Source organism: Parabacteroides distasonis ATCC 8503 (assembly GCF_000012845.1).
In the GTDB taxonomy this organism is placed as follows: Bacteria; Bacteroidota; Bacteroidia; order Bacteroidales; family Tannerellaceae; genus Parabacteroides; species Parabacteroides distasonis.
In genome coordinates this window covers 2,930,172-3,160,857 of sequence record NC_009615.1, presented here as the reverse complement: position 1 = coordinate 3,160,857, position 230,686 = coordinate 2,930,172, and the positions used below count along the sequence as shown (strand labels likewise).

Sequence of the window (230,686 nt, the reverse complement as noted above, 5' to 3'; positions counted from 1 at the left end):
GTTTCTTCAGAGGCAGGTGGAACTTATTCTTTCTCTTTAGCGGGAGAAGCAAATGGCCAGTATCAGGTTGTGTTGTTACATCGATTGGGACACTTGACCGGTAGCTTTACCTTGGAATAAAAAATTAAGAGGTTTTGTAAGAAGAAAGAGCTGTTAAGCTTCTCGGTAAAATAGGAAGCACAGCTCTTTTTTATTTGGACAACTGTACCATATACGAGTCTTTACTTGAAAACGTATCTATGTACATGTTTTACCACTAAACGTATCATTAATCAGCCGGGAGCCATTCTGTTTATTGTATATTTCTTGAAAATAGGCTTCATTGTAGCCTGCTTTACTATCCATAGAAATAGCGATTAGTATTAATAGAAATTCAAAATACTATGGATACTAATCGGAGTTTGGATAGATACGATTTTATTGTATGTTGATTATTAGGTGTATAGGTAATAGTTTGGAAATATTAGACTTATTGTGCTTTTTAAGAGATCAAATTTGGTGTGGTTGGGCTATTTTTATTTCCAAATGGTGTTATTTCATGACTATATTATAACTTGAAAAATTCATAGTTATGAAATTCACAACTCATAACTATGTTTTGAAAAAAACATAACTATGAAATTTTATAGGATTTAGCTGTTAAAATCAATATGGATTTCCCCCTTGTCTAAGAAATGACAGGACAATACTATTATATATGCCGTTTATTCTGTATTTTTGCCAGAAAAATTAGCAGACATGGCTGAAAGCAAAGTTGAACACCTATTGGATAGCATTCATTTTCCGGAAGACTTGAGACATTTGTCACAGGATAAGTTGGAGCAGGTATGTGCCGATTTGCGTCAATATATTATCGATGTTTTGTCTGAGAATCCCGGCCACCTAGGTGCAAGCCTTGGTACGGTAGAGCTGACAGTCGCCCTTCATTATGTATTCAATACCCCCTATGACCGTATTGTCTGGGATGTCGGGCATCAAGCTTACGGACATAAAATACTTACAGGAAGGAAAGATATTTTCCATACGCTCCGTAAGTTTAAAGGAATTAGTGGCTTCCCTAATCCTGCGGAAAGTGAGTATGACGCTTTTATCGCCGGACACGCCTCAAATTCAATCTCTGCGGCGATGGGTATGTCGGTAGCCTCGGCCTTGAAGAAGGAACTGGATCGCCATGTGATCGCCGTGATCGGGGATGGCGCTATGACCGGAGGACTCGCCTTCGAGGGGTTGAATAATGCGTCTGCCAACCCTAATAATTTGTTGATTATCCTGAATGATAACGATATGGCGATAGATCATAGCGTAGGTGGTCTTAGCCAGTATTTAGTGGATATAACGACGAGTCAAGCCTATAATAAAATGAGATACGATGTGTATCGAGGCTTAAAGAAGATCAAGCTCATCAATAACGATCGCAGGGAAAACATCTTACGTTTTAACAATAGCCTTAAAGCATTGCTTACCCAGCAACATAATTTATTTGAAGGCTTCAGCATCCGTTACTTTGGTCCGGTGGATGGGCATGATGTAAATTATCTGGTGAAGGTATTGAATGATATAAAAGATATGCAAGGCCCTAAGCTGTTGCACATCAAAACGAAAAAAGGAAAAGGCTTTAAACCTGCGGAAGAGTCCGCTACGGAATGGCATGCTCCCGGAAAGTTCAATAAGGAAACCGGCCAGCGTATTATCGTTCGTAAATTAGATGAGCCTCAATTATATCAAGACGTATTCGGTCATACATTGGTAGAGCTTGCGGAGAATGATGAACGTATTGTAGGCGTAACTCCGGCTATGCCTTCCGGTTGCTCGATGACTTATATGATGAAAGCCTTCCCGGATCGTGCGTTTGACGTGGGAATTGCGGAAGGACATTCCGTAACTTTCTCTGCTGGATTAGCTAAGGAGGGAATGATACCTTTCTGCAACGTGTATTCCTCGTTTATGCAGCGTGCGTATGATATGGTTATCCATGATGTAGCTTTGCAAAAACTACATATGGTGATCTGTCTGGATCGTGCGGGATTAGTGGGAGAGGATGGAGCTACACATCATGGCGTGTTTGATTTAGCATATCTTCGTCCGATACCGAATTTGGTAATCGCTTCCCCATTGAATGAGTTGGATTTACGGAATTTGATGTATACAGGCTATGCCGCTTTTGATGGCCCGTTCGTAATCCGTTACCCTAGAGGTAAGGGGGAGATGAAAGATTGGCGTAACGAGATGCAAGTATTGCCTATTGGAAAAGGAAAAAAGTTGCGTGACGGGGATGATATCGCCGTACTTTCTATCGGACCGATCGGAAACGAGGTGATCAAAGCCATCGAGATGGTGAAAGAAGAGAGGGTATCGATAGCCCATTACGATATGATCTACTTGAAACCGTTGGATGAGGAGCTGTTGCATGAGATCGGGCAGAAATATAACCGTATTATTACGGTAGAGAATGGAGTGATAAAAGGAGGTTTTGGTAGCGCTGTCCTTGAGTTTATGGCAGACAATGGCTATACGCCTCATGTAAAGCGTATCGGAGTGCCGGATGCGTTTATCGAGCATGGTTCTATACCGGAACTGTATCAATTATGTGGTATGGATGCCGAGAGTATCGCGAAACAGTTGAAAAAGGAGAATTGATTATTGTCAATTAATAAAATATGAAAATTGTCATAGCCGGTGCGGGAGAAGTAGGTACACATTTAGCGAAAATGTTATCTCAAGAGAATCAGGACATCATTTTGATGGATCCGAATGAGGAACGGCTGAATTTCTCAAAATCTAGCATGGAGATTCTCCCTATGGTCGGGAATCCGACCTCGCTTAGAGATTTGGAGGAGGCGGGGATCAAGAAAGCGGACTTGTTCGTAAGTGTTACTCCCGAGGAGACTACCAATGTAACGGCTTGTATGTTGGCTCATAATCTAGGAGCGCATCGTACGTTGGCCCGAATCAATAATTACGAATATTTATTGCCTAAAAATAAAGAGCTGTTCGAGAAACTGGGAATCAACTCGATGATTTACCCTGAGATGTTGGCGGCTAAGGAGATCGTGACAGCTGTACGCCGTCCGTGGACACGCCAATATTGGGAGCTGTTTGGTGGAGCTTTAATTCTGATAGGTGTTAAAGTTCGGGATAATTCCCGTTTGGTGAACCGGGTATTGGCCGAATTGCTAAATGAGCAGAAGCTATATCATATCGTCGCTATTAAGCGAAAGAACGAGACGATAATCCCCCGTGGTACGGACCGGATAGAGTCTGGTGACATCGTGTTCTTTACGACGACCCGATCTCATATAGAGGATGTGCGCTTACTGGCCGGGAAGAAAGATCCGGAAGTAAAGAAGGTTATTATTATGGGAGGAAGCCGTATCGCTATCCGTGCTTGCCAATATTTACCTAATAACATCCGGGTAAAAGTAATTGAGGCTAATAAAGAGAAAAGTCATCGAATCGCTGAGGTAGTGCCTAGTAATGTCTTGATTATAAACGGAGACGGCCGTGATACTGATTTGTTGATGCAAGAAGGCATCAAGGATGCGCAGACTTTTATAGCTTTGACGGAAAATTCCAGCACGAATATATTGGCATGTCTGGCCGCTAAGCGTTTAGGTGTGTTTAAGACAATCGCTAAGATTGAGAATATCGATTATATCCAATTGGCGGAAAGTATGGACATCGGTTCGGTTATCAACAAAAAGCTGATAGCGGCCAGCCATATCTATCAATTTCTTTTGGATGCGGATGTCTCTAACGTGAAATGTTTGACCTTTGCGAATGCGGATGTGGCGGAGTTGGTGGCTCGCCCGGATTCAAAGATTACCAAGAAACAAGTCAAGGATCTCCGTCTGCCGAAAGATATGACTCTCGGTGGGTTGATTCGTGACGGTGAACCTATGATGATCAAGGGTGATACTCAGATACAGGCATACGATCATGTTGTCGTATTCTGCTTGGATACGGCTATGCGTAAGCTGGAGGACTACTTTAACTAGTTGATAGTTATGTTGAACGTACGTTTTATAGTGAAGATGCTAGGGGTGATGTTCATCCTTGAGACTTTTTTTATGCTGGCTGCTACCGTCGTAGCCTTCCTTTATCGGGGGAGTGATGTATATCCGCTTCTTATTTCAAGCGGAATCTTATTCGGGACCGGTTTTTTGTTCTACTCTATGGGCTTTAAGGCGAATGAACACTCGGCCGGCCGGCGGGAAGGAATGTTGATCGTGACATTGACATGGATTTTATTCTCTTTATTTGGAATGTTACCATTCTATATAGGAGGATATATAGATAATGTGACCGATGCCTTTTTCGAGACCATGTCCGGATTTACGACTACAGGCTCTACTATTTTAACGAATATAGAAGCGTTGCCTAAAGGTATCTTATTCTGGCGGAGTCTTACACAGTGGCAGGGAGGTATCGGTATGGTCGTATTCACCGTGGCTTTGATGCCTATTTTCGGGGGTGGTGCCTCGCAGATGTTTGATGCCGAAACGCCCGGTATAACCCATGAACGTTTTCGTCCTCGTATTACGCAAGTCGCTAAACGCCTGTGGGGGGTGTATGTTTTTCTGACACTTTTTTTAGTCGGCCTTTTATGGGCTGGTCCGATGAATTTGTATGATGCGGTAAATCATGCGTTCACGGCTATATCTACTGGTGGATATTCAACCAAAAACGCAAGTATCGCTTATTGGAATTCCTCTTATATAGAGTATGTAATAACTATTTTCATGTTTATCGGAGCTACCAATATGACATTGGTTTATTTCTGTTTTAATGGAAATGTGAAGAAATTGATTAAAGATGAGGAGTTTCGCTGGTTTTTCTTTTTTGTTTTAGGCGCTATTATCGTTGTCATGGTGTGGATCTTGTACCTTGGATTCGCCTCGGATGTAGAGAATGCGTTCCGTAAGGCGGCTTTCCAAGTGGTGACCTTGGTTTCTACCTGTGGATTCGCTACGGATGACTATATTCCTTGGGGACCGTTTTTCTGGTTTATCGCATTGATCTTGATGTTTATTTGTGGATGCGCCGGATCTACTTGCGGTGGCTTGAAGATGGGACGCTTCGTTATTTTAACGAAGAATCTCTCCAATGAATTTAAGAAACAGACACATCCCCATGCGGTGATTCCAGTACGAATGAACGGGCATGTCGTATCTGGTGATATCGTACATCGTGTGTTAGCTTTTGTGTTCGCTTATATTACGTTAATCGTGGTGAGCTGTTTGGCTTTATCTTTGGATGGGATGGGATTTTCGGAGGCGATTGGTGCCGCTGTTTCTGCTATAAGTAACGTAGGGCCCGGCTTGGGAACGCTTGGTCCGGTAAGTAATTTTGCGGATGTTCCCACGGTGTCGAAATGGTTTCTGTCTTTTTTGATGTTAACAGGGCGTCTGGAGATATTTACGGTATTAACGATATTAGTCCCCGGTTTTTGGAAACAGTAAAATTATTGAAAATGAAAAGTATACAGGTCATTGCTAGTCTGCTGTGTGGTATTCTGTATTGTGGGATTTCTTTAAATGCCCAGAATGTATTGAAAGCAACAGGTTGGATGCCAGAGCACACATTTACTTCCGGAATAGAAGGTCCGGCTGTAGATAGCGAAGGAAATTTATATGCCGTAAATTATAAGAAAGAAGGGACGATCGGTATTGTACGCCCAGATGGTAGCCATGGCTGTTTTCTCGTTTTGCCGGAAGGATCTACCGGGAATAGTATCCGCTTCGGGAAAGACGGAAATATGTACGTGGCGGATTATACAGGGCATAATATCTTAAAAGTGGATATGAAATCTAAGAAGATCAGTGTATTCGCTCATGAGCCAAAGATGAATCAACCAAACGATATTGTATTTGCCTCCAATGGAAATATCTATGCGAGTGACCCGGATTGGCCGAATCAAAAAGGCCAACTTTGGTTGATTACCCCGGATGCGAAAGTCTCCTTATTGGAGACGAATATGGGAACGACTAATGGCATCGCTGTGAGTGAGGATGGTAAACGCTTGTACATTAATGAATCTGCTCAATTAAAAGTCTGGGTATATGATATATGCCCGGATGGTACTTTAAGGAATAAACGTCTATTTCATACTTTTGAGGGGTACGGTATGGATGGTATGAAGTGTGACGAGAAAGGAAATCTTTATATTTGCCGTTATGATAAGGGTACTATAGCTTTGTTAAATCCGCAAGGAGATTTAGTTGAAGAGATTCAATTGACAGGAAAGCAGCCGTCTAACTTAACATTTGGAGGACCTGATCATCGTCAATGTTATGTGACATTGCAGGATCGGGGTTGTTTTGAAACCTTTAAGGTTCCTTATCCGGGAAAAGAATGGTAACCCGATATACGTTTTTGATTAATTTTGCGTTATAATAGGTACGGAATATTAAAAAGATATATAGATGATAGAATATATAAAGGGTGAAATCGTGGAACTTACACCTACACGTATGATTTTGGAGTGTGGTGGTATAGGCTACGAGCTGAATATATCCTTGAATACATATAGTGCGTTTGGGAACAAGACTACCGGAAAAATATATATATATGAGGTAATCCGGGAAGATGCTCATTTACTATTTGGCTTTGCCGAGAAAATCGAAAGGGAGTTGTTCCTTTTGCTTACTTCCGTTTCTGGAGTGGGACCGAATACCGCACGCATGATCCTTTCTTCTCTACCGCCATCCGAATTGGTTCAAGTGATCGGTTCGAAGAATGAGGCCGCATTGACTGCCGTGAAAGGGATTGGTTTGAAGACGGCCCAGCGTATCTTGGTAGATTTGAAAAATAAGGTGAAACCTATGGAGAGTATGGCCGGAAACTTGCCGGAGGCATCAGTCTCTAATGGAGCGGTAACCGAGGAGGCCGTAGCCGCATTGGTTATGTTAGGTTTCCAGAAAGCGGCTTCGCAAAAAGCGGTATCCGCTATTTTGAAAGGCTCGCCCACTTTAGCTGTGGAACAAGTAATTAAAACTGCGCTTAGAATGCTTTGATAATTGACAATTGAGGATTAACGATTAACAATTGACAATTAAATGAGAAAATGAGAAAACGAATACTGAAATATTCCATATGGATCGTTGTATTATTGTTTGGTGTCGGCTTGTATTCGCTGAATGCTGATTACCTTGCGTATACATCATCTTTGCCGGAATTGGAGTTGCTGGAAGCTCCGGAGGATACGATTCCTCCCCGTTATCCGGTAGCTAAAACTACACCGGAGGAATATCAAGATATCGTGAAACAATCACCTGCCGATTTGCGTGATCCGGAGAATGTCAAGACTACGATTGAGTATGATTTAAAGACGAATACGTATATTGTCCGTACGAAATTAGGCGATATGGAGATTGGTACGCCGATGAGTTTAACCCCAGCGGAATACCAAGATTATTCTATGCAACAATCACTTCGTTCCTATTTCCGCCAAAAGAACGAGGAAGAATTCCAAAAAGCTACGAATAAACAGTTTAACTTAACCGATATGCAGTTTAATATCGGTGCGGCGGAACGTATTTTCGGCCCCGGTGGAGTACGTGTAAGAACACAAGGTTCGGCCGAGATCACGATGGGATTGAAGACGAATAAGAATAATGATCCTTCTCTTCCGGAGCGTTCCCGTAAACGTACTTTCTTCAATTTTGACGAGAGTGTGCAGTTAAATGTACAAGCCTCGGTGGGTAGCAAGGTGAATTTCGGAATGAATTACAATACCGAGACCTCTTTTGATTTCGATTCCAAGAAATTGAAGTTGGCGTATACGGGCGAGGAGGATGAGATTATCAAATCGTTGGAAGCCGGTAACGTGAGCATGAATACCAGCAACTCCTTGATTAATGGAGGTGCGGCTTTATTTGGTATGAAAGCGGATTTACAATTTGGTAAGTTGCGAGTGAACGCCTTGTTTGCCCAGCAGGAATCTGAATCCAAGACGGTTAGCTCAAAAGGGGGCGTGCAGACGAAGCCCTTCGAGATCAAGGTGGATGAATACGACGAGAACCGTCACTTCTTCTTGGGCCATTATTTCTATGATAACTACGATAAGTTTATGGAGTCTTTGCCTACCGTCACCTCCGGTATCGAGATCTCTAAGATAGAAGTGTGGGTGACCAATAAACGAGGTAATTATGACCAGTCCCGCAATATCGTAGCTTTCACTGATTTGGGAGAAAATGAATCTCGTAATATCGGTAATACAGCCTTGGTAATGCCTTCCGGAACGGATAGGCGTCCGAATAATTCCGCAAACAATTTATATACGACTTTAACCACTCAATTTACGGGTGCCCGTAAGATTAATATGGTGAATGATGCTTTGAAAGGTGCCATGGAGGGAGGACGGGATTTTGAGAAAATCGAGAGTGCCCGTTTGCTAGAGTCGTCTGAGTATACATTAAACAAGAAATTGGGTTATATTTCTTTGAGGACTCAGTTACAGGCTGATGAGGTATTGGGTGTCGCTTTTAGTTTTATCTATAATGGCAAGACCTATCAAGTCGGTGAGTTCTCTACGGATAATAAAGAGAATACGAGTGACTGTATTTATGTGAAGTTGCTAAAGGGCATCACGATGTCGCCTGATATGATGTTCTGGGACTTGATGATGAAGAACGTATACTCATTGGGTGCTTATTCGGTGCAGAAAGAGAAGTTTAAGTTGAACGTTACCTACCAGAGCGATTCTACCGGTACGTATGTAAACTATCTTCCGGAAGGTAATTGTGCGAATCAAATCTTGATTCGGGTATTAGGGCTGGATCGCTTGGATACCTATGACAATCCGAATCCGGATGGCTTCTTCGATTTTATTGACGGTTATACGATACAGGCGGAGACCGGTAAGATTATATTCCCTTGTGTACAACCTTTCGGCTCGAAATTACGGGAAAAGGTAGGTAATGCCTATGCCAGTAAATATGTATTCCAAGAGTTGTATGACTCGACATTAACTGTTGCTCGCCAGATCGCCGAGAAAAATAAATTCCTTTTAAGTGGTGAGTATAAAGCCTCGTCGGGTTCGGAGATCGACTTGGGAGCTACTAACGTGGCCCGTGGGTCTGTACGTGTCACGGCAGGAGGAGCTACACTGACAGAGAATGTGGATTATACGGTAGATTACAGTTTAGGACGTGTGACGATCTTGAATGAGAGCATCATATCTAGTGGAACACCCGTTAGCGTATCTCTGGAGAACCAGTCTACTTTTAATATGCAGCGAAAGACGATGATCGGGTTAGACTTGAATTACCAGTTCAATAAGGACTTCATGGTCGGTGCCACGGTTATGCATATGTCGGAAATGCCTCTTACGGTAAAAACCACTTTGGGAGATGAGTCTATAAAGAATACTTTATGGGGCTTGAATACCTCTTATAAAGCAGAGAGCCAGTGGTTGACAAACGTATTTGATAAGTTACCCTTGTTGACATTGACCAAACCTAGCCAAATCTCATTCAATGCGGAATTCGCTCATTTAATAGCGGGACATTATGAGAATCAATATACGGGTGGTTACTCTTATTTGGATGACTTCGAGTCTACACAAAGTGGTATGGATCTTTTGAACCCGTATGCTTGGAACTTGGCGAGTACCCCCTATGAAGATTCGAATCCTAAATTTCCGGAAGCGGAGAAGGTGAACGATATCGCTTATGGTAAAAACAGAGCTTTGTTGGCTTGGTATACGGTAGACGGAATCTTCACACGTAAGAGTTCCTCTTCCCGCCCTCGACATCTTACGAATGATGATTTATCGAATCATTACACCCGTGGAGTCAGTTATAAAGAGATCTTCCCGAATAAAGAGTTGGGAACCAATGATAATACGACTTTGCCTGTATTAAACCTCGCTTTTTACCCGAATGAGCGTGGTCCGTATAACCTAGATGCGGAAAATGTAAACTCGGACGGTACGTTGGGTAATCCGGAAAAACGTTGGGGCGGTGTAATGCGTAAGATCGAGCCTAGCGATTTGGAATCTGCCAATTATGAATATATCGAATTCTGGCTTTTAGACCCGTATCTTGAGGACGAGACAGCCGAAGGTGGTGACCTATACTTTAACTTGGGTGAGATTTCCGAGGATATTTTGAAAGATGAGCGGAAATTCTTTGAGAATGGCATGCCTGTGGACGGTGATATGTCGAAAGTTGATACGACTGTTTGGGGTAAGGTTCCTCGCACGCAAAGTACGGGATATGCGTTTGATGCCCAAAATCGTGAGTTGCAAGATGTCGGTTTGAACGGTCTTTCTACGGAGGAAGAGCAGACTTTCCCTACGTATGCGGATTATTTGAATAAATTGAGGGCGAAACTATCCGGTGAGACCATCTCTAAGATGATGGATGATCCATTTTCTCCTTTTAACGATCCTGCCGGGGATAATTATCATTATTTCCGTGGGGATGATTACGATGCTAAGGAGTTGGATATTTTATCTCGCTATAAACGATATAACGGTACAGAGGGAAACTCACAAGAATCCGATCAAAGATATGCTACAGCCGGAAAGAGTACACCGGATGTGGAAGATATCAATGGCGATAATACGTTGAATGAGACAGAGAAATATTTTGAGTACAAGATCTCTCTCCGTCCAAAAGATTTGCAGGTCGGTGTAAATAACATCGTCGATGAGCGTACTCCGGAAGTAACCTTGATGAATGGTGATAAGGAGAAAGTAAAATGGTATCTATTTAAGATTCCTATTAAAGATTATGAGAAGAGGGTTGGAGCGATCCGGGATTTCAAGACTGTCCGTTTCATGCGTATGTATATGACAGGATTCCGTAAGTCTACGGTTCTGCGTTTTGGTACCTTGGAACTGGTCCGTGGTGATTGGCGTACTTATACGCAGGATTTGTCAAATCCTCTTGTTCCGCCAAAGTCTGATGGACAGATAGTCGTATCTTCTGTGAATATAGAGGAGAACGGGCAGCGTCAGCCGGTCAACTATGTGTTGCCTCCGGGTATTAGCCGTATGTTCGATTCCAGCCAGCCTCAGTTGCTTCAACAGAACGAGCAGGCATTGTCTATGAAGATAACGGATTTATCTCCTGCGGATGCACGTGCGGTTTATAAATCTACCGCTTATGACCTTCGCCGGTATAAACGATTACAAATGTTCGCTCATGCGGAAGCGCCGATTGATGAGAGCAAGACTTTGTCGAATGGTGATTTCTCTGTATTTATTCGTTTAGGTTCTGACTATAAGAATAATTATTATGAGTATGAGGTACCTTTGGATCTGACTCCCCATAGTACTATTCTTTATAATACGAACAATAGCGCGGATCAAGAAAAAGTATGGCCTTTAAATAATACCTTGAATTTTAAATTGGAGACGCTGACCGACTTGAAGTTGGAGCGAAATAAATTGAAACGTCAAGGACAGGGAAATATAAGCTACCAAAAGGTTTATTCGAAAAATGATCCGGATAATACGCGTAATAAAATCAGTATCATCGGTAACCCTAGCTTAGCGGAGGTGAAAGTGATCATGATCGGCGTACGTAATAATACGGGTGATATCAAGAGCGGTGAGGTCTGGGTAAACGAACTTCGTATGACCGATTTCGATGAGAAAGGTGGTTGGGCCGCTAATGCGAATCTGAACGTCGCTTTATCCGATTTGGGTACGGTCAATGTAAGTGGACGAATGGAAACCGCCGGCTTTGGTGCGTTGGATCAGTCGCTGGCCGAACGTCGGATGGATGATTATTCGCAATATAGTGTGGCGACCTCGATTGAGTTGGGTAAGTTGTTCCCTGAGAAAGCAAAGGTTAGCATACCTTTTTACTATGCTTATTCGAAAGAGACTACAACTCCTGAGTATGATCCGTTGAATGAGGATATTAAGCTTTCGGACGCTTTGGATGCGGTAGAGACCCAAGCCGAGAAAGACTCTATCAAGAGTTATTCTTTGGACCAGACCACGATTAAGAGCGTCTCTTTCAATAACGTAAAGGTGGATATCCGTAGTAAGAATCCGATGCCGTATGATCCGGCTAACTTCTCGTTAGGTTACTCTTATAGCCAGAACAGTAAGAAGAATCCGGAGACCGAATATGAGACAACCAAGGATTACCGGGGTAATTTCGCTTATAATTATACGCCTTACGTGAAACCGTTCCGACCCTTCGAGAAGCTGAAGAAGAATAATGGATATACAAAATATATCAAGCAATTCGGACTGAATTACGTCCCGTCGAATATTAGTTTCCAGACGGCGATGATGCGGAATTACTATGAGATTAAGCTAAGGGATTTGACAAGTTCTACGGATGGAGGTAACCAGTTGCTCTCATTCAGTCACAATTTCTTGTGGGACCGTGCCTTCAGTTTGCGTTGGGACTTTACGAATAATCTGAGCATGACGTTTACTTCCGGTACGAATGCCCGCATCGAGGAACCGAATGTTCAAGTGAATAAGAAATTGAATCCGGATGATTATCAGGTATGGAAGGATTCCGTGAAGCAAAGTATCCGTGATTTGGGTACTCCTTTGAAATATGACCAAACGTTTAATGTCACTTGGAATATGCCATTGCAATTCATACCGGCATTAGACTGGGTAAATAGTTCATTGACTTATAATGCCACGTACAACTGGGATCGTGGAGCCAATGTCGCTAGTATTGAGTTGGAACAGGGTAATATAATAAAGAACCAACGTCAATTTGACTGGCAGGGTAGTTTCAATTTGCAGTCATTGTACAATAAGAATAAATATCTGAAGAAGATCAACCAGAAATTTATGGCCTCTTCCCGGGTAAGCGCTCGTCAACCGGAGAAAAAGAAGAAAGAGGTGAAACTAGAGAAAGAGATCCAATTGAGCCCGGATAGTGGAACGATCGTGCAGCATGGAATGTTTACGAAGAAGGTTCGTATCACGGCACGTGGAGCGGACGGGAAGGTCTATTCAATTAAATACAAGCCGATCAATTACGCCCAAGTCATGATCTTGAATAAGGATACGGCCCGTTTGAAGCTGACAATCGTGCCCGGTCCTCAGCCTTTGGAAGGAACCTTGACGAAAGTCGCTGAGTATAGTAGCCGTTTCTTGATGATGGTACGTCGGGTAAACATACAATATTCGTTGATAGACGGTATGATGTTGAGTGGTTACGCTCCGGAGGTTGGCGATATGTTCGGACAACGGCGTACAGGAACTTTGGCTCCGGGACTCGGTTTTGCTTTTGGAGCGGTAAGAAGGAGCTTTATCGACGAGGCGGACGAGCGGGGCTGGCTGGTAAAGAATGAGAATATGACGACTCCCGCCATGATCAATAGCGCGAAGAATCTTACGATTCGTGCGAATCTAGAACCTATAGCCGGCTTGAAGATTGATTTGAACGCAAACCGGGTAGATACCCGTAGTACCGATATCTATTATATGCAAGACGGTATGCCCGAGCAGATGGGAGGTAGCTTCACGATGACTACGATTGCCTTGGGGAGCGCTTTCGGCGGCAGCGGAAACGCTAATAACGGTTATTCCTCGAAAGCGTTCGATAAATTTATCGCTCATCGTAGCGTGATCGCCCAGCGTTTGATGGATACCTATTCCGGTACGGTTTATCCGAGCTCCGGTTTTATGGCGGGGCATGCTTTAGCGGGAAAACCTTATGATCCAGCCGTAGGGGGAGGCGTAAGCCTGAATTCCATGGAGGTATTGGTACCTGCTTTCTTGGCGGCTTATACGGGTAAGGACCCGAATAAGGTAGGCTTGTCAGCCTTCCCGTCTGTTAAGAGCCTGCTACCGAACTGGCGTGTTACGTATGATGGCTTGATCCGTATACCGGTTATCCGCAAATACTTTAAGAGTATGATGTTAAGTCATCAATATCGTTGTTCCTATAGCGTAGGTGCGTTTTCCTCCTTCTTGGATTGGGTAGATGCCGGGCAGGATGGTTTGGGATATATCCGCGATATCCAGACAGGTAATCCTACGCCGTCGTCTCCTTATGATATAGCGGCCGTGAGTATCACGGAAGGATTCAGCCCGTTGTTTGGTGTGGACGCTACTTTATTGAATAATATAACAGGTAAATTTGAGTTGCGCAAGACTCGTAACTTAAGCTTGAATATTTCCTCTTACCAATTGGTGGAAGCGCTTTCCAACGAATTCGTGATAGGAGTAGGATATAAGTTGACTGAGTTTAACAAGGTGTTGAAAATGAAAAAGACACGCGACTTCAGTAATGATCTTACGATCCGCTTAGATTTCTCTTACCGTAAAATGCAATCGTTGATCCGTAAGATTGAGGATCAGTTTACGCAGGCTACCAGCGGGAATATCGCCAAGACCATCCAGTTCTCCGCGGATTACGGGTTAAGTCGTGCCTTGACATTGAGAGCGTTCTATGATTTACAGATCAATGAGCCGATCGTGTCCACATCTTCTTACCCGACATCGAACTCGAACTATGGTATTAGTTTACGGTTCTCCTTAGCGCAATAAAAAGAGTATAGTCTATTTACAGGACTTCTTGGTCTGTTTTTAAATACCTGTCTAGCGGTATGGAATAAACCTTTATATTTGTGCGAAATATAATTTGGATATGAAGAATACTTACAAATTGATATTATTTCTTCTCTTGATAACCCATGCCTCTTTCGGCCAAGACGTGAAAGGGTATATTAAGGATGCGGAGAGCAAGGAAGCTTTAGCCGGGGTAAACGTTTTTTATAAGGACAAAGGGGGTACGAGAGGAACTGTGTCTGATATAAACGGTTATTATGAGCTGAAAGTGACGGATGGCGACGCTGTATTGACTTTTAGCTATCTGGGATATGAAACGTTGAGCGTTCCCGTGAAAGTAGATCCGGGAGAGTTCTTGACGCATGACGTATCCTTGCGAACAAACTCAAACATGATGGACGAGGTCGTCGTGAGCGTCGGGCGTTATGAGCAAAAGCTAAGCGATATTACCGTCTCTATGGAATTACTGAAAGCGAAAGATATCACTCGTCAGTCTCCGAAAGATTTAACGGACGTATTGAAGAATATCTCCGGTGTGGACGTGACGGACCGGCAACCTTCCGTACGCGGTGGTACGGGATGGACCTATGGCGTGGGTAGCCGTTGCTTGATTCTGGTGGACGGAATGTCGGTGCTAACTCCGGGTTCCGGCGAGATAAACTGGAATATGATCCCGATGGAGAACGTCGATCAAGTAGAGGTACTGAAAGGGGCCTCTTCCGTATTATATGGCTCTTCTGCCTTGAATGGTTTGATTCACGTGAAAACGAAACGCCCCGGATTGGATCCGGTAACACAGGTGAACGTACAAGGAGGTCTGTATGGAAAGCCACGCCAAGACGGGACGCCTTTATATGGAGGCTTGGATCTCTCTCATTCCCGTAGGATCAAGAATTTTGATTTGACAGTGGGGGCTAATACATTCTTGGACGACGGGTATCGGCAGGATAATTACAACCGCCGTGTCCGGGTCGGTGGGAATCTTACGTATCACGATCCCCGGGTACAAGGGTTGAACTATGGCGTGAACGTGAATTATTTGTATAACGATTATACCGGTTTCTTTATCTGGCGTTCTCCGGAGGAGCCCTATATTCAATCTCCGCTGGCGAATATGGGACGCCGTGAGAATACATTTTATATAGATCCCTTCTTGAATTATACGAATTCGGAAAAAGGGACGACTCATCGTTTCAAGGGGCGTTTCTTCCATCGGGGAAGCCGTATCATCACGCATACTACGGATAAGTCTCTTTTTGACATAACGAATAATATGGGTTTTGATATCTCATCCGTCCCGGAGATTATCAATATAGCGCAAAACTGGCAAACTGAGTTGTTGCCGACCTTCTTACCGTATTTACCGGAGGTGATGAACGGGAAGGTGAGCGGATTGATGGCTGAATTGGGCAAGCTGGGAAATCATTTTTTCCCGACAGCTACCTCGGCGGATTATATGGACTTGATTTCTTGGGTGATGGGACGTACTCCGCTACCCGATAAGAATAACGTAGGGGCTTGGTTGGTAGATGCCATGAAACCGATGGAGAAAAAAGCGCCGGAGGCTACGGATCATACCTATTCCTATAATCTGGATTACCAATTCAGCAAGAAGTTCGAACATTCACAACTCACGGTTGGAGGTACTTATGAGCGTATTCATGCGGATTCGAAAGTGACCGGGCAGCATAGTAGCGATAATGTGGCTACCTTCCTGCAATATGATCATAAGTTTATCGATCGTTTGAACGTCTCGGTCGGTGTTCGTCTGGAGTATTACCGGGTCGATGATTTCTACCGGGAAGCGGAGACGAAGATTTTCGGGGCGAAGGTTCCGGTAAAACCTGTTTTCCGTGGAGGCTTGAATTATGAATTGGGTGAGTATAGTTTTATCCGGGCATCTTTCGGACAGGGATACCGTTATCCATCCGTTACGGAGAAGTTTATCCTGAAGGATATCGGAGGTGTGGGAGCTTTCCCGAACGCTGAATTGAAAGCGGAGCAAGGTTATAATGCCGAACTTGGTTTCAAGCAAGGCTATAAGTTCGGCAATTTGAAGGGCTTTATCGATGTGGCCGGCTTTTATACCCGTTACAAGGATATGATCGAGTTCCGTTTCGGCCTGTTTAATAATAAGACCTTCGATTATATCGATGGGCTTTCCAAGTTGTTCAATGCGTTCTCTAGCGGCGACGGCTTAGGAATCGGCGCTCAGTTCACGAACGTAGGCCGGGCGGAGATTTATGGGGTAGACTTGTCTACCTCGGGTGTGTATGAGTTTAACCGTGATACTCGTCTGGCATATACTTTGGGGTATGTTTATACGAATCCGATCGATATGGACGTGGATTCACGGAACGCGGAGGAGGAAGCGAATGATGACTTAATGGCGATGCGTTCGAAATCGAATGACAGCAAGTATTTAAAATATCGCCAGAAACATTCCGTAAAGGGGGTATTTGATCTGGAATGGAAACAGTTTAATATCGGAACGAATATGTCATGGAAAAGCAAGACATTGGCGGTCGATTATTTTATGGTTGATGAGCGTACGAAAGCGGAGCTTAACCTGATGGATTATATGCGCTCGATGCTATTCGGAAACTTACATGATTATTGGGCAGAGAACAATAAAGGATATTTCGTCATGGATATGCGTGTCGGGATGAAAGTGACGAAGAATATCCATGTACAAGGACTGGTGAACAACCTCTTAAACAAGCGCTATAGCGCCCGCCCGATGGATGTCGGCGCACCCCGGACTTTCATTCTGCAAGTAGGAGCCAATTTCTAACAAATTACCTAGTTGTAGAGACGGAGCACGCTCCGTCTCTACAACATGTGATAGTTTTTCAATTCGCTTCGTAAACGAATCGCTTGATTGTTCGTCACCTTATCCATTAGTTTCCAGAATCTTTCGCTATGGTTCATCTCTATCGTATGGCAAAGCTCATGCAATAATACATAATCCACCAAATGCCAAGGAAGAAGCATTAATGATTGCGAGAGGTTAATGCTCTTCTTCATTGTACAACTTCCCCAATGCGTTTTGCTATTATTGATTTTCACCCCGGTCAACATAAATCCATGTTGCCTAGCCAATAGCGTGATACGTTCCGGCAACAACCGTTTCGCCTCGTGGCGGAGCGCCTTCTCCAGCATGGATTTCAATAAGGATTGCACCTCTTCCTCCTCGAAACGAGTCTCATTCGGACAAGCGATATGCAGTACCCCATCCTCCAATCTCATGTAGAAATTACTTCGCTCGGTGCGGAAGATATGCAAGCGGAATGTCGTAGCCTGTAACTCCGATCTTTCGTCGAGCAGGGGCCGGGCCGGATGCTTCTGGAGCGCTTTTACCAGCCGGGCCTTGTTCTCCATGATAAAAGCGATCATACGTTTCTCGTCTCCCCCGGGTGGCATCGTGGCGGTTATTTTTCCTTTTGATATCTTGAGCGTGTATCGAGTGGCCCGGGGAGTGGTACGGAGCGTTATGACTCCCAAATCCTTGTCTTGTATATTCTTTTCCATTCCTGCCACAAAAGTAATACATTGAGAGAAACAATAATACGATGGAATTGATTATCTTCGCGATCGTAAAGGTTAAAAACATAATCAATATAATAAATTAGCAATCATGAGCAAAAAAGCACTTTTAATTATCTGTGATGGTTGGGGAATTGGTGACAAAGGTAAAGACGACGTGATCTTTAACACGCCGACTCCATATTGGGACGAGTTATTGAAAACTTATCCAGCCTCACAGTTACAGGCTTCTGGCGAGAACGTTGGTTTGCCTGACGGACAAATGGGTAACTCTGAGGTGGGCCACTTGAACATCGGTGCTGGCCGTATCGTTTACCAAGATTTGGTGAAGATCAACATCGCTTGCCGCGAGAATACGATCATGGAGAACCCGGAGATCAAACGTGCTTATAGCTATGCGAAAGAGAATAATAAGCAGATCCACTTCATGGGCTTGGTTTCCGATGGTGGTGTACATAGCTCTTTGGAGCATCTTTTGAAGTTGACGGATATCGCCAAGGAATACGGAATCAGCAAGGCTTATGTTCATTGCTTCATGGATGGTCGTGATACGGACCCGAAGAGTGGTAAAGGTTTTATCGAGGAGTTGGAGAATCATCTGAAGACTACCGGCGGTAAGATCGCTTCTATCATCGGACGTTATTACGCTATGGACCGTGACAAACGTTGGGAACGTGTGAAAGAGGCTTACGACTTATTGGTCGAAGGCAAGGGCAAGCAAGCCGAGTGCATGGTAAAAGCGATGGAAGAGTCGTACGCCGAGGGTGTGACGGACGAGTTCATCAAGCCGATCGTTCACGTTGAGAACGGAAAGCCGGTTGCTGTTATCGAGGAAGGCGATGTCGTGATCTTCTTCAACTACCGTAACGACCGTGCGAAAGAGCTTACGGTTGTATTGACTCAGCAAGATATGCCGGAGGCCGGTATGCATACGATCCCTGGCTTGCAATATTTCTGTATGACTCCGTATGACGCTAGCTTCAAGGGTGTTCATATCTTGTTCGACAAAGAGAACGTAAATAATACGCTGGGTGAGTTCTTGGCAAACGTAGGTAAGACTCAGTTGCATATCGCCGAGACAGAGAAATACGCTCACGTGACTTTCTTCTTCAACGGTGGCCGTGAGACTCCGTTCGATAGCGAGGAGCGTATCTTGGTCCCTTCTCCTAAAGTGGCTACTTACGACTTAAAACCGGAAATGAGCGCTTTCGAGGTGAAAGATAAATTGGTGGATGCTATCAATACGAAGAAATTCGATTTCATCGTAGTGAACTACGCCAACGGTGATATGGTAGGCCATACGGGGATCTACAAAGCGATCGAGAAAGCGGTTGTAACGATCGACGCTTGCTTGCACGATACGGTTGAGGCCGCTAAAGCCAACGACTATGAGGTAATCATCATTGCTGACCATGGTAATGCGGATCACGCCTTGAACGAGGATGGCACTCCGAATACGGCTCATTCCTTGAACCCTGTTCCATTCGTTTATGTGACAGCCAACAAGGACGCTAAAGTAGAGGATGGTATCTTGGCCGATGTGGCTCCTTCAATCCTTCATATCTTGGGCTTGAAACAGCCGAAGGAGATGACTGGTAAGTCATTGATTAAATAAGAGCTAGGCGCATCTTATGATCCAGATAGATGACACTTTAGTAAGTCTTGACGTTATTGAGCGTTATTTTTTATGTGATCTTTCCAAATGTAAGGGGGAGTGCTGCGTGGAAGGAGATTCCGGCGCTCCATTAGAGGATTCGGAGTTGGCGAAGCTCCAGAAAGTATTACCCATCATTTGGGATGATTTATCCCCGAAAGCTCAAGAGGTCATTCATAAGCAAGGCGTAGCTTATATCGATGAGGAAGGCGATACGGTTACCTCTATCGTGAACGGCAAAGATTGTGTCTTTACCTGTTACGACGCCGATGGTACTTGTAAATGCGCTATCGAGAAAGCATACCGGGAAGGTAAGACAGATTTCTATAAGCCTGTTTCTTGCCATCTTTACCCGATACGTGTCACTCAGTATCGGGATTTCAAGGCCGTGAACTATCATCGCTGGAGCGTTTGTAAGGCAGCGGAGATCTTAGGAAAGAAAGAGCAATTGCCGGTTTATAAGTTCCTCAAGGAGCCCTTGATCCGTAAGTTCGGCCAGGCTTGGTATAAGGCCTTGGAAGAGTGTGCGGAGGAATGGAAAAAGCAGCGTGAGGAGTAGCTTTTAGGTCGTTTATAAATATAAAAAATCCCTTCAGTCTCTTCCTTTGATAACTATACGTTAAAAACGGATGGAGGCTGAAGGGATTTTGTTTTATAGTCGCTCTATTTCCTCAAGGGAAAGGCCGGTGCATTTTTGGATGATAAGAGGGGTTATTCCCTCGGCTTTCATATTACGTGCCGTAGATTCTTTCCCTTTTTGCAGTCCTTCTTGCAATCCTTCTTGTAATCCTTTTTGCAATCCTTTTTCCATGCCTTCTTCCATCCCTTTTTTCATGCCTTTCTCAACGGCGAAGTCCAAGGTGTTATAATAATCATTATACATCTTCCACTCCGCCTCGTACTGCGCTCGTTGTTTGGGGGTGAGGTTCGCCATGGATCCGATGCGTTCCAACCGCTCGAATATGGCCTTGCGTGCCTTGAAAGGCATTCTGTCTAATGTATCCATATGCTTTAGTACATAAATCCAACGTTCAAAATCTGTCTCGCATTCTTCCTCCTCTTTGTTGAATCGAGGAAGCTCAATATAGATCTGGCGGAACTTGGGGTTGAATACCTGTCCGTTCTCCCGGTCCGCCAATATGATGTCCCTTCGGAATTTACCCTCCTTCCCGTTTTTGTCTGGCCCGTTCTCTTCGTCGAGCGTGAAGTTCAAGAAGAAGACGCCGTACACAGCCGCCAGCTCATAGTCCCATGTTCCCTTTATCCCCTGTTCCACCACCGAGTGCGAGAGGTAGTATAAGGCCCTGTCCTTGAAGTGGGGCTGTTCCCTGTTCTGCATCTCGATTATGATCCGTTCGCCCTTGTCGGTCTCGCAATGGATATCGAAGATGACCTTCCTTCCTTGCTCTGTCTCGGGCAATCGCTCATTGTTCATGATCCTCAGGTCCATGATAGTATACTCCCCTTCGAGGAGGTCATTCAGGAACTCGATTAAAATGTCCTTGTCCATTTCCCTGCCGAATATGTGCTTGAAGCCGAAATCGGTGAAGGGGTTGATAAATTTTCCCATAGTGTTTATAGGTTTTAGTGATTAATAGGATATAGATGGCTCTTTTCCATCTTTGGCGATAAAGATACGATTTTTATTATATGGGGCATTCATTTAGGCTTTAAAAAAACACGTACGTCTTTTTTTCGGAAATATCTTGTGTAGTTTGAGTGAAGACGAGATATAGTGAACGCATAAAGGATACAGCCTTAAAGCTAAAGGTGGGTTAATGAGGCTTTCCGCGTCAAATGTAAGCCATAGCTTATTTGAAAATACGGGAAACATGTGCCTGTACAGGCCCAGATAACCAAGAAACGGGCCCTCTCATTGGCTGTTGAAGTGAATAACTGACGGCTTGGGAAGTGAATAACTAATCACTTGGAAAGCCTTTTTATACCGGAACCAACAAGGTCTTCTCAGTGGCTTTGGGATGCGGTTCAGTTATCCTGCGGGGCTTTTCTATGTCGATTATTCTGTTATAGCCCTCGCGGATGGATGGTAAGCGAAGCGGCGATAATCATGACAGTTTGCGCGAAACAAGGCTGTTTGTTTGACATACCTCTTCTTTGGAGAAGTCTAACCAGAGAGAAGAAATAGGTGAAAAGGGCCTTTTTGTCTCTTATTTATAGGTAAAAGGTCGCTTTTCCGGTGAGAAAGGTGGTGTTTGCCCACGCGAATATATGCGTTAGCCGACGCAACCGTATGTTTTAGCCGACATAACCGTATGTATTAGGTGATACATACGGTAGTAATCCCTATCGCATACGATAGAAATAGCCTTCACATACGGATGAATTATAGGTTTTAGCCTTAAGAATATGAATTAGGATGAATAATTTTCGCCAGAATGAAAGGGCGTATTCCGTTATCTTATTATGGAATAACTACTTGCGAATATTTTTTCTCGTTTTACGGAACTATATGTATAATCTCCCGGAAAATTCGATTCTCAAGGGCTTTAATTTACAAAGTGTCATAATGACAATCCGTAAATTCCGGATGACTTGTTTAATATAATATTAATGTACGCCTGTACATTATTAATGCTATACTATAAAAGTTGATGAATAATAGATTGAAATGATATCTGGAGTATGGAAACGACTAGTTTAAACGAACGATTCTTTTAGTCATTTGCAAAGGTACGCGTTTCTTCGATACTTGCAACCCTTCCGGGCTATTTTTTTACTGCTTATTCTCTTTCTTATCAATAGGATAGGTTATCCTTTACGAAACAAGCGATTCCTTCAACAAACCTTTCTATTTACCCCTTATAAAACGCAAGATTAAAACCTTCGTTTAAACTAGTCGTTTTTGAATGACAAGGCAATCGATACGATGACGTAATGAGCTGATTATCTTAATAAACACTAGTATTAATATTAATTTTAGAATTATGAACAAAAAGTTTTCTACTCTTTTGGCTGGTGCTGCGCTTCTGGGTGCGGTGACGGCTAATGGTGCTGTTAAGCTGAATCAAGGAGCGAATAACGGTCTTTATCAGCTTAAGGCAGGTTCTGCTTTCTTGAGTATTACCGAAAATTCCACGACTCACGAAGATGAAATCAAAATGGTTTCTCACTCTTCCGCAAATTTAGGAGGTACAATGTGGTGTGTAACGGTTGATGCCGAGAATCAAGGACAGAATCCTAAGTATGATTTCACGAACAAGATCGGAAAGTTTTTAGGTCTTGAGATCAGCACGATCAAAGGTAAGGCGGCGGCTCCGTTAGCTGCTGTACCTGCTGTTGTCGGTGGTGATCTTTCCGGTTGGAAATTCTCTCCTGTATTTAAGAATGGTGTGGAGAAATCCGTTCTCTATTCTTATTTCACGAATGACTCTGTAATCGGTTTGAAGGTGAATACTAGTGGCGATGTAGAAATGGTTAAAACTATAGCTACTACAGCTGGTATTACTGCCGCTGGTTTCACTGAATTTGAGTTGGTAGAGGCCGCTTCGATCGTTGTCTCAGGTGCTGATGAATTGAATACGATCTTTGGTACCCAAGATAAGAAAGCTGGTATCACATTGAAGTTTACTCCGGATGTATTAGGAGATGGAGCGGTAAACTACTTTACCGAGAAGAAGTTCACGGTTGAAGCTTCTGGAACTGCTAATTATTTCCATGTATTGAGAGCCGACTCTTCTTACTTGTACGTAGATACTGCTTATACGAATGCTGTGGGTGGAGCTAAGTTCTTGGCTTATAACTGGAGCAACTTAAAGGATACTTATAAGACTGGTACTAAGAATCATGCTACTCCGAAAGATTCTATCAATGCTACAGATTTATCAGACCAATATAAATTTATGTTTACATATTGGCCTTCAAATGACAGCTTGGAGATTCAGGTTAAACAATCTTTGTTAAAAACAAGTGAGACGTATTGGAAAGATGTTACTGCTACTACAGCTATGCAAAATCAGCATATCTCTTTGCAAGAGTTGCTGAAAGACAAGGTTCGTATCTTGACGGTAGATGCGGCTCAAAATACTAAGATTGAGTTAGGTTTCGCAGGTTGCAAAGTTTTGCCTACTACAAAGACAACTGTTGATGATGGTGTTTATGTAATCAGAAATGCTAAGACTGGTAAGTACTATGCTGCTCCGCTTTATAATGAATCTGCATCTAGTAAATACGAGTGGGTGACTTTGGATATTCAAGATGCTACTCATATGCCTGCTTATCAATGGGTTGTGTTGAAGAAGAACGTAACAGATAAGAATAAGGTTTCTGCTGTAGATTTGTATAACCGTGAGTATAATGACGGTACGGCTGCTGATGCGACTCTCCAATTGAATAAAAATGCGGGGGCTACTTATATGTATGCTGCTAGTTTTGGTGACTCTTTGGAATTTATCCCAGTCGCTAAAGAAATCTATACTGATAAGTATGTGGGTTATAAGCATCTGACTAATGATGAGTTGATCACGAACAAATATACTTTCAACTACTGGCATCCGTACGCATCTGATAAATTTATCGGTGTTAAGGATTCTACGATGAATGTGTTAGAGGGTAAGAAAGCGTTCACTCTTAAGTCTTCTTACAAAGAACATGCTTATGGCTATAATCCTTCTGAGGAGGTTTCCGGTAATGCGGACAAGAAGATCACGGGTCGTATCCCTGGCTTGGTGAGACCGGTAAGAACGATGTATATCATTACTAATGGTGAGACTACTTTCCGTAATCATAACGTAGCGGTAGAGTCTAAGTATAAATTGAGTAAGTATTATCCTAATACTACGAATGACTCTGTTTACTTCAAGGAGAACAACCATATTGAGGGTAACCATTACTATGCTATCCTTGAGGCTACTTCCGCAGGTGCTATCAGCACTCATAAAGCAGGTGTTTCCGATTATGATGCTTCCGCTACTTTGAAAGCTCAGGTAATGGGTGAGACTCGTACTTCCGCATTCGCTATCGCTCCGGACGAGACTCCGTTGTATCGTCAATTCAATAATGAACTTCTTGGTGAGAACGTTGATAATTCAGCTGATAGCTTGATGTTCAAGGAAACTATCCGTGGTGAATATTTGATGGATGAGCATAATGGTGCCTTGTTGAACAAGGATGTTGATTACGCTGGTATCTGGAGTGAGGGTAAGGCTGATGGTAAGTTGGCTTTCCGTATTGACACAGCATGGTTAACTCGTGGCGCAGGTAAGGTTAAACCTCAATACTTGGTATCCGCTTATCGTGAGTTGATCGAGGGTGAGAAGATCATTCCTTGTACTGAGACAGGCAAGCATATCACTGCTGATGGTCAAGTTACAGAAGATCCATATCAATGTGTACATGCTGTTCATGTGAAGACTCCAGCATTCATCTATGGTAAGTATTTGGTTAACTACTCAGACTCTGCTGCCGCTGTTGCTGCTCGCAAGGAAGCTCTTAACCCGTACTTGTTCAATACGAAAGCAGTTTCAAACAGTAGCTATACTCGTGTAGGTTTCGTTCCTGCCGTTCAATATGGTGATACCTTGATCGTTTTGACAGGTAAGTACAAAGCTATGACTGCTGATCAATTGAAGAATGAGGGAATCGAGTCTATTATGGCTGTTTATAAGAAAGATTATCCGAAATTCATCAACGTATTGTCTGGAGACAAGCATAAGAACGTAACTTGGTCATTCCGTTATGTAAATCCGGATAAGGCTGCTTTAGCTTATGTAGATGGTAAAGAGGGTGAGAACAACTCATTCTTGATCGAGTCTAACGTATATGCAACAGGAACAGATGGTGATAATCAATATCAGACTATCAAGGGTGATTTGGCAAAAGCTATCGCTCCTAATGAAGCTGCCGCATGGTTGAAGATGCACAATGGCTGCTTGGTATTGACAGATGCTAGCTCTACATTTGGTGCCGCTAAGACTGGTGGTGATGGAGCATTGGTATTCAACGCATATTCTAAGACTGAAGATGATGATATGGTAACATCTAACGATAACATCAACAATGTTGAAGGAGTTTCTGTAATCGCTGGTAACGGTACAGTAACTGTTCAAGGTGCTGCTGGCAAGTCTGTAGTTATCACTAACATCTTAGGTAAGGTTGTCGCTGAGACAGTTCTTACTTCTGACAACGCTACAATCGCTGTACCGGCTGGTATCGTAGCCGTAGCTGTTGACGGTGAGGAAGCAGTTAAGGTAGTCGTAAAATAAGACTAACTGATAGACTAAACGAATAGAGGCGGGGAGACCCGCCTTTATGTAATATATATAATTAAATAACTATGCCGCAATAAAAAAGTATCCCGTGACGGGTGAACACGTGGTATATTAATACTAAAGTAATTAAAAGTTCTTCCGCAGGTATCCTCGTGAGAAGAGAAAGCGGATCAAAAAACAAGCCCCGTAGGATTATCCTATGGGGCTTTTATTTATCGTATCGCCACCTTGCGTACCGTATCGCCAATGCGGATGATATAATATCCCTTTGCGATATCTACGACATATTCGGCGGTGGACTGCTTGACTTCGATTTCTTTCACCTTGATACCTACGACACTGTAGATTTCCAAGATACTCCCGACAGGAGCGTTCTCTACCTTGATGCGATTCTCGTAGGCTGTGATTTCGATAGGATAGGGATCTTCTTGCCTAGAAGCAAATGTTTTGACTCCCGATTTATTAGCTTGTGCGTAAACCGGATAACTTGCGGAGAATGCAAGTGCCAAAGCGATGATATGTATAAGCTTCATTTACTTGTCCCTAAATTCGTACAAATGTAGAAAGTTTTCTGCATATTAGAAAGTAATTAGCTTTATTTCGTAAAACGGATGTATGATTATACGCTAAGCCTCATACCTTCCTCTCCTAAGATCGTGCCGGGAAATATCTTGTCTGCTTCTTTCTTTAACGGTGCCATATCCTCGTAACGAGCCGAGTAATGACCGATAACCAATCGCTTCACTTGGGCTTTATAAGCAATCTCGGCCGCTTGGCGGGCGGTAGAGTGGAAGGTCTCTTTCGCACGTGCGGCGTCACATTCAGCGAAAGTCGCCTCGTGGTATAATAAATCCACCCCTTCAATGATGGGGATTATAGATGGGTGAAAAGCTGTATCCGAGCAATAAGCATACCGTTTGGGAGCGACGGCAGGGCGGGTTAAGCGGGCATTCGGGATTACCTCTCCTTCCGGGGTGACGAAATCAGCGCCCCTTTTGATCTCTTGCATCATACGGACGGGAACCTGATAGAAATCCGTCATCTCCCGGATGATATGCGCTTCTTTGGCTTTCTCGGCGAACAAATAGCCACAACAGGGTATCCGGTGCTTTAACGGAATGGAATAAACGCTTAAGGAGCGATCTTCCATAACCAACGAATGAGTTGTCGGGTCGATTAAGTTAAAACGGATCTCATAAGGCAACCCTTTGCAAAAGATATCAAGTACCGGACGCATATAGCTCTCGATCTCTTTCGGCCCATGAATAACCAATTCTCCGTTACGTCCTAGCATACCTAATGTAGAGATCAATCCCGGTAGCCCGAAGCAATGATCTCCGTGTAGGTGGGAGATGAAGATATGATTTAAACGACTGAATTTTATACGCATACGACGCATTTGCACTTGCGTGCCTTCCCCGCAGTCGATCATGTATAGTTTATCTCGTAAATCTACTATTTGAGAGGTCGCCAGATGGCGTGTCGTGGGCAATGCGGAACCGCATCCCAATATGTTTATATCAAAATCAGCCATTTGTTGTCTATGGGAATAATTGAGTGCAAAGATAATACAAAAGCATTTCTGTTCTGTGAAAAATAACAAAAAAACAAAGTGTAATGTATGCAGGATGAGGTGGATTCCATATATTTGTTTGCTGTCCTTCGGGAAAGCGAATATACAGTCGGTAAATAGACTTAAGATATTTTTTTCTAAGCCTTAACTAACTTTTTCTTTTTGTTTAAAACGGTTAAATGTAGAAACGGCCAAGCGTGAGCTTCGCCGTTTCCTTTTTTTATTGTTAATTTGAAATCTAAATACCTATATCTAATAAATTATGTCATTTAACAATCTACGATTATGAACAAGAATTTTATCTCTGTTTTTCTTCTGATGCTCGCTATGGGCGTATCTGTTATGGCCCAGAGTTATGAGGAAGATTTGGCTTTTTTCAAGGAACGAGTAAAGACTTTAGGCTCGGATGAGTTCGGAGGGCGTAAGCCTTTGACCGAGTATGAGACGAAAACAATCCATTACATCGCTGATGAATTTAAGAAACTAGGTCTTCAACCTGCTAATGGCGATAGTTATTTCCAGCCGGTGAAGGAAATATCTACTTTTACCCGTCCGGTAAAGGATAAGATCACGGTGAAATGCGCGAAAGGGTCTATGGATTTGAAGTTCTCGGATGATATTGTCGTTTGGACGAACCGGGGAACTGAGCAGGTAGTTATCCCTACTACGGACTATGTGTTCTGTGGGTTTGGCATTAATGCGCCGGAATATGGATGGAACGATTATGCGAATGTAGACGTGAAGGGGAAAATCGTTATCGCTATGGTGAATGATCCCGGTTTTTATGATACGTCTTTGTTCCGTGGAAAGAACATGACTTATTATGGCCGTTGGACTTATAAGTTCGAGGAGGCGCAACGCCAAGGTGCCGCAGGTTTATTGGTTCTTCATAACGAGGCGGCCGCTTCGTATGGTTGGAAGGTCTGTCAGGCTTCTCACGTGCAGACAAATATCGCTCTTTGCTCGGAGACAATGAATGCGGAAGCTTTGGGCATGAAGGGATGGCTCTCGGAGGAGGCTTGCAAGAAAATGTTCGCCCTTAGCGGATTGAATTTTGATGAGACGATTGCCGCGGCGAAGAAACCGGGTTTCAAGAGTTTTACGATGAAGGCGAAAAGTAAGGTTATATTAAATGTAAAGATGACTGTAGGCGAGTCTCATAACGTGGCGGCTGTTTTACCGGGCACGGACCTGAAAGACGAATACTTGGTTTTTACCGCTCACTGGGATCATTTTGGGATCGGCACGCCGATAGATGGGGACAGTATCTATAATGGCGCTAGCGATAATGCTTCGGGCGTGGCAACCTTAATGTTATTAGCTAAGAAATATCAATCATTGCCTGTTCATCCCCGTCGTTCCATCGTATTCGTGGCGGTGACTTCCGAGGAATGTGGCTTATTAGGTTCTCAGTACTATTGTGAGCATCCTTTGTTCCCTTTATCTAAAACGGCTATTAACTTGAACTTTGACGGCACGGCTCCGCGTGAGCGTACCCATGATGTTTCTCTCCGGGCTGCGGGTAAGACGGATACGGATGCCTTGGTGATCGCTATGGCCTCGGCACAAGGACGGACCGTGAAGGTTATTACCGAAGATCCTGCGGGTGGTTATTTCCGTTCCGATCATTTTAATTTCGTGAAAAAAGGCGTACCTACGATTTTAGTTGGTGGCGGTAAGGATTACGTGGATAAAGCACGCCATGAGGCTAAACCGAAAGTTTACCGGTATCACCAACCGAATGATGAGTATGATGAATCTTGGTGGGATTTTGATGGGGCTATGGAAGATATGAACTTAATGTTTAGTATCGGTTTAGTTATCGCCAACAATGATGAGATGCCTAAGTGGACAAAAGAGGCGGACTTCCAAAGGCAATAAATTAATGTGCCAATGTAGCAATATGCCAATATGCTAATCTGTCAATTAAGATACTATCACTTGTATTCTCACTGGACATTGACATATTGGCACATTGGCATATTATTTAATTTGCACATTATTTAATAGGTATGACCTCCTTCTTGCATTTCCTTACTATTGATCTTATGTAGATCAAGCGCTCTCCAAGCATAGAAAATGTAGGCTAATACGAATGGGACGAGAATAGATACATAGCTCATTACTTTCAACGTGAATGGGCTTGAGCAACTATTCTGGATCGTCAATGAACTTTGTAGATCCGCCAAAGATGGGTAGTAAGCCGTATTATTCCATCCTGCGCAAAGTAATAAAGCTAATACGGTCAAGACAGTCCCTGCTCCCGCGAACCAGATGCCTTTTCTCCAAGTCTTCGAGAATATCGTTTTCCCTATGCCGAATAGCACGCCAACCACGCCAATCAATAATACGGCTAACACGATTGGCATCTCGATCAGGTTCATAAAATACTTATACGGTTGCATAAATACTTCTCCGGTATCCGGATTTACGGCAAAACCGTCCACCAACAATAAACGGATCAAGAATGTCAAGAAAAAGACGAGGAACAAGATTGTCTCCGGTATCAATTGTTTCCGGCTTTTAGCGACAATCTCCGGATCATCAATATTGTTGATAAAATAGAGTAGGGCCAGAGCTCGTGCCAAGAAGAAAACTGCCAGTCCTAGGCACAAATTCCAAAATACCAAAGCCGCCTCTAATCCATGCCAAGGATTGGCCCACGTGGAAATGACGGGCATGGCTACATCAGTCAACTGTTCTTTGTTAACAATAAATTCAGCGCCGTTAAAGAAGGTCGCTACAGCGGTTCCGAGTAAGATCGGACCTGCTATACCATTGATCATAAGAAATACTTGATACGTCTTTTTCCCGAGTAGGTTGCCTTTTTTCGCTTGATACTCGTAAGATACAGCTTGTATCACGAAGCAAAGCAAGATCAGCATCCATACCCAATAGGCTCCGCCGAAGCTTGTGGAATAAAATAAAGGGAAAGAGGCGAAGAAAGCACCTCCGAAAGTGACCAACGTAGTGAAAGTAAACTCCCACTTACGCCCGGTCGAGTTCAATAACATTTTTTGCTGTATCTCCGTCTTGCCGATAGTGAAGAGTAGAGATTGGCCTCCTTGTACAAAAAGAAGGAATACTAATAGCGCTCCCAGTAGAGATACCAGAAACCACCAGTAATGTTGTAACAATATATATGTACTATCCATAGGACTTTCTAATTAAGAATTGATATTTGAAAATTGAAAATTAGTGGGCGGCAGCTTCCGGCCCTTTCTTGATGGCCTTAACCATGATTCCAATCTCTGCGATCAGCAGGATCGTAAATAAGATAAGGAACAGGTAGAAAGTGGTCTGTACCGAGGACGGGTTTAACTTGGATATCGAAGCGCTGGTCGGCAAGATATCCTGTATAGCCCAAGGTTGACGTCCTACCTCCGCTACGATCCAACCGGCTTGTCCCGCTATATATCCTAAAGGTATAGACCATAGGCCCACGTATTGCAACCAACGTGTATTAGCGATTTTCCCTTTTTTATCCCATATCAACGTAATAATGAATAGTAAGATGAAGAAACAACCAAGGATCACCATCACACGGAAAGAATAGAATGTCAATCCTACATGCGGGATTAACTCTGCCGGATCCTTAATATAACCATATCCGAAATAGGGGAAATTTTCTTCCAAAGTTACCCTGTATTGCCCGGCGGCTGCGGTATCTTTATCTTTGACCGCTTTACGATAATCAGCTAACGCTTTGATAGCGGCTTTACCTTTCTCAATTTTTTCTTTGGCGGAGAGCGCTACCGTTCCCTTATTGGTCGTATAGCCTCCCTCTATCAAGTTTACGATACCCGGAACGTATGCGTTGATGTCACGTTCTGCTAAGAAGGAGAGGAGTTTTGGGAACTTAATGTCAAAAATAAATGCGTTCTGGTTATCCAGATAACTCGTCTTTGCCGGATTTAAGATGCCGATACCTACGAGTCCTACTCCGTTGCCACCCTCATAAAGACCTTCCATGGCGGCTAGTTTCATCGGCTGCTTTTGAGCGACTTGGTAAGCGGAGCCATCACCCGTCCAGATAATAAGGATGGAGGCTACCAACCCGAATATAGCGCTGACCTTGATACTTGACAAAGCGAATTCGGTATTCCGTTTCTTTAATAAATACCAGCAGCTGATTCCTAGTACGAACAAGGCGCCTACGATCCAACCGGACAATACCGTATGGAAAAACTTATTAATGGCGACAGGCGATAAAGCTACGGCCCAGAAATCGAACATCTCGTTACGGACCGTATCCGGATTGAAATGCATACCGACCGGATATTGCATCCATGCGTTAGCGATCAAGATCCAGAGGGCGGAAAGAGTAGCGCCGATAATCGTCAGCCAAGTGGAGGCGAGATGGAAGCGTTTGCTAACTTTGTCCCAACCAAAAAACATAACAGCGATAAAGGTGGCTTCCATAAAGAAGGCGAGAATTCCCTCGATAGCCAAAGGTGCCCCGAAGATATCCCCTACAAACCAACTATAGTTAGACCAGTTGGTTCCAAACTCGAACTCGAGGATCAATCCCGTAGCGACACCGATAGCGAAATTGATACCGAATAATTTCATCCAAAATTGGGCGGTCTTTTTCCATGCCTCATTACCTGTCCGATAATAAATCGTCTCCATAATAGCTTGGATAACGCCAAGTCCTAGTGTTAGTGGCACGAAGAGCCAATGATACATGGCCGTAAGGGCAAATTGGGCCCTCGACCAATCGATCAATGAAGTGTCAATGTTTTCAATCATATTTATTAATGTTTTAAGGATTTATTGCCCGTTGTATGAGTTCGTTCGATACGTGGTTCTCCTTCTCACTATCGCTATCGAATTGCCCGAGATAATTAGGAAAGAAGAATAATCTCAGGATAAAAAACATGATAAACAATTTGACTAGAATTATTAGCCAAAGAGTCTTGCCCAGCTTCATCTCCCGGAATCCTTCCAGATAAAAGCGATATATTCGTATGAATGCAGATTCTTTTTTCATATAGTTGTTCTCATTTAAGATAACAGTTGTTAATATGAATATGTTTTCATGTTTTTACAAATATATCCAAACCGCGTTAATAAATTACCCCCAATCCTATAGATAATATTTATGAAATTATAAATAAGATCTATCCTGTCTGTTAAAAAAAACTATTTTAAATAAGAAAGCGGTCTTTTGATCTTGTCAATAATACAGCATTGGCTATATTTGCGACAATTTGTTGCCTGTAAAGGTGTAAAGACACATGAAATATCATTGTTAAGTGCTAATCTATAAAAAATTATTACTATGTCTAACATTTCTAGAAGATCTTTTCTTCAAAAAGGTACGGCTGCCGCAGCAGCTTTGACTATTGTTCCGAGTGCGGTCCTAGGTAAAACCCATGGTCATATCGCTCCAACTGATAAATTGAATATTGCCGGTGTTGGTATCGGAGGTATGGGTAACGCTAACTTAAAGAACATGGAGACTACCGAGAATATCGTAGCTCTTTGTGACATCGACTGGAAGTACTCAAAACCTGTATTCGACCGTCATCCTCAAGCTAAAAAATACTGGGACTATCGTAAGATGTATGATGAGATGGGTAAATCTATTGACGCTGTGTTGGTAGCTACCGCTGACCATACTCATGCGATGATCACAGCTGACGCTATGACGCTTGGCAAACACGTATACACTCAGAAACCGTTGACTCACTCTGTTTATGAGTCCCGTTTGCTTACGAACTTGGCTAAGAAGTATGACGTAGCTACTCAGATGGGTAACCAAGGTTCTTCATTGGCTGAAGGTGTAGATTTGATCTGTGAATGGATTTGGAATGGTGAGATCGGTGAGGTTACTAAAGTAGAATGCGCTACCAACCGTCCTATCTGGCCGCAAGGTTTGAACGCTCCTGAGAAAGTTGATAAGATTCCTTCTACATTGAATTGGGATTTGTTTACGGGTCCTGCTAAATTGAGACCGTTTAATAAGACATATCATCCTTGGAACTGGCGCGGATGGTGGGATTATGGTACAGGTGCGTTGGGTGATATGGCTTGCCACATCTTACATCCGGTATTCAAAGGCTTGAATTTAGGCTATCCGACAAGAGTTCAAGGTTCTTCTACATTGTTATTACAAGACTGTGCTCCTAACGCTCAGCATGTTAAGTTGGTATTCCCGGCTCGTGATAATATGCCAAAGGTAGCTATGCCGGAGGTTGAAGTTCACTGGTATGATGGTGGTATGATGCCGGATCGTCCAGAAGGATTCCCTCAAGGTAAGGAATTGATGGGTGAAGGTGGTGGATTGTGTATCTTCCATGGTACGAAAGATACATTGATCTGTGGTTGCTACGGTGTTAACCCATGGTTGTTATCTGGTCGTAAACCGAACGTTCCTCAAACATTGCGCCGCGTGAAAGACGCTATGAAGGGTGGTCACGAACAAGACTGGATTCGTGCTTGTAAGGAAAGCGCAGGCAGCCGTGTTCAGACGAAGTCTAACTTCTTGGAGGCTGGTCCGTTCAATGAAATGGTTGTAATGGGTGTATTGGCTGTTCGTTTGCAAAGATTGAATAAAGAATTGTTGTGGGATGGCCCTAACATGAGATTTACGAATATCGATCCGAATGAGACAATCAAGATCATCAAGAAAGATACATTCGAGGTTATCGATGGTGACCCGAAATTCAAGACAGAGTGGACGGATCCAATTAATGCTCAAGAATTTGCCGCAGGCTTGATCAAGCACAACTACCGTGAAGGCTGGAAGTTGGTAGATATGCCGAGATAATAGTTTTAACTCAATAAATAAAATGAAAAAGTCAGTATTATTAGCAAGTGCTGCTATCATGATGTGTTATTTCACATCTTGTGGTGGTGGAAAGAAAACAGAAGAAGCTCCTGCAGCTGCTGAGACTACAACAGAAGCCGCAACTCCTGAGTACAAGCTCATGACAGATCTTCCTACTGTAGATATCACGACTTTCCCGAAAGATAAAGAGGGTAGATATGTGATCTTCGATGGTAAGACATTCAATGGCTGGAGAGGTTATGACCGTGCTGACGTTCCGGGTGCTTGGACAATCGAGGACGGAGCGATCAAAATCAATGGCTCTGGTGCTGGTGAGGCTGGTGCTTCCAACGGTGGGGACTTGATCTTCGCTCATAAGTTGGGTAACTTCGAGCTTGAGTTCGAATGGAAAGTAGGTAAAGGCTCTAACTCTGGTGTATTCATCATGATTCAAGAGGTAGAGGGACAACCTTCTTACATCTCTGCTCCTGAGTACCAAGTATTGGATAACGAGAACCACCCCGACGCTAAGTTAGGTAAGGATGGCAACCGTAAATCTTCTTCTTTGTATGACATGATTCCTGCTAAACCGCAGAACGCAAAACCGTTCGGTGAGTGGAACAAGGGTAAGATCATGTGCTATAAGGGTACAGTTGTTCACTATTTGAATAGCGATGAACCTGTTGTTGAGTATCACTTGTGGACTCCGCAATGGAAAGAAATGTTGGATAATAGCAAATTTAGCAAAGACAAATGGCCGTTGGCTTATGAGTTGTTGTTGAATTGCGGTGGCGCTAACAAAGAAGGTTTCATCGGATTTCAAGACCACGGGGATGATGTTTGGTTCCGTAACATTACTGTTAAAGTTTTGGATTAATCGTATCAAGCACATTTTAGCATAAATAACGCCCGAGGCCTAAATCTATGATTTTAGCTTCGGGTGTTGTGTTTTTAATAATCGACTTTTTCTAAACCAATTTTTTAGGACCAAGAAATGAAAATAGAACAAGGTTACACGAAAGCGCAGATGACTTGGCTGATGATGCTGCGTCTTTTTATAGGTTGGCACTTTATGTATGAAGGCCTAGTAAAAATCATGAACCCAAAATGGACATCTCTACCCTATCTACTCGATTCAAAGGGTCCCGCTGCTTCATTTTTTATCAAATTGACTCAAGACGACAGTTTGATGACAACCATCAACTTCTTGAATGAGTGGGCTCTGTTATTGATCGGCCTAGGCTTGACTTTAGGCTGTTTGTATCGTTTATCTTCTGTTGGAGGTATGATTCTTCTCGCTCTGTACACGTTATCCCACCCCTCTTTCGTGGGAGCGAGCTATATGATGCCGTTTGAAGGCTCTTATTTATGGATTGACAAGAACCTTGTGGAGTTCGCCGCTTTAGGCTTGATGTGCGTATTCCCTACATCACAAATCATAGGATTCGATCGTGTGTTAGGACGTGTGTGTCCGATATTGCATAAACTTAAATTTATTTGATACCCATGGCAACAGAAGATGCAAAGAATACTCCTTCTCAGGAGCAAATGCCCGATAAAGGACGTCGGGACACATTGAAGACATTGGCTACAGTGCCTATCTTAGGTGCTTTGGCATATGGCGTTTACCAAAAAAGGAAAGACGCTTTAAGAGGCCGTAACATATCAGATGTATTTCAGGTAAGTAACAGACAGGCCTCCTATTTAGAGCCGCAAGGCGATGGCAAGAAGATCCGTATCGGTTTGATAGGCTTCGGTATTCGTGGAAAGCAATTGATGCGTGCCGCAGGTTTCGCTGAGCCTTCTTGGATCGATAAGATGAAAGAGGCTAATAAGTTGAATAAGAAAGACACGCGTTATCAACAATATATGGAGCAAGATGATCTGAATATCGAGATAACCGCTGTTTGTGATATATTTGATGTATATGGTGAAGCCGCAGTGTTGACCGGCTCCAATATCCATCGTGAGGGTAGCGACGGTAAGTTCGGGCCTGCTCCGAAGCGTTACCGGACTTATCAAGAGCTGGTAACGGCTCCGGATGTGGATGCCGTTATTATCGCTGGTCCGGACCACTGGCATAGCACGATCGCTATGGCTGCGGCACGTGCCGGAAAGCATGTATATTGCGAGAAACCGTTATCATGGACGGTTCCTGAGACGTATATGGTTCGCCAAGTGATCAAAGAGACCGGCGTTGTATTTCAGTTAGGTCACCAAGGACGTCAGACCGATTGCTATCAGAAGGCCGAGGAGATTATCGGTAACGGATTATTAGGCCCTGTTAACTTGATCGAGGTTTGTACGAACCGTAACTCTCCAAATGGTGCTTGGGTATATGATATTATCGAAGGCTCTAATCCGAATACGATTGATTGGAAGCAGTTCGAGGGTGATCCTGAGCGTATTAAGGAATATATGGATTATATGACATCCAATAAGCTTGAAAGATATATCGGTCCGGACGAGCGTAGCAAGTTTAGTCTGGAACGTTTCTTCCGCTGGCGTTGCTGGTGGGATTATAGTACAGGTCTTTCCGGTGACTTGTTGACACATGAGTACGACGCTGTCAACCAGATCATGCATGTAGGTATACCTCATTCTGCTACTTCATCCGGTGGTGTTTATTTCTTCAAGGACGGACGTACGGTACCTGATGTATTGCAGACTACTTTCGAGTGGCCGGATCGTGACTTGACGATGTTGTATAGCGCTACATTGGCAAGTAGCCGTAACCGTGGCAAGGTGTTCATGGGGCATGATGCTTCTATGGAGGTTTCCAATATCTTGGCTATTACGGTTGACCAAGATTCCACTCGTTATGCGGATAAGATCAAGGAAGGTATTATTCCTACAGATACCCCGTTCTATACCTATGTACCGGGACAAAATAGCTCGGATTCCGTTACATCTCCTACGGAGTTGTATTTTGCTAAACGTGGTTTGCTGTATACGTATGTAAATGGTAAACGTTATGATACGACTCACTTGCATATCCGTGAGTGGCTAGAATGTATCCGTCAAGGCAAGACTCCTAGTTGTAATATCGACGCCGCTTTTCAAGAGGCTATGACCGCTCATATGGGTACTCGCGCTTATCTGGAAGGACGTACGATGTATTGGGATAAGGACAAAGAAGAGATCGTAAGAGGTGAACTTGCGTAAGTATCTAAAAAGACGATAAATAACTTTCCCAAGAAGCGAACTTCATAAATGGATGGAGTTCGCTTCTTTTATTTGTGCATGTATAAAATTTCTTCTCTTTTTTGTAACCGATTTGTGATTGCTCATGTCTTATTGATAAAAGCGAATAATTTATTAAACCTTTAAAGAATAAAAGATATGAACGAGTTGTGGATTCCTATTTTAGGTGTTATTTGTGCGGTAGGTATGCCGGTATTGTTAGGTATTATCGCTAGTTACATGACCATTAAAAGTAAGCATGAGGAAAAGATGGCGATGATTGAGAAAGGAATTGTGTTGGAAGAGGCTATGCGGCCCGAGAGAAGGCCTAATCGTTATAATACCCTGCGTAACGGTATTTTTATGATCGGTTTGTCATTGGGTGTGATTGTCGGTATGATGGTCGACTCTGCTTTCACTTACGATAGCGATTGGTTCTTTTTGTTAGTTCCGGCTATTACGATTATGTTCGGTGGAGTAGCTTTTATAATTTATTTCTTTCTTTCCCGTTCTTTAATGGAGAAGGAGAGATTGGAGGACGAGAAGAAAATGCGTCTGGAAGAATAAACGATACCGGATGGATGAGCGAAAGTGGATAGAACGTATTTTGGCAGGGGACACGCAAAGTTTCTCCTGCCTTGTCGCGAAGTATGAGAAGATGGCTTATACCATCGCTCTTCGTATCTTGGAAAATCGCGAGGAGGCAGAAGAGGCTGTACAGGATGCGTTCGTGAAGATGTATCGTGCTCTTTCCGATTTTCATTTCGATAGTAAGTTCTCAACATGGTTTTATAGGATCGTGTATCGTACGGCGTTGACGGCCTTGAGACAACAGCGTATGTTCGTGAGTTATGAGGAGGCGGGCCCTGTAGACCTTTCGAATGACGAAGTTGAATCGGCTACGGCTTTATTAGAGCGTGAGGACCGGAAAGAGATGATCGCACGTACGCTGAAAAAGCTTCCGGCTGATGAGGCCTTGTTGCTTACTCTTTATTATTTGGAGGAATGCTCGGTGGAAGAGATCTGTCAGATCACTGAATTGAGCGCTTCTAATGTGAAAGTAAAACTATTCCGTGGGCGGAAACGGTTTTATGAAGTGTTGCAAGATAAAATGAAATTAGAGACAGCTGATTTGTTATGAATATGAATGAGAAAGATATTGATCATTTGACACGTAAGTTGATGAGAGGGACGGCGGAACAACCTTCGGCCTCATTAAACTCCCGTATTATGGCATTGATTATACAAGAGAAGAAGCGGGTATATAAGTACTATATCAAGAAACGGTTTACACCTGTAGGCATTTTTAGCATGTTTGTCGCTTATATGCTTGTGTTAGTAGGCATCTTGTATTTGGTTAAGCTTTCTCCGGGCGGGGCGGAAACGGTTTTAGGTTCTTTGCGAGCCTATTTCCCGATTGTTTTAACGATTGCTTCCGGGATCTCTTGTTTCTTCCTGTTTACACAACTCGATAACTGGTTGAAGAGAGAAGAGATACGCCGGCAAAACACCTCAAAATAAAAATATCCGGTTGTAGAGACGGGGCACGCCCCGTCTCTACAACTGATTAATTGGCCTTGACTTTTAGATTTCCGTAACGATTTCCTTCGAAGTGAATCGTCGGTTGCTTTCCACCATTAATCTCATAGGTGTAATTCTTGTCACGATCCTCATCGTCAAAATGCTTGCGGGTGATATTGAAACCGTTCACGTCGCAGCTTGAATACTTCATGTTCTCCGCTACTATCCGGAAAGAAGTTTTTGCGGGAAGCGCTACCTCTAAATTCCCATAATGGGATTCTACGTTCACCTTCGAGAAAGAGGGAGACAAGTTCCGTATCTTTAAGTTACTATAGCTAAGGCTACTTACATTCAATGCATCCTTAAGGGTCCCGATTTTAGCGTCGCTGTACTTAATCTCCATGTCTAGTCTGCTTACGCTTTCAATGGTGAGATTACCATATTTAATCTCCATGCGTAAAGATTGTATATCCTGTATATCCAGATTGGAATATTTGCTGTCTATCGTTAAATCTTTAGCGTTGCGAATCTTGGCGGTTCCTACGTAGCCCAGATCCAGTTGGGCGTCCTGCAGATTTCCTACCTCGATGTTACCATATTTGGCCTCTATCATTGCGTTGGCTGTGAAATTACCCGCATTCAGGTTGCCGTATTTTACATGGATATCCATGTTGCCGTTATTATCGCTTGGCAAGTTGATGTTTCCGTATTTCTGGTTCAAGTCTGCGGCGAGCTTAGGAGGCATCTGGATATAATAATTGATCGTCATGGACTCATTATTCGAATTGCTATTCATCTCCTTCTTTATCGTAGTGACCGCTGAGACAATACCACCTATCTTCTTGGTCTCGATTTGGATACGGTCCAAGTTCTCTTGAGCACGTTCCTCGCTGCGAGCCTTACATTCTACCTCAACCCGTATAGCTACCGTATTCTGATTCCAGTGGGTAACGGTGATGTTTCCATAACGGTTTTCTACTTGGAGACGATCACCGGCGCTTACGCTGTAGGATTGGGATATCTCTTTTTTCTTGATCTTCTCTTGTGGCCTAGCTATTGCCGATAGATTGCATAGCAGCAATACGAAAGTCAGCAATACGGCGGGACTCAATTTTACGTGTGTCGTGTTCATGATTGATATGTATTAATTGTTATTACTATTTCTGGTTATCCGTGACTTGTTCCATTTGCTTAAGCATCAGCGTGAGGCCCTCCAAGCTATTGCTGTAATGTTGGGTCATGGCGAAAAGACCGTCGTTGGAACAAGGCAAGGTAGGGAGTATCGTTTCCTCGAACATATAATTATCCGTGAGGATCCGTTTGCTCTCTTGCAATAACTCCTCCGCTCCCGGTGTCCGGTCCTGTTTATACAACTTCTTCATTTGCGCCAATACGTCGTTCATTTGCATATTGTAATATAGGCGTAGTTCCTCGATCTCCTCTTGGGTCTCGCAGGTCTGGGCCGTGGTCTTTTGCGCGGGTTCCGGCAGACCGGTCCCTCCCGGCAAGCGGAATAAGAGCAACAAAGCGATAGAGGCAGCTATGGCAAAGACCGAAAGGCTGTATAAGGCCGCACGGTTCTTCCGTGGCTTCGGCAGCTTTTGCTCGAAACGTTCGAAGTGGCCTTCGGGAAGTATCTCATCTTCCTCGAATGCGTCACGGTTCGCGTCTATGAAATTCTTTAGTTTATCCATGTTTAATTGGCTGCTATAATGTCTAACAATTTCCGCTTGGCGCGTAGGTACTGGCTACGGACGCTTGGCGGTTGAATTTTCAGGATAGAGGCGATCTCTTCCATATCATATCCCTCAAAGAGGTAAAGCGAGAGGATTATGCGGTAGCCTGCCGGCAACTTCTTGGTAGCTTCCTTTATCTGTGCCACGGAATATTGGATTTCTTTCTCGTCCGGTCCGTCCGTTTCCGGTTCGGCCAGATTGTCGGAAAGCTCCTCTTGGTCCGGTGCTTGGCGGCGTACATAATCGATGGCCGTATGGATGGCGATGCGATGCATCCATGCCTCAAAGCATTGCCCGTCATGATATTGGTCCAAGCGTGTGAAGATCTTGAGGAACGAGTCCTGCATGGCTTCTTCCGCCTCGGATGAGTTGCCTACGATACGCAAGCAGGCTATATACAATCGCTGTGCGTATTGTTTGTACAACTTCAGTTGCGAGCTCCGGTCTCCCCGGCGGCAACCCTCGATCAGATGTTCGGTTACTTTGTCCATTTGTTTATATAAACGAGAGTGATGCCTTGACCGTTGCATCTTGTAGCGTAAAAATACAAAAAAAAGAAAGGCATCATCTCGACGCCTCTCCTCCTGAACTAAATGATAAAAATAAAAGTTATGTGGGAAGGTTTATTTCATGTCTGTTATATTGGAGATACTATCGTTCGTATAGCCTTGCGAAGTATCCTCCATTTTGGTCTTATCCGAATTATATTTTAATTTATAAGCCTGTTTTCCTTCGGAAGTCCAATAGTTTACGACAAGATCGACCGTCTCTCCTTTGGTATCCGGCAAGGAAGACAAATTGAACGCCACACGTCCGGCCCCGATCGTATATTGGGGATCATCGTAAGCGTTATGCCTAAACTCCAGCGTATAAGGATCATTCTCGGCATCCGGTTGGATCAGGTTGATAAAGTGGGCGGTCTTGCCTCCCCAGAGTGTCTCGAAATAGATATTCAAATATCCGTCTCCGATCCACATATTATTGTTATAAATACTTACCGGGTCCGTACCATAGATAGAATCATTAGCCGCTCCCTCGTTCTTAGCGATGGATTTCGTAAGGATGTTATGGATCGCGTTCACCTTGATATAGTGGGAGAAACCTCCTAGGTTACTTTGGGTGGAATCCGCCAATATCGTGAAGTTAACCAAGGCACGTTGGTTAGGCTTCGGCTGATAGTTCGGATAGTTCGTGGCGGCGGGCCATAGCTTATCCCCGTCATCCAGCCGTAAGTAATATACGTTATTGCCTTCCGGTACTACGGTAGCGACCGCTATCCAGATATCACCTAAAGAATACGAGTTATCGTCATCTAAGCAAGAGGGTAGGGTGAGGGATACTAAAGCGATCCCGATAACCAATAAAAAAGCTCTCAACGTCTTCATTCCTTTTGTTTCTTAAAAAGTTCACATTTCATCGTTCTATGAAGAAAGATGTAAGTTCGGGGTGAAATGCTGCAAAAGACGTTAATAAAAGATGTTAAGAACCAAGGGATTCAACGATTAGCCGTGCCGTACGCTTTGAAGCCCCGGGCATTCCTAGCGTATGGATAATCTTGTCGTATCCGTCTAGCATTCGTTTTCGATAGGCTGGATCTTGTAGGATGCGTCCTAGCTCGTCTTGTATTTGCGATTCGGAGAAGCGGGCTCCGAATAGTTCTTGTACGATCTCCCGTCCCCCGATCAGGTTCACGAGGGATATGTATTTCGTATGGAAGAAATGCTTGAAAATAAAGCTGGCCAACTGTCCGGCTACGACGTAGTAGCAAACGACTTGCGGAACCCGGAACAGGGCGGTTTCCAAGGTTGCCGTGCCGGAGGTTACCAAGGCGGCGGCACTATGTTGTAGCAAGGGATAGGTTTTACCAAACACGATCTTGGCAGGATAAGAGCCTATGTATTCTTGATAGTAGGCAGGATCGATGCCTGGTGCTCCGGCTATTACCGGCTGGTAGTCGGGATATGCGGAGGCTACTTTCAGCATGGTCGGTAAATTATCCTTGATCTCTTGTTTGCGGCTACCGGATAGCAAGGCGAGGATAGGCTTGTTGGCCAATCCTTCCTCTTTGATAAATGTATCTTTGGGGATCGCTTGATGCTCCTTGTAATAGGCTACGGAGTCTACAGAAGGATTTCCTACGTAATCTACCGAATAATTAAGCTTCCGGAAAAACTCGGTCTCGAACGGCAGGATGCAGAACATACGATCTACATAACGCCGGAAGTCCCTGATGCGGTATTGTTTCCAGGCCCATATCTTGGGGGATATATAGTAATATACCGGGAGACCCAATTGGGTTTTCACATATTTGGCGATCTTCAGGTTGAATCCCGGGTAGTCAATTAAGATGACGACATCTGGTTGATAGCGGCGGATATCCTCTTGGCACGTCTTCATGTTATTTAAGATGGTGCGCAAGTTCAGCAATACCGGGATAAAGCCCATGAACGCCATTTCCCGGTAATGTTTGACAAGGGTTCCTCCGACGGCTCTCATCAGATCGCCGCCCAGAAAGCGGAACTCGGCCTTCGGGTCATTCTCTTTCAGGGCTGCCATCAAATTCGAGGCGTGCAGGTCTCCGGAGGCTTCTCCGGCTATCAGGTAATACTTCATGAATTGAAAATTGAGAATTGAGAATTAAAGGATCCAGTTGTTTAGGGTGGCCATGAAGTCGTAGTCCGTAACGTCAATCTTGCAGGGGACTAGGGAGGCGTATCCGCTGTCCAGCGCAAGCATATCATTGTCCGGGTGGATGGGTTTGGCGCTTTCGAAAGCTCCTGTCAACCAGAATACGGGCTCTCCGCTGGCGTTCTCGGAACGCTTGAATTCACGTACCCAACGGCCATCCGCTTGGCGACAAACTTTCAACCCTTTCACTTGCGGTAGCTTCGGCACGTTGAGGTTTAAGTAGGTTCCGTGCGGTAAGCCTTCTTTTAATACCCGGCGTGCCAGCATACGTCCAAGACGGCAGCATTCGGAGAAGTCGGCATCGGCCGCATGGTCCAGTAAGGATACACCCATGGAAGGGACGTTGAAAATACATCCCTCGGCGGCGGCACCCATCGTTCCGGAATAATTTACGCAGATAGCCATATTCCCCCCGTGGTTGATACCGGAGACTAACAGATCGGGCTTGCGCTCCAAAACCTCATTAATCGCTAATTTAACGCAATCAACCGGTGTCCCGGTGCAACTATAGATGGTAAGTCCTTCCTCCTTTTTCAACAAGGTATACTTGATAGGAACTAAAGATGTAATGGCACTACCCATCCCGGAACGAGGTCCATCGGGAGCGAATACCACCAAATCGCCTAGATCTTTCAGGCACTCAATCAATTCGTTAATACCTTTGGCCCATACGCCATCATCATTCGTAATCAGAATCAACGGTCTCTCGTTTGTCATATCGTTTTATCCTTATAGTTGTCGTACAAAGGTAACAATAATTTGCGAACAATGGTTGGGGTGTGAGGGATGGGAGTTGTCCTTTCGCCTAATCAGTTGTTGATCAAGCGAAAGGTCTCAGATTATTATAGTTTCTCTATTTCTTCTATGGAGAGGCCGGTGGCAAAGGCGATTTGCTCTATACTAACTCCTAATTTCTTAAGATTAAGTGCTATGGAGTGTTTCTCTTCCTGTCGTCCTTCTGCTTTTCCTTCTGCTTTTCCTTTTTGCAAACCTTCTTGCAATCCTTTTTCCATCCCTTTTTTCATGCCTTTCTCGACGGCGAAGTCCAAGGTGTTGTAATAATCATTATACATCTTCCACTCCGCCTCGTACTGCGCCCGTTGTTTGGGGGTGAGGTTCGCCATGGATCCGATGCGTTCCAACCGCTCGAATATGGCCTTGCGTGCCTTGAATGGCATTCTGTCTAATGTGTCCATATGCTTTAGTACATAAATCCAACGTTCAAAATCGGTCTCGCATTCTTCCTCCTCTTTGTTGAATCGGGGAAGCTCAATATAGATCTGGCGGAACTTGGGGTTGAATACCTGTCCGTTCTCTCGGTCCGCTAGCACGATGTCCCTTCGGAACTTTCCTTCGTTCCTGTTATTGTTTGGCCTGTTCTCCTCGTCTAGCGGGAAGTTCAAGAAAAAAACACCGTACACGGCCGCCAGCTCATAGTCCCATGTTCCCTTTATCCCCTGTTCCACCACCGAGTGCGAGAGGTAATACAAGGCCCTGTCCTTGAAGTGGGGCTGTTCCCTGTTCTGCATCTCGATTATGATCCGTTCGCCCTTGTCGGTCTCGCAATGAATGTCAAAGATGACTTTCCTTCCTTGCTCTGTCTCGGGCAATCGCTCATTGTTCATGATTCTCAAGTCCATGATCGTATGCTCCCCTTCGAGGAGGTCGTTCAGGAACTCGATTAGTATGTCCTTGTCCATTTCCCTACCGAATATGTGCTTGAAGCCGAAATCGGTGAAGGGATTGATAAATTTTCCCATAGTGTTTATAGGTTTTAGTGATTAATAATGAATAATAGTATAATGAGACGGGGCATCCTGTCTTCCGGTTGTAAAGATACTACTTTTTTAATAGGATAGGCATCGTTTTAGCTTTTAAGAAAACACGTACGAGTTTTTTCGGAAACACGTACATGTTTTTCGAAAAACTCGTACGTGTTTTTTGAGAGGCATAATGTAACTACTTCAAATACCGGATCAGCCGATAAATCGTGGGGATAATTTTCCTGAATGTATATTCCACCAAGGGATAGTATGGCCAGGCACTACATGATCTGATCATTTCACATTCGTGAAGAGATCTTTTCACCTACGTGATACAATCGTTTCGCATAGGTGAAAAGATTGTATCACAACCGTGAAACGATTTCATGGGCAGATAGAGCAAGCTACTGCCGATAATGTTTGTATTAAATAGAAAGGCTCAACGGTAACAACTCTTCGTAGGCATCTCTGCGCTCCCTTTCACATCCTTCACAACATATCACTGACATAAAGCAAGTTGACCGATGTGAAACGTGTGATAAACAAATTAAAGTGTAGATAAAAGTACATTGCGAGATTATTCCCACTATTTATCGGGGGAGCCTGAAAAAGTCGATTCTCTGGGAGTTAAGAATACAAAATGTCAAAGTGTTACTTTGATATAGATATACAATGTACGCATGTACATTTAGTATATGATAGAAAAGTTTGTATGATTAATAAATGCTTTTCTAGTATAGAAACGACTAGTTTAAACGATCGATTCTTTTAGTCATTTGCAAAGGTACGCATTTCTTCGATACTTGCAACCCTTCCAGACGATTTTTTTATCGCTTATTCTCTTTCTTATCAATAGGATAGGTTATCCTTCACGAAACAAGCGATTCCTTCAACGAACCTCCCGTTTCGACGCTCAAAAACGCAAGATTTAGACGATCGTTTAGACTAGTCGTTTTTAATAGCAAACGACGATTTTCAATTAGTCTAACAGGTTGATTATCTTAATAAACACTAGTATTAATATTAATTTATTTATTATGAACAAAAAGTTTTCTACTCTTTTGGCAGGTGCTGCGCTTGTTGCTGCGGTATCTGCTAATGCGCAGAATCTTGCTGATGTTAAGGACGGAGTGGCTCTTGACATTAACAAAAGTGCACAAGCTTTGCCTACGTATGACAAAGATACCAAAGGCGGCCTTTATCAATTGAGAGATGCGAATGATCAGATCTTGATGATGAAGGAAGTGAATGGCGAATATTCATTGGTCGCAATGAGTGCCAATGATAAGGATTTTGTTTTGAAAAATACGTTATGGTGTGTGACTACTCAGCCGTATAGTCAAGGTCAAGCGGTAAAATTCGATTTCATGAACAAGGGTACTGGCATGATGTTGGATATCGCTATGGGTGATGATCTGAAAAGTGCGGATGGTAAGAAGGGCTATTGGTGGAAGCCTATAATCGGTGGTGAGATCTCTGGTTGGGCCTTTTCTTCTGTATTGAATAAGTTGGAGAAGAATGTTCCTTTGTATTCTCACTTTAGCACAGACTCTGTTATTGGTTTGTTGAACGATAACGGAACTATCAAGGTCGCTAAATATGCCTTGAATGATGTAAAGGTAGATCCTACAGCTGCTACAGACGTTACAGATCTTTCAAACCTTTCAACTGAAGCGAAGAATACGTTCTCTGGCTTTACTTTGTATCAAGCAGAAGATATCGTATTAGATGCGGATCAATTGAATAAGATTTTCGATTTGCAGGATGCTGATGCGGGTGTTAAATTGAATTTCTCTCCGGATGTTAAGGGTACCAGCTTAAAGAATCCGTTCAACGAGAAGGAATTTATCGCTGAATCTACAGGTGATAACAAGTATTACGATGTGAATGCTAGCAGTACTGCGACTTTGACAAATGGCGAATGGCTTTATGTGACACGTAAGAACGATGATAATAAGGACACTTATTTGAAGGTCGATACAGCTTATACAAATGAGACCGGTGCCAAGTTCTTGGCTTATGGCTGGACTGGTCCTAGCAAAACACAAGAGGCTATTGATCGCTTAGGGGATTTACAAGATCAACATAAGTTCTTATTTGTTTATTCTCCTAGCAAAGATGAATTGAAGATCTATGTAAAAAAGATCACTTGGAGAGGTGATGATGATAAGGTAAAATATTGGAAAGAGATTTATCAAAAGACAGACAACCAAAGAAATAACTGGCGTGTGTCTTTGCAAGATTTGATCAAGGATGAGACTCGTATCTTGACCGTTGATTATTCCAAACAGAATACAACCATCAAATTAGGTTATGGTGGTTGCGAGGCTGATCAATCAAAGACCTCTGTTAAGGATGGTGTTTACTACATCATGAACAAGAAGGGTGAGTACTTAGCTTCTCCGATCTATGAGAATGGCGTGATTCGTTGGACTACCGTGAATGCTGATGAGCAAAATGTAGCTCATATGCCAGCCTATCAATGGGTTGTTTTGAAGACAAACGCTAAAGATCAGAATAATCTGTCTTCAGTAACAGCTACTAACCGTGAGTTTGATGATGCGAAAGGAACATTTAGTTTGTATAAGAATGCTGATACGGAATATGTATATACAAAAAGCAATGTAGAATTAACACAAGATGGTGTTTCTTCTAAATTTACAGTAGCAGCGAAGAGTGACTTACGTTTTGTAGAGGTTCCGGCCGAGGCTGTATCTGATTCTTTGTTAGGTTATAAGAACTTAACGAACGATGAGTTGAAGGTTAATAAATATACATTTAATTACTGGCATCCGTATGCGACGGATAAATACATCGCTAAGTCTTCTAAAGACTCTACTTTGACAGTTAATGTTGGTGTATCTGCCTTTAATGTAGATACTGCTAAGAGAAGTGCAAACAGCTCTGTATATGCGGTAGAGAAGTTTGGTTTCAAGGTAGAGAAAGAACATCAAGATCGTATCAAAGGCTTGAAACAACTTTATAGAACGGCTTATGTAGTGAAATTAAATGGTATTGGCTTAGCTATCAATAAAGAGGATAAGTTCAATGTACCTACTCATAACGATTATCGGACTACAGGCGAGAATAAGGTGGTTACTCCGTTCTTCTTCAAGGAGAATAATGAGATCAAAGAAACGGGTAAGTGTTATTATGCGATCTTGTCTACTGAAAAAGACACTAAAGATGTAAACGATGTACATTATTCAATTTCAGATGACAACAAGGCTGGTGTATCTGACTATGATGGCTCTGCTACATTGAAATCTCAAGTATTGAAAGAATCCAGAACATCCGCATTCGCTATCGAACCGGATGAGACTCCACTGTACCGTCGTTTCAAATCTCTTGAGCTTGAAGGTAATGAAGGTGACAAGGCTGATACATTACGTTTCATCGAGAAATATCGTAAAGAGTACTTGCAAGTTGAGAACAACAAGAATTTCATGAATGGTGATATCGATTTCTTAGGTATCTACACTCCGGATAAGACGGAAGATGGCTTGTCATTCATCGTTGATACGGCATGGGTAAATCGTGGCGCTGGTAATATCAAACCTCAGTATTTGATCTCAATCGATCGTAACGACTTCGAGGGTACACCGGGTGTTGCTTGTACATATACTCATAATCACTATGACAATGAAGGTAACAAGGTAGACGCAGCGCACTGTTCACATGCTACTCCGGCTATCCCCGGTTTCGAGAGAGGTAAGTATTTGATCAACTTCCATGATTTCGCTTTGAAACATGATAAGGCTAATACTTCCGATGCGAAGAAAGACGCCGCTTATATGTGGAAGAAATATGATCGTGCCGGTTTCGTAGAGGCTGTTCGTGTAGCTGATACATTGTTCATCTTGAGAGACGAATTCAAGAACTTGAAGAATGAGGAGATCACGATTGAGGCTTTAAATAAGGCTGAGGAAGCAGCTTGGGCTGCCGCTAAGAAGGCTGGTGTAAGCAAGGATAACTTCGTATCTTACAAATATGTTTTATCTGGTGACAACCACAAGTATGTGACTTGGTCAATGCGTTTCGTTAACAGAAATGCTGCCGCTAATGAGGTTGAGGCTGATAGATCATTCTTGTTCGAATCAATGCAGGCAGATGGTCTTGACATCGCTCCTACAAAAGCTGCTTGGTTGAAAATGCAGAATGGTTGCTTGGTATTGTCTGATAAAGATGATTCTAAGTTTGACGAAACTGCTACCGGTGGTGATGACGCTTTAATCTTCAACGTAGAGCAAGGTGACGATATCGCTACAGATAACGAGACAATCGATGCTGTAGAAGGTGTTTCCATCACAACTGATAATGGTACTGTAACTATCCAAGGCGCTGCTGGTAAATCAGTAGTTATCTCTAACATCTTAGGTAAGGTAGTCGCTGAGACAGTTCTTACATCTGATAACGCAACAATTGCCGTACCTGCCGGTATCGTAGCTGTAGCTGTTGATGGTGAGGAAGCTGTTAAAGTGGTTGTTAAATAATTAAACAAATAGATAGGTCAAGAGATGGGAGAATCCCCCATCTCTTCCTTTAAGAAGATATTTATAATTCTGAAATTCCCGTGTGGAGATAGATTCTTCAAGTACACCGCGATGGTAGAACATGCGGGAGTATTAATACTAAAGTAATAAATTAAAAGCTCAGGTCACGAGAACTTCTGTGAAGAAATGTCGTGACCTTTTTTTGTACTCTTAAATCTCGTGCTATGCTTATATCTACTCAAGAAACATTGATCTATAAATCAATTAGTCCGGAAGACATTTATTGTTATACTCCCGGAATCACCGTGACTTCGACGGGACGCTTGGTCGTGACTTTCGACTTGGGCGGCAAGGGGGTAAAAGAAATCTATGCTTCTTCGCAGCTGTATACGGAAAGGACAAGACGGTTAGGTATCGGTAAGATTTTTGTATCGGACGACCAAGGCGCTAGTTGGTGTTTTATCTCGGATTTTAATTTTTGGCATGCCCGCCCTTTTTGTATAGGGGAAAAGATATATATCATAGGAAACGCAGGCGATTTATGTATTATATGCTCGGAAGATGATGGGAATACGTGGAGCGTTCCCTCGTTTCTCTCCCAAGGTGAGAAATGGCATTCTTCTGCCTGTAATGTTCTTTTCGCTAACGAGCGGGTTTACTTGGCGATGGAACAGCGTTTTTATAACTCGGAGATAGAAGGCTGGAATGTGGCGGGTTTGAGCCCTACCTTGCTATCTTGCTCTATTCACGATGATTTACTGGATGCGTCTTCTTGGCGACGTTCCGATCCTTTTGTTTTCAGGGATAAAGTACATTTCCCGGAAGGGGTTGGCATTCCTTTTTACGAGTCATTGACCAATAAGCCGCTAGAATTGGCTCCCGGTCGTTTTAATGCGCCCACTGGATGGCTGGAGGCTCAAGTGGTTCAAATAAAGGATAAACATCATATTTGGTATGATCCGGAGGGGAAAACGTTCCATATGTTTCTTCGTGCGCATACCGGAGGGATTGGATACGCTTGTTTATTAAAAGTGAGGGAAGATAAGAACGGCCAGATGGTAACCGGCTTTCAAGAGACTCCTTCCGGACAGACCTTGCTTTTCTTGCCCTTTCCCGGTGGTCATTTGAAATTCTTTATAGTGTATGATGAGATATCCCGGTTGTATTGGATGGCATCCAATCAATCTTTCGATTCTATGCGGACGATAAGCTCATTACCTGAGACTTCCCGGTATGGACTCCCGAATAATGAGAGGCATCGTTTACAATTATTATTCTCGAAGAATTGTGTGGACTGGTGTATGGCTGGGATGATCGCTTGCCAAGGGAATGAATTATATTCAAGAAATTATCCTTCGTTATGTATCGTAGGTGAGGATATGCACGTGGTTTGCCGTGCGGCGGATGATCATACAAAGGACCCTCAATACTCTGATTGTATTACATATTATAAAATTAAACGGTTTAGAATGTTAATCTATTAAATGAAGTGATTATGGAAAAAGTACTGATTGTAATACCGGCTCGATATGGTTCAAGCCGGTTGCCGGGTAAGCCTTTGGTTAAGATTAAAGGTATAGAGATGATAAAACGGGTCTCGGATATAGCGGATTTTGTATGTCGCAAAAATGAGTCTTGTTCTTATTTGGTAGCTACGGATGATGAGCGCATCGTCTCGTTTTGCGAATCCCGGGAGATTCCGGTGATGATGACTTCCACGAATTGTAAAAGTGGTACGGAACGTTGCTATGAGGCGGCAAGGAAACAGGACACCAATCCCGGACTGATAATAAATCTGCAAGGCGATAATCCCACGTGTCCTCCTTGGATCTTGCAAGATCTGATCGATACATGGAGAAAGGAGAAGGCGGATGTCCTTACCGCCTCGGTCTTGTTGGGATGGAGCGAATACGATCAATTACTGGCGATGAAAAAGGAAACCCCTTATTCTGGCACGACGGTATTGGTGGATCGGCTGGGATATGCCTTAGCTTTCTCGAAACAAACCATACCCGCTATCCGTAAGGAGGATCAGGCTAGGGATCTTTTGCCTAAAAGCCCTGTCAGGCGGCATGTGGGTTTATATGCGTATAGCGGTCGAGCCCTTGAGTCTTATTTCTCATTACCTCCGTCTGTGTATGAACGCTCTTATATAGAAGGATTGGAACAGATGCGTTTCTTAGAGAATGGTATCAAAATGAGGGTCGTAGACGTTGATTATCGGGGACGTGAGACAACAAGCGGGGTTGATTCCCCGGAAGATGTTAAACGGGTTGAGGAAATACTTGAGAAATATGGAGAGTTCGATCTTTCGTGACTTAGATGGAATCGTAGATTCTATTTTATTTCCTTACCATACTTTGGAGGAAGTTCTACCTCCTGGCTGTGAGGCTGGTCCGGTATGGATGGAATTTGCCTGTTGGGTAGACAGCCAAAAGGTGGATATACGGGCATCGGAATCACCCTTATTCTTGAATATATGTGGTATACCCGCATCCGGTAAATCGTATTGGGCGGTGAAATGGCTATCAGAGAATGGACCTTGTTTGCATATCGCTTTCGACGCTATCATGGAGGCATTATCCGGGTATCAAGCGGATTACTCGCTAGATAGGGAGAAAGCGTTCTTACGTTGGGAACTTCCTGCTCGTTTTTTAGGTTACCGTCTTCTTTTGTTGGGATTGAGGAATGGGTGGCCTATTTTATTTGAACATAGTAATGCGTTGAGAGAACATGTGGATTTGTATAAGAAGATAAAGAGTCTTGGATATCGGATTCATATGGTGTGCATCGATGCGACACCAGAAATGGTTATCAAAAGATTGGCTCGGAGGAATCGTTTTTTCCCGGAGGAGCAAGTAAAAAAACGTTGGGATTGCTTGATAGATTTGTTACCTGAATATCAAAAAATAGTAGATGACTTTAAATTAATACAACCATGGAAAAATGTAGAAAACTTGTGATCGTACGGCATGGTAATACGTTTCGTGCGGGAGAGACTCCGACTCGGGTTGGAGCTAGAACTGATTTGCCTCTGGTAGAGGAGGAACGAGCTAGATCTGCGGGACGTTATTTACGTGAAAAGGGGATTGTGATCGACAAGGTGATTTCGGCCCCCTTAAAACGCACATTGGAGACCGCTAACTATATCTTGGAGGAAATGAATGTGGATTTGCCTATCATTCAAGACTTACGTCTTAAAGAGATTGATTATGGGCCGGATGAGAATATGGTAGAAGATCATGTAATAAAACGTTTGGGATCTCTCTATTTAGAAAAGGAGGGAATGGACCGGAAAGACCTAACGGAAGATCGGATCGTGGAGAGTGGACTTTCCGTGATCGCCCAATGGAATGAGAAGGCCGTGGTACCGTTAGGATGGAACGTAGATGTAGAGAAACTGATAAGCGGTTGGCAGGATTTGGCGGCTAGTATACCTGATGGTGAGACTTGGCTGCTAGTATCTTCCAATGGAGTGATGCGTTTCTCCCCCTATATTCTGGGGAATTATGAGGATTTCTGTGCGACTCATGATATTAAGGTTCCGACAGGTGGGGTTTGTATATTCGATTGTGTGGGTGATCATTGGAGGTGTACGGATTGGGGAATAAAGGCTTATAAACTTTTTAAATGATAAATCATGGAAGATATATGGAATATAACAGCTTTGGTAGTTAGTGTATTAAGTGTGCTTTTGTCTCTTTATGCTTTAAGACAGGCTACCACTAAAAATACCTCGGATATGTATCTGTTCTTTATCTCGCAATATGCGAAGGAGGACATGAAATTGGCTTTACGTAAATTGAAAGATATAAAGCGGGGGGTATATCGGTTGGAACAATGGGAGAGTGATATGAAAAATAATTTGCCGAAAGCCTTTGAGTATGACGAGGCGAGACGTTTGGTGAAATATTTTTATGATACTTTAGCCTATATGAAGTTGGAGAAACTAATAGAGGCTCGTTTCGTAAGATTGATTTGCTTGAAGAAAGGGGCATGGCTTTATCTGGACACAGTCGAAGCCATGGAAAAATTTTTTGACAGTGGCTATGATAAAAAGCCATATGCGGTTATTCGGGATGTATGCGAAAATTTACGAAAGGAAGGGTGTTGTCCTCCTTAGTTCATTATTTTCGGCTTTTGGTGATTTAATAAAGCCTTGATCGAAGAAACGATCGGGGCTTTTATATTTATTTCTTAATTTGCCATGACAATATTCCGCAAGTCGAAACCGAATTGAATATACTCATCCTCAGTGATTTGCCTCTCTGTTGTCAGGATGATTAACGCATGCCCTCGATAGTTGTTTCTGTAAGGGGGATGGAAATGGTTGTAACGGTTTTCGAAGAAGCCGCATTTTTTATAGAACTTTAATCGCTTGGAGGAAATTTCATCCGTAATAGGATCGATCTCTAATAAGATGATCTTATTCAGGCGTTTATTAAAATCCTCCAGCAATAAACCGCCGTATCCTTGTCCCCTAAAGTTCTCATGAATGGCGAAATGTTCGATATATACATAGGTGCTAAAATCCCAGTATGAGATAAAGCCGATAAAGAGGTTATCTTTCAGATAAACCACTAGATGATAGTTGGGAGATTGGAAGGCCTGTTCTTGTTGTTCTTCTGTTCGTTGCTCAAATAGAGGGAAACTTGCCGTATATATTTGCTCAAAGGTAGGATAGAGAGGATCTTGCTTTCGCATTATTTCTAGTATGTCCATATGACTTCGCTTTATTTTGATGCGAAGATAATAATCTAAAAACATTGTCATGTCATATTAAAGCTTTATTTTTGGATGATCTTATAATTAAGATATTGTATACGATGATAGCGTGGTTTCGTTATATATGTTTAATTGTTAGCCTTATAATCACTATGCCGGAATTACTTTCGGCACAACGTCTGGTTTCTCAACGTCAAGAGGATGTAGAGGCCGGTCTTTTATATAACGAGAGCGTCTACATCCTATCTAATTATTCTTGTCTATCCTCCAATTCCCCGGAAAAACTTTCTTTGGACGAGTTGTTGCGGAAGCAGATCGAAGGCTTTTATTTCTATTTGAAGCGGGATACGGAGACAAATGTATTGTTACTAAGGAAACCTGATGGTACGTTTACCCCTTTTAGTGAGTCATTGGAAGCCATTAAGACGGCCTTGGATGCGGACTCCACTAAGGTTATGACGCTTTTCCTTGATTTCTATGTAGAGACGGAGCTGGAATCCTCTTTTAAGGAAATAGGCTTGATGGAGTATGTACTTGAGTATGATACGAAAAACGGATGGCCATCCCTGAAGGATATGTTGAGTTCCGGAAAGCGACTGGTCGTTTTCGAGGTTCAGAAACATTTGAACAGTCCTTCATGGTTGCATAATATGAGGGATTTCGTGGAGCATACGGACGCTGATTGGGGCAACCAACCGGAAGGGGTTGAGAGTTTTGATGAGCGGCTGAAAAAAAATTTGTCTTTATTTACCGGATATAAGTTCTTGGAGACTTCCCGGGGGAATAGCAATGATATCTCGGCTTTAGCCCGGCAGACGCCCTATTTAATTGAATCGTTTAAAAGAGCGTGGATCCGGGATGGAAGGGTTCCCAATTTTATCTTGGTAGATAAGTATTACGCGTGGTTGGATGTCTCGTTGGTTACTTTTCGGAATTTCGATATCATCTACGGCGCGGTTACGAATAACAATGAGCTGCTTAACTACGTGAATTGGGATGGGATGTCTAATTATACGACGGGTAAATATTGCTTTCCGCTAGAGCCCGGGGCCGAGTTGATGCTTTCCCCGATCTCTCCGGGCTATAGGATAGAGCCGGCTACGGTTTATGTCTCCGGTACCCAAAGGAAGGCTTTCGCTAGCGATTTTAAGGCTAGACCTTTGCGGATTGACGAGGATATAGAGATTTATTTACCGTTTGAGGGCGATGAGAAAGATGGTTCGTCCAATCATAATCTCACGGTATCTAGGAATGTCGAGTTTATTCAGGACCCTATACGGGGACAGGTCGCTTCCTTGGAGAATCAGGCCCGTGTGGATTTACCGACCGCTTCGGAACTTCATATGCGGGATCATGATTTCACTGTCGGCGTTTGGTTGAAAATACCTAAGTACCTGCCGGAGAAGGAGGATTATTGTATTCTGGGAGCTAAGAACAGTACTTATCAACAAGCGTTGCATCTGTTGATACGGAACCGGAAACCGTATATGGGATTCTTTAACAACGATCTGGTTGGTAACACGGAGATCGAGCCGGGCAAATGGTACAATGTCGTATGGCGGTATAATAAAAGGAATGGGGAGCAGGCTATATTCGTGAATGGAAAACTGGACGCGATCTCTTTTGATCGTCCGGCTTATCTGGGTAGTGATAGCTTATATGTCGGTTTCGTGAATTTCAGCCAGTCCTCGAATTTCGTGGGTGTGCTGGATAATCTTTGTATTTGGTCTCGTGTGTTGAGCGATAAGGAGATATTGGGATTGAGCAACCAGTTATTAGATTTACATATATCGAATGCGATTACTTGGTTGGATATCCTTGGAATTGGGTTGATTTTGATGGCTTTGGTCTCGATAGCTTATCTAGGCTATCGGAAGGTGAAAGAAAAACCAAGGCAGGATGAGGCTGATGCGGGAACGGTCGCGGAGGAGGGAATCGAGGAAGGAATCGAGGAGCCGGATCGTTCTTCGCGAGAGATGCCGGAGGAGATTGAGGAGGTTCCGGTTCTGCGCAATTATATCCGATTGTTTGGAGAGTTCTATGTGTTGGACCGGGATGGAAATGATATAACCTCTCTATTTACTCCCAAGTTGAAACAGCTGTTCCTCTTGATTATGCTTCACTCTTCCCGCGGACGTTTCGGGATATCGAGCAAGGACTTGACACGGATGATTTGGGGGAATGACAACCCCTCGAAAAGTACGAAGAGCCTTCGAAGCGTATCTATATTGAAACTCCGGAAGATATTGGAACGTATCGATACGGTCGAGGTTCTATTTAACGCGAATCGATATATTCTCCAGCTTTCGGAAGATGTCTATTGCGATTATTTGGCTTGTTTGGATTGGCTGAAAGATAAACGGGTACGGACTCAGCCGGACTTTGAATATTTCTATGATATTATCAGCAAAGGAGAAGTGTTCAAAGGGGAATCGTTTGATTGGATGGATGATTTTAAAAGTTATATCTGTAATAGTACGGTGGATGTCTTGTCTCGCTTTATCGACACTTACTCGATCGAGGATGAGGCGGATCGGGTGATCCAGATAGCAGACCAGATCCTTCTGAACGATCCTTGCAACGAGGAGGCTTTGCTCTATAAGATCAAAGCCTTGATTTACCAGAACAACTTTAAATTGGCCCGTTATGTGTACGACCGCTTTTGCGCTTTATACCAAGAGATGTATGGCGAGGCTTTCCCCTCTTCTTTTGAGCAGGTCGTACCGTCTCCGCTGATGAGTCAGCAATCTCCCCAGTAAGTATTATAGTGTGCCTGCTCATTGGCAGGACTGTGCCATTGCTATTGTCACACCTGTGCCATCGTTGTGGCAAGACCGTGCCACCGTTATGGCATGCCTGTGCCATCCGTGTGGCACTCCTCTGCCATTACAGTGGCAAATGTATGCGCCCCACTGATAGCGATCCTTTCGAATAGAGAGGCAGGTGCTATGCCTCTGACTTATCGAAGATTTTTATAAATATTTCTTGATTTATTTATGTCGCTGTTATTGCGTGAATTATGCTTTGTGAGGATATGAAATTTGCCTTAAATTAGCCCTAGGTTAATGCCTTGTTTAGCGTTCGTTAACTCATGGTTTACTGCTCCTCCCTATATTCGCTCTCGTTGTTTCGCACGAGGAAGCGAAGTTGTGTTTTACTATATATATTTTTTTTTCGACTTTAAATTTAATACTATGAGTAACACTATGTCTGACAAGAATTCGGTGAACTTCACACGTAGGGAGTTCTTAGGTACAGTAGCTGCAGCGGCGGCGTTTACAATCGTACCTCGTTCCGTTTTGGGTGGACCGGGCTATACGGCACCTAGCGATATGGTCAATTTGGCCGGTATCGGTGTGGGTAGCCAAGGTGGTGGCGATATACAGAATATCGCTACTCCGGATGTACCAATTAAAAGGAGACCTTTTGGTGGAGGCGGTATGCTGATGCAACCTTATGCGGGCATCCAGCCACCCAGACGGGAACGAAGAGCGTCGGATAATCCTGTGCAAATGGGAGATGCGGAGAAACAATCGTTTAAGCATGCGAATATTTATGCGCTATGTGATGTAGACCACGATTACTCCGGACATATCTTAGCGGGATACCCGAAAGCGAAGAAGTATACCGATTTCCGGGAAATGATCGACAAGGAGAAAGAGATCGATGCGGTATTGATCGGTACTCCGGACCACACCCATGCGGTTATTGCCGCTTATGCGATGAAAGCTGGTAAGCATGTATTTGTAGAGAAGCCGATGGCTAAGACGATTTATGAGACCCGTTTTTTGAGGGATCTGGCAAAGCAAACCGGTGTTGTTACCCAGATGGGTAACCAAGGGCATAATATTGAAGGAACTATGCAGACGGTCGAATGGATCCAAGGTGGCGTGATCGGAGACGTAAGGGAAGTTCATTTGTGGACAAACCGTCCGATGTGGCGCCAAGGTTATTTTGATCGTCCGGCGGGAGTGGATATACCGTCTAATCTTAACTATGACGTGTGGTTGGGACCGGCTCCTGATAAACCTTATAATCCGGAGATGCTTCATTTCGCTTGGCGTGGATTATGGGATTACGGTACAGGCGCTATGGGGGATATGGGAGCCCATACCTTCGACGCTCCGATTTGGGCGCTTAATTTGGGTATGCCCACAAAAATACAAGCTACTTCCACCCCTTACAATAAGGACTATCTGCCACAATCGGAATGCGTGACGTATGAGTTCCCGGCTCGTGGGAATATGCCTCCGGTAAAGGTAACTTGGAGTGATGGGGGTATAAAACCGGCTCGTCCGGCGGAGTTGGAAGCGAACCGCCAGTTAAGGGAAGCGCTTTATATAGGCGATAAAGGCCTGATCATGCATGGTACCCATGGAGCGGAGCCGCAACTGATACCGGAAAGACCGGGGTTCGTAGCTCCGGAGAAGACATTAAAGCGACCGAGTAATATTTATGTGGACTTTATCGAGGCGATAAAGGAAGGTCGCAAAGCCGCTAATGATTTTGAGGTATCCGCTAAATTGACGGAGATTATGTTGCTGACGAATATCGCTGTCGCCGCGCAACGGTTGGATCTTACGTTGGAATATGACGCAGAGAATATGAGAATCACGAATTGTCCGGAAGCGAACGATTATTTCCACTATGAGTATCGTAAAGGTTGGAGCCTGTAAGGGACTTTCTTCTAAGGGTTAAGATTAATTTATAAATTGAATGGTTATGAATAAAGATGTGAACAATGGTCAGTCCAGACGTGAGTTTCTAGGAAGATCGGTCGCTGCTTTGGCGGCCGCGTCTTTCCTTCCGAGTGCTTTCTCTTGTACGGGGAAGAGTGTGGCGGCTCCCGCTCCGGTTGATACGGCGGCGGAGGCAGGCAAGGTTAACTCGAAGTTCGGTGGCGTGCAAATCGGCACGATCACTTATAGTTGGCGTTCCATGCCGGGTGGATTGGAGAATATCATCAAGTATTGCCAAGAAGCGAATATCAGTTCCATTGAGTTGATGGGAGGTGATCTGGAAGCTTATTTAGGAGCTCCGGAGAATCCGATGATGAAATTCTTCCGTCGGCAAGCTTCTCAACCTGCGGCGAAACCGGGTGAGAAACCTGCGGCTCCTCGTCGGATGGGTCCCCCGAAGTTTACTCCGGAGCAGCAGGCTGAGATCGATAAATATAAGGAAGAGGTGAAAGCGTGGCGTCTCGGGCTGGATCTATCGAAGGTGGAAGGTGCCCGTAAGTTGTTGAGCGACGCTGGGATATCTGTGCATATCGTGAAAATGCAACCTTCCGGCATGGGATCGGACGAAGAGGTCGATTATGCCTTCAAGGTGGCCAAGGCCATGGGCGCTAAAGCCGTGACGGACGAGATTAATTTGGAGACGGCGAAAAGAGTCGCTCCATTTGCCGAGAAGCATGGGATGTATATGGCTTTCCATAATCATATGCAATATGCCGAAGAAGGCTTTAGTTGCGATCCGATCTTAGCGATCTCTCCTTCTATTATGTTGAATTTTGATGCGGGCCACTTCTTTGGCTCTACAGGTATCCATCCGAATGAGATGATCAAGAAATATCATGATCGGATCTATAGTATCCACTTGAAAGATAAGACGGGGCCTACGACAGGGGACCAGCCGAATACGAATCAAGTATGGGGACAAGGGGAGATGCCGTTGGAAGACGTGCTCTTGTTGATCAAACAAGAGAAATGGCCTATCTATTGCGATATAGAACTGGAATATGATATCAAGCCTTGGTCTGACTCCGTGAAAGAGGTAGGCACTTGCGTGAAATATGCTCGACAGATATTGATGTAGATTATAGAATGTTGTCTTTGGTATGTCATTAATGGGATGACGAAAAGGTCGGTTCCCGGTGGAGCCGACCCTTTATTTTTTATTTATTGATCTCTTTCAGCAAATTTGGTGCGCACTTAAAATGGACAATGGTTCTAGGGATCAACATTAAAGTCTCTCCGCTTTTCGGGTTTCTAGCCAACCTGCTTGTCTGTAAGCGGGGAGTATAAACACCGAAACCCTGTATACATACCTTTTCTCCGGCTCTCGTTTTCTCTAAGATGATGTTATTCAGTTCTTCCAATATGTACCGGATTTCTGCTTTGTCATTACCGACTCTTTTCGATAATTCCTCGATTAGCTGACTTTTATTCATATCGTATTATTTTTTGAGAAGTTTGTTCTTTGCTCTGTTGTTAAATATTTTTTCCTGTATTGCAAAGGCGATAAGCCCGTGTGCCTCCGAAAGAAGCGTCCCAACGAGGATTGGTTCGAGAACTGCGTCTTCTCAACAATCTCTTGGATATTCAAGGTGGAGTTGGTGAGTAATCCTTTTAATTCTAGGATCATATATTCCGTAATCCAATCTTTGGCGGATTTGCCGCTTACCTCCTTAACAACCATGGTCAAGTATTTAGGGGTGATGCATAGAGAGTTCGCGTAGAACGTCACGCTTCTGTTCACTTTGTAATTACTCATGACCAATTGAAAGAATTTGTGGGTCAGTTCTTTCTTGTGTACATCTATCGTTGCCGTACTGTCTAAAGAATTGACTTTATAATGGTTATATATATCAAGGAATAATATGCGAAGTAAGAGTATAACCGACTCTCTTCGATACTGGTTTTCCGGATCGACGGCTTTTCTTATAAGTAATTCAAAGAAGTCTACAAAGGAAAGAGTTTCCACGTCTTCCATCTTGAAATAGTAATGTTGCCTCATATAGAAAAAGAAATGTGGCGAGAAACGACTGATACCGCTTAATATATCAGAATAAAAGGATTCCGTGATCGTGAAATATCTGATTTGGAAATCTACGCTAACGTCCGTTAATGCGACCAATTGCCCCGGCAAGATGATGATGAGCTCTTTGGGGGTTATAATGTGCTTGTTGGAATAGATATCAATTTTAGCGTTTCCTTTTACACAATAGATGACAATCCCTAATCTTATATAAGAAGGGTAAGTGGTAATAGGGAGTTCTTTGGAAAGTGTAAAGATCTTGAAGTCCTTCTCCAAAGAATAATCAATACCACTATTCGGCTCAACTATTTTTTTAATATTTCCCGACATTCTTTTTGTCTATGTTTCTTATGTAAAATTATAACTTCGTCTTTTACTATATTTATCTAGTGGTTGTTTGGTATAATATTACAGAAATATAGGTCTCGTTTTGGCGTTTTTTAAAGTTTGGCTTAAATGATACCTTGAAAAATAACCGCTATTGGATGTTTTTGTTTGTAGGTCTAATACTTTTTTGCAAATACGGTTGAGGTGATGTTAGGGATAACTTGTATTCTAAGGGCTGTGCGAGCTGGATGGAATATGTGTTAGGAAATATTAGTAATTAAGGTTAAGGACAAGCGTGCGAGACAAGAACGGGAAGGATTGCCTCGCACGACAGGCTTAGATCGTCTTTTAGATAAACTTGAGTATATCTTCTGCCTTTTCCGCTATATGATCGGGTGCGTATTTCTCTAATTCCGTACGAGGGCGAAAGCCCCATGTTACCCCACAGGAGGTCACTTCGCTGTTGATGGCGGTTTGCATGTCTACGTCCGAATCACCGACATAAAGAGTGCTCTCTTTGGATATGCTCGCTCGTTCTACGATCTCATTGACAATACTGGGATCTGGCTTCGCCTTTACTCCTTCACGCTGTCCGAGAACCTCCGTAAATTGTATGGAAGGAAAGAAATGGGCGATGAGCTTACGGGTAGCGGCTTGATATTTATTAGAAGCGACCGCCAGTTTTATCCCTCTTTCCTGCAACAAGGCTAATAACTCAGGGACACCGGGGTATGGAACGCTGCGATCCGTGTTATGCAGATCGTAATGCTTCAAGAACTCTTCCCTTACCTTTAGTATATTCTCTGCCGTCTTTTCACCTTCGGGTAACGCGCGTTCGAATAATTTGTTGATGCCGTTTCCTACGAAGAAGTTATACTCCTTTACGTCGTGCGTCGGAAAACCGTTTTGCCGCAACGCATGGTTCGTGCTATGGGCTAAATCGGCGATCGTATTTAATAATGTTCCGTCAAGATCGAATATTACTAACTTTTTCATTTTAGTTTTCTGGCAAAATTAATGGAATGTAGAGACATACTTTCCCTTTCGACTGATAAAATAGATGAACCGATTTAAAAATAGATAAAAGTATTAGGTCATATATAAGATATTTGTATCTTTAGGACAGGAATAGAAATCCTTTGTAATATATTGTATAACCTAAAATTGGAACATCATGGGAAAGAATCAATTAATTCACGGGAATGAATTTCATTTGCTGAAACAAGCAGAGATTCATAAAGCTACAGGCAAATTAGTCGAGTCACTAAACTTGGCAGCCGGTTCTACGGGAGGTTTTGATATTTATAAAGTTGTAGAGGCTTATTTTACGGATTTAGAGAAAAGAAAGGAGATCAATGATTTGTTGGGTATTTCCGAGCCATGTGAGACACGTGTCACGGAAGAATGCTTTTCTTAAATAAGCCGCAGTAGGAATAACATAGAAAAAGGAGATACCTGAATCAGATATCTCCTTTTATTATATCTCAAAGAAGGATCAATTACTTACCAGAAAGTTTTTCTTTCAAAGCTGCCAATTCCTCTATGTCACCTAATGTAGTCTTTTCAACCGGACCGGTTACCATTCCAGATTCCTCTTCTTTTTTACCGCCACGTTTTGAGGATGCCTTCTTTTCAGAAGTTGCCTTAGCGCCTTTTTGCTCATCTTCAAAGATGCGGCTGTGAGAAAGGATGATACGTTTAGCTTCCTTGTTGAACTCGATTACCTTGAATGAAAGTTTCTCATCTACTTGAGCTTGAGAACCATCTTCTTTTACAAGATGCTTCGGAGTAGCGAAACCTTCTACGCCGTAAGGCAAAGAGATAACGGCACCCTTATCCAATACTTCGATGATTGTACCTTCGTGGATAGAACCAACCGTGAAGATTGTCTCGAATACATCCCAAGGATTCTCTTCCAATTGCTTGTGGCCTAAGCTTAAGCGACGGTTTTCCTTATCGATTTCCAATACTTGAACCTCGATCTCAGCGCCGATCTGAGTGAATTCAGACGGATGTTTGATCTTCTTCGTCCAAGACAAGTCAGAGATGTGGATCAAGCCGTCAACACCTTCCTCGATTTCTACGAATACACCGAAGTTAGTGAAGTTACGAACCTTAGCCGCATGACGAGAACCTACCGGGAAGCGCTCCTCGATGTTTTCCCAAGGATCAGCCTTCAATTGCTTGATACCAAGAGACATCTTACGCTCGTCACGGTCCAAAGTCAAGATTACGGCTTCGATCTCGTCGCCAACCTTCATGAAGTCTTGAGCGGAACGCAAGTGCTGTGTCCAAGACATCTCTGAAACGTGGATCAAACCTTCTACGCCCGGAGCGATCTCGATGAACGCACCGTAGTCAGCCATAACGACAACTTTACCCTTAACCTTGTCACCAACCTTCAAGTTCGTATCCAAAGCATCCCATGGGTGCGGAGTCAATTGCTTCAAGCCAAGAGCGATACGTTTCTTCTCGTCGTCGAAGTCCAAGATAACAACATTGATCTTCTGATCAAGCTGAACGATTTCTTCCGGATGAGAAACACGTCCCCAAGAAAGGTCTGTGATGTGGATCAAACCGTCTACGCCACCCAAGTCGATGAATACACCGTAAGAAGTGATGTTCTTGACAGTTCCTTCCAATACCTGTCCTTTCTCCAATTTGGAGATGATATCTTTCTTCTGTTGTTCCAACTCAGCCTCGATAAGAGCCTTGTGAGATACAACAACATTCTTGAATTCTTGATTGATCTTAACAATCTTGAATTCCATAGTCTTACCTACAAATACATCGTAGTCGCGGATCGGCTTCACATCGATCTGAGAACCCGGCAAGAACGCTTCGATACCGAATACGTCAACGATCATACCGCCCTTCGTACGACATTTGATGTAACCTTTGATAATTTCGTCTTTTTCAAGAGCCTCGTTAACACGATCCCAAGAACGTGTAGCGCGTGCTTTCTTGTGTGAAAGGATCAATTGTCCTTTTTTGTCTTCTTGGCTCTCGATGTAAACCTCTACCTCGTCACCAATCTTTAAATCCGGGTTATAACGGAACTCGGACATAGGAACAACACCGTCAGATTTGAAACCGATGTTTACAACAACCTCACGTTTGTTCATAGAAGTAACGGTACCCATAACCACTTCTTTGTCTTTTACCGTGTTCAGGGTCTCGTCATACGTTTTTACAAGATCGTCCTTGCTTACTTCGGTGTAAGTCTCGCCTTGCTCGAAAGCGTCCCAGTTGAAATCTTCAACTGGCTGGATGTTTTTTAAATTTTCCATTCTTTAATTGTTAATACTAAGTTTGTTTTAATTAGTAAGTTAGACTTTATGTTGTCATCTCTCAAAAATCGGGGCAAAGGTAATGCTTTTTTTCTGATTGACAAGAGTTTTGAGGGGTAAAAACATTCATTTGGGTCGTGTTGGCTGTAATTACGGAAAACTGTTGATTTTTATTGATATTTATTTTGTAAGTTTGCGAATTGTAAGCGATAAATCAATGAGCAGAGGATTTTTAAGAAAGTCCAGCGTCAATACTTTTATAGGAATAGTGTGGATTTTGTTTGCGGTGGGCACAAGTGCGCAGAATGCCGTGAGTAAATTTCGTGCGGATAGCATACGCCAATCTTTATCACGTATCCAAAAACCTCAGGATAAGATACCCCTTCTTAAAGAATTAATCGGCTTGTACTGGCAATTGCCGGAGGAGGTACTAGCGTTGAAAGAGATAATCGATATCGCGATGCCTTTGGATTCCATCGGGATCGTATACGATGCGATGGCTGGCTTGAGTCGTTATTACCCTGCTATTAGGACGTTTGTCCGAGTCGGGGGCGCTCTTGAAACAGTATGATCATTTATTGGATTCCTTGGAAAGGAAGTATAATGGGGAGGGAAAGATTTTTCCGGTAAAACGTCATCGTTGCTTGATGAGTTGCTATTATTGCGAGCTGTATACCATGAAAGGGAATTCGGGAAAGGCACAGGCGTATTTGGATCAGGCGACCGCTTATTTGGATAGTTCTTTTGGGGATAGGGTGGAGGCTCAATATCTGCGGACAAAATCATTTTATTATTGGAAGGAGAAAGATTATAGGCATGCGTTGTCCGCCGTCAATCTGGCTTTAAAGATCAATCGTGATCTGGATAAGTTGGAGATGAAGAAAGCGGTATTGCAATCGTCCGGCCAATTGCAAGAGGCGGTCACTATCTATGAGGAGATCATCAATAAGACGGAGACGATCAACACGGATGCCTTCGACCGGCAAATCGAGCAACTCCGTGTATTGAATGACTTGAATGACCTGGAAAAGCAAGATCGGGAGTTGAAGCTGAAATCGGAGCAAGAAGCTTTGAAGCAGAAGCAGATTGTCGTATCTATCGGTCTTCTATTGGTCTTGATGGGCCTACTCTATATGTTGTGGCGTATTTATATGCATACTAAGCGGTTGAGAAATGAGTTGCTTCAGGAGAAAGACTCCTTGACCGCTTCGGAGAAGCAACTGCGGGTCGTGACGAAAGAGGCGGAGGCGGCGAACAAGAAAAAAAGCGCCTTTATCGCCAATATCAGCCATGAGGTGCGTACGCCGTTGAACGCCATTGTCGGGTTCTCGGAATTATTGGCGAGTAGCGAGTATAGCGAGGAGGAGAAGATCCGGTTTGCCGGGGAGGTGAACCATAGTTCCGAGTTGCTATTGAATCTGGTGAACGATGTCCTGGATTTATCCCGTTTGGAATCCGGCAAGATCAAGTTCAGCGTGAAGCCAAACGATCTGGTCGCCTGTTGCCAGAGGGCGTTGGATTCGATTCGCCATCGGGTGAAGCCCGGGGTCCGATTGACGTTTACTCCCTCGATTGAATCTTATACCTTGAATACGGATGCCTTGCGTTTACAGCAGTTGCTGACTAACTTGTTGTCGAATGCCGCTAAATTCACCTCCGAGGGAGAGATCAATCTCTCGTTTACCGTGGATGAGGGCAAGGAGGAGGTCTGTTTCTCCGTTACGGATACGGGCTGCGGGATCCCGGAGGATAAGTGCGAAAAGATATTCGAGCGTTTTGAGAAACTGGACGACTTTATTCAAGGTACCGGCCTAGGACTATCTGTTTGCCAGATCATCTCGGAGCAGCTTAATGGCTCTTTATCGGTGGACATCTCTTATAAGGATGGAGCCCGGTTTGTCTTTATACATCCAACGAATTTAATTGAGACCCCCATATGAGACTGAAGAATCGACTCAATAACTGGATATCCATACGTATGGGGATGGTCATCGTGATCTTCCTAGGCGTATCTTGCGGTTCGATGAGATCTTCCACACCTCCTCCCGCCAAGGATCGTTTAACGGAGATCGACAGCTTGGAGAGGTTATTGCCGGACTGCCCGACAATAGCGTCTACCTTGCCCTTATTGCGGCGGTTGGCATTCCTGTACCAGCAGCAATCCGAGATGAAGGTTTATAATGAACGTCTTTATGAAAATGCGATGGCGGTGGATTCTATATCTGTCGCATACTTGGGATTGAAGAACTTAGCCGAATATTATTACGATCAGTCTGTACGTGATAGTTTGGAATATTATTGTTCTCTCGTAGACTCCATAGCCAAGGCCCGGCATGAATACCCGAATGTGTTGTTTGACGTGAAGAGCCTTTCCAGCCAAGATCTCCTTTGGCTTGGGAATTATGAGCTGGCGATGAGCGAAGCTATGGATCTGTATCGGTTGGCGAGCAACTTGGATCATAGATATGGCTTGCTCCGTTGCTCGGAGACATTAGGATTGATTTACCAACGAATCCGGAGGGATAGCGACGCTGTTGTCTCTTTTCAGGAAAGCCTTGATTTATTGAAGGATATAAAGGATGTGCCGGATATCATGGATACTAAGGTCCGGTTAACTTCTTATCAATTGGAGAGTAGCGTACGGACGAAGCAATATGCGTCGACGGAACGGATCTTAGGGCAATATATGGCTTTGCTCGATGAGCAGTATAAGATCTACCAAGAGAAAAACGATCTTTTGTCTATTAAAAGAGAATATTGGTTACTTTATTCTTTTTACACGAGTTTTTATCTTTCGCAAGGAGACTTGGAGAATGCCAAGCGTTCGTTGGATCAAGCCTCTTCTTATGCGGATAGTAATTGGGTTGAGGGAGATTATGCGATCAATACCTACCTGACGGTTAAGGCCCGTTATCATAAGGCGGCAGGAGACATTCCGCTGGCGCTTCATTGTATAAATGAAGTGCTGGAGACCGAGCGGCTGCCCGAGGATATCCAGTTCAAGGCGGATATCTTGAAGGAACAGGGACAACTTGGGGAGGTCATGGCTCTATATGACGAACTTTATAGTACGCTGACGAAAAGGCGGGGAACTTCTTTTCTCCGGCAGGTAAACCAATTGCGTACCTTGCATGAGCTGCATGAAAAGGAGTTGAAAGAAACGGAATTGAAGGAGGCCGGGCAACGCATCGCCCGGAAACAGGATCTGCTGATCTTTATCCTATCCATATCGGTCGTGCTGTTGATCCTTCTCTATGTCCTGTTTTTGTACTACCGTCATCTACGATCCTTGAAGAACCAGTTGCAGCGGGAGAAAGAGTTGCTTTTGGAATCTCAAAGACAGTTGATAAAGGAAAAGACCCGTGCGGAAGAGGCTAGCTTGATGAAAAGCGCTTTCCTTGCGAATATGAGCCACGAGGTCCGGACTCCGTTAAATGCTATCGTGGGGTTCTCCGGTTTATTGGTGGAACCTTCTACCGATGAGGAGGAGCGGAAGGAATATTCGTCTATCATCCGGAACAACACGGATCTGATGTTGAATCTGGTAAACGACGTATTGGACTTATCCCGGATGGAGACCGGAGACCTTCATTTTGACATCAAGGATCATCTGCTTTTAGTATGTTGCCAAATGGCTTTGGAGAGTGTACGCCATCGGATACCGGATGGGGTTAAATTGACTTTTTCTCCCGCCGGGGAACCAATCGTGGTACATGTAGATAATCTGCGCCTGCAACAACTGTTGACAAACCTGTTGACAAACGCCGCTAAATTTACGGAGAAAGGCGAGATTAATCTATCGTTTCAACTTGAGCCGGACCGGAAGAAGGTATGTATAGCCGTTACGGATACGGGCGCCGGAATCCCCCTTGAAAAACAGGCTACCATATTCAACCGCTTTGAGAAGCTGGACGATTACAAGCCCGGCGTGGGTTTGGGGCTCTCTATCTGTCTCCTGATCGCCGAGCGGCTGGACGGCGCCTTGTTTATCGACTCTTCGTATACAGACGGGGCTCGCTTCGTGCTTATCCTTTCTTGTGAAATAGATTCCTCAATTTATAATCCGCCAATAGAAGTATGAGCGTGATGGCCCCTATGTATAAATAGAAAGCCAAGGCCGATGTGCTTATCGTGGGGATGGCTATCTTGGGTATCTCCATATATACGAAAGATACGATCGCGAGGGAAATCATGATAAGCGAGGCCACGATCGCCGCTAACAGGCTGAACCGTTCGTCACGTTTCTTCGCCTTTGCGGACTCAAGCATGATTTGTCGCATTACGTTCGAACGGAACGAGGCGGGAAGCTCCTCCTCCGGTATGCGTTTGAATAAATCCCCCAATAAATCGGGTTGTTCCTTATTTGTGTTTATCTTACTCATGATCCATTCCATTTAATAATACAAACAATTTTTTTCGGATGCGATGTAGCTTGACTTTAATATTCGAGGCGGTCAAGCCGGTGATAGAGACCAGTTCTTCTATTGTTTTTTCTTTCCAATAAAAGAGCAAGATCAAGGCCCGTTCGTCCGGTAGAAGTTGTTCAAGGGCGACTTCCAATCTTTGAACCTGTTCCGTGGATTCGGTTTGTCCGAACAGGTTCGTAATTTCCTCCTCCGATACGTTTTCAAGTGTAGTCTCCTCAATCGCTAGAAACTCATATCTCTTCTTCCGGACCGACGAGATCGCCGTGTTGTAAGCGATCCGGTAAATCCATGTGGAGAAACTGCAATCCCCTTTGAATGAGGCGAGGTTTTTGAATACCTTCATAAACGTATCTTGCGCCAACTCCTCAGCCTCCTCTTGGCTTCGTACCACTTTGAGGATCAACGAGTGAATCGGACGGCTATACTTGTCCAAAAGGCAAGCGAAACATGCCACGTCCCCCGCTTGTATCCTTTGTATGTAATATGTATCGGTATACAATTCCATTGTACTTAATGGACGCAAGCCGGGTAAATAGGTTACAACTTGCGGTAACAAAAATAAAAAATATTTTTCAGCCCGGAGGTGTAACCTATGGGAAACTGTTGCGTCAAATTAGCAAACAATATGAATGAATCAATTAAAATTATACAGTTATGATGGATTTTATTTCTGTTCCGCTAGTTGTCGGAATCGTTTGTGCAGGTATTTACGGATTATTTGAGTTGTTTGTTCGCAAGAGGGAACGTTTGGCGATTATCGAGAAGATCGGTGATAAACTGGATACCTCTGCTTTCGATGGTAAATTGGGACTGCCTAACTACATGCGAAACTTCTCGTTCAGTAGCTTAAAGGCCGGGTGCCTTTTGGCGGGAATCGGATTAGGTTTGTTGGTAGGCTTTATTATTAATATGTGTATGGCGACAAATTCTTATTATGATGATGGTTGGTACAGGCATGAGGTAGCGGGTACGGCTTATGGGGCTTCGGTTCTTTTGTTCGGGGGAATCGGCTTGATAATAGCGTTCGTCATTGAGCTGAAACTAGGTAAGAATAATAAATAGCCATAGGCTTGCCTGTATAGACGTAGCGTGCTGCATGCAGCACGCTACGTCTATACTACAGGTAGATCTCCCCGAAGAATTCAGGACAATGGAAATTAGGCTCGGGAAGGTCGATCGGACTCCAACTAACGAAATGCGGATTCATTGTTTCATCGGCGCATTTATAGAAGTTCCCTAGTATTTTCTCCGGCAGATTACTAGGATCTAACCCCATCAACTTGAGTGGTATGACTACGATTAAGTTCCATGTATGAATACCTTTAATCTCCTCGAATGCCCTTCTTCTCACGGATGGGAGTCTTATGATGCTTTTATACTCTTCTTGCGAAAGCGACGTCTTGATATCCCGTGAGGTACGGCGGGCGGCATCGCAAGTCCCGATACAATTAAACTCGAAATTCATATAATGCGAGTCACCTTCCTTTTTCATGAAGAATTCCACGCAACTATCCTTATGGACCGAGGAATTGTCCATCTCATAAGACGCCTTTAGCGAATTACCCTGCACGCTATATCGTATATATAGATTTTTCTCTGTCCGGGCTATATTAAAAGCGGTGATCGGCTTATATGGATACTCATGCCAATTGGCATGGGTGAGGAACTCACGTTGGGATTGCACCTCAAGAATCGGTTCTATGGATGTTATATCGAGTACATCCAGAACAGGGATAACAGGAACTTTCAGTCTTTTCATTTTAACTATAGATTTGAAGTAAAGGCCATTGTAAGTAGGAGGTCAATAAAACCGATAGGGCACCGATAATAGACAATACGATAATGACAGAGCCCACGATCCGGTTCAGTAACCAAATACCTCTAACGTTGAACCATTTTCTCAGTTTTCCAATAATATATGTTATGCCGAACCACCAAAGAACGGCCCCTAACCCTATGCAAACAATGCCCAATACCAGCAGCCAAAACGAATGTTCAGGCAGCACGAAACCAAACCGGGCGAATAATCCTATATAGAGCAAGACGATTAACACGTTGCTAAAGGTAAGTAGAAAAGCTGTAATAAAGTCTTGGGTGAACGATAATTTTTTTTCTCGGTGTTTCTTTAGGTTCCTAGTCGGGTTGCTTTGGAAGATATAATACCCGAAAATGCCGAGAACGATACTTCCGATCAATTGCAGGGGCGCTTGGTTCGCCTCCACGAAGTTGACCACAACTCCCATGCCCAGACAAGTCAGTGCCGCATAAATCACGTCGGATAGAGCGGCCCCTAATCCGGTGACGAACCCGTGCCAACGTCCTTTATTTAGTGTTCTTTGTATACAGAGCATACCGATGGGGCCCATGGGGGCCGAAACCAATACACCTATAATGATTCCTTTACTAACGATTCCTAGCATTAAGTTGAGTCTCTTCTAGTTTCTTGGGCAAAGATACATCCATTCCGCGATAAAAAAAAGGTAAAAAACGTAAGATACTGTAGGGACGAGGCTCGCTCGTCCCTTATTTCGGGAAATTGGGACTGTACAATAGGGTCGTATCGAGAGTCATCAATTTACCGTCTTTCACGAATGAATCTCCTCGCTCGGACAGATGCTCTACCATCATCTTGCGTAGTTCGGACAACTTATTCTGATAGGCTGCGTCCTCACTAAGGTTATGTGTCTCTCCCGGGTCTTCCCGTAAATCGAACAACTGCTCGCTTCCGTTGTGGAAATTCCAGATATACTTAATCTTCCCATCGGTAAGGGCTGCCCAGTAATTATCGTCGCTATAGCAAGTGGCATGCTCCATGTCTATATAGGGGCGCCATTGTTCCTGCTGGCCTTGGATCAGCTTGAGTAAAGACCGCCCGTCCATATCGGGAGGAACCGACCCGCCGGCGATATCGATAAAGGTAGGCAAGAAGTCTCTCAGTTCTACAGGTTGTTCTATGCTGCTTCCGTCCGGTATGGATTTGGATATACCGGCGGGCCATTTTACGATATAAGGAATATGGGCCGAACCCTCGTACGGATAGGTTTTCCGCCAATGATAATGATCGCCCAACATATCACCATGATCCGCCGTGAAACAAATCAGGGCATTGTCGTACATACCTTTGTCTTTTAGGGTCTGGATGATTTGCCCTACTTGATCGTCGATAAAGGTGATATTGGCGTAATAATGGCGACGGGAGTTTATGGCATACGCATCCCCGAAATTACCGAATGGGGCATCCGATGCTCCTTGGAGAGGATCTTTCGGCTCGGCGTATTGTCCGCACCAATCTCCTATATGGGGTTTCGGGATATCTGCGTCCTTATACATATCCAGATAACGTTGAGGCGGATCATAAGGACTATGCGGGCGGGCGAATGATACCTTGAGGAATAAGGGCTTGTCGTTGTCGTAGTTCCGGATCAACTCGCAAGCGGTCTGTCCGGTCCAAGCCGTAGGATGAAGCCGTTCGTCTAACTTATAGACACCGGCGGCATGGTCGTTCCAGCCGATACCCGTAAGATCCGGGTCTTTGCCGGGTGCCTGCAATTGAAACCATTCCCGGTAATCGCTGATGAAATCGGGACTTTCCACCCGGCCACTCTCGTCGATCAAGGTCGCGTGGAATCCGTGAAGTGCTTTCTGCGGAAACCAATGCATCTTACCGATCCCGAAGGTATAATACCCCAGATTCCGCATCATCTGAGGCATCTCGTAACGATACTTCAAGGCCATGCGTCCGTATCCCAGCATACCATGATGCCAAGGAGACATCCCGGTCAATAAACCGGCCCGTCCCGGAGTACTACTTGGAGCGGAGGAATATCCGCTCACGAACAACGAGCCTTCTTGCGCCAGCCGGTCGATATTCGGTGAGATCACCGCCTTGTTTCCCATGCAGCCGAGGGCGTCGCCCCGTTGTTGATCGGTCATGATCAAGATGATATGCGGCTTACCGCTCTTTACGGGCATGGCGGGAGAGACGGCGGTCTCTGCCTCTTTCCCGCTTTTGCTATGCGTCATCCCCGGAAGTGTCGCACCCAGACCGATTCCGAGGGATGATTTAATGAAGTTTCTTCTTTCCATTATTTAGCCTTGATAGTGTGATCCCGAACTCCTTTTAAGATTCCCTGCAATTGGAAAACGATCTCCGGATGTTGCAAGGCCTTGTTTCCTTCCTCGTAGACCTTCGTCATGTCGTATAACTGAGGCTCGGGGGAATATCCGGTCTCAATCTTCTCATATTCCATGATAGCGGAACCTACGCTCGGCTCGATATATTTCCAATCTTTCGTACGGACGGAGAGTGCCTTATTAAGCGCTTGCTCGATTACCCACGGGCGGTCTTCCTTGCTTTTCCCGATCCAAGTATCCAGATAATCATAACTATCCGGCGCGCTTCCTTTCGGAAGACGGGAATTCGTCAGTGAGGCAAGGGAGGCGAACCAGTCGATCTGGCTCACTAGCGCATCTGATACGGCGGCTTGCTTGATCTCCTTTGGCCAATGTACGATAGCCGGGATACGGGTTCCCCCTTCGAAGGCACTGTATTTATTACCTCTAAGCGGGCCGGCGGGTTTATGATCGCCTAATAGCTCCACGGCCCGGTCCGCGTAACCATCGTCTACGACAGGTCCGTTGTCGCTTGACAAGATGATCAAGGTGTTTTCCGTCAATCCCATCTCATCCAATGTTTTCATCAATTGGCCTACGCTCCAGTCGAATTGCTCGATAGCGTCGCCCCTCACGCCCATCGGGTTCTTTCCCCGGAAACGGTCGTGCGGGAAGCGGGGTACATGCACGTCGTTCGTGGCGAAATACATGAAGAAAGGCTTCTCTTTATTCTCCTTGATAAAATCGATGGCGTGTGTCACGATAGAATCGGCGATATTCTCGTCTTTCCAAAGCGCCTTGCCGCCACCTTTCATGTAACCGATACGGCTGATTCCGTTTACGATGGATTGGTCGTGCCCGAAACTAGGCTTCTGGTTGTATAATAATTCCGGATTATCTTTTCCGGTCGGCTCTCCGGGAAAGTTCTTCTGGTAACTGACATAGATCGGGGCATCCGGATCGTAGTTCGCCACCTGCCCGTTCTCGATGAATACGCAGGGGACGCGGTCTGCCGTCGCCGCCATGATATAGGAATAATCAAATCCCAGATCGCCAAGGGCGGTGGGGAGTGGGGCGTTCCAGTCTTGCTCGCCCGCTTTGTCTCCTAGGCCAAGATGCCATTTGCCGATAGCGGCCGTGGCGTATCCCGCGTTCTTGAACATATCGGCTATCGTATAACGCTCCGGTCGTATGATCATTCCGGCGTTTCCTGCGGCGATGTCCGTTCCCGGGCGGCGCCATGCGTACTCTCCGGTTAGCATGGAATATCGGGAGGGCGTACTGGTAGAGGCGGTTGCGTGAGCGTTGGTGAAGCGGATACCGTTCTTGGCGAGCCGGTTGATATTCGGGGTTTTCACTTGCGTGCCGTCGTAGCATTCCAAGTCTCCATATCCCAAGTCATCCGCATAGATGAACAATACGTTTGGCGTTCTAGGTGTAATGTCTTGTCTCTGTTGGGCTTTTGCGATACCGGCTGTAAGAAGCGAGGCACCGATCCCTACGATAAGTGTTGATTTCATGTTGTTTATTATTTAGATGTTCTATAAAGAGTTTGTATTATGACTCTATTTCGTTATCAAAATCAAGAAGGTTATCTGTCTGGTATTTATCAAAATCGGATTGGAATAGACGGTCTTGAATGATACGGTATTTCTCAAATCTTTTCTTATCAACGACATAGCCGCGAATGGCAAACTTGTAATATTTAGTTGCGTAGCTTTTGCCATCGGAAGCAGTTCGTCGGAATTTCCGACAGACTGAGTCTTCTTGTAATTCTTGGCTTTGAAATATATTTTGTAGATGTTCCGTGATAGTGGAACGGCTTTTATCGAACAATACGGCAATAGCATCCTGCGTCAGCCAAAGGCTTTCGTCTTGATATAAGACTTCTATACCTTCTTCTTTATTTTCTATTTGGAAAATAAAGAATTCAGCCGTGCTGTTGTGTATCTGCAATTTCTTATTCATGGCATGTTCTATGGACATTAATTATATACAAAAATAACCAAATTATTTCAGAATCAGGGTAACTACACCAAAATATCTATGAGATGGAGCTTAGGAAGAAATGCTTTTTGGCTCTGGTTAAAAGGGGGGCTTATCGTATATTTTCATGTACGCTCTTGCTCCTTATCGAATGATGCTGTAAAAAGTCGTACGTGTTTCCCGAAAAACATGTACGACTTTTTACAGAAACACGTACGTGTTTTTCAAAAATCACAATCGTGTTTTTTTAAGGTGTTGATATTAAGCAATTTATATATTTGTGCCATTTGTATACCTTATTGTATATTATTATTACCAAGACGGAACACGCACTGCCTATACAAGAGTGGGTAATATTGATATTGAAGGGTATGCACATGACATGGGATTCACTTCCTACCCAAGTGGATGCCAGCAAACATTCTTGTAAATGAAGAAAAGTTCGGAGAGTGAGTTCGGAGACACTGCGGATAAGCCTAAAAATATAGGTAGAACAGCACAGAAGATCATCGACCTTGTCATTTCCGACCTTTCTATGTCAGCCGAAGCTATGGCTTATAAAATTAGGTATAAGTTCCCGTGCTGTAGAAAAACAAATCGCAAAATTGCGTTCTATGGGTATATTGTCTCGTGAAGGCGCAGACTTTGGTGGTTATTGGCGTATTATTTTAAGTTACCATTTTGAGGGGATGAGACGCAGCACGCTGCGTCTCTACAACTGGAGACAAAATTGGGCGAAAAAAGTAAGTTAGCTTGCTTTGGAAGTGAGGTATTGGAGTTTGAAAATCAAATAAAATATTATACATTTGCATGACTGGATAAGTCAAAGCGAATAATTGGTATCAAACAATGATAAACTAAAAAACATATGGATTATCTTAGGTTGAAATATTATTAATACGTATATTTGCGACAAGAAAAGGCTTTTTAATTAAGAGCCTCGTGTTGCGTGTGATATTTGTGCTGTAGGACGAAAATCGGCTAATTTTCTTAAATCTCCCTATGCACGAAGAAGGCCCCGCAACCCTTTACTGGATATACGTGTTATCTATGCTAATATAGTATGGATATATTTTGTATACAGATAAAGGGGGCGTGTGGCTGACTTTATTGGGAGTTGGGTCTTAGCCGAACCTTCGTCTACATAAATGTTCAGTCCTCGCCCTTCCTTTATTTTATAAGAAAGGACCACTACTTAACAAAAGCCATATAGCGCTCGTCTTTACGAAGGACATCTTTTCTAAAACATGTCTGGATCTTGTAAATCTAATAATTAATCATGTAAAGTGAATGGCTTATGGACGCTTGTAATATTGATGAGATCCAGAATCTCTTTATTTACTACTCCGCTTGTTTCAGCAAGTATTTTCCAGAGTTAGGGTTTTATTGTAATGAGAGGGAATTCCAGATACATGGTATCGTGCGGAGATATAGTGACATTACGGGAGTGTCCCATGATGGCTCTTATTTCTTAATTGAGATGCGAAAAGAATACCTGATCTACTTACCGTTATTGGTCGGTTCCAAATTCCGCATTTTAACTAAACAAAAACAACTTTATTCGTAATACAATCTTATGCTTATGCCAGAACTCATATCCATAGAAGAAGCCGCCCGTATTACCGGTTTCCCGTACGAGGAGATTGAAGATTGGGTAAAATCCCGAAAGATAACCTCTTTCCATACGAGAACCGGTACACGTATGGTAGATCCTGAGAACCTACGTGATTTCATTGCCCATATCGAACATCTAGGGATTCAAAAACTATACTTGCAACTGGTCATTCAAGACAAGGAGGAGGAAGCCGACGAGATTATCGCCCAGTACGACGATTACCTTTTCTGCCTACAATCCTTAAAGAACATCTCTCCCCTACTTAAACAAATCATCGCCGAACTATCCACATTTATAGATGATAAGCAAGATCGGTATATATTCACGGAAATAACCTCTGGGGCAAAAATACTGGACGTAGCCAAACGCTGCGATATATCTTACGATAGGATGTGCTACCGATATAAGAACATAGTACTCCGCTTGCAGGAAAACACCGGATTCTTAGCCGAATATAAGAAAACGATCAGCTGTCAAGACCTAGAGATAGAGCGCCTGCGGCTTGAGAAGCGAAACATGGAATATGAGCTGAGAACGCTCTATAAAGCAGTCCTCAAAAGTGGCTTGAGTCTCGATGCTCCGAAATCGTCGTTCGACATCCCCACGGATGCGGCCAGACGGATCTCCCTACCGGTCACAAGCCTAACCCTGTCTCCCTACATCCGTAAATGCCTCCAAAAATTGGAGCTGGAAACTATGGAGGACCTATTGCGCTACGCTAGGAAGAAAGGGCTCGATTCTTTGTTGAAGATCCCGGGATTCGGCCCTCTCGGTTTAGACCAGTTAAAATTTCAGCTGGAAAAGCATAAGATCATGAATAAGGCCGGAGACTCGGATCTCTATCAATACATCATCAATGAACCGGATAGCTGAACACAAAAAGAGCCTCTCTTCACAGGGAGGCCCTTTTTATGTGATGCCGGAAATAACCAATAAAAACTTCCCGACACTACGGTGTTAATCATCTTATATGCTTACATAAAATTAGCAGAAGGCTTTGGTTTGCGATATACTAATAGTGTTACATTCTTTTTGACATTGCAAAGATACGTCGGCCTATAAGGGTGCGCAATACCTATATATATGTAAAAAAGGAGAGCTCATACCTATTAATTGTTATATATCTTTTCATGGAGATCGATTTTTAGAACTAATGATCTTCTCGCTTGTAATAACTAACGCTTACCTCTGAAATAATACAAAACCGTATTTTCCAAAATTAACTATCAAGTTGTCTTGCGGGTCAATAATGGGGCCTATTCGGTATGACGTCTTGAAAATATTCTTCCGGGATACCTATGAGTAGGTAATTAGGGTCTCATTTTACCTACTTCGGGCGATTGTAGCAAATTCTCAGCCCCTGTAATTTTGCCAAAAATTATAAAACGCAATGAGAACGTTAACAAATTTATTAGCGATTGGATTACTTTCCTTTACCGCTCTACATGCTCAAGAGAGTAATATGAGCTCTACCGTAAAGGCATCGGAGATGTATGCCGACGGTTTTTCTAAATTCCGTTTTGGAGGATATGGTGAGATGGCTGCCAGTTATATGGATTATGACTGGAATTGGGTGACACCTCAAGGTACATCACATATGAATCGGGCTACTGTCTCTATCCCTCGTTTTATTTTAGCTTTTGATTATAAGTTCTCTCCCAAATGGGTACTGAGTTCCGAGATTGAGTTTGAGTATGGAGGAACAGGCGCCGCACGGGAAGTGGAGTGGTACGAGGAGAATGGAGAATATGAGACCGAGATCGAGAAAGGTGGCGAGGTCGCCTTGGAGCAGTTCCATATCTCTTATCTGATGAACAAGCATTTAAACTTCCGTTTTGGACATATGATCGTACCGGTAGGCTTGACCAACGCACATCATGAACCCTTGAACTTTTTTGGTGTATATCGTCCGGAAGGAGAGACTACCATATTACCTTCTACTTGGCATGAGACGGGTGTGGCTCTATTTGGTGATTTAGGAAATTTCGATTACGAGTTACAAGTCGTTTCCGGTTTGGACCCACAAGGTTTCCGTATGGAGAACTGGGTTGGCAAAGGTACGCAAGGCGCTTTCGAGGAAACTCAATTTACGCATCCTGCCTTTGTGGCTCGTGTCAACTATAATGGAGTGAAGAAATTTAAAGGCTTACGTGTGGGCGCTTCTTTTTATTATAACCAACCCTCTAAGAATAGTAGCAAACCGCTGCGTAACCAAGGTGAGAAATATCCGCTTACCATCGTGACGGCGGACGCTCAATATAAAAGTCCGAACAATAATTTGATCGCCAGAGGTAATATCGTTTACGGCCATCTGGGCAACAGCAACGCTCTGACGAAGGTAAACAATAACTCATCTTCAGCTTCCGGATATCCTAATTCAACCGTGGCGGAGACCGCTGTCAGTTATGCGGCTGAGGTTGGCTATAATGTAGGTTCCTTCTTTAGTCGGAAAGCCCCTAGAATTTATCCTTTCGTTCGCTACGAATATTATAATCCGATGCAATCCGTAGAAAAAGGCAGTAATAAACTGGCGGATAGACGTCTTCAAAAGAGCGTGATTACGGCTGGCCTTAACTATTACGCATTGCCTAATCTGGTCGTAAAGGCGGATTATGCGCACCGTATTGTAGGTAAGGGTGATTATAATAGCCAGAATATGGTTTCTGTCGGTATCGCTTATATCGGCTGGTTCTTATCAAGATAATAGACTATTAACAAATATATATGTAAGAATATGAAAAAAGTACTTTTATTACCCATGATGTTGATGGGTGTGGCTTTGAGCTTCACTTCTTGTGGAGACAACGATGATCCGGGCAAGGACCCCGATGTTGTAACTTATGACTTTAAGAATCTTCCTGCGGATTCGGGTGCAAAACCAACAGAAGATCAGATGAGTGCGGTTGTCGCTACTTTCGTTGATGAGGTAGCTTTGCCTACCTATAAGGATATGTTGACAAAGATGACTGCCTATAAAAATGCGGTAGACAAGTTCATCGCGTCTGGTTCTAAGAATGATTTAGCGGATGCCTGCGACGCTTGGCGTGCGGTTCGTGTACCTTGGGAACAAAGTGAGGCATTCTTGTTCGGTGTGGCGGATTTGGCACAGCTCGACCCGAGCTTGGATAGCTGGCCTTTGGATAAGAACGGTATAGAGGAGATTATAGCTACAGGAGAATTCAGCAAGATTTCAGGAGCTGTAGACGAAGACGCGGAAGATGGTCCTCAAAATTTACGTGGATTCCATACGGCGGAAAAGATGTTATTCTTAGACGGCGAGCCTCGTGATCTGGAAACAAGCCCGTTCGCAAAGAATGAATTGGAGTATTTGAAGTTAGTGTCCGAACGTATGTTATCTGATACTCAAGACTTATACAATGGTTGGTTGAAAGGCTTAGGAACTTCGGATGTTCCTTCTTCTTATGCGGAGGCTATGAAGAAACATGACGGTTCTGCCTATTCCATTGGTAATGTTTATCAGGCGATTGAGCTTATGCTGAATGGAAATAATGGTATGGCCGGAATCTCCAATGAAGTAGGTTCCGCTAAGATAACTGACCCGGTGACCGCATGGAATGGAAGTAATAAAGACGCTACTGACCCGAATAACCCCGGTGTCTTGGCTGTAGAGTCTTGGTATAGCTGGAATTCCTTGGACGACTATAAGAACAATATCGTAAGTATCAAGAACGCTTATTTCGGCGGTCGTGATTTGGATGAGGAATCCGCTTCCGAGAGTAGCTTGCATGCGTTGACTAAAATGATTAATCCTACGTTGGATAGTTTGATGGTAGTTCAAATTGATAAGACAATCGACGCTATCAATGCGATCGGCTATCCTTTCCGTAACAATCTAGGGGATACGGAGCATATCAATACGGCTACAGAAGCTTGCGCTGATTTAACGACAGGTTTGGGCGTTGTTAAGTCTAAGTTCACGAACTAATCGGACAAGCCGATACGATGAAACGAAGATTACTTCTATTATTCGCTTTATCCGGTAGTCTGCTGTGTAGTTGCGAATCCGAGGACTTGGAAAATTGGCAGGTTAAGAAACCCAATGGGCAGGTAGCTTCCGAGAAGGAGTTGTCCGCGGGTATCTCAACCATTTTCTCCAATGCCCCGGATGCGTACGATACGCAGGCAAACTGGGTTACGGGCGAATTAGAGACGCGATTTAATCGTGGTGATGGATTGTACGACGATGCTCGCGGTGTTGAGAATGTGGATGGTGGAGGACTAGGGCCGCTTTATGCCGGATATTCTTGCGGTTCCTGTCATAAAAGTACCGGGCGGACCCGTCCGGCTATAGCTGATGGAGGTTCCGGCCCCGGCTTCTCATCCATGCTTATTTATATATCACGTAAAAGTGGCGGCTATTTTCAAGATTACGGCCGGGTACTACATGATCAAGCGATATACGGAACGAAACCGGAGGGAAGGGTTAAGATTACTACTACTTCCCAAAAATATACGTTTCCCGATGGGGAGGAATATGAGTTGGTCACTCCTCATTATGAGATAAAAGAATGGTATGCCGATAGTATCCCGATGTCGGATTTACGGATTTCCGTACGTCAACCCTTACGGCATGTCGGAATGGGGCAGATGATGGCGCTCGACTTGGATATGCTAAAGCAGATCGCCGCTAAAAGCAATTATCCGGAATATGGTATTAGTGGACGTATAAACTATGTGACGGAAAAGGGAAAGAAACAGATCGGTATCTCTGGTAATAAGGCGAATCATGCCGACTTAACGGTGGAATTGGGATTCTCTTCCGACCTCGGTGTAACGAACGATCGTTTCCCGCATGAGGTAGGAGAAGGACAGGGTAATATGATGGGTTTTGCCATGACCGGGGCGCAGGTCTCTACGGAAGATATGGAAGATGTGGATTTATACCTCCAGACCTTGGGGGTACCCGCCCGTCGGAATGTGGATGATCCTACGGTTCTTCAAGGAGAGCAACTTTTCTATCAAGCGAAATGTCATTTATGCCATGTGACTTCCTTGAAGACACGCCCTCGCGGATCTGTCCTTTTGAATAATACGGAATTGCCTCAATTAGGTAATCAGGTGATCCATCCTTATTCGGACTTTTTATTGCATGATATGGGTGTTGAGCTAGGGGATGATTATCCCAGTGGCTTGGCCAACGGTAATGAATGGAGGACTACCCCGTTATGGGGATTGGGATTACAAGAGGTCGTAAACGGCCATACCTATTATTTACATGATGGCCGTGCCCGGAACCTGACGGAGGCTATTATGTGGCATGGTGGGGAAGGAGCTGCGTCGCGTACCCTATTCTCTCGCATGACAAAAGACGAGCGGGCCGCTCTGATTAAATTCCTACAAAGTTTATAAATAAATAACGCATAGAATCGAAATGAAAAAAATATATAGGACGTTGCTTGTGGTGCTTCTATCAGCAGGTGTTTTCTCCGTGAAAGCTCAAGATACAAAGAAAGAGATGGATGATAAATATGTAGAGAACGATGTGGTTTCACTAGCGGGAAAGAAGGGCTTTTCTTTTTCTACCAAGGCCGGTGATTTTTTGTTTAAGCCCTATGCGTTGGTACAGGCAAGCGCTTGCTACAACCGATATGACGACCAAGGGCTGGAAAGCCATTATGCCAAGAGCGTAGCGAACTCCGGTTTCGCGATCCCTAACGCTATTCTCGGTTTTACGGGTAAGGCTTTTGGACGGGTTACTTTCAATTTATCGCTGAATGCCGCTAAGAGTGGAGGTGCTTTATTGCAACAGGCTTGGTTCGACGTAGCGATCAAGGAGTCGTTTCGTATCCGTGTCGGTAAGTTCAAGACACCGTTTATGCATGGCTATTTAAGTACTTTGGGGGAGACGTTGTTTCCGGTACTGCCTTATTCCGCTTCCCAATCCGTATTGCTTCCTTACGACGTGAATTATGTCATACCGAATATGTCCACGGGATTCGACTTGGGTGTACAGGTACATGGTTTGATCCATGATAAATGGAATTATCAAGTCGGTATTTTTAATGGTACGGGTATCGACGTGAATTTGGCGACTAAGACAAACTGCGATGATCATAAATGGTTGCCTTCGCTGTTATATGCGGGTCGTCTGGCCTTTATGCCGAAGGGGGAGATGCCAACGTCTCAAGGCTCACCGGAGAATCTGAACGACGATAAGATGTCTATCGCCGTATCTGCCTCTTATAATGCGGAGGCCGAGTTCTTGACCAGTAGCGACACCCGTGTGGGCGTTGAGTTCGCATGGATCAAGAACCGCTGGTATGTGGCTGCCGAAGGTTACTATATGAATATGCATTTTACCAAGATCATGCAAAAGCCGGATAAGAATTTCTGGGGAGCTTACGCTCAATTGGGCTATTTCATCACTCCGAAATTGCAGGGTGCTTTGCGATATGATTTCTATGATCGTAACGCTACGGATGAGGGTGGTTTGTTGAATATGCCCGCCGCTGGTTTGAATTATTATTTCTTTAATAATAATTTGAAGCTACAGGTTATGTATCAATATCTAGGTCGTAGCGGTCATGCTACGCAGAATGACCGGGATGAGGACGCTATTGGATTGGCTCGTCACTCCGCTACGGCTATGTTGCAGTTCACGTTCTAATCTTTGGGTATGAAACGATATAGTCAATATATAATGTATGCCTTATTCCTGTTATTCGGGCTGGGTTGTGATGAGGGTAAGATTTATCCGGATGAGACGGTTGATTCCGGGCGAACCGCTACCGTGTCACTTTCTTTCACTGGCCTGAAAGCTTGGCCGAAGGAGAATATGCTCTCGTTATGTGCTTTTGGCGAGGATAAGTCGAAACCTTTGCAAACCCAGCGTATCAGTAAGCCGGCGGAAGACGGCAAAAGACTAAAACTCCGATTGAATAATGTCACTCCGGATACGAGGAGTATAGAGGTCGCTGTGATTAGTAGGGGATTGCGGTTGGTTTACTCCTATTATACGTCTCCGGTGGATGATTCGGACGAACCGCTTGATTTGTCTGTCGGCGAATTGGATTTAGCGAGCTTCAAACGTATACAAGCGCAGGTGTTCGACTTGAATTGCTTGTCATGTCATGGAGGAGGATCGGGATTGGCCGGTCAGCTGGATCTTAGGGACGATGTGGCTTATAAATCTTTAGTGAACGTAAAGGCGCCCCTTTCGGAAGAGGGTAAGAACTACGTGACCCCGGGTAATATAAACAATAGTTTCTTGCTGGATATATTGGAGAATAATCCGGTACATAAGGATATGTTCAATAGTTCCGGGAAACAGGAGGTCCTTGCTTTGATCCAAGGTTGGATCTTAGGAGGGGCATTGGATAATTGATAAGAAAGAAAATGATGAATTATACGAGGAGGATAGATACGGATAAAGCGGTAGAAATGCAAATCTCTTCATTCACGGGTAAAGGTGGAACAACGGAATATCAGGTGATGGTATCTATCACGGACCCTTGTTTGTCTTTCGTGGAGCAATTGCAAAACCTTTTGCGGGTTTATGTGACTGTCGTGAAGGAAGAGCTATCGAATGACGCTACCGCCGTTTTCCGCCGTTATTTTTTAAGTGACGCAGCTAATCAGACGGATAGCGTGATGGAGTGGGAGTGCGAGAGCGCCTTTTGCCCGCTCTCTATCGTTCAGCAGCCGCCTTTGAATGGAACAAAGATCGCTATGTGGACCTATTTGCAAACGGGGATGTCGGTACAAACGTACGATTCCGGTTTACTGGAAGCGTCGCATAACGGTTATAGGCACCTCTGGGGGGGAGGTGCCTTCAATAAGGCGGCCAATTCGGAATACCAGACCCGGCTTTTATTGAATGACTATGTGATGCAATTGATGGGGCAGCGTTGTACGTTGGCCTCTCATTGTGTCCGTACTTGGTTCTTTGTGCAAAACGTAGACGTGAATTACGCCGGTGTGGTGAAAGCCCGGAAAGAAGTTTTTATCACGCAGAATCTTACGGAGAAGACGCATTATATTGCTAGCACGGGTATTGAGGGACGTCATGCCGATCCCTCGGTGTTGGTACAGATGGACAGTTATGCGGTGGATGGATTGGAGCCGGGACAGATTCAGTTCCTTTACGCTCCCACGCACTTGAATCCTACTTATGAATATGGAGTAACTTTCGAGCGGGGTACGGCTGTTACGTATGGGGATCGTAAACAGGTCTTTATCTCGGGTACGGCGAGTATCGATAACCGGGGAGAGATTGTCTATCCGGGCGATATCGTAAAACAAACCGAGCGGATGATGGAAAATATCAGCGTGTTGCTGAAAGAGGCGGACGCTACTACTCGTGATATTACGCAGGCGATCTCCTATTTGAGAGATATGGCTGATTATGCGGTGGTTAAGAAGTATTTTGAGGCGCATTACCCGGATTTGCCACATTTGATAGTCTTGGCCCCCGTTTGCCGTCCCGGATGGTTGATAGAGACTGAGTGTATAGCGGTCGTGCCGACGGAGTCGTCCTTTAAGCCTTTGTGAAATAATAATAAATGTACGAGATATGGAAGAAAAAGGAGTATATTTGGCTATTCAAACACCAAGACAAGTTAGAAAGAAGCCTATGTATAAAAATGGAATGTACCGGGAAACCGATAAAATGAGTGATCTGATCTGCGAGAACTATCCGATGGTTTTAGTCATGAGCCGCTTTGGTATAGCGCTCGGGTTCGGAGAGAAGAATATCGGGGAGGTTTGCCGGCAGAATGGGGTGGATGCTTGTACTTTCCTGACGGTCGTGAATTTCTTGGTCGAGGAAGTGAATACGCCTGTCGAGAATATCAGCAAATGCCTGTCGATCGAGAACTTGATCCGCTATTTGCATAATGCCCATGATTACTTCTTGAACTTCCGCTTGCCACATATCCGTCGTAAATTGGTAGACGCTATATCCGGGTGCCCGGAGGATGTCGCTTTTGTGATCACGAAGTTTTTCGATGAGTATGCGGAGGAGGTAAATAAACATATGTCTTATGAGGAACGTGCTGTTTTCCCTTATGTCCGTAATTTGTTGGAAGGAAAGAGAGATCCGAAATACAATATTACGATCTTCCGTAAGCGTCATGATCAGATCGAGATGAAGATCACGGAGTTGAAAAATATCCTGATCAAATACTATCCGGGAGCGGGTACGAATATGCTGAATAGTGTCTTGTTCGATATTTTTGCCACGGAGGAAGACTTGGCTTCACATACCCGTGTGGAGGATTATTTGTTTGTACCGGCCATATTGGCTTTGGAAAAACAATTATAAGCATGAATCGATGAGTACAAATCTAAAGATTGCGATAGCCGAACCTTCTGTTATCATAAGGAGCGGACTGGAGAACCTGTTGAAACGGTTACCGGGTTTCCGTATCCAGATGGTGGAGATTCATTCGGTGGAATCTCTTTTCGACTCGCTTCGTATGCACAAACCGGATGTGTTGATCGTGAATCCGGCTTTGCCCGGCTATTTCACGTTGCAACATTTGAAGGAGGAAAGCGGCTGTGCCGAGATGAAATGTATCGCTTTATTATATTCTGTCTCAGACAGTGTGTTATTGCGTTCTTATGATGAACAAATTAACATATACGATAGCCCTGATGAGATCAAGCACAAATTGGAACGGTTGAACGCCGAGGTACTTCCGGATGACGAGCCGGAAGGGGATGACGAGCAACAATCGTTAAGCTCGAGGGAAAAAGAGATCGTAGTCTGCGTCGTGAAGGGAATGACAAACCGGGAGATAGCGGATCGTTTGTTTCTTTCTACGCATACGGTCATCACCCACCGCCGTAATATCGCTCGGAAACTTCAAATTCATAGTGCCAGCGGTCTTACGATCTATGCGATTGTCAATAAGCTGGTCGAATTAGGCGACATTAAACAGTAATCGTATATTTATAAGTAAGTTAAAGGGAATGTGGATAAGCGATAAAAGCGCCTTCCGCATTCCCTTTACTATTAATATAATTAAATTTAATGATCATATCTTATTAACGCTTATCGAAAACTAAAACCCGTTTATTCCTGTTTCTTCTTCAAATCATTAAGCTTATAAGAAATGAAGAAAGCATTTTTACTTGGATTAGCATTGTTATTTTCCTTATCTATGAGCGCACAGCATTTCGCGTTGAAGAACAATCTTCTCTACGACGCGACTACGACTCCGAACTTAGGATTCGAGGTGGGCTTAAGCAAAAAGGTTACATTGGATGTCTCGGCGGGATATAATCCTTTCAAGTTCAATGACGGTAAGAAACTGAAGCATTGGCTTGTCATGCCGGAAGTGCGTTATTGGACTTGCGAGAAATTCAACGGTACGTTTATTGGCGTGCATGCGTTGGGCGGACAGTATAATATCGCCGGGATTAAATTACCCTTTGGCATATTCCCTAATTTGAAGGATCATCGTTATGATGGTTATTTGTACGGTGGCGGACTTACGTTGGGACATCAATGGATACTGAATAAGCGTTGGAGTATAGAAGCCGCTATCGGCGCCGGTTATGCCCGTGTACATTATGATAAGTATAATTGCGGGGAATGTGGCTCCAAGATCGAGACCAAGAACTCGAACTATTGGGGTGTAACGAAAGCGGCCCTTTCTATCATTTATTTTATCCACTAAAAAACGATCTAGAGAGATATGAGACATTTATTGAGTATATGTATCGCTTTATTGTTCCTCGGAGGTGTGAGCCTACAGGCACAGAACGGTGTGCGGGGAACTGTTAGTTTCGAGAATGTAAGCGCAAAGAAGGACGGAAGCCAGCTTATGATGAATTTTACGACCAATCTGAGTAATCTGCGTTTGAAATCCCAAGAGATGGTCATACTGACACCGGTATTGCAATCGGTGGATAAATCGCAGTCTTACCAGTTTAACCCGATCGTGATTACCGGGCGGGCACGTATGAAGGCGTTGAACCGTGAGTTGGGTTTCGATAGTTATGAATTTCCCCAAACTCCTAGCTTGATTATCCGTCAGACGAAGAAGGGGCCGGAATTGATTCCGGTGGAATTGTCCGTACCCTATGCGGGATGGATGCGAAACGCTACCTTGATGGTGGATGAGAATACCACGGGATGCGCTTCTTGTGAGGTCTCAAATGACATCTATGGGGTGATGAGCCGTGTATTGCCTCCGTTAGCCCCTCCCGTTTATGAGCTTAGCTATGTTACTCCTCCGGTAGAACCTGTGAAACAACGGAGCGAGACGCATTCCGCTTATTTAAACTTTGAGGTAGGCAAGTCCGTATTGTTACGTGATTTCAAAGATAACGCTACCGTGCTGAATGAGGTGAATAAGATTGTAACGGAAGTCCGTAACGATAAGAATCTAAGCTTTACCGAATTTAAGGTTACCGGATACGCTTCCCCGGAAGGTGGCTACGATTATAATATGAGATTGTCCGAGAGTCGTGCCAAGGCTTTTGTCGCTTACATGAAAGATAAGGAGAAGATGGATCCTTCCTTGATGAAAGTGAATTGGATGGGTGAGGATTGGATCGGATTGCGTCAAGAGGTTACGAAATCAGATTTGGCGAATAAGAAGGAGATTCTGGAGATCTTGGATATTCAAGATATAAACAAGCGCAAGGCTAAACTACATGCCTTGAACGGAGGTCGGACTTATAAGATATTATTGGATAAATACTATCCTCCTTTAAGACGTATTGATTATACCTTGGCTTATATCGCACGTCCGTTCGACGTGAACGAGGCCAAGCAAGTGATCAAAACGAAACCTCAATATTTAAGTTTGAATGAGATGTTCTTGGTAGCCAATTCTTATGATAAAGGTAGCGATCAGTTCAAGGAGGTATTCGATATCGCCGTTCGTCTTTATCCGACCGACCCGATCGCTCAATTAAATACGGCGGCCCTTGAGATTGAGACTGGTGCTTACGATCCGGCCATCAGTCGTTTGCAAGGTATTAATTTGCCGGAAGCATGGAATAACCTAGGTGTCGCTTATGCGATGAAGAAGGATTATACGACCGCTATGCAATATTTCGATCAAGCTGCCCAAGCCGGCATGCAGGATGCCGCCGCGAACCGGGATGAGCTGGCCGCTTGGTTGGCCGAGCAATAATGGAGATACTTACCTTCGAATATAAAAAAAGCCCCCGTTTCCGGAGGCTTTTTTTGTGCTTATAATTTAGCTTTCCATTCATTCATCAACTCGGTAATGGTTTCCCGTACCGAAGTGATCTTATTCGCTCGCCAAGCGTTACTGCCGGCGAAAGCGTATCCATTCTCGAAATTCCCTTTGAAGGCGTTGTACAAGGCGGTGACGATACAATACGGGCTGCGTGATATATCGCACGTCTTGATACAGTTGAAGGGACAAGCTTTCGGTTGCTTGATTCCCGCCTTCACTTTCTCAAGGAAACTGCAATGGATGGCTCGTCCGGGCATGCCGACGGGACTTTTGATGATCTCTATGTCCTTCTCCTCTGCCTGTATATAGGTCTGTTTGAAGGCTTCCGAGGCATCGCATTCCGTGGTGGTAACGAACCGGGTTCCTAACTGAACGCCTGATGCTCCAAGGTCTATCATGCGTTTGATATCTTCACCCGTATAAATGCCTCCTGCCGCAATTACCGGGATCTTTTTGTCGTATTTCTGCTCGAAATGAGAGACTTCCTCTACGACTTGAGGTAATAATTCTTCCAATGAGAAATGCTGGTCTTCCAACTGGTTTTCCTTATATCCCAGATGTCCACCCGCTTTCGGGCCTTCTAGTACCACCGCATCCGGAAGATAATCATAGTTATTCTTCCATTTCTCGCAGATGATGCGTACGGCACGTGCGCTGGAAACGATGGGAACCAGCTTGGTGACGCTATCTTTCTTGAGGAAAGAAGGCAAGTCCAAAGGCAGTCCGGCACCGCTGAAAATGATGTCTACCTTTTCCGCTATACTGGTTTTCACCAATTCGGCGAAGTCGGAAAGAGCCACCATTACGTTTACGCCGATGATACCTTTCGCTTTTTCCCGGGCCTTGCGGATCTCTTCCGCTAACCCGAGATTCCCAGCTTCCGTATAATTGCTGGGTGACAATTTCTTATATAAAAGTCCGAGACCGGCTGCGGAGATAACGCCGATCCCACCTTCATTTGCAACGGCCGAGGCTAAGCCGGAAAGAGAGATGCCTACGCCCATTCCACCTTGGATGATTGGAATACGAGCCTTTAGGTCTCCGATTGTTAATGTCTTCATTAAAAAAATAAATATAGTGTTTCAATAATCGAGGCAAAGGTAGCACAATATCCCAATAAATGTGCGAAATGGACCAGAATTATCGCGCAAATATTCTAGTCATGTGCAATGTATGGAACGAACCGATTATTTTATGTAAATTCGTCCCTGAATAATTAGGCAAGACGTCTGTAACAGGATTGTAATGTATGTGAAACGGGTGTGAAACAGGAGCGTTGTAACTTTGCGACGCAAATATAGTTTTTATAGTTAGGAATGAAATTAGGAAAAGTTATAGCGCTCATGTTAGTGCTGCTTCCATTCAGTATGGGAGCGCAGGAGGTGGATCAGTCGGTGGAAAAACATATCGATTCCTTGGCTACGGAAGTGACTACCTTGGATAAGGTAGTCCAGAAGCTAAGCAAATTCAAGGTTTCCGCTTATATCCAAGGACAATACCAATATGGACAGGAGGACGCTACCTTGAAAGTGGGCGATAAGAACGAGAACTTGGATAAAGGGTTTAACCGGATCGGTATCCGCCGGGGGCGTATGAAGTTTGAGTACAATGATGGGATCGGAACAGGTGCTGTCCAGATCGAGGTGAATGATAAGGGAGTAAGTTTCCGTGATCTGTATATCGGTATCAAGGACCCTTGGACGAAGCGTAGCCAGTTGATGGCTGGTGTGTTCAACCGTCCTTTCGGTTATGAGGTCTGTTATTCCACGAGTTCTCTCGAATCTCCGGAGAGAGCGACTATTATCCAGTATTTCTTCCCGGATGAGCGTGACTTGGGAGCGATGCTTACCTTACGTACCAAGACTACCAGCCCATTGAGTTTCTTGCGATTGGATGCCGGTCTGTTTGCCGGAAACAGTATTAACCGGGAGACGGATAGCCGGAAAGATTTCATCGGGCGTCTGGGTGCCGAGAAGGCGATAGGCGACTGGGGAAAATGGGGAGCCGGTTTCTCCTATTACCATGGTTTTGTCTACAACCCGACTACCGAGGCGTATGAGATGCGTGGCAATCATTTCGTTAAGAGGGATATGGGAGAGACGGGTACTTATATGAAGCGCCAGTATTTAGGTTTGGATGGACAGTTTAGTTTTCTTTCATCTTTAGGAAAGACCACTCTCCGTGCGGAAGGTTTAATCGGTACCCAACCCGGTATCGCCGGGAGCAGTAAAAGCCCGAACTACAGTACCCGACCGGAGAATTTGCCGGAAAATTCTTTGTTCAAGCGTCCTTTCCTTGGTTACTTCTTTTATTTGGTACAGGATATAGGCGCCTCTCCTTTCTCCGCCGTATTGAAATATGACGTTTACGATCCGAATACGAAGGTGAGTGGAAATGAGGTCGGGGCGGAAAATAGTTTCACCTCAAAAACCGATTTGGCTCAAAGCACGATAGGTATCGGCGGTATCTATAATTTCAATAAACATATCCGTCTACAAGCTTACTACGAGTTTAACTTCAATGAGAAAAGTAATCTCGTGAAGGGCTACGAGAACGACCGGAAGGATAATGTATTGACAGTTCGTCTTCAATATAAGTTTTAATTCATAGGATTGTAATATCTGTTTCATCCCATTGAAATACCGAAGTATTTATTTTGTATCGTAAATAAAAGATAAATACAAAATAATGAAGAAGACGATTTTATTAGCTGCCATGGCAGCGTGTTTGTTTGCTACGAATGTGTTTGCCCAGAAGATAAAGGGTAGCGATACTTGTTTGCCTCTTACCCAGACTGAAGCCGAGAATTTCATGAATAAGAACAAAGCCGCTAAGATAACGGTGACGGGTGGTGGCTCCGGCGTGGGGATCTCCGCTTTGATGGAAGGCACTACGGATATAGCGATGGCTTCCCGTAAGATGAAATTCGACGAGCGCATGAAGTTGCAAGAAGCCGGAAAGAAAACGAAAGAGGAGGTGATCGCCTACGACGCTCTGGCTGTTGTCGTGCATCCTTCCAACAAGGTATCCAATCTGACCCGGGAGCAATTGGAAGGCATTTTTACCGGCAAGATTAAGAATTGGAAAGAAGTGGGTGGTGCGGATATGAAGATCGTGGCCTATTCCCGCGAGACTTCTTCCGGAACCTACGAGTTCTTCAAGGAGAGCGTGTTGAAAAATAAGAACTATATGAACGGTATCTTGAGCATGCCGGCTACAGGTGCCATTATACAAAGCGTAAGCCAGACGAAAGGAGCCATTGGCTATGTAGGTCTTGCTTATTTGAATAAAGAAGTGAAGCCGATCCATGTATCGTATGATGCCGGAAAATCCTACGTGGAGCCTTCGTTGGAGAACGCGAGGAATAAGACCTATCCGGTTGTCCGTCCGTTGTTCTATTACTATGAGACGAAGAATGCCTCAAAGGTGCGACCGTTCATCGATTATGTGATGTCTGCCGAAGGACAAGCGACGGTGAAGAAGGTTGGTTATATCCCGGTAAAGTAAGCGGAGAATCCGGACAGCGTTGTATGAGCACATCATACAACGCTGTCTAAGGTGCTTCGACAGTACTGTCTAAGGTGTTAAGACAACGCTGTCTTATGTGTTGGGATAAGATTGTCCGTCCGTCTCTTCCAGAAACTGATCCATATACAGATTCTCGCCATCCCATACGATATAAGAGAAGAATTGCATCCAATCCCCGGCTATGAGAATACGGGAGGTACGGCTTAACATCAAGTCCAACATGATGTGGCGATGGCCGAAAATGAAGAAGTTTATATCGGGATGCGTCTTTAGATATTCCTTGGCGAAAACAACCATATATTCTGCGTCTTCCCCTTGATACTTTTTAGCCTCTTGCTTTTCCAGTCCGCTCTTCCGGCTGTTGAGCGACCAGCCTAAAGCGAACCCGAACGTCCAGCGGGGATGTATTCCCGCATATAACCATTGGCAGAACTTGTTCCGGAAAATAGCCCTGATCAGACGGAATGCCTTACTCCGGAAATCTACCTCATCGCCATGCCCGAGGAAGAAACGTTTCCCTAATAAATCGACTGTCAAGGTATCCCGATGGATGATGGCGCCTATCTCTTTCGGCAAGTAGTCGAACATCCAGATGTCATGGTTACCGATAAAGATATGTATTTCTATACCTCTGTCCGCTAACTCGGCCAATTTCCCCAGAAAACGTACATGGCCTTTCGGCACGACGTATTTGTATTCGTACCAATAGTCGAATAGATCTCCCAGAAACCAAATGGCGGAAGCGTCTTCCTTGATGCTATCCAGCCAACGTACCAGTTTCTTCTCGATGGCTAAAGGGTCCTTGTGGAAACGGGCTCCCAGATGTGCGTCTGAGGCGAAATATATTTTCATAGAAAACCTAATTCCAGTTTAGCCTCCTCCGTCATCATGTCCTTGTCCCATTCCGGCTCGAAGACGAGGTTTACCTCTACATTGTTCACCCCATCGACCGCTTCTACCTTCATACGGACATCTTCCAATATGAAATCGGCCGCCGGACAGTTCGGGGCGGTGAGGGTCATATCGATGCGTACATTTTTTTCCTCATCGATATCTACCTTATATATAAGCCCAAGATCGTATACGTTTACGGGTATTTCCGGGTCGTATACCGTCTTCAGCATAGCGACGATCGCTTCTTCTGTTTGGAGAAATTCGTTGTTCATCTTCTTTTGTTTTATACGCGAATATACATTAATACTTCTATATACTAAACCGGGGGAAAAGAGAATTTGTTTCACCGGATCAGCCTTCCTTCGTCTGCATAGCTATAATAGCCGCTATCGGACAGGATGATATGGTCCAGTATCCTAATATCCATCAGCTTCGCCGCCTTTTGGATACGCTCGGTCAAGGCATCGTCGTGCGTACTGGGGCGGAGGCTACCGGATGGATGATTATGGCATAGGATTATACCGGAGGCCAAGGCGTTGATCGCCGCTTTTAATACCAAACGGATATCCACGGAAGTCTGGTTTACTCCGCCCTGACTGATTTTTACCTTTTGTATCACCTTATTTAATGGATTGGTTAGAGCGATCCAGAGTTCCTCATAAGGTAAATCGCATAGTTGGGTACGGAATAGGAGATAGGAGTCTTTGCTGCTTCGGATAGCATCTTGAGGAGACGCCTCTGAGGTTTCCCGCCGTTTCCCTAGTTCCATAGCGGCGCAGATCGTGACCGCCTTCGCCTCTCCGATACCTTTAAAGCCGGAAGTTAATTCTTTGATGGAACGTTTACCCAATGTATTCAGATTGTTGTTTACGGAGTGAAGTATCCGTTGAGAGAGTTGTACGGCCGTCTCCTCATTGTTGCCGGATCCGATCAGTATGGCGATCAATTCGGCATCGCTTAATACGGAAGCGCCTTTTTGAAGCATTTTCTCACGGGGCCTGTCTTCTTCGGCCCATTCCTTGATGGAAAGTTTTCCTGTCTTTTCTTTCATAGTCGGGAAAGGTTTATGATTTGGTTAAAAAAATAGTTCCCGCCTGCTTATCAAGCGGGAACCGTATATTTTGACAAGACCCGGATTACTCGCGGATACGGCCTACGTAAGAACCATCAGTCGTATTGATCTCGATAACCTCGCCCTCGTTGATGAACAACGGAACGCGAACTTCCGCACCAGTCTCTACGGTTGCCGGTTTCAAGGTGTTAGTAGCAGTGTCACCTTTAATACCCGGTTCTGTATAAGTAACTTTTAATTGAACTTTTGTAGGCATGTCGGCGAAAAGAACCGTATCGGTAGATGCATCAGAAACAACGTCTACAATTTCTCCCTCTTTCATGAAATCAACGCCGTTGATCAAGTTTTTGTCGATGATCACGTCATCGAATGTCTCTTGGTTCATGAAATGATAATGCTCGCCTTCCGTATAAGTGAACTGATACGGGCGACGTTCTACGCGTACATCTTCCAACTTCTCACCGATATTGAAACGACGCTCGATCTGACCGCCTTTTACAACATCTTTCAATGTGGTACGCATGATGGTATTACCTTTACCCGGTTTTACGTGAAGGAAATCGACGCAGAAATAGAGTTTTCCGTCCAAACGGATACAAGTTCCTTTCTTAATGTCTTGTGAATTGATCATATTTATTTTCTTTATTTATAATGTTATAGAGTAATCCTTAACGATTTTCGGGGGCAAAAGTAGTACATTCCTGCTAAAGTAGCAAAAAGTTTTGCGTATTTATATGGAAAAATAGTTGCAAATCAACCGAATAACCGGAACCAAGACCGCTGTCATGATACCCATCAAGCCAATCGCCAGTCCGCTTAATGCTCCTTCGATGGCCCCGATTTGAATGGCCGCTGCTGTTCCTACTCCATGGGAGGAAGCCCCTAACGCCAGTCCTTTAGCGATATGGCTATCTATTCCCAGTACCCTCATCACGATAGGGCCCACTATACTGCCAAAGATTCCTACCGCTACGACGATGACGGCGGTAAGTGAAGGTATGCCGCCCGCTTTCTCCGCTATCCCCATAGCGATCGGGGTGGTGACGGATTTCGGTTGGAGCGTGGCGATCAACGCTTGGTCGGCTCCCATCAATTTACCGATGATGATTACGCTTACGATTCCGACAATGGCCCCGACAAATACGGAAGTCAAGATCGAAACGACATTTCCCTTTAGATATTGGATTTGCTCATATAACACATAGCCAAGGGCCACTACGGAAGGCCCCAGCATAAAATGGATCAAATGACTGCTTTGCTGGAACGACTCATATTGAATGCCTAGGACTTCCAGTACCACGATAATCACGAAGATGGTCGTAAGCAAAGGATGCAAAAGACTGATATGGACTTTCTTGTAAAGAGCCAAGGAAGTCAGGTAGGTACCAATTACCAAGGTAAGAGCGAAAATCTCGGAATGCGCCAGATTATCCATGGTCTATTTCCCCTTTTCCAGTTTTTGTTGCACCAACGCTACGCTGGCGATGACTAAAATTGTACTTACTACGGAAGCGATCAGCAGGACTGCCCAATACTCGGAGATGATCCCGAAGGAATTCATAAGCCCTACACCAGCTGGAACGAAGAATAATCCCATGTTTTGGGTAAGAACCGTGGAAAGACGTTTCACCTTTTCAGGTTTTACTTTCTTGAACGCGAGGGCTAAAAATAATAGCACCATCCCAATTACGCTACCCGGTATGAAACCGTCGATAAAGTAGCTGATAAACTCTCCCGTGAAATAGAAGAAGAGAATGTAAAATGCTTCTGTTAGCATAGTTTTTCTACCTTTTTTGATAACCGCTACAAAGATAACAGCTATTTCGTAGATATGTTCTATAACATATTATTTTAACATTGTAGGGACGGCGTCCGTCCCCCCGTGGTATCAAGCTAACGCGGAAGTAATGAACATATAAATCATCATACCGATAATATCGTTGGTAATGGTGATAAACGGCCCGGTCGCCAAGGCCGGATCTATCTTCATCTTATCTAAGGTCATGGGAACTAACGTGCCGAATATACTGGCGAACATTACGACGGCGAATAGGCTTAAAGATACGGAGGCCGTAATCCCCCGGTCTCCCAGCATGAAGAAGTTGTAAATGAACACGACCAGACTGATAATGCTGGCATTGATTAACGAAACTACGGACTCTTTTAGGATTTGCGGTACGATATTCCCTTCCTTCAAGGTATTGTTTGCCAAGCCTTGTACCACGATAGCGGAAGATTGTATGCCTACGTTTCCACCGGTACCACCGATCAGCGGGATAAATAGCGCCATCTTCGGGTTAGTGGCGAAACTGCTCTCGAAACCACCGAGGATAACGGAGTTTCCCAATCCTCCGATCATGCCGATCAGCAGCCAAGGTAGGCGGGCGGCGGTTTGGGTGAATACATTATCCGAGGTTTCCACGTCTTGCGAGATACCGGATGCCAACTGGTAATCACGCTCGTGTTGCTCGCGTACCTCATCCATAACGTCATCGATCGTGATACGTCCTACCAGACGTCCGATACTATCGACTACGGGCAAGGCTACCAAGTCGTATTTCTCGATCGTCTCCGTAACCTCCTCGATACTGTCGCTGTCGCGAACGGAGATCGGGTCTTTTTTCATGACATGCTTGATCTTGGAGACGGATGGGTGGGTAATCAGTTTCTGCAAGGGGAGCACGCCTTTCAAGCGCTCGTCGTCGTCCACTACATATACATAATAGATCTCGCTCATCTCCTCCGCTTGCTTGCGCATCTCGTCGATACATTTGGGCATACTCCAATTCTCGTTCACCACGATCATCTCGGTACCCATCAAACCGCCGGCGGTGTCCTCGTCGTATTTCAACAAGTCCACGATATCACCGGCCTGTTCTACGTCCTCGATATGCGAAAGGATCTCCTCTTGGGTATCCTCGTCCAACTCACGCATCAAGTCAACGGCATCATCCGTTTCCATGTTATCGACGAAACGCTTGGCGATAAGCTCATTGGGAAGTTCCTTCAATAACTTATGACGGTCTTCCTCATCCAACTCCATCAATACATCCGCCGCTTTGTCGCCATCCATCAATAGATAGAGATAAATGGCCTCTTGCAAGTTCAGTTCTTGATAAAGCTCGGCTATATCGGCAGGATACAGTTCATGAAGTACCTCCTGTGCCTTCGCGTCATCTTTGGCCTCGATGATGCTTTTCAGGTTCTCGATGTAATCTTTCGTCAGTTCGATCATTGGACTCTTATATTATTATAGGACATCACCAGCCTGCTTCTCCAGATGCTTTTGGCTGATCAAGGTCAGTTCCACGAATTGCTCCATGGATAACTGTTCCGGGCGCTTGTCGAATATCGGCAAGGCGTAATCCGGGCAATCTTTACCCAATAGGGGTTTCATGGAATTACGAAGCGTTTTTCTTCGTTGGTTGAATGAGGTCTTTACTACGGTCTTGAATAACTTCTCGTCGCATCCCAGCTCCTTGCGGTCGTTACGAGTCATTTTCAATACGGCGCTTTTCACCTTTGGAGGCGGATCGAATACTTTCTCACTGACAGTAAAGAGGTATTCCACGTCGTACCAAGCTTGAAGCAATACGCTCAAGATTCCGTACGTCTTGCTACCGGGACCTGCCGCTAGGCGTTCCGCTACCTCTTTTTGTAACATCCCCGAGCAGCAGGGAATCTGGTCCTTATAATCGAGGACTTTGAAGAATATCTGGCTGGAGATATTATAGGGATAATTACCGATCACACAAAACTGCCCCGGAAATAGCTTCGAGAGATCCAATTTCAGGAAATCCTCGGCGATGATACGTCCTTTCAGATCGGGGAAATTCTGGTTCAGGTAATCTACGGATTCCATGTCCAACTCGACAACGGTCAAATCATGTCCCGCCTCCAGCAAGAACTGGGTAAGGACTCCCATTCCCGGTCCGATTTCCAAGACCGGCAAGGATTTGAAAGTATCGAGTGTGTCCGCAATGCGCTGTGCTATTTGCAGATCCTTTAGGAAATGTTGCCCTAATGCTTTTTTTGGCTTAACTAATCTCATCCACTTTTCGGTGTAATGTGTTTGTTTTTAAATATTATGCTTATCTTTGCGGATGCACAAAAGTACAATAAATAATTTAAAGTTCCCTATACCTAATGGATTTTAAGAGCATTCTACGTACGTTTCTGAAGATAATTCTACCTTTAGCCTTCGGCTGTTTACTCCTTTGGTTTTTGTATCGGAAAATGGATATCACTGAGATTTGGCGAGTAGTCAAGGAGGGGGTTCGTTATGATATTATTCTGGTTTCTTTACTGTTCGGCTTGTTCGCCAATATCGTCCGTGGTTTACGGTGGGGATTGCTGATCAGTTCCTTGGGCGAGCGTTTCAAGATGAGTAACGTGATTTACGCCGTGTTGGGTAATTACGCGGTGAATCTGGTATTGCCCCGTGTCGGCGAGGTATGGCGTTGCGGCATGATCACGAAATACGATAAGATCTCGTTTACCAAGCTTTTAGGTACCTTGTTGATCGACCGTGTGAGCGATACGATCATGGTCGGTTTGATAACCTTGATGATATTCATATTTAATATAAGCTTCTTTACGAGTTTCTTCGCCAAGAACCCGGCTTTGCTCGAAGGGTTCCAATCCATGTTTAATTCGATATGGATTTACGTGGCGGTGATAATTTTTGTCGCTGTAATTTGGTTTGTATTCACTTATATGAGTAACTTTACGCTGGTACAGAAAGCCAAAGGCATGTTGAAGAATATATGGACCGGTATGAAGAGTATCTGGTACATGGAGCATAAGATGCGTTTCGTGATAGAGACGTTATTGATTTGGGGAGGTTATTTCTGTTACTTTTATATAACGTTCTATGCTTTCGACTTTACCAAGGACTTGGGTATCGTGGTCGGGCTGATCACGTTTACGATGAGTAGTATCGGCGTGGCGGTGCCTGTTCAAGGCGGTATCGGACCGTGGCATTTCATGGTGATCGCTACCTTGGTTTGTTTTGGCGTGAACGAGAATGATGCGGCGGCGTTCGCCTTGGTCGTTCATACGGTACAGACGGTATGGACTGGATTGTGCGGATTATTCGGCGTGGTGGCTTTGCCGCTCACCAACCGGGAGAACAAAGAGGCTCCGGTCGCTGTTTCGTGATGAATACAAGATATGTATTAAATATGAACTGAACTAAATTATTAACATCTATGTCAGCAGAAATCAAAGATCTATCTCCGAAGCATGTATGGGGTTATTTTTATGACCTTACGCAAATCCCCCGTCCGACCGGACATATGGAGGCAGTAACCCGTTTTATGATATCCTTTGGTAAAGGATTGGGACTGGAAACCCTGCAAGATGAGGTGGGTAACGTATTGATCCGTAAGCCGGCCACGCCCGGAATGGAAGGTCGTAAGACCGTGACATTGCAGTCTCATCTGGATATGGTTCCCCAAAAAAACTCTTCCGTAAAGCATGATTTCGAGAAAGATCCGATCGACGCTTACATAGACGGTGATTGGGTGACGGCCCGTGAGACGACTTTGGGGGCGGACAATGGCATGGGCGCCGCTCTGGCGATGGCCGTGTTGGCGGACAATAGCTTGCGTCACGGACCGATCGAGGCCCTGTTTACGATTGATGAGGAACAGGGAATGGACGGCGCTTTCGGCTTGAAGCCGCATTTCTTACAGGGTGATATTTTATTGAATTGTGATTCCGAGAAGGAAGGGGAGTTGTTCGTAGGTTGCGCGGGTGGCGCTAACGTGAATGTCTCTTTCCAATTTAAGGAGGATACTTATATTCCGGAAGGTGACGTGGCTGTCAAGGTTAGCTTGTCTGGCTTGAAAGGTGGCCATTCCGGTGTGGATATTCATTTAGGGCGTGCGAATGCGAATAAGTTGATCTTCCGTTTCTTGAAAGAGGCGGTTTGTGATTATGGCGCTCGCTTGTCCTCTGTGGCGGGTGGTTCCTTGCCTAACGCTATCCCTCGTGAGGCTTTTGCCGTGATAACGATTCCGGGTGATAACGTGGAGTCTCTTTGGGAGCTAGTGGCTGATTACCAAGATATGTTCCGTACGGAGTATATGGGTGTGGAGGATCAGATCGATTTCGTCGCGGAGATGGTTGAATTGCCGTCTACGTTGATTCCGGAGGAGATACAGGATGATTTGATCAATGCGATCGAGGGTTGCCAGAATGGTGTGATTAGCATGTTGCATGATTTCCCGGGTACGGTTGAGTCTTCCTCTAACTTGGCGATCGTGAAGACATCTGATGAGTTGATCGAGGTGAAGATCTTGGTGCGTAGCTCATCCGAGTCTCGCAGGGATTCTGTTTGCTCAAGTCTGGAAAGTGTATTCGCTTTGGCAGGGGCTAAGGTGGAGGAGTCCGGTCATTATAATGGCTGGCAGCCTAATATCAATTCCCCGATCTTGAACTTGATGAAATCTACCTATCTGGATTTATTTGGTAAGGAACCTGAGGTGAAGGTGATGCATGCCGGATTGGAATGCGGTATCATCCAAGGTGCTTATCCGGATATGGATATGGTTTCTATCGGACCGGATTTGGAATATCCGCACTCACCGGATGAGCGAGTGAATATTCATTCCGTACAGAAGATCTGGGAGTTTATTACAGCTACATTGGAGAGAATCTAAGGATCTCTTTCCTTATAGATATTAAACAAGCCCTCCAGCCTTTGTTCTTCTAACCATTCGGTTAGCGAGAATAGGGCTGGAGGGTTTATTTTTATAGTTTCTCTATATCCTCAAGGGAGAGCCCTGTACATTTTTGGATGATGAGAGGTGCGATTCCCTCGGCTTTCATGTTACGGGCCGTAGATTCTTTCCCTTTCAATATCCCTTTCTCCTCTGCGTAATCGATCGTATTCTTATAATCCCTGTATCGTTTCAGGGCCTCGTCGTATTGTATGCGTTCTTCCTTGCTGAGGTTTGCCACGTCGGCTACTTCTAGCAACTTATCGAAGACCGCCTTTTTTGCCTTGAACGGCATTCTCTCTAAAGTGTCCATATGCTTCAATAAATAAATCCAACGTTCAAAATCGTTCTCGCACTCGTCCGGTTCTTTTTGGAAGTAAGGCAGCTCGAGATAGACTTGCCGTATCCTGTCGCTGAACATCCTTCCGGTTTCCCGGTCCGCCAATATAACATCGGTCCGGAACTTTGAGTTCACGTCCATCTTGTAATTAAGTAGGAATACCCCGTATACGGGTTGTAACGCGAATTTCCAGTCCTTCCCTTTTTGTCCTTGGTTACTGATGGCCCTCGCCAAATAGTACAGTCCCCTGTCGTGGAAATAGGGTTGTGCGCCGGTTTGCATCTCAACCACGAACAGGTTTCCGTTGCTATCCTTGCAATGCACGTCAAAAACGATTCCCCTGTCGTCCAGCGTCTCGGGGGTCTGAATCGGGTTAAGGAACGTGATGTCCTCGATGTCGTGCTCTCCGAAGAACAATTGGTTCAGGAAATCGATTAGTAACTCCTTGTGTACCTCCTGTCCGAATATCCGGTGAAAGCCGAAATCGGTGAAGGGATTGATAAATTTTCCCATAGTGCTTATAGGTTTTAGTGATTAATATGAAAGGGATGGTTCTTTTTCCATCTCTTGCGGTAAAGATACGCTTTTAAAAATAAATACGTACGTCTTTTTGAAAAAACATGTACATGTTTCCGGAAAAAGACGTACGTGTTTTTTGAAGGTCATAATATTACCGTTATATCAAGTATCTTGAAGGAATTTTATGTCGTGAAAACGGTTGTTGTCTTGACTTTTTGCTTGATATAAGGCTTGAATCGTGACAATCCCTTTTTGCTGGCATCGTGAAATAGGGGGAAGGGGAAGACGATAATCGGGGTTTTTCATGGAAAAGTACGGCCTTTTACGCACGATATACGACAAAAGCCTGCACATATAGTCGCGTTGGGTAACGCCTATACTGCCGTTGGGCATTATAAACAGTCACGAATAGGGTTGGCGGTAGTCGTGAATGGGCATTGTAACCCTGTTAGAACCCAGTCGTAACCCTATGGGATAGCCCGAAGAAGTCAATAGATATGAATTACGATGGATTAATTTCGCTATAACGAAAGGCGTTTTTTTAGCATCTGTCTGTTAATTAGTTGATTGCTGTTTTTTTCTTACTTATTTGGGAACGAACTGTACCTTTGTTCGAAAAAATCGATTCTCCGGGAGTTAAGAATACAAAATGTCAAAGTGTTACTTTTGGATAAATATATAAATGTACGTATGTACATTATTATAAAGGCGTAAAGTTTGTATGATTCATAAATACTATTATCGTGTAGAAACGACTAGTTTAAACGATCGATTCTTTTAGTCATTTGCAAAGGTACGCGTTTCTTCGACTTCTGCAACCCTTCCGGGCTATTTTTTTCACCCCTTATCCTCTTTCTTATCAATCAAATAGGCTATCCGTTACGAAACAAGCGATTCCGTAAACGAACCTCTCTTTTCCTCCCTTAAAAAACGACTAATCTAGACGATCGTTTAGACTAGTCGTTTTATGTGATTTTGGAATCGATTTAATAGAGCTAAGTATTTGATTATCTTAATAAACACTAGTATTAATATTAATTTCAGTATTATGAACAAAAAGTTTTCTACTCTTTTGGCGGCTGCTTTGTTCGGAACTTTCTCTGCTTTTGCGGTTGCTCCGACAAATGGTAAGTTGCATCAGATTAAGATTGGAACAGAGGGTACTCAGGTTCTGTCTGTCGTAAAAAATAAGGCGAAGACAGCTGATAGTTTGGTGGTTGTGGATGCTCCGGGAAACTCCGACATCATGAAGGATGTTTACAAGAAGTCTTTGTGGAAGTTCGCTAGCTCCAAGGTAGACAATTCCGAGACGGATGTTTGGACTATGACGAACTATGCTACGGGTAGCGTATTGAGCTTGGATCTTTCCAAGGAAGGTGCTTCTTTCGTAAGTAACGGCCAGTCTAAATGGTTGGTTTCTGCTGAAGGCAAGATCACGGCTATCAAGAATGGTGATACTTATTCTATCCAATTGCAATATTTGGATGAGGATGGAGAAGTTGTAGATGTAGCTGTAGAAGGTGGTAAGACTCGCGTGATTGTGAAAAAGAACAAATCCGCAGAGGCGTTCAATATCGCTAAACCAGCATCTGTTGATGCTATGACTGCCGATCAGATCAACGGTTTGTATGGTACTTCTTCTGTTCTTGATTTCGACAAGAACTTGGATGGCAACCCAATCGACGGCGTGGCTTTCCGTGCTGTGGCTACAGATGCTGAGTCTTATGTAAACGTTCGTTTGAACTCCGGTAAGTATTTGGTAGTTGACTCCGCTCAATGGACGAACACCGTAAACAACAATGTTTATTTCAAATTAGCTACTGATGCTCTTCCTACAGAGGCTGCTAAAGAGAGTTCTGTAAACTCTGCTGTAGGGGCTGAATTGTTGAAGAACGGTCGTGCCGCTGATTTCTATGCATTCCAATTCAAGTTGGATATCGCTGCCGGTTATGTGGTAACTATCACTCCGAAGGGTGTTCCTACTTATGCTCCGACAACTCCGGAAGAAAACAAGGCTCATGCTGGTATGTCTTATGACGTAGCAACAACAACTCGTGCTTTGGTTTACGGTAAGTTCGCTAACAGCTTGGAGGTTTTGACGGCTACTAAGGCTACAGGCGATAAGTTGACAGAGGCTAAGGCTACATTCGGTGTAGTTGATACTCCGGATGCATTGGACGCTGACTATACTTACTATGTACAATTCTACAACAAGTATAAAAAGAATGCGGACGAAACCAAATGGTTAAGCGATAGCCGCTACAAGAAATATGAGTACTTGGATTGCGAAGGTGCTAAGAAGGTAGATGCGAAGGCTTTTTTGGAGGCTCCGGCTTATATGTGGTATTTGACTTCAGAAGGTTCTTTGAAGAATATGATGGCGGAAGAAACTGACACAGAATCTTCTATCGAAGGTGCTATCATCTTGATCAATGAGAAAGAGGGAGTTTACGCTTTTGGTACGGATACGGTTAAGTTGACAAAAGGTCCGAAGGTTGAGGATGCTCAGAAGATGGGCTACAAAGTCGTAACGAAGGCTGACGAGGTGAATGGCGCATTGTCATTCCGTTTGGTTTCTCTATTGGCTGACGATTTGTATATGATCGCTAAGAATAATGGTACGATGTATGTTGCTAACAGCGAGTTGGCTGACGCTCAGAAACTGAAAGTGGTTGCCACTGAGGTTGCTGCTGAAGAGGGCGAAGAGGCTGTGTATGCTACTGTAGGTAACAAGGTTGTTAAACCTGTTTACTATATTACGGATCGTTTAGGCAAGAAAGTTCTTGTATCTGCAGATAGCAATTATAAGTTAGAGGATATCGATGGTGAAAATGGCTCTATCGACAATGAGAACGTTTTGAAGGTTTCTTTCTTATCAATGGGTAAGGATAATCAATATAAGATTGTTTATGGCGATGATGAGGAATCTGCTATTACAGCTAACGCTGCTTCCGGTATCTTGGAGGAAGGCGTTAAGTGTGACGACAAGAACGTAATCTTCGAGTTCGCTACGCAAGAAGCTCCTGCTTATGGCGCTCCTGCTATCGGCCATGTACAGATCACTACTTTGGAGGATGACAACAAGATGATCGCTAACCAGGAAGATGGTTTCGCTGCGTTGAAGGCTGAGGGTCAATCCATCTTGAAGAGCGATGTTTATACTCAAGATACGTTGACTATGTGGTTGGATACAGCTTGTGTGACATTCAATGAGACTATGCCGTTGTATTATATCTCTACGAAGACATTCAACGCAGAGGCTGAGACTCGCAACTTCTTGATTAACCCGGCTAATATTTCTGCCGAAATTGAGAAGAATAATGAAGATCCGGATGCGACAGAGATCGAGAATATCTATGATTATGCTCATGTAGCTGGTGATGATACTTATCGTGCGGCATTTGCGGCAGCTTCTGTATGTGGTCTTGACTCTATCGCTATCGATGGTGATACGATCGGTTTGATGCAATTGAATCCGGCAGCTGTTGCTTTTGAAGTAGCCGCTGAGATTAGCGATGAGGCTTATCGCATCGTTTCTAAGTTGCATGCTGAAAATGAGGAGTATGATGCAGAAGTTGAGGGTTCTCTTCCTTACGTGGAATCAGAAACGACTCTTTATCTGGCTCAATTGAACAACGTATTGTTCTGGACGGAAGATCAAGCTAAGGCTGAAATCTTCGTAATCAACCGTGCTTCCACTCCGACATCTAACGAAGGCATCGAGGCTGAGTCTGCTGTTAAGGTTATCGCTGGTAACGGTACAGTAACCGTACAGGGTGCAGCTGGTCAGACTGTAACGATCGCTACCGTATTAGGTAAGGCCGTTGCTAACGAGGTAGTTGCTTCCGACAACGCTACGATCGCTGCTCCGGCAGGTGTAGTATTCGTAACCGTAAACGGTGAGACTACGAAAGTGGTTGTTAAATAAGCACAATTGATATAGAATGCGAAAAGCATTTGAAGAAGATATATAATTCTAAGATTCCCGTGCGGAGATTCGTCTTCAAGTAAACCGTGAGGTTGAACATGCGGGGATATTAATACTAAAGTAAAAAATTAAAGCTCTCCGTCAGTATTTCCGTGAGGCAAGAAAGCGGAAAAAGAATAAGCCCCGGTCGGTTTCTCGATCGGGGCTTTTTGTCTATTCTTTGTCGTTTTTATCTTTAAGTCTCAATCCGGTTCTAGCGTTGAGGGGAGAGATTACCGAGTGGCCTAAATCGCTTTCAAGTTGTTTGCGGGCGGCCTCTGCTGCTTTTCCTCCTTGTTTGGCGATAACTTCGTGTTCTTCGAGATGTTGCGGATTCTTTTCTTTGGCAGTTTTACCGGCCCACGTTTGATAGATGATATCTGTAAGGGTAGCAAACTGAACGCCCTCTTGTAGTCCGTGTCGTTTCCATTCATCGGTTAGGTCTTTACGTATCTCGATGCTTTTAAGGCGTTGATTAATCCAATTATCCGAGTACCCCAACGCTTTATATTCCCTCATGGCTCGATCTATCGTTAACTCGGGGTCTTGCATTTCATCCAATCGCTCTTTTGCCACTTGGGCCATCCATAGCTTGAAAGGTTCTGCTTTAGGGGATGGGATGGATTGGATAAGCCGGAACAGCTGTTCTGTCGTAGCTACGTCGGTTTTGTAGTATTTCCCATCGGTAGAAGGTAATTTCAGTTGGTTACAATTTGTAACCGACTCATTTCCCTCTTTTCTTAGCCTATGTTTCAACACCTTCCAGTAATTGCTAGGATTAGGACTATCTGTTAGGATAGCGACAACGCTAGGATCGTCATACTTGCCGGTATCGAAGCCGTGATTGTTGAATGTGAGACCACTGTTAAGGTGGTAGTTAAATACAGTTTCTCGATCGGGGCTTTTTTGGTGAATCTTTTTAATTTTGTACTTTTGTAAGCTTGCACGAATGTTATACATGAATAGGAGAATTAGACAATGGCCAGCGATGATATAAAACAGGCATGGAAAGTGCCGGAACCTACGTTAAGGAGGTTGCCGTGGTATCTTGCGTTCGTAAAGTTGATGAAAGGGAAAGGGGAAGCGTTTATCTCATCTACCCAGATCGCTAAGGAGATAAATGTAGATCCTAGTCAGGTCGCTAAAGATCTCTCTTTTGTGAATATCTCCGGGAAGACGAGAGTGGGATACGATATTAACGCGTTGGTTGACGTACTGGAGGATTTCCTCGGTTTTACATCCCAGCATAAGGCATTTCTGTTTGGGGTAGGGAGTCTGGGCGCTTCTTTGTTGCATGACACCGGACTGAGCCAATATGGTTTGGAGATCGTGGCGGGCTTTGATGTCCGTGAGGATTTGGACGGGAGCATGATCAATGGCATTCCCGTTTTTCATATGGATGATTTTCCTGCCAAGCAGAAAGAATATGGCGCGACGATCGGGGTGATCACCGTGCCGGTGGAGAAAGCGCAGGAGGTGACAGACCGGATTATCGAGGGAGGAATCAAGGCTCTTTGGAATTTTACCCCGTTCCGTATACGGGTGCCGGAACATATCGTAGTCCAGAACACTTCTATGTATGCGCATTTAGCTGTTATGTTTAATCGATTGAACTCAATGAATCACTAAAATATGAAGATTATCGCCGTTGGAATGAACTATGCCGCTCACAATAAAGAGCTGCATCATTCGTTAGAATTATCAGAGCCTACTATTTTTATGAAGTCGGACTCCTCTTTGTTGAAAGATGGGAAACCGTTTTTTATTCCGGATTTTTCATCGGAAGTTCATTATGAGACGGAGATCGTGGTACGGATAGACCGTTTGGGGAAAAATATAGCCGAGCGTTTCGCTCATCGTTATTATAATGAGGTTACGGTCGGTATTGATTTCACGGCACGGGATTTGCAGAATAAATTGCGTGCGCAAGGGCTACCGTGGGAAATTAGTAAGGCGTTTGATAATTCGGCTGTGATCGGGACCTTTATTCCGCTGGAGCAAGCGGGGGATGTAAACCGGCTTCCATTCCATCTGGATATCAATGGCTCGAAGGTACAGGAAGGCAATACCTCGAATATGCTGTTTTCGGTAGATAAGATTATTGCGTATGTAAGTCGCTTCTTTACGCTGAAAATAGGCGATTTGATTTATACCGGAACACCTGCTGGCGTAGGTCCCGTGAAGATCGACGATCATCTGGAGGGATATCTTGGCGAGCGGAAGCTTCTGGATTTTTATGTGAGATGAGAAGATTAATATATATATTCATTATAGGTTTATTACTTTGCTCATATACATGGGCGGATGGTAGCCGTTATGCTTCTAACTCCCTGTTATCGGAAGGGAAATGGGTGAAGATCCGGGTGGATAAGACCGGAATCTACAAATTATCCTATGCGGATTTGAAGAATATGGGTTTCTCGGACCCATCGAAAGTCTCTGTCCATGGCTATGGAGGATGGCCCTTGGATGAGGATTTCAGTAAAGAATATATCGATGATGTCCCTTCTACTCCGGTTTGGCGTGGGAGTGATTACCTGTTATTCTACGGGAAAGGGTCGGTTAAATGGGAATATGACTCGTCGAGCCAGACATTCGTGCATACGAATAATCCTTATTCATTGTATGGCTATTATTTTGTGACCGATGCCACACCCACGAATGATATGACTTCCGTGGCTCAAGCGAGTGGTGCTTCCACTCGGATTACGACTTATGATGATTATCTATTGCATGAGCAAGAGTTAGTCTCCGTAAACCAATCCGGCCGGGAGTTTTTTGGAGAGGACTTTAGTGGGGCACGCCCTCGTACAATTTCTACCTTTTCTTCTATCCCCGGGATTACGGATGCGGACGGTAAGGTGACCATGCGTTTTATCTCAAGAATTAACTCTGGCTCCGGTACGGCTTCTTTAAGTATCAATGACTCCGAATTGTTGGATATAACCATACCTTCTATCCAAACAGTAAGCTCGAATGTCAGATCGTATACAAAGGCGATTCCCGGGACAACCACCGCGTTATGGAAGGGATCAAAAAGTGAGAAAAATAACGTAGTGGTTTCCTATAGTTCAAGTGGACATACGAATGTACGTTTGGACTATATCCGTATGCAATTTGTCCGTACGTTGCGCCCTTATGGGGCTTGTACTTTTTTCAGAAGCTTGACTTCTGTAGGAAATGCGTCTCGCTTTGTTATTAGCGAGGCGAATTCGAATACCTTGGTGTTTGATGTGACCGATGCGTTAAATGTGAAGAGAGTGGAAGCCGATCTGAATGGTTCTGAACTTTCATTTACAATACCAGCGGGTAGATTGAGGGAGTTTGTGTTGGTTCAAACCAATCAAACATTTCCTTCTCCGGAAGTCGTGGGAGAAGTCGCTTCCTCGAATCTGCATGGTTTGGAACAGAGGGATATGATTATTATATCGGCTCCGTCTTTGGTTCAGCAGGCGGAGCGTTTGGCGGTTGCGCACCGTGAGAAAGATGGCTTGACTGTTGAAGTCGTAACTCCAGAGGCGATTTATAATGAGTTCTCTAGTGGAACTCCAGATGCGACGGCATATCGTCGTTTGATGAAGATGTTTTACGATCGTAGTTCTTCTTTGGGTAATCCTCCAAAATATTTATTGCTTTTCGGAGACGGGATCTATGATAATCGGGGGATAAGCGGTGAGGTGCAAGGTGTTTCACGGAGTAATATGCTCTTGACTTTCCAGTCTCAAGAGTCATTGAATGTCTACTCTTATGCGACAGATGATTATTTTGCGTTTTTAGAGGATAATTCCGGCAGTAATTTTAGCCGAGATAAGATGTGTGTGGGTGTCGGGCGCTTTCCAATCCGTACAGTAACGGAGGCGACTCAGATGGTGGATAAGACGATTTCTTATATGGAGAATAAGGATTCGGGTAGTTGGAAGAATAACGTGACATTCGTGGCGGATGATGGAAATAATGAGGATAGCTTCACAACGAATCATATGAAGCAGGCAGATCAGCTTGCTGAGGCCATTGAAGAGATGCAACCCGGTTTTCTAGTTAATAAAGTGTATTTCGATGCTTATAAGCGTAGCAGCCTCGGGACTTATCCGGATGTGCATAATGAGATTGAGAAACTATTAAAAAGTGGTCAGTTGTTGATTAATTATACGGGGCATGGCAGTACGACCCATTGGGCGGACGAAAGCGTATGGACACAAACCGATATCAATAATTCCAGTTATAAGCATCTGCCGGTGTGGGTGACGGCTACCTGCGACTTTACCCGTTTTGACGATGTGAAAACTTCTGCGGGTGAATCTGTTTTCTTGAATCCTACCAGTGGGGGTATCGCTTTGTTTACGACGACCCGTGTCGTGTTCTCCGGTAATAATGCGAACTTAAATAAGGCACTCATCGATAACCTGTTCCAAGAAGGCGCGAATAGCCGTTATACGCTTGGAGAGGCGATGATGTATACGAAACGTCAACTCAATGACTCAAATAAATTGAACTTTATCTTAATCGGAGACCCGGCGTTAAAGTTCGCGTATCCAGAGTATAAGGCTCGGGTGACGGCTGTGAATGGAGAAGCTGTTTCTGATGAGCCTTTTGAGTTTAAGGCGTTATCCCGGATTACGGTAGAGGGTGAAATCTTGAATCCGTCAGGTTCTTTTGCCGCGGATTTCACGGGCGTATTAAGCTCGACCATATTTGATAGCCAAAGTTCCATTACGACTTTAGGGAATAGCTCTGAGAAATTCACTTATCTCGATTATCCGAATACGATTTATATAGGTAGAGACTCGGTTCGAAATGGAAAGTTCAGCTTTACTTTTATGGTCCCGAAGGATATCTCTTATTCCAATAAGAAAGGTAAATTAAACCTATATGCGTCTTCCGAGACAAAAGAGGCGCAGGGTTCTTTTTTCGATTTTATCGTGGGGGGGACTTCGGATACGGCGGAGACTGATACGATCGGTCCCGAGATCCGGCAGATCTATTTGAATGATTCCAGTTTTGTTTCGGGCGATAAGGTAAACACGACTCCTTATTTTGTAGCGAAGCTGTGGGATAAGAGCGGCGTGAATATAACCGGCAGTAGCGTAGGGCATGATATGATGTTGACGATTGATAGTATGCCCTCTATGAGCTATAACTTAAATAGTTATTATGCGTTGCTACCAGATAGTGAGAACGAAGGACTTGTCCAGTTCTCCATCCCTGAGCTGGAGCCGGGAATGCATACGGCTGAGTTTAAGGTGTGGGATATCTTAAATAACTCCACAACCTATACCTTTACTTTTGAGGTGGCGGAAGGGTTGAAACCTAATCTGATCGAGATGTATGCCACCCCGAATCCGGCACGGGATCAGGTGGAATTCTTTCTGCATCACAATCGTCCGGAGTCGAACTTAAAGGTGACGGTTATGGTTTATGATATGACCGGTAAGTTCCTATGGAGTACAGAGAAGAGCGGTTCCTCCGAGTTGTTTAAGGCTTATATCGTAACTTGGAACCTGACGGATAACGGTGGCAGGCGGTTGCGCCCGGGAGTTTATCTGTATCGGGCGGCGATTAGCACGAATAACTCGAAAGAGGCGACGAAAGCGAATAAATTAATCATTCTCGCACAATAAAGTATCGGGTAATTAGTTTATAATAAGCATGGGGGTATGTTTATTACCCTCTAGGAATGATAAATGTAAATGTATTTTTAGAATAGAATATATGGTAAGAGTTTCAAGATTCAGTCTGTTACTAGCGGTTTTCAGCTTTTTGACGGCATTTACGGCTTTATATGCCCAAGGAGGCGCAGACGATGTTAAACATAAATTCGCCCCGATTAATACGGCGATACCGTCTTTGTCTATTGCGCCCGATGCTCGCGGAGGTGCTATGGGTGATAACGGTGTGGCTACTACGCCGGATGTGAATTCCCAATACTGGAACCCGGCTAAGTATGCTTTTAGCTATAGTAAGGCCGGAGTCGCTTTATCCTATACGCCTTGGTTACGTAAATTGGTGAATGATGTGGCTTTAGCATATCTGGCCGGTTATTATAAATTAGGCGATAGCGATATGCAGGCGATCGGAGCTTCCTTGCGTTATTTCTCTTTAGGAGAAGTACAGGAAAGCCGGGATGGAGGAATGGGTAATCAGCTCATATTGAATCCTTATGAGATGGCTTTTGATGTAAGTTATAGCCGTAAATTATCGGATGTGTTCTCTATGGCGGTCGCCTTGCGCTATATTCGTTCGGACATGGGTGCCTCGTCGGATGCGGATATGGTTCCGGATAACGCTTTTGCCGCTGATATCGCCGGTTATCTGGAGAAATACGTGATCTTAGGGAATAGCGAGTGCCTGTGGAGCTTTGGTTTTAATGTCTCCAATATCGGTACGAAGGTCTCTTACGACGGTGGAAATACCAACCAATTCTTGCCTACGATGTTAAAGGTTGGAACTGGTTTACTGTATCCGATCGATGATTATAACCAAATCGGTATCTATGTGGATTTGAGTAAATATTTAGTTCCTACCGAACCTATTCAAGAAGGTACGACTCCCGAGGATGAGGCTGCTTATAAGGAAAAACATGATGAATATAACAATATGTCCCCGATCACGGGTATCTTCAAATCATTCGGTGACTCGCCGAATGGCTTCAAGGGCGAGCTAGAGGAGATTATGGCCTCTATCGGTCTGGAGTATAATTACAATCAGCAGTTCTTTGTTCGTGGCGGTTATTACTATGAGAATAAATATCAGGGAAACCGTCAGTACTTCTCAGTCGGTGCTGGTTTCCGCATGAGTGTTTTCCAGTTGGATGCCGCTTATCTGATCAGTACGGTACAGAGTAACCCGTTGGACCAGACATTGCGCTTCTCCTTGTCGTTCGATATGGATGGAATCAAGAACCTTTTCAGATAAATGGATATGAAGATACGTGTAGGTTTTGGCTATGATGTCCACGCCTTGGTGCCGGACCGGGAATTATGGCTAGGCGGGATTAAGATCGAGCATACGTTGGGCCTATTGGGACATAGCGATGCGGACGTGTTGATCCATGCGATCTGCGACGCTTTACTGGGAGCGGCCAATATGCGGGATATCGGTTATCATTTCCCGGATACGGCTGGTGAATATAAGAATATCGATAGTAAGATCTTGCTCCGGGATACCATGAGGCTTTTAAGAGAGGCGGGCTATGAGTTGGGTAATATCGATGCCACCGTAGCCGCCGAGCGCCCTAAATTGAATCCCCATATCCCTCTGATGAAGAAAACGCTGGCCGAGGTCATGAACGTGGACGAGGAGGATATCTCTATCAAGGCTACGACCACGGAGAAGCTGGGCTTCACCGGACGGCAGGAAGGGATCTCGGCTTACGCTACGGTCTTGATACAGCGCATGGGATCGTAAACCAGAAAGTACTCCCTTTTCCTTCTTCCGACTCTACGCCGATCTTCCCGTGAAGATTCTCTAGGATCGTTTGGCAAATGGATAGTCCGAGTCCGGTTCCTTGGATAAAGGAATCGAATTTGGCGAAACGCTCGAATACGTGCGGGAGGTTCTTCCGCTCAATACCTTTTCCGGTATCTTTTACGTAAAAGTATAATCCATCTTCCCTCTCCTTGTATCCCATGCGGATAGACCCTTGGAACGTGAACTTACAGGCGTTCGTGAGGAAGTTGGTGATCACTTGGGTCAAGCGATTCTTCTCGGAATAGATAACGCAATCCTGTTCAGGTATCTCGCAATAGAGAGTGACACCGTCTTTCACCCGGCTTTGGAAGGTCTGGTATAAGCTCCGGAATAGCGTGGATACGTTGAACTCGGAATAGATGAAATCCATTTGCCCGGCCTCGATCTTCGATAGGTCCAGGATATCGTTCACGAGTTGAAGGAGAAGCTCGTTGTTCGTCTCGATGATCTCGCAGAACTCTCTCGTCTCCTCGGAGTGGCAAGTTTCCGCTAGCAGGTTGGAAAAGCCTACGATAGCGTTCAGCGGGGTACGTATCTCGTGGCTCATGTTCGCTAGGAAGGCGGATTTCAACCGGTTGGATTCCTCTATCTTCTCCTTGTCCCTCAGTTCTTGTTCCATTTTTTTCCGTTGGTTGATGAGGGTAGTACCTCCGGTTAAGTAGGCGGATTTTCCTTCCGGATCGGTTTTCCCTACGATCGCAAAGATCTCTATCCATGTATATTCAAGCCCTGTATCGTCTAAATAACGGATCTCCTCGTCGATCGATATGCTCTCGCCGGCGATTAGTTTATTGATAGCGTCTTGCATCTGTTCCAAGTCCTCGGGGTGAATGCCGCTATAAAACTCGTCCGCCGACATGCTGAATAGGCCGTCGATTCCCTTGTCGCGAATGGATCTTTGGGTCAGGTAAATATTGTTACATTCGAGCCGTGCTTCTTTTACGTCCCATATCCATGTCATCATGTTGCTGGCTTTCAAGACGAGCTGGTATTTCTGGTTCAGGTCTTGCGCTTGGCGTGCGATTTGCAGCTCCTTGTCTTTGGCCTTTTGCTTTTGGATGAAGAGGCGGACCCGTAAGATCCCGATCGTTATCAATAACGCCAGAATGACGAGTAGGCTTATGATATGGATCTTGTATTTCTGTAAGAAACCGGGAGGCTCTTGGAAATACGTGGCGTTCGGGGGATATAGGCCGGGATCGATCTGGTGAAGCAATAGATGCTGGTAATTTAGGTAGGCCCTCGGGGTTTCCGCGGTCTGGATCGGGATTTCCTTACTATCTTTCCCCGAGAGGATCATTTCGATCGTGTTGACCGTCACCTGCGCATAATCCTCCGGAGAAACATAATATCCCCCGGCGAAATTCCCGTTTTCTGTTTGTACGTCTTGCAAGGTAAAGATTGGGGGGACGGAGAAACTATTGGTCATTTTCTGGACGTTATCGACTAGGTAACGATTCTCGTTATCCTTCCGGGTCCTGTACCATGAGTAATAAAGGACTCCGGTCTTATTGTCGAAAGAGGCCAGTCTGTCCAATAAGTTCTCGGTGGAAATGGAGGTGGTAGACAGTGGCTCGAATTGGATGCCCGGAAAATCTTTCCGTAGCACGGCCTCTACATCCGCTTTCGTTTGCTGGCTTATATAACGGCGGTCAAAAATAAAGGCCAGTTTGGTTAATTCCGGTTGTAGCTTTTTGATTAGCTCGATCGTTTGCTTGATATAGACTGGGTATTTTATAAAAGTGGCGTTATAGCCTTTTACTACGTCCGTGATGGGAACCAGCGTATCGAGCACGTTTTTATCTAGGTCTATCAGGTACTCTTCTTTCGGGTACATATAATCTCTGGCGTAGCAGATGATAGAGGGAATATCTTTCCATTCCTTGTCAAACAACGGGCGGGCGACAAGCCAAGAGGGATCTCCTATGCATACGACTAAGGTGGGTGGCACGGGAACTCTCTCTAGGATCATTGTTCTCTTCTCTTGAAACCCTTCCATAGTGCGGATACCGGGGATCTGTAAGGGAATCGCCTTTACGGTAAACCCTTCCTCCCCGAATTTTCTTTCTATATCAAGATAGGTCTGTTTCGTCCAGCTTTCCTCGAAGTTGATGGAGTGCAGTACGACTATAGACGGTTTCTCGCCGGAGCCTCGTGCGCTCATGTTCAAGTGGACCGTTAGTATAATAAAAATAAAAAGAATGATATTTCTCATGGCCGTTAATTCTAAGCGATATATGTAGCAAACGTGATTCTGGTAGCAAATGTAGTGATTCCGCTTTATTAAGCAAGAGGTTTGCCTGAAAATAAAGGTTTTATATGTAGTAAAATGGTAATAGTTCCATCTTGATAGGATAGCCTTTTCGCCCTTGTTTGCCTATTCGGAGATTAATACGTAGCTTTGAGCCAATAAAGTGGTATTTTTATGAAGAATAATGATTGGAAAGATCGATTAGGCGTGATGTACTCCACGAATCCCGATTTTCAATATAATACGGGAGATACGGAAGAGGAAGATACGTTGCCGAAGGAGAAACAAGCTTTGCGCATATCCTTGGATAAGCGGAACCGGGGAGGGAAGATGGTTACCTTGATCACCGGGTTCCGGGGCACTTCCGAGGATCTGACCGCCTTGGGAAAACTCTTGAAAGTGAAATGCGGCGTAGGCGGTTCCGCTAAGGACGGGGAGATAATCATCCAAGGGGACCTGCGTGCCAAGGTGTTGGATATCCTCCGGAAAGAGGGCTATTCGAAAAGCCGTACGATCTAATCCCCGATCGCTATGCTAACAATCTATAGGGCTTCCGCCGGGGCGGGCAAGACGCATAAGCTGACAGGGGAGTACCTGATGTTGCTCTTCTCCCAGCCGGGCGTTTACCGCCGGATCTTGGCCGTGACGTTTACGAATAAGGCGACGGATGAGATGAAAACCCGTATCGTTCAAGAACTTTATCACCTCGCTTCCGGCCGTGCGTCCGATTATATCCAGCTACTCTCTTCCGCCTATTCCTTGACGGAGCGGCAGGTGAGGGAGCAGGCCCGGAAGATTCTGGTCGCTATCCTGCACGATTACTCCGCTTTTAATATCAGTACGATCGACCGCTTTTTCCAGCAAACGATGCGTGCCTTTACCCGCGAGATCGGTTTGCAAGGCGGTTATGGCATCGAGATGGACCAAGAACTGGTCTTGACCGAGGCGATCGATAACCTGCTGGCCGATCTGGAGAAGCCGGAGAGCAAGGATTTGCTAGGTTGGCTGCTGCGTTTCGCCGAGGACAAGATCGAGGATGGAGGCGGCTGGAGTTTGCGGCAAGACATCATGTCGCTCAGCCGGGAGGTCTTTAAGGAGAGTTATAAGGCATTTAGCGAGGAAGTAGGTAAGGATATCGCGGATAAGCAGGCGCTCGATGCCTATAAGAATGAGCTATACGCCATTATCCGCTCCGTCGAGGCGGAGGCGAAACGTTTAGGAGAGGAGGGAGTGGCGTTGCTGAAACAGTTCGCCTTACAACCCTCGGATTTTAAGGGAGGAAGTCGTTCCCCGTTTTTCTATTTCGAGAAGCTGGCGAAAGGTGAGATGAAAGAGCCGACAGCCACGTTCCAAGCTTTGCCGGATAATCCGGATGCCTATACGACCAAGACGACTCCACCGGGTCTCCGGCAGATCATCGGGTGTGTATATGAGGAAGGGTTGAATGCCTGCGTAAAGAATATCGTATCCCTGTTCGCCAACCTGACGGCCTATAACACGGCCCGGGAGATCGTACGTTATTATTATACGTTAGGGATCTTAACCGATATCTCCCGGCAAATCGCCTCTTACCGGGAAGAAAAGAATGTCATGCTAATCGCCGATACGACCGAGTTGCTGAATAAGGTCATCAGCGGCAGTGACGCCCCCTTTATCTACGAGAAAACGGGTACGCACGTAGATCATTATATGATCGATGAGTTCCAAGATACCAGCGGCATGCAGTGGAATAACTTCCGCCCCTTGGTGGAGGAGAGTCTGGCGAATGGCCGGGCGAATCTGATCGTTGGCGACGTGAAACAAAGTATTTATCGTTTTCGTAACTCGGATTGGAAGCTATTGGACGAGCAAGTCCGCAGGGATTTCGAGGACGAGCAAGTCCGTGAGGAAACCCTGATGGATAATTGGCGAAGCTGCCGCCATATCGTGGAGTTTAATAACGCATTCTTCACCGCCGCTCCGGCGATCCTGCAGGATCTATATAATGAGGCGTTGAAAAACTCCTCATTAAGCGAGGAAGAGCGCACGGCCTTTTCTGCGAGGATCATGGCGGCCTACGACGATAGTTCCCAGCGTGTCCCCCCGCCCTTCCAGAAGAAGGATGGACATGTACGGATCGATTTCCTCTCCGGTGATGAGGATAAGGACTGGAAGCAGGAGGCGATGGAGCGATTGCCCGCTACCTTGGAGCGCTTGCAGGATAACGGTTACGCGCTAAAAGATATCGCCATACTCGTGCGTACCAATCAAGAAGGCGCTTTAGTGGCTGATACGTTGCTAGCCTATAAGGAAGAGCATCCGTCCGACCGATACAATTACGATATCATCTCCGATGATGCCCTGTTCGTGGGTAGTTCTCCGGCGGTCCGTTTCCTGATCGCCGTATTGCGCTATTTGCGAAATCCGGAGGACCGGACGAACAGGAAATTGGCGATGTATGCCTATCAAGTATTAACCGGAAAATTCGGGGAGAGCGAGGCGGATGAGTCTGTTTTCCAAAACCTTCAGTCTATTTCCCGGCAATCCTTGTACGAGGTAACCGAAGGGCTCTTCCGTAACTTCTCCGCTTACTTCCCGGAAACGGAACAGGTATTCGTGCAAGCTTTTCTGGATATGGTTTCCGAGTACGCCCAAAAAGAAAGCGCAGATTTGAACCGTTTCTTGAGATGGTGGGACGAGACCGGTTATCGAAAGACGATCGCTACCCCGGATGGGCAAAACGCTATCCGCATCTTGACCGTACATAAATCCAAGGGCTTAGGTTTTAAGGTCGTTATCATTCCTTTCGGGGACTGGGAGATCGACCATAAGCCGACAAAGCCCGTTATCCTTTGGTGCCACCCGGAGAAGAAGCCGTTTGACCGCCTGCACTTAGTTCCTGTCCGTTACGGACAGATCCTGAGTAGCACGATTTTCGCCAAGGATTATTTCAAGGAGCGCTTGCATGCTTTCATCGATAACTTGAACACCTTATACGTCGCTTTTACCCGTTCGAAAGAAGAACTGATCGTATTCTCCCCCCGTCCGAGGAAGATCAACAAGGAAGGTAAGGTTGAGAAGATAACTTCCATCGCCGATCTATTGTGGGCGGGGGTGGAGACGGATATCGAGGATGATACCTTTGAAAGGGGCGAATGGTGGCATCCAGCTTCGGGTAGAACGGCAGAAGATACCCTGGAGGAAATCCCCATGAGCCGCCTGTATTCCGTTTCCCCGGATGATCGTTTACAATTACGCCTGCATGGGAAAGGATTCTTTTTCGATAATGCCAGGCGGAAGCACGGTACCTTGATGCATGAGGTATTGAGCCGGATACGTACGCCGAAAGATATTCCCGCTTCGGTCGAAAGTTATCGGTTAGCCGGGGTGATTAACCGGGAGGAAGCGGCGGAGTTGATCAGCCGTCTGGAAGAATTATTGCAAGCGGAGGAGGTAAAGGCTTGGTATGATGGTTCCGCCCGTGTCTTGAATGAAGTGGATATCCTGTTCGGTAAAGGCTTGTCTAAACGCCCGGACCGGGTGATAATAAAAGGAGGTAAGGTTATTGTCGTGGATTATAAATTTGGCGAACGGCAAGATAAGCGCCATCCTAATCAGGTAAGAAATTACCTGCAATTAATCCGTAAAATGGGTTTCGAGCGGGTCGATGGATACCTTTGGTACGTAGAGTTAGGTAAAATAGAGGCAGTGAATAAGTGATATATTTTTGATATTCGGTAAAAATGAATATTTTTGCAGATTCTTAGTATAAAACGATACAGTCAAAGAAGAATGAAAGTACATAAAGAAGGAACCGGTTTACTGCTTACGTTGTTTACAATATTATTTATTGTGAATATAACTTTGTACCATACGGTAGGTAAGGGTATGCTGTTTTATTCTGTCGCTTTTGTTTCTACCGTATTGTTCCTATTGGTATTAAACTTCTTCCGTAGTCCTTTCCGCCGGTTTCCTTATGATTCGGAAGGCTTGGTGATCGCTCCCGCCGACGGTACGATCGTTGCCATCGAGGAAGTGATGGAGAACGAGATCCTTCATAAGAAGTGCCTACAGATATCTATCTTTATGTCTATCTTCAACGTGCATGCTAATTGGTTTCCCGTAAACGGTACCGTTAAGCATGTTTCCCACCAGAACGGGCGTTTTATGGCGGCTTATCTGCCGAAGAGTAGTACGGAGAACGAACGTTCGGCGGTCGTGATTACCACGAGGAACGGGGTGGATGTCTTGGCTCGTCAGATTGCCGGGGCGATGGCACGCCGCATCGTTACGTATGCCAAGCCGGGAGAGAAATGTCATGTGGACGAGCAAATGGGGTTTATTAAATTCGGTTCTCGCGTGGATGTCTACCTGCCGGTAGGAACAGAGGTGTTAATAGAGATGGATCAAAAAGTAACAGGCAATCAAACGCCTATAGCCCGTTTGTCAAAATGAGTATAAGAAAACATATTCCTAATACAATTACGTGTCTAAGCCTTCTGTCCGGTTGTGTCGCCAGTGTTATGGCCTTGCACGGAAATCTTTTATCTGCGTTGATTTGGATTATTATAGCCGCGGTCTTTGATTTCTGCGATGGCTTTGCCGCTCGTTTATTGAAGGCTTACTCGCCGATGGGAAAGGAATTGGATTCCTTGTCGGATATGGTAAGTTTCGGCTTCGCTCCGGGCATGGTGGTCTATTGGTTGTTGGGAGAGGCTTCTACGGCTTTGCCTTTTGGCTCTTTGAATACGTATATCCCTTATCTGGCGTTCGTGATCCCTACGTTTTCAGGTTTGCGTTTGGCTAAGTTCAATATTGATGAACGGCAAACTACCTCGTTTATCGGCTTGCCGGTTCCGGCGCATGCTTTATTTTGGGCTTCGGTGGGATATTCTGTTTTACCGGTTATCCATGCGAATGAAGGCTTGTTCGTGTTGGTGACTGTTATCTTGGCGTTTATTACCTCCTTGCTGTTGGTGTCTGAGATACCGATGTTCTCGCTGAAGGTGAAATCCTTAGCGTGGAAGGGTAATGAGCTTCGCTATATATTGATCGCTTGTGCCATTATTTTCGTGGCGTTATGGGGATTCTTGGGAATCTCTGGAACCATCCTGTTATATATAGTCTTGTCTATTTTTAACAAAAAGGGATAAACAAGAATTCTTATCTTTGTGTTTGTGATAGTAAAGAATCATTTAAGTATCGGATTATGTTTAAGTTTTTGTTTGTAATATTCTTTTTCTTTATCCTGTTGGTGTTTCTGATGGGTTTCTCCATCTTGCGTACCTTTAAGAACATCTTTTTTGGTAGCGGAAACAGCACTCGTAAGGGAGAACAACGTCGTCAAACAAATAGCAATACTTCCGGACATCGTTCTACGACTACTACCGCCCGGGACGATGATGATGATCGTACACCTTATGTGCACCGTAAGAAGATATTCGCCAAGGATGAAGGGGAGTATGTGGATTACGAGGAAGTTAAATAGAGCTTAGCGTCTTTGCTTAAAGAAACGCTGCATTTCTTCCGCGCACTCTTTTTCAAGGATACCTTTTTTGATAATCGCTTTCGGATGGAAGGCTTGAGGGGCGAATTTGGAGAAACCTCTTTTATCATCGGATGCCCCGTATACGATCGTGCTTAATTGTGCCCATCCGATCGCGCCGGCACACATTATGCAGGGTTCCACGGTTACGTATAGACTACAATTTGTCAGGTATTTCGCTCCTAAGACTCCGGCGGCGGCCGTAATCGCCAACATCTCGGCATGTGCGGTCACGTCGTTCAAGCATTCGGTTTGATTATGCGCCCTCGCTATGATCTGGTTGTTGCAGACGATAACAGCTCCTACGGGAACCTCACCCTCGGACGCTGCCGCACGAGCTTCCACCAACGCTTGCTTCATGAAATATTCGTCATTGAAAGGATTCATCTTCTCATCTCATTTTCGTTGAAAAGAGTCGGATAATCCTCCTCCAAGGTCTTGAGGATGTGAGAAAGGATCGTCTCTCGGTACCAACGGGACTTATTCTCGATCTTGTAGCGTGAAAGGTAACGTTTTACCGCTTTATGCTCTTCGTCATTCAGCATAAAGGTCACTTTGTGTACCCTCGGATGATTGGGGTGAGCCGATGAATATTTACGTTCTTCTTTCATACATTTGCAAATGTACGAGTGAATAGCCGAATAACAAAGAAAATGGCTATATTTGTGCAAATTAATGCGATGGCAAGACAGAACGATATGGGTCGGGAAGGTGAGTCTGAGGCTCGTGCCTATCTGGTAAAACATGGATATAACGTGTTGCATACCAATTGGCATTGGCATCATTATGAACTGGATATTATCGCTGTCAAGGAAGATGAGTTAATCGTGGTGGAGGTAAAGACACGCTCTGAGGATTTTTTGCTTTCACCGGAAGATGCGGTAGACACCAAGAAGATTCGGAGGATTGTCGCCGCTGCGGATGCCTATGTCCGTTATTTTAATATAGACTTACCAGTCCGTTTTGATATCGTGACATTGATCAAGAAAGAGACGGGTTTCCTGATCGACCATATCGAAGATGCTTTCTATGCTCCTTGCCGTTAAAAGATAAAAGTTATGAATATAGAAGAAGTACGTGAATACTGCCTTTCCTTGAAGAATACCATCGAGTGTTTCCCGTTCGATGAGGTATCGCTGGTCTTTAAGGTAGAGAATAAGATGTTCCTGCTGCTTCCTTTGGATGCGGAGGAGCCTCATGTCTCCTTGAAATGTAGTACGGATTATGTGGAAGAGTTACGGGAACATTATACGGCGGTTGAGCCAGCTTACCATTTTAATAAGAAATACTGGAATAGCATTTATCTGGACCGGGATATGGAAGACGAGGAGATTAAACGCTGGATCTTCCATTCTTACCGGGAAGTGATCGCTAAACTACCAAAAAATATAAGGGAAATTTATAATGATGAGCACTGATAATGAATCTCCCCGCATCTTGCGTGTGGCGGAAACCGCTTCTACGAATAGCTTGCTTCGTGAGTTGGTCATCAAGGAATCTCTTGCGGAAGGAAGTGTGGTCGTTGCCGATTTCCAGACAGCCGGACGTGGTCAGATCGGGAATACTTGGGAGTCTGAGGCGGGAAAGAACTTGATGTTTAGCTTAGTCCTGTACCCTACGTGCATCCCTGCGAACCGTCAGTTCTTGATTTCTCAAATAGCAGCTCTAAGCGTGAAGGAGGCGTTGGACTTATATGCGGATCATATCACCGTGAAGTGGCCGAACGATATTTACTGGAAAGACAAGAAGATTTGCGGAATGTTGATTGAGAACGACCTGTCGGGGCATAATCTGTATTGCTCCATCATCGGGATCGGCATAAACTTGAATCAAACGGTATTTCGAGGAGATGCTCCGAATCCTGTATCTTTGTTTCAAATAATCGGTAAGGAAGTAGATCGGGAAGAGGTTTTGCACCGTTTCCTCTCAATATTCTATCGCTATTATTTATCTCTTCTCCAAGAGGAACACGAGGATATTCGAGCTCGTTATCAATCCGCTTTGTATAGAAGAGAGGGGTATCATGGTTATAAGGATGAGTCCGGCGAGTTCGAGGCCTGTATCCATGATATAGAATCAACCGGGCATCTTTTGCTAGCATTACGGGATGGAAGCATTCGCCGTTATGCTTTTAAGGAAGTCTCTTATTGCAAATGACTTTTTGATCGGAGTGGTTTTTTACCACGTATTTTTATAATGTACACGTACATTGTAAAATGTGTGTAATAGTGTATATCTGTTGGAGGAATGAACCGAAGATAAGTATTGTGGTATTGGATAAGAGATGGTTTGTCTTTATAATCGGCGGTTTCGTAATGAATAGCCTATTTGATTGATAAGAAAGCGTATATGGTAACAAAAAAATAATAGGGAAGATTTGCACGAATCAAAGAAACGCGTACCTTTGCAATGATGAATAAAACCGATTGCCCTAAGTCCGTTTAAAAGGCAGGCAATCCAATAGAAGAGCTTATTACACTTTAGTATTAATATTAAATTATTTAATTATGAACAAAAAGTTTTCTACGCTTTTGTGCGCTAGCTTGCTTTTTTCTTCAGCATTTACAGCTCAGGCAGAGGATTTGAGCGGTGCTCTTAAGGGCGGTGATGCTACCGAAATGAGTGAGTTGGGTTCTACAACGCCGAAGGGAGTTTATCAATTAAGAACTTCTGATGGTAAAATTCTTACTGTAAATGATAAGGGTGAGTACAAATTGGTCACTTCTGCGAATTTGTCAGACGTGAAGTCTTCTTTGTGGTGTGTTCAGATCACTGAGGCACAAGACAGAGGACAACAACCTATCTATGACTTTGTGAACAAGGGACAGAGTGCAATGTTGGCGATTAATGTGCCCGATGGCATGAAAGTTGGTGAAACGACTGCTGCTCTTTCTGTTGGTGAATCTTATGGTGGATGGGCCTTCTCTTCTGTTTATAAGGAAAGCTTAGAAAGGAATCAAACATTATATACTTATCAAGAGGCAGATAATGTGTTGATTTTATTAGCGGAGGGCGATGGTATTAAGGCTAAGAAAATCAAAGCAAATGAGGCTGAGAATTATCAAGACGCATTGAAGTTCACGTTGTTCAACGCAGGTACATATGTGTTGAGTGCCGCTGAGATTAATGCTTATTTGAAAGAAAATAAGAATGTCTTGAAATTTAATCCGGACGCTAACGCAGATGTAAACCCGTTCTCTACAACAGCTTTTGTTGCTAAAGGTATTAACAGCGATACTGATCATAACTTCGTGTATGTAACGGATAAAGCAAAAGAAAATTCTTATTTGAAGGTAGATACTGCCGCTAATGGTGTAGGTACTCAATTCTTGAAGTTTGGTTGGACTGATGTCAAAGCTAAGGGTTCTGAGGATGCTTTAACGTCAGGTGAAATCGCTAACCAACACAAGTTCTTGTTTACTTACAGACCTTCTGGCGATAGCTTGTTCATTCAGGTTCAAGAGGCTCGTTATTTGCCGGAGAAGAGAACAGAGAATGACTATTGGAAGGATATGACTCCAATTAAGTACGGTACTGTATATCATGCGGTTACTTGCGAAGGAACAGATTCAGCTGATTCTTTGTTCGTTAAGTTGCAGAACTTTACTGTTGCGGATCGTATTGCTACAATTGGCAAAAAACCGATTAATACACACATTAGTTTTGGTGTAGACGGCTGTTTCACTAGCACGGACAAGACATCTGTAAACGATGGTGTTTATGTTATCAAGAACGCTAAGGGTGAAGTATTGGCTGCTCCTATCCATCTGAACGACAACGTTGCTGGCGAGGCTAATAATGATGTTCAATGGGTTAAATTGGATGCTCAAGATCCGAAGCATATGCCTGCTTATCAATGGGTTGTGTTGAAAACAATGCATTCTGATAAGGCTATCGAAACTTCTCCTGTTGTAATTACGAACCGTGAGTTCCCGCAATTTACAGTGACTGTTCAATTTACGAAGAATGAGAAAGGAGAGTTAGTTGGTAATACATCTATAGATAATAAAGTCCTTTCTGCTGTTACATTTGACGCATTGGAAGAAAGTTTGATTAAGGATGCTAAGTTGGGTTATAAGTATATTTCAGATGCTGAGTTATCTGTAAACAAGTATAAATTTAACTACTTGAATCCGTTTACTCCGGATTATTGGATCGCAAACGGTGATGGCAAAGACTCTTTGCTTTATGTGAAGAAAGAGGCTAGCCGCTATGAGTTGGTTAAGGGTTCTACTGCTGCTTATGGTTATAAGGTTACTGATGAGGCTAAAAAATGGATCAAGGGCTTGGCTCAATTGGAGAGAACTAACTATGTAGTTAAGTTGGCTAACACCGATAAATATTTGCGTGAGGAGTTTGTTTATGGCCAGAAGTATGCTATGGGTGCTATCGCTACACCGGATACATTCTTCTTTAAGGAGAATAACCATGATGGAGCTAAGCATTTCTATGCTATTCTTAAATCTCATTATGTCGCTAATGAGGCTGGCTTTGACTATAAGTATGCTGCAAACATTGAAAATGTGGCTACTACTCATAAAGTAGGTATCGCAGATGATGGTAAAGAGGCAGGTTTGAAGGTTGAGCTTTTGAATGAGAAGAGAACTTCTTCTTTCTCAGTAGAACCAGACAATACTCCGTTGTATCGTCGTTTCAACAATGAATTGTTAGGTGAGAACGTAAATGATGCTTCTGATAGCTTGTATTTTGTTGAGTCTATCCGTAAAGAGTACTTAATGGATGAGAACAACACGAACTTGCAACATTCTACAGTAGACTACGCTGGTATCTGGAATAAAGATAAGGCTAATGGTAAATTGGCATTCCGTGTTGATACTGCATGGTTGAAACGTGGCGCAGGCGAGATCAAACCTCAATACCTGATTTCTGCATTCCAAGATGTAATCGCAGGTGAGAAGATCATTCCTTGTACAGAGGATGGCAAGCACATCAAACCCGATGGAACTCCGACAGATAATCCTTACGAATGTGTACACGCTGTTCATATTAAGACTCCGGCATTCGTTTATGGTAAGTATCTAGTTAACTTCTCTGATTCTGCCGCTACTTGTGAAGCTGACGTAAATCCGTTTATCTTCAATACGAAGGCTGTTTCTAACAGTAGCTATACTCGTGTAGGTTTTGTTCCTGCTGTTCAATATGGTGATACATTGTTAGTCTTGACTGGTAAGTATGCAAGCATGACGAAAGAGCAATTGAAGAACGAGGGTATCGAATCTATGATCGCTACTTATAAGAAAGAATATCCTTCATTTATCAATTACTTGAATGGTGATAACCATAAGAATGTAACTTGGTCATTCCGTTATGTAAATCCTGAGGCTGCTGCTGTAGCTTATGAGGATGGCAAGGAAGGCGAGAACAACGCATTCTTGATCGAGTCTAATGTATATGCTGCTGGTGAGAAATATCAGACAGTAAAAGGCAACAAGGATGAGGCTATCGCCCCTGAAAAGGCTGCCGCTTGGTTGAAGATGCACAATGGTTGCTTGGTATTGACAGATGTGAATGCTACATTCGACAATGCTAAGACTGGTGGTGACGGTGCATTGGTATTCAACGCATTCCAGAAGACTGAAAAAGAAGATATGGTAACTTCTAATGACGAAATCGCTACTGAAGGCGTATCCGTAGTAGCAGGTAACGGTACTGTAACTGTTCAAGGCGCTGCTGGTAAGTCTGTAGTTATCACTAACATCTTAGGTAAGGTTGTTGCTGAGACAGTTCTTACTTCAGACAACGCAACTATCGCTGTACCTGCTGGTATCGTAGCTGTAGCTGTTGAGGGTGAAGAGGCTGTTAAGACAATCGTTAAATAAGTAGAAAACTGATCGAATTTCCGTAAGGAAAGACACAGTTCATAAGATAGAGCCCCGTCGATGTACTTCGGCGGGGCTTTTGTGCGTTCCCCTACGAGTGTTTCATATTTAAATACAAAAACAAGGTATCTTAGTTTCATTGAGCAAGTATCCTAAGTTCATTGGCGAAGTATCTTAGGCGTATGGGGCGATGAAACTAAGATACTTTTCTCATGAGCACCTTGTGTGAGTATCGGTGTTGTCATATGCGACTACCGGCGTGGATTGTAAGGACTACTCGTGCAGGTTCTAGGCTCTACTGCCCTGTTATTCTTTCTTTTTGATAGATAAATGTCTATATGTGTGACATCCCTTTTCGGTGGAGAGCGTAAAATAGCAGAGGCTGGATGACTGTAAACGGCATTTTTCATTGAAAAAGCCCCCTTTTTGTACGTGATAAGTGGTGAAAGCCTATGCGATAGGTCGCGTTGGGCAACGCCGGTAGTGCCGATGGGCATCGTGAATAGTCAAGAATAGGGTTGTTGATACTTGTGGATGGGCATCATAACCTTGTTACGACCCAGTTCTAACCCCATAAACCCCCTCAAGCAACCCACTAAATATGAATTACAATGAATGAATTCCGCTAGAATGAAAGGCCGTTTTTCGATAAGACGCTGTCATGTAAATGATTGCTGAAATTTTTTCTCGTATTTGAGAATGAACTGTCCATCAGCCCGGAAAAATCGATTCTCCGGGACTTGATATTACAAATTGTCAAAATGGTAAACGTGGTTTAGCTATGGTTTCTCGTTAGTCATATTTATGGGATTCTTGATATGGTATATTGTTTATTCTGCTTATATTTGCGATATCATGGAAGAAAGGAAATGGTTTGAGGAGCTACCGGACTTATGTCCACCTTCGGATGCTATGGCGTGTAGTGGGGTGTTTTATAGAATTGCGGAAGGAGATCCTGTGAAATCATTGGATTTCTTCTCGCAAAGAAGATGGCATGATTAAAAAGACATTCGGTGTGGCTCATTATTCTTGGTGGCGATCTTATTGTTTTGATGTAAATAAGGCAAAGGTAATGATGTTATGACTAATTTGTTTTTAGATAGGATCCTAGAGTTTTATGGTGTGCCTCAAATCCTTGTGGCTAAAGATTCTTTTGGTACGCAATACTTATGCCTGCTTTTCGATGATGGGGCTGGATGCAGGTATACGGGTATTAAGATTTCATCCTCTAGGCTGGATGATTATTGGGGAGGAAGGATCGATTTAAGGACTCTTTATCTGAATCCGGAGAATGACAATGAATATTTCAATGTGTCTTATAATGATAATCATTATGAGCTACAGTCTTTTGAGGGAAAGGCCTTGCCGGAGGAAAGGCTTCCGGAAAAGGGATATTTTCATGTGGAATCACGGTCTGAGATCTATACGATAAAGGTTCCTTCCTGCGATAAAAATATATTCCAAGACATTGCCCGGAGGATGGGATGGGTCTGTATGTAACTTAAAACTTCGTTATCATTTCCAAAAAAACACCTATATACCAGCCTTATAACCCCCTATTTGATTTATTCTGCTTATATTTGCGAGTTATCAACAGTTAGGGCGATTTATCAACAAAACAAGCATTGTTTTGATTGAACCCTGTTTGGTTCAGTTTTTAATGTTTAGTTTTGCCCTCGAATTAATTAGGTATAGTATGGGAAAGATTATCGCTTTAGCAAATCAGAAAGGTGGAGTCGGGAAGACAACCACCACGATTAATCTGGCTGCGTCATTGGCCGCTCTTGAGAAAAAGGTGCTGGTCGTAGACGCTGATCCGCAGGCGAATGCCTCATCCGGTCTGGGTGTGGACATACGTAATGTAGAACTTTCTATCTATGAATGTCTGGTGAACGGTGAGGACGCGAGCGGCGCTATCACACAGACTGAAGTGGAAGGACTGGATATCATCCCCTCTCATATCGATTTGGTGGGAGCGGAGATCGAGATGCTAAACTTGGAGAATCGTGAACGGATCTTGAAGCAGATATTGACACCGCTGAAAGAGAAGTACGATTTTATCCTGATCGACTGCTCTCCTTCTTTGGGATTGATAACCGTGAATGCCTTGACAGCCGCCGATTCGGTGATCATCCCGGTACAATGCGAGTATTTCGCCTTGGAAGGTATCAGTAAGCTGTTGAATACGATCAAGATTATCAAATCAAAGCTGAACCCGGCACTGGAGATAGAGGGATTCCTCTTGACTATGTATGATTCCCGCCTGCGTTTGGCGAACCAGATTTATGAGGAAGTGAAACGTCCGTTCCGCGATTTGGTATTTACTACCGTGATCCAACGAAACGTGAAGTTGAGCGAGGCTTCCAGTTACGGTAAACCTGTCTTATTGTATGATGCGGATTCGAAAGGATCTATCAACCATATGCAGTTGGCGCAGGAGATTGTTGAAAAAAATAAAGGATTATGGCAGCATTAAAAAGATCGGCGTTAGGCCGTGGATTAGACGCGTTAATTACGATGGATGACCTGAAGACAGGTGGTTCATCGTCTATTAGTGAGATCGAGTTAAGCAAGATCCAGCCTAATCCGGAACAACCTCGATCTGTCTTTGAGGAAGAGACCTTGGAGGAGTTGGCTACCTCTATCCGTTCGTTAGGCGTGATACAGCCGATTACGTTGAAGGAAATCGGCCCCGAGCAATATATGATCATCTCTGGCGAACGCCGTTATCGTGCGTCGCTTAAAGCAGGTTTGGAGCGTATTCCCGCTTATATTAAGACGGCGGCCGACGAGAACGTGGTGGAGATGGCTTTGATAGAGAATATCCAACGAGAGGACTTGAACTCTATCGAAATCGCGTTAGCTTATCAAAAATTAATCGATAATTACGGCTTGACCCAAGAGGGGCTGAGCGAAAGGGTTGGAAAGAAACGTGCTACGATCGCTAATTACCTTCGTTTATTGAAACTTCCCGCCGAGATCCAAGTAGGATTGAAGGACAAGAAGATCGATATGGGACATGCCCGGGCATTGATCCCGGTGGATGATCCGGAGGTTCAATTAGCTTTATATGAGCAGATATTGGCTCAAGGACTCTCCGTTCGTAACGTGGAGGAGATGGTGCGTAATATAGCCGAGGGAATACAACCGGAATTGCCGGAAAAGAAAAAATCGGATCGTAAGCCGATACTTCCGGAAGAGTTTAAATTGCTGAAAGATCATTTGTCCCGTTACTTCAATACGAAAGTCCAGTTGACTTGCAATGAGAAGGGAAAAGGTAAAATTACGATTCCTTTCGCCACGGAAGAAGAGTTGGAGCAATTGATCGGGTTACTGGATAAATTGAAATGAGAAATCGAATCATACTCCTTTTGATCGGATTCATGTGCTATGCCGGGATGGGTAACGCACAGGAGGATAAGACGGAGAAAGCCGTTCCTGCTATAGTTTCCGATTCCGTGGAGGTAGCTGCCCCGGATTCTACCGTGCAAGCCGTCTTGATGGCGGCCGATTCGGTGGGCGTACCGGAAGTGAAGATGAAGCTGGCTTTTAAGCCGAATCCGACAAAAGCGGTCTTGTTCGCCTTGGTACCGGGTCTGGGACAGATCTATAACCGGAAATATTGGAAATTACCGATCGTTTACGGTGGCTTGATGGGATGTATGTATGCCGTGACTTGGAACAACAAGAACTATAAGGATTATTCGACGGCTTATAAGGATATCATGTATGATGCCGCTAAGAATCTGGAAAATCCGGATGCTTGGAGTAAAAGTTGGCAAGACTTGACTTCCATGGCTCCTGAGGATGCGATTAATAATTCAAATTTCAAGGATCAATTGAAAAGACAGAAGGATTATTTTCGTCGATATAGAGACTTGAGTATAATTATTACGGTCGGGGTGTATGCGTTGAGTATCGTGGATGCCTACGTGGATGCCCAGTTATTCGATTTTGATATATCACCGGATTTATCCTTGCATTTGGAGCCGGTTGTTAGTCCGAAGACGAGTGTCACGCCTCGTACTTACGGATTGAATTGCAGTCTAAAATTCTGATATACATGAAAAGATACCTGCTAGCACTCATTTGTTTAAATTGTTTGGTCTCATTGGTCTATGCGCAGGAAGAGACCCGAATTGAGGAAAAAGATACCTTAAGCTCGCTGGAGTCTGAGGTCGGATTGATTCCGGAAAGCTTGGATGCGAACGTGGATAGTTTGCTCCGTACTTGGCATGTGCAATATTTCTCAAAAAGAGAGGACTTTTGCCATGATGACGACGAGAATGTCTATTTCCCGGATTCGGTCTATATCGACCGCCTGTCTAGGCTTCCCAGCGTGATCGCTTTGCCCTATAATAATATAGTGCGTGATTGTATTGACTTATATGCGGAGCGTAAACGAAATTTAGTGCGTTATATGCTGGGGATGGCGGACTTTTATTTTCCGATAATCGAGCAGGTGTTGGATGAGCATGGCCTGCCTATTGAATTGAAATATCTCGCCGTCGTGGAAAGTGCCTTGAATCCGGTAGCCCTCTCTCGTGTGGGCGCTTGTGGTTTATGGCAATTCATGCTTCCTACGGGTAAGAGCTATGGCTTGGAGATTAATAGCTTGGTGGACGAGCGCCGGGACCCCTTGAAAGCGACCGAGGCCGCTTGTAAGTATTTCAAGGATATGTACGCTATCTATGGGGATTGGAATTTAGTGTTGGCATCTTATAACTGCGGGCCGGGCAACGTGAATAAAGCGATCCGTCGTTCGGGGGGCAAGACGGACTTCTGGGATATCTTCCCTTATTTACCGAAAGAGACTCGTTCATACGTCCCCTTATTTATTGCCGCCAATTACGTCATGAATTATTATTGCGAGCATAACATCTGTCCGATGCAAACCAGCTTGCCGCTAGCCACGGATACGGTCATGGTGAATAATGCCCTACATTTGCAGCAGGTATCGGATCTATTGCAAGTAGATATTGAGACGTTGCGTGCGTTAAATCCACAATATAAAAGAGACATCGTTCCGGGTAATACCCGCCCTTCGGTTTTGAAACTACCTGCGGCGGAAACCTATGCTTTTATCGATAAAGAAGATACGGTCTATACGCATCGGATCGAGGAACTGTTGGCGAATTGCATTTCTGCGAATAACTCTAATGGCTCTTTACCAAGTGGTGCGACCCGGGAAAAAATCACCCACGTGGTATTGAGTGGTGAGAATCTTTATACGATCGCTAATCGCTATGGCGTGACAGCGAAAGATATCCGTAAATGGAACGGGCTAGGCTCCAACCGGGTAGCGAAAGGAAAACGGTTAAGATTATATGTAGATAATGGGGGTGTCGCTTTTGCCTCGGCTACCAAGACTCCGGTGAAATCAACTACCGTGACTGCGAAATCGACTGCGACAACAACGAAAAAGTCGGCTTCCGCCGCTACAAAACAGATCGCTTCCGCTAATAAAGATTTTGTCTCTTATAAGGTTAAATCGGGAGATTCGCTTTATTCGATTTCCAAGAAATACCCTGGGGTTACCGCCTCTTCCTTACAAAAGGTGAATGGGCTGTCAAGTCCGGATATCCGTCCGGGTCAAGTACTGAAGATACCGGTAGGATGATCATTCGGGGATAATTCGTCTTTAACTCTTTTTTTTCGCTTTCTTCCTGCACTGGAGAAGGATGTGAATGATTTTTTATTCCTTTGTATACGAAAAAAGATACAATCGTATGGGTTCATTGGATGAAAAGATATCAGTGGTCAAGGCTAAACCTTGGTTGGTCAGTTTGGTTTGCGCGGTGTTTATCGCCTACCCGAATTTGGCATGGATCTTTTGTGACATGAGCTATCTGGCTCCGAACGATCATCAAGGATTTTTACTCTTCTTTGGGTTCCGTTTTCTTTACTTCTGGGGACTTATTTGGTTTTTGCTGAAAAGTAACTTGAGGCATGAGGATTGTACCTCCTTCTTCGAGCGGTTGCTCTGGAATGCCCTGTACGTTTCCGGAGGCTTTGTTGTCTATAAATTGATCTCCTTCCTGACTATTAGTTATGATCGTTTTTTGAGTATCATTATCTTCCAGTTTATCGTGTTGGCGTTGTTATGTACCTTGATCGGCTATATACAAATGCTATATCACAATCAACGGGAAAAGGATCAATTGATCGAGAATCTGCGTGTCGAGAATTTGCAGAGCCGCTGCGATGCATTGGTGAACCAGATCAATCCGCATTTCTTTTTCAATTCATTGAATGGAATCTCCTCCTTGATACGGAAGAAAAACGATGAGAATACCTTGTTGTATGTTACGAAATTGTCCGATATATTCCGTTATATCCTTCAGAGTGATAAAAAGAATTTGGTACCACTGTCGGAGGAGCTTGCGTTTATAGAGGCTTTTCAGCATGTAATGGTAGTCCGTTTCGCCAATAAGCTTACTTTTACGATCGAAGTTCCCGAAGATAAGCGGAACTTGCGAATTCCCGTATTATCTTTGCTTCCGTTGGTAGAGAACGTGACGGTACATAATATTATAGACAGCGAGCACCGGATGGATATCTTGATCCGGCTGAACGAGCGAATGGAACTGGTTGTTTCTAATCCAATCTATCCGAAATTGACCTTACCGGATACGAATGGAACCGGGCTTAAGAATCTGGAGAATCGTTTCTTGCTATTAATGAATAAACAAATACGGGTAGAATCTGATGAGGATGAGTTTCAGGTATACCTACCCCTAAAATGATGCTATATGAGAATACTGATCGTAGAGGACGAGACCGCCGCCTATGAGAACTTAGCGGATATGTTGGTTACAATAGATCCCACGCTTGAGATCATGGGAAATACGGAGAGTGTCCAGCAAACGGTACGTTGGCTGCAAGCCAATCCGAGGCCGGATTTGATTTTTATGGATATTCATTTATCGGACGGTTCCGCTTTCGCTATTTTTGACCAGATAGAGGTGGAGGCACCGATTATCTTTACTACGGCGTACGATCAATATGCGATCGACGCTTTCAAAGTAAACAGCATAGACTATATCTTGAAGCCGATTAAGTCGGAAGAATTGAAAAGGGCCTTAGATAAGTTTAGCCGATGGAATCATCAAGATATCATCCATTATTTATCCCAATTAACACAGTTGTCTACTACTCCTAAATACAAGGATAAACTACTGATTCCTATTAAGGATAAATTGTTGCCTATTAGCTTGAAAGATGTGTCTTGTTTCTATACGGCTGATAAGAATACATATGTTTATTTAAAGAGTGGTAATTCGTATCCATATGCTAAAACATTGGAACAGATAATTTCTTCTTTAAGTCCTGCTGATTTTATTCGTGCGAATAAACAATTCATCATTTCTCGTGATAGCGTGAAGGACATAACAATTTGGTTTGATAGCCGTTTGCTCGTTACTTTGGATATAGAAGTGCCTGAGCGTATATATATTAGTAAAAATAAAGCATCCGAGTTTAAGTCTTGGATAGTAAGTCTGGAATAATAATTAAATAGAAATGCCGGTTCTCTTAAAGCCGGTATTTTTTTGCCCTTTTCGTGTTCAATCCCCATTTTTTCCTTTTCGTCAACAATCGGAAACTTCCTATCCGATAATTCTTCATCTTTGCAATACAAACAAGGAGATACATCAATAAGATGTAAGTTGAAATTTTGATGTTAATCCGAGTTTTATCATACACATTAGATTGGTTAATAGGTTTGTAAAAAAGGATTAGTCCGAAACAAAAGAATGTTTAGGCTATCTTCTCTAAAATGAGTGTTTGTTTTGTAAATGGTTTTGTAATAGGTAAATTGTAGGTATTATGAGAAAGTTAATTATGGCGGTAGCGGTTTTGGGAATGAGTGCTACAATGAATTTTGCGAAAGCGCAATGTGTGAATGAATATGGGAATAAAGAACCGTTTGCGGTAGAGTTTAGCCGATTGAGTTCTTATCTAGGATTGGCTCCTTACCAAATGGAGGAGGTACTTAACATTAATGATTATTTTGTACAAGAACAAAGAAAGAGTTTGAGCAAAGACCTGAAGCGTCAGGATGAACGATTGCAAAAAGCCGTGTACGGCAATTTGAAGCTGATGAAAGAGGCGTTGACAGCCGATCAGTATCGCAAGTATGTCATATTGTTAAATGTAACTAACAACAATAACCGATTAACCGGAGCTGTGACATTTACGGATATCTATTTGGCTGAGAATAAATGAGTGTAACCTTGGCTCGATGTGATGTTGATTAGAAAGACGATCCTTGTGTCGAACAGGGATCGCCTTCTTTGCTTCTGTCCTTTTCCTTTTGGAAGTGCGCTATCAGATTTTAGCGAAAGCTTGATCCAGATCATCTATAATATCATCTATATATTCGGTTCCGATGCTCAAGCGTACGGTGGATGGTGTTATGTGCTGTTGGGCAAGTTCTTCCGGGCTCATCTGGGAATGAGTGGTCGTGTATGGATGAATGACAAGGCTCTTTACATCGGCGACATTCGCTAGTAGGGAAAATATCTCCAGTGAGTCGATGAATTTCCAAGCGGCTTCCTGCCCGCCTTTGATCTCGAAGGTGAAGATACTGCCGGCACCATTCGGGAAATATTTATTGTAAAGTTCATGGTCCGGATGGGTAGGAAGTGATGGATGATTCACTTTTTCTACTTTCGGATGTTTTGATAAATAATCCACGACTTTCAATGCGTTTGCTACATGGCGCTCCACGCGTAGGGATAAGGTCTCTAATCCTTGCAACAATATAAAAGCATTGAAAGGAGAGATCGTTGCCCCGGTATCGCGAAGAATGACCGCACGGATACGGGTGACAAAGGCGGCGGAACCTGCTACGTCCGCAAATATGGCTCCATGATAACTTGGGTCTGGTTTAGCTAATGTAGGGAACTTATCTGCATTCGCCTTCCAGTCGAAAGTACCTCCGTCTACAATTACACCTCCTAGGCTACTGCCGTGTCCTCCTATGAACTTTGTGGCGGAATGGATGACAATGTCAGCTCCATGTTCGATCGGACGAATCAAGTAGGGGGTTCCGAACGTATTGTCTACGATTAATGGAACATGGTATCGGTGAGCGACTTCCGCTACCGCATCCAGATTCGTTACGTCAGAGTTAGGATTCCCGAATGTCTCTACATAAATGGCTTTCGTGTTTTCCCGGATGGCTGCTTCTAATGCGTTTAGGTCATTTACATTGATAATCGTATTAGTAATGCCTTGGGAGGCCAGTGTATGGGTGATCAGGTTGAAGGAACCGCCATACAAATTATCGGCCGCGATAATATGATCTCCTGCCCTCACTATGTTCTGTAACGCATAGGTGACAGCCGCTGCTCCTGAAGCCACGGCCAAACCTGCCACACCTCCTTCTAAGGCAGCTACACGTGCCTCGAAAACGCCTTGCGTGGAGTTTGTCAAACGTCCGTAAATATTCCCTGCGTCACGTAGGCCGAAACGGTCTGCCGCATGTTGTGCGTTATGGAATACATAGGAAGTTGTTTGATAAATGGGTACTGCACGTGCGTCGGTTGCGGGATCCGGTTGTTCTTGTCCTACATGAAGTTGTAATGTCTCGAAATGTAACTTCTTTGTTGCCATAGTCATCTTGTTTATTTAGTTCTTATTCTGTTGGCAAATGTATGATGTGTGTGCTTTTTGGACAAGATTCGTTGAGAATATAGAAAATAATACTATTTTTAGGGCTATAAATAGAATACATCTTCGGCGAAGGACGCTGGGGAATCAATCCGATAGAATTTTTTTCTTATGAATGTTTCAGATAAGTTAGACAAGGTGGATCTGCAAATCCTCCGAACGTTACAAGATAATGCCCGGTTGACTACGAAAGAGTTGGCGGCAAGGGTCAGTCTCTCGTCAACCCCGGTGTTCGAGCGTTTAAAACGTCTTGAGAATAGTGGATATATAAAGAAGTATATAGCGGTACTAGATGCGGAGAAACTGAATCAAGGCTTTGTTGTCTTTTGTAGCGTGAAATTGGTTCGGCTGAATAAGGATATAGCTTTTGAGTTTACCCGGATTATTCAAGAAATCCCCGAGGTAACGGAGTGCTATAATATTTCAGGCGATTATGATTACTTATTGAAGATACACGCTCCCAATATGAAATATTATCAAGAGTTTATTTTAAATGTGTTAGGAACGATCGATAGTTTGGGCTCGTTGAGAAGTACTTTTGTCATGGACGAGGTTAAACACGACTATGGGATCCATATTTAAGCAGTAGATATTCTATTTTTGTCTTTTGTTAGGGTTTCCTTCCAAATATTTGTATATATTTGTGGCTATACAGTATAAAAATGGGAGGTGTAAAACCATGGACGATACAAAGGACACAAAAGATATAAAAGAAACGGGCGAGGCTGCGTCCGTTCTCTCTGCGGACGAACAGATGATACAAGATGGGTTCAATGCGTTGTTGAACGATTATTTGAAGTCAAACCACCGCCGTAAGGTCGAACGAATCACGAAAGCTTTTAATTTCGCCAATCAAGCGCACGCCGGAGTGAAACGGCGTTCCGGCGAACCTTATATAATGCATCCTATCGCCGTGGCTCGTATCGTATGCCGGGAGATGGGTTTGGGCTCTACCTCTATTTGCTCTGCGTTATTGCATGATGTCGTGGAAGATACCGAGTATACGGTGGAGGATATCCGGGATATGTTCGGAGACAAGATCGCCCAGATCGTGGATGGCTTGACGAAGATATCCGGTGGCATTTTTGGGGAACAGGCCTCGGCTCAAGCCGAGAACTTCCGTAAGTTGCTGCTGACTATGAGTGACGATATACGGGTGATTCTAATCAAGATCGCAGACCGTCTTCATAATATGAGGACTTTGGGTTCCATGCTTCCCGCCAAGCAATTTAAGATCGCGGGTGAGACTCTTTATCTGTATGCTCCTCTGGCGCATCGTCTGGGTCTCTTCTCGATCAAGACGGAACTGGAGGATTTGAGTTTTAAATATGAGCATCCGCAAGAATATGACTTCATCAGCGCTAAGTTGAAAGCGACAGAAGAGAGCCGTAATAAATTATTCGAGCGTTTCGCCGCCCCTGTGGACGAGAAGCTGAAATCGATGGGACTTCAGTATGAGATGCGTGCCCGTGTGAAATCGGTCTATTCCATTTGGAATAAGATGGAAAGCAAGGGTGTCGCTTTCGAGGATATTTATGATATTTATGCGGTCCGCATTATTTTTGACCCGCTTCCCGGTGTGGACGAGAAAAACCAATGTTGGGATATCTACTCGGCTATTACGGATATTTACCGGATTCGTCCCGACCGTATCCGTGATTGGGTGAGCCGTCCGAAAGCGAACGGTTATCAAGCGCTTCATCTGACCGTTATGGGACCGGATGGACAATGGGTAGAGATCCAGATCCGTAGCCGCCGTATGGATGATATCGCAGAGAAAGGCTTCGCTGCCCATTGGAAATACAAGGAATCCAACGTGGAGGAGGATACGGAATTGGATAAATGGATACAAACCATTACCGAGATCTTGGAGAGTCCGGACCCGAATGCGCTGGATTTCTTGGATACGATCAAACTGAACTTATTTACTTCCGAGATATTTGTTTTCACTCCGAAAGGAGATATAAAGACATTGCCCCAAGGGGCTACCGCCTTGGATTTCGCTTATGCGCTTCACTCCGATATCGGTAATAAATGTATTGGCGCTAAGGTAAACCATCGTTTGGTGCCATTGAGTCATCCGCTGTCCAGTGGAGATCAGGTGGAGGTCTTGACTTCCCGTTCTCAGGAGCCGCAACCGGAGTGGTTGAACTTCGTGACTACCGCTAAGGCTCGTGCGAAGATTGATGCCGTATTAAAGCGTGTCCGTAAAGAGGTCGCTAAGTATGGAGAGATAAAAGTTCTTGATGCCTTCAAGCGTTCGGAGCTTGAGGCGAGTACATCCAATCTGGATAAATTAGGCATGTACTTTGGATTCTCGAAACGCGAGGAATTCTTTTATGCGGTAGAGAAGGGGGATGTGGTTTTGCCCGAGAATTTAAAGAAGCTGTTGAAGGAGAAGACGGATAATGTCTTGTTTAAGTATGTGAAACAGGCGTTGGGTGTCGCTTCCAAGAAGGTGAAACAACCCGAAGAGGAGGAAGCCAAGAAAGAGAAGCCTAAATATGATAAGAAAAAGCCTTATTTATTGAAAGAGGAGGCTTTTGAGCGTAATTATGTAATTGCCGAATGTTGTAAGCCGATTCCGGGAGATGACTCTTTAGGTTTTATCAATGATGATGGAAATGTAGTAGTTCATAAACGTTCCTGCCCGATCGCCATGCGCTTGAAAAGTAGCTTTGGCGAACGTATCTTGAATACGGTTTGGAGCAGCCATATGAACGCTTCTTTTGAGGCCACGCTAGAGGTGAAAGGTATAGACTCGATAGGCGTATTGAATACGATCACGAAAACGATTTCCGAGGATTTCAACGTGAACATCATGCGCTTGCTGATCGAGGCGAAAGACGGCGTGTTCGAAGGTAAGATAAAGATGAAAGTTCATGACGTAGAAGATATCCAGAAAATGTGCGTGACTTTGTCGAAGATACAGAATATTAAATCTGTCGGACGTGTAGCGGATTAAGTGTAGGATAAGTAGGGAGCATTGTTTACTATAGTTCCCGTGGAACTATAGTAAACGTTTATCGTTTACGCACACACACTCATATGCCAACCGATTACGATACAAATGTAATATTATTTTTTTAAACATTATACATGACTTAGGACAAATACATCAAATTATTTACTCCGACTATTCCTCCATCCTGTTTAGGTCGAGCCTCTCTTGCTTGATATAGGTTACCCAATAGCTTTAGGTATAATTGTTCATATCATCCAGTAATAAACATTTTTTTCGCTATATACAAACCTACTTGTCACTTGATCTATTCCTTAATGATCGCCGTGGGATGTACAAACCAAGTCGCGATCTGTATATTCCATGATGTGATCTGTACAGACCACGCCGTGGTTTATGGAATTATACGGCATGCGAACAAGAATCTATACGCTACCAAGTAAGAATTCATACAGGAGTAGAGCGTTATTAAGCCGCATTACGTTTCTTATAAAGGATTTTACTTACTCCTATTACTTTCAACTTCTATAGTTCCACGGGAACTTGCCTTCCTAATACATATTTATTAATGTATAGTGTTTTTATCAATGAGATTAATGTTAATTTAAATGTATGCCTATGAAGAATCAGACAAGAATGTGATTAATACCTGTGAAATGTGTAACCTTATTTCGTGAATAATTAATTCAACAAACTATTATTATCAATATGAATAAAATATCTAAACTATTTTCTTTAAGGAATATAGCGAGATTTTCTGCACTTAGTTTGCTGGTGTCCGCGTTCTCTACGACAGATTTGGCGGCTATGGGAGCAAACGAGACTAATGTGTTGCCGGTAGTGAATGTCGCTCAGCAGAGTAAAAGTGTTTCCGGAGTAGTCGCCGACAAGTCTGGTGAGCCGATTATTGGCGCTAACGTAGTTGTGAAGGGGGCGAACGTGGGTAGCATTACCGACTTTGATGGTGCTTTCAAGATCGAGAATGTACCTAGTGCTGCTATCCTGCAAATCTCTTATATTGGTTTCAAGACGCAAGAGATTCCGGTAGGAAGTAAGTCTTCTTTCAATATAACGCTAGAGGAAGATTCCGAAACTTTGGATGAGGTTGTGGTTGTCGGTTATGGCTCGTCCGTGAAAAAGGACTTGACTACTGCTGTGACCAGTGTGAAAAGCAAGGATTTCTTGGCGGGTGCCGTGAATGATGCGATGCAGATGATCGATGGTAAGGTGGCCGGTGTATCGGTAAACAGTGCGGCCGCTGCCGACCCGAACTCCAGCTCTAGTATCCAAGTGCGCGGTGCTTCTTCCTTGAAAGCGGGTAATAGCCCGTTAGTCGTAATTGACGGTATGCCCGGTGGCGACCTTCGTAACATCGCACAGGCAGATATCGAGTCGATCACGGTATTGAAAGATGGTTCTGCCGCTGCCATCTATGGTTCTCGCGGTGCCAATGGTGTTATCTTGGTGACCACTAAACAGGGTAAGGCAGGTAAGACTACTATCACGTATGATGGATACGTAGAGCATGATTTCGTGGCAAGTCGGCCGGATATCTTGGATGCGGATGAGTATTTGGAGAAGGTGACCGGTGCGAAGGATTATGGGTATCGTACGAATTGGTACGATGAGGTGCTGAACAAGGATAACTTCGGACATAACCATAATATCTCTTTATCCGGAGGTAGCGAGAGCACGATCTTCCGTGTTTCTGCCAACTATCGTCAGAAAGGGGGACTCGATATCGCTTCTAATCGTAAGGAATATGGCTTGCGCGGTAGTTTCAAACAGACTACGTTGGAAGGCTTGCTGGAAGTAGGCGGTAACTTCTCGTACCGTGTGGCCGATGAGGATTATACGGATTATGGCTCTTTCAAGCAGGCGGTCCAGTTGAATCCTACCTATAGCGTAGACGAGATGGACGCTTTCAAGGGCAACAGTTATTCTTATAATCCGGTGAAGAACTTGACCGAGCGTGACCGCGGAGCTTTGCAGGAATACTCGATCATCGACTTGAACGCGAAGTTGAATATCTTGGATAACTTGAGCACGGAGCTGAAACTCGGTCGCCAAGGGCATAGCAAGAAAGAGCAAGACTATAAGTTCAAGACATTCCGCGAGTGTATCGATGGCGGATACAATGGCTGGGCGAAGATCACGCAAGAGAACTGGACGGACTGGACGTTGGAGTGGTTGGGTAACTACAACTTTAAGATCAACGAGGTGCACGACTTCAAGATCATGGCCGGTTACTCTTACCAAGAGTTTAATTACGAGAAATTGATGGCCAACAACCGTAACTTTCCCTCAGATGCGTTCATGACTAATTATTTGCAAGGTGGCGATTATGAGAAGGTAAGCGGTCGTCTTGGCATGGAATCGCAAAAGACGCAGGAGAAGACCATCGCTTTCTTGGGCCGTATCAATTATAACTGGAACGACATTTTCTTGTTCACGGGATCATTGCGCCATGAGGGTAATTCCAAGTTTGGCGTGGATCATAAGTGGGGTACTTTCCCGGCGGCTTCCGCCGCATGGCGCATGTCCAAGCTGCCCGTGTTCGAGAATAGTGGAATGGTAGACGACTTGAAGCTTCGCTTCTCTTACGGTGTGACCGGGCGTTCCGGTTTCGACCGCTATATCTCATTGGCCAAGTACTCCGGATATGGAGAGTACTATAGCGATCAGTTCGGCTGGTTGCAGGGGTATGGACCGGGCAATAACCCGAACTATGACTTGGCTTGGGAGAAGCAGATCTCTTACAACTTGGGTATCGACTATACCTTGTTCGAATCTCGCTTGTCTGGTAGCTTGGACTTCTTTATCCGCGACGGTAAAGACGTGATCGGTGATTACAAGGTGCCCCTGCCTCCTTATTTGCACGAGTCTATCGTGGCCAACGTGGGAACAACTACCTCCAAGGGCTTCGAGTTCCAGGCGAATTGGGATGCCGTGCGGACAGAGGATTTCTCTTATTCCACGAACGTGATGTTGTCTTATACGACCTCAAAACTGAAATCATTCTCGAATGAAAAATATCAGTTAGGTTTTATCGAGGGCGAAGGTTTCCCATCTCCGGGGAACCCAGGATCAGCCCAGCGCTTGCAGGATGACACGCCTATCGGTTCTTTCTATGGCTTCCGCTACGCAGGTGTGGATGATGCTGGCAATATCTTGATCTGGAAAGGTGGAGAGATCGGCGGAGATACGAAACTCGGCTCGGATGGTGATGAGAAAGATAAGGTGTATCTGGACGGTACGGGTGTGCCCAAATGGGAGTTGTCGTGGGGCAATACCTTCACGTATAAGAATTTCGACCTTTCTTTGTTCTTCCGCGGACGTTTTGGATACAAGGTGATGAACCAATATGAAATGTATTACGGTTTGCAAGTGGTTGCGGGTGACAATAAGCTTTCTTCCGCTTACGAGGAGAACGCCCATATTAAGGGTCCCAAAGTGATTTGCGACTACTTCTTGCAGAATGGCAACTATTTGCGCCTGGATAACATCACGGTGGGATGGACACCGAAGTTGAATACGAAATGGATCTCAAGCTTGCGTGTGTATGGAACCTTGAAGAACGTATTTACGCTGACGAAGTATTCGGGCGTGGATCCTACGACCGTAACGACAACCGGTTTGTGGCCGGGCATTGGTGGCATGGATGTATATCCGACCGCACGTAACCTGACGTTTGGTGTACAAATTACTTATTAATCTTAATCAAAGAAATAGACATGAAAAGAATCAAATCTATAGTATGCGGTACGGTAGGTGCATTGGGGCTGTTGGCGATGACATCTTGCACGGACTTGACCGAGACGATATATTCGGACTTGACGAAAGACAACTATTATACGGATAAGGCTTCGGTAGAGGCGGCCGTGGTGCGATGCTTTGAACATAGTGATAACGTGACATGGCGTGGTGACATCTGGAAATTACAGGAGCTTACCGCTGATCATTTCGTATGGACGCAAAAGGGTCGCCATGGGTATGACGATGGTATGTGGATTCGTTTGCATGAGCACAAATGGAATTATATCCAGGCGCAGATCAATGGAGGGTGGGTACAGTCGTACCAGTGTATCAGCCAGGTGAATACCGTATTGCGCGACTTCAATACGTTAGATTTCAGTTCGATCGGTGTGACCGATGAGGAGAAAGCCGCTTATTTCAGTGATTTACGTGTGTTGCGGGCTTGGTACTACATGTTCTTGCTGGATTTCTTCCGCGAGGTGCCTATCGCTACTGAGCAGCAGGGTGCGGAGGAGATCGTTGCGCAAAGCCCGGCTAAGGATGTGTTCAATTTTATCGAGTCTGAATTGAAGGATGCGCTTCCTTCCTTACCTAAGGAGAAACGTATCGGTCGTTGGACGCAAGGCCCTGCGGCAGGTTTGCTAGTTCGCTTGTACTTGAACGCGAAGGTTTGGGTTGGAGAGGATCGTATGGCCGACTGTAAGAAGTATGCGCAGGATATCATCAATGGCGTGTATGGATCCTATAGCATCAATCAGTCTGATTACCGTGATCCGTTCCGTTCGGGTATCAATGGCTACCAGTCTCCTGAGAACTTGTTTGAGTTCTGGCACGAGCGCGGTCGTTTGGAGCAACAGACGATGTGGGCAGACGGAATGCACTATTCCGCAGCTCAGACGATAGGTAGCGATGGAGGAGGTAACAACGGTATTCACTTGCAACCTTCCCGCGATTTCCAAGGAAACGTGTACCAATTCGCCAGCGGGTTGGGTAATCCGTTCGAAAAATACGCTAAGTGTGATTACCGCGTGATTCCGTTCCATACCACCGATGCAAATGGCGGTTATGAGGGCTTCTTCTTGCAAGGCATGCAAATGCAGTACGACAAGTCCAAACAATATGGTTTCACGGATCAGTACGTGAACGGCTCTGAGGAATATGCCGGTGTTCCTTTGGTATTCGTAGACCAAGTCGGTCGTTTCTCCGAGCAAGCAGAGTTGAAGAAGAAAGACGGTGAGAGCGATGAGGCTTATAAGGCTCGTTTTATCACTTACATGAAGGAGGTGGCCGAGCGTGGTTATTTCATTTGCAATGACGCGGATGTGATCGCTAAGAAGTCGCAGGTTACGACCGGTGAGGAGAATTCCGGTATCCGTTTCAACAAATTCCCTTATTTGCCAGATCACGACGGGTTATTCCGTTCTCAATCCACGCCGGAGATGCGTTTGGCCGAGATCTACTACTCCTTGGCTGAATGTTATTACAGAGAAGGAAATAAGGCGAAAGCCGCTGAATTACTGGATTATGTGCGCATTAGAAACTATCCCACCGAGGAATGGAGCAAGTACAGTTATGTAGCTAATCCTGCCAAACTGACCGATGCGGAATTCTTGGATGAGTGGGGACGCGAGTTCTTGGGCGAGCGTCGCCGTCGCGTGGACTTGATCCGTTGGGGTAAGTTCGGTGAGGCTTGGTGGAATAAGGAGAAAGATCCTTCCGATAAGGAATATACTTATTTCCCGATCCCGCAGAACCAGTTGAATGCAAGTCCTGTCTTGAAACAGACTACCCCAGGCTGGGAGTAAATTAAGTTTAGTATTGAAAAGTAGGGGAGGAGCTTGCCGGAAACTTCAGACGTTGTTCGGACGTTGTACCGGCACTTCCTTTCTGCTATAAAACAAAAGTGTAGCACTTCGCTACACTTTTGTTTTATAAAAGCTTTATCAGCCGACAATCAAATAAGTTATATAAGCTATATAACAAGCGATCAATAGGATTCCCTCCGGCCTAGTGATGGTCCGTTTCTTGAAGAAAAGGCCAAAAATATAAAGCAATACGCATGAACCGATCATGACGCCCAAATCCAGATTGGTAATGCCTTGTATGTTCATCGGCGTGATTGTCGCGCTACAACCTAATACGAAGAATATATTGAAGAGGTTGGAACCGATAACATTTCCGATCGCCATCTCCGGGTTCTTCTTTAATGCGGCCACGACGGAAGTCGCTAACTCAGGAAGAGAGGTTCCTCCGGCCACTAAAGTCAAACCGATAATAGATTCGCTGACACCCAGTCCACGGGCGATACCAGAAGCTCCATCCACGAAAAATTGTCCTCCGTAAATCAAACCAGCCAATCCACCAATGATGAATAAACTCGCTTTCCAAATGGGCATTATTTTAATCGTGCTCTCTCCATTTTCCTCTCTATTATGTGCGATCGCGAATGTATAGCCAAGGAAAATGGCGAAGAAGCATAATAGTAACATTCCATCGCTACTACTGATACTATTGTGCGATGCGCCGTTGATCAAAACGTCATTCGCACAAATAAATAATACGATTGAGGCAAGCACGCAAAGAGGGATCTCTTTGCTCAACGTACCTTTCGTGACGCTGATCGGTACGATAGCGGCCGTACAGCCGACAATCATCAAGGCGTTAAATATATTGCTTCCTACTACATTACCAATAGCGATATCCGAGCTTCCTTTCAAGGCGGATACGACACTGACCGTTAATTCCGGTGCGGAAGTCCCAAACGCCACAATAGTTAGCCCGATTACTAAGCTGGAAATATTGAAGCGTTTGGCTACCGAGGCGGCACCATCTGTCAAGGCGTTAGCCCCGACTAAAATTAGTAGTAAACCGCCAATTAGTAATACGATATCCATTAGTCTTTAGAATGGCAAATCATCGATTGGATTGGCCGGTCCGAAATCAGGAGCGGATGAGGCTGGAGCCGTAGGAGCGGAAGCCGGAGCGAAATTATCCGGAGTTACTCCTATCGGAGCGGCTTGAGGAGCTGCCGCCATCGGACGGTCTACTTTCCATGCGTTGATACTGGTGAACCAGCGGCCTTGGTACTCACGGCTGTCAATGTCGAAAGAGACTGTCAATTCCTCGCCCGGCTGAATGGCCGCTTGAGCGATCTTATCCGCTCCGAATATCTGGAAGCATACTTTCTTGGGATATTGATCGTGTGTCTCTAATACGTACTCTTGTTTTTTCCATTCGTTTCCGGCTTTGCTGACACCGCCTACTTCCGGTAGGACTTGAATAATTTTTCCTGTAATTTCCATGTCTTGTATTTTATTTGCTTATGTTTTATTTAATTGGGGACGAAGGTACGGTTTTGTTCTGGTTTTATCAACAGAATAATCACACTTTCGGGGCAAAAGCATCGAATGCGTCTTTCATAGCTAACAGCTCTTCTTTGATCTGTTTCAGGCGGTTTACGATCTCTTCTTGCCGGATCGTCGTCTCTTTATTGTCCTTCAGTTTTTGCCGTGCGCCGGCCAAGGTCATCCCTCTCTCTTTAACCAGATGGTAGATGAGGCGTACCGCGTCGATATCCTCCTGCTTGTAAAAACGGGTACCTTTGCTCGTCTTCCTTGGATTGATGATATCGAACTCCTTCTCCCAAAAGCGAAGGGTGGACTCGTTCACGTCGAACATCTGCGCCACCTCGCTGATGGAAAAATAGAGTTTGAGATCTTTATTCTTTTTTAGACTCATACTGCTAATGAAGTTTAATCCATAACCTGACCATGATTCTCGGCAATCTGGATCATACGGTCGTATTCCTCAGGTGAGAGATCCATGTAATAGTATTTAGATGGGTTATCATACTTCCCTCGTACGATTACCTCATAATGCAAGTGAGGGCCGGTAGATTTCCCGGTATTTCCAACCTCGCCAATCACCTCTCCACGAGTAACCTTTTGTCCGACACGTTTCTTGAACTTACTCATATGACCGTATAAAGTCTGATAGCCGTAGCCATGATCGATAATCAAACAATTTCCGTATCCCTGTTTCCAAGCGGCGAAAGTGACAACGCCATTACCTGTCGCATAGATCTCCGTTCCCACTTTAGCCGAGAAATCCATTCCGGAATGGAAACGAGGTGTACGGTAAATCGGGTCGATACGTACGCCATAGCCGGAAGCGGTACGACGCAGATCCTTATTGGAAATCGGCTGGATCGCCGGGATACATTTACTTCTCTCTTCTTGGTTCTTTCCTAGAGAGATCAGTTCTTCCAAGGAATTGGATTGGATATATAATTGCTTACGTAGCATATCCATCTTTTGGGTCGTGGAGACAACAAGCTCCGGATTGGACAGGCTCATCAAATGCTCGTAACGGTTTGTCCCTCCAAACCCGGCTTTCCGAACGGACTCGGGGATGGACTCGGCTTGGAAGATCGCCCGGTACAGATTCTCGTCACGCTGTTGGATATCATCCAATACGTCTAACGCGTTATTTAAGCGAAGGGAAAGCACCTCGTATTGAGTTTGCAATAGGCGGTTCTCCTTACGTAACTGAGATTCCATCGGAGAGTCCACCAAATGCATCATGACGAAAAAAGTGGCTACGCCGAACGCTATTCCGGTGCTTAAATGGCGGAGAACGGTGAACAGCCGGTCTTTGCTAGATGGGTATACACGCTCATAATTGAGAGTGTTCGGATTGTATAAATAGTATGTTTTGCGACTTTTAAAGAGTTTCATCTACATTTTTTGTTATCTGAATGCACGCAAAAATAATAATTTGCAGTACTTTTGCAAATTGTTTTTCAGAATATTAACGAGAACTATATAAATAGATTATGTTGACAGCAAAAGAAATCCGTGAATCCTTCAAGCAATTCTTCGCTTCTAAGGAACACCAGATCGTGCCTTCCGCTCCAATGGTGGTGAAGGGTGACCCCACGTTGATGTTTACGAACGCGGGAATGAATCAGTTTAAAGATATTATCTTGGGCAACGTGCCCCGTAAGTATCCTCGTGTCGCGGACTCTCAGAAATGTCTTCGTGTTAGCGGTAAGCATAACGATTTAGAGGAGGTAGGACATGATACCTATCATCATACGATGTTTGAGATGCTCGGAAACTGGTCGTTCGGAGATTATTTTAAGAAAGAGGCGATCAACTGGGCTTGGGAATACTTGGTAGAGGTATTGAAGCTGAATCCGGAGCGTTTATATGCCACCGTATTCGAGGGAAGCCCCGCTGAAGGCTTAGATCGTGATAACGAAGCTGCTGGTTATTGGGAGCAATATTTACCGAAAGATCATATTCTGAACGGTAACAAACATGATAACTTCTGGGAAATGGGGGATACGGGTCCTTGCGGTCCCTGTTCCGAGATCCATATCGACCTTCGTTCGGACGAGGAGCGTGCGGCGGTTAGCGGCGCCGATATGGTAAATAAGGATCATCCGCAGGTAATCGAGATCTGGAACCTTGTGTTCATGCAATTCAACCGCAAGGCCGATGGTTCTTTGGAACCGCTGCCGGCTAAGGTGATCGATACCGGTATGGGATTCGAGCGTCTGTGTATGGCATTGCAGGGTAAGACCTCAAATTATGATACGGACGTATTCCAACCGATTATCAAGGTAATTGCGGGAATGGCGGGTACGACTTACGGTACGGATAAACAGCAAGACATCGCCATGCGTGTGATCGCCGACCACATCCGTACGATCGCTTTCGCTATCACGGACGGACAGTTGCCTTCCAACGCTAAGGCCGGTTATGTAATCCGTCGTATCTTGCGGCGTGCTGTTCGTTACGGTTATACGTTCTTGGATCGCAAGGAAGCGTTTATGTATAAGCTTTTGCCCGTATTGATCGAGACGATGGGCGACGCTTATCCGGAATTGATCGCTCAGAAAACCTTGATTGAGAAGGTTATCAAGGAGGAGGAAGAATCTTTCCTTCGTACCTTGGAAACCGGTATCCGTTTGCTGGATAAGAAAATGGAGGAGACGAAGGCTGCGGGCAAGACGGTCTTGAATGGCGTAGATGCCTTTACATTATATGATACCTACGGATTCCCGTTGGACTTGACGGAATTGATTCTTCGTGAGAACGGCATGGAAGCCGATATCGAGGAGTTCAATAAGGCTATGCAGAAGCAGAAAGAGCGTGCCCGTAACGCCGCCGCTATCGAGACAGGCGACTGGATCACGCTGAAAGACGGTGAATGTAAGTTCGTGGGTTATGATTTGTTCGAATGCGAGGCAGAGATCTTGCGTTATCGCCAGATCAAACAAAAGAATAAAGTATTATACCAGATCGTTCTGGATCAAACCCCGTTCTATGCGGAAATGGGTGGACAGGTCGGTGATACGGGTTGGTTGATCGCCGACGACGAGAAGATCGACGTGATCGATACGAAACGAGAGAATAATTTGCCGGTTCATTTGGTTACTAAACTACCGAAGGACGTAACGGCTACATTTACCGCGAAGATCAATGTGAAAAAGCGTATCCAGTGTGAGTGTAACCACTCTGCCACGCACCTTTTGCATGAGGCGTTGCGTGAGGTATTAGGTACGCACGTAGAGCAGAAAGGTTCGTATGTTTCGCCTGATTCTTTACGTTTCGACTTCTCTCATTTCCAGAAAGTGACGGACGAGGAAATCCGTAAGGTGGAAATATTGGTTGGAGAGAAGATCCGTGCGAACTTCCCGTTGGAAGAGCATCGCAATATGCCGATCGCCGAAGCAAAGGCGCTAGGGGCTATGGCTTTGTTCGGTGAGAAATATGGCGATGAGGTACGTGTCGTGAAATACGGAAGCTCCGTGGAGCTATGTGGTGGTACGCATATCCCGGCAACCGGTATGATCGGTTCTTTGCGCGTGATAGGAGAGAGCTCTATCGCCGCAGGAGTCCGTCGTATAGAGGCGGTTACGGCCGAGGGCGCCGAGCAATTCGTATATGCCCAGCAAGATCTGATCCGTGAGTTGCGTGCGTTGATGAACCATATGCCGAATTTGGCGCAAGCGATGAAAAAGTCTATCGAGGAGAACGCCGAGATGAAGAAACAGATCGAGGATTATATCCGTGAGAAGTCTATGCGTTTGAAAGAGGAGATCGTGGCGAAAGCTTCGGAGAGCAATGGTATCAAGGTTATGCAGTTCGTTGGTAAGGCAAATGCGGACGCTATGAAGAACGTGGCTTTCCAGATCAAGGCGGAGACAACCGATAGCTTTGTCTTTGTTGCCGGTATCATAGACGATAACAAATGCACGCTCATGCTTATGTTAAGCGATGATTTGGTGAAAGAGGGCTTGCATGCCGGTAAGATCGTAAAAGAGGCCGCTAAGCATATCCAAGGCGGTGGTGGTGGACAACCCCATTTCGCTACGGCCGGCGGTAAGAACATGGAGGGCCTTTCCATTGCGGTTGGCGCTGTGAAAGAGGCTGTTGGAGTACAGTAAAATCGGTTCGGAAGAAATTGACTTTTCTTTCGGACTTAATGATAGATTCCTTCGGATCGAATAAGAATTCCATCCGAAGGAATTTTTTTATGTCGTTTTGATAATCGGAATACATGTTTTACCTTTGTGGTCTAAGGTTTTAAATAAAAAAGATATGTCAGAGCAAAAAGTGGTTATTTGCAAGGACCTGAAATCGGAACTGCAAGATTTTCTCTCCTCTCTAAAATACGATAAGTTGTTCATCCTTATGGATACGAATACCAAAGAGAAATGTTTTCCCTTGGTAGAGGATATACCGGCCTTTCAAAAGGCGCCGATTCTCGTGATGGAAGCGGGTGATATGAATAAGGGTTTTGTCTCATTAGCCCAGATATGGACAGCTTTGTCGAATGAGGGGGCTTCCCGTAACTCCTTGCTGGTGAATTTGGGCGGCGGTATGATTACGGATATGGGTGGTTTTGCCGGCGCTACTTTCAAGCGGGGCATCCGTACGATCAATATCCCTACGACCTTGATGGCGTCCGTCGATGCTGCGGTTGGCGGTAAGACGGGTATAAACTTCAATGGGTTGAAGAACGAGGTCGGTTCTTTTTATCCCCCCTTGTGTGTATTCATCGATTGCGATTTTTTGCGCACGTTGGATCGCGATAATATCCTTTCCGGTTATGCGGAGATGATCAAGCACGGGTTGATTAGTTCGATGGAGAATTATGCGTCTGTCATGCTTTTTGATATCGACACCATGAATTATTCGTATTTGAATAGTTTGGTAGGCCAGTCGGTCGCCGTGAAAGAGCGGATCGTAGAGGAAGATCCCAAGGAACAAGGTATTCGTAAGGCATTGAATTTCGGTCATACGATCGGCCACGCTTTCGAGAGCTTGTCTTTCCTGAAAATGCGTCCGATCTTGCATGGTCATGCGGTAGCGGCGGGTATCGTGAGCGAGCTTTACCTCTCGCATAAGCTGTGTGGCTTCCCGATGGAGAAATTGAGTCAAGTCGTTTATTATATAAAAGAGTATTATCCGGCGCTCTTCTTTGACTGCACGGACTACGATACCTTATATGAGTTAATGACACATGATAAAAAGAATGAGGGCGGTATCATCAACTTCACTTTACTGAAAAATGTAGGGGATGTCCGTATCAACCAATCGGTCACCAAGGAAAAAATCTTGGAGTCTCTTGATTTTTATCGTGAAAGTTTTGGCATTTAACGGAAAAAAACTACCTTTGCACCCGTAAAATAAAAGCGGGATGTAGCTCAGCCCGGTTAGAGTACGCGTCTGGGGGGCGTGTGGTCGCTGGTTCGAATCCAGTCATCCCGACTGTTAAGAATGAGGGAGTTATGCTGATAAGCGTAACTCCTTTTTCTTTGTTCTCTACCACTTTCCTAAAACAATGGCTGTTGGTCTGTGCAAATAAATGCAATTTTGTTTTATCTCTTTTCATGTTTATAAGATAATTGATTTTGAGATAAAGGTCTGAGCTTTATTTGGTCTGAGCAACGAATAATCAAAGATTCATTGATTTTCCTGTAGTGGGGTTATCTTGTATATTAAATTTTCTGTGGTGGAAATACTGTTTATTTTTGTTCTTAGCGATTTTCTGTTTCTTTAAGTAGATATTCTCATCTTCATAGATGATTTTGTTTATACCCCCTTTATTCCCAGTTGGAGTCAAATTTGATATATCTTTTGTTTCTATCTTTTAAGATTGTATCAATTGGTCTTAATATTTTTGTTTTTCGAGATCTAGAGATTCGATTTATTGTTCCAATGACTTTTTCAACGTATCTTTACGCTCAGAAAAGGAAAGAGTGTGAGGAATTATAGTACTCGTCCGACTTCCCTTTTTATAAGAAGAATCGATGGAGCCGAAAAGAGAATTTGTCTCACCCAGGTCCAGGACACGCTGAAATACGGAATTGCCAGGATAAGTGCAATCGAGATTCTTCTTTATTTTATCTTCCTTAGGCCTGCTATAGTCGAAAGAAGTTAATACCCAGATCTTGTCCCTAAAGTTGTCTTCTTCGTCATAGAAATGCAAGGATTAAGATGCTCAATTTATTGTTCCAATGACTTTTTCAATGTATCTTTACGCTCTGAAAAGGAACATTGAGAATAGGCAACAGGAGGTTGCGCCTTCTCAAGATGATCCTTACGAGGGTTCACAGAAGAACTACAAGGTAAGAATGTAGTTTGGTCCTTTTCTTCAAAAGCGATTTCATTAGAAGTCGCTTTTCTTATTTTGTCTTCTTTAGACCTGCTTTGATCATACGAAGTCAAAATCCATCTCTTGTCCCTAAAGTTGTCTTCTTCGTCATAAACAGTCTCTTTTTTAAGACTCTTTTAGGATTTTTCTATGAAACTATTTTTTCTGAAGAGAGAATGTCTTTCTTTAATCATGGTATTGGTGTCTTTATTGTCATGTTCTTGTGTCTCTGCTGAAATAATTATCCTATCTATATTTTTTATGGTTTTCTTAATTTGTGATTGAAGATTCTACCATTGATTTATATAAATTTCCTATATTTGCTCTATAAAATTGGTGACAATATGGGATTGAAAATTCATACATTAGCAGAAATTCCTGATAATGTTTATAAGAGTTATTATTTGTATATTTTAGACTATTACAATTGGGATGAACCTATAGGTAATACTTTGAGAGAAAATTTTGATAAAATAGCAGAATTTGCTGCTAATAATAATTCTGTAGTTATACAAGGAATGGCAGGAAGTCATTTTTATTCAGAATTAATGTCTTGGAAATCTATAAATGGTATAGACCCATTGGAGTTATTGCCTGCGTTAATGATAACTACTCTACATCCCAAATACTTTATAGATGGAGATAATGAGCGAATTAAAGGAATGGATATTCCCAAGGACAAATTTATATTCTTAGAAATACGGAAAATTTGTCAACATCCTCAAGATGTAGTAGTACTTCTTGAGAAGATATTTCAAGATATTAGAGAAAAGAAAGCTATTCAAGATTTTAGAGTAAAGAAAGAGCTTAAAGGTGGCGTTGGTAAAATACTTAATGATACACTAATTCTTGAGCCAAACGTGGGAGGGATTGGAATCAATCTAAATACTTTGTTTAAATTTTTTAAAGACAGATAGTGGGAATAATATTACATGCTATTCCCACTAGTGTTTAATCTGCTATTGTTAAATCGGTTATCCTATTTAAAGCATTGTCGTAGGTAATCTTTATATTGTTTAATATCGGGGTCTGATAGTGATATCTTCCATAGGTATACCATCCGCTGATATTGAGAAAGTTAGCTTGTCGTTGTAAAGAGGAGTGCAAGTTAGCACTTGTACTTCTTTTGCCCACGTTTCTCCGGGTTTAATCGCAGCATCAAAATAAAGATAACTTGAACCTGTAAATCTAATTACGTCACTCCCTTTCTCCTTTACTTTCCAAGATACCTCTATTTTGTCAGAAAAGCTCTTATCTCCAATATTCTTGATGTTGAGTTGTAAATATATGTATGCGCCTAAATCTGATTCATTAGATACTTTGATTTTCCCTCCTACTTTTGTTATCAAAAGTCCACTTTTGTAAGTGAAAGGATTCATATTCAAGCATACACTATCAGTTTTTAGCCGAATCGTATCTGAAAGTATGGCAGGCTTTTTCTCCGCTGTTGAATTTCCAGATGTCTTTCCAATGGTAACCTCGTTTTTTATATAGTCAGATTGGGATTTTTCTTGAAACCAATCAAAGATACCTATGTGGTAAAAATAGTAGAAAGTGAGTGTTATACCTGCGAAGAGTAAACAATACATTATCCACTTATCTGCGAATTTGGTGTTTATATCTTCCTTTGATACTGTGTTTTGCGATTTGATTACATTTGTTTCTTCTGTTATCTCTTTATTTATTATAGGTCTAATCTCTGCGTTTAGGGTTTTCTCTTTATTCGTTATTTGTCCCTCATTCATGATCTTTCTTAATAGTTCTTGATTATGAGAGTTTGCGGAAAATACCCCTATAATGACACATATACCCCAATAAATAAGGGATCCTCCTAGCCCCAAGGCTAGTATTCCAGCCCAGCCTCCAGCAGCAACAATTAGGAATAGGATGAAAAGCATTGCGCACATCGCCCAGAAAGATGTATATAATAGGCCAAAGGGCCCAAAGAAGAATGTCAAGACGAATGCGATTATCAGGCTTTTCTTTTCTGCCTCATATCTTAAAAGCTTATTATCTTCCATGTTTTTAGTCGTTTTTCCTTGTTAATAACCAGTATTTATTTTGCTCCGAATATTTCAGTTATCATGTTAATCCTTTTTAGATAACACTTGTAAACTACCTGTATAATCCCCTCGGTCGAACTCCTTGGCAAACTCATCGATAGTCACTCCCATTCTTTTCGCCCCTTTCTCAACCTCTTTCAAACCGATCTCGGCGATCACTCTCTTTAGGATCTCATTCCTGCGTAGATTCTCATACGCCTCTTTTGCGGGGATTACTTGAAGGAACTCCTTGGCTCTTTCATCGTCTATCCCCGCCTTTTTTAGGCGCTCTATGACAATTCTCCTTTCAAGATCTTTTTCCATAATGATTGTTTTAATAGATATACTCTTTTTATGGAATAAAGATCAGCCCAATTATTCCTCAGAGCAACATTCTCCTAATGAAATCTCCCAGAGATCAGAGAGTTTATTGCCCTCATAAGTCCAATAAGGGGTAGGATGAACAACATAAGGTTTAAATAATCTTGTCACTGCGGTTAAAGACATGGTCTCACCATTGTATATCACTTTGTTTTTTTCTGCCACCTCGATCTCTATGCTGTCGTCATCCCTGTAATTTAGCTTGGCACCGACAGGGATCATCATTCTCTCAAAACTAAAAGGCGCTCTTTTCTTCATGCTCTCTCTCGCAGACCTTTCCTGATCGCTTATTCCCGCCTCTAAATCCTCTTCCACCTCTTTGATAGCGTTGTTAGGCCCCAATAGCTCTAATATAGCGATTACCCTTTCTACTTCCATCTTGAAGAACTCCCGATTAGGATTGATCCGGTGGGGAGCAAAAGCGATATGAAGCGCTTTCTCTGTTTTCTCGAAGTCCTTTACCTTACATGCGTATACGCATTCAAAAGGCAATGGTACCCCACTGCTACCGAAATACAACTGATTTTTTCTTTGATCGATCTCTAGCTTTGAGGTCATACCGATCTTTACAAGCCCTGGCATAGCGGGGTTGGTCAAGGCATAGACTATGCCATAGTTTTCCTCATCCATGTTTCTCATACTGAAATAATAGCATTAATCAACGTATTACCTGGTAATCATCTTATATACTCCTCCTACCAAAACAAAATTATCTGATTTTTCTAGTCTTATAGTAGGAGCTTACAGATAAAAGTGCGACCTTTATACTTATCTGTAGATTTGATAATTACGAGTAATACAGTGAATTTCCTCTCAGCTCCAAAGGGGAAGGTTACAAATAAGGAGCGTGGAACTGCTAGTTTATCCTATGTTTGAGGCTCTGGACTGCCCAATATGATGGATAAACGTAACAGTCCACGCCTATATCTACATGGCTTTGAGAAGCATGTATATACAAAACGTGGACGTTGCCGCCTATTAACCCCATCATATTTTGAAATTGTCCAGATTCCAAACAATAGGGATAATATCTTAAACGCCCTGCCCGTTCCTTACGGACAGAACAAAAGTATATATTTTCTTTAACTAGGCAATGAATCGTTGTATTTTTCCAGCTCCTCAAGCTGTCTTTTATATTCGGCCTCTATTTTCTCGCTCAATTCATCGATCAAGGAAGGTCCCAGATTTAAATTAACCAGCCCTTCCTTTATCTTTTTTACCCTTTTTAGGACATTGTGTTTATTTTGCGGCGTAATCATTCCTTTCTCCGAAGCTATCTCGATAGCTTTTTCTATATCAAATGCATGGATACATAAAGCTACGCAAGAATCATTCAGTTCATTTACTCCATTGAATTTAGGATTATAAAGCTCCTCAAGTATTTCTAGCCGTTTATCAATATCGCAATACATGCTATACCATAAATGAATCACATTCCGATAGAAATCCGCTGAAAACAATTCAAAACAACGTATATCACGCCTAAAATAAGTTTTTGTATCCTTTATCCTAAATTCATACCTCAATAAATTGAGAGACTTTTGTACCAACGGATAGCTATCCCCCTTTTTCCTTAGCTGCGCATTCTTGTCATAGAAGACAAGAGCTAAATTACCGCCATCTTCTTTTTTACTTTTTTTCCCGAAATATAAAGAAGTAACTTTTAGATCAGATCTTCCAAACTTATTTAGATGATATAAGCTAGGATAATAGAGATGGGGGAGAAAATCCATTTTAAAAGATTGGCCGACATCGATCCTTTTAACGATGGCTTTATCTAGAGGGACACCAAGGCACTTCCCCAAAGAATCAATCGCATTTTTTATATCTTTGAACTCTATCCCATAGATATTATTCCCCTTATTCCAAGTAGATAGACTTCCCAAAATAGAGAGAGTGGCACCGTAGACCATGACACTCATCTTTTCTATATGACCAAAAACACTATACTGAGTGCATTTCCTTTTATCTAGATCAATCTTACATGGAATCTCCTCTAAAAAGGATAAAGGAGAGTCCAAATCGCTCTCCTTTATCACTAAATGAATACTATCATACATATTTCTTACTCCTTTCTATCTTTATATATAATATTATAGATCAATAGAAATCAATAAATCATTGATGATTCTTATCTTATTATCTTATTATTATTAATTTTCGAATTGTAATAAGAACTCATCGACAGTTCTAATGCGTTTATTTCTTAGCCACTCTTCTATTTCTGAACGAAAGAAATACAGTCGCCCTTTTTTACTAGGGTTTAGTTTGTGATGAGGTATCTCATGTGCACAAGCCATGTGATAGATCTTACTTTTTGATAGATGTAATAATGCGCAGATCTCATCAATAGTCATGATGTCACTAGAATTAGTAGTTGGGCTATTTGTTTTTATTGTTGTTTCTTTGTTGTTAGGCTTATTATAGGTCTTTTTATTTGTCTTATTTTTAGATAGTTCTGATAATCTCTCTTCTAATAGCCTTGAATAAGTTATTAGATTCATATTCTCTAATTGCAAAAGATCTTGTAATAAGAATGTTGCGAAATTCCAGTCCTTCTCGATCTGAATACCCATTGGGGATTCTTTATCTATCTGGAATTTAGCAATTTTCTTTCTTATTTCTTCCAAAGTTAATCCAATTTTCCCAAGATCGTAATATCCTTTCTTTAATGCCTCTACATTATCTTCTTCTGTTAGGCATCCGTATCGCTCGTATCTTTCTTCTAACAGCTTGTTTGTTCTATCTAGTTGTTTTTTTACTAGATTGTAATTATTAGAGGTCGTTCGGAGAATATACTTATCGATCTCATTTATATCCATGCATTTGTTATTCATCAATAATTTAGTGATGAAATTTTCATAAGCCGCTATTCTCATAATGCTATTCTATTTTTATAGAGAGATTTATTCGTAACTTCTTCAATTTTCTCATTACCAAAGCTGTCTAGATAGACATTCGTCGTTTTCAAGTCCTTATGTCCCATGATTTGGCTGATGATCTCCCTTGGTGTTCCATCATCTTGTAATGTCATAGCCATCGAATGACGGCTCACATAGCTTGTGATCTTCTCTGGCAGCTCAAATTCTGTAGCCAAACGTTTAAGGTAATTGTTGTATTTCGCACGTCTTCTTTGTAAATGATCGTATAATTTGTCCCCAGTACAATCTATTGTCATCAATGGAAGTATATGGTCGCCTAATAGCTTGCTGTTGTTAAAGAACCACTCGAGTATTTCCTTTAGGTCTTTGCCTAGAGGTATTTTAATGAATTTTGCGTTTTTGTTATGCTCAGTCTTATGTCGTTTATATATAATATACTCTTTCCCGTTTTCTGTAATGATATTATCTTTTTTCAAGTTAGCCATGTCTACATAGCTCATGCCGAAACATAGATAGGAGAAAATGAATAGAAGTCTGGCCTCCTCGTTTTTCTTGTTATTCGATTTTGTGCCTATCAGTTTTTTGAGCGATTCCTCAGAGAGATACCTTTTGCGTGTCTCCTCCGCTAAAGAGGAGATAGGGAATCCTCCTTTCCCAAAAGGATAAAAATTGGCGGTGCACTCTTTTTCCAATATAGCTCGATTCAATATGGCTCTTAAAGTTTTCATCTCATGTAACCTCGTATTACCGACCCATCCTCGTTTTTCCATAAAGGAATTGTAGGCATGGATGTATTTTATGTCTATTTCTTGCAACAGCCTACTCTTTAGTTTGGGATCAAATAATGATAAGTTGTGAATAACCGCTTCATATATTTTACTAGTGGTATTGTGCCCAGTCTCTTTCAAATTCTTTATGATCTTGTTGGCGTAATCTAAAAATTTCCCCTTTTTTGTTTTATGGGTAAATTCTTCTTCGAATTGATTAAGCGTCCAATCTATACCATCCCGATCGAATTGAAGGATAACCGCTTGTGCCCTTGCTACTAATTCAATAATTCTTGCATTGTATTCTTTGTTCATTGGACAGATTTTCTTGTTGTTAACAAAACGCTCCGCTCTTTCATCCCATTCGCTTAGATGTGCATATAACCCTGTAGAGCAGTATTTTGTTTTCATGTACTTGATAACTCTTAGTGATACAGGATAAGTACCATCCTTTCTTAGATTCGCTGTATGAAGCACTATTTTCAATGTTGCCATGATTCTATTATTTTAAAGTTTATACCGCAAAAATAATGAGCCGATTTTATATGATTGCTTTAAATGAGTTATAGTTGTGATACCTTGTTAGTAATATTTAACTTTTAGCTATTTATGGGCTGATCTATGTTTTCTTTCCTAAAATATTCCTAAAATAATAAAGGCTTGCTTATGCAAGCTAAAGCAATTAGCGATAGATTTATGTGAAAAATATCTATTTGATTATTAGTATGTTATTTTTTTTCTTTTGCTGTTTTCTCCTATTTCTTCGAGAGGAAATAGGGGAATACTAGTGTAATCCCGCATAAAACCATAGTTTTCTGCTCGAAAGACGAGCATTTGGATGCTGCTCGCTTGACTGTCTGTATCGGTCTGGGGGGCGTGTGGTCGCTGGTTCGAATCCAGTCATCCCGACTAAAGCTGAGAGAAAAGGAGTTAAGTCTATGGCTTAACTCCTTTTTTTGCTCTTTATCACTTTCCTAAAACAATGAGGCAGTAGAAATTCCGACTCATCCGATATTCATGGGGGATAGCCTTAAATCATGACAATAGATTAAAATTGATATATTTCCGTTTGAATTTAGTGCGGTCATTCCAGCCTATTTTAGCCATTATTTCTGTTAATGGTTGCTTAGTGCCGACTTATCGGTGCATGCTCTGTGAGTTCAAAGTCTTTTGGGGCACGATTGTTTATCGGAGTAGGGAGGCCTAGCTGTTTGATAGAGTGCCATTGGCTGCTGAAGTGAATAACTAACGGCTTGTCGAATGAATAACTAGCGGCTATATATAGCCGCTAACTAACGGCTCGGGAAGTGAATAACTGATCACTTGGAAAGCCTTCTACGGCCTGCGAAATCAAGTATGCGTTAACCTAGAGGAGGATTTTTGGAAATTATATTATATATGTACACGTACATTAAAGAATATGATGTATATGAATAGGCTTTAGTAATACATACCAATAATATCAAGGACTGATTTATCTAATAAAACGGCTAGTATAAACGATCGTTTTAATTCGTCATTTGCAAAGGTACGCGTTTCTTTGATACCTGCAACCCTTCCGAGCTATTTTTTTCATCCCTTATTCGCTTTCTTATCAATAGGATAGCCTATCCTTTACGAAACAACCGATTCCGTAAACAAACCTCCCGTTTTCTCTCTTCAAAAACGCAAGATCTAAATGATGGTCTAGACTAGTCGTTTTGGTATGGCGAAGGATAATTAAAGAGTTGAGAGATATTTAATTAACACTATTATTAATATTTAAATTAGAGATTATGAACAAGAGAATTTCTACTATGTTTGCGTCGTTCTTGCTTATGGCAGGTGTGGCGTTTGCTGCGGATGGAACTACTTATTCTCAGAAGGAAGCTAAGCCAACAGAAGGTCTGAAAGTCTATTTGGGAAATGAAGAGGGTACATCTTTCTTGAAATCAGCGAAAGTGACGGACGCTGCTTATAAGTTTGCGAATACCGTTACAGAAAGCGAAGCTGGTGTCTTCACGGTTACAGGCGTAAAGACCGAGAATGGTAAATTGATGTTTAAACTGGTAGACGCTGCTGGAAAGGTGGTTTATGGTAAGGAAGGATCCACGTTTGTTGAGGCCGCTAGCGAGGATGATGTGAAGAAAGGTTATTGTTGGTTTACTTATGATGACAATAATACCGATGATAACTATAATGATGATAAAATTACATTAGGAGGTAAACCTTTGGCTTATGATATGGCTACTGCCGCAAATGTAGCAAAAATGCTTATCGCTAAAAAAGGAACAACCTCTAGTGATTTGAACAGCAATCTTTCCGGTAAGGGGTTCTCTTTTAAATTCCCGAACGCCGCTTCCGAGGCTGACGTGAATCCGTTTGGAGAGCAGATGTTCGCTATCGACGCTTCTACTGTTAATTCTACATTGGAGTTAGGTGAGACTGAGGTTTCCGGCGAGTGTTTCGTTGTAGCTAACGCCGCTGGTTTGAAGTTGGCTAAGGAGGGTGGTGTAACCGCAGATAACTTGAAAGCCGCTACTTTCATCGTATTGAACCCGAACGCTACTTTCGGTATCACGAGCTTGGATGCTGCTAAAGGTGAGGGTTTCGGTTTCACTACCGTAAAGGGCGAGAAACTGAACGCTACCAATGTTAAGAAAGACGGTAAGATCGCTTTCATGAACGCTATCTATGGTGTTTCTGAAGATGACTTGGCAAACAAGGCTGGTCAATATACGATCAAGATGACAGGTGTGAAGGTAACGAAGGGCACAGATGAGAACTTTGGTTCAGAGTTAACTGTTTATGTAGGAGCTTATTCCTTGACCACTGGTGGTTTGAAGACTTATATCACTACGAAGGGTTCCACTGATAAGCTTTCCTTGGCCCAGACTACAGGAAATACATGGGCAAAGGCTTCTGATCTGTTGAAGACTGACGGTGCCGCTATCTATAATATCTACTTCACAGGAACTAAACCTGCCGATGGTGAAGAAGGTGAGTCTTTGTATGGTAAATATTTGGTTTCTACGTATGCGAAAACTGAAGAGGCTCGTGCTACCGCTTCTTTCTCTAACGAGGCTTTGGCTCCTGCTAAGGTTGACTTGAAGGCTCCTGTTGCACAATGGGTAATTGTAAGTATGCAGGGTTCCGGTGCTGTTACGTTTAAGAATCTTGAGACGAATGAAACGTTTAATGCTAATTTGTATAAGACAGACAAGGCTGGAATTTATCAAGCCGTAAAGACTTCGGTTGGTGATATTCCTGCCGAGAATATCAAATTAGTTGCCGTAAGCGCTAATGATGGCTTCTTGGCTCTTTCTGACGCTCAATTGAAGCAAAAGGCTCAGTTGGTATTTAATGGCGAGTCCTCTGTTGCCGTAGAGAAAGTGTATATGAACTATAATACCGATGGTTCTAAATTTGAGCCGGTAAGTGATGCCGCTAAGAGCTACGCTTGGAGCTTGGAGAAGGCAGAGGCTGTTAAAAATAATGTTGAGTACATCTATTTGAAGGATGACGAGGTGGCTAAGAAGAAAGCGGATATGTTGACTATTCAAGCTTACTATTTGGTTGACGATAAGAAGGGTTTGAAGCATGAGAGTTCCGACTATAAGTTGGTTGATTACAACGATAAGAAAGCGGACTATCTTTCTCGCTTGGTATTCAAGAAGAATGTTGACGGCACTTATTCCGTAATCTGCTTGGATGAGGCTCTTGACGCTGACGAGGCTGCCGATAATTATAATGAAGTTGTCAAGCCTGACGCTAAAATGTTGAAAGTGGATGTGAATACTCCTAGCTTCGATGAAGATCTAGTTGGTGCGGAAAAGGCGGATTATGCGAAAGTAGTGGTAGATTTCTTCCAGATGGGTGCTAGCTTGGATGCTGTTCCGAGACATGCGACATTGGATAGTGAGGAAGGTTCGATCTCCTTGAAGGAAAATAAGAATGGTATCCTTGAGGGTATCATTGGCGCGGAGGGTTTGACTTTCTGGTTGGATACGGCGGATAGCAAGGCAGAGCTTCCTTCTTTCTATATCTCTAAAGGTATCGCTGAAGGTGACTCCGTTGCTCCGGTAAGAAATTTCTTGTATTTCGCTCAAGACTCATTACGTTATTGGAATGAGGCTCAAGCTAAGTTTACTTATGACGAGAACTATGGTTTGGAAGGTACTTATGGAGCTGAAGCTGATCAGAATACAGATGTTAAAGCCATTTTCCGTCCGGCTACTTTAGCAGGTGTCGATACGATCAATACAACTGTAAACGGAAAGAATGTGGTTGTTGCGGCAGAAGCTAAGGAAGATGTTTGCCTTGGAGGTATAAATAACTTCAAATTTTATATCACGAAGTTGGATGCCGGTTATTCGGTGAGACCGGTAGACCAACCTACAAAATATTTGTATGCGTTGAACGGTAAGTTAGGCTTTACTTCTGATACTTCTAAAGCGTTGCCGGTAACAGTAGGTGAGGGTAATCCTACATCTAATGAGTCTATCGATAACTCTGCGTCTTCTTCTGTCGTAGTGATCGGCAACGCCGGTTCCGTAACGATCCAAGGCGCTCAAGGCGAGACGGCTTATGTTCGCAACTTGTTGGGTATGCCGTTGGCAGAGACAGTTGTCACTTCCGATAACGCTACGATCGCTGTTCCTGCTGGAATCGTTCTTGTAACGGTTGGCGACGAGACTGTAAAGGTGGTCGTTAAATAAGACATGTAAAGGAATAATGAAAAGATAAATCGAAAATCATTCCCGTGCGGATTATCCAAGTACCCCGAGAGGGCGAACAAGCGGGAATGGATTAATATTAATACTAAAGTAATAAATTAAAGTTCATCCGTAAGTACTTCCGTGAGGATGGAAACGGATCAAAGGCAAGGGGAGACAGTATTGCGCTGTTTCCCCTTATTTGTTGATAAGGGTAGATAAGGGCTTTGTTGGTGAAATGGACGGTATTCGATCTTTTTGATTGATATAAGGGGGATATCGTGACATACCCTTTTTGAGAGAGGTATGAAGTAGGGGAGATCGGAGGGGTATAAATAGCCTTTTTCATGCAAAAGGACCACTTTTTACACACGATAGGTGGTAAAAGGCAGTGCGACTAGTCGTGTTTGGCAACGACAGTAGTGCCGTTGGGCATCGTAAACAGTCATGAATAGGGTTGTTAGTACTCATGAATGGGCATCGTAACCCTGTTATATCCCTGTCGTAACTCAATGAGATAGCCCGGATAAGCTATAGGATATGAATTAGGATGAATTAAATTCGCTAGGATAAAAGGCTGTTTTTAACTAATGCCGTATAAGACAAATGATTGCTAATATTTTTTCTCGTATTTGGGGATAAGCTGTACGTTTGCCCGAAAAAAGTGATTCTCGGGCAGTTGAGTTTACAAATTGACAAAATGCCAAGGTGCTTTTTTTGTGAGCTTATAGGAAGGGCTAGATCCGAAAACAAACCTTGATTTTAGAGAATGGCATGGGATAAATTCCATGCTTGTACGTGCTTTATTCCTTCTTTGGAAGGAAGCGGCAAATCATCGAGCGAGACAACGATCTTCTCGTAATTATCCTCAATGGCCTCTAACGAGGCATATTCCCGTTCGATGGTTTCTTTGTCGATTAGTAAATAAGTGGATTGGAGATAGATAACCCTCTCTCCTTTGATAGCGACGAAATCCACCTCTTTGTTCTTTATGCTGCCTACGTATATTTGATAGCCGGCCCTTAATAAATCTAGATAAATGAGGTTTTCTAGTTTATACCCAATGCCGTAGCCAAAGCCTTGATATAAATAATTGTTGAAACCTAGGTCATTGATGTAATACTTACAATTCCCGGCGATGGTCTCCTTTCCCTTGATTTGGTATTTCTCGACTTTATGTACCAAAAAAGTGTCCTCTATGTAACTAATGTAGGAGGCGATCGTATCATAGCTGGTCTTCCTTCCCGAGCTCTTGAAATAATTGGTGATATTCCGAATTGATATTAAATTAGATGCGTTATTTACCAGATAGACAAAAATGTCCTCAAGCAACTTAGCGTCTTTTATGTTTTGTCTTTGTATGATATCACGTAGTAATACGGTGTCTTTTAATGCGGATATATAATTTCTTTGTACTTCTGGTTGAGATAGATGGTATAATTCAGGCATACCACTACTTTGCATATATTCTAGGTAGTGTACCTTGTTGTTTTCTTTTTGGGTGATTCCAAGAAACTCTGTGTATGAAAAAGGATAGATGGCAAATTCCACATAACGTCCGGCTAATAACGTGGCGAGTTCTCCAGATAGCATTTTAGAGTTGGAGCCACTAATGAATAACTCATATTCGGCGGTATAGTCTTGTGAGTATGAGTTGGCGAAGCGTTCCCATCCCTCTACATTTTGGATTTCGTCAATGAACAGATAGATACGACCTTGAGGATTTATTTGTTTTAAGTAGAGATTAAACAGGGAATCAAGATCTTCATTGGTTTTCAAAAAATAGAAGGCGGATAGCTCACAGTTAATGAAGAATATATTTCGGGGATTTACTCCACTATTGGCGAGATGGCTAGCTAACTGACGAAGGAGATAGCTTTTCCCTACACGTCGCTGTCCTACCAAGACTTTGATTAATCTGTTTCCGGTGTAGGATAATATCCTATCTAAATAATCTTGCCGTTTATAGCCTGTTGGAAAATCGTTTCCACCCCATAGGTTATACTTCTCTAATGTCTTAAATCTATCGTCCATACTCGAAACTTTTGCGTAAAAGTACAAAAGTTTCGAATGAACTCGAAACTTTTCCCGTTAAGAATGGGATATATCCTCAAAAAAATAACGGCAACCGCCTTCCGCCGAAAGCCGAGTTGCCGTTCAAAGTTAGGAATAAGGTTTGGTTTGTTCCTTTGTAATGATTCTAACATTAATATGTAATGAGAGTTTTCTACATTTTATCGATACAAAAGTAAATGCCACTTGTTACGATTTGATTACGGGAGTGTTACATTTTTAGTAAAGGTCTCGCCAAATCGGTTGATAACCTTGATCTGTACGTCTTTGACTCCGGCAGAAGGGTGGCAACGGAATAAGTGCGATGTATGATATCCGGAAGGTTTTCCGTGCATGTCGATATAGTCTTGGTCTTCATCATCGAATTGCTCCATGCGACCTTTCTCTATGCCGTTTTCGCTCCATGTAACTTGGTAGGTCGGGTCCCAATCCCATACGTTCACCACTAGGTAATCCGCTTGCGATTTGAACTCATTCGGCCTATAAACCCTGAATTGATAATCCGAATCATGGCCGGTTGCCTTATAATACCAAGTAGCGGCATTCCCTTTCACCTCAACGACCAGATAACCGTTCGGGGCGCCGCACCGATTTACATGGCCGGCCCACCAAGCTCCGCAAGCGGCTCCGATATTATGCTCGTACAGATTCGGTGTGACTTGGTTGTTCTCGAAGAAATGCGTATGTCCAGCGAAGATATGGACATTATAAGGGCCGACGATCTCTTTCAGGCTCTCAGCGTCCTCGGCGTTTCCTCCCCCTTTATCCGTCTGGTTGAATACCGGGGCATGTACGTTGATAAATACAAGTGTCCCGGGTTTAACGTAACTCAGGTCGTTTTTCAGCCATTCCAGTTGTTCCTTTCCGAAGCGTTCGTCATATTTCTTGTCTTTATAATAATCAATATCTTTTAAGGTGATGATATGTGCATCCCCGACATTGAACGAATAATTGTAAGGGCCGAAATGATCCTCGTAGATACGCTCCGCATAGCTCTCCTCGGTTACCTTTTGATTGGATAAGGCCGGGTAACGTAAGTCGTGGTCGTGATTGCCGATCACGGAGAACATCGGGATGCCTAAGACCGAGACCGCTTCCTTATAAGGAGTGAATAAATCCATGCGATCCCAAGTAATGTCTCCCAGCGCCATACCGTAGACCTCTTTTCCTTGGTAGCGCTCTATAGTCTGCTTCAAGTCGGGGATGGTCTCTTCACGGAAACGTTTCATCTGCCGTTCGTCGATGGTCTGAGGATCGGAGATTGCCAAGTAGACAAACCCGTCGATTGGCTGTTTCCTAGGGGTGAGCGTAAAATCATATTCATTGATCTCCTTACTTTTATCAAGTTGCTGATAGAAAAGATCCGGTATACCTTTTGTTTGCTCGATCTCATAGTCACCCGGTACGGAGAGGTAGACAAAGCGGCTTTTGTCCAGATTCGAATCTAGGCTATATTCTCCCCGCTCATTTGTTTGCGTGAAATTATAACCATCCGTAACGACTACGCCTTGTAGCGGTTTGCCTGCCGTATCGGATACAGTGCCTCTTACGGTAGCGGCTTGCGCTATCCAAGTGGATAACGCAAGTAAAAGCGTGAATGATAAGAATTGTTTCTTCATCGTAATTTTTTTTATGATTTGAATATAGAATATGTTAGTTAGAATTTATAACGTACGCCGATTTGAATCTGCCAAGGGTTTCCGTTCATATTGGATACACCCGTGTTTTTGTTTACGTTATATACGTATTGCTTCTTCTCCGCGTCAAAACTCTTGATGGAGTAGATATTCTGCTTGCCTAGATTATGTCCGGCACCCCAGTCCTTGTTCAGCATATTCAGGAAATTGAAAAAGTCTATCGAGGCCTCGATGGAATGAGTCTTATAGATCTTGAAGTTCTTGTTCAAGCGCAAATCGAAAGTACCGTAGAAGCCATTTACGCCACCGTTACGCTCGGCAACCTTCCCATAGTTTTTACGGATATAATCTTTTACGCTCTTCTCCGCTTCCGGGTTGTCCAAGATCGCTTGGATACCCTCACGAAGATATTGAGGCGTATTACTATCGTTCGGGTCATAGATATAAGCCAAGTCGTTGGATGATACGAAATCACCGTTCATATTACCACTAACCGCTAAAGAGTAGCGGGTTCCACCGATTCCGGAGAAACGCAAGCCTACGCTGATTCCCCAGAAAGAAGGAGCCGTACCGTAGAATACGACCTTATGGCGGAATTGGTTGTCCGAGTAAGTCATGGTACTCAAATCACGAGGATCATCTTTTACCATCAAGGCTAGAGTCGCTGTATTCGCTACGTTACCGTTGTAAGAGGTGTTATCCTTGGAATCGTTCCACGTATAGCTGAAAGAAAGCTCGCCATCCTTGAAATAACGCCAAGTTCCATCTACCACGAATGCGTATTGGTTGATTTTTCCATCGCTGATTAATTCCAGCACACGGCCTACCTTATCACTTTTACGTCCTTGCATCCAGTCGGTAGCTCCGTTCTTGGTATTGATACTCTCGGCGGGGACGAACACGCCACGATTCCCCTCGGCGGCGATACGGAAGTAAGGCTCATCCACCATATTACGGTCTACGTACATATAATTATGGCGTGCCCAGTTGGCGTAAGCACTGATACCTACCCGCAAGCGATCGGAGAAGAAATGCGTGTAGCTGGCGTTCAACTTATATACTACCGGTACACGGGCATCCTTACTATTCATATTGATCGTGCTGATCTTTTGGATATTCGGGTTGTTGAATAAATCAACGCCCGGAGCGGTAGAAGGATCTTTGCGGTATGCCGGGAAATTCGGTGTCGGAACCAAATTGCCTTGTATATCCACGGACGCTACCTTCGTACCGTCGAACAGCATATTGTTGATCATGGAATAGTTGTTTAAATCCGAACCGAAGATACCGGCGCCAAGGCGGATAATATCTTGATGTTTATCATTCACGTCCCACGTGAATTGAATGCGGGGTTGCAATTGGAAGGTGGAGATTACGTTGTCCGTACGTAAGCCTAGTTCGTCATAAACAGTCTGGTTAAAGTTCGCGTGGTTGAAATAACGGGTATAATCCGCACGGATACCGGCCATGACCTCGAATCCGGTGAAAAGCTTCGTTTGTAATTGTCCGTAGATAGCGGAGTTCAAGGTATTCATCTTTACGGTAGGATCATCTACCAAGGCGATTTCCCGGGCATAGCGGTAAGGAGTCATATGCTCGAAATTATCCAGTCCCGTGAAATAAAACCGTCCGTTCATCTCACTACCGTAGAGTGATTTCATATTGGTGTACATGAAGTCCGCTCCGAATGTATAGTTGATGCGGTCCGTATTATAATACATATTGTCTACCAATTGAAGTACATTATCCTTAAAATGTTCGGGAGCGTAGCGTTGACCTCCAAGTTGGATGGAAGTGTACATGCTTTTGTCACCAGATATAGATTCCACGTTCTCTACGATTGCTCTTGGGATATTAGAGCTTGGCAATTGCTTGTTCGGGGTCGTGGCCTCGTAAACCAAGAAATGTTGAAGCTTCAACTCGTTGGTCAGCTTTGGGCTTAATACCGAGCGTAAGGTAGCGAGTAAGCTGTTGTTATGCGATTTGCGGTCGATCCAAACCTCGTAAAGATTGATGCTGGAGTTATCGCTCTCGCTCTGTTTATTATCCTCGTTGATGAAATTATTGCGAATGGTTAACAAGTTGGTAGCGTTCAACTGCCAGTCGATACGGGCGAAGACTGCGTTCGTCTGCTTCTTCTTGCCGAACTCCCCGAATTGAGGATCATTGGAGACTCCGTATTTAGTACGGGCGATATCCAGATAACGGTCTAGCGTAGATTGAGTGACATTATAGCGAGACTCGTCCGCCGCCGTCTTGATATCCGCTATATAAATCGGACGGGAATCCTGTTGGTGATCCCATACGACATAGAAGTGCGCACGGTCTTTCACGATCGGGCCTCCCAAAGAGAAACCATATTGATAGGTAGAGAAGTCGGAAGTCGATTTATTTCCCCGTATATCATAGGAGCTGGATAACCAATCGGCACGACCGAATCCGAATACACTTCCGGTGAAAGTATTGGTTCCTGATTTCGTGACAGCGCTCACGGTGCCGCCCCCGGAACGTCCGTTGGTCACGTCATATTGATTGGTTACCACCTCAAATTCGCGGACGGCTTCCATGGATATCGTATAAGCGCCGGAAGTCGTTCCGCTCGCTACGGTTCCTTTAGCCGTCATACCGTCGATGGTGTAATTCGTTGAGGATGATAATTGCCCGGCGATATTTCCTCCGCTACTCAATGGCGAGAGATCCATTAGGGATGTGAAGTTACGGCCGTTTACAGGAAGCTTCGTGATATTTTGAGCGGAGATAGATGTTGCCGCACCGATCTTCGGAACCATGTTCTTCAAGGAATTAGCGATTACCTCGACGGCTTGTATCTCCACCGATTCCTCCGCCAGCTTGAAATCCACTCGAAGCATATCCCCTTGGTTCAATGCGTATCCTGTCTTTTTCTGTTCTCCATAACCGATATAAGAAGCTGTAACGGTATAAGGAGAACCTAGCGGAAGCTGCTTGATGGTGTATTCTCCTTTATCGTTCGTGATAGAACCCGTGAAGAATCCGGTAGATTCATTCTTGACTTGGATCGTGGCTCCGATCACCGATTCCCCTTTATTATCCATGACCGTACCGGTGATAATCGCTTGCGTTCCTTGCGCAGACAAGAGAGCCGGCAAGCAATTAAAAAATAACAAACAGGCAAGCAGCCTGCATGTAAGTTTGTTAAACATCCTCATAATAATCTTTTTAAAATTAAACCTAAATATCTTTTACGGCGCAAAAGTAAGTGTCCGGTTTTGCAAAGAGATTACATCCGTGTGTAGGTTTAAATAAAGAAAAAAGCCTAATGAAGGATATCCATTAGGCTCAACGAGAAAATTATAAATGTGTCTATAAAAAAGAAGGTTAGTCCTCGTCCAAAGTCTTGATAATGGTAGATGCTATCTTGGATGAACTCTTGCGGCTGCTCTTTCTGAGTTTATCCGGGTTCTCAAGATTCATGCAGGTAAAGAAGTTATTCCCCCTATATACCTCATTTTTATCTTTGTCGAATAAGGTATAGCTGACGATATGGAAAAGCGTGCGCAAGGGTTGGTCTTGCCATTTAAGATAATGCTGGTTTAATACTAGCAGATAATCAGCGTCAGCATTATCCAATACCTTTTGTAACTCTTCGGTCGGCACGGCTGAAAGATCGGAATAGCAATCCTCGCTCTCCCCGTTAACCTTGATCTCATTCAGTACCTGTCCGGTCACTTGTGTAGCGTTTGCCGGAATAAACTTGCAATCTCCGTTCTTTACGGATGCGGCGATATTCTCGGCGATGATCGTATTATACGTTTGGTCGATACTATCCGCTTTCATACCGGTCTCTTCGGCGATCATCCCATTGTAGAAATAGTTTGATTTCACGTTATCGTGCAAACCTACGATGAGAATTTGCTTTGCATGATAATTGTCACCTTCCTTCTTACTTTCTTTAGCGTTCGCTGCTATAGAAGCTACGGCTAAAAAGAACATAACCGTAAAGATTCTGATTTTAAATAACCTTTCCATGATTCTTCTATTAAATTCTGTGTCTATTAATTTCGGAGGCAAAGATATTAGCGGGGTGTTGCAGGGATATTACGGTTGTATAAAGTAATAGTTACCGATAATCCCCCCTGTACCGGCTTGGATATTAAAATCGTGGATTCGTTGTAAAGTCTATTCTACCGTGTGGATGAGTTCAATCAAAAGGCGGTTACCAAGAAACTTTAAGGAGATATAGAAACAAGGGTTGTTTTTAAGGTTCAAAGAACGCTAAAAACAACCCCTGTTATTTTTACTTATTATTCTCGATCCACTTGCGAGCGTTCACGAACGCCTCGATCCATGGAGTGACCTCGTCGTTCTCCTTACGGTCGGCGGGGTAATAACCGCACTGCCAAGGGAAGATCGCACGTTCGGGGTGAGGCATCATGGCTAAATGGCGGCCGTCCTTTGAGCAAACACCGGCAACGGACCAAGGAGAACCGTTCGGGTTGGCGGGATAGCCATCGTAGTTGTATTTAGCGATGATGTTGTACTCCTTCTCCTCGTAGGGGAACTCGAACTTACCTTCACCATGAGCTACCCATACACCCAACTTCGTGCCGCTCAAGGAGCCGAACATTACGGAGTTGTTTTTCGGGATCTCCAAGCTAACGAAGTTAGACTCGAACTTATGGGAATCATTGTGAACCATCTTATGCTTTTTCTCGTGCTCCGGATAAACCAAGCCTAACTCGGCCATCAACTGGCAACCGTTACAGATACCCATGCTCAACGTATCTTTACGTGCGTAATAGTTGTCGATCGCTTTCTTGGCTTTCTCGTTATACAAGAAACCGCCGGCCCAGCCCTTGGCGGAACCTAATACGTCGGAGTTGGAGAAACCACCGCAGAATACGATGAAGTTTACATCCTCCAAAGTCTCGCGTCCGCTAGCCAAGTCCGTCATATGGACATCCTTCACGTCGAAACCAGCCAGATACAAGGCGTAAGCGGTCTCACGCTCGCACTGCGTACCCTTCTCGCGGATAACGGCGGCCTTGATACCGTTCGGCGTACGGCGATCGGCGGATATTCCATAAGAAGAAAGCTTTCCGGTGAAGTCCTTGTGGAACTTGTATTGTATAGGCTGCATCTTATAGTTCTCGAAACGGTTTCCGGCGCAAACGCTACCGCTCTGTTTTACGTCCAGCTTATAGGAAGATTCGTACCATACGTCACGCATATAGTCGATACCGAAGTGATATTGGATGCCTTCTTTCGATACCAATACATGGCGCTCGTCGGTCGGTTTGGCGATGATGGCGAAACCTACGCCAGCTTCTTCCATCAACTTTTCGAATGCCTTCTTGTCCTTTACCTGAACCAAGATACCCGGATTCTCGGCAAACAGGATCTTCACGATATCACTCTCGGAGATCTTATCCAAGTTGACATCCAAACCACCCTCTACGTTGGCGAAGCACATCTCTAACAAGGCGGTGATCATACCTCCCGCTGAGATATCGTGTCCGGCAAGGATGAGTTTCTTCTCGATCGCGTCTTGTACGGCGTTGAAAGCGTCACGGAAGTATTCCGGATCTTTCACGGTAGGAACCTCGTTACCCAGCTTGTTCAAGGCTTGGGCGAAGGCGGAACCACCCAACTTCAAGGTATCGAAGGAGAAGTCTATATAATAAATGTATGTATTCTTGTCTTGTGCCAATACGGGAGAGACGATCTTTTTGATATCGCTAACCTCGGCACCGGCGGAGATAATCACCGTACCCGGGGCGATCACCTTATCGTCACCGTACTTCTGCGTCATGGATAGGGAGTCCTTACCAGTCGGGATATTAATACCTAAGCTGCAAGCGAAGTCGGAAGCGGCTTGTACGGCTGTGTACAGACGGGCGTCCTCACCTTCGTTACGGCATGGCCACATCCAGTTGGCACTTAAGGACACGCTCTCCAACTTATCTGTCAGCGGAGCGAATACGATATTGGTCAATGACTCGGCGATTGCCATAACGGAACCGGCGGCCGGATCAACCATGGCTACCTGGGGAGCGTGACCGATAGAAGTTGCGATACCAGCTTTCCCGCGGTAATCCAACGCTACGGCACCTAAGTCGCTCAACGGCAATTGTAATTCACCTTGACATTGCTGGCGGGCGATCTTACCGGTTACGGAACGGTCTACTTTGTTTGTTAACCAATCCTTGCAGGCTACGGCCTCCAATTGAAGTACGTTCTCCAAATAATGGTGAAGTTCGGATTCTTTGTAAACAACCGGTTGATAAGATTCAGTGACCGTATGGTCTGTCATAACCGTTCTAGGCGGTTTACCGAACATATATTCCAGCTTGATATCGATAGGTTTTACGCCGTCCGCTTGTTCGAAGACAAACTTCATGTCGTTAGTAGTCTCGCCTACCACATACATCGGGGCACGTTCACGATCCGCGATACGTTTTACGCGGGCTACATCTTCTTCTTTCATCAATAAGCCCATGCGCTCTTGGCTCTCGTTTCCTACGATCTCCTTCGCTGAGAGAGTCGGGTCGCCAATCGGCAATTTGTTCATATCGATGTGTCCGCCGGTAGCCTCAACCAACTCAGACAAACAGTTGAGGTGTCCACCCGCACCATGGTCATGGATAGAGACGATCGGGTTCTCGTCAGACTCGGCGATCGCACGGATCACGTTAGCCGCACGTTTCTGCATTTCCGGGTTGGCACGCTGTACGGCGTTCAACTCGATACCGCTTGTATATTGTCCCGTGTTTACGGAAGATACGGCTCCACCACCCATACCGATACGGTAGTTATCGCCACCGATCACGACCACTTTCTCGCCCGGTTCCGGATCGCCCTTCAAGGCATCGCGCATATTTGCGAAACCTACACCGCCGGCAAGCATGATTACTTTGTCGTAAGCGTATTTCTTATCGTTCTCCGTGTGCTCGAAAGTCAATAAAGAACCACAGATAAGCGGCTGGCCAAATTTATTACCGAAATCGGAAGCGCCATTGGAAGCCTTGATCAAGATCTGCTCCGGAGTCTGGTATAACCAAGGACGAGGGTCTAGGACTTTCTCCCATTTGCGAGCGCCTTCCGTACGAGGGTAAGAGGTCATATAGACCGCTGTTCCCGCTATCGGCAAGGATGCCTTACCACCGCCCAGACGGTCACGAATCTCACCACCTGTTCCGGTAGCGGCACCGTTGAACGGCTCAACGGTTGTCGGGAAGTTATGCGTCTCGGCTTTCAAGGAGATAACCGTCTTGATATCTTTTACGGCGAAGAAATCGGGTTTGTCACCGGATAGGGGAGCGAATTGCTCTACCGTCGGTCCTTCATTGAACGCTACGTTATCTTTATAAGCGGAAACCAATTTATTAGGGTTCTCGGCGGAAGTTTTCTTGATCAAGTTGAACAAGGAACTTTCTTTTTCCTCGCCGTCGATGATGAATACACCTCCGAATATTTTATGTCGGCAGTGTTCCGAGTTTACTTGGGAGAAACCGAACACCTCGCTATCGGTCAACTTACGTCCCAACTTCTGGCTTACCTCGTTCAAGTAAGCGATCTCCTCTTGGCTTAGAGCCAAGCCCTCTTGTTGGTTGTACACTTCCAAATCCTCAATGTAGACAATAGGATCCGGTTTTTTACTGATCGTGAAGATCTCCTGATTCAAGCCATTGTAGATACGTTGCAACATCGGATCGTGATCCGCATCGCCAGAAGAAACAGGAAAATATTCCTCAATACGGGAAATACCGGTCAGGCCCATGTTCTGGGTAATTTCAACGGCGTTCGTACTCCACGGGGTAATCATTTCCCGGCGTGGCCCTACGTACCAGCCTTCCAATGTTTCTGATTGAACAGGAGTCGCCTCGCTAAACAACCAAACCAGTTTTTGAGTGTCTTCAGGAGAGAAAGCGTGCGCGGCCTCTACAGCCAGCACCGTCTTTGTTGAAGATTGAAAGAATAGAATCATATCGTTGATTTATTAGTATTTATCACGAAATAACGAATAAGCCTCTTTTAGAGAGTGCAAAGATAATGATTTCCCGTGAATTATTATGTCAATACGTTTTAAAAGAAAAGAGGGCGGAACCTCCCGGTCTCGCCCTCTCATGTCCCCTGCATAGTAAAAAATAAGAGTGTGTCTATATTCTACCAGCCTGCGTTCTGTTGTGCGGCTAGCGTGGGGTTTCTTAATATATCATTCAATGGAATCGGCCAAATAAAGCGTTTATCCGTGTACGGGATGAACTGTTTGCTGTTGCCGAACCATTCAGCTTTCACTTCTCCACCAACAACGAATGCGCCTTGGTTCTTCACATTGTTATATTCGATTTTAGCGGGAATACCACCGGACGGCAGCAAGTCGTCAGCCGCTAAACGATGAATGTCTTCCCAACGGCGACCTTCACCTTGGAACTCAATGCGACGCTCCCAAAGGATAGCTTCCACCAGTGCTTTCGTGTTGGCGAAATCGCTTGCCTTATACGTCTGTGTAGCGGGGTCGGCCAAAGAACGGTCTCTTACTTGATTCAATTTCTCCAATGCGAGAGTCTTGTCTCCCGCACGTGCGGCAGCCTCGGCCTCGTTTAGCAATACCTCGGCATAGCGCAGGATCGGGGCGTACTCTTCACGTGTTTGGGGATTCTGGTATTTATCACAGAAGTAATAATCGTCAGACGCACGATAAAGGACGAGGTTACGACGCTTGTCATCCCCTTTCCAGAATTTGGAGTTGTAAAGGGTAGGGGATGTCGGGCACATCGCACGGCCACCTTCACGGGCAGACATCATAGCGGACATAGCTCCATTTACAGACCCGTTATCTTGAGAGTCATTCGGAATGGAGAATATAGATTCCTGATTGTCTTTGTAAGAAACGAAAGGAGTGGCTGGATTGGTTTCCAGAATGAAACGTCCGCCTTCCAGTTTCTTAGCTTCAGTAACTACATTGTTCCAATCACGCATATGCAAATATACGCGCGTTTTCAGTGCTATGGCGGCACCTTTGCTTGCGCGGCCGATCTTATCGGCATCGATAATGTCCGGAAGCATGCTTTCCGCATTATTCAAGTCGCTTAATATCTGATCGTAAGTATCCTTAACGGTAGAACGGCCTATGCTTTGTTGCTCAGCGAGTTGGCTGGGATCATTTACGGCTTTCGTATAAATAGGCATACCGTAGTTATTGTTACCTTCTACGTTGTAGGGCAGGGCATAATGGATCATCAAGTTGTGATAGGTTAACGCACGTAAGAACAGGCATTCTCCTTTGTACTGATTCCCTTTCTCTTCGGTTATGACACCCGCAGCTACCGCACCTTCTATACCTGCGTATACCGTATTATAGCGGTTAATAGCCTCGAAAGAGGTTTCCCACATCGCCACGTTATTAGCGGTAGTCAAATTATAGGTCGCGGAATAGGTATAATCATAGAATTGGGCGGTTAGGTTCATATCTTCACCGCGCATTTCGCCTTGCAATATACTGGCCGCTCCAAAAGGATAACCGCGTGCCCACCCAAAGTCATTTGGATCTACGTACATACCACATTGTGCGGCATCGTAAGCTCCGACTACGGCTAACTCGCAACGTTCTTCTGTCCCGTATGCCGTAAGCTCGGAGAATTTGTCAACAGGTTCAAGGTCTACGACGTCGCTTTCGCAGGCGGTGAACACGGGTAGCGAGAACAGGGCTGTCCCTAACGCTACTACTGAAATGTTTTTATATAATTTCTTGTATAACATAATTGTAACTTTTCTTAGTTTGTGAAATTAGAATGTAATGTTCGCTCCAAAAGTGAATGAACGTTGCTGTGGCATACCGTTCCAATCTACACCTAAACGAGAGTTTGTCTCAGGATCCAATCCGGAATAACCTGTGATAGTGAGTAAGTTCTGTCCTTGAACATAGAAACGAATCTTTGTCATGTTCAGTTTGGATACGACCGCCTTCGGTAGTGTATAGCCTAAAGCTAACGTCGATAGTTTTAGGTAATTGCCGCTCTCAACGAAGTGTGAATCCGTATATCCATCATTGAATAAGGAAGAGGCGTCTCCATAACCGATTTTTGGAGTCATGCCGTCACCCGGTTGCTCTGGAGAAATCCAGCGGCCTAAGATTTCTGTTCCATTGTTGGAGAAATCCATATTGAACAATGCGCTTTGACGAGAAGCGTTCATGATCTTATTACCTCCGGAGAAGCGGAAGAATACATTTAAATCGAAATTCTTGTAAGAAACTGTATTATTCCAACCTCCGTACCAAGTAGGCATAGATGAACCTAATACCTTACGGTCGCTAGCGTCCAAGGAAGAAGCCTTGGAGACATCCGAAGGGTTGGAAGGATCATATTCCGCATAGTCGTAAGAGCCGAATGTGTCGAATTGCACTAATGAACCGTCCGCCTTACTCCAGATCGGATTACCGTTTGCGGCGTTTACGCCGTAATAATCATATCCATATAAAGATCTATATGACTCTCCTTCACGAATGATTGTGTAATTGTCTACGATGTCTGTTCCGCCGTATAAGCTCTTCACCGTGTTCTTAGCTGTGGAGAAGTTGAAATTAGTTTGCCAGTTCCAATCTTTGGTAGCGATGATTGTAGCGTTAACTGTCAATTCCATACCGGAGTTCTTGATCTTACCGATATTATCAAAATATGAGTTGTAAGGAATACCAGCGGTAGGTGCTGTAGGAACTTCCAACACCAAGTCTTTGGAGTTCTTTTGCCAATAAGCTAGCTCGAATGTCAGGCGGTTATTAAAGAAAGAGCCATCCAATCCGATATCGAAAGTCTCAGTTGTTTCCCATTTAAGCTGGCTGTTACCCATACGGTTCCAAGCGATAGCTGTATTCGATCCTGCTTTCTTCGCCCCGTAAGTTCCCAGATAAGGGAAATAATTCCCTAGGTCAGAGTTTCCGATTGTAGCGTAGCTGGCACGGATACGTAAGTCGTTAAACCAATCATTAATAGTTGATTCGCTCCAGAATTTTTCGCGAGAGATACGCCAAGCGGCTGATCCTCCCCAGAATGTACCCCAGCGGGTGTCTTTCGGAAGGCTGGATAAGCCGTCTGTGCGGACGGAGGCTCCGATATAATATTTACTATCATAGTTGTAATTCGCACGGAACATATAGGAGGCTAATCCCATAAACGTTTTACCTCCAGATACGAATCTCTCACCAAATGTGTTGGAAATGATATGGTCGGTGAAGAAAGCATCGGATATTTGTTGCACGGTTGCGTCCGTATATTCATATTCTTGATGGGTGTACTCTTGTACCGCTGTCGCCGTCAGATTATGTACATCATTGAATGTACGGTTAAAGTTGATTACGTTTTGCCAGTTCCAGTTCGTGTATGTGGTATTGATTTCTTCCAATAAGCCGCCATAGCCGTATCCGTCTCCTGATTCCGGGTTCCATACCATGAAATCTTTAACATTCGAGATGTCTAAGCCAGCTTGTGTCTTTAAAGTCAATCCGTCCATGAATGTGATTTCAGCCCATCCACCACCTAATACACGGGTATTGGTCGTACGGTTTACGTTATTGTCTAATGCCCAGACGATATTCTGGATACCATTATCAATATAGGAAAGGTTGCTTCCGCGACCTAATGTCTTACGGTTTTCAGCGTCGATATTGTAACCAGTAGGATCATCCGGATTGAATACAGATACGTTTGGAAGCATACGAGTGCCGGCGAAACCTACGCCACCCAATGAATTCTCGTCATTCATGACACCATTAACCCGGGTACGGGTCATCTGGCCATTTAATCCGATGCGTAACCATTTTGTCGCTTGTTGTGTCAAATCTGCCTTTAAGCTCAAACGGTTTAAGTCATTGGCGCGAATGATACCTTCTTGTTCCGTGAAACCTAATGATACATAATATTGGCTTTTATCCGTACCACCACTGGCGGATAAGCTATGATTGTGCTGGAAACCTGTACGGAAAATATAATCATTCCAGTTTGTGTCCGGTCCGTTCGGATCGTAAACAGCCTGTCCTTTCATTCCCCAGTTCTCGTATTTCTCGTTAGCGATAGTCACGAAATCTTTCGCTCCCAGAAGATCATGCAATTTAGCTGCGCTGGCTGCGCTTACATAGCCATCGTAAGTTACTTGAGTACGTCCCTTGGAGCCTTTTTTAGTTGTGATCAATACAACTCCATTTGCCGCACGGGAGCCATAGATAGCTGTAGCCGCACCGTCTTTCAATATTTCAATGGATTCGATGTCATTCGGGTTAATATCAGACATCGCATTGTAAGAAGCGTAAGCCATTCCTAAGCCGGTTTTTCCATCGGCGTTATCACCGGTGGCGATCGGCATGCCATCTACGATAAATAACGGCTGAGAGTTTGAACTGATCGTACTCATACCACGGATCTTGAATTGAGGGCCGCTTCCCAATACGCCACTAGGAGTCGTAACCTGTACACCAGCGGCACGTCCGGCTAATTGAGTGTCGAAAGACGCTGTTGCCAAGTTGCTTAAGTCTTCACCTCCTACTTTAGATATGGCACTCGTCACATCCTTTTTTCTTTGAGTTCCGTAACCGACAACCACGACTTCATCCAAGTTCTGAGAGTCAGATTCCATCGTGACTTTAATGATTGGTTTTACTGCCACTTCCACAGATTTCATACCGATGTAGGAAACGATTAGCTTTTTCGCGTTAGAAGGAACATCCAAGGTGAACGCTCCGTTGTAATCCGTTACAGTACCGGTAGTAGTACCAGCTACTACGATAGAGGCTCCAATGATAGGTCCATCGTCTTCCGCCGAGATAACCGTACCGGTCACCTTCGTGGTCTGAGCCGTTGCGAACGCTATACTTGCAAACAAGCATAGTAATAGATAAGTCAACCTTTTCATAGACACATACTTTTTGTTTAATTTGTTAATAAATAGATCGTTGTAATCAATTGTTGCCACTTAGTCGATTGACTTAGTTTCCGAAGAACTTCATGAGGGTAAGGTACTTTGGTGTTACTTCCTAGCATTGATGCGGGATTGAGTTAAAAATAATTTGCATATTAATACTATATATTAATACTAGAATGTATTAAATTAACATATAACTTAAAATAATCCGTATTGACAAAGTTTCGTGTAAGTTTATTTTTATTGTCAATATGTTTGTTTATTGCAAATATATCTTTATATTTGCCGTACAGCCATTAAAATAAAATGCTTGCTGTAAATAGTACAATTAGACATAACAGATGTTTACATAGGTTGCATGTTCTATAATTTATTAAGATATTTATAATAATTAATAAATATTGAACGGAAAAGTGATTTAGTTCTTCGGAGACTAAGGTGTTTCATAAATACTATCTAATGTATTTAAATAAAAAAAGAGTATCTAATAAAGATACTCTTTAGATATATGTGAATAGAGTGACCTATTTTGATTTTTATAGGCTTTTCGGAGGATATAATGCGTCCCACCACTCCGGTTGATCTTTCAACCACTTAGCGAACCATGCGTAAATTGTGTTATTCCACAAGATACGTTTCTCATAATCCAGTATATGGTGGTTCTCTCCTTCTACCTGGACAAACGCTGTAGGCTTACCCAATAATTTTAATGCGGTAAACATCTGGATGCTCTCTCCAATCGGAACATTCGTGTCTGCGGTTCCATGTAAGAACAAGATCGGGGTATTGATCTTGTCTGCGTTAAACAGCGGACTTTGTAAAGTGTACATATCCCGGGCATTCCATGGATAACTGTTAGCGCTAGCCAACGAGCTGTATGAATATCCCCAGTAACCTTCTCCCCAATAGCTGGTGATGTCGCTGATTCCCGCATGAGACATGGCCGCCGCGAATATATCTGTTTTTATTTGTAGGTATTGAGTCATGAAACCTCCGTATGAAGCCCCCATGCAACCGATTTTCTTCGTGTTGACAAAAGGATGCTCCTCACAGAACTTTTTCGTGCCTTCGATGATCTCGTCAGCGGTAAGTTTACCCCATGCGTTGACATGGCGTGCGGAGAACTCTTGGCCGAATCCAGTCGCTCCACTGGGCTGTATGATGTAGACGATGTACCCTAAGCCGGCGTATACATGCGAAGGATAACGGCTTTCCATCACCCGGGCCGTAGGAGTTGTTCCTCCGTAATAATTCACGATCATCGGATATTTCTTAGTTGCGTCAAAATGAGGAGGGAGATAGAAGCGGCCGTAAATCGTATCCCCTTGGGCGGAAACGAAATTCCAATCTTGCACTTCTCCTAAAGTGACGTCTCTCAAGATCTCTTTGGAGAGATCGATCAAGCAGGAAGAGGCGTCGTTTTTCAGGTTATAGGTATAAAGCCTTTGGGAATTGGAAGCGCTTAATCCGAAATAAACCATTTCGAAAGCTTGATTGGCGATGGAGTAATCGGAGATGACATCTTCCTTGGCTTGAAGTTGCTTAATCTTTCCGTTGGACGGGTTTAGACTATACATGCGAACACGGTCCTTATCTTTCGCCATGATATAGATTTGTTTATCGAGGGCGTTCCACTCGTAGGAATCGACAGAGGGGTCAAAATCTTTCGTAAGCGGCTTTATACTTTTATCTGCTATATTGTATAGGAATAATTGCCCGTCGCTCGTATTGGATGTCTGTCCTTCTTTGATCTTTAATCCGATACCATCGAAAGCCTCTCCAGATGCGTCAACGAGTAATTGGGTGGCATCCGGGGAGAAAACGGCACGGCTTACGAATTTCTCACCTTTTATAAGGGTATCCACATGCATGGTTCGTAGATCCATCTTATATATATATGTACGTGAGAAAGGGCGCTCCGTTAAATTCGGTTCCCTGCGACTGAATAGCAGATAGTGGCCGTCTTGAGATACATCGTTGATGTAAGTAGAAGTATGTCCATAGGTGAGCCGTTGGAACAATCCGGTTCGCAGGTCATATTTATGGATAAACATACGGTTTCTCCATCCCGGTTGGCGATCATCCGGCACCAGTATCTCTTGGATCTCTTTTCGTTCTTGCGGTCCTTTCTCCCGTATGGAGAATAATAGATAGTCTTCGGTAGGCCCGAAGCTGAAAGAACCTTCAGGCAATTGGCTGGAAAGGATGTTCTCCTTTTTACTGGTAGGGTCTAGGGTCACCAATTCCGTGCCTTTCATCCCTTTCCGGGTGTAATAGGCCAGATTGCTTTTAGGCATCCAGCGTAAGCTCTGTCCGTTCTCAACCAATACGGAACCGGTAGCCTTGTCTAGTATCTGGGTAAATGAGGACTGCTTTCCGCCGGGATAGGTTTCTTGATAGGAGACGATAATGAATTTTCCATTCGGGGACAGGCTGGCGGATTGGATGCGTTTACCATCAAATACATCACTTAATGTATAACGTTTCTCCGGATTGACGGTCGCGGTTACCACCGCGTCTTTTTCCGGGTTGAATGAGGCTTTTAAGGCATTCTCTTTGTGGCTCTCAGATAAATATTTAATTACGATTTCATAGCGTCGCGGCTCCAAGGTCAACGAGGCTTCTCCTTGGGTTAGTTTTATGGGTTGTCCATCCACGTAGACTTCTGAAATCTCAGGGCCATTGATCCTTAAGGTACCTTTTGTATAGCGGTCACTATTCAGGTAGAAGGAAACCAAATGTAGCGCGTAGGAAGAGGCCGAGGTTGGCAAGGTCAGCTCTCCGGAAGACGCCGCGTCAAGGGTTTGTCCGCTTTGGGAAAGGTTGCAGAAAGGAACGGTCGTGTTCAATAGTTCCTTGTCGGAAAATCTCTTACTGTTTACATCCAAGCTATCTGCTAGGAAAGGCTTTTTCACCTCGTAAGGGCCGGCGTAATTGTAATGTCGCACGACAACCTCATCCGCCCATAGTGAGCAACAGGAGCATAGGGCTGAAAGAATTAAGATGTTTTTGTTTATCATGATATTTGTTATTTAGTTTAAAATAAGAAAGCGAGATGGCGGGTATCTCTCAGCCATCTCGCTGTATCATTATCTTATAAGATTTCTATCTCATCTACGAACAAGAATGCGGGACTTCCGGCGCCACCGTGCCATTTTGGTAGTTTGCTGCTGTTGATGATAATCTCGACATAGCGGGCGTTTACCGGGGCGAAGGATATCTCTTGGGGATATAAACCGTCCTTGTCGTTTTGGGTTAGCTCCGGGATTTTCTTGGAAGCTACTTCCTTGAAATTCTTGCCATCGTCGGATACCTTTACGGTTACGGCGGAGGCTCCCATGATCCAATCGCCTTTCACCACGTTTGTGTTGAAAGATACCTTCTGGATTTCGGTTGGTTCCTTTAGATCGATCGTGGCGTCAAGGTCTTTTCCTTGGAAACCCAGCCAATGGCCGGTCTTGTAATTACTACCTCCACGTAAGCCGTCTACCAATACCTGTGCCCCGTTGAAAACGTATCCTTTGCTGGGTTGCTCTTTCAAGGTGATGGGCTTCATCGTCGCTTTATTGAAGAAGATATCTTCTGAGAAGATGCGGCTCGTACCGTTCGGACGGACAACGATCGCCTTGAATTCGCAATCTTGGTTGATCTGTACCGGGCCTTCATACTTGATGCTGGCGATCGTAGGATCGCTACCGTCTACCGTATAATAGATATCTCCTTCACCCAACTTCGTCAAGGCTATGTCGAGTGTTCCGTTCTCCGTATTGGTGGTCAGGGAGGCGTTAATATCGAAGATATGCTTTCCGTAATTATATCCCAAGCGATCGTAAAGTTGTGTCATGCGGGCCACACGGGGCAGGAACGTCTGATAATCTTTCTTGGACGGATCGCTCCACTGGATATCGGCTACGGCGTCGATACGGGGCATGATCATGTATTCTACCTGTGAGAAGGTCGGGATATATTCCGTCCAGAGGTTGGCTTGCGCCCCGATCACGTACTTCTGGTCTTCAGGAGAGATACCGGCTGTCGGCTCAAAAGAATATACTTTCTCTAACGGCAAGTAACCACCGATAGCATCGGGCTCAAGATCCGTATCCGCTGATTGATAGTAATCCAGATATACATATGTATTCGGTGTCATGACCACGTTATGCTTTTGCTTGGCGGCCTCGATACCTCCATCCATGCCTCTCCAGCTCATTACCGTGGCATTCGGGGCCAAGCCTCCTTCTAGGATCTCGTCCCAGCCGATGATATGGCGTCCTTTGCTCTCCACGAATTTCTCCATGCGGGAGATCACGTAGCTTTGCAAATATTCCTCGGCGGAATGTTTCTTGTCCCCCTTGATACCTTCCGCCTTGATGCGAGCTTGGCATTTCGGGCATTTCTCCCAACGTACCTTCGGGCACTCATCACCACCTACATGGATATATTCGGACGGGAAAAGATCGATGACCTCGCTCAATACGTCTTCTAGGAATTGCATGGATTTCTCGTTTCCGGCGCAGATCACGTCGTCGGCTACTCCCCATTGGCCCCATACGTCATAAGGGCCTCCGGTGCATCCAAGTTCCGGGTAAGTAGCCAAGGCTGCCAATTGATGTCCCGGCATATCGATTTCCGGGATGATCGTGATATGGCGTTCGGCGGCATAGTTGATGACATCGCGAATCTGGTCTTGTGTATAGAAGCCCCCGTATTCCTTTCCGTCATATGTTCCGGAGTTATGGCCGATCACGGTTTCCTTGCGTTTAGATCCGATCTGTGTCAATTCCGGATATTTCTTGATCTCGATACGCCAACCTTGGTCATCGGACAGATGCCAGTGGAACGTATTTTGGTTGTGCAAGGCAAGGATATCGAGATACGTTTTTACCGAATCCACGGGGAAGAAATGGCGGCTGACATCCAGCATCATGCCTCTATAGGCAAAACGGGGATAGTCGTTGATGGTAGCTGCCGGTAATTCTACGTTCATCCCTTGGGCCGTGGCCGGGATCGATTTACGTAATGTCTGGATACCATAAAATACGCCGGCATCCGTGCTTCCGGCGATCCGTATCCCGTTATCGCTAACGGTCAGTTGATATCCTTCCGGATTCTGGATGCTTTGGTCGATAACGAGGCTGATCCCCTTACCGGGCTGGCCGGTAGCGGTTGCTAATTCATAGCCCGTGATTTCCTTGATATAAGAAGCGAGGAACTCGGCGTTCTTCTTCATCTTATCATTGCCCTCCGGATAAAATATCTTCGTGGATGGACTTAGGACGAAAGGATTTCCGTTCGTCAATGTTACTTCTTGTGGCAAAGGCACTACTCCGTAATCTCCTTTTACGGCCTTACCACCGGAGCAAGCGATCATTCCCGTGCAAAATGTCAGGACGAGCGCTAGTTTGCTTAGGCTGTTCATGTGTTTAGAGTTTAGAACGTAAAACAATAATTGATTCAGTATCACCGCCCAAAGATAAAAAGAATTAGCCGTTTTATCTAATGCTTTTACACTTTTGATGCGATAACCTTAGGGACTTTGTCTATATATAGAGACTATTTATCAACTGGTGCATGATCGTCCACCAGTTGTTGCATGATCATCCAACAGTTGGTGGACGATCATGCAACGGCTGTTGGATGATGAATACTTCTATAAGAAATGTCTAAGGAATATGGAAGAAACACCTAAGCTCTAAAGGGAAAAGGGCCAGGGACTAAGGGAAAAGAAACGTCTTCTTGAGAGGTATTTCCTTGTCCTTCTTATAATATGTATTCACACGTTTTACGGTTGTGCAGCGGATGTAAGCGTCATGGCAGTAGATGAGCGCTTGCCTTTTTTCGGCGGCTTCGGCAAGCATGCGCAGTTTCTCGTTGTATGACGTGACCGGATACGTGTCGTAAGCGGAGATCCATTCCGGGGATACGCTGGCTACAAGGGGGATAACATCTCCGGCAAAGACAAAAGTCCGATCTTCCGTATGGATATAGGGAACAATTTGCCCCGGAGTGTGCCCATCATACAAGCGTAGCTCTATCGTGGGGCAAATCGAAGTGTCGGCATCTAGCAGCCGTAAGGAATTAGCATCCGCGACGGCTTGCATATTCTCGATAAAATAGGAATCTTTCTCCAAGGCGTTCGGATGAAGGAAATTCTCCCATTGCTTGCGGCTAACCCAGTGGTTCGCATTTGGGAATGAGAGAAATAAATGTCCGGTAGATTCATCCTTTTGCGTGGTATAACCGCAATGATCGAAATGGAGATGGGTGAGGACAACATCCGTGATTTCCTCCGGTTGAATTCCCCGGTTTCGTAGTTCCGTGCCGAGGTCTACCAAGTTGAAGAAGCGGTAATAACTTAGTTGTTTTAAGTGTTTATTTCCCGCTCCGTTATCTACTAGGACGATGCGTCCGTCATCTGTTTTTATGACAAGGCTACGCATGGCTAGCACGCAACCATTTGTCTCGTCGCTCGGATAGCGACGGCTCCAAGCGCTTTTAGGAATGGCCCCGAACATGGCGCCTCCGTCGGCGTAGAAGTAGCCGGTATCGATGATTTGTAGTTTCATGGTTTCTGCATTCTTTCTTTGGGGGAGTAAAGGTATGGTTTTTATCATACTCAATAGTATAATAAATGTAAAAATGACTGGTTTAAACGTTGGTTTAGACTAGTCATTTTGATGGATGGGATAGTGCATTTGACACAATTTTAATATTGGATGTAATGTATTGATTATAAGTCTTATTACTAATAGAATCGAAAAAAGATTTAAATGAATGTTGCTTAATTTAAATTAATGGTTAACTTCGCGGACGACTAGTCTAAACGAACGTTTTAGCTAGTCATTTTTATTAGGGACTGCGCTCAGAGATAGCAGAAAGTAGGTTTTTGGTGTTTGAATATTGTTAATCTCAATTAATTATAACCATTTAATAATAAAGATGGAAAAATGTAGTAAGAAGAGCAAGCAATTGTGTTTAAGCTTGTTCAAACCAAGTGTTATGATGCTTACCACGGGATTCCTATGTATGGCCTCCTTTCAAGGATTGGCGGCTGTGGAACCCTCGCACAACTACGGACCGAATGTTGAATCGGTCATGCAAAATGGTAAGACTGTTACGGTTAAGGTTTCAGATTCAATGGGTGAGTTGATCGGCGCGAACGTGTTGGTCAAGGGAACTACTATCGGTAACGTAACCGACATGAACGGCTCGGTTACGTTGCAAGATGTGCCCGCAAACGCTGTTTTGGAAATCTCTTATATCGGTTACACGACCAAGGAAGTCCCGGTTGGCAGTCAAAGTGTTATAAATGTTACGTTGTCGGAAGATTCCCAGGCTCTTGAAGAGGTCGTGGTCGTAGGTTACGGTACGATGGAGAAGAAGCAAGTGACCAGCTCCGTTACCTCATTGTCTGCCGGCGATATGATGAAGGGTGTGGGTGGTGCCGATATCACCAGCTCTTTGCAAGGTAAGATCAGCGGTTTGATCTTGCAAAATAATGGTAGTGCCAATGGTACGACCACGATCCAGTTGCGTGGTTTGACCTCTATCAACTCTGGTAAGGCTCCATTGATCGTTGTCGATGGTTTCCCGGGAGGTGATATTCGTGCCTTGAACCAAGACGATATCAAATCTATCGATGTGCTGAAAGATGCTTCCGCTGGTGCGATCTATGGTACACGTGCTGCTTCGGGTGTGATCTTGATCACAACGAAGAGTGGTTCTAACACGAATGGTAAAGTAAAATTGAATTATAGTACTGAGCTTTCGAAGAAACAAAACTATGGCCGTCCAGATATGATGACCGCCGATGAGTATCGTAATCGTACGGACGTGAATATCATTGATTACGGGCAGAACGCTGATTGGTGGGACGCTCTTTTGCAGAAGGATAACTTCTCGCAAAAACATCACCTCTCTTTGGAGCTAGGTACCGAGAACGCACAAGTGTACACCTCTTTCTTCTATGAGACCAACGAAGGCATCACGATTAAGGATAACCGTAAGGACTATGGTGGACGCTTGAATGCAAACTTTAAGCTGTTCGATGGTTGGTTAGAGATCCGTCCGATCGTGGATTATCGTCAGACTGCTCGTACTTCCGATGGATCGGATGAGGATAAGAAGGCAAACTTCAAGCAGGCGTTGTATAATAACCCGACTCGTTCCCCATTTGACCCGGAAAGCCCGAGCGGATATAACGTATGGACCGGAGAAACTTTGGACTACAATATCGTAGCGGATCGTATGCTTTCCGACTACGAGGGCTTGGATAAATGGTTTAAGCCTGAGGTGACGATGAAATTGAACATCAAGCCGATTGAAGGTTTGAGCTATTCTCAGACATTGGGTTACGAGAACCGTCAGTGGGAGTTGCACCAGTTCCGTTCTCGCTATCACCGAGAGGAGGTGACAAACAACCGCGGTGGTTGGGCGAAATTGGAATTCTCGAAGACCGAACATCTTACTTCTGAGGGTTACTTCACTTACCTGAAAGAATTTAAGGGAGGTCATAGCTTAAATGCCGTTGCCGGTTACTCTTATTTCGAGAAGAATGGAGAGAATTTCAATGCGGAGAACTATGATTTCGGTGTAGAAGGCCTGAAGTATTGGGACTTGGAATCCGGATCTTATTTGACCGACGGTAAGGCAAAGATGGGATCTAAAAAAGATATTACGGAACGTTTGTTCGCTCTTTATGCCCGTGCCAATTATTCATATAATGATAAATATATGGTAACGGCTACGATCCGCCATGAGGGTTCCTCGAAGTTTGCCGCAGAGAACCGTTGGGGTAATTTCTGGGCGTTGTCTGGAGGTTGGCGTGTATCTGGTGAGGAATTCATGAAAGAGTTTGATTGGGTAAATGACTTGAAGATCCGTTTCGGTTATGGTGTGACCGGTAATAACGACTTCGATGCTTCCTATATGGCTAATACGTTAAGTCGCGACCAATATTGGATGCTTCCGAGTGGTAGCTGGGCGTTTGTTTATGGACCGAGCTCTAACGTGAACCCTTATTTGGGATGGGAAGAGAAGAAAGAGTGGAATATCGGTGTGGATTACTCATTCTTTGGCAACCGTATGTATGGTAAGTTCGATTACTATCGTCGTAAGATCGATGGCATGATCTACGAGGTGAATGTTCCACAGCCACCGTATCCAAATGGCAAACAATGGCAGAACATTGGCGAGATGGAGAGTAAAGGATGGGAGTTCGAGGTTGGTGGTGACATCATCCAGAATAAGGACTTCACTTGGACTTCCAGCTTGAATATGAGCCATAACTCAGGTAAGATCCTTACGATGTATGGTAACAATTCACGTATGGATGGTAACGCTATGGATGAACCGGGATGGCCGGGCGATGCCTCTCGTATTGAAGAGGGGGCAGAGATCGGTGCGTTCCATATGTGGAAATTCGCTGGATTCGACGATAAAGGAGACTTCCTTTTGTACAATAAGGATGGTGAGGTTATACCTGCTTCCCAAAAGAGTGTAGACGACAAACAATATATCGGTAATTATCTACCTAAGGTGATGATGGGATGGAACAATACCTTTACCTATAAGAATTTTGACTTGGGTATTAATATGCGTAGTTGGATAGGTTTCGATGTCTTGAATACTTATCCGATGTACTTGGGTATCCAGGGACAGAGTGGTGCCGGCCAGTGGAATCTTTGGAAACCGGCGCTTGACGATCCGAAGTATAAGGACATTCGCGGCGTGAAGCAGCTTTGTGACTACTTCTTGGAGGATGGCTCGTTCTTGAAAATTGATGCGATTACGTTAGGTTATACATTGGCGTTGAGTAAGTATACAAAATGGGCAGAGCGCCTGCGTGTATATGGAACTGTCGGCAATGTAGCGACTATTACAGGATATAGCGGACATAATCCGGAAGTGAATATTACCGGTTGGGAAGGCGGTGTCGATAAGGTTTGGAACTGTGATCCGATAGTTCGCACCTATACGTTAGGTATTCAAGTAACATTCTAAAAAGGTAAGAAGAAAATGAAAATTAGCAAGATAACAAATTGGTTGGTAGCCGGAGCTGCTTGCTTGCTGCTGGGTACCTCTTGTGACGTGGATCCTACGTTCTATTCGCAGGTTGTTCCCGACACGTATTATACGAATGCAGACGCGGTTTGGTCGCGTTTTAATCGTCCTTTTACGCATTGGCGTTGGTGGGTAGCTCATAACGACGCTCGTGTGCGCTTGATGGAAGTGGGAACTGATGCTATGTGTGTGCCTACTCGTGGTAATGACTGGTTTGATGGCGCCGTTTATCAGAACATGCATCATCATCATTTTATGGATGATATGAGCCCGATGAAGGATGGATGGGACTTGACGACGATGGGTGTGGCTCAGTCGTGGAGTGCCTTGGAGGATTTGGAGAATATTGATTTCGTATCGGTGGGTTTGACTGAGGAGGATCGTGTATCAATGATTAATCAGTTGAACGTATTGGCTGCCTCTTTTTATTTGGATGGTTTGGACATGTTTGGTGGTATGCCTCTTTACACATCTACGAAGGAGGATGTGAAGGCTCGTGCTACAGATGTGGAGACTTTCCATTTTATCGACTCCTTGTTGGATGTATCTATGCCGAATCTTCCGTTGAAGGAGACCTTGGGAGCACCCGAGACGAACGTTATCCATCGTGCTGTGGCTGCGGCTTTGAAGGTTCGTTTGTATTTCAACGCTGAATCGTATATCAATAAACCGATGTATGAGGAGGCCGCTAAGATTTGTCAGGATATTATCGATGGAAAGTATGGTCAGTATAAATTGGCCAACCATTTCACCGAGATCTTTGGTTGGGGTAATGAGACTTGCCCGGAGATTATCTGGACAGTACCTTCCGAGAATGCCAAAGGTGAGACGGATGGTGGTTTGACTGCCTTCACTCTTCCTTATAATTTCAAGGATTTCTTAGGGGGCTTGCAGGATGCTAGTGGTAATAATGGGCTTTGCCTATGCCCTAGTCGCGATCCGGAGGGTAACTTGTATAAGTTTAACGTAGGTAATCCATACGAGACATTCAACGACAAGGATATCCGTAAGCAGCAGTATGTATATGAGGGTGGTCGCAAATACCGTGGTATGTTTATCGTTGGTGAGTTGCAAAACCCGGATTTCCCCGAGTATAAATGTCTGGGTGCCCGCGAGTATGCCGGCAAGGTCTTGAATGTCGTAGACCAGATCGCTCATATCAGCCAGGTGGGCAATACGGTAGCCAGTCTTAAGGATCTGACTTCTACGATTGCCGATGCAGAGGAGAACTCAGGCGTGCGTGTTCTTAAATTTAGTCCTCTGCCTAATCAAGATGAGTTCAAGGAACGTTTCAACCCAGATTGTCCTGTAATTCGTCTGACAGAGATCTATTATACTTTGGCGGAATGTAAGATGCGTTTGGGCGATAAGAATGGTGCGGCCGATATCATCAACTCCATCCGTAAGCGTAACTTCGAGGGTGGAAACGACCCGGATCCTGTTACCGCTGCCAATTTGGATAAATACCGTATGCTGAAGGAATGGATGCAAGAGTTCTTGCGCGAGGCCCGTCGTCGTACGGACTTGATCCGTTGGGACGCATATGTGACAGAGGATTGGTGGGATCATAAGGCTACGAACGATGAGAAATACAATCGTTATCCATTGCATCAATTGTCATTGGGTGCGAACCCGTTGTTGGAACAGAACCCGGGATATTAATAAGTTAAACTTAATATAAAAAAGGAGGTATGTTGCAGAGGCATACCTCCTTTTTCTGATATGGCGTGGAAAACGCAGTAGTACTTACTTGACTGGAGAATATGTACTTCATCGGGCAAATAAGTATATATTCGTAGACGAAGTAAGTACTACTGCGTTTTCCGGCATATAATTTTGATTGATTTATAACGTGATGAAACAACAATTAATTAGCTTGTTTTTTTGCGGTGTATTATTATTGCAAGGTTGTACCGAAAAGAAAAATGAGGCACAACTAGAGAAGACTCTATCTGTCTATCAAGTAGATTTGAAGTCGGAATCACCCAAAGAAAGTATTGATCGATTTCTGGCCGGTATGGAGATCCGGTTGTTACCTTTGGAGTCGGGAGACAGTATCCTGTTTAAAGGCTCCGCCTCTACCATCCATTTGGCAGATGATGATATATTCCTTTTAGATGCTTCTCAGCGTGTGATTTTCCGTTTCGGCAGGGATGGTAAGTTCAAGAACAAGATCTTTCGGAACGGGCAAGGCCCGGAGGAATATAACGTGCTATTCAATATGGCTTTGTTTGACAATAAGGTTTATGCTTTGGATAATACGAAGATCCAGCTGTATGACTATGAGGGTAATTATCTCAAAACTGTTCCCCTGAAAAATGATGGTCGTCAGGTAGCTGTCGCTAAAGATGGCACGATAGCTGTCGCTTCCAATTATATCCAGCCTTATCAGCTAACCCTATATCGTCCGGATGGTACGATCTCCGAATATTTACCTAGCGATAAGAACTTATTGAAACAGCAAATCTCTCAGTCCACCTATCATTCGTTGAAGAGATATGGCGATCGGATCTTGTTGACAAATTATTTTGATCCATCCATCTATCAGCTGGAAGATACCGTGTCTGCCTTCGCCACGCTTGACTTCAAAGGCATGAATATCCCCTCCGATATGTTTAGTGGTACGGATGAGGAGATCGCCAACCGGTTCCGTGAATACCGCGAGGGAGATAAGGCCATTCTCTCATTCGATCGCTTGACCGTTACGGACGACTGGGTTGTGTTTGCGCCTTCTTTGATCTGGGATCCATGTGTGGTTTATTATAACCGTAAGTCGGATACTTATCTTCTGAATAAGAACTGGGGGCAACCTTACGATTTGTTCTTCGGAGGCTACAGGGCACCGGACGGATATGATGAGAAGAGCCGGGAGTTTTACCAACTGGTCAATGCCGTAGAGCTGAAAGAGGTCGTAGGGGAAATCGCCAAAGCGGCCCCGAATTATCAAGATACCTATCCGTTTTTGAAGGGTGTGGATGTATCCCAAATAGATGATAATACGAATGATTGGATTGTATTCTTTAAGTTACGGTCTTAGAGGATATATAACTTGTATGGGAGAATATGACCGATCTCTGTATTATCTTCAACGATGTGATCTGCTATTAGTTCTTATTCAAAATGGGAGGAATTGCGTTTGATCAAGCGTTTTTTCCTGCCAGTCAAGCGTATTGTCAAGGAAAGTTTTTGAGATCATATGTTCTTATCTTGTTCCGATAAAAAGGAATGTCTATCTTTGTTCATGGTAAGTATATCTAAACGATCATCGCTATGAACCAGACAATTTATCCTATCGGCATACAGAACTTCGAGAAGATCCGTAAAGACGGTTATCTCTATATTGATAAGACAGCTTTGATTTATCAGTTGGTTAAGACCGGAAGTTACTATTTCTTGAGTCGTCCGCGGCGTTTCGGCAAGAGTCTCTTGCTATCTACGTTGGAGGCCTATTTCCAAGGAAAGAGGGAGCTGTTCGAGGGGTTGGCGATGGAACGGTTGGAGAAAGACTGGGAGGTATATCCGATCTTGCATTTGGACTTGAATGCTCGTCATTATAAAGATACTGCCGCTCTGACTAGTATCTTGAATGAGTTCTTGGAGAAATGGGAGGCTTTATATGGAACGGAGAAACAGGATCGTGCCTTGGAGGAACGTTTCAGTTATGTGATAGAACAGGCTTATCGCCAGACCGGGCATCGCGTGGTGATATTGATTGACGAGTATGACAAGCCCTTATTGCAGAACCTGCACGATGAGGATATGCAGGATCAGTTGCGGAACATGTTGAAGCCTTTTTACGGCGTGTTGAAGACGATGGATGGAGCCATCCGTTTCGCCTTGCTGACTGGGGTGACGAAGTTTGGAAAGGTAAGCGTGTTTAGCGATTTGAATAACCTCATGGACATATCGATGGACGATCGTTACGTGGAGATATGTGGCATCACGGAGAAAGAGATACATACTTGTCTGGAAGATGAGGTGAGGGAACTGGCCGGAGCGCAAGATATGACCTACGAGGAGACCTGCCTGAGACTCAAAGAATGCTATGATGGATACCATTTCGTGGAGAATTCCATCGGTATGTATAATCCTTTCAGCCTGCTGAATACGTTCGCTCGCCGGAAATTCGGCGATTATTGGTTCGAGACCGGTAGGCCCTCTTACCTTGTTGAATTACTCAAGCATACCCATTACGACCTTTATGAGATGGCGAACACGGAGACCGATGTGGATGTGTTGAACAGTATTGACTCTGCCTCGATAAATCCCGTCCCCGTGATCTACCAGAGTGGCTACTTGACGATCAAGGATTACGATCCTGAATTTGGTATCTACCGGCTAGGTTTCCCGAACCGGGAAGTGGAAGAGGGTTTCGTGAAATATCTCCTTCCATTTTACACGAGTGTTAGTGCGCCCAAGACCCCTTTCGAGATCGGGCAATTCGTACGAGAGATACGCTCCGGTGATTACGATGCGTTCTTCCGCCGCTTGCAAAGCTTCTTCGCTGATACACCCTATGAGGTGATCGCCGGTCAGAAGCCGGAGCGTGATACGGAGTTGCATTACCGGAACGTGCTTTTTATCGTATTTAAGTTGGTTGGACTTTATACGCAGGTGGAATATCATACCTCACAAGGGCGTATTGATCTCGTTTTAAAGACCGATCGCTATATCTACGTGATGGAATTCAAGCTGAACGGCACCGCCGAGGAGGCGTTGCGCCAGATTGAGGAGAGACAGTATGCGCTTCCCTTTGCGAGTGATCCGCGGCAAGTTTTTAAGATCGGCGTGAACTTCTCCTCTGTGACCCGTAACATCGAGCGATGGTTGGTGGAATAATAATCTATTAAGTATATGAACTGGAAACAAACGCTTTTCTGGTCTTTTTCGGCAGCTGCTATTTTTTATTATTTCCTGCTTTTTGGCGTGTTTGTGTTTGTCGGTCAGGAGGAGATGCAATTGTTTATACCTGAGTGGTGGTATATCCGGGAGTTCCTTTTTCAGCCGGGAGGATTTTGCGCTGTCGCCGGGCAATGGATCATTCAATACTACCGGCAGCCTATGTCGGCGGTGGTTTTCCATACGGTTTTACTCGTTGGTTGCGGATTTATGGTCTATAGGATCTTGCGTTGTTTTTCTGACAAGACCTACCTGCTGTTCCTTTCTTTATTGCCGGTCCTGTATCTGGTTAAGATGAGTATTCATGGGGAGTATTTGGTGGACGGGACGGTTGGCGTGGTTTTGATGCTTTTAGCTTTGTCGGTCTCGCTAAAGGTGCGGAGGGCGGGTTCTATTGCCGGATACGGAATTGCCTCTACACTTTTTTTATGTGGGCTGACCGGGCTTCTATCTGTCTGTTACGCTTTCTTATATACGCTGTTAGCCTTACTCCGCTACAAAACGTCGCGGCAAAGATTGGCCGCCTCTGCCTGCTTGATCCCAGCGCTTTTTATCTATTTGTTTAGCGGATGGTTAGGGATTCCTGTACCTTTGTCTGATGGATGGATGCCGGAAGCCTATCTGGAGATACAGCGATTACCTCATTATTATATGTATCGTGTATGGACTTTCTTTACCCTTTCGATTGTCGGTGTTGCTTTATTCGCTCGCTTTGTTCCGGTGATTGGCGAGAAGAGTAAATGGATGGATCGGGTAGCCCTTGTTGTTTGTCTGATCACGGTGCTGGTATCCATACGGTTTTGCCTGCCGGAACCTTGGCATGCGCAACGCATGATGCTTGACGAGCTCTCTTTCTTAGCCCGGGAGAGGCAATGGGACGCTATTATTGATAAGTACCGGGGAAAGCAGATCTATAATTATGTTAGCTTAAACTATTTGAATATGTCGTTGGCCCATAAGGGAGAATTGGCCGACCGGATGTTTACTTTCGATCAGAAAGGAACGAAAAGCTTATGTGCCGATTGGAATCAGACCTTTTACATGGATCGTTTATTGAGCGATGTTCATTTTCTTGTTGGCGATGTCTCTTTGTCTGAAAGTTTTGCGATGGACGGATTTACGCAAGCCAAACGTAAAGGGAGTGCCCGCATGTTGCAACGTTTCGTGCAAGTTTGTCTGATTAGGGGTGAGGTGGCGCTGGCCAAGAAATATTTGGACTTGCTTGCCGCTATGCCATTCTATAAAGATTGGGCTTGCCGTTATGCTACCTATCTGGTACATCCGGAATTAATGGATAAAGATCCGGAGTTGAGTGACAAATATATGCCTGTTGAGAAAAGGGATCGACTGAGTTTGTCCGTACCTGTCGATTCCTTATGGAGTGGATACAATCTTCCGGATCATCGGATCAGTTGGGAATACCGGGGATGTTATTATTTGTTGGGTAAGAAGCTGGATGCATTTGGCCGATTCTTGGAAGAAACACCTTTCATGAAGGGGGAACCGATACCCCGGCATTTCCAAGAAGCCGGATTGTTGTTGGCGGACAAAGACAGTATATCGCTTTCCTCCTATTCCATACAGCCGGAGATCGTAGACCGATACCGGGAATTCAAGCAGGTTTTGGGACGATCTGCCAACCAAGTGGATGTGTCCTCGATATATCGACAATTTGGAGATACCTATTGGTATTATTTCTATTTCAAGATCTTTAAAGGAGAAGAACAATGAAGCGATTATCTATCTGTTGGATTATAGGTTGTCTTTTGGAACTTGTAGCTTGTAGGCCGGAAGTTCCTACGCAAGCGGAACAAGGAGAAACTGACGTGTTTCCGGATTACAGGGAAGTTACTGTACCGGTCAATATGGCCCCTCCCAATTTCAAGTTGGTTGATCAACAGCTACAGGGGATAATTCGGTTGAAAACTATGAATGGGGAGTTGATAATCGCAGCCGATCATGGTGTTTTCAACCTGCCGGAAACGGATTGGAAGGTCTTATCGCAGGACGCACAAGGAAAACAAATAGATGTGACGGTTTATTTTCGAGAACCTCAAAGTGATTGGAAACAAATGAATTTCCCTATCTATGTGTCAAGAGATTCCGTTGACGCTTATTTGGTGTATCGCCGTATTTTTCCCGGATATCGGATGTGGAACGAGATGGGGATTTATCAACGATGTGTTGAAAACTATGTTGAAAAGTCTATTCTTGATAACCAATCGACAAATAATAGTTGTATGAACTGCCATGCCTTTTGTGAGCGACAAGGGGAACAAATGCTTTTTCATCAGCGGGGTTCTCATAATGGGACTTACTTGATTGATCATCGGCAGGTAAAGAAGATTGCGTTGGAACGGGACGGTAAGCCGGCTTCGTTCGTTTATCCGTATTGGCATCCATCCGGCCGGTATGTTGCTTTTTCTACCAATGAGACCCACCAGGACTTCCATCTTTCCGATGAGAATCGGATTGAGGTATATGACGTGGAATCGGACGTGCTGATCTATGACACGGAGAAGGAGAGGGTATTCAGTTCGCCATTATTGGCTTCTATGGCGTGTTATGAGACTTTTCCCACTTTTACTCCGGATGGCAACTATCTGCTGTTCTGTTCGGCGGATTCTGTCTGTATGCCAGAAAATTATCGGGATGTCCGGTATAACCTGTTACGAGTCGCTTTTGATCCGAAAGACGGTTCGATTGGAACCCAAGTGGATACCTTATATAATGCGAGAGAAGCGGGCCGGAGTGTTAAGTTCCCGAGAGTCTCCCCGGATGGGAAGCGGCTACTTTATACGGTGTCCGATTATGGCAATTTCTCTATTTGGCATAAGGATGCGGATTTGCATATGCTGGATCTGTCTACCGGGGCAATCGATTCTTTGCCGGAAGTGAATAGCCCGGATGTAGAGAGCTATCATTCTTGGAGCGGCAATAGTCGTTGGTTTGTCTTTTCCAGCCGGCGGGGCGATGGGCTTTTCACACGTCCGTATTTGGTGCATGTGGATGAGCGGGGGCAGTGCGGCAAGCCCTTCTTGTTACCGCAAGCGTCTCCGGATTATTATGAGCGTTCCCTGTTCTCTTTTAATGTCCCGGAATTTATACGGACTCCGGTTCTAATCTCGAAGGAAAGGCTGGTCGAGGCCTCGGGAAAAGAAGAGGTCACGACCATTAAACGTATCGAGGGCATCTAATTTTTCGCTTCTTTGTGCCGAAGGTATTTATAAAAGTCGTACTTTTGCGCTAAAATCAAAACGATGCGAAAAGTTCATTTGATCTCCGTAACCGAACCTTTGGTTTTAGATCTAGCCCTAGCACTTCGAGAAAAAGGATATGAGGTAAGCGCTTCCGGTTGTGGTCTGACTGAAGAGATGATAGGAAGACTTCATAACGCAGGCTGTACCTGTTATGGGGATGGGTGGTTTCCGGAGAAATTAATAAAAGATATTCACTCGGTGGTTTTGGGTGCTAAAGTAAAGCAAGATAACCCGGAATTATTGCGTGCGAAGGAATTGGGGATGTTAATCCAATCCATTCCGGAATTTATATTTCAACGGACTCGGTCGAAAACTCGGGTTGTTGTGGCGGGTAGTCGTGGAAAGAAGACAATTATTTCCATGATGGTCTGTGCGTTGCGCCGGCAAAAGTTGGCGTTCGACTATGCGTTGACTAGCAAGGTGGACTCGCTTCCGAATCGGATACATTTGAGTTATGAGGCACGTATCGCTTTGATCGAAGGAGATGAGCATATCACCTCTGCCTTGGACAAGCGTTTCCAATTGGAATTCTATCGTCCGCATATCGCCATCCTGACGAATTTATCTTGGTCTACCGAGACGGATCATGCGACTCCGGAGGCCTATTTATCCACTTATCAATCTTTCTCCGTTTCTATTGAGCGGGAAGGGAAATTGATTTATTTTGGAGGTGATGATACTGTCAGTCAGTTGGCAGGGGACGTCCGGAGCGATATCACCGCTATCCCTTTTGAGGAACATCCGGTCGTGGAGAAAGACGGGCAGACTTTTCTGCATACTCGCTACGGAGACTATCCGGTGCGGATTCCCAATCGCTATTTCTTGATCAATCTGAATGCGGCACGTTTGGCTTGCCGGCAGTTAGGCGTTAAAGACGCGGATTTTTATCAAGCGTTATCGGAATATAGTTTATCTTTGCCGATATGATAATAGCTAGACAAAAAAGAAAAGAGAATATCGCTGAATATCTGCTTTATATGTGGCAGGTTGAGGACTTGATCCGGGCGAATAAGTTCGATATGGATTCGATCAACCGCACGGTGATCGCCCATTACGACCAGCCCGAGGAGGTGAAGAAGGAAATCGCTCAATGGTACGAGGAATTGATCGAGATGATGCGTAGCGAAGGGGTGATGGAGAAAGGTCATATCCAATTGAACAAGAATGTGATTATTACTTTGACCGATTTGCATCTTCGTCTTTTGAAATCTCCGAAAGAGATGGTTTATAGCGCAGCTTATTATAAGACGCTTCCTTATATCGTACAGCTCCGGGCTAAATCGGGTGGAGAGGATCTGCCGGAGCTAGAAACTTGTTTCGCCGCCGTATATGGCTATCTGCTTTTGCGTATGCAAGGGAAAGAGGTGAGTGCGGAGACGTTAGAGGGTATTAAACAAATCAGTTCCTTCTTGGCGTTGCTCGCCGAGAAATATCGGGAAGATATGAAAGGGGAACTTAAACTAGAGGATTAATAATAGATATAGACATGAAGACAGTTTTGGTAACCGGAGCGAACGGTCAATTGGGAAATTCTATCCACGCTCGTATCAGCCAGTATCCCGGCTATAATTTTCTTTTTACGGATATAGATACGTTGGATATTTGCGACAAGGAGGCCGTCCGGAAATATGTCTTGGAAAATGATGTTCAATATGTCATGAATTGCGCCGCTTATACGGCGGTGGATAAAGCGGAGGAGCATGAGGATCTGTGTATGCGCATCAACCGGGATGCGGTACGGAACTTAGGTGAGGCCGCTCATGCCGTGGGTGCGAAGGTGATTCATGTATCTACCGATTATGTGTTCGATGGAACGAGTTGCCGTCCTTATCTGGAAAGCGATGCGACTTGTCCTGTTTCCGTATATGGACGTACGAAACTGGCGGGAGAGCAGGCCTTGATGGAGGTGTGTCCGGATTCCGTGATTATCCGTACGGCTTGGTTGTATTCCGAGTATGGAAACAATTTTATGAAGACGGTATTGCGTTTGGGAAAGGAGCGGGATGAGTTGCGTTTCATATTCGACCAAGTGGGTACGCCTACTTATGCCGGAGATTTAGCGGTCGCTATGCTTGCCGTGCTGGAACGTGCCGAGGCGGGTAAATTTATACCGGGTATCTATCATTTCTCGGACGAGGGGGTGTGTAGCTGGTATGATTTTACGGTAAAGATCTTGCAAATAGCAGGTATGAATAACCGGGTGATACCCATAGAGACCAAGGATTATCCGACACCGGCCAGCCGGCCGCATTATAGCGTATTGAATAAAGGTAAGATAAAAAGCACGTACGGACTGACGATTCCCCATTGGGAGACTAGCTTGGCCTACTGCATGAATAACAAAGTGTAACTGATAACAATATATACATATAAAATAGAATGAGCCAGTATTCAGAAGAGATTGAAAGAAGAAGAACGTTTGCCATAATCAGCCACCCGGATGCCGGTAAGACTACGCTTACCGAGAAATTATTGTTATTTGGTGGCGCTATCCATGTAGCGGGAGCGGTGAAGTCTAATAAAATCAAGAAGACTGCCACGTCCGACTGGATGGAGATTGAGAAGCAACGCGGTATCTCCGTAGCTACCTCCGTAATGGCTTTTGATTATTCCGATCATAAGATTAATATCTTGGATACACCGGGCCACCAAGATTTCGCCGAGGATACGTTCCGTACCTTGACGGCGGTGGATAGCGTTATTATCGTGATCGATATCGCTAAGGGAGTAGAGGCGCAGACTCGTAAGTTGATGGAGGTTTGCCGTATGCGTAAGACTCCGGTGATCGTTTTTGTCAACAAGATGGACCGTGATGGTAAAGATCCTTTTGATTTGCTGGATGAGATAGAAGAAGAATTACAGATAAAGGTACGCCCATTGAGTTGGCCGATCGATATGGGACAACGTTTCCGGGGCGTATACAATATTTTCGAGCAGAAACTGAACCTATATACCCCGAGTAAGCAATATGTGACGGAGAATGTGGAATTCAAGGATATCACGAGTCCGGATCTCGAGACTTATATTGATCCTACGCAAGCTGCGAAGCTTCGTGAGGATATAGAGTTGATAGAGGGGGTTTATCCCGAATTTGATGTGAATACGTATTTGGATGGGGATATCGCTCCAGTATTCTTTGGCTCCGCTCTGAATAACTTCGGTGTGAAAGAGCTATTGGATTGCTTTATCCGTATCGCTCCCTCTCCACGCCCGATCCAAGCGGTAGAGCGTGTGGTAGACCCGAATGAGGATAATTTCACCGGCTTCATTTTCAAGATCCATGCGAATATGGACCCGAACCATCGCAGTTGTATCGCTTTTGTGAAGATTTGTTCCGGTCGTTTTGAGCGTAACGCGAACTATAAGCATGTACGCTTCGGTAAGATGATGCGTTTCAGTAGCCCAACGGCTTTCATGGCCCAGAAGAAAGAAGTGGTGGATGAGGCGTTTGCGGGTGATATTATCGGTTTGCCGGATACCGGGAACTTTAAGATAGGGGATACGTTGACTTCCGGAGAGGAATTGCATTTCAAGGGATTGCCGAGCTTCTCGCCCGAGATGTTCAAATATATAGAGAACGCCGATCCGATGAAGGCAAAGCAATTGAACAAGGGTATTGAGCAATTGATGGACGAGGGTGTCGCCCAGTTGTTTACCAATCAATTCAATGGCCGGAAGATTATCGGTACGGTGGGACAATTGCAGTTTGAGGTTATTCAATACCGTCTGTTGCATGAGTATGCCGCTCAATGTAAATGGGAGCCGATCAGCCTATACAAGGCTTGCTGGATCGAGAGTGATAACAAACAGGCATTGGAAAATTTCAAGAAACGTAAGGCGCAATATATGGCGTTGGATAAGGAAGGCCGTGATGTTTATTTAGCGGATTCCAGCTATGTATTGATGATGGCCCAACAGGATTTTCCGGATATTAAGTTCCATTTTACATCAGAGTTCTAATATGAAAAGTCAATTCTCCATTCTTTGTTTACTTGTTAATATCTTGTTGATAAGTTGTGAACAGGCTCCCCAATACTATGAGGTATCTGGAAGGCTTCATACACCTTATCATATTAAGTTTGAGCATACTAAACCATTGGATAAGGAGATTGACGAGCAGTTGAAATATTTCTACCACCTGTTTAATGCTTTTGATTCTACTTCGGTAATCAGTCAGGTAAACCAGAACCGTGACATACGGGTAGATACGCTCTTCCAAAAAGTCTTTAAGAAGGCGCTTGAAGTGTCTACTGAGACAAATGGGGCCTACGACGTGACTTGCGCCCCGTTGATCAACCTTTGGGGGTTTGGCTTCAGCCGGAAGGATAGCGTAACCCCTGCCCATATCGACAGTGTCCGTCAGTTTATCGGTTTTCAGAAAGTGCGTTTAGAAGGGGATCGCATCGTGAAGGACGATCCTCGCTTAATGATGAACTTTTCTTCTTTGGCGGATGGAACGGTTTGCGATATGATAGCCCAAATGCTGGAGAAGAAAGGGGTCCGTAATTATTTGGTGGAGTTTGGTGGCGAGATGCGTGTGAAAGGCGTGAATCCCTCGGGCATGGATTGGCGCTTAGGGATCACGAAGCCTACGGATGACGCTGCCGGCATGAATCAAGAACTCGAGCAGATCGTTAGCTTCCCGAAACCGTTAGGAATGGCTACATCAGGCAATTATCGTAATTTTTATATAAAGGATGGACGTAAATACGCTCATACGATCGACCCCCGTGAAGGTTGCCCTGTACAGCGGGATATCCTTAGTGCTACGATTGTCGCCCCGGATGCCATGACCGCTGATGCGTATGCTACCGCATTTATGGTCTTAGGCTCGGAGGAGGCTAAATCCTTATGCGCTAAAGTGCCGGGTCTTGAATATTTTATTATTTGTTCCGATTCGATAGGAGACGGGTATCATCCGGAATACTCTGAGGGCTTTCGTCAATATCTGGTGACTGCCGATAAGTAATCGATTTATTTATAAGCTGTTAAGATGTTGTTCTTAGAATAGGCATTGTAAGATCTTTATGATGCCCATTCTAAGGAGCTTATAATGCCCATCGTAAGCATGCTATAATGGGCATTGTAAGAAAGGTCTGTTTATAGGATGGATTTGATCTCTTCCAGAGAGCGGACTGTATGGGTCGGGTTGAATCCATCGGCAGGTAATCCTTCAGGATTCAACCATATCTGGTCGATCTTGGATTGGTAAGCCCCAATGATATCAGCTTCCCAGCTATCCCCGATCATTAAGCTCTCGGACCGGCGTGAGTTCGTGTTCTTTAAGGCGAAGTCGAAAATACCTTTATGGGGTTTTTGTATATTAGCGTCCTCGGACAGGATCATCCGTTCGAAATAAGGAGCCAAGCCTGCGTTGCTAAGTTTCTTGAATTGTACCTCACGGAATCCATTGGATAAAATAAATAACCGATAGGAAGGGCGAAGATATTCCAATAATTCAATGGCTCCGGGCACTAATCGGGTTTTGGTGGTCGTGCGTTGCAAGAAATCATTATTTACCGATAAGACGGTTTTCTTATCTTCTATTCCTAACGGACGAAGTACATAGAGAAATCGATCCAAGATTAAGGTTTGCCGGTCTATTTCCCCTGAACGATACTTGGCCCATAAGTCTAGATTATGAGGCATATAAATATCAAAGAAAGCCTCGAAGGAGGCATAATACCGATTAAAGTGGTAATCGGTATATAGCTCTTCAAGGCATTCTTTATTGTTATGGTACGTATCCCAAAGGGTATCGTCCAAATCGATAAATATACTTTTATAAATCATTATCCAACTTCGATCACTAAATACTTGCCTAGGCTCCAGAAAGCCTTCTCGTCATTTATTTTCAAGGTCAAGTTTCCGTCTTCATCCTCTACGAACTCATAAGATCCTTCCGGATGATTGGATTTTAGTTTAGCCTTGCTTGCGAACAAAGGAATTTCTTTTACCTCACGGATATCGATAGAGATGAAATAATCCTTGTTGAAACCACTCTGCAATACTTTAGATTTAGAGAACAGGCCACCACCGGATAAGATCTTCTGTTCCTTCAATTCCTTGGAAGTACCGAAACAGTAGTAAGCCGTGTGAAGGGCTTTATCTTGAGCGTTCAATTTCTCGGATTGAGCGGCTGCGGTAGTAGCCAGACTTTCCACATCCTCATTCAAGGAACTTACCATCTCGTCCAATTCTTGGATACGTACGTTCTTCTTTGCCAAATCCTCTTGCAAAGCGACAATCATCGTTGCCTTTTGATCCAGCTCGGAGGAAAGACGATCGATCGTCTTTCGTAATGCGGAAGATTGAATACCGCTTTTCTTCAATTTCTCCTCCAACTGGCTGATTTGCTCCTTGTTCTTCTTCAAGGTCTCGCTGATCAATTGCATGTTCTGCTTGATTTGATCTCTGCGTGACTGATTTAGCTCACCGCCGGTTTGTTGTTGGATTGTCAAATAATTCTCGGCATCACGTATAGATTGAAAATCAGATTCAATATCATTTAGGGTGGAGAGCATATCATTAAGCTCATCCGTGTTCTTCGTATTCTCGATACGTAGAGAATCGTTCTCAGCCTTTAGTTTCTTGTAATCCGCTGAATTTTGGCCGCAAGAGGCCAGCATGGCTGTGCAGACACATACTAATAATACTTTCTTCATGTTCTTTTTGCTTGTTAAGTTAAACATCTTTTTCTGTCTCTTTGTCCTTTTTATCTTTTAAGCCTGCTAATACAATAACAATCTCACCCCTTGGTTCGTTCACGGTAAAATGCTGAATTACTTCTTCTAAGGAGCCTCGTACGGTTTCCTCGTGTAATTTGGATATTTCCCGGGATACTGATACTTGGCGGTCCGTACCGAAAAACTCGGCGAATTGTGTCAAGGTCTTGAGCAGACGGAAAGGTGATTCATAAAAAATAATAGTCCGGTATTCCAAAGCCAATTCTTTTAGCCGGGTCTGCCTTCCTTTCTTTTGAGGGAGAAACCCCTCGAAACAGAACTTCTCATTGGGTAATCCGGACGCTACCAAGGCGGGCACGAAAGCTGTAGCTCCGGGCAGGCACTCTACGTCTACCCCTTGGCGAACACATTCCCTCACCAACATGAATCCCGGATCGGAGATGGCCGGCGTACCGGCATCGGAAACAAGGGCGATATTCTCGCCTCCCTTGATACGGGCCGCGATTTGCTCCACCGTCTTATGTTCATTGAACTTGTGGTGGGACTGCATCTTGTTTTGTATCTCGAAATGTTTCAGCAAGATGCCGGTCGTACGGGTATCCTCCGCTAAAATAAGATCAGCTTCTTTTAGCACACGGATCGCCCGGAATGTCATATCTTCCAAGTTACCAACAGGGGTTGGGACTACAGTCAATTTTGCCATATCGTATATTTATGAGAAGCGTTTTTCCAATAGCTTGATGAAATCGGCTACGGAAGCGTCTTCTATATTCCAGTTCAACACCTTGTTCAGATAAGTGACCGATTCCTCGTACGAGCTAAGATCGTTCAGGTCTGAGATCGCCTTATTCATTTTCTCCTCATTTCCTCCGAATAATTCCCTTCTGAAGCGGAAACGATCATTTAAACTGAATGCCTTACGGAAATCAGAAAGATTCTTTTTCTCCAATATATCATTCAGTGAAATACTGGATTTATCCGCTAATATAGTTTTATGTGGAATCTCTATCTCTTTCAAGGGGATTGTCTCTTGTACGATCTTTTCTTCTGGGATCACTTTTTCGACAATTGGTTCTACTACGATAGGTTCCTCAACGACCGGTTCTTGTACCTGTACGACCTCGATCGTAGGGGATACTTCCGGAGCCGGTTGCACCTCCGGCATCTGTAAAGGTTTACTTACGGGAATAGAATCGATAAGTCGTTGATGTTCCTCCATTTGTTTACGCAAAGCCTCTAACTGAAACTCCTCCAGCGTATGAAGCTCCTTCAATACCTTGTGGGTCAACTGGAAGGTCTGGTTGAAGAAAGAGGCGGGATAAATTTCCGCGTCCCTCATTCCGGCTACCAACTTCTCCAGCTCCCTGATATCGATCAATAGATAATCTATTTTTTCCTTGTTTGCCATTTCTATATGTTTTTCAGATGCTATAAATCATCCGGACATACGTATGTTTTGCAACAAAAATAAGTATTTCTTGTCAATGTTGCCAGTTTCGATCTTAAAATATTGTAAATCATTCGACGAACTCGTCCGGTAAATTCACCAGATATAGGTGATGGGTCGCCCGGGTAAAAGCCGTGTAGAGCCACCGATAGAAATCCTCACCAAGCATTTCCTCCGTGATGTAACCGATATCGAGAAAGACGTTCATCCATTGGCCGCCTTGGGCTTTATGGCAGGTTACCGCATAAGCGTATTTTACTTGGACGACGTTGTAATGAGGATCTACCTTCATCTTTTTCATTTTTCCCGCCTTGGTAGGAATGTCCTCGTAATCTTCCAATATGGTGTAAAAGAGCTTGTCGTTTAGCTCCTTAGGGAGGGCGGGGGAGTCGGTCTGTAAAGTATCCAATAGGATTTTCAAATCGATTTCCAGATCATAATCTTGAAAACGAGCCGTGATGTCGGCAAAGCGGAAGCCATACATCTCCGTGACACGGCGTACCCGCATGACTTGAATGATCTCTCCGTTCGCTATAAAGTCCATCTCCTTGCAATTCGCTGTCCAATAATAATTGTTCTTCGCTACCATTAAACGATCGCCGGACGATAGCTCTTCTTCCCTGTATAGGATACGGTTACGTATGCCGTTATTATAAATCGTGGCTCGTTTATTCGAGCGGGAGATAATCATTGTCTCTTCCATACCGTCGCGGCTATAGGCGGAAGATATTTCCTCAATTAGCTCATCTCCATTGACTTTCGTGAAATCGGAGAAGCCTTTTAATTGTAATTTCGGAAAGATCTCGACCGTGTGGTTTCGTAGTGCGTCTCGTAGCCGGGTCGCGTTGAACAGGATTCCCGAGTCTTCGCTTTGGCGTACGACTTGAGTTAACGCTATCTCCCAAACCTGTAGGTTGTAACCCCGTAATATCTCGGGATTCAAGGCGGGACTCTCCGTTTGCATCACCGGAGGAAGCTGTGCGACATCTCCCATTAGGATAAGACGGCAGTTTTCCCCGGAATAGACATACTGGATTAAATCGTCCAACAGACGTCCGGAACCAAAAACAAATGAATCCAATCCCTCGTTGGCGATCATAGAAGCCTCGTCGACGATAAAAAGTGTATCTTTATGTAAATTATCTGCCGGCATGAAGCCCGTCGGCTCATTGGAAAACGCCCGTTGGCGATATATTTTTTTATGAATTGTATACGCTTTTTGGCCAGCGTAGCCCGAGAAAACTTTGGCTGCTCGTCCGGTTGGAGCCAACAAAAACGTTTTTTGCTTTAGTTCGTTAAGCGTTTTCACCAAAGCCCCGACCAGAGAGGTTTTTCCGGTTCCTGCGTAGCCTTTCATCAGTAGAAGGCTGTCCGGTTCCTCAGACAAGAGAAATTCGGTAAGCGTATGAAGCGCTAAAAACTGATCATCCGTCGGTTTATAGGGGAAATTTCGTTCGATTTGCTGGCTTATGTAACTATTTATCATTTTGATCGCAATAATTTTCGCGATAAAGGTAGTGTATTAAATATTCTTTTTTAAATTTGCCGAACGAAATAAATTCAAAAAACAATACAAACCATGAAAGTTACATTAAAGATTTTATTAGCTGCCGCAGTTGTACTGCTAGTTTACATGTGCTACAAGAGCGTCACTGGTCCGATTGAGTATGATGATCAGAAGACTATTCGTGACAATGCGATCATCGCCCGTTTGATTGAAATCCGTAAGGCTCAGATCGAATACAAGAACATGTATAAGACTCATGCCGGAAGTTTCGACGATTTGGAGAAATTCTTGAATACGGATAAGTTGCCGTTCTTGATCAAGGAAGGTGTATTGACGGATGAGCAGTTGGAGAAAGGTATGACAGAAGCAGAGGCTGTTAAGAAAGGTTTAATCAGACGTGATACCATGTGGGTATTGGCGAAAGATACTTTGCTAGGTAAGAACTATGATGTAGCGGCTATGCGTTATGTTCCGGCCGTTCCGGGTGAAAAGATTACTTTCAAGATGGATACGGCTACGTTGAAATCTGGTTCTGGTTATGAGATCAAAGTATTCGCTTGTGAGGTTCCTTACAAAGAATATTTGCGTGACATGGATGCTCAGTTGACTTATAACTTGATCGACAAGGCAGAGAAACAAGGTAAGTTCCCGGGATTGCGCGTAGGTTCTTTGGAAGAAATTAATAACAACGCAGGTAACTGGGAATAATCAGCGGCTCATATGACTATCAGCATTCCTGATACGTTAACTACTGATAATTCGGAAAAGTATATAGTGTCCATCCGGCTTCGGTCGGGTGGACTTTCTTTTTCCGGGTATGATCCCTCGGCTGGAGGAAGTTTCTTTTATCGGGAAACGGAATTCGATCGGGCGGTCTCTTTCATTTCTTCCCTTAAGGAGTTTTTCTTCGCTCATGAGTTTCTTACGTGGACTTATAAACGGATTAACGTGATCTGTGTATCTCCGGAATATAGCTTGGTCCCTGATAATTATTGGGGGGACGGTAAGGAAGGGCGTTTATTGGATTTCAGCTTTTCTACACTGGAATTGCATTGCTTAACCGATACTTTAAAGGAACAACAGGCTAAGTTGGTGTTTGGTGTGGACGAGGAGGTTTACGAATTTTGCTCCCGTTCTCTTTTGCATCCTTTTTTCTCCCACTACATGACTTCTCTGCTAACGCTATGGACAAAAGAAAGTAGTGCTAGCTTACCCCGGCAAATGTATGTCGTGATAGAACGAAAGCGGATGGATGTGGCGTGCTATGCTCAAGGGAAACTCTTATTTGTGAACTCTTACCCGATCGACCAATCGGACGATATAGTATACTATATATTATATGTATGGAAACAGGCGGGATTGGACCAAGAAAAGGACCAGTTGCTTTTAGCGGGGGAATCTTCCTCGCGAATGCGGGTTCTGGAGCGATTGCGAGCCTATTTACGCCATGTTAAGCCGGTGGAGATCCCTTCGGAAGCCTATTTGCTGGGAACGGATGTAACGAAAGCCCCTATGGATTTAATATCTTTATTAATATGCGAATAATAAGCGGTATATACGGTCGTCGGCGTTTTGACGTGCCCTCTTCGTTTAGCGCACGTCCTACGACGGATTTTGCGAAAGAGAATATTTTTAACGTAGTAAATAATTTGGTGGATCTGGAAGGTATGGATGCGTTGGATCTTTTTGCCGGAACCGGAAGTATCTCTTTTGAGTTGATCTCACGAGGATGCCGGAATGTAACCGCCATAGAGAAAAATAACGCTCATGCCTCTTTTATAGCCAAGGTAGCGAAAGAGCTGAAGACGGATGCGTTGGCTCTGATTCGTGGGGATGTTTTCCGTTATTTGAATTCAGCCCCTAAGCAAAGTTTCGATTTCATCTTTGCCGATCCCCCATATGCCTTGCCGGAGTTGCCGGAAATACCCGCCTTGGTTTTCGAGCGTGATTTACTAAAGAATGGAGGGATATTCATCATGGAACATCCTAAGACCAATGACTTCTCATCTTTGCCTTATTTTTATCAGCACCGGGTGTATGGCTCCGTGAACTTTAGCATCTTCCTTAAAGAAGGGGAGAAAACAGACGCATAAATGATTCCGCCATGCGTTGCTTGAGGGGGCGCTTTAACCAGCGGGAAGGGATCAAACGCTCACAGTGATGCATGTCGTGTGTAAAGATGCGTTTCATTTGCAGGGCGAATTCCTTTTGATATACGAAAGCGTTAATCTCGAAGTTATGCTCAAAGCTACGGAAGTCCATATTGGCGGACCCGATGCTTGTCAATGCGTCGTCGGACACGACTAGCTTGGAATGCAAGAAGCCCGGTTTGTAGAGGTATACTTTTACGCCGGCCTTTACCATCTCGTCAATAAAGGAATGACTGGCCATATTCGCTGAACGTGTATCGGAACGCTTAGGCAGCATCAAACGAACATCCACTCCCCCTAAGGCGGCGGTTTGCAACGCTTGGTTTAATCCTTCGGTAGGCAGGAAATAAGGGGTTTGTATAAAGATATACTTCTTGGCGTTGGCGATCATGAAAATGGTCGCTTGCAACAAAGTTCTCCATTGACCTACCGGACCGCTAGTGGCGATTTGCATAATATTATCGCTATAGATTTGGGCAGCCGGATAGTAAATCCGATCGTTCAAGAGTTTTTTACTAACCACGTACCAATCGATGAGGAATACGGATTGAAGCCCGTGTACTCCTTTCCCTACGAATTTGAAATGCGTATCCCTCCATGTGCCCCAAGAGGTTCCCTTATCGTATCGGTCGGCTATATTCATGCCTCCCATAAACCCGACTTTACCGTCTATCACGATAATCTTGCGGTGGTTCCGGTAATTCACCTTACTGGTGAAAACGGGGAACGCTACCCTCAAGAACGCATATACCTCGATACCCGCTTCCTTCATTTCCTTAAAGAAGCCGTCTTTTACATTCCAGCAACCCACATCATCATAAAGTACACGTACCTTCACGCCTTCTTTTACTTTCTTGATAAGGAGTTGTTGCACCTGTTTTCCTATCTCGTCATCACAGAATATATAATATTGTATATGGATATGGTGAGTCGCTTTCTGGATCTCTTCCAGCAAGTCTTTGAACTTATCGGTACCATTCGTATAAATCGTGATTTGTGTTCCGTATAGGAGGGAGGATTGGTTGGTGTTAGTCAACAAGGTCGATAAAGGTTTATAGGGGTCCGGAACTACGCAGGCGTCTTGAGGTAATTTACCCTCTTGCGGCCTTTTCATGATGCGTTTATAGGTACGCCTCGATATGATCCGTTGTTTCCGGTTATCTTGTCCAAAGAAGAAATAGAAAAGCAGTCCGATACCGGGTGCTAATAATAAGACGATTACCCAAGGAATTGTCTTTAACGGATTCCTATTCTCTGTAATGATAACTAATACCAGTCCTAATATAGTGACGCTATACAATATGATAAATATCGTACCAACGATTAACTGTATATGAATGGCTGCTAACATGAAACTCTCTCTTTGCTATAATCTGCTATAATTTGCTAAGATAAGAATGCTTTCCGAGAATAGCAAATTTCCGTATTTTTTTTGGGCTGTATAGAAGGGCCAAAAAGTAAGCTAACTTAAATGGCAAAGTAAGCTAACTTAAATGGCAAAGTAAGCTAACTTAAATGCCCAAGTAAGTTAACTTACTTTGCCAACGAAGCTAGCTGACTTTGGAAGCGGGGTTATGTACATTTTAAAATAATGAGGTTGTTCTCTAAATATAAAGTGTCATTTGTTGATTTTGGCGCAGGCTATTATGAGAAGTATCTATGATAACAATAAAAATATTTAGATTGAAAACGACTGTAAAAAACGATCGTTTCAATTATTCGTTTGCAAAGGTAGGCATTTCTCCGAGACTGGCAACCTTTTCCGATTAAATTTTGTCCTGCTATATATCTTTTTCTCAACAGGATATATTAATCAAAGTGTCACGAATATGACAAAAGAGCATCATCTTTTTGCTTTCTAAAAAAATGCAAGATCTAAACGATCGTTTTCACTAGTCGTTTTTTATGTGGAAGGGTAAGAATAAGAAAAACAGTAAACCAATGATAACTTGGAATCAAACTCTAGAGATATGAATAGAAAGTCTTCTATACGAGCCATTTTACTCCGTAAGGAATGCCTTTTATTCTTTTTGCTACTATTGCCTATGTTTACAAAGGCGCAATATAATAAGGTATATGCGGATATCACTGCGAATATGCTGGTCGATATGGGTTTTGAGAATGTTATCTGGTCGGAAGACGAGAAGGAGAGAGTATATGTCTTGGAGAATACCCCTTGGCGTTTGCAGGGTGTGGGACTGGCCCATGCCATAGACCGCATCCAGAAAACAGGCTTGCCGGAGAAGGGCAAATCCTGCCGTATCGTCGTATTGGATAATAATATACCGCAGATCTCATTGATCTATACGGCAAATCCGGACAGCTTGAAGGCGGCTCCCGGCTCCTATGCGGCCCGTTCCGCCTGGGATGCTACTTACGATCTGGGCGATAGCTGGGATAAGGTGAAAAAAGAGTACCGTATGAATAGCTCCTTATTTAAAGTAGACGTGGTGGTTTATCCAGAGTTGTATCTGAAGAACCTCATTATCACGCAAATATACCAAGTATTATTCAACCTCTCGCCTGCGATCGAGGTCTCTTTCTGGAATGGGATGAAGCTGACGGCGCAGATGGTATTTCCTATATATAATGATGGATATGGTCCTTGGGCGGGTAAGATTCACCCGGGCATGGTTACCCTTTCCCAATCTTTTCGTTTACCTTATCGTACGTTCGCCAGAGCCAGTATCGGTTTGTTCAATGCGGATCGTTATGGCGTGGATTTAGCGGTAACCCATCATTTGAAGGATGAACGTTTTTCTTTGGAAGGACGTATTGGTTGTACGGGTACGGGATCTTGGCAGAAGTTTGAATATCATTATGGAACTCACCAACGGGTGACATGGTCGCTGGGAGGTAGTTTCTACTGGCCAAAATACAATACGCAAGTCTCCTTGAAAGCCGAGCAATACTTACTGGGTGAGATCGGAGGACGGATTGACTTGATCCGCCATTTTCGCTATTGTTCGATAGGATTTTATGCGATGAAGGCGCAAGGTGCTTTGAAAAACGGCGGTTTCCGGTTTCAAGTGGCTCTTCCTCCTTATAAATATAAACGTAAGAATGTGCGGGTGCTTCCTTCTGACAACTGGGGTATGTCTTACAACGCCGGTAATGAACGCTATTATTATAAGGGGTATAAAGCCTCGCCGAATGATAACATCATGCAACAGAATCAATTCAACCCGTACTTTATAAAGTCGGAATTACTCAATTTTTAAATAGTTTTATTATGAGAACAATTACAAAGTTACAGACCTTATTGGTCTTGTTCCTTACGACAGCCATGGTATGTTTCATGGGCTGTAAGGATGACGATGATGATGTGCCTACTCCGGATGGTGGTGGCACTGTTGCCACCTATGCGATTAGTGGTACGGTCATGGATGCCAGTAACAACCCGATGGCTGGCGTTAGCGTAGCTCTTTCTGGAGCTCAATCTCTTAGTGCTACGACGGGTTCTGATGGAACGTACTCTTTCGACTTGAAAAGCACACCAGGCTCTTACAAAATCGCCTTTAAGTCGGAAGGCTATGCAGACAGAAGCTATGATGTGGATGTGAAGAAGATCGAATCGGGTGTTGGACAGTATGTAGTAAACGCCGTCATGGTAAAGGGCACGACTCCCGATACTCCGAAAGAGTATAAGAAGGCGAAGTACAATCTTTCCGTATCGATCGAGGATGTTGTGGGAAAAGCTATCTCTACTTCCAGCCTTTCTGTTGTCGTAAAATACGGGGATAAAGAGATCGCTAAAGAGAATAAACCTAATTTTAAGGTCTCTGATGTGACTCCCGGTATCTACGACGTAGTAGCTACAGCTTCCGGATATACTAAAGCCGTGGCTAAGGTTGTCGTTTCAGCCGTTCCGGATCAAGAAAAGAAAGAGGGCGAAGGTGATACATTCGACGTTGAGTATCCAGCTATTATCGTGATGAATGTCGCTCCTTCTATTCCAGTAGACCCGGATGATCCTTCTAAGCCGACAGATCCTTCTGACCCGTCTGATCCTTCCAAGCCAACAGACCCGTCTGATCCTTCCGATCCTTCCAAACCGACAGATCCGTTAAAAGCGACTTATATCGTATCTGGTATAATAACAGACCTATCTACGGGCGCAGACATCAAAACTGCGGAAGTCATATTGATGTTAGGAAGTGAAGAGTTATTTATTTCTAAGAATGAGAGTGAGTTCTCTTTCAATATCGCATCATCAAAGGTTACGGAGGATGCTCAATTTATCTTGAGTGTTAAAGCCGCAGGTTATACGAGCTACTCTCGTACGATCATCTTTAAGGTCGGTCAGAGTATGAACTATGTATTTCCTATCACATTGAACCCTATAGGTACAGGTGGAAATACGGAGATTGATTTTTCTAAATATGGTGTTCAGGTTCCGGAAAAAGAAGCGGAAAAAGTAGCGGATGAGATTAAGAATGCGATTAACGCAGGCGGAACCGAAGAGGTTAAGGTGTCTGGTGTCACTTATGTGGATGAGAATAATGTTGAACAAAAAGTAGACGTTGTCATTCCTGCTAATGTCTTAGATAACTATAAAGGTGCGGATAATGAGGTTCAAGCTCCAGTTATTAAGGTCTTGAATCAAAGTGATGCTGAGAAATTGACAGAATCGATAGGAGTGATTGAAAGTACGACCGCTGATGGTATAAAAGAGAAAGATGAGGTAAGTTTGGTCGCGGAAAGTGGTAAGCCTGTCGTTATCGTTATGCCGGCAAGTAGTAATCAAACATTGGTGATCGAACGTGATATGTCTGCGGAAGCTCTGCAATCCAATAATGTGACTTCTGATGCTGGTGCGGTAGCCAGTGTAAGCCGTGTATATAAAGGCGAGCCTAGCGGTACGGTATTCTCTCCGGCTTTGAAGATCTCGTTCGACGCTCCGAAGGATTTGGTTTCTTCTACACAGCCTATGGCATTGTTATATGCGACCACAGGCATAGATAATAAGGAGATCATGAAGATTGATCCTACGGCGGACCCTGTTTATATCAATGGTACTGGTGCGGAAATGTCTGTCGCTCACTTCTCTAAGTTTGCCGCAGGTTTTGAGTTGGCATTAGCGGAAACTGAAGATATCAGTACTGATACTACAATCGTAGAAAAGGTTGTTGATTACTGTTCTGATGGTAAGGCAGGAAACATTCCTGTAGTTGTTACAACTACAAATGCTTATGTTGGAGAAAACTTGCAGGATCTAGTCGGAAAATCTAACGTAGATGGTCAAGTCGCTAAGAATGCGGTTTATAACCGAATCTCTAATCGTTTGCAAGCTGATGGTTATCAGATAGGTATCCAAACATCATTGACAACATCCGTTCCTACGGAAGCTGATCGTACGGTCGCTTCTATGAGCTTGAAGAAGACATATACTACAAATACGTATGTATTTAAGTTTATGACAAAGGGTAAGAAGGTGGAAGAGATTCAGGTTGTAGCTAAAAAACTTATCAAGATAGAAGGTACTCCTGTTTACAAGCAATCCCATGGTCACGGACATGGTGATGGCAATAACGCCGGTGGCGGTATCATCATCCCGGATTAATGCTTGATATTTGAAGCTTAAATAATGTTGAGCCGGAAGTTTATAAGTAAACAAAGAAAAATGAAGAAATTACTCTTATTGATCATATTCTTAAGTTGCTGGACCTTACTTCCGGCTCAATTATCTTATGGCACGACAGGGTTATTGCATGCCCCGTCCGCCGATATGCAAAAGGACAAGACCGTGATGCTTGGCGGAAACTTCTTGCATCAAGAGCTTACGCCTCCCAAGTTTAATTTTAATACGTGGAATTATTATTTGAACGTGACGATCTTCCCGTTTCTGGAAGTAGCGTATACTTGTACGCTGTTTACGGCCGAGAGCCTTGGATTGGATAAGCATGGCTATTCCGGATTCACGAACCAAGATCGTTATTTCTCCGCCCGCTTACGTGTGTTGAAAGAAAGCAAATACATCCCCGCTGTCGTGCTGGGGACTTCGGACCCTTTTACGTCATCCGGGCATAAATTCGCTTCGGCTACGGGAAACGGCTATTTCTGCCGTTATTATCTGGCCGCTACCAAACATTTTCAGCTGGGAAGGGAAACCTTAGGCGTTCATTTATCCTATCTGTATAACCGCCGTGAGGATTATCCCTTGAACGGTGTGGCGGGAGGTATCACCTACAATCCTTCATTCGCCCCGCATTTGAACGTCATAGCCGAATACGATTCGAAAGACTTCGCTATGGGAGCCACTTACCTACTATTCAATCATATACATTTTCAATTTGAATTGCAGCGAATGAAATATTTCTCCGGTGGACTGTGCTATAAGATTTATTTAAAATAAAAAGAGGTTCAGCTTTTGTCCGTTTTTAATCCGCTTGGAGGCGAACGGTTAGGCTGAACCTTTTTATATCTTGTTACGCTGTCGCGCTAGCCATATCTACGGCTTTATTCCCCGATGAAATTCTTGCGTATCAACTCGGCGGACTTGTACTCCTCTTCCAGATACGTCTCAATATGCCGTTTCTTCTTATCCTCTAATATCTCGTTAATAGCGATTAAGATACCCGTTTCTTCCACCTCTCCAAACTCATGGTTGATCGCTGTGCCGAATACACGCATCTTAGGCGACAAGCTCATGTAAGCATTTACCAAAGGAGGCACGTTGATGCCAAATTTACGAACCTCTTGGTTCAATACCTTGTAGTTATCCTTGAAATTATCGTGAGGGAAAAGAGATCTCATCTTCTCTACATCCATATTAGTCTCCAAAGGATATACCGGAGTGATCAGTTGGTCTGCGTCCGGGAAATGCAATCCGAGGAAGTATAAGATCATATTACGGGCCTCTTGGTTGTACGTATTGTACATAGTCACCTTCCCGAAATAATACCGCAAGCTCGGATCAACCACGGATAAAGCCCCCAATCCATCCCACAGGTTATCCAACACGAACAAGCCTTTCGCCCCGGAACGGGTGGATTGATACTCCAGAGCCACGAACGAGCGTCCCAACTCTACCGTATAAGGAAGGATCTCTTTGATAAATTTCTCTGAGAAATTAAACAAGTGCGAGGTCGCCAGGATCGGTTTACCATTCTCGTCGAACTTAACGTCTGAACCGCAAAGGAAACGGTATCCCCCCAAGATCTGCTCATCTTCCGGGCTCCAGACAATCAGCTGGCGGTAAGCGTCTTCCATCGTGTCATACTCATCGATATCCACCGGAAATCCCGTGCCACCCCCGTAATAACGGAAAGCGACCTCCCGCAGACGCCCTATCTCTTGCATGACATTGGGTGAGTCGTGCGCCGTGACGATATAAATCTCATTCTTCGATTTATTGGTACTTCTCAACCTCTTCTCTTTGGTCAATTCAGCCTTCAGTAGTGCCCTGTCTATGGGATTGATAATGTCTTGCATATGTTTCGTCTGTTAATCCTTGAGTTTGTAAACCTTGTTTTTTATCCACTCAGCCCATTCGGCGGGTTTCTTGCTATTGTCGAATGTCTGCCAAGGGATAGGCTTCCCGAAATAAATCCGGAAGGTCTTATGTTTGCTCCGGAACATCTCGTCCGGTAAATAAATCATCTCATAATTCATCTTTATACCCAACGCCTTGCGTATCCGGGCGAGGTTATAGAAGAAATTGGAATTCTTCCCGTCGAAATAGACCGGTACGATATCCCGCTTGTATTGCACCGCCTTCTGGATGAACGATTTCTTCCACTCCAAGTCTTGTATCTTGCCACCAATCTTGCGAGAGCATAATCCGGCGGGGAAAGTGATGATCTGGTCGTCCGAGGCAAAAGCCTCCTCCAGCATCCGTGCGTTGTCCTTTCCTTGGGTGCCGTGTTTGTTGATCGGTACAAAGATGGATTTTAGATTGGAGAGATAAAGTAATAAATCATTGACCGGATACTTGATGCGCCCTTCGAACCGGGAACCGATAACGGCGGAGAGACAGATACCGTCTAATCCTCCGAGCGGATGGTTGGAGGCGAAGATATAGCGCCCTTCGGTCGGGATGTTTTCCTCATGTACCAGATTGAGGGTAAGGTCAAAATAGCCGATAAGCTCACGCATGAAATCTACCCCTTCCTTATCGTGGTAACGGGTTAATATATCATTCAGTTCCTCTTGATGAACCGTGCGAATCAAGTAGTCCACGATAAATCCCGGAATCTTGCGTGACGCCTTGGGCGCCTTTTGTGCCAATACTTGCTTAATATCTATCTTTGTCACACCTTGTTTTGTCATCTATATAAGCTTGTCAAGGGGCAAAGATAAAGTTAATAATTAAAACGAGAGAGGTTTGAGTGAAGTTTTTGCTTTTTCGCCAGCTATCTTAGCCTTTTCCCCTTGATCTTTTAGCCGCTACCATTAGGGAGGTTAGTCCCCGGGAGCTTGACTATCGGTTATCTAACGGCTGTTGGACGATCATGCACCATCTGTTAGAAGATCATCTACCAACTGTTGCATGATCGTCCAACAGCCGTTAGAAGATGAAGGTGAAAGGAAGAATTGGTTAACGGATACCGATGAAAAGCGTAAGAGATAAGGACGAAAAGACGAAGGGTTAACGACCTGTTGATAACTTTTTCCTACTTTTCTTATATAAATGTTGGCGGGTAATTTTGGAAATGTGTACTTTTACCCACCGATAAGGCATGTGCGTGCGTATCAAAGGAGTACGGCGCTTGATTTTAAGAGGAAGTTTAACGTAAGAACGACGAATGGAAGAAAAAGATAGTTGCTATCATGTACCGGTAATGCTGCGGGAAAGTCTGGAGGGATTGGATATCCGTCCCGACGGGATTTACGTGGATGTTACGTTTGGCGGTGGAGGACATTCCCGCGAGATATTGAAACGGTTGGGTAGCGAGGGCGAACTTTACGGCTTTGACCAAGATGCGGACGCCGAGCATAATGTCCCGGCAGACCCACGATTCACTTTCGTGCGCAGTAATTTCCGTTATTTGTATAATTTTATGCGTTACTACGGAGAAAGTGGGGAGGTGGACGGCCTGTTGGCGGATTTAGGTGTCTCTTCCCATCATTTCGACGATAAGGATCGCGGTTTCTCTTTCCGTTTCGACGGGACGTTGGATATGCGGATGAATACGCGTGCGGGGCAGACCGCCGCCGATATCGTGAATAATTATACGGCGGAGGCGTTGGCCGATGTGTTTTATCTATATGGCGAGCTGAAGGTGTCTCGGAAATTAGCCTCTGTGCTGGTGAAAGCTCGTGAGACAAAGAAGATAGAGACGATCGGAGACTTCTTGGAGGTGATCAAGCCGTTTACGGGAAAGGACAAAGAGAAGAAATTCTTGGCGCAAGTCTTTCAGGCGCTTCGTATCGAGGTGAACGATGAGATGAGGGCGCTGAAAGAGATGCTGCGGAGTACCTTGCGGGTGTTGAGACCGGGAGGACGATTGGTGGTTATCACGTATCACTCCTTGGAAGACCGTCTGGTAAAGAACTTTTTGAAGACCGGAAACTTCGAGGGGAAATGCGAGCAGGATTTCTTCGGGAACGTACGATCGCCTTTCCGCTTGGTCAATAATAAGGTAATCGTCCCGACCGACGAGGAGGTGGAGCGGAATCCCCGTTCCCGGAGTGCCAAGTTGAGAATCGCTGAGAAGGTATAAGGAGAAATAGATATGGAAGAAAACGGACAACATAAGAAAACGAGGAAGAAGGAGAAGCGTCTTTCGTTCTGGTATATACTCGGTGGCGGCGTGCTAAAAGAGGATTTTATCTTGAGGCATACGCGCATGATCGTGTTACTTGTCGTGTTGGCGTTTTTCTTTATCGGTAACCGGTATACTTGTATGCAAAAGCTGCGTGAGATCGACCGGTTGCAACAGCAATTGAGGGATGTGCGTTTCGAGGCGTTGTCGATCTCATCCGAGTTGACCGGCAATAGCCGCCAATCGCAAATCGAGTTGCTGATCGAGGAGCAAGGTATTGATCTGGAGGGTGCGAAAACCCCTCCTTATGAGTTATATAAGTGAGATAAGGTGTAAATAGGTATGTCTGAAGAAAACGAACCGAAAGAAATAGAGCCTAAAGGTAGCCGGATTTTATTCTGTTACTTCGTGGTCGTGCTGTTGCTGGGGCTTGTGGCCGTAGGAATCCTGTTCCGTGCCTTTGATACGGCCTTCGTGGAGAGGGATAAATGGATGAAGGTGGCCGAGAGCCAGAAACGACCGAACCGTTTGGTGTTGCCCGGACGTGGCAATATCTATTCGTCGGACGGTAAGTTGATGGCTACCAGCGTGCCTCGTTATTATATGTATATCGACTTTAAGGCGGATGCGTATACTCCGGCTAAGGGTGCCAAGTATAATTGGCTGGATACGTTCAAGACGTCCAAGAAGGATGGGGTGGACTCGTTGGCGTTTTATCTTTCCCGTAAATTGAAGGATCGTACGCCGGCGGGCTATAAGGCTTATCTGCTGAAAGGGCTGAGCGGTAAAAGCCGCCAGTTCCCGATTTACGCGGGGAAGGTCTCGTATTCGGATTTGAAGGAGATCCGTAAGTTCCCGTTCCTTCGTCTGGGACGTTATAAGAGCGGTTTTTATACGAAGGAGATGGTGCAGCGCCAGAAACCTTTCGGGACCTTGGCGTCTCGTACGATCGGTGATATCTACGGAGAGATCGAGGAGGGTGGAACTACAAAGGGGAAGAATGGATTGGAGTTGCAATACGATTCGCTCCTGCGGGGGCAGGCCGGGTTGAGTTCCGTTCGCCGTGTCGGTGGAGGCTGGACGAACGTGATCGAGGTGGATCCGGTGGATGGCATGGATATTCGCACCACGATCGATATCAATATACAGGATATAACCGAGAAATCGCTGGTCGATAAATTGAAGGCGATCGATGCCGAGTCTGGTACGGCTGTCGTGATGGAGGTCGAGACCGGAGAGATCAAGGCGATCACGAATATGGGGCGTATCCGTGAGGGCGTATATGGCGAGACGAAGAATCATGCCGTGGCGGACGAGATCGAGCCGGGCTCTACTTTCAAGGTGGCCTCTATCATGGTGGCCTTGGAGGATGGTTTATGCAATCCGGGAGATACGGTCGATGTAGGCAATGGTATATATATGTATAAGGGTGCCCGCATGACGGACCATAATATGAATAAAGGCGGATACGGTCGGATCTCGGTGGAGCAGGCGATTTGGTATTCCTCCAATATCGGTGTGGCCAAGACGATCCTGAAAGGTTATTCGGATAACCCGACGAAGTTTGTGGAGGGACTGTACCGTATCGGTATGAACGCGGATCTTCGTTTGGAGATACCGGGGGCGGGACGTGCCAAGATACGTCGCCCGGATGATACGACCCGTTATTGGTCCAAGACCACTTTGCCTTGGATGTCGTTCGGCTACGAGACGCAGGTACCGCCGATCAATACGCTGGCGTTCTTTAACGCGATCGCGAACAACGGAAAGATGGTTCGCCCGATGTTTACGAAAGAGATCTTACATAACGGCAAGACCGTGCAGAGTTTTTCCACGGAGGTGATCAACTCTTCGATCTGCTCGGATCATACGCTGGCGTTGATAAAAGATATGTTGCTGGGAGTCGTGGAGAAAGGGACCGGTAAGGCGGTTCATTCGGATATTGTCCGGATCGCCGGAAAGACCGGTACGGCGCAGATCGCTACGGGCGGTGTCTACCGTACGAGCGGGCACCAAGTCTCTTTCTGTGGCTATTTCCCGGCCGATCATCCGAAGTATTCTTGTATCGTGGTGATCCGCCGTCCTCGTATCGGTTATCCTTCGGGTGGTACGATGTCGGGAGGCGTGGTGCGTGCGATCGCCGAGAAGATATACGCCAGCCATATGTCGTTCGATGTCCGGGATATGGAACGGGATTCGATGGCCGTGATGGTACCTCGTGTGAAAGGCGGCGACCTGAGGGCGGTAGAGGAAGTATTAGATGAATTGGATATTAAGGCGGATACGGACAGTTTGGAGACAAAGTGGGTCGTAGCCTCCGCCGAGCAAGAAGAGAATAAGGTGAAATTAAGCGATCTGACGATTCGTGAGGGACTGGTACCCCGGGTAGTCGGCATGGGTGCTAAAGATGCGGTTTTCTTGTTGGAGCAAGCCGGTCTGCGTGTCTCTTTGTCGGGTGTCGGACGGGTCGTTTCGCAGAGTATTCAACCCGGACAGCGAGTGTCTAAGGGGCAGACCGTATTATTAACATTGAAATAGGTATGGAACTAAGGGATTTAATCGGTGCGTTGGAAGCTCCTATGTTGATGGGGGCGGATAATGTGGATATCACGAATATTCAATCAGACTCTCGTCGGGTGACGAAAGGGTCTTTGTTTGTCGCTGTGAGAGGTACGGCCGTGGATGGCCATGCCTATATGGACAGCGCCATAGAGAAAGGGGCTGTCGCTATCGTATGCGAGGAGACTCCGTCCTATTTGGAGGGGAGATGCTCGTTTATCGTGGTGAAGGATTCGGCGGAGGCACTAGGTCTTTTGGTTTCCCGCTGGTATGGCGATCCTTCCCGGAAATTGATGCTGGTGGGCGTGACGGGTACGAACGGGAAGACTACGATCGCTACCTTATTATATGAGATGTTCCGGAAGATGGGGCATAAGGTGGGATTGCTTTCCACGGTATGTAATTATATAGATGGCGAGGCGGTACCGACGGATCATACGACACCGGACCCGCTTACGCTTCATTCCTTGATGGCCCGGATGGTAGAGGCCGGATGCGAGTATGCTTTTATGGAGGTTAGCTCTCATTCGATCGATCAGCGGCGCATCAGCGGCTTGTCTTTCGACGGGGGGATTTTCACGAACCTGACCCGCGATCATTTGGATTACCATAAGACCGTGGAGAATTACTTGAAAGCGAAGAAGAAATTCTTCGATGACCTGCCTGCCGGGACTTTTGCCTTGACGAATGCCGATGATAAATCCGGCTTGGTGATGTTGCAGAATACGAAGGCGAAGAAGCTGACCTATTCCTTGCGTACCTTGGCCGATTTCAAGGGAAAGATATTGGAATCTCATTTCGAGGGTACAGACTTGATCATTAACGGTCGGGAGGTTATGGTGCATTTCGTGGGACGTTTCAACGCTTATAACTTGCTGGCCGTGTATGGTGCTGCGGTTTCTTTAGGGAAAGATCCCGAGGAGGTGTTGATCGTGCTGAGCACGCTTCGCTCCGTATCCGGTCGCTTCGAGACGATCCAGTCTCCGCTCGGTTATACGGCGATCGTGGATTATGCTCACACACCGGATGCCTTGACGAATGTACTGAATGGCATTCATGAGGTATTGGATGGGAAAGGACGTATCATTACCGTCGTGGGTGCCGGGGGAAACCGGGACAAGGGGAAACGCCCGCTGATGGCGAAAGAGGCTGTCAAGCTGAGCGATCAGGTAATTCTGACTTCCGATAACCCGCGCTTTGAGGAACCGGATGATATTATTAACGATATGGTAGCCGGATTGACGAAAATGGATATGGAACGTACCTTATGTATCACGGACCGTACGCAAGCGATCAAGACCGCTACGATGTTGGCGAAGAAAGGGGATGTGATCCTTGTTGCCGGAAAAGGCCACGAAGACTATCAGGAGATCAAGGGGGTGAAACAGCACTTTGACGACCGTGAGAAGTTACGCGAGATTTTTTCGACACAACAATCATAATATTTAAGACGACATGCTTTATTATCTTTTTAATTATTTGGATCAGTTGGATTTCCCGGGAGCGGGTATGTTTAAGTACGTATCTTTCCGCTCGGGGTTGGCCTTGATCTTGTCCTTGTTTATCTCTACGGCGATCGGCCGGCGTATCATCGATAAGTTGCAAATGTTGCAGATCGGCGAGACGGTGAGAAATCTTGGGCTGGAGGGCCAGATGAGCAAGAAGGGAACGCCGACGATGGGAGGTATTATCATTATTATCGCTATATTGATCCCGACTTTACTGTGTGCCAAGCTGAATAATATCTATGTGATATTGATGTTGGTGACTACGGTCTGGCTGGGTGCCTTGGGATTCGCGGATGATTATATCAAGGTATTCAAGAAGAATAAGGAAGGTATGCACGGACGTTTCAAGATCGTCGGGCAGGTAGGACTGGGCTTGATCGTTGGCTTGGTATTGTTCATGAGCCCGGATGTGGTGATCAAGGAGAATATGGAGGTGCGCCATGATAACGTGATCGAGGAGGTGCGTTATCATACGGTGGAGACCAAATCGACAAAGACGACCATCCCGTTCTTGAAAAACAATAATTTCGATTACGCCAATTTGGTGAACTGGGCGGGCGATTATAAGGAGGAGGCCGCATGGCTGGTGTTCGTGCTGATGGTGATCTTTGTGGTGACAGCCGTGTCGAACGGAGCCAATATGACGGATGGACTGGACGGCTTGGCTGCCGGAACATCGGCGATCATTGGGGTGGCTCTCGGTATTTTGGCCTATATGTCATCCCACTTTGAGTTCGCCTCGTTCTTGAATATCATGTTTATACCCGGTGCGGAGGAGTTGGTGGTTTATGCCGCTGCCTTTATCGGTGCCACGGTCGGTTTCTTATGGTACAACTCATATCCGGCCCAAGTATTTATGGGAGATACGGGGAGCTTGACCTTGGGAGGTATTATCGCTGTTTTCGCGATCATCATCCGTAAGGAGTTGTTGATTCCGATCCTTTGCGGTATTTTCTTGGTGGAGAATATATCGGTCATGTTGCAAGTGGCCTACTTTAAATATACGAAGAAGAAGTATGGGGAAGGTCGCCGTATCTTCAAGATGGCTCCTTTACACCATCATTTCCAGAAGCCGGGAAACGCAGGTATACAGGCGTTGATCCAAAAGCCGTTCAATGTCGTGCCTGAATCGAAGATCGTGGTCCGTTTCTGGTTGATCGGTATTATTTTGGCTGTTATGACGATAGTTACGTTAAAGATGAGATAAAAGATGAGTAAGAGAATGGTTATATTAGGGGCCGGGGAGAGTGGTGCGGGAGCCGCTGTCTTGGCGAAGGCGAAAGGATTCGACGTGTTCGTGTCCGATAAATCGTCTATCAAACCTAAGTATAAGGAGATGCTGGACAACCACGGGATTCGTTGGGAAGAGGGACAGCATACCGAAGCCGACATCTTGAATGCCGACGAAATTGTCAAGAGCCCGGGTATTCCCGACAAGGCTCCTATCATACAGTTATTGAAGAAGCAAGGTACGCCGATCATCTCCGAGATCGAGTTTGCCGGAAGGTATACGGACTCGAAGATGATTTGCATCACGGGTAGCAACGGCAAGACGACAACGACGATGCTTACGTATCATATCTTGAAAGAAGCGGGCGTGGACGTGGGCTTGGCCGGAAATGTCGGAAACAGCTTGGCGCTTCAGGTTGCGGAAGATCCACATGCGGTCTACGTGATCGAGTTGAGCAGTTTCCAACTGGATAATATGTACGACTTTAAAGCGGATATCGCTATTATATTGAATATAACACCGGATCATCTGGACCGTTATAACTATGAGATGCAGAATTATGTAGACGCTAAGTTCCGCATCTTGCAAAATCAGACGAAGGACGACGCCTTCATTTTCTGGAACGATGACCCGATCATAGCCCGTGAGATCGCCAAACGGCATCCTGAGGCTACTCTTTACCCATTCGCCGAGACACATGAGAACGGCATGAAGGGATATACGGAAAATAATCAAGTAGTTATTGAAACGGCAAACGGAACATTTACGATGGAACAAGACCTATTGGCATTGACTGGTACGCATAACCTGTATAACTCTTTGGCTTCGGGGATAGCGTCCAAGATCGTGGACATTCATGATGAGAAAATACGTGCCTCACTCAGTGATTTTACGGGGGTTGAGCACCGTTTGGAAAAGGTGCTTCGCGTGCGTGGTGTTGATTATATTAATGACTCGAAAGCTACGAACGTAAACTCTTGTTGGTATGCTTTGCAGAGTATGACGACTCCGGTCGTTTTGATCTTAGGGGGCACGGATAAAGGGAATGATTACTCGGAGATCGAGGAACTAGTGAGTAAAAAGGTGCATTCATTGATTTTCATGGGTGTGGATAATACGAAACTGCATGCGTTCTTCGACGGGAAAGTGGCGAATATAGAAGACGCCCGCTCGATGGAAGAGGCTGTGGCGAAAGCTTATAAGATGGCTCATAAGGGAGATACGGTATTGCTCTCTCCTTGTTGCGCCAGCTTCGACCTGTTCAAGAGCTATGAGGATCGGGGCGATCAGTTCAAGGCTTGCGTACGTAATTTGTAATAAAGGATAAAATGGATCTGGCGAGTAAACTGTTTAAGGGCGACCGGGTGATATGGATCATCTTCATGTTCCTGTGTCTTATATCGGTGGTGGAGGTGTTCAGTGCGACCAGTACGATCGCTTATAAGAACGCGAATCACTGGGCGCCTATCGTACGGCACGCCACCTTTTTATTGGGAGGTTTCGTCATGGTATTGCTGTTGCATAATATACCGTGTCGCTTCTTTTCTGCGTTTATTATATTATTGCCGGTCTCGATGTTGATGTTGATCGTGACGCCCTTTATCGGCGTGGACGCTAATGATGCGCATCGATGGCTGGAAATCATGGGGATACAGTTCCAGCCTTCGGAGTTTGGGAAGCTGGCTTGTGTCGTGTTTGTCGCTTTCTTGCTCAGCAAACGGGGGAAATTAACGGAGAACCAGATTTTTAAGTATATACTGATTGGGGTAGGACTGACCTGTGTCTTGATTCTGCCGGAGAACTTTTCTACGGCGTTTATGCTATTCGGGGTTTGTTTCCTGATGATGTTTATCGGTCAGTTGCCATTTGGTAAGTTGGCGAAGCTGGCGGGTATCTTGATGTTGGCGTTGGTATTGTTCTTGGCGTTGCTTAAGTTTACGCCGGCCGCTATTACCCAGTATTTGCCGGATCGATTCGTTACTTGGCAGGGGCGTTTGGAGCGTTTCTTCGACGGGCATAAGGATAATTTGGATGAGAGTGGTACGTATAAGATAACCGATGATAATTATCAGGTAACCCATGCGAAGATAGCTATTGCCCGGGGAGGCGTATTTGGGCAGATGCCCGGACATGGCCAACAGCGTGACTTCCTGCCACAGGCGTATTCAGATTTTATCTATGCGATTATCATAGAGGAACTGGGTATCGTTGGGGGAATCTTTGTACTGTTGCTTTATATAATGTTGCTAGTGCGGGTTGGGATGATCGCCCGGAAATGTGATAAATCATTCCCGAAATTCCTAGTGTTGGGATGTGGGTTGCTGGTGGTAGTCCAAGCTTTGGCGAATATGGCGGTAGCTGTGAATTTAGTGCCCGTTACCGGGCAACCGATGCCGTTGGTGAGCCGGGGTGGTACGTCTACGCTTATTTCTTGTATCTATTTCGGGATCATATTGAGCGTAAGTCGTTTTGGAGCCAATATCGGAAATGAGGATGAGGAAGAGGAGGATACGGAGAATCCAGAGAATCCTTCCGACGAGCCATCCGGAGAGACAATAAATCAGGCGGTCGAGGGAGAGAGAGAAGATAATCCGCTATCGGCTGTCGAAACGATAACTGTAGAGTCAAAAGTATGAGAAAGTACCGGATCATAATAAGTGGTGGTGGTACGGGAGGCCATATCTTCCCGGCCATATCTATCGCTAATACTTTCAAGAAACGTTTTCCGGATGCGGAAATCTTATTTGTGGGGGCGGAAGACCGCATGGAAATGGATAAGGTTCCGGCAGCCGGTTATAAAATCGTAGGTTTACCGGTGAGTGGGTTTGATCGTGCCCACTTGATGAACAACGTGAAGGTCATGGTTCGTTTAGCGAAAAGCTTGCGCTTGGCGAGGAAGACGATCCGTGAGTTCAAGCCAGATATAGCGGTCGGCGTGGGCGGTTATGCCAGTGGACCGACTTTATGGATGGCGGCTTCGCAAGGTGTTCCCGCATTGATACAGGAGCAAAACTCGTATGCCGGTGTGACCAATAAGTTGTTGGCGAAGAAAGCGAGCAAGATTTGTGTCGCTTACGAGGGCATGGAGAAGTTCTTTCCGGCGGATAAGATCGTGATTACGGGAAATCCGGTGCGACAGGATTTGGAAGAGGCGCTGAGTAAGAAAGAGGAGGCGTTGGCGTTCTTCGGGCTTTCTCCGGAGAAAAAAACGATCCTTGTGGTAGGTGGTAGCCTTGGCGCACGGACGATTAACCGGAGTATTCAAGGGGATCTGGATAAGTTCTTCGCCTCGGATGTACAGGTTATTTGGCAAACCGGTAGGTATTATTACAGCGACGCTTCCAAGCATTTGAAGGCGTACCGGGGAATGCCGGTTTGGTGCTCAGACTTTATTACCCGTATGGATTATGCTTATTCAGCGGCCGATTTGGTGATATCCCGTGCGGGGGCTAGTTCTATCTCGGAACTTTGCTTATTAGGAAAACCGGTGGTCTTGGTGCCTTCGCCGAATGTGGCGGAAGATCATCAGACCAAGAATGCCTTGGCCTTGGTCCATAAGGATGCCGCCGTTATGATCGCCGATAAAGATGCGGAAAAGGATTTGGTGCCTACTGCCTTGAAGATAGTTCATGACGATGAACGTTTGTGTACGTTGAGCCGTAATATCGAGACCTTGGCGCAACGCCATAGCGCGGACCGTATCGTGGATGAGATTGTTAAGATTATAGATAAGAAATAAGGAATATGGATATAAATAAAGTGACAGCGGTGTATTTCGTAGGTGCCGGGGGCATTGGAATGAGTGCCTTGATCCGTTATTTCCTCGCTAAGGGAAAACGAGTGGGCGGATACGATAAGACCCCTTCCGATTTAACCGAGGAGTTGAAAAAGGAGGGAGCCGATATTCACTATGAGGATAATGTAGCTTTGATCGGGGAGGCGTTCAAGTCGCCCGATGATACGCTGGTGGTTTATACGCCGGCGGTCCCGGAGTCGCATACGGAATTGACCTATTTCCGGGCGCACGGTTTTGAGGTGATGAAGCGGGCACGTGTCTTGGGAGAGATCACGAAAAGCAGCCGGGGTTTATGCGTGGCGGGCACGCACGGCAAGACAACGACCTCTTCTATGCTAGCTCATTTGCTGAAACAATCGCCGGTGGATTGCAATGCTTTCCTCGGAGGAATCCTAAAGAACTACGAGAGTAATTTGATGTTGTCGGATACGAGCGACTTTACCGTGATCGAGGCGGATGAGTTCGATCGTTCTTTCCATTGGCTTACTCCTTATATGGCAGTGATTACTTCTGCGGATCCGGATCATCTGGATATTTACGGTACGGCGGAGGCTTACCGGGAGAGTTTTGAGAAATTTACCTCCTTAATTCGTCCCGATGGTTGTCTACTGATCAAGAAAGGAATCAACGTAACGCCCCGTTTACAGGAGGGTGTCAAGAAATATACCTATTCCGTTACGGAAATAGCGGACTTTTACGCTGAAAATATTCGTATTTGCGACGGAAATATTACCTTTGACTTCGTTGGTCCGGAAATCCGTATTCCTGATGTGGAATTAGGTGTTCCCGTAAAGGTTAATATAGAGAACGGGGTAGCGGCTATGGCGATCGCTTGGTTGAACGGAGTGAAACCTGAGGATTTGAAAAAGGGTATGGCTACATTTGCCGGACCTCGCCGCCGTTTCGATTTCCATTTGAAGACTGATCAAGTGGTATTGATCGATGATTATGCCCATCATCCGGCCGAATTGCGACAGAGTATCTTGTCGGTGAAGGAATTATATGCGGGTCGTAAGGTGACAGGTATTTTCCAGCCGCATCTATATACCCGTACCCGAGATTTCGCTGGAGATTTCGCTGCGAGTCTCTCTTTATTGGATGAGTTGATCTTGCTGGATATCTATCCGGCTCGTGAGGAACCGATTCCGGGGGTGAGCTCTCGGATCATTTTTGATAAGGTGACGATCCCTTCCAAGACGCTGTGTAAGAAGGAAGAGCTTTTGGACGTGGTTGCC

At 44.4% G+C, this 230,686-nt stretch carries 176 protein-coding genes, 1 tRNA gene and 1 pseudogene (2 of these 178 only partly in view); 109 read left to right on the top strand and 69 right to left on the bottom strand.

Annotated elements, in window-relative coordinates; genetic code table 11:
• The 8 genes from BDI_RS13320 to BDI_RS13285 form a co-directional block, all read left to right on the top strand.
• Positions 1-120: the 3' portion of a DUF3244 domain-containing protein gene (locus BDI_RS13320; RefSeq protein WP_008780642.1), read on the top strand. The gene continues 246 nt to the left of window position 1, outside the view; only the last 120 of its 366 coding nucleotides appear in the window; the start codon falls outside the window, past its left edge; it ends in the stop codon at positions 118-120.
• Positions 121-738: 618 nt separating this feature from the next.
• On the top strand, positions 739-2,637 hold the full coding sequence (dxs, locus tag BDI_RS13315) for a 1-deoxy-D-xylulose-5-phosphate synthase (protein ID WP_008780643.1): 1,899 nt from the start codon (positions 739-741) through the stop codon (positions 2,635-2,637).
• Positions 2,638-2,657: 20 nt separating this feature from the next.
• On the top strand, positions 2,658-3,995 hold the full coding sequence (gene trkA, locus BDI_RS13310) for a Trk system potassium transporter TrkA (RefSeq protein ID WP_005861043.1): 1,338 nt from the start codon (positions 2,658-2,660) through the stop codon (positions 3,993-3,995).
• Positions 3,996-4,004: 9 nt separating this feature from the next.
• Entirely contained in the window at positions 4,005-5,459 is a 1,455-nt protein-coding gene (locus BDI_RS13305) for a TrkH family potassium uptake protein (RefSeq protein WP_008780644.1), read from the top strand.
• Between the two features lie 11 nt (positions 5,460-5,470).
• Positions 5,471-6,358: an SMP-30/gluconolactonase/LRE family protein gene (locus BDI_RS13300; RefSeq protein WP_005861047.1), complete on the top strand. Its 888-nt coding sequence runs from the start codon at positions 5,471-5,473 to the stop codon at positions 6,356-6,358.
• A 64-nt stretch (positions 6,359-6,422) separates the two neighbouring features.
• Complete coding sequence (ruvA, locus tag BDI_RS13295; protein WP_005866654.1) at positions 6,423-7,013, top strand: Holliday junction branch migration protein RuvA; 591 nt, start codon at positions 6,423-6,425, stop codon at positions 7,011-7,013.
• Positions 7,014-7,063: 50 nt separating this feature from the next.
• Positions 7,064-14,482, top strand: coding sequence for a cell surface protein SprA (sprA, locus tag BDI_RS13290; RefSeq protein WP_005861051.1), 7,419 nt, complete (start codon positions 7,064-7,066; stop codon positions 14,480-14,482).
• A 100-nt stretch (positions 14,483-14,582) separates the two neighbouring features.
• Positions 14,583-17,297 (top strand): TonB-dependent receptor, encoded by a 2,715-nt coding sequence (locus BDI_RS13285; protein WP_011966936.1) that lies wholly within the window; start codon positions 14,583-14,585, stop codon positions 17,295-17,297.
• 38 nt (positions 17,298-17,335) lie between these two features.
• Here the strand turns inward: BDI_RS13285 and BDI_RS13280 are convergent, their stop codons facing one another.
• Positions 17,336-18,034 carry a M48 family metallopeptidase gene (locus BDI_RS13280; protein WP_008780647.1) on the bottom strand — a complete coding sequence of 233 codons (699 nt, stop codon included), beginning with the start codon at positions 18,032-18,034 and terminating at the stop codon, positions 17,336-17,338.
• A 106-nt stretch (positions 18,035-18,140) separates the two neighbouring features.
• On the opposite strand from BDI_RS13280, the gene gpmI reads away from it, so the two are divergent.
• Positions 18,141-19,664, top strand: a complete 1,524-nt coding sequence (gene gpmI, locus BDI_RS13275; protein ID WP_011966935.1) for a 2,3-bisphosphoglycerate-independent phosphoglycerate mutase — start codon at positions 18,141-18,143, stop codon at positions 19,662-19,664.
• 16 nt (positions 19,665-19,680) lie between these two features.
• Positions 19,681-20,262 (top strand): DUF3109 family protein, encoded by a 582-nt coding sequence (locus BDI_RS13270; protein WP_005861059.1) that lies wholly within the window; start codon positions 19,681-19,683, stop codon positions 20,260-20,262.
• Positions 20,263-20,355: 93 nt separating this feature from the next.
• Here the strand turns inward: BDI_RS13270 and BDI_RS13265 are convergent, their stop codons facing one another.
• A complete protein-coding gene (locus BDI_RS13265; RefSeq protein WP_011966934.1) occupies positions 20,356-21,273 on the bottom strand; it encodes an Rpn family recombination-promoting nuclease/putative transposase in 918 nt (305 codons plus the stop codon).
• 1,375 nt (positions 21,274-22,648) lie between these two features.
• On the opposite strand from BDI_RS13265, the gene BDI_RS13260 reads away from it, so the two are divergent.
• Positions 22,649-25,924 carry a DUF6383 domain-containing protein gene (locus BDI_RS13260; protein WP_011966933.1) on the top strand — a complete coding sequence of 1,092 codons (3,276 nt, stop codon included), beginning with the start codon at positions 22,649-22,651 and terminating at the stop codon, positions 25,922-25,924.
• 218 nt (positions 25,925-26,142) lie between these two features.
• Here the strand turns inward: BDI_RS13260 and BDI_RS13255 are convergent, their stop codons facing one another.
• Positions 26,143-26,463: a T9SS type A sorting domain-containing protein gene (locus BDI_RS13255; RefSeq protein ID WP_041525588.1), complete on the bottom strand. Its 321-nt coding sequence runs from the start codon at positions 26,461-26,463 to the stop codon at positions 26,143-26,145.
• A gap of 86 nt (positions 26,464-26,549) precedes the next feature.
• Positions 26,550-27,464: a ribonuclease Z gene (locus BDI_RS13250; protein WP_008780650.1), complete on the bottom strand. Its 915-nt coding sequence runs from the start codon at positions 27,462-27,464 to the stop codon at positions 26,550-26,552.
• A gap of 324 nt (positions 27,465-27,788) precedes the next feature.
• Between BDI_RS13250 and BDI_RS13245 the strand changes: the two genes are divergently transcribed.
• Positions 27,789-29,384, top strand: a complete 1,596-nt coding sequence (locus BDI_RS13245; protein ID WP_011966931.1) for a M28 family peptidase — start codon at positions 27,789-27,791, stop codon at positions 29,382-29,384.
• Between the two features lie 122 nt (positions 29,385-29,506).
• On the opposite strand, the gene BDI_RS13240 is transcribed toward BDI_RS13245, so the two are convergent.
• Genes BDI_RS13240 through BDI_RS13230 form a run of 3 tightly spaced genes read right to left on the bottom strand, consistent with a single transcriptional unit; the run spans position 29,507 to position 32,496 of the window.
• Complete coding sequence (locus tag BDI_RS13240; protein ID WP_005861074.1) at positions 29,507-30,658, bottom strand: cytochrome d ubiquinol oxidase subunit II; 1,152 nt, start codon at positions 30,656-30,658, stop codon at positions 29,507-29,509.
• A 40-nt stretch (positions 30,659-30,698) separates the two neighbouring features.
• Entirely contained in the window at positions 30,699-32,255 is a 1,557-nt protein-coding gene (locus BDI_RS13235; RefSeq protein WP_011966930.1) for a cytochrome ubiquinol oxidase subunit I, read from the bottom strand.
• A 13-nt stretch (positions 32,256-32,268) separates the two neighbouring features.
• On the bottom strand, positions 32,269-32,496 hold the full coding sequence (locus BDI_RS13230; RefSeq protein ID WP_005861078.1) for a DUF4492 domain-containing protein: 228 nt from the start codon (positions 32,494-32,496) through the stop codon (positions 32,269-32,271).
• 291 nt (positions 32,497-32,787) lie between these two features.
• Here BDI_RS13230 and BDI_RS13225 point away from each other — a divergent pair, with 291 nt between their 5' ends.
• The 7 genes from BDI_RS13225 (at position 32,788) to BDI_RS13195 (ending at position 38,982) form a co-directional block, all read left to right on the top strand.
• Positions 32,788-34,278, top strand: coding sequence for a Gfo/Idh/MocA family oxidoreductase (locus BDI_RS13225; protein WP_005861079.1), 1,491 nt, complete (start codon positions 32,788-32,790; stop codon positions 34,276-34,278).
• Between the two features lie 22 nt (positions 34,279-34,300).
• Positions 34,301-35,155 (top strand): 3-keto-disaccharide hydrolase, encoded by an 855-nt coding sequence (locus tag BDI_RS13220; RefSeq protein WP_008780652.1) that lies wholly within the window; start codon positions 34,301-34,303, stop codon positions 35,153-35,155.
• 117 nt (positions 35,156-35,272) lie between these two features.
• The gene (locus BDI_RS13215) at positions 35,273-35,779 is read left to right on the top strand and encodes a DoxX family membrane protein (RefSeq protein ID WP_011966929.1); all 507 of its coding nucleotides are present in this window, start codon (positions 35,273-35,275) and stop codon (positions 35,777-35,779) included.
• A gap of 5 nt (positions 35,780-35,784) precedes the next feature.
• Positions 35,785-37,443 (top strand): Gfo/Idh/MocA family protein, encoded by a 1,659-nt coding sequence (locus tag BDI_RS13210; RefSeq protein ID WP_011966928.1) that lies wholly within the window; start codon positions 35,785-35,787, stop codon positions 37,441-37,443.
• Positions 37,444-37,620: 177 nt separating this feature from the next.
• Entirely contained in the window at positions 37,621-38,028 is a 408-nt protein-coding gene (locus tag BDI_RS13205) for a DUF6249 domain-containing protein (protein WP_008773927.1), read from the top strand.
• Positions 38,029-38,038: 10 nt separating this feature from the next.
• A complete protein-coding gene (locus BDI_RS13200) occupies positions 38,039-38,602 on the top strand; it encodes an RNA polymerase sigma factor (RefSeq protein WP_008773926.1) in 564 nt (187 codons plus the stop codon).
• Positions 38,603-38,604: 2 nt separating this feature from the next.
• On the top strand, positions 38,605-38,982 hold the full coding sequence (locus BDI_RS13195) for a hypothetical protein (RefSeq protein WP_227742501.1): 378 nt from the start codon (positions 38,605-38,607) through the stop codon (positions 38,980-38,982).
• Between the two features lie 46 nt (positions 38,983-39,028).
• Here BDI_RS13195 and BDI_RS13190 read toward each other — a convergent pair whose 3' ends face one another.
• The 7 genes from BDI_RS13190 to BDI_RS13160 all read right to left on the bottom strand — a co-directional run bounded on the left by BDI_RS13190 (position 39,029) and on the right by BDI_RS13160 (position 45,166).
• Entirely contained in the window at positions 39,029-40,114 is a 1,086-nt protein-coding gene (locus BDI_RS13190; protein WP_005861094.1) for a hypothetical protein, read from the bottom strand.
• 25 nt (positions 40,115-40,139) lie between these two features.
• Positions 40,140-40,676, bottom strand: coding sequence for a hypothetical protein (locus BDI_RS13185; RefSeq protein ID WP_008773924.1), 537 nt, complete (start codon positions 40,674-40,676; stop codon positions 40,140-40,142).
• Between the two features lie 2 nt (positions 40,677-40,678).
• Positions 40,679-41,209, bottom strand: a complete 531-nt coding sequence (locus tag BDI_RS13180) for an RNA polymerase sigma factor (RefSeq protein WP_011966926.1) — start codon at positions 41,207-41,209, stop codon at positions 40,679-40,681.
• Between the two features lie 132 nt (positions 41,210-41,341).
• A complete protein-coding gene (locus BDI_RS13175) occupies positions 41,342-42,103 on the bottom strand; it encodes a NigD-like protein (RefSeq protein ID WP_005861100.1) in 762 nt (253 codons plus the stop codon).
• A gap of 94 nt (positions 42,104-42,197) precedes the next feature.
• Positions 42,198-43,331 (bottom strand): lipid-A-disaccharide synthase, encoded by a 1,134-nt coding sequence (gene lpxB / locus BDI_RS13170; protein WP_005861102.1) that lies wholly within the window; start codon positions 43,329-43,331, stop codon positions 42,198-42,200.
• A gap of 24 nt (positions 43,332-43,355) precedes the next feature.
• Complete coding sequence (surE, locus tag BDI_RS13165) at positions 43,356-44,123, bottom strand: 5'/3'-nucleotidase SurE (protein WP_011966925.1); 768 nt, start codon at positions 44,121-44,123, stop codon at positions 43,356-43,358.
• 125 nt (positions 44,124-44,248) lie between these two features.
• A complete protein-coding gene (locus BDI_RS13160) occupies positions 44,249-45,166 on the bottom strand; it encodes an Rpn family recombination-promoting nuclease/putative transposase (protein WP_011966924.1) in 918 nt (305 codons plus the stop codon).
• Between the two features lie 1,040 nt (positions 45,167-46,206).
• Here BDI_RS13160 and BDI_RS13155 point away from each other — a divergent pair.
• From BDI_RS13155 to BDI_RS13130, 6 genes are all read left to right on the top strand, one after another.
• On the top strand, positions 46,207-49,662 hold the full coding sequence (locus BDI_RS13155; RefSeq protein WP_011966923.1) for a DUF6383 domain-containing protein: 3,456 nt from the start codon (positions 46,207-46,209) through the stop codon (positions 49,660-49,662).
• Positions 49,663-49,886: 224 nt separating this feature from the next.
• Positions 49,887-51,146: a sialidase family protein gene (locus BDI_RS13150; protein WP_008780660.1), complete on the top strand. Its 1,260-nt coding sequence runs from the start codon at positions 49,887-49,889 to the stop codon at positions 51,144-51,146.
• 11 nt (positions 51,147-51,157) lie between these two features.
• A complete protein-coding gene (locus BDI_RS13145) occupies positions 51,158-51,979 on the top strand; it encodes a 3-deoxy-manno-octulosonate cytidylyltransferase family protein (RefSeq protein WP_011966922.1) in 822 nt (273 codons plus the stop codon).
• Entirely contained in the window at positions 51,957-52,625 is a 669-nt protein-coding gene (locus BDI_RS13140; RefSeq protein WP_041525587.1) for an AAA family ATPase, read from the top strand. Before BDI_RS13145 ends, BDI_RS13140 begins: the two co-directional genes overlap by 23 nt.
• A complete protein-coding gene (locus BDI_RS13135) occupies positions 52,601-53,296 on the top strand; it encodes a histidine phosphatase family protein (protein ID WP_011966920.1) in 696 nt (231 codons plus the stop codon). The genes BDI_RS13140 and BDI_RS13135 overlap by 25 nt, the downstream gene beginning before the upstream one ends.
• A gap of 6 nt (positions 53,297-53,302) precedes the next feature.
• Entirely contained in the window at positions 53,303-53,785 is a 483-nt protein-coding gene (locus BDI_RS13130; protein ID WP_005861117.1) for a hypothetical protein, read from the top strand.
• 74 nt (positions 53,786-53,859) lie between these two features.
• Here BDI_RS13130 and BDI_RS13125 read toward each other — a convergent pair whose 3' ends face one another.
• Entirely contained in the window at positions 53,860-54,384 is a 525-nt protein-coding gene (locus BDI_RS13125; RefSeq protein WP_034527732.1) for a GNAT family N-acetyltransferase, read from the bottom strand.
• Positions 54,385-54,455: 71 nt separating this feature from the next.
• On the opposite strand from BDI_RS13125, the gene BDI_RS13120 reads away from it, so the two are divergent.
• The 3 genes from BDI_RS13120 (at position 54,456) to BDI_RS13110 (ending at position 60,204) form a co-directional block, all read left to right on the top strand.
• Entirely contained in the window at positions 54,456-57,146 is a 2,691-nt protein-coding gene (locus BDI_RS13120) for a LamG-like jellyroll fold domain-containing protein (protein WP_011966918.1), read from the top strand.
• A gap of 447 nt (positions 57,147-57,593) precedes the next feature.
• Positions 57,594-59,063 (top strand): Gfo/Idh/MocA family protein, encoded by a 1,470-nt coding sequence (locus BDI_RS13115; protein WP_036615298.1) that lies wholly within the window; start codon positions 57,594-57,596, stop codon positions 59,061-59,063.
• Positions 59,064-59,109: 46 nt separating this feature from the next.
• Positions 59,110-60,204, top strand: a complete 1,095-nt coding sequence (locus BDI_RS13110; RefSeq protein ID WP_005861126.1) for a sugar phosphate isomerase/epimerase — start codon at positions 59,110-59,112, stop codon at positions 60,202-60,204.
• A 79-nt stretch (positions 60,205-60,283) separates the two neighbouring features.
• Here the strand turns inward: BDI_RS13110 and BDI_RS13105 are convergent, their stop codons facing one another.
• The 3 genes from BDI_RS13105 to BDI_RS13095 form a co-directional block, all read right to left on the bottom strand.
• Positions 60,284-60,559 (bottom strand): HU family DNA-binding protein, encoded by a 276-nt coding sequence (locus tag BDI_RS13105; protein WP_011966916.1) that lies wholly within the window; start codon positions 60,557-60,559, stop codon positions 60,284-60,286.
• Complete coding sequence (locus BDI_RS13100) at positions 60,556-61,476, bottom strand: AraC family transcriptional regulator (protein ID WP_005861131.1); 921 nt, start codon at positions 61,474-61,476, stop codon at positions 60,556-60,558. The genes BDI_RS13105 and BDI_RS13100 overlap by 4 nt, the downstream gene beginning before the upstream one ends.
• Before the next feature lie 345 nt (positions 61,477-61,821).
• The gene (locus BDI_RS13095) at positions 61,822-62,469 is read right to left on the bottom strand and encodes an HAD family hydrolase (RefSeq protein WP_011966915.1); all 648 of its coding nucleotides are present in this window, start codon (positions 62,467-62,469) and stop codon (positions 61,822-61,824) included.
• Positions 62,470-62,647: 178 nt separating this feature from the next.
• Between BDI_RS13095 and BDI_RS13090 the strand changes: the two genes are divergently transcribed.
• Positions 62,648-62,890 carry a hypothetical protein gene (locus BDI_RS13090; RefSeq protein ID WP_005861135.1) on the top strand — a complete coding sequence of 81 codons (243 nt, stop codon included), beginning with the start codon at positions 62,648-62,650 and terminating at the stop codon, positions 62,888-62,890.
• 82 nt (positions 62,891-62,972) lie between these two features.
• Here BDI_RS13090 and rpsA read toward each other — a convergent pair whose 3' ends face one another.
• Positions 62,973-64,763: a 30S ribosomal protein S1 gene (gene rpsA / locus BDI_RS13085; protein WP_005861137.1), complete on the bottom strand. Its 1,791-nt coding sequence runs from the start codon at positions 64,761-64,763 to the stop codon at positions 62,973-62,975.
• Positions 64,764-65,073: 310 nt separating this feature from the next.
• Here rpsA and BDI_RS21250 point away from each other — a divergent pair, with 310 nt between their 5' ends.
• The 3 genes from BDI_RS21250 to BDI_RS13070 all read left to right on the top strand — a co-directional run bounded on the left by BDI_RS21250 (position 65,074) and on the right by BDI_RS13070 (position 68,844).
• Positions 65,074-65,334: a hypothetical protein gene (locus BDI_RS21250; protein WP_226766662.1), complete on the top strand. Its 261-nt coding sequence runs from the start codon at positions 65,074-65,076 to the stop codon at positions 65,332-65,334.
• Between the two features lie 76 nt (positions 65,335-65,410).
• Positions 65,411-66,703 carry a tetratricopeptide repeat-containing sensor histidine kinase gene (locus BDI_RS13075; RefSeq protein ID WP_305953583.1) on the top strand — a complete coding sequence of 431 codons (1,293 nt, stop codon included), beginning with the start codon at positions 65,411-65,413 and terminating at the stop codon, positions 66,701-66,703.
• Positions 66,700-68,844 carry a sensor histidine kinase gene (locus tag BDI_RS13070; protein ID WP_011966912.1) on the top strand — a complete coding sequence of 715 codons (2,145 nt, stop codon included), beginning with the start codon at positions 66,700-66,702 and terminating at the stop codon, positions 68,842-68,844. The genes BDI_RS13075 and BDI_RS13070 overlap by 4 nt, the downstream gene beginning before the upstream one ends.
• On the opposite strand, the gene BDI_RS13065 is transcribed toward BDI_RS13070, so the two are convergent.
• On the bottom strand, positions 68,789-69,145 hold the full coding sequence (locus BDI_RS13065; RefSeq protein WP_005861145.1) for a hypothetical protein: 357 nt from the start codon (positions 69,143-69,145) through the stop codon (positions 68,789-68,791). The two genes, BDI_RS13070 and BDI_RS13065, sit on opposite strands and share 56 nt — an antisense overlap.
• Complete coding sequence (locus BDI_RS13060; protein WP_041525678.1) at positions 69,138-69,695, bottom strand: RNA polymerase sigma factor; 558 nt, start codon at positions 69,693-69,695, stop codon at positions 69,138-69,140. The genes BDI_RS13065 and BDI_RS13060 overlap by 8 nt, the downstream gene beginning before the upstream one ends.
• Before the next feature lie 149 nt (positions 69,696-69,844).
• Between BDI_RS13060 and BDI_RS13055 the strand changes: the two genes are divergently transcribed.
• Positions 69,845-70,252 (top strand): DUF6249 domain-containing protein, encoded by a 408-nt coding sequence (locus BDI_RS13055; RefSeq protein ID WP_011966910.1) that lies wholly within the window; start codon positions 69,845-69,847, stop codon positions 70,250-70,252.
• A gap of 55 nt (positions 70,253-70,307) precedes the next feature.
• Here BDI_RS13055 and BDI_RS13050 read toward each other — a convergent pair whose 3' ends face one another.
• The 5 genes from BDI_RS13050 to BDI_RS13030 form a co-directional block, all read right to left on the bottom strand.
• Positions 70,308-70,949: a carbohydrate-binding family 9-like protein gene (locus BDI_RS13050; protein WP_005861151.1), complete on the bottom strand. Its 642-nt coding sequence runs from the start codon at positions 70,947-70,949 to the stop codon at positions 70,308-70,310.
• A gap of 1 nt (position 70,950) precedes the next feature.
• On the bottom strand, positions 70,951-71,610 hold the full coding sequence (locus BDI_RS13045; protein ID WP_005861153.1) for a LysE family translocator: 660 nt from the start codon (positions 71,608-71,610) through the stop codon (positions 70,951-70,953).
• 103 nt (positions 71,611-71,713) lie between these two features.
• Positions 71,714-73,276: an arylsulfatase gene (locus BDI_RS13040; protein WP_005861155.1), complete on the bottom strand. Its 1,563-nt coding sequence runs from the start codon at positions 73,274-73,276 to the stop codon at positions 71,714-71,716.
• Entirely contained in the window at positions 73,276-74,823 is a 1,548-nt protein-coding gene (locus tag BDI_RS13035; RefSeq protein ID WP_008780675.1) for a sulfatase family protein, read from the bottom strand. Before BDI_RS13035 ends, BDI_RS13040 begins: the two co-directional genes overlap by 1 nt.
• Positions 74,824-74,860: 37 nt before the next feature.
• Positions 74,861-75,271: a phosphoribosylaminoimidazolesuccinocarboxamide synthase gene (locus BDI_RS13030; RefSeq protein ID WP_011966909.1), complete on the bottom strand. Its 411-nt coding sequence runs from the start codon at positions 75,269-75,271 to the stop codon at positions 74,861-74,863.
• A 454-nt stretch (positions 75,272-75,725) separates the two neighbouring features.
• On the opposite strand from BDI_RS13030, the pseudogene BDI_RS21245 reads away from it, so the two are divergent.
• The 13 genes and pseudogenes from BDI_RS21245 to BDI_RS12965 form a co-directional block, all read left to right on the top strand.
• Positions 75,726-75,963, top strand: a pseudogene (locus BDI_RS21245) (transcriptional regulator); the annotation flags it as partial.
• A 623-nt stretch (positions 75,964-76,586) separates the two neighbouring features.
• Positions 76,587-76,856 (top strand): hypothetical protein, encoded by a 270-nt coding sequence (locus tag BDI_RS13020; RefSeq protein ID WP_005861164.1) that lies wholly within the window; start codon positions 76,587-76,589, stop codon positions 76,854-76,856.
• A 15-nt stretch (positions 76,857-76,871) separates the two neighbouring features.
• Positions 76,872-77,777, top strand: a complete 906-nt coding sequence (locus tag BDI_RS13015) for a transcriptional regulator (protein ID WP_011966907.1) — start codon at positions 76,872-76,874, stop codon at positions 77,775-77,777.
• Positions 77,778-78,294: 517 nt separating this feature from the next.
• A complete protein-coding gene (locus BDI_RS13010; protein WP_005861166.1) occupies positions 78,295-79,608 on the top strand; it encodes a porin in 1,314 nt (437 codons plus the stop codon).
• 30 nt (positions 79,609-79,638) lie between these two features.
• Positions 79,639-80,850 (top strand): imelysin family protein, encoded by a 1,212-nt coding sequence (locus BDI_RS13005; protein ID WP_008780678.1) that lies wholly within the window; start codon positions 79,639-79,641, stop codon positions 80,848-80,850.
• Between the two features lie 17 nt (positions 80,851-80,867).
• Complete coding sequence (locus BDI_RS13000) at positions 80,868-82,274, top strand: di-heme oxidoredictase family protein (RefSeq protein ID WP_005861168.1); 1,407 nt, start codon at positions 80,868-80,870, stop codon at positions 82,272-82,274.
• A gap of 22 nt (positions 82,275-82,296) precedes the next feature.
• A complete protein-coding gene (locus BDI_RS12995) occupies positions 82,297-83,532 on the top strand; it encodes a porin (protein WP_005866751.1) in 1,236 nt (411 codons plus the stop codon).
• A 9-nt stretch (positions 83,533-83,541) separates the two neighbouring features.
• Entirely contained in the window at positions 83,542-84,249 is a 708-nt protein-coding gene (locus tag BDI_RS12990; protein ID WP_005861178.1) for a hypothetical protein, read from the top strand.
• Between the two features lie 11 nt (positions 84,250-84,260).
• Positions 84,261-85,415, top strand: coding sequence for a Rid family hydrolase (locus tag BDI_RS12985; protein ID WP_008780679.1), 1,155 nt, complete (start codon positions 84,261-84,263; stop codon positions 85,413-85,415).
• Positions 85,416-85,497: 82 nt separating this feature from the next.
• Positions 85,498-86,187 (top strand): hemerythrin domain-containing protein, encoded by a 690-nt coding sequence (locus tag BDI_RS12980; RefSeq protein ID WP_010185248.1) that lies wholly within the window; start codon positions 85,498-85,500, stop codon positions 86,185-86,187.
• Positions 86,188-86,197: 10 nt separating this feature from the next.
• Positions 86,198-86,809, top strand: coding sequence for a response regulator transcription factor (locus tag BDI_RS12975; protein WP_005861184.1), 612 nt, complete (start codon positions 86,198-86,200; stop codon positions 86,807-86,809).
• Positions 86,810-86,980: 171 nt separating this feature from the next.
• Positions 86,981-87,547, top strand: a complete 567-nt coding sequence (locus tag BDI_RS12970; RefSeq protein WP_005861186.1) for a DUF3575 domain-containing protein — start codon at positions 86,981-86,983, stop codon at positions 87,545-87,547.
• 18 nt (positions 87,548-87,565) lie between these two features.
• Positions 87,566-89,014, top strand: coding sequence for a DUF3868 domain-containing protein (locus BDI_RS12965; protein ID WP_008773891.1), 1,449 nt, complete (start codon positions 87,566-87,568; stop codon positions 89,012-89,014).
• Between the two features lie 59 nt (positions 89,015-89,073).
• On the opposite strand, the gene BDI_RS12960 is transcribed toward BDI_RS12965, so the two are convergent.
• Positions 89,074-90,144 carry an NAD(P)H-dependent flavin oxidoreductase gene (locus BDI_RS12960; RefSeq protein ID WP_005861189.1) on the bottom strand — a complete coding sequence of 357 codons (1,071 nt, stop codon included), beginning with the start codon at positions 90,142-90,144 and terminating at the stop codon, positions 89,074-89,076.
• Between the two features lie 255 nt (positions 90,145-90,399).
• Between BDI_RS12960 and BDI_RS12955 the strand changes: the two genes are divergently transcribed.
• Positions 90,400-91,686, top strand: a complete 1,287-nt coding sequence (locus BDI_RS12955) for a hypothetical protein (protein ID WP_008780680.1) — start codon at positions 90,400-90,402, stop codon at positions 91,684-91,686.
• A gap of 85 nt (positions 91,687-91,771) precedes the next feature.
• Positions 91,772-92,590: a PstS family phosphate ABC transporter substrate-binding protein gene (locus BDI_RS12950; RefSeq protein ID WP_005861193.1), complete on the top strand. Its 819-nt coding sequence runs from the start codon at positions 91,772-91,774 to the stop codon at positions 92,588-92,590.
• Positions 92,591-92,683: 93 nt separating this feature from the next.
• Here the strand turns inward: BDI_RS12950 and BDI_RS12945 are convergent, their stop codons facing one another.
• From BDI_RS12945 to rsmA, 8 genes are all read right to left on the bottom strand, one after another.
• Positions 92,684-93,463 (bottom strand): UDP-2,3-diacylglucosamine diphosphatase, encoded by a 780-nt coding sequence (locus BDI_RS12945; RefSeq protein WP_005861197.1) that lies wholly within the window; start codon positions 93,461-93,463, stop codon positions 92,684-92,686.
• Positions 93,460-93,777: a metal-sulfur cluster assembly factor gene (locus BDI_RS12940; protein ID WP_005861198.1), complete on the bottom strand. Its 318-nt coding sequence runs from the start codon at positions 93,775-93,777 to the stop codon at positions 93,460-93,462. The genes BDI_RS12945 and BDI_RS12940 overlap by 4 nt, the downstream gene beginning before the upstream one ends.
• Before the next feature lie 71 nt (positions 93,778-93,848).
• Positions 93,849-94,556, bottom strand: coding sequence for a RadC family protein (radC, locus tag BDI_RS12935; protein ID WP_005861199.1), 708 nt, complete (start codon positions 94,554-94,556; stop codon positions 93,849-93,851).
• Between the two features lie 85 nt (positions 94,557-94,641).
• Positions 94,642-95,208 carry an elongation factor P gene (gene efp, locus BDI_RS12930; protein ID WP_005861200.1) on the bottom strand — a complete coding sequence of 189 codons (567 nt, stop codon included), beginning with the start codon at positions 95,206-95,208 and terminating at the stop codon, positions 94,642-94,644.
• A 99-nt stretch (positions 95,209-95,307) separates the two neighbouring features.
• Positions 95,308-96,012 (bottom strand): LrgB family protein, encoded by a 705-nt coding sequence (locus BDI_RS12925; protein ID WP_005861201.1) that lies wholly within the window; start codon positions 96,010-96,012, stop codon positions 95,308-95,310.
• 3 nt (positions 96,013-96,015) lie between these two features.
• Entirely contained in the window at positions 96,016-96,354 is a 339-nt protein-coding gene (locus tag BDI_RS12920; RefSeq protein WP_005861203.1) for a CidA/LrgA family protein, read from the bottom strand.
• A 111-nt stretch (positions 96,355-96,465) separates the two neighbouring features.
• On the bottom strand, positions 96,466-97,812 hold the full coding sequence (gene mgtE / locus BDI_RS12915) for a magnesium transporter (RefSeq protein WP_005861206.1): 1,347 nt from the start codon (positions 97,810-97,812) through the stop codon (positions 96,466-96,468).
• Between the two features lie 15 nt (positions 97,813-97,827).
• A complete protein-coding gene (rsmA, locus tag BDI_RS12910; RefSeq protein ID WP_011966906.1) occupies positions 97,828-98,628 on the bottom strand; it encodes a 16S rRNA (adenine(1518)-N(6)/adenine(1519)-N(6))-dimethyltransferase RsmA in 801 nt (266 codons plus the stop codon).
• 95 nt (positions 98,629-98,723) lie between these two features.
• On the opposite strand from rsmA, the gene BDI_RS12905 reads away from it, so the two are divergent.
• Both BDI_RS12905 and BDI_RS12900 read left to right on the top strand, forming a co-directional pair.
• On the top strand, positions 98,724-99,737 hold the full coding sequence (locus BDI_RS12905) for a lysylphosphatidylglycerol synthase transmembrane domain-containing protein (protein WP_005861208.1): 1,014 nt from the start codon (positions 98,724-98,726) through the stop codon (positions 99,735-99,737).
• 50 nt (positions 99,738-99,787) lie between these two features.
• The gene (locus BDI_RS12900) at positions 99,788-101,242 is read left to right on the top strand and encodes an aminoacyl-histidine dipeptidase (protein WP_011966905.1); all 1,455 of its coding nucleotides are present in this window, start codon (positions 99,788-99,790) and stop codon (positions 101,240-101,242) included.
• Positions 101,243-101,333: 91 nt separating this feature from the next.
• Here BDI_RS12900 and BDI_RS12895 read toward each other — a convergent pair whose 3' ends face one another.
• Positions 101,334-102,155: an Rpn family recombination-promoting nuclease/putative transposase gene (locus tag BDI_RS12895; protein WP_011966904.1), complete on the bottom strand. Its 822-nt coding sequence runs from the start codon at positions 102,153-102,155 to the stop codon at positions 101,334-101,336.
• A 1,054-nt stretch (positions 102,156-103,209) separates the two neighbouring features.
• Between BDI_RS12895 and BDI_RS12890 the strand changes: the two genes are divergently transcribed.
• A complete protein-coding gene (locus BDI_RS12890; RefSeq protein ID WP_011966903.1) occupies positions 103,210-106,089 on the top strand; it encodes a DUF6383 domain-containing protein in 2,880 nt (959 codons plus the stop codon).
• Between the two features lie 213 nt (positions 106,090-106,302).
• Here BDI_RS12890 and BDI_RS12885 read toward each other — a convergent pair whose 3' ends face one another.
• Positions 106,303-107,088 carry a BRO-N domain-containing protein gene (locus tag BDI_RS12885; RefSeq protein WP_009276451.1) on the bottom strand — a complete coding sequence of 262 codons (786 nt, stop codon included), beginning with the start codon at positions 107,086-107,088 and terminating at the stop codon, positions 106,303-106,305.
• Positions 107,089-107,106: 18 nt separating this feature from the next.
• On the opposite strand from BDI_RS12885, the gene BDI_RS12880 reads away from it, so the two are divergent.
• The 5 genes from BDI_RS12880 (at position 107,107) to ispF (ending at position 113,532) form a co-directional block, all read left to right on the top strand.
• Positions 107,107-107,757, top strand: coding sequence for a redox-sensing transcriptional repressor Rex (locus BDI_RS12880; protein WP_005861218.1), 651 nt, complete (start codon positions 107,107-107,109; stop codon positions 107,755-107,757).
• A gap of 3 nt (positions 107,758-107,760) precedes the next feature.
• Positions 107,761-108,375 carry a fumarylacetoacetate hydrolase family protein gene (locus BDI_RS12875; protein ID WP_005861219.1) on the top strand — a complete coding sequence of 205 codons (615 nt, stop codon included), beginning with the start codon at positions 107,761-107,763 and terminating at the stop codon, positions 108,373-108,375.
• Positions 108,372-111,746, top strand: coding sequence for a type IX secretion system sortase PorU (porU, locus tag BDI_RS12870; protein ID WP_011966902.1), 3,375 nt, complete (start codon positions 108,372-108,374; stop codon positions 111,744-111,746). Before BDI_RS12875 ends, porU begins: the two co-directional genes overlap by 4 nt.
• A 91-nt stretch (positions 111,747-111,837) precedes the next feature.
• Complete coding sequence (porV, locus tag BDI_RS12865; RefSeq protein ID WP_005861221.1) at positions 111,838-113,040, top strand: type IX secretion system outer membrane channel protein PorV; 1,203 nt, start codon at positions 111,838-111,840, stop codon at positions 113,038-113,040.
• Positions 113,041-113,046: 6 nt separating this feature from the next.
• Positions 113,047-113,532 (top strand): 2-C-methyl-D-erythritol 2,4-cyclodiphosphate synthase, encoded by a 486-nt coding sequence (gene ispF, locus BDI_RS12860; protein WP_005861223.1) that lies wholly within the window; start codon positions 113,047-113,049, stop codon positions 113,530-113,532.
• Here the strand turns inward: ispF and BDI_RS12855 are convergent.
• The gene (locus tag BDI_RS12855; protein ID WP_011966901.1) at positions 113,501-115,810 is read right to left on the bottom strand and encodes a sensor histidine kinase; all 2,310 of its coding nucleotides are present in this window, start codon (positions 115,808-115,810) and stop codon (positions 113,501-113,503) included. The two genes, ispF and BDI_RS12855, sit on opposite strands and share 32 nt — an antisense overlap.
• Before the next feature lie 210 nt (positions 115,811-116,020).
• Between BDI_RS12855 and BDI_RS12850 the strand changes: the two genes are divergently transcribed.
• The 5 genes from BDI_RS12850 to BDI_RS12830 all read left to right on the top strand — a co-directional run bounded on the left by BDI_RS12850 (position 116,021) and on the right by BDI_RS12830 (position 121,313).
• Positions 116,021-116,365 carry a translation initiation factor gene (locus BDI_RS12850; protein WP_005861235.1) on the top strand — a complete coding sequence of 115 codons (345 nt, stop codon included), beginning with the start codon at positions 116,021-116,023 and terminating at the stop codon, positions 116,363-116,365.
• Between the two features lie 12 nt (positions 116,366-116,377).
• Positions 116,378-119,545 (top strand): UvrD-helicase domain-containing protein, encoded by a 3,168-nt coding sequence (locus tag BDI_RS12845; RefSeq protein ID WP_011966900.1) that lies wholly within the window; start codon positions 116,378-116,380, stop codon positions 119,543-119,545.
• A 72-nt stretch (positions 119,546-119,617) separates the two neighbouring features.
• Positions 119,618-120,280 (top strand): phosphatidylserine decarboxylase family protein, encoded by a 663-nt coding sequence (locus BDI_RS12840; RefSeq protein ID WP_005861238.1) that lies wholly within the window; start codon positions 119,618-119,620, stop codon positions 120,278-120,280.
• Positions 120,277-120,978, top strand: a complete 702-nt coding sequence (locus BDI_RS12835; protein WP_009276453.1) for a CDP-alcohol phosphatidyltransferase family protein — start codon at positions 120,277-120,279, stop codon at positions 120,976-120,978. Before BDI_RS12840 ends, BDI_RS12835 begins: the two co-directional genes overlap by 4 nt.
• Before the next feature lie 56 nt (positions 120,979-121,034).
• A complete protein-coding gene (locus BDI_RS12830; RefSeq protein ID WP_005861240.1) occupies positions 121,035-121,313 on the top strand; it encodes a DUF4834 family protein in 279 nt (92 codons plus the stop codon).
• Positions 121,314-121,316: 3 nt separating this feature from the next.
• On the opposite strand, the gene BDI_RS12825 is transcribed toward BDI_RS12830, so the two are convergent.
• Positions 121,317-121,757, bottom strand: coding sequence for a nucleoside deaminase (locus tag BDI_RS12825; RefSeq protein ID WP_008780688.1), 441 nt, complete (start codon positions 121,755-121,757; stop codon positions 121,317-121,319).
• Positions 121,754-121,981, bottom strand: a complete 228-nt coding sequence (locus tag BDI_RS12820) for a hypothetical protein (protein WP_005861242.1) — start codon at positions 121,979-121,981, stop codon at positions 121,754-121,756. The genes BDI_RS12825 and BDI_RS12820 overlap by 4 nt, the downstream gene beginning before the upstream one ends.
• Positions 121,982-122,050: 69 nt before the next feature.
• On the opposite strand from BDI_RS12820, the gene BDI_RS12815 reads away from it, so the two are divergent.
• The 13 genes from BDI_RS12815 (at position 122,051) to BDI_RS12760 (ending at position 135,436) form a co-directional block, all read left to right on the top strand.
• Complete coding sequence (locus tag BDI_RS12815) at positions 122,051-122,416, top strand: YraN family protein (RefSeq protein WP_008773876.1); 366 nt, start codon at positions 122,051-122,053, stop codon at positions 122,414-122,416.
• Between the two features lie 12 nt (positions 122,417-122,428).
• Entirely contained in the window at positions 122,429-122,788 is a 360-nt protein-coding gene (locus BDI_RS12810) for an MmcQ/YjbR family DNA-binding protein (RefSeq protein WP_005861248.1), read from the top strand.
• Positions 122,775-123,527, top strand: a complete 753-nt coding sequence (locus tag BDI_RS12805; RefSeq protein WP_008780689.1) for a biotin--[acetyl-CoA-carboxylase] ligase — start codon at positions 122,775-122,777, stop codon at positions 123,525-123,527. Before BDI_RS12810 ends, BDI_RS12805 begins: the two co-directional genes overlap by 14 nt.
• Positions 123,528-123,877: 350 nt before the next feature.
• Positions 123,878-127,210: a DUF6383 domain-containing protein gene (locus BDI_RS12800; protein WP_011966898.1), complete on the top strand. Its 3,333-nt coding sequence runs from the start codon at positions 123,878-123,880 to the stop codon at positions 127,208-127,210.
• 855 nt (positions 127,211-128,065) lie between these two features.
• Entirely contained in the window at positions 128,066-128,212 is a 147-nt protein-coding gene (locus BDI_RS21240) for a hypothetical protein (RefSeq protein WP_226766666.1), read from the top strand.
• A 78-nt stretch (positions 128,213-128,290) separates the two neighbouring features.
• On the top strand, positions 128,291-128,710 hold the full coding sequence (locus tag BDI_RS12795; protein WP_005861253.1) for a DUF6575 domain-containing protein: 420 nt from the start codon (positions 128,291-128,293) through the stop codon (positions 128,708-128,710).
• Positions 128,711-128,906: 196 nt separating this feature from the next.
• Complete coding sequence (locus BDI_RS12790; RefSeq protein WP_005861254.1) at positions 128,907-129,686, top strand: ParA family protein; 780 nt, start codon at positions 128,907-128,909, stop codon at positions 129,684-129,686.
• The gene (locus tag BDI_RS12785; RefSeq protein ID WP_008773872.1) at positions 129,674-130,561 is read left to right on the top strand and encodes a ParB/RepB/Spo0J family partition protein; all 888 of its coding nucleotides are present in this window, start codon (positions 129,674-129,676) and stop codon (positions 130,559-130,561) included. The genes BDI_RS12790 and BDI_RS12785 overlap by 13 nt, the downstream gene beginning before the upstream one ends.
• Positions 130,558-131,268: a DUF5683 domain-containing protein gene (locus BDI_RS12780; RefSeq protein ID WP_005866821.1), complete on the top strand. Its 711-nt coding sequence runs from the start codon at positions 130,558-130,560 to the stop codon at positions 131,266-131,268. The genes BDI_RS12785 and BDI_RS12780 overlap by 4 nt, the downstream gene beginning before the upstream one ends.
• Positions 131,269-131,273: 5 nt before the next feature.
• Complete coding sequence (locus tag BDI_RS12775) at positions 131,274-132,830, top strand: lytic transglycosylase domain-containing protein (protein WP_008773871.1); 1,557 nt, start codon at positions 131,274-131,276, stop codon at positions 132,828-132,830.
• 67 nt (positions 132,831-132,897) lie between these two features.
• Positions 132,898-133,956 (top strand): sensor histidine kinase, encoded by a 1,059-nt coding sequence (locus tag BDI_RS12770; RefSeq protein WP_008780692.1) that lies wholly within the window; start codon positions 132,898-132,900, stop codon positions 133,954-133,956.
• A gap of 6 nt (positions 133,957-133,962) precedes the next feature.
• Positions 133,963-134,718, top strand: coding sequence for a LytR/AlgR family response regulator transcription factor (locus tag BDI_RS12765; RefSeq protein WP_005861264.1), 756 nt, complete (start codon positions 133,963-133,965; stop codon positions 134,716-134,718).
• 319 nt (positions 134,719-135,037) lie between these two features.
• Positions 135,038-135,436 (top strand): hypothetical protein, encoded by a 399-nt coding sequence (locus BDI_RS12760; RefSeq protein ID WP_005861266.1) that lies wholly within the window; start codon positions 135,038-135,040, stop codon positions 135,434-135,436.
• A gap of 102 nt (positions 135,437-135,538) precedes the next feature.
• Here the strand turns inward: BDI_RS12760 and BDI_RS12755 are convergent, their stop codons facing one another.
• On the bottom strand, positions 135,539-136,828 hold the full coding sequence (locus BDI_RS12755; protein ID WP_005861268.1) for an O-acetylhomoserine aminocarboxypropyltransferase/cysteine synthase family protein: 1,290 nt from the start codon (positions 136,826-136,828) through the stop codon (positions 135,539-135,541).
• 168 nt (positions 136,829-136,996) lie between these two features.
• On the opposite strand from BDI_RS12755, the gene BDI_RS12750 reads away from it, so the two are divergent.
• The 4 genes from BDI_RS12750 to BDI_RS12735 all read left to right on the top strand — a co-directional run bounded on the left by BDI_RS12750 (position 136,997) and on the right by BDI_RS12735 (position 145,408).
• A complete protein-coding gene (locus BDI_RS12750) occupies positions 136,997-137,467 on the top strand; it encodes an Lrp/AsnC family transcriptional regulator (RefSeq protein WP_005861270.1) in 471 nt (156 codons plus the stop codon).
• Between the two features lie 97 nt (positions 137,468-137,564).
• Complete coding sequence (locus tag BDI_RS12745; RefSeq protein ID WP_005861271.1) at positions 137,565-139,850, top strand: RelA/SpoT family protein; 2,286 nt, start codon at positions 137,565-137,567, stop codon at positions 139,848-139,850.
• A gap of 705 nt (positions 139,851-140,555) precedes the next feature.
• A complete protein-coding gene (locus BDI_RS12740; protein ID WP_011966897.1) occupies positions 140,556-143,561 on the top strand; it encodes a SusC/RagA family TonB-linked outer membrane protein in 3,006 nt (1,001 codons plus the stop codon).
• 20 nt (positions 143,562-143,581) lie between these two features.
• Positions 143,582-145,408, top strand: coding sequence for a RagB/SusD family nutrient uptake outer membrane protein (locus BDI_RS12735; protein WP_011966896.1), 1,827 nt, complete (start codon positions 143,582-143,584; stop codon positions 145,406-145,408).
• A 138-nt stretch (positions 145,409-145,546) separates the two neighbouring features.
• On the opposite strand, the gene BDI_RS12730 is transcribed toward BDI_RS12735, so the two are convergent.
• From BDI_RS12730 to BDI_RS12715, 4 genes are all read right to left on the bottom strand, one after another.
• Positions 145,547-146,497, bottom strand: coding sequence for a calcium/sodium antiporter (locus BDI_RS12730; RefSeq protein WP_005861273.1), 951 nt, complete (start codon positions 146,495-146,497; stop codon positions 145,547-145,549).
• A gap of 6 nt (positions 146,498-146,503) precedes the next feature.
• A complete protein-coding gene (locus BDI_RS12725; protein WP_011966895.1) occupies positions 146,504-146,905 on the bottom strand; it encodes a DUF3127 domain-containing protein in 402 nt (133 codons plus the stop codon).
• Between the two features lie 79 nt (positions 146,906-146,984).
• Entirely contained in the window at positions 146,985-147,341 is a 357-nt protein-coding gene (locus BDI_RS12720) for a MerR family transcriptional regulator (RefSeq protein WP_005861277.1), read from the bottom strand.
• Between the two features lie 14 nt (positions 147,342-147,355).
• A complete protein-coding gene (locus tag BDI_RS12715) occupies positions 147,356-148,339 on the bottom strand; it encodes a M23 family metallopeptidase (protein WP_005861279.1) in 984 nt (327 codons plus the stop codon).
• Positions 148,340-148,437: 98 nt separating this feature from the next.
• On the opposite strand from BDI_RS12715, the gene alaS reads away from it, so the two are divergent.
• The 4 genes from alaS to BDI_RS12690 all read left to right on the top strand — a co-directional run bounded on the left by alaS (position 148,438) and on the right by BDI_RS12690 (position 154,189).
• A complete protein-coding gene (gene alaS, locus BDI_RS12710; RefSeq protein WP_005861281.1) occupies positions 148,438-151,059 on the top strand; it encodes an alanine--tRNA ligase in 2,622 nt (873 codons plus the stop codon).
• Between the two features lie 154 nt (positions 151,060-151,213).
• Positions 151,214-152,275: a 3-dehydroquinate synthase gene (aroB, locus tag BDI_RS12705; RefSeq protein ID WP_005861282.1), complete on the top strand. Its 1,062-nt coding sequence runs from the start codon at positions 151,214-151,216 to the stop codon at positions 152,273-152,275.
• Between the two features lie 36 nt (positions 152,276-152,311).
• Positions 152,312-152,386, top strand: a tRNA-Pro gene (locus BDI_RS12700).
• Between the two features lie 1,230 nt (positions 152,387-153,616).
• Entirely contained in the window at positions 153,617-154,189 is a 573-nt protein-coding gene (locus tag BDI_RS12690) for a hypothetical protein (RefSeq protein ID WP_009018341.1), read from the top strand.
• Positions 154,190-154,288: 99 nt separating this feature from the next.
• Here the strand turns inward: BDI_RS12690 and BDI_RS12685 are convergent, their stop codons facing one another.
• The 6 genes from BDI_RS12685 to BDI_RS12660 form a co-directional block, all read right to left on the bottom strand.
• Positions 154,289-155,293: a hypothetical protein gene (locus tag BDI_RS12685; RefSeq protein WP_011966892.1), complete on the bottom strand. Its 1,005-nt coding sequence runs from the start codon at positions 155,291-155,293 to the stop codon at positions 154,289-154,291.
• Positions 155,294-155,359: 66 nt separating this feature from the next.
• Positions 155,360-155,638: a hypothetical protein gene (locus BDI_RS12680; protein WP_011966891.1), complete on the bottom strand. Its 279-nt coding sequence runs from the start codon at positions 155,636-155,638 to the stop codon at positions 155,360-155,362.
• A 51-nt stretch (positions 155,639-155,689) separates the two neighbouring features.
• Complete coding sequence (locus BDI_RS12675; protein WP_011966890.1) at positions 155,690-156,334, bottom strand: GIY-YIG nuclease family protein; 645 nt, start codon at positions 156,332-156,334, stop codon at positions 155,690-155,692.
• Between the two features lie 443 nt (positions 156,335-156,777).
• Positions 156,778-157,755, bottom strand: coding sequence for a phage/plasmid replication domain-containing protein (locus BDI_RS12670; RefSeq protein WP_011966889.1), 978 nt, complete (start codon positions 157,753-157,755; stop codon positions 156,778-156,780).
• Positions 157,756-157,848: 93 nt separating this feature from the next.
• Complete coding sequence (locus BDI_RS12665; RefSeq protein WP_011966888.1) at positions 157,849-158,574, bottom strand: helix-turn-helix domain-containing protein; 726 nt, start codon at positions 158,572-158,574, stop codon at positions 157,849-157,851.
• A complete protein-coding gene (locus BDI_RS12660) occupies positions 158,571-159,839 on the bottom strand; it encodes a site-specific integrase (protein WP_011966887.1) in 1,269 nt (422 codons plus the stop codon). The genes BDI_RS12665 and BDI_RS12660 overlap by 4 nt, the downstream gene beginning before the upstream one ends.
• A gap of 1,280 nt (positions 159,840-161,119) precedes the next feature.
• Here BDI_RS12660 and BDI_RS12655 point away from each other — a divergent pair.
• Positions 161,120-164,041, top strand: a complete 2,922-nt coding sequence (locus tag BDI_RS12655) for a DUF6383 domain-containing protein (protein ID WP_011966886.1) — start codon at positions 161,120-161,122, stop codon at positions 164,039-164,041.
• A 759-nt stretch (positions 164,042-164,800) separates the two neighbouring features.
• On the opposite strand, the gene BDI_RS12650 is transcribed toward BDI_RS12655, so the two are convergent.
• The 10 genes from BDI_RS12650 to BDI_RS12605 form a co-directional block, all read right to left on the bottom strand.
• Positions 164,801-166,072 (bottom strand): ATP-binding protein, encoded by a 1,272-nt coding sequence (locus tag BDI_RS12650; RefSeq protein WP_005861286.1) that lies wholly within the window; start codon positions 166,070-166,072, stop codon positions 164,801-164,803.
• 239 nt (positions 166,073-166,311) lie between these two features.
• On the bottom strand, positions 166,312-167,730 hold the full coding sequence (locus BDI_RS12645; protein WP_011966884.1) for a calcineurin-like phosphoesterase C-terminal domain-containing protein: 1,419 nt from the start codon (positions 167,728-167,730) through the stop codon (positions 166,312-166,314).
• 38 nt (positions 167,731-167,768) lie between these two features.
• Positions 167,769-170,936 carry a TonB-dependent receptor gene (locus BDI_RS12640; protein ID WP_011966883.1) on the bottom strand — a complete coding sequence of 1,056 codons (3,168 nt, stop codon included), beginning with the start codon at positions 170,934-170,936 and terminating at the stop codon, positions 167,769-167,771.
• A gap of 169 nt (positions 170,937-171,105) precedes the next feature.
• Positions 171,106-171,756 (bottom strand): hypothetical protein, encoded by a 651-nt coding sequence (locus BDI_RS12635; RefSeq protein WP_005861292.1) that lies wholly within the window; start codon positions 171,754-171,756, stop codon positions 171,106-171,108.
• A 268-nt stretch (positions 171,757-172,024) separates the two neighbouring features.
• Positions 172,025-175,714 carry a phosphoribosylformylglycinamidine synthase gene (gene purL / locus BDI_RS12630; protein WP_011966882.1) on the bottom strand — a complete coding sequence of 1,230 codons (3,690 nt, stop codon included), beginning with the start codon at positions 175,712-175,714 and terminating at the stop codon, positions 172,025-172,027.
• A 179-nt stretch (positions 175,715-175,893) separates the two neighbouring features.
• On the bottom strand, positions 175,894-177,489 hold the full coding sequence (locus tag BDI_RS12625; RefSeq protein WP_011966881.1) for a RagB/SusD family nutrient uptake outer membrane protein: 1,596 nt from the start codon (positions 177,487-177,489) through the stop codon (positions 175,894-175,896).
• A 27-nt stretch (positions 177,490-177,516) separates the two neighbouring features.
• Entirely contained in the window at positions 177,517-180,633 is a 3,117-nt protein-coding gene (locus BDI_RS12620; protein WP_011966880.1) for a SusC/RagA family TonB-linked outer membrane protein, read from the bottom strand.
• A gap of 545 nt (positions 180,634-181,178) precedes the next feature.
• Positions 181,179-183,662: a S9 family peptidase gene (locus BDI_RS12615; protein WP_011966879.1), complete on the bottom strand. Its 2,484-nt coding sequence runs from the start codon at positions 183,660-183,662 to the stop codon at positions 181,179-181,181.
• A 74-nt stretch (positions 183,663-183,736) separates the two neighbouring features.
• On the bottom strand, positions 183,737-186,058 hold the full coding sequence (locus BDI_RS12610; RefSeq protein WP_009018328.1) for a glycoside hydrolase family 20 protein: 2,322 nt from the start codon (positions 186,056-186,058) through the stop codon (positions 183,737-183,739).
• Between the two features lie 295 nt (positions 186,059-186,353).
• Positions 186,354-187,205 (bottom strand): MBL fold metallo-hydrolase, encoded by an 852-nt coding sequence (locus tag BDI_RS12605; RefSeq protein WP_008773853.1) that lies wholly within the window; start codon positions 187,203-187,205, stop codon positions 186,354-186,356.
• 373 nt (positions 187,206-187,578) lie between these two features.
• Between BDI_RS12605 and BDI_RS12600 the strand changes: the two genes are divergently transcribed.
• The 11 genes from BDI_RS12600 to BDI_RS12550 all read left to right on the top strand — a co-directional run bounded on the left by BDI_RS12600 (position 187,579) and on the right by BDI_RS12550 (position 203,829).
• Complete coding sequence (locus BDI_RS12600) at positions 187,579-190,641, top strand: SusC/RagA family TonB-linked outer membrane protein (RefSeq protein WP_005861306.1); 3,063 nt, start codon at positions 187,579-187,581, stop codon at positions 190,639-190,641.
• 15 nt (positions 190,642-190,656) lie between these two features.
• Entirely contained in the window at positions 190,657-192,363 is a 1,707-nt protein-coding gene (locus BDI_RS12595; protein WP_005861308.1) for a RagB/SusD family nutrient uptake outer membrane protein, read from the top strand.
• A 193-nt stretch (positions 192,364-192,556) separates the two neighbouring features.
• A complete protein-coding gene (locus tag BDI_RS12590; RefSeq protein WP_008773851.1) occupies positions 192,557-193,738 on the top strand; it encodes a 6-bladed beta-propeller in 1,182 nt (393 codons plus the stop codon).
• Between the two features lie 233 nt (positions 193,739-193,971).
• A complete protein-coding gene (locus BDI_RS12585; RefSeq protein ID WP_011966878.1) occupies positions 193,972-195,540 on the top strand; it encodes an ATP-binding protein in 1,569 nt (522 codons plus the stop codon).
• 15 nt (positions 195,541-195,555) lie between these two features.
• Complete coding sequence (locus BDI_RS12580) at positions 195,556-197,331, top strand: DUF6057 family protein (RefSeq protein WP_008773849.1); 1,776 nt, start codon at positions 195,556-195,558, stop codon at positions 197,329-197,331.
• Entirely contained in the window at positions 197,328-198,797 is a 1,470-nt protein-coding gene (locus tag BDI_RS12575; protein ID WP_011966877.1) for a TolB family protein, read from the top strand. The genes BDI_RS12580 and BDI_RS12575 overlap by 4 nt, the downstream gene beginning before the upstream one ends.
• A gap of 63 nt (positions 198,798-198,860) precedes the next feature.
• Positions 198,861-199,787, top strand: coding sequence for a Mur ligase family protein (locus BDI_RS12570; protein ID WP_008773847.1), 927 nt, complete (start codon positions 198,861-198,863; stop codon positions 199,785-199,787).
• Entirely contained in the window at positions 199,784-200,332 is a 549-nt protein-coding gene (locus BDI_RS12565) for a DUF4924 family protein (RefSeq protein WP_005861320.1), read from the top strand. Before BDI_RS12570 ends, BDI_RS12565 begins: the two co-directional genes overlap by 4 nt.
• Before the next feature lie 14 nt (positions 200,333-200,346).
• Entirely contained in the window at positions 200,347-201,210 is an 864-nt protein-coding gene (gene rfbD / locus BDI_RS12560; RefSeq protein WP_008773846.1) for a dTDP-4-dehydrorhamnose reductase, read from the top strand.
• A 29-nt stretch (positions 201,211-201,239) separates the two neighbouring features.
• Positions 201,240-202,820, top strand: a complete 1,581-nt coding sequence (locus BDI_RS12555) for a peptide chain release factor 3 (protein WP_011966876.1) — start codon at positions 201,240-201,242, stop codon at positions 202,818-202,820.
• Position 202,821: 1 nt separating this feature from the next.
• Positions 202,822-203,829 (top strand): FAD:protein FMN transferase, encoded by a 1,008-nt coding sequence (locus BDI_RS12550; RefSeq protein ID WP_005866940.1) that lies wholly within the window; start codon positions 202,822-202,824, stop codon positions 203,827-203,829.
• Between the two features lie 131 nt (positions 203,830-203,960).
• Here BDI_RS12550 and BDI_RS12545 read toward each other — a convergent pair whose 3' ends face one another.
• The 5 genes from BDI_RS12545 to BDI_RS12525 form a co-directional block, all read right to left on the bottom strand.
• Positions 203,961-204,653, bottom strand: coding sequence for a YjjG family noncanonical pyrimidine nucleotidase (locus tag BDI_RS12545; protein WP_008773844.1), 693 nt, complete (start codon positions 204,651-204,653; stop codon positions 203,961-203,963).
• A complete protein-coding gene (locus BDI_RS12540; protein WP_005861330.1) occupies positions 204,653-205,525 on the bottom strand; it encodes a hypothetical protein in 873 nt (290 codons plus the stop codon). The genes BDI_RS12545 and BDI_RS12540 overlap by 1 nt, the downstream gene beginning before the upstream one ends.
• A 19-nt stretch (positions 205,526-205,544) precedes the next feature.
• Entirely contained in the window at positions 205,545-206,249 is a 705-nt protein-coding gene (rsmI, locus tag BDI_RS12535) for a 16S rRNA (cytidine(1402)-2'-O)-methyltransferase (protein ID WP_005861332.1), read from the bottom strand.
• Positions 206,250-206,258: 9 nt separating this feature from the next.
• The gene (locus tag BDI_RS12530; protein ID WP_005861334.1) at positions 206,259-206,954 is read right to left on the bottom strand and encodes a hypothetical protein; all 696 of its coding nucleotides are present in this window, start codon (positions 206,952-206,954) and stop codon (positions 206,259-206,261) included.
• A 109-nt stretch (positions 206,955-207,063) separates the two neighbouring features.
• Positions 207,064-208,479 carry an ATP-dependent DNA helicase gene (locus BDI_RS12525; RefSeq protein WP_005861336.1) on the bottom strand — a complete coding sequence of 472 codons (1,416 nt, stop codon included), beginning with the start codon at positions 208,477-208,479 and terminating at the stop codon, positions 207,064-207,066.
• A 93-nt stretch (positions 208,480-208,572) separates the two neighbouring features.
• On the opposite strand from BDI_RS12525, the gene BDI_RS12520 reads away from it, so the two are divergent.
• The 3 genes from BDI_RS12520 to BDI_RS12510 are packed head-to-tail and all read left to right on the top strand — an operon-like array spanning position 208,573 to position 210,593.
• Positions 208,573-209,208 carry a hypothetical protein gene (locus tag BDI_RS12520; protein WP_005861338.1) on the top strand — a complete coding sequence of 212 codons (636 nt, stop codon included), beginning with the start codon at positions 208,573-208,575 and terminating at the stop codon, positions 209,206-209,208.
• 12 nt (positions 209,209-209,220) lie between these two features.
• A complete protein-coding gene (locus BDI_RS12515) occupies positions 209,221-210,045 on the top strand; it encodes a DUF3822 family protein (protein ID WP_011966875.1) in 825 nt (274 codons plus the stop codon).
• Entirely contained in the window at positions 210,036-210,593 is a 558-nt protein-coding gene (locus BDI_RS12510; RefSeq protein WP_009276477.1) for an RsmD family RNA methyltransferase, read from the top strand. The genes BDI_RS12515 and BDI_RS12510 overlap by 10 nt, the downstream gene beginning before the upstream one ends.
• Here BDI_RS12510 and cls read toward each other — a convergent pair.
• Positions 210,565-212,001: a cardiolipin synthase gene (gene cls / locus BDI_RS12505; protein WP_005866953.1), complete on the bottom strand. Its 1,437-nt coding sequence runs from the start codon at positions 211,999-212,001 to the stop codon at positions 210,565-210,567. The genes BDI_RS12510 and cls overlap by 29 nt on opposite strands.
• A gap of 619 nt (positions 212,002-212,620) precedes the next feature.
• Between cls and BDI_RS12500 the strand changes: the two genes are divergently transcribed.
• From BDI_RS12500 to BDI_RS12490, 3 genes are read left to right on the top strand one after another with little or no spacing between them, the layout of a single operon-like run.
• Entirely contained in the window at positions 212,621-213,871 is a 1,251-nt protein-coding gene (locus tag BDI_RS12500) for a hypothetical protein (RefSeq protein ID WP_010185194.1), read from the top strand.
• Positions 213,872-213,882: 11 nt separating this feature from the next.
• A complete protein-coding gene (locus BDI_RS12495; protein WP_011966874.1) occupies positions 213,883-216,213 on the top strand; it encodes a carboxypeptidase-like regulatory domain-containing protein in 2,331 nt (776 codons plus the stop codon).
• A 60-nt stretch (positions 216,214-216,273) separates the two neighbouring features.
• On the top strand, positions 216,274-217,005 hold the full coding sequence (locus BDI_RS12490) for a YjbH domain-containing protein (protein WP_011966873.1): 732 nt from the start codon (positions 216,274-216,276) through the stop codon (positions 217,003-217,005).
• 104 nt (positions 217,006-217,109) lie between these two features.
• Here BDI_RS12490 and BDI_RS12485 read toward each other — a convergent pair whose 3' ends face one another.
• Together BDI_RS12485 and BDI_RS12480 are read right to left on the bottom strand one after the other, a co-directional pair.
• A complete protein-coding gene (locus BDI_RS12485) occupies positions 217,110-218,084 on the bottom strand; it encodes a GNAT family N-acetyltransferase (protein ID WP_005866962.1) in 975 nt (324 codons plus the stop codon).
• 12 nt (positions 218,085-218,096) lie between these two features.
• Positions 218,097-218,921 (bottom strand): 1-acyl-sn-glycerol-3-phosphate acyltransferase, encoded by an 825-nt coding sequence (locus tag BDI_RS12480; RefSeq protein WP_005861355.1) that lies wholly within the window; start codon positions 218,919-218,921, stop codon positions 218,097-218,099.
• Positions 218,922-219,397: 476 nt separating this feature from the next.
• Between BDI_RS12480 and rsmH the strand changes: the two genes are divergently transcribed.
• The 9 genes in view from rsmH to murC are tightly spaced (at most 18 nt apart) and all read left to right on the top strand, a layout consistent with a single transcriptional unit that may run on beyond the window.
• Positions 219,398-220,315, top strand: a complete 918-nt coding sequence (gene rsmH / locus BDI_RS12475) for a 16S rRNA (cytosine(1402)-N(4))-methyltransferase RsmH (RefSeq protein ID WP_005861358.1) — start codon at positions 219,398-219,400, stop codon at positions 220,313-220,315.
• A gap of 12 nt (positions 220,316-220,327) precedes the next feature.
• Positions 220,328-220,681 (top strand): FtsL-like putative cell division protein, encoded by a 354-nt coding sequence (locus BDI_RS12470; protein ID WP_005861360.1) that lies wholly within the window; start codon positions 220,328-220,330, stop codon positions 220,679-220,681.
• An 18-nt stretch (positions 220,682-220,699) separates the two neighbouring features.
• A complete protein-coding gene (locus tag BDI_RS12465) occupies positions 220,700-222,895 on the top strand; it encodes a penicillin-binding protein (protein ID WP_011966871.1) in 2,196 nt (731 codons plus the stop codon).
• 2 nt (positions 222,896-222,897) lie between these two features.
• Positions 222,898-224,358 (top strand): UDP-N-acetylmuramoyl-L-alanyl-D-glutamate--2,6-diaminopimelate ligase, encoded by a 1,461-nt coding sequence (locus BDI_RS12460; protein WP_011966870.1) that lies wholly within the window; start codon positions 222,898-222,900, stop codon positions 224,356-224,358.
• Between the two features lie 13 nt (positions 224,359-224,371).
• Positions 224,372-225,631, top strand: a complete 1,260-nt coding sequence (mraY, locus tag BDI_RS12455; protein ID WP_005861367.1) for a phospho-N-acetylmuramoyl-pentapeptide-transferase — start codon at positions 224,372-224,374, stop codon at positions 225,629-225,631.
• Between the two features lie 3 nt (positions 225,632-225,634).
• Positions 225,635-226,972 carry a UDP-N-acetylmuramoyl-L-alanine--D-glutamate ligase gene (gene murD / locus BDI_RS12450; protein ID WP_011966869.1) on the top strand — a complete coding sequence of 446 codons (1,338 nt, stop codon included), beginning with the start codon at positions 225,635-225,637 and terminating at the stop codon, positions 226,970-226,972.
• 11 nt (positions 226,973-226,983) lie between these two features.
• Entirely contained in the window at positions 226,984-228,291 is a 1,308-nt protein-coding gene (locus BDI_RS12445) for an FtsW/RodA/SpoVE family cell cycle protein (protein ID WP_005861371.1), read from the top strand.
• Entirely contained in the window at positions 228,288-229,394 is a 1,107-nt protein-coding gene (murG, locus tag BDI_RS12440; protein ID WP_005861373.1) for an undecaprenyldiphospho-muramoylpentapeptide beta-N-acetylglucosaminyltransferase, read from the top strand. Before BDI_RS12445 ends, murG begins: the two co-directional genes overlap by 4 nt.
• A gap of 5 nt (positions 229,395-229,399) precedes the next feature.
• A protein-coding gene (murC, locus tag BDI_RS12435) for a UDP-N-acetylmuramate--L-alanine ligase (RefSeq protein WP_005861375.1) crosses the window boundary here: on the top strand, positions 229,400-230,686 show its 5' portion. The gene runs 102 nt beyond the window's last position; only the first 1,287 of its 1,389 coding nucleotides appear in the window; its start codon is at positions 229,400-229,402; the stop codon falls past the right edge of the window.

Bases quoted from the DNA above. Each gene is read 5' to 3' on its own strand.
- dxs (WP_008780643.1), top strand. From the start codon at position 739: ATGGCTGAAAGCAAAGTTGAACACCTATTGGATAGCATTCATTTTCCG.
- trkA (WP_005861043.1), top strand. From the start codon at position 2,658: ATGAAAATTGTCATAGCCGGTGCGGGAGAAGTAGGTACACATTTAGCG.
- BDI_RS13305 (WP_008780644.1), top strand. From the start codon at position 4,005: ATGTTGAACGTACGTTTTATAGTGAAGATGCTAGGGGTGATGTTCATC.
- BDI_RS13300 (WP_005861047.1), top strand. From the start codon at position 5,471: ATGAAAAGTATACAGGTCATTGCTAGTCTGCTGTGTGGTATTCTGTAT.
- ruvA (WP_005866654.1), top strand. From the start codon at position 6,423: ATGATAGAATATATAAAGGGTGAAATCGTGGAACTTACACCTACACGT.
- sprA (WP_005861051.1), top strand. From the start codon at position 7,064: ATGAGAAAACGAATACTGAAATATTCCATATGGATCGTTGTATTATTG.
- BDI_RS13285 (WP_011966936.1), top strand. From the start codon at position 14,583: ATGAAGAATACTTACAAATTGATATTATTTCTTCTCTTGATAACCCAT.
- BDI_RS13280 (WP_008780647.1), bottom strand. From the start codon at position 18,034: ATGGAAAAGAATATACAAGACAAGGATTTGGGAGTCATAACGCTCCGT.
- gpmI (WP_011966935.1), top strand. From the start codon at position 18,141: ATGAGCAAAAAAGCACTTTTAATTATCTGTGATGGTTGGGGAATTGGT.
- BDI_RS13270 (WP_005861059.1), top strand. From the start codon at position 19,681: ATGATCCAGATAGATGACACTTTAGTAAGTCTTGACGTTATTGAGCGT.
- BDI_RS13265 (WP_011966934.1), bottom strand. From the start codon at position 21,273: ATGGGAAAATTTATCAACCCCTTCACCGATTTCGGCTTCAAGCACATA.
- BDI_RS13260 (WP_011966933.1), top strand. From the start codon at position 22,649: ATGAACAAAAAGTTTTCTACTCTTTTGGCTGGTGCTGCGCTTCTGGGT.
- BDI_RS13255 (WP_041525588.1), bottom strand. From the start codon at position 26,463: ATGAAGCTTATACATATCATCGCTTTGGCACTTGCATTCTCCGCAAGT.
- BDI_RS13250 (WP_008780650.1), bottom strand. From the start codon at position 27,464: ATGGCTGATTTTGATATAAACATATTGGGATGCGGTTCCGCATTGCCC.
- BDI_RS13245 (WP_011966931.1), top strand. From the start codon at position 27,789: ATGAACAAGAATTTTATCTCTGTTTTTCTTCTGATGCTCGCTATGGGC.
- BDI_RS13240 (WP_005861074.1), bottom strand. From the start codon at position 30,658: ATGGATAGTACATATATATTGTTACAACATTACTGGTGGTTTCTGGTA.
- BDI_RS13235 (WP_011966930.1), bottom strand. From the start codon at position 32,255: ATGATTGAAAACATTGACACTTCATTGATCGATTGGTCGAGGGCCCAA.
- BDI_RS13230 (WP_005861078.1), bottom strand. From the start codon at position 32,496: ATGAAAAAAGAATCTGCATTCATACGAATATATCGCTTTTATCTGGAA.
- BDI_RS13225 (WP_005861079.1), top strand. From the start codon at position 32,788: ATGTCTAACATTTCTAGAAGATCTTTTCTTCAAAAAGGTACGGCTGCC.
- BDI_RS13220 (WP_008780652.1), top strand. From the start codon at position 34,301: ATGAAAAAGTCAGTATTATTAGCAAGTGCTGCTATCATGATGTGTTAT.
- BDI_RS13215 (WP_011966929.1), top strand. From the start codon at position 35,273: ATGAAAATAGAACAAGGTTACACGAAAGCGCAGATGACTTGGCTGATG.
- BDI_RS13210 (WP_011966928.1), top strand. From the start codon at position 35,785: ATGGCAACAGAAGATGCAAAGAATACTCCTTCTCAGGAGCAAATGCCC.
- BDI_RS13205 (WP_008773927.1), top strand. From the start codon at position 37,621: ATGAACGAGTTGTGGATTCCTATTTTAGGTGTTATTTGTGCGGTAGGT.
- BDI_RS13200 (WP_008773926.1), top strand. From the start codon at position 38,039: ATGGATGAGCGAAAGTGGATAGAACGTATTTTGGCAGGGGACACGCAA.
- BDI_RS13195 (WP_227742501.1), top strand. From the start codon at position 38,605: ATGAATGAGAAAGATATTGATCATTTGACACGTAAGTTGATGAGAGGG.
- BDI_RS13190 (WP_005861094.1), bottom strand. From the start codon at position 40,114: ATGAACACGACACACGTAAAATTGAGTCCCGCCGTATTGCTGACTTTC.
- BDI_RS13185 (WP_008773924.1), bottom strand. From the start codon at position 40,676: ATGGATAAACTAAAGAATTTCATAGACGCGAACCGTGACGCATTCGAG.
- BDI_RS13180 (WP_011966926.1), bottom strand. From the start codon at position 41,209: ATGGACAAAGTAACCGAACATCTGATCGAGGGTTGCCGCCGGGGAGAC.
- BDI_RS13175 (WP_005861100.1), bottom strand. From the start codon at position 42,103: ATGAAGACGTTGAGAGCTTTTTTATTGGTTATCGGGATCGCTTTAGTA.
- lpxB (WP_005861102.1), bottom strand. From the start codon at position 43,331: ATGAAGTATTACCTGATAGCCGGAGAAGCCTCCGGAGACCTGCACGCC.
- surE (WP_011966925.1), bottom strand. From the start codon at position 44,123: ATGACAAACGAGAGACCGTTGATTCTGATTACGAATGATGATGGCGTA.
- BDI_RS13160 (WP_011966924.1), bottom strand. From the start codon at position 45,166: ATGGGAAAATTTATCAATCCCTTCACCGATTTCGGCTTCAAGCACATA.
- BDI_RS13155 (WP_011966923.1), top strand. From the start codon at position 46,207: ATGAACAAAAAGTTTTCTACTCTTTTGGCAGGTGCTGCGCTTGTTGCT.
- BDI_RS13150 (WP_008780660.1), top strand. From the start codon at position 49,887: ATGCTTATATCTACTCAAGAAACATTGATCTATAAATCAATTAGTCCG.
- BDI_RS13145 (WP_011966922.1), top strand. From the start codon at position 51,158: ATGGAAAAAGTACTGATTGTAATACCGGCTCGATATGGTTCAAGCCGG.
- BDI_RS13140 (WP_041525587.1), top strand. From the start codon at position 51,957: ATGGAGAGTTCGATCTTTCGTGACTTAGATGGAATCGTAGATTCTATT.
- BDI_RS13135 (WP_011966920.1), top strand. From the start codon at position 52,601: ATGGAAAAATGTAGAAAACTTGTGATCGTACGGCATGGTAATACGTTT.
- BDI_RS13130 (WP_005861117.1), top strand. From the start codon at position 53,303: ATGGAAGATATATGGAATATAACAGCTTTGGTAGTTAGTGTATTAAGT.
- BDI_RS13125 (WP_034527732.1), bottom strand. From the start codon at position 54,384: ATGGACATACTAGAAATAATGCGAAAGCAAGATCCTCTCTATCCTACC.
- BDI_RS13115 (WP_036615298.1), top strand. From the start codon at position 57,594: ATGTCTGACAAGAATTCGGTGAACTTCACACGTAGGGAGTTCTTAGGT.
- BDI_RS13110 (WP_005861126.1), top strand. From the start codon at position 59,110: ATGAATAAAGATGTGAACAATGGTCAGTCCAGACGTGAGTTTCTAGGA.
- BDI_RS13105 (WP_011966916.1), bottom strand. From the start codon at position 60,559: ATGAATAAAAGTCAGCTAATCGAGGAATTATCGAAAAGAGTCGGTAAT.
- BDI_RS13100 (WP_005861131.1), bottom strand. From the start codon at position 61,476: ATGTCGGGAAATATTAAAAAAATAGTTGAGCCGAATAGTGGTATTGAT.
- BDI_RS13095 (WP_011966915.1), bottom strand. From the start codon at position 62,469: ATGAAAAAGTTAGTAATATTCGATCTTGACGGAACATTATTAAATACG.
- BDI_RS13090 (WP_005861135.1), top strand. From the start codon at position 62,648: ATGGGAAAGAATCAATTAATTCACGGGAATGAATTTCATTTGCTGAAA.
- rpsA (WP_005861137.1), bottom strand. From the start codon at position 64,763: ATGGAAAATTTAAAAAACATCCAGCCAGTTGAAGATTTCAACTGGGAC.
- BDI_RS13075 (WP_305953583.1), top strand. From the start codon at position 65,411: ATGAGTTGCTATTATTGCGAGCTGTATACCATGAAAGGGAATTCGGGA.
- BDI_RS13070 (WP_011966912.1), top strand. From the start codon at position 66,700: ATGAGACTGAAGAATCGACTCAATAACTGGATATCCATACGTATGGGG.
- BDI_RS13065 (WP_005861145.1), bottom strand. From the start codon at position 69,145: ATGAGTAAGATAAACACAAATAAGGAACAACCCGATTTATTGGGGGAT.
- BDI_RS13060 (WP_041525678.1), bottom strand. From the start codon at position 69,695: ATGGAATTGTATACCGATACATATTACATACAAAGGATACAAGCGGGG.
- BDI_RS13055 (WP_011966910.1), top strand. From the start codon at position 69,845: ATGATGGATTTTATTTCTGTTCCGCTAGTTGTCGGAATCGTTTGTGCA.
- BDI_RS13050 (WP_005861151.1), bottom strand. From the start codon at position 70,949: ATGAAAAGACTGAAAGTTCCTGTTATCCCTGTTCTGGATGTACTCGAT.
- BDI_RS13045 (WP_005861153.1), bottom strand. From the start codon at position 71,610: ATGCTAGGAATCGTTAGTAAAGGAATCATTATAGGTGTATTGGTTTCG.
- BDI_RS13040 (WP_005861155.1), bottom strand. From the start codon at position 73,276: ATGGAAAGAAGAAACTTCATTAAATCATCCCTCGGAATCGGTCTGGGT.
- BDI_RS13035 (WP_008780675.1), bottom strand. From the start codon at position 74,823: ATGAAATCAACACTTATCGTAGGGATCGGTGCCTCGCTTCTTACAGCC.
- BDI_RS13030 (WP_011966909.1), bottom strand. From the start codon at position 75,271: ATGAATAAGAAATTGCAGATACACAACAGCACGGCTGAATTCTTTATT.
- BDI_RS13020 (WP_005861164.1), top strand. From the start codon at position 76,587: ATGGACGCTTGTAATATTGATGAGATCCAGAATCTCTTTATTTACTAC.
- BDI_RS13015 (WP_011966907.1), top strand. From the start codon at position 76,872: ATGCCAGAACTCATATCCATAGAAGAAGCCGCCCGTATTACCGGTTTC.
- BDI_RS13010 (WP_005861166.1), top strand. From the start codon at position 78,295: ATGAGAACGTTAACAAATTTATTAGCGATTGGATTACTTTCCTTTACC.
- BDI_RS13005 (WP_008780678.1), top strand. From the start codon at position 79,639: ATGAAAAAAGTACTTTTATTACCCATGATGTTGATGGGTGTGGCTTTG.
- BDI_RS13000 (WP_005861168.1), top strand. From the start codon at position 80,868: ATGAAACGAAGATTACTTCTATTATTCGCTTTATCCGGTAGTCTGCTG.
- BDI_RS12995 (WP_005866751.1), top strand. From the start codon at position 82,297: ATGAAAAAAATATATAGGACGTTGCTTGTGGTGCTTCTATCAGCAGGT.
- BDI_RS12990 (WP_005861178.1), top strand. From the start codon at position 83,542: ATGAAACGATATAGTCAATATATAATGTATGCCTTATTCCTGTTATTC.
- BDI_RS12985 (WP_008780679.1), top strand. From the start codon at position 84,261: ATGATGAATTATACGAGGAGGATAGATACGGATAAAGCGGTAGAAATG.
- BDI_RS12980 (WP_010185248.1), top strand. From the start codon at position 85,498: ATGTATAAAAATGGAATGTACCGGGAAACCGATAAAATGAGTGATCTG.
- BDI_RS12975 (WP_005861184.1), top strand. From the start codon at position 86,198: ATGAGTACAAATCTAAAGATTGCGATAGCCGAACCTTCTGTTATCATA.
- BDI_RS12970 (WP_005861186.1), top strand. From the start codon at position 86,981: ATGAAGAAAGCATTTTTACTTGGATTAGCATTGTTATTTTCCTTATCT.
- BDI_RS12965 (WP_008773891.1), top strand. From the start codon at position 87,566: ATGAGACATTTATTGAGTATATGTATCGCTTTATTGTTCCTCGGAGGT.
- BDI_RS12960 (WP_005861189.1), bottom strand. From the start codon at position 90,144: ATGAAGACATTAACAATCGGAGACCTAAAGGCTCGTATTCCAATCATC.
- BDI_RS12955 (WP_008780680.1), top strand. From the start codon at position 90,400: ATGAAATTAGGAAAAGTTATAGCGCTCATGTTAGTGCTGCTTCCATTC.
- BDI_RS12950 (WP_005861193.1), top strand. From the start codon at position 91,772: ATGAAGAAGACGATTTTATTAGCTGCCATGGCAGCGTGTTTGTTTGCT.
- BDI_RS12945 (WP_005861197.1), bottom strand. From the start codon at position 93,463: ATGAAAATATATTTCGCCTCAGACGCACATCTGGGAGCCCGTTTCCAC.
- BDI_RS12940 (WP_005861198.1), bottom strand. From the start codon at position 93,777: ATGAACAACGAATTTCTCCAAACAGAAGAAGCGATCGTCGCTATGCTG.
- radC (WP_005861199.1), bottom strand. From the start codon at position 94,556: ATGAAAGAAAAGACAGGAAAACTTTCCATCAAGGAATGGGCCGAAGAA.
- efp (WP_005861200.1), bottom strand. From the start codon at position 95,208: ATGATCAATTCACAAGACATTAAGAAAGGAACTTGTATCCGTTTGGAC.
- BDI_RS12925 (WP_005861201.1), bottom strand. From the start codon at position 96,012: ATGGATAATCTGGCGCATTCCGAGATTTTCGCTCTTACCTTGGTAATT.
- BDI_RS12920 (WP_005861203.1), bottom strand. From the start codon at position 96,354: ATGCTAACAGAAGCATTTTACATTCTCTTCTTCTATTTCACGGGAGAG.
- mgtE (WP_005861206.1), bottom strand. From the start codon at position 97,812: ATGATCGAACTGACGAAAGATTACATCGAGAACCTGAAAAGCATCATC.
- rsmA (WP_011966906.1), bottom strand. From the start codon at position 98,628: ATGAGATTAGTTAAGCCAAAAAAAGCATTAGGGCAACATTTCCTAAAG.
- BDI_RS12905 (WP_005861208.1), top strand. From the start codon at position 98,724: ATGGATTTTAAGAGCATTCTACGTACGTTTCTGAAGATAATTCTACCT.
- BDI_RS12900 (WP_011966905.1), top strand. From the start codon at position 99,788: ATGTCAGCAGAAATCAAAGATCTATCTCCGAAGCATGTATGGGGTTAT.
- BDI_RS12895 (WP_011966904.1), bottom strand. From the start codon at position 102,155: ATGGGAAAATTTATCAATCCCTTCACCGATTTCGGCTTTCACCGGATA.
- BDI_RS12890 (WP_011966903.1), top strand. From the start codon at position 103,210: ATGAACAAAAAGTTTTCTACTCTTTTGGCGGCTGCTTTGTTCGGAACT.
- BDI_RS12885 (WP_009276451.1), bottom strand. From the start codon at position 107,088: ATGTATAACATTCGTGCAAGCTTACAAAAGTACAAAATTAAAAAGATT.
- BDI_RS12880 (WP_005861218.1), top strand. From the start codon at position 107,107: ATGGCCAGCGATGATATAAAACAGGCATGGAAAGTGCCGGAACCTACG.
- BDI_RS12875 (WP_005861219.1), top strand. From the start codon at position 107,761: ATGAAGATTATCGCCGTTGGAATGAACTATGCCGCTCACAATAAAGAG.
- porU (WP_011966902.1), top strand. From the start codon at position 108,372: ATGAGAAGATTAATATATATATTCATTATAGGTTTATTACTTTGCTCA.
- porV (WP_005861221.1), top strand. From the start codon at position 111,838: ATGGTAAGAGTTTCAAGATTCAGTCTGTTACTAGCGGTTTTCAGCTTT.
- ispF (WP_005861223.1), top strand. From the start codon at position 113,047: ATGAAGATACGTGTAGGTTTTGGCTATGATGTCCACGCCTTGGTGCCG.
- BDI_RS12855 (WP_011966901.1), bottom strand. From the start codon at position 115,810: ATGAGAAATATCATTCTTTTTATTTTTATTATACTAACGGTCCACTTG.
- BDI_RS12850 (WP_005861235.1), top strand. From the start codon at position 116,021: ATGAAGAATAATGATTGGAAAGATCGATTAGGCGTGATGTACTCCACG.
- BDI_RS12845 (WP_011966900.1), top strand. From the start codon at position 116,378: ATGCTAACAATCTATAGGGCTTCCGCCGGGGCGGGCAAGACGCATAAG.
- BDI_RS12840 (WP_005861238.1), top strand. From the start codon at position 119,618: ATGAAAGTACATAAAGAAGGAACCGGTTTACTGCTTACGTTGTTTACA.
- BDI_RS12835 (WP_009276453.1), top strand. From the start codon at position 120,277: ATGAGTATAAGAAAACATATTCCTAATACAATTACGTGTCTAAGCCTT.
- BDI_RS12830 (WP_005861240.1), top strand. From the start codon at position 121,035: ATGTTTAAGTTTTTGTTTGTAATATTCTTTTTCTTTATCCTGTTGGTG.
- BDI_RS12825 (WP_008780688.1), bottom strand. From the start codon at position 121,757: ATGAATCCTTTCAATGACGAATATTTCATGAAGCAAGCGTTGGTGGAA.
- BDI_RS12820 (WP_005861242.1), bottom strand. From the start codon at position 121,981: ATGAAAGAAGAACGTAAATATTCATCGGCTCACCCCAATCATCCGAGG.
- BDI_RS12815 (WP_008773876.1), top strand. From the start codon at position 122,051: ATGGCAAGACAGAACGATATGGGTCGGGAAGGTGAGTCTGAGGCTCGT.
- BDI_RS12810 (WP_005861248.1), top strand. From the start codon at position 122,429: ATGAATATAGAAGAAGTACGTGAATACTGCCTTTCCTTGAAGAATACC.
- BDI_RS12805 (WP_008780689.1), top strand. From the start codon at position 122,775: ATGATGAGCACTGATAATGAATCTCCCCGCATCTTGCGTGTGGCGGAA.
- BDI_RS12800 (WP_011966898.1), top strand. From the start codon at position 123,878: ATGAACAAAAAGTTTTCTACGCTTTTGTGCGCTAGCTTGCTTTTTTCT.
- BDI_RS21240 (WP_226766666.1), top strand. From the start codon at position 128,066: ATGGAAGAAAGGAAATGGTTTGAGGAGCTACCGGACTTATGTCCACCT.
- BDI_RS12795 (WP_005861253.1), top strand. From the start codon at position 128,291: ATGACTAATTTGTTTTTAGATAGGATCCTAGAGTTTTATGGTGTGCCT.
- BDI_RS12790 (WP_005861254.1), top strand. From the start codon at position 128,907: ATGGGAAAGATTATCGCTTTAGCAAATCAGAAAGGTGGAGTCGGGAAG.
- BDI_RS12785 (WP_008773872.1), top strand. From the start codon at position 129,674: ATGGCAGCATTAAAAAGATCGGCGTTAGGCCGTGGATTAGACGCGTTA.
- BDI_RS12780 (WP_005866821.1), top strand. From the start codon at position 130,558: ATGAGAAATCGAATCATACTCCTTTTGATCGGATTCATGTGCTATGCC.
- BDI_RS12775 (WP_008773871.1), top strand. From the start codon at position 131,274: ATGAAAAGATACCTGCTAGCACTCATTTGTTTAAATTGTTTGGTCTCA.
- BDI_RS12770 (WP_008780692.1), top strand. From the start codon at position 132,898: ATGATTTTTTATTCCTTTGTATACGAAAAAAGATACAATCGTATGGGT.
- BDI_RS12765 (WP_005861264.1), top strand. From the start codon at position 133,963: ATGAGAATACTGATCGTAGAGGACGAGACCGCCGCCTATGAGAACTTA.
- BDI_RS12760 (WP_005861266.1), top strand. From the start codon at position 135,038: ATGAGAAAGTTAATTATGGCGGTAGCGGTTTTGGGAATGAGTGCTACA.
- BDI_RS12755 (WP_005861268.1), bottom strand. From the start codon at position 136,828: ATGGCAACAAAGAAGTTACATTTCGAGACATTACAACTTCATGTAGGA.
- BDI_RS12750 (WP_005861270.1), top strand. From the start codon at position 136,997: ATGAATGTTTCAGATAAGTTAGACAAGGTGGATCTGCAAATCCTCCGA.
- BDI_RS12745 (WP_005861271.1), top strand. From the start codon at position 137,565: ATGGACGATACAAAGGACACAAAAGATATAAAAGAAACGGGCGAGGCT.
- BDI_RS12740 (WP_011966897.1), top strand. From the start codon at position 140,556: ATGAATAAAATATCTAAACTATTTTCTTTAAGGAATATAGCGAGATTT.
- BDI_RS12735 (WP_011966896.1), top strand. From the start codon at position 143,582: ATGAAAAGAATCAAATCTATAGTATGCGGTACGGTAGGTGCATTGGGG.
- BDI_RS12730 (WP_005861273.1), bottom strand. From the start codon at position 146,497: ATGGATATCGTATTACTAATTGGCGGTTTACTACTAATTTTAGTCGGG.
- BDI_RS12725 (WP_011966895.1), bottom strand. From the start codon at position 146,905: ATGGAAATTACAGGAAAAATTATTCAAGTCCTACCGGAAGTAGGCGGT.
- BDI_RS12720 (WP_005861277.1), bottom strand. From the start codon at position 147,341: ATGAGTCTAAAAAAGAATAAAGATCTCAAACTCTATTTTTCCATCAGC.
- BDI_RS12715 (WP_005861279.1), bottom strand. From the start codon at position 148,339: ATGAAACTCTTTAAAAGTCGCAAAACATACTATTTATACAATCCGAAC.
- alaS (WP_005861281.1), top strand. From the start codon at position 148,438: ATGTTGACAGCAAAAGAAATCCGTGAATCCTTCAAGCAATTCTTCGCT.
- aroB (WP_005861282.1), top strand. From the start codon at position 151,214: ATGTCAGAGCAAAAAGTGGTTATTTGCAAGGACCTGAAATCGGAACTG.
- BDI_RS12690 (WP_009018341.1), top strand. From the start codon at position 153,617: ATGGGATTGAAAATTCATACATTAGCAGAAATTCCTGATAATGTTTAT.
- BDI_RS12685 (WP_011966892.1), bottom strand. From the start codon at position 155,293: ATGGAAGATAATAAGCTTTTAAGATATGAGGCAGAAAAGAAAAGCCTG.
- BDI_RS12680 (WP_011966891.1), bottom strand. From the start codon at position 155,638: ATGGAAAAAGATCTTGAAAGGAGAATTGTCATAGAGCGCCTAAAAAAG.
- BDI_RS12675 (WP_011966890.1), bottom strand. From the start codon at position 156,334: ATGAGAAACATGGATGAGGAAAACTATGGCATAGTCTATGCCTTGACC.
- BDI_RS12670 (WP_011966889.1), bottom strand. From the start codon at position 157,755: ATGTATGATAGTATTCATTTAGTGATAAAGGAGAGCGATTTGGACTCT.
- BDI_RS12665 (WP_011966888.1), bottom strand. From the start codon at position 158,574: ATGAGAATAGCGGCTTATGAAAATTTCATCACTAAATTATTGATGAAT.
- BDI_RS12660 (WP_011966887.1), bottom strand. From the start codon at position 159,839: ATGGCAACATTGAAAATAGTGCTTCATACAGCGAATCTAAGAAAGGAT.
- BDI_RS12655 (WP_011966886.1), top strand. From the start codon at position 161,120: ATGAACAAGAGAATTTCTACTATGTTTGCGTCGTTCTTGCTTATGGCA.
- BDI_RS12650 (WP_005861286.1), bottom strand. From the start codon at position 166,072: ATGGACGATAGATTTAAGACATTAGAGAAGTATAACCTATGGGGTGGA.
- BDI_RS12645 (WP_011966884.1), bottom strand. From the start codon at position 167,730: ATGAAGAAACAATTCTTATCATTCACGCTTTTACTTGCGTTATCCACT.
- BDI_RS12640 (WP_011966883.1), bottom strand. From the start codon at position 170,936: ATGAGGATGTTTAACAAACTTACATGCAGGCTGCTTGCCTGTTTGTTA.
- BDI_RS12635 (WP_005861292.1), bottom strand. From the start codon at position 171,756: ATGGAAAGGTTATTTAAAATCAGAATCTTTACGGTTATGTTCTTTTTA.
- purL (WP_011966882.1), bottom strand. From the start codon at position 175,714: ATGATTCTATTCTTTCAATCTTCAACAAAGACGGTGCTGGCTGTAGAG.
- BDI_RS12625 (WP_011966881.1), bottom strand. From the start codon at position 177,489: ATGTTATACAAGAAATTATATAAAAACATTTCAGTAGTAGCGTTAGGG.
- BDI_RS12620 (WP_011966880.1), bottom strand. From the start codon at position 180,633: ATGAAAAGGTTGACTTATCTATTACTATGCTTGTTTGCAAGTATAGCG.
- BDI_RS12615 (WP_011966879.1), bottom strand. From the start codon at position 183,662: ATGATAAACAAAAACATCTTAATTCTTTCAGCCCTATGCTCCTGTTGC.
- BDI_RS12610 (WP_009018328.1), bottom strand. From the start codon at position 186,058: ATGAACAGCCTAAGCAAACTAGCGCTCGTCCTGACATTTTGCACGGGA.
- BDI_RS12605 (WP_008773853.1), bottom strand. From the start codon at position 187,205: ATGAAACTACAAATCATCGATACCGGCTACTTCTACGCCGACGGAGGC.
- BDI_RS12600 (WP_005861306.1), top strand. From the start codon at position 187,579: ATGGAAAAATGTAGTAAGAAGAGCAAGCAATTGTGTTTAAGCTTGTTC.
- BDI_RS12595 (WP_005861308.1), top strand. From the start codon at position 190,657: ATGAAAATTAGCAAGATAACAAATTGGTTGGTAGCCGGAGCTGCTTGC.
- BDI_RS12590 (WP_008773851.1), top strand. From the start codon at position 192,557: ATGAAACAACAATTAATTAGCTTGTTTTTTTGCGGTGTATTATTATTG.
- BDI_RS12585 (WP_011966878.1), top strand. From the start codon at position 193,972: ATGAACCAGACAATTTATCCTATCGGCATACAGAACTTCGAGAAGATC.
- BDI_RS12580 (WP_008773849.1), top strand. From the start codon at position 195,556: ATGAACTGGAAACAAACGCTTTTCTGGTCTTTTTCGGCAGCTGCTATT.
- BDI_RS12575 (WP_011966877.1), top strand. From the start codon at position 197,328: ATGAAGCGATTATCTATCTGTTGGATTATAGGTTGTCTTTTGGAACTT.
- BDI_RS12570 (WP_008773847.1), top strand. From the start codon at position 198,861: ATGCGAAAAGTTCATTTGATCTCCGTAACCGAACCTTTGGTTTTAGAT.
- BDI_RS12565 (WP_005861320.1), top strand. From the start codon at position 199,784: ATGATAATAGCTAGACAAAAAAGAAAAGAGAATATCGCTGAATATCTG.
- rfbD (WP_008773846.1), top strand. From the start codon at position 200,347: ATGAAGACAGTTTTGGTAACCGGAGCGAACGGTCAATTGGGAAATTCT.
- BDI_RS12555 (WP_011966876.1), top strand. From the start codon at position 201,240: ATGAGCCAGTATTCAGAAGAGATTGAAAGAAGAAGAACGTTTGCCATA.
- BDI_RS12550 (WP_005866940.1), top strand. From the start codon at position 202,822: ATGAAAAGTCAATTCTCCATTCTTTGTTTACTTGTTAATATCTTGTTG.
- BDI_RS12545 (WP_008773844.1), bottom strand. From the start codon at position 204,653: ATGATTTATAAAAGTATATTTATCGATTTGGACGATACCCTTTGGGAT.
- BDI_RS12540 (WP_005861330.1), bottom strand. From the start codon at position 205,525: ATGAAGAAAGTATTATTAGTATGTGTCTGCACAGCCATGCTGGCCTCT.
- rsmI (WP_005861332.1), bottom strand. From the start codon at position 206,249: ATGGCAAAATTGACTGTAGTCCCAACCCCTGTTGGTAACTTGGAAGAT.
- BDI_RS12530 (WP_005861334.1), bottom strand. From the start codon at position 206,954: ATGGCAAACAAGGAAAAAATAGATTATCTATTGATCGATATCAGGGAG.
- BDI_RS12525 (WP_005861336.1), bottom strand. From the start codon at position 208,479: ATGATAAATAGTTACATAAGCCAGCAAATCGAACGAAATTTCCCCTAT.
- BDI_RS12520 (WP_005861338.1), top strand. From the start codon at position 208,573: ATGAAAGTTACATTAAAGATTTTATTAGCTGCCGCAGTTGTACTGCTA.
- BDI_RS12515 (WP_011966875.1), top strand. From the start codon at position 209,221: ATGACTATCAGCATTCCTGATACGTTAACTACTGATAATTCGGAAAAG.
- BDI_RS12510 (WP_009276477.1), top strand. From the start codon at position 210,036: ATGCGAATAATAAGCGGTATATACGGTCGTCGGCGTTTTGACGTGCCC.
- cls (WP_005866953.1), bottom strand. From the start codon at position 212,001: ATGTTAGCAGCCATTCATATACAGTTAATCGTTGGTACGATATTTATC.
- BDI_RS12500 (WP_010185194.1), top strand. From the start codon at position 212,621: ATGAATAGAAAGTCTTCTATACGAGCCATTTTACTCCGTAAGGAATGC.
- BDI_RS12495 (WP_011966874.1), top strand. From the start codon at position 213,883: ATGAGAACAATTACAAAGTTACAGACCTTATTGGTCTTGTTCCTTACG.
- BDI_RS12490 (WP_011966873.1), top strand. From the start codon at position 216,274: ATGAAGAAATTACTCTTATTGATCATATTCTTAAGTTGCTGGACCTTA.
- BDI_RS12485 (WP_005866962.1), bottom strand. From the start codon at position 218,084: ATGCAAGACATTATCAATCCCATAGACAGGGCACTACTGAAGGCTGAA.
- BDI_RS12480 (WP_005861355.1), bottom strand. From the start codon at position 218,921: ATGACAAAACAAGGTGTGACAAAGATAGATATTAAGCAAGTATTGGCA.
- rsmH (WP_005861358.1), top strand. From the start codon at position 219,398: ATGGAAGAAAAAGATAGTTGCTATCATGTACCGGTAATGCTGCGGGAA.
- BDI_RS12470 (WP_005861360.1), top strand. From the start codon at position 220,328: ATGGAAGAAAACGGACAACATAAGAAAACGAGGAAGAAGGAGAAGCGT.
- BDI_RS12465 (WP_011966871.1), top strand. From the start codon at position 220,700: ATGTCTGAAGAAAACGAACCGAAAGAAATAGAGCCTAAAGGTAGCCGG.
- BDI_RS12460 (WP_011966870.1), top strand. From the start codon at position 222,898: ATGGAACTAAGGGATTTAATCGGTGCGTTGGAAGCTCCTATGTTGATG.
- mraY (WP_005861367.1), top strand. From the start codon at position 224,372: ATGCTTTATTATCTTTTTAATTATTTGGATCAGTTGGATTTCCCGGGA.
- murD (WP_011966869.1), top strand. From the start codon at position 225,635: ATGAGTAAGAGAATGGTTATATTAGGGGCCGGGGAGAGTGGTGCGGGA.
- BDI_RS12445 (WP_005861371.1), top strand. From the start codon at position 226,984: ATGGATCTGGCGAGTAAACTGTTTAAGGGCGACCGGGTGATATGGATC.
- murG (WP_005861373.1), top strand. From the start codon at position 228,288: ATGAGAAAGTACCGGATCATAATAAGTGGTGGTGGTACGGGAGGCCAT.